Here is a 226074-nt window from a genome sequence, read left to right on the forward strand (position 1 = left end):
CGAGCCGATCAAGCTGGCCGAGTTTCTTGAGCAGGAGCAGCCGGGCTGGCGTCAGCAGGAGCTTGCACCGTCCTACCGCCCTGAATGGCTGAGCCAGACCACCAACCGCCTGGGAGAAAAGGTTGCCCGGCATCTGAATGAAGCGGCGGCCATCAACCCGGTAAACCTGGTGGCACTGGCCTTGCTGTCCACTACCCGCCTGGCCCTGGATGAGCAAGCCATGGCCCGGGTACTGGACCTCTATCTGGCCCTGCTGCGCCGTGTGCCTTACTCGCCGTACACCACCTTGCCCGAAGGCGATGGCCCGGCGCTGATCAAGCATGTCAAAGACATGAATCTGCTGGCCGAGCAAAGCGATGCGCTGGGCAAGATCCTCTATCTGGATGAGCAGAACGCGGTACTGATGACTTATTACCGCAACAACGTGATGCATATCTTTGCCTTGCCATCATTGCTCGCCAGCTTCTTCCAGAGCACTTCGCGCATGAGCCGCGAACAGATCCTGCGCTACACCCATGCGCTGTATCCGTACCTGCAATCGGAACTGTTTATCCGCTGGTCCGAGCAAGAACTCGACGGAGTGGTCGATCAATGGCTTGAAGCCTTTGTCGAGCAAGGGTTGCTACGGTTCGAAAAAGACGTGTACCTGCGCCCTGCGCCAAGCTCGCGACACTTTGTATTGCTGACGCTGCTGTCCAAAAGCATTGCGCAAACCCTGCAGCGCTTTTACATGGCCATATCCCTGCTGCTCAACAGCGGCCAGAACACCCTGAGCGCCGAAGAACTGGAAGACCTGTGCACCATGATGGCCCAGCGCCTGTCGATTCTGCATGGGCTCAACGCCCCGGAATTCTTCGACAAGAGCCTGTTCCGGCACTTTATCCAGACCTTGCTTGAAGAGGACGTGTTGCGCCGCGATAGCAATGGCAAGCTGAGCTACCACGAACTGCTCGGTGAACTGGCTGAAGGGGCCGCCAAGCGCGTGTTGCCTGCGGAAATCCGCCTGTCTATTCGCCAGGTGGCATTGCACCGCAGTGAAGATGCCGCGGATATTTCCGAGAGCGTGGGATAATCCTGCAAAGTTGAGTTGAAACGTCTCAACCGGTTTCAGCCTTCCAATCCGCGACTAGCCTTGGATGTGTGCCGAAGATTTCGGCACACATCCAAAGCAAACCAACGATAAGGAAGTCTGGAAATGACCCAAGACAACAAAACCCCCTCCGAACACCCCTCTCCTGAAACCAGGGGTAATGCTGGCACGCCCTGGCATGTTCAGAATCCCGATGGCAGCGTCCACGGTGGCAACGGCATCCAACCCGCCAGCCACAACAACACCCCTGACGAATCCCAGGATGAACCTCTGACTGAATAACCCACTGAAACAGCAGCGGTTGTCAGGCACAGGTTTGCCGCTTCAAAGGCAAGTTCATTGCTAGAATCCCTTCCATTCTCCAGTGTGAAATGTCTTACACAGGAAAAGAAACGGAGTCTGCCCTATGAAAAAGTTACTTTTACTGAGCCTGACCGCCCTGCTGGGAGCCTGTAGTTCCATGACCTCGACCCCGCAAGCGTCCCTCGACGGTGAAGTGTTCTACCTGCAACGTATCGCCCTGCCACCTACCGCTACACTGGAAGTGAGCCTGCAGGATGTGTCTCTGGCCGACGCGCCAGCAGTAACACTGGCCAAACAGAGCGGCCCGGTAAAAGGCCAGGTGCCACTGCCTTTCCACCTGACCTATGACCCGGCGCAAATCAAACCCGGCCACACCTACGCAATCAGCGCGCGGATTGAAGAGAACGGCCAGTTGCTGTTTATCAACACCGAGCGCAACAGTGTCGACCTGACGGCCAAGACCCAGCAGCCGATCCGTGTGCGCGTGGATCAGATTCGCTAATCCGCAGGCTCGCCCTCACCCCAACCCTCTCCCGGAGGGAGAGGGAGCCGATTAGGGGATTTTCAAGAATCTCGGCAGTCTGAAAGCATTGAGTTGAATCCCGCATCAACGCGGTCGGTCCCCTCTCCCTCCGGGAGAGGGTTAGGGTGAGGGGCTTTGGCTCCTAGACCTTCTTCACCTTGAACCAAGCCGCATACAACGCAGGCAAGAACAGCAACGTCAGCACAGTCGCCACGATCAACCCGCCCATAATGGCCACCGCCATCGGCCCGAAGAACACGCTGCGTGACAGTGGAATCATCGCCAGTACCGCCGCCAGCGCGGTCAGCACAATCGGCCGGAACCGCCGCACCGTCGCTTCAATCACCGCCCGCCACGGGTCCAGCCCCGCCGCCTTGTCCTGCTCGATCTGATCCACCAGGATCACCGAGTTGCGCATGATCATCCCCGACAACGCAATGGTGCCCAGCATCGCCACAAAACCGAACGGTTTGCCAAACAACAACAGGAACAATGTCACCCCGATCAAACCCAAAGGCGCCGTCAGGAATACCATCACCATGCGCGAGAAACTGCGCAACTGCACCATCAGCAACGTCAGCACTACCACGATAAACAGAGGTACACCGGCCTTCACCGAGTCCTGGCCGCGGGTGGAGTCTTCCACCGTGCCACCCACTTCCAGCAGATAGCCATCTGGCAGCTCGGCACGCACACCTTCCAGGGTCGGCAGAATTTGCTGCACCAGGGTCGCCGGTTGCTCCTTGCCGTAAATATCCGCCCGCACCGTCACGGTCGGCAGACGATTGCGGTGCCAGATAATGCCTTCTTCAAAGCCGTACTCCAGGGTCGCAATCTGCGACAGGGCAACGCTCTGGCCATTATCGGTCGGTACCGCCAGGCTCGGCAGCAGCGCCAGTTCGGTACGTTCCTGGGCTGTGCCGCGCAGCAGAATTTCGATCAACTCGTTATCTTCGCGGTACTGGCTGACCGTCGAGCCCAGCAAGGTACTTTGCAAGAAGCGTGACAGGTTGGCCGTACTCACCCCCAGGGCACGCGCCCGGTCCTGATCGATATTGAGGTTGACCACCTTGCTCGGCTCTTCCCAGTCCAGGTGCACGTTAACCACATGGGGGTTGCCCCGCACCTGGGCTGCGACCTTGCGCGCCAGCGCCCGTACCTCTTCGATATGCTCGCCGGTCACCCGAAACTGCACCGGATAGCCCACAGGCGGGCCGTTTTCCAGACGCGTCACCCGCGAGCGTATCGTCGGGAACTGTTCATTGAGCGTGTCGATCAACCAGGTGCGCAGGCTTTCCCGGTCCTCGATGGTCTTGGCCAACACCACAAACTGGGCAAAGCTCGCCGCGGGCAGTTGCTGATCCAGTGGCAGGTAATAGCGGGGCGAACCGGTGCCTGCGTAAGCCACATAGTTCTCGATGCCCGGGTGATCCTTGAGCAGTGCCTCGAGCTGCTTGACCTGGTCGGTGGTGTTGCTCAACGAAGCACCCTCGGCCAGCTTCATATCGACCATCAGCTCCAGTCGGCTGGACGCCGGGAAGAACTGCTGCGGAACAAACTTGAACAGCACCACCGAGCCTATAAACACCAACGCGGTCAGGGCAATCACGGTTTTGCGCCGGGTCACACACCACTCCACCAACCGACGTACGCGCTGGTAAAATGGCGTTGCATAGGGGTCAGGCACGCCAGCCCCTGTGCCGTGTTTGGCCGCATGAATCTTCGCCAGGTCCGGTAACAACAGCGCGCCCAAATACGGCACAAACACCACCGCAGCCACCCACGACGCCAGCAGGGCAATGGTCACCACCTGGAAAATCGAGCGGGTGTATTCGCCGGTGCTCGACTGCGCCATGGCAATCGGCAAAAAGCCCGCAGCCGTTATCAGCGTACCGGTGAGCATCGGGAACGCGGTGCTGGTCCAGGCAAAGCTGGCGGCCTTGAGCCGGTCGTAGCCCTGCTCCATTTTGATCGCCATCATTTCCACGGCGATGATCGCGTCGTCGACCAGCAGGCCCAGCGCCAGCACCAACGCGCCCAGCGAGATCTTGTGCAGGCCGATGCCAAAGTAATGCATGGCGGCAAAAGTCATGGCCAGCACCAGCGGAATGGTCAGCGCCACCACCATGCCGGTACGCACACCCAGGGAGAAAAAACTCACCAGCAAAACGATGACCAGTGCTTCGACCAGCACCTGCACAAACTCACCAACGCTGGTTTTCACCGCCGCAGGCTGGTCTGACACTTTGCCCAGTTGCATCCCCGCCGGAAGGTTTTTCTGGATCCGCTCAAACTCGGTGTCCAGTGCCTTGCCCAGCACCAGAATATCGCCACCGTCCTTCATCGCCACGGCCAGGCCAATCGCGTCCTGGCCCATAAAGCGCATGCGCGGTGCCGGAGGATCATTAAAACCGCGACGCACATCCGCCACGTCGCTGATGCGCAAGGTGCGCTCGCCTACGCGAATGGGGAAGCGCTCGATCTCTTCGACCGTCTTGAAGTTACCGCTCACACGCAATTGCACGCGCTCGGTCGGGGTTTCGAAGAAGCCCGCCGTCGATACTGCGTTTTGCTCTTCAAGGGCTTTTTGCACGGCAGCCAGCGGCAAACCCAGGGTCGCGAGCTTGAGGTTGGACAGTTCGATCCAGATTTTTTCGTCCTGCAGGCCCAGCAACTCGACCTTGCCCACATCCTTGACCCGCTGTAGCTGGATCTGGATACGGTCAGCGTAGTCCTTGAGTACCGCGTAGTCGTAACCTTCGCCGCTCAGGCTGTAGATATTGCCAAAGGTCGTGCCAAATTCATCGTTGAAGAACGGCCCCTGAACATCCGGTGGCAAGGTGTAGCGGATATCACTGATCTTTTTGCGTACCTGATACCACAGCTCGGGGATCTGGTCGGAATGCATCGAATCGCGGGCCATAAAGGTCACTTGCGATTCACCCGGGCGCGAGAACGAGACAATGCGCTCGTACTCGCCGGTTTCCATCAGTTTCTTCTCGATTCGCTCGGTGACCTGACGCGAGACTTCTTCAGCCGTGGCGCCCGGCCAAAGGGTGCGGATCACCATCGCCTTGAAGGTAAACGGCGGGTCTTCGCTTTGCCCTAATTTGGTGTAAGAAAGACCGCCAACGATTGCCAGCAACAGCATCAGAAACAGGACGATCTGGCGATTACGCAATGCCCATGCGGACAGGTTGAAACCCATGGGGATCACTCCTTGGCCGCAATATTGATTGCCCGGTTGGAGCGATCAATCGGCCGCACCTCCTGGCCGGGATGCAACACATGCACACCGGCGGCAACAATCCAGTCATCGGCCGTAAGGCCTTCGAGCACCGGCACGCTGCTTTCGCCAAACGGCCCCACACGCACGGGCACCTGCTCCAGCTTGTTGCCCTGGCCCACCCGCCACACATAGGACGCACCATTTTCCGCAGTCAGGGCCGACAACGGCACCGACAGCGAGCTGACACCTTCACTCTGAATAAACACCCGGGCACTTTGTCCCAGTTCGGCAGGCACTTTGCCAGCGGTGAAAGCGATACGGGCAGCAAAGGTGCGCGATTTAGGATCAGCTGAAGGCGACAGTTCGCGGATGCGACCGCTGAAGCGCTGGCCTGGCTGCGACCACAACTCGACCGCTACCGGCATGCCTATCTTGAAACGGCCAAAATCCTGTTCCGGCAAGCTGATCAATACCTCACGCTCGCCGTCGGCAGCCAGGGTAAACACCGTTTGCCCGGCATTGACCACCTGCCCCACTTCGACCTGACGCTGGGCAATCACACCGTCTTGCGGCGCACGCAACACCGCATAACTCGCCTGATTGCTGGCCACGTCCTGCTCGGCCTTGAGCTGTTGCAGCCTGGCTTCGCCTGAGCGGTAGAGGTTTTCGGCGTTGTCGAACTGCGAACGGCTGACCATCTGCCGGTCCAGCAGGGTCTTGTAGCGGTCGCGCTCGGCACGCACCAGGTTCAGGTTGGCCTGCCCGGCGGCGACCTGGGCGCGAGTGGCGTCCAGTTGCAGGCGCACGTCCTGCGGGTCCAGCTCGGCCAGCGGCTGATTAGCCTTGACCCGCTCCCCCTCGTCCACCAGACGCTTGGTAACTTTGCCGCCAATGCGAAACGCCAACTGCGGGTCAAAGCGTGCCCGCACTTCGCCGGGGTAACTCTGGCTGGCCAGTGCCGAAGGCTGCGGTTGCACCACCATCGCCGGGCTGATGCTGATTTTTGCGGGCTCCTGCTGCCCACACCCAGACAATAAAAACAGCAGACACACAGGCACAGCGCGGGGCAAGGCATGGCGCAACATGGTGATGACCTTTCGCTAATGGGGCTTGGAATATTTATACTGGCAGCATGTTATTAATACTAAACTCACCAGTCCAGTAATAAACGGATATGTCTGACAATCCTTTACCCCCCAATGCCCTCGGGCGCCCCAAGGACCTGGCAAAACGCCAGTCGATCCTCGACGCCGCCAAAACCCTGTTTTTGACCAAGGGCTATGCCAACACCAGCATGGATGCGGTTGCGGGTCTGGCAGGCGTGTCAAAACTGACGGTCTACAGTCACTTCACCGACAAGGAGACCCTGTTTTCCTCGGCCATCATGTCCAAATGCACCGAACAGTTGCCGGTACTGTTCTTTGAATTGCCTGCAGGCAAGCCGATCAAGGATGTATTGCTGAACATTGCCCGTGGTTTTCAGGTGCTGATCAACAGTGAAGAGTCGCTGAACCTGCATCGCCTGATGGTTGCCCTGGGCAGCCAGGACCCTAAGCTCTCGCAGATCTTTCTGGAGGCCGGGCCGGAGCGCGTGGTGCACGAGATGGAGGGGCTACTGCGCAAGATGGATCAAAGCGGCGCGCTGCAGATCGACAACCCCCATTATGCGGCGGAGCACTTCTTCTGCATGCTCAAGGGCGCGCCGAACTTTCGCCTGCTGTTTGCTGGCGGTGAACCGCCGGGGCCTGAGGAAAGCGAGGCCCATGTGCAGGAAGTGGTGGGGATATTTATGCGGGCGTATCAGCCATTGTCGTGAGACCGCGGCGCCTTTTACCCTCACCCCAACCCTCTCCCGGAGGGAGAGGGGGCTGATCTGTGGTGTTACGCAGATTTGCTTTTACCTTTTAGGCCCCTCTCCCTCCGGGAGAGGGGCTTTTAAGGTTTCAACGCTTTTTTCGGATAAATATCGTAACGGCTCGACTTACCATCCAGCGCATGGCTCGGCTTGGGCCCGGCAATGCACGGTGCCTTGCGCGGGCGCTTGACCACCACCCGGTGGCTGGCCAACGCCAGCGCAGCTTCCAGCAACGCCGGGGCATCGTTGTCATCACCCACCAATGGCCGGAACAAGCGCATTTCCTTTTTCACCAGGGCGGTTTTTTCGCGATGGGGGAACATCGGGTCCAGGTAAATCACCTGCGGCGGTTCGCCTTGCCAATTGCGCATCACTTCGATCGAATTGCCCTTGAGCAAGTGCATACGCGACACGATCGGCGCCACCTCAAAGTCATCCAGACCACGGGCCAGCCCGTCTTCGAGCAAGGCACCGATCAGCGGCTGGCGCTCGATCAGGCTCATTTCACAGCCCAGGCTCGCCAGCACAAATGCATCCTTGCCCAGGCCCGCCGTGGCATCCAGCACCCGCGGGCGCACACCCTGCTGAATCCCCACGGCCTTGGCGATCATCTGCCCCGTGCCGCCGCCAAACAAACGTCGATGGGCCGCGCCACCTTCGACAAAGTCGACCCGCACCGGGCCCGGCGCATCTGCGCCCAACTGCTGCAGCTGCAAACCCTGGGCGCTCAATTGCAAGGCGAACTCGGCGTCCGGTTCGTCCAACGACAAACCCAGACGCTCGGCCCATTGCTCGGCCAGGGCCTGATAAGCCTCGTCCAGTGCCTCGACTTTGATACGACAGCCCGCTGTTTGCTCAATCATCTAAAAACACGCTCAAAAATTTAATGATCGGCAAAGACTGCCGATAAATGAAATATCCGGCATTTTGCCAGAGCTGAGCGCCAACCGAGAGTTATGTCAGACATTCAATCCGCATCTATCGGCTTTATTGCGCCCATTGGTGACTTTGGCCGACACAATTCCCAGATCACAGGAAGCGTCAACCACCTGTGGAAGGACTTCTACGCCCAGGCATTGGCCGAGCAGTCCGGTACTGAAGACTATGCGACGGTTGATACAGCGCCGACAGCCAAAAATGAAAATGCCGAGCCCCGTGGCGGCAGTGAGGTTTTGGGCACTATCGTGACCCAGCGCCACTGCGACGTTCAGGACACTGAACTGCGCCCGCCTGAAGCCCTGTTTTTGCCCATTGCCGAATTTGAACTGGACCTGCTGCCACCGCCCGCCGTGCCCTACCCGCCTGAGGTCATTGTCGAGCAACAACACCAGCAGGATTTCAACACTACGTGGGTGCGCCCAGTAGTCATGGCTCAGGGCCATCCGCTGCCTGAACCGGGCCCTGCGCCTGAACCTCGCGCGTTGCATCTGCCCATTGCCGAGTTTGAGTCTGACTTGCTGCCGCCGCCTGCCGAGCCCTTCGATGCCATGACCCTGATCGAGCAACAACGGGCCATGGATTTCGATCTGGGCTGGGCACGCCCGCTGGTGGTCAACAACTTGCGCCTGGCGGCTTAAAGCAGGCCTAGTTGTTCGCGACTCTGGGGGGGATGCAGCTCGGGCAATGCCGGCAACCCAGGTAACCTTTCACTCAGTTGAAGATGAAAACGCCGTGCCAGTTCCGGAGCACGGTGATTGTCCGGCGTGTGCAAAAAAACATAGGGCGTGCGCCCTTCCTCGATCCAGCCCGCGACTTTTTCAACCCAGGGCACCAGGTAAGGATCGTTGGCCTCAAGCTCCGGACCGCCAATAAAACGCACCTGCGGACATTGCGTGAAAGCCGCCGGACGTGGGGGCACCCTGGGCTTTTTCGATTGTGCGTGAAGCACGGCAGGGTCGCCCGAATCACAACTGAACAGTGCCCGCGAATCAAGGCAGATACGCTCAACCCCTCGATCCATCAGCAGACGATTGAGCAGGCGCTCGGCATCGCCCTTGGCGAAGAACTCCGGATGCCGCACCTCAACGGCCAACGGCCTCTGCAAGGCGTCCACAAAGCTCACCAGCTCCGCCAGGCGCTGTGGCCCGAAGCTTGCCGGGAGTTGTAGCCAAAATGGCGCTACACGCGCTCCCAAGGGCTGCAACAGCTGCAGGAAGTCTTCGGCTGCATGCAATTGCTCGCGCAAATCACCGCCGTGACTGATATCCCGAGGGAACTTGGCCGTCAGCCGAAAGTGTTCAGGCAGGCTTTGTGCCCATCGGACCACCGTGGTCGGTGCAGGCCTGGCGTAAAACGTGGTGTTGCCCTCGACCGCATTGAACACCTGCGCATACAGGCTCAGAAAATCCGCCGGGCGGGCGTTTTGCGGATACAGCCCTTCGCGCCAGGCGTTTTCACTCCAGGACGGACAACCGAGGTAGTAAGGAAGGTCAGTCATGTACTCAGATGTAAAGATCCAGGCCCAGCACTTCCTGTTCCCAGTCGACGAAGCCTGCGGTGGTCAGGTAGCTGGCAAGGGCACTGGCCGCGCTTTTGCTCATGGCGCGCTGGAAGATCATGTCTTGCGAGCGCACCGGCAACTGGCTGATGCGCTCGGCGCCGGAGGATGTGCGGGGGGTGTTTTCGGGCGCAGCCTCAGTGTCTTCAACCGACTCATCAACCACCGCCTGACCATTACGCGGCTTGCGCTTAATGGGGTATGACCGGGGAGAAAAGCTGTCAATGCGCATGGCTGCATGCTCTGTAACGATAGATACAATTTAGCGGCGCAGGGCAGACTAAGCAAATGGGCCGGCCATTTTGTAGCAGCAGCCTCGCTCCGCTCTGCAGCTGCTACAAAAGCGGATCAAACGCCACGTTCGGCTTTTGTAGCCGCTACCTTGTCGCGCAGGTACACAGGCTGGGCGTCATCGGCACGGATGGCTTCGCCGCGGGCCCAGGCAAAGCGGGCCAGGGTCAGCAGGTCTTCGGCGTGGGGCAACATGCCTGCGTCCATTGCATACGGCTTGACGTTCAAGCGCTCGGCATAGCCCCAGCCAGTGCCCGCGCCATACCAGTCGCCTGTAGCACCATCGGGCAAGGCCGCAGCCTCAGGCGCCAATACCGCTTCAGCGCCTTGCAGGCGCATCTCACCCGCTTCTTCGCGGTAGCAGCCCCAATACACCTCATCCATGCGCGCATCGATCGCCGACACCACCTGGGTTGCGCCGTGCTCACGGTGAGCACGCTGGGCCAGGACCGCCAGGTTGGAGATCGGCAACACCGGGCGCTCCAGTGCAAAGGCCAGGCCCTGAACCACGCCAATGGCAATACGCACACCGGTAAAGGCACCAGGCCCGCGACCGAAGGCAATGGCCTCAACCGCCGACAGCTCGACACCGGCCGCGGCCAGCAGCGCCTTGATCATCGGTAACAGCTTTTGCGCATGCAGGCGCGGGATCACCTCGTAGTGGCTAGTAACCTTGCCATCGTGCAACAAGGCAACTGAGCAAGCTTCAGTCGCGGTATCCAGGGCCAGCAAGGTGGTCATCGGTGTTCCCGTCAGAATCAGAATTGAAAAAAGTGCAGCAGTATAAACAACAACAGCCCGCAAGCGGGCTGTTGTCATGACGCAAAATCGACTTATCAGCTCAGTGCTTCAAGCACCTTGGCCGTGATCGATTCTACCGAGCCAACGCCTTCAACGTGGCTGTACTTGGGCTTGCCCTGAGCAGCGGCCAGCTTCTGGTAGAAGTCCACCAGCGGCTTGGTTTGCGAATGGTAAACAGACAGGCGGTGACGAACGGTTTCTTCGGTGTCGTCCTTGCGCTGTACCAGATCTTCGCCGGTCACATCGTCCTTGCCTTCAACCTTTGGCGGGTTGTAGACGGTGTGGTACACACGGCCCGAGGCTTCGTGTACACGACGGCCAGCAATACGCTGGACGATCTCTTCGTCTTCAACGGCGATTTCCAGCACGTGGTCCAGCTCGACACCGGCTTTAACCAGCGCTTCAGCTTGCGGAATGGTGCGCGGGAAACCGTCGAACAGGAAACCGTTTACGCAATCCGGCTGAGCAATGCGCTCTTTGACCAGATTGATGATCAGGTCGTCGGAAACCAGGCCGCCGCTGTCCATCACGCCTTTGGCGATCAGGCCCAGCTCGGTGCCGGCTTTTACGGCTGCACGCAACATGTCGCCGGTGGAGATTTGCGGGATGCCAAATTTTTCAGTGATGAACTTTGCCTGAGTACCTTTACCGGCCCCGGGAGCTCCCAGCAGAATTACGCGCATCGATGTGCTCCTCAAATTTTTTATTTAAATGACAACAAACTCGCCTCTTTGGGCCAGTCTCAAAATCGGGTTATGGCCATCAAAACGGCCAAGGGCTGATCAAGATACACAGCAGGCCCGGCCCACACAAGCCGCCCAAAGTAGGAAAAATTACAGCCAAACGGGCCTGTGCGGCCGGGTGTCACAGGTCGCAACCCCACAATAAAGTGTCGCGCCCGCGCAGCGATCGGCATCCAGTCTGCCGTGTCCCCGCCCGCTCTGGCGCGACATTTGCCGCTGTTTTGCCTTAGCCGGTGTTGCGCAAGCCGGCCGCGATCCCGGCCACAGTCACCAGCAACGCTTGTTCCAGAGGGCTGTCCTGCGCCGCTTGCTGGCGACGCGAGCGTGCCAGCAGCTCGGCCTGCAATAGATGAAGAGGATCAAGGTAAGTGTTGCGCAAACGGATGAACTCGAGCGTCTCCGGGCTATGTGCCATCAACTGCGCCTGCCCGGTCAAGCCCAGCACCACTGCGCACGCCTGCGACAATAAGTCGCGTAAGTGCGCACCCAATGGCAGCAGTTCCGGGCTCACCAGGCGCTCGTCGTAAAGCCGGGCGATATCGGCATCGGCCTTGGCCAGGACCATTTCCAGCATGTCGATACGGGTGCGAAAGAAGGGCCACTGCTCACGCATTTGTGCCAGTTGATCACCTTCACCGCGCTCCAGTGCACGACGCAATGCAGTTTCCCAACCCAGCCAGGCGGGCAACATCAGGCGGGTCTGGGTCCAGCCAAAAATCCAGGGGATGGCCCGCAGGCTTTCAATGCCCCCTGCCCGGCGCTTGGCCGGCCGACTGCCCAGAGGCAAGCGGCCCAGCTCCTGCTCCGGAGTGGACTGGCGAAAGTACTCGACGAACTGCGGATTATCCCGCACTACGCCACGGTAGGCAGCGACCCCGTCTGCCGCCAGCTCATCCATCAGTACCCGCCAGCCCGGCTCCGGCAGGGGCGGTGGCAGCAAAGTGGCCTCCAGCACGGCGGCCAGGTACAGGTTGAGATTTTGCTCGGCAATGTCCGGCAGGCCGAATTTGAAGCGAATCATTTCGCCCTGTTCAGTGGTGCGGAAACGCCCCGCCACCGAGCCCGGCGGCTGCGACAGGATGGCCGCGTGAGCCGGGCCACCGCCGCGCCCCACGGTACCGCCGCGACCATGAAACAACAGCAGCTCGACGCCTTGCTCACGGCAGATATTGACCAGGGCTTCCTGCGCCCGGTACTGCGCCCAGGCGGCCGCGGTGGTGCCCGCATCCTTGGCCGAATCGGAATAGCCGATCATCACTTCCTGCGGGCCCTGCAGGTGCGCGCGATAACCCGGCAACAGCAGCAGGCGCTCGATCACCGGCCCCGCATTGTCGAGGTCGGCGAGGGTTTCGAACAGCGGTACAACCCGCATCGGCCGCTCCAGCCCAGCCTCCTTGAGCAACAGTTGCACCGCCAGTACATCCGAGGCAGCACCGGCCATCGAGATCACGTAGGAGCCCAGCGAGGCGCCCGGTGCGGCAGCGACTTCGCGGCAGGTCGCCAGCACTTCGGCGGTGTCGGCCCCCGGCTTGAAATAACCGGGCAACAGCGGCCGACGGTTGTTCAATTCGCGCATCAGAAAGCTAAGACGCGCATCTTCGTCCCAGTCCTCATAGCGGCCCAGGCCCAGGTAATCGGTGATTTCAGTCATGGCCGAGGCATGGCGTGCAGCATCCTGGCGCACATCGAGGCGCACCAGGAACAGGCCGAAGGTTACAGCCCGACGCAGGAAATCGAGCAGCGGGCCATCGGCAATTACGCCCATGCCACAGGCATGCAGGGACTGATAACACAGCTGCAACGGCGCCAGCAGTTCGCGATTGTCCTGCAGCACTTCAGGCGGCGCGGCCTGGGTGCTGTGCAAGGCTGTATGCGCCCAATTGCGGGTGGCCCGCAGGCGTTCACGCAATTGTTTGAGTACGGCGCGATACGGCTCGGCGCTGTCGCCTGCGGCGGCCAGCAGTTGCGCCGAGGCCTGTTGCATCGACAGATCGGCCGCCAGTTTGTCGATATCGCGCAGGTACAGGTCCGCCGCCATCCAGCGCGCCAGCAGCAGTACTTCACGGGTAACGCTGGCCGTGACATTGGGATTGCCATCACGGTCGCCGCCCATCCAGGAAGCAAAGCGGACCGGTGCGGCCTCAAGCGGCAAATGCAGGCCGGTCGCGGCATGCAGGGCCTTGTCAGCCTTACGCAGCATATGCGGCACGGCGTGCCATAACGAATGCTCGATCACCGCAAAACCCCACTTGGCCTCATCCACAGGGGTAGGTCGGGTGCGACGGATTTCTTCGGTGTGCCAGGCCTCGGCGATCAACCGCTGCAAGCGCTGATGAATCTCGGATTTTTCCGCGAGGGTCAGGTCACGATGGTCCTGGGCCGCCAGTTGCTCGGCTATGGCATCGTACTTCTGGATCAGGGTGCGGCGAGTCACTTCAGTGGGGTGTGCGGTGAGTACCAGTTCAATTTCAAGACGGCTGACCTGGCGCGCCAGCGACTCGGGGTCATGGCCTTCGGCGAGCAGGCGCGCAAGCAGTTGCGGCAACACCAGCGCCTCAAACGGCTGGGGCTGGCCTTCTTCACGGCGGTGGATCAGTTCGTACTGCTCGGCAATATTGGCCAGGTTCAAAAACTGGTTGAAGGCTCGCGCAACGGGCAGCACTTCGTCATCGCCCAGGGCGTCCAGAATGGCGCTTAACTCCTCGCCGGTGGTGCCGCGCCGGTCGGCTTTGGCCCCCTGGCGAATGCGCTCGATCTTGGCGAGAAAAGCTTCGCCGTATTGGTCACGAATCGTATTACCCAACAGCTCACCCAGCAGGTGAACATCATCGCGCAAGCGTGCATCAATATCGGTCATCAGCAGTTTCTCCAGCAGGATCCGGGGACAGCTCGTGCCCCAAGAGTGCGTTGCAAAGGCAGTTGGAGGCAAGCCATGGGAAGCACAGATTTAAAAAAATGCGCTGACCAATCGGTCAGAAAATCTTTTAGGCCAAATGCCATCTTTTTTTGAACTATTCAAAAAACGCTTCGGTCACAGCCATTAACCATCACCGCTGGAACTCGTGTTCCAACACTCCGGGTGACGTCGCCAGTCGTGATGGAATTTGCTTTTTTAAGGAGCTTCCCAATGGAGTTGAAGACCATGATGACCCGCACTGTCAAAACCACCTCACCTCGCCTGCGCGGGCTAAAACTGGCTGCGCTGGCAATCGGCACCAGCTTCGTTCTGGCCGGTTGTGCTGGCAATCCACCTTCAGAGCAGTACGCCGTGACGCAATCGGCGGTGAACAACGCCGTGAGCGCAGGTGCCACTGAATATGCACCGGTGGAAATGAAGTCAGCCCAGGACAAGCTCAAGCAGGCCGAGCTGGCCATGCATGACAAAAAATATGACGAGGCCCGCCGCCTGTCCGAACAGGCTGAGTGGGATGCTCGCGTAGCAGAGCGCAAGGCCCAGGCAGCTAAAGCAGAGAAGGCTGTTCAGGATGCTCAGAATGCCGTTCAGCAATTGCGTCAGGAAGGCATGCGCAGCGTTCAGTAAACGCTGCCCTTTTTTGACTGCATCTGACGACACAGCATTCCTAATCGATAGAAAGGACGACATATCATGCGCAATACAGTAATGATCCCTGCCCTGTTGGCCCTGAGCGTTGGCCTGGCGGCGTGCTCGCACCAGCCCAACGTCAACCTGGAAAACGCCAAGACCAACTTCTCGGCCCTGCAAACCAACCCTGAAGCGACCAAGGTTGCAGCGCTCGAAACCAAGGACGCCAGCGAATGGCTGGACAAGGCTGAAAAGGCTTACCTGAACAAGGAAGACGAGTCCAAGGTTGACCAGCTGGCTTACCTGACCAACCAGCGTGTGGAAGTGGCCAAGCAGACCATCGCGTTGCGAACCGCTGAAAACAATCTGAAAAACGCCGGTGCGGCGCGCAACCAGGCCTTGCTCGATGCCCGTGATGCGCAGATCCAGCAACTCAAAGGCATGAACGCCAAGCAAACCGAACGCGGCACACTGGTGACCTTTGGTGATGTGCTGTTCCAGTTCGGCAAATCCGAGCTGCAACCCAACGGCATGCGCAATATCAACACCCTGGCCGAATACCTGCTGCAGAACCCGGACCGCAAGGTGATTGTCGAGGGTTACACCGACAGTGTCGGTTCGGCGGCTTTCAACCAGACCCTGTCCGAGCGCCGTGCCCAGTCGGTGCGTAATGCACTGGTGCGCAAAGGCGTAGACCCTACCCGCATCGTGGCGCAGGGCTATGGCAAAGAATACCCGGTGGCCAGCAACAGCACCGATTCTGGCCGCGCCCAGAACCGCCGCGTTGAAGTGACCATCTCCAACGACAACCAGCCGGTTGCTCCGCGTTCAACCATGAAGTAAGACATGAAAAAGCCCCGCCTGAGTAATCAGGCGGGGCTTTTTTTTGCGCAAATATATCTACAACTGTGGGAGCGGGCTTGCTCGCGATGCAGACAGCGCGGTTCGTCAGGCATACCGAGGCGATTCAATCGCGAGCAAGCCCGCTCCCACAACAGAACGTTACTGCTCCAGCTTCGGCGTTTCCTGGCCCAGGCAACGTACGGCCTGTTTCTTGTTGTTGACCAGCACACCGGTCAGGCCTTTTTGCTCGGTATCGAACAAGACGATGATGCCGTCGATGCACTGCGCCACCTGGTTGGCCGGCGTGAGCGAAACCTTATAGTCCTCCCCCGGGATAGTCTTGAGCATGGTGAAGTCGCTGAGCAGCAAGGCGTCCTCGGGCTTGGCAAAATGCAGGTAACCGTAGTACCACAGGGCGCCCACGGTGCCGATGATGCTGCAGATACCGGTGATGATCAGGGGGATGGCGTTGCGTTCTTCACTCATTGTTGGCTCTCGGATTCAAGTTCGGTGTTCGGTGACGCGGGGTAATTGGCAATTTCGCCCAGGCGCCGCACGCCATTGAAATGTTGCGGGTCATCCAGGTAACGCAGCATTACCTGACGCCAGGTCGGGTCGGCAAACGTCTGTACATGGCCGCCACGGGTCAGTTGCAGCACCTTGGGCGGTGGCGCAGCCTGGTACAGGCGCAGGCCATTGGAAAGCGGCACGATGGGATCATCGAGGCTGTGGAAGATCAGCATCGGCGTGTCGCCCATGTTCGGTATCGCGTAAAGAGCACTGTCGGCATCCGGTACCAGCCAGGACAGCGGCACCTGCAGCGGCCAGGTCAGCCAGGACGTACTCAGGGCAAACTGCCCCACTTCGCGGTAACTGGCCGGCACGCCATCGAGCACCACCGCCTTGACTCGCGCGCGCTGCTGCGGGTGCTCGCTCAGGTAGTGGATGCCCATGGCGCCGCCCAGGCTTTGCCCCAGCACAATCAGCGGCAGGCCCCGGGCTTGCGGCTCATGCTGCAACCAGTCAAAAGCGGCATCGATGTCCTGATACACCGCCGGCAGCCCGGGCTCTCCTTGGGACAGGCCGTAACCGCGATAGTCGAGCATCAGCACTTGATAACCCTGCTCCGGCAACCAGGCAGTGGCGCCGAGATGGTAAGCCAGGTTGCCGCCATTGCCGTGCAGATGCAGCACCGTGCCCTTGAGCGGCACGCCTTTCTTGGCCGGTAGCCACCAACCGTGCAGGCGCGTGCCATCGGCGGCAGTCAGGGTGACATCGCTATAATCCAGGCCAGCGGCCTTCGGGGTAACCGGCTGGCCGGGCTCAGGGTAGAACAACAGGGAACTGCATCCGCTGAGGGTCAACAGCAGGCAGAGTGCAGCCAGGGTTTTCATCAGAACGATTCGCCTGAACGAGTGAGTGTGGGAGCGGGCTTGCTCGCGATGGCATCGACGCGGTTCAACTGAAACACCGCAGCGCCTGTATCGCGAGCAAGCCCGCTCCCACAGGGTTCACAAAATGTTGGAGTAATCCGCTTCGATACGGTCAAGGCTCAAATGGTTGAGGAAGTTGCTGAAGCACATCCAGGCCGAGAGCGCGTTCATGTCGCGGAACTGGTCCGGCAGATACTTGGGCGCTACCACCAGGCCTTCATCTACCAACTGACGCAGGGTTCGCATGTCCTCCAGGGTGGTCTTGCCACAGAACAGCAGCGGCACTTGTTCCAGCTTGCCTTTGCGTACGGCCAGCTGAATGTAGTTGTAAACCATGATGAAGCCCTTGAGGTAGGACAAGTCTTTGGTGAATGGCAGTCCATTTGGCACCGACCCACGGAAAACCCGACTCGCGTTGCCATAACTTTCTGGCATCTCGAAGCCTTGCTCGCGGAAAAACTCGTACACCTGCATGAAATCTGCGCCCTCCTCCACCATATGGATGGCGCGGGTTCGGTTGGTCAGTTTGCGCAGGCGACTGGGGTAGGAGGCAAAGGTGATGATCTCCATCAGGATTGCCAGACCTTCCTGGGTCACGGTGGAAGAAGGCGGCCCCTTGGACAGGAAGGTGCAGATCGGCTGGTTCAGGCCATTGAGCGTGGTGCCCACATGCACCAGCCCTTCGTGGACTTCGAGGGCGCGCACGTCGCGTTCGTTGAACATCGCATCGGTACGGATCTTGATGTAGTCGGCACCCGCCGCCGCATCTGCCACGATACCGTCGGACTCGAACACGCGGATGGTTTCTTCAGCCTCGCCAAACACCTTGTTCAGGCGGCTTTGCAGCAGATTCACGGCATCCTTGGCGGTCAGGATCTTGGCTTCGTCCTTGAGCGCCCCGCGCCCGTCGATGTTGTCCAGGTAATCGGACATCATCAGGCCCAGGTCAGCCAGGGTCGGATCGCCAGCATGAAACGCATCGGAAGCTGCGCCATACAGCTCCTGGGAAATAAGCCCGAAATCCTCGGTGCCACGGGCTTCGAGCATGCGCACCACCATGCGGTATTCCTTGCACATGCGCCGCATGATCTGCCCGACCGGGTTGAATTGCCCCAACTGGCGGGTGATATCCCGCTCGATGTTCTGGAACTCGGACTTCACCGCCGCCGAATCAAAAGCCAGTGGCCGGCCCAGGTAATAGTCGCGATCAACTGCAGGCATGGCCTTGCCTTTGGCCTTTAAAAAGCCCTGGCGGATGCTGTCATCCCACTTCACCGCATCCAGCACGCGGATCGGTGTCTGTGCCAGCACGATGCGGTCAGACAAGGTGCGTATCGTGCGCTGGTAGTCGTCCACCGGCAGCTTCCTTCAGTTAACAGCGTTATTTGGCCACACGTTTATAGCGGGCCGCTTCGACAAATACGTCGGAATTGGCCGGGTCATCCAGATAGGCAAAGACTTCAGCCGACGGGCTTTTGATCAGGGTACCCGTCCCTTCAGCGGTTTCCACAGGCTCACCGTTCAATGCGGACTGGCCAATGGCCTGCTTGATCTGATCCAGGTCAAGATCGTAGATCACCAGTTCGCCGTTATCGGTCAGCTCAAATCCGCTGAGGGTATGGTTGCCGCCCAGTTTGGCCGGTATCGCGGCCGAGGCATACCAGCGGCTGCCGTGGCGGGCGACGATAAAGACATAGCGCTCACGGGCCTTGGGTTCGCCCTTGGGGTAAACGACGGCCTGGTAGCGTGTTTTGTCGATGGCACTGATATCGAGATTGCGTGCCTGGCCCCAGGCATCCTTGCTGATCCATTTGCCCAGCAGCTGTTTGGGTGCCGGCTGCGCCTCGATCGGGGCCTGGCTGAAGGTCACCAGACAGCCGTTCAACATCAAAAACGACAATGCCATAAGCATCACGCGCCAAACTTTCATGCCTGCATCCTTCTATAGAGCGGCCAACACCAAGTGCATGTAACGCGTAAGAATAGCCAGACGGTCGTCATCCGCCTCGGGCTGCGCGCCATCAAGTAGGGCCTGATATTCCATCCGACCGATAATCGCCGTCAAGACTTTGGCATCCTGCTGAGGTTGTGTGGAGCCTAGCACTTCGAAGATCTGCCCGGCACCCTGCAGGAAAATCTGCTGATGGGCACGTACCAGCACCGCCAGCCGCGGGTTGATCAATGCGGCCTGATGAAAAGCTTGCTCGGCCATCAACTGGTCGCGGCGGGTGAGCAGTTGGCGCTGAAGGTAATCGGCGGTCATCCGTGCAATATCATCGGCCAGCAGCCCCCGCGCCCGGTGGCTGCCATCGCCCTGGGCCATCATTTCCCGCAACTTGCCTTCGGTGCCCTGCCACAGCTTGGCCATAAAGGCCGCACTGCGCTCCACATACTGGGCGAAGGTGTCGTTGATCAGGTCATCGATATCCTTGAAGTAATACGTGGTTGCCGACAACGGCACCCCCGCTTCGGCGGCCACCGCCCGATGGCGCACGCCCCGCACGCCGTCGCGTATGACGATGCGCATGGCAGCATCGAGAATCAACTGGCGGCGCTGCTCGCTGCCATGCCGGCTGGCCTTGCGACCCTGGTATTCGACACTTTGGGCAAGCGCCACCGCAACATTTGCTGCGCCTTGAGGAGGCATCACAGATTCCTTCTGAATTGAGCGGCGTTACCGAAACTGTGGGAGCGAGCCTGCTCGCGAAAGCCACCTTCGCGAGCAGGCTCGCTCCCACAAACTCTCCTGATTATTCTGCTGGCTGCATGCCAGGCAATAAAAAGCCGCCTTTAACGGCGGCTTCTTATTCTGCATCGTTACGCTTGCGGGCGCATATGCGGGAACAGGATCACGTCGCGAATCGACGGTGAGTTGGTCAACAACATCACCAGACGGTCGATACCGATACCTTCACCGGCAGTCGGCGGCATGCCGTATTCCAGGGCGCGGACGAAGTCGGCATCGTAGTGCATGGCTTCGTCGTCACCGGCGTCCTTGTCGGCTACCTGTGCCATGAAGCGCTCTGCCTGGTCTTCTGCGTCATTAAGCTCGGAGTAGGCGTTGGCGATTTCACGGCCACCGATGAACAGCTCAAAACGGTCAGTAACGTTCGGGTTCTCGTCGTTGCGACGGGCCAGCGGCGACACTTCGAACGGGTACTGGGTAATGAAGTGCGGTTGCTCCAGCTTGTGCTCGACCAACTCTTCAAAAATCATCACTTGCAGCTTGCCCAGACCTTCGAAGCCCAGCACCTTGGCGCCGGCTTTCTTGGCGATGGCGCGAGCCTTGTCGATGTCGTTGAGGTCGTCAGCGGTCAGCTCGGGGTTGTACTTGAGGATCGAGTCGAATACCGACAGTCGCACAAACGGTTCGCCAAAGTGGAACACCTTGTCACCGTACGGTACGTCTGTAGTGCCCAGAACCAGCTGCGCCAGTTCACGGAACAGCTCTTCGGTCAGGTCCATGTTGTCTTCGTAGTCGGCGTAAGCCTGGTAGAACTCCAACATGGTGAATTCAGGGTTGTGACGGGTCGACACGCCTTCGTTACGGAAGTTGCGGTTGATCTCGAACACTTTCTCGAAACCACCCACCACCAGACGCTTGAGGAACAGTTCCGGCGCGATGCGCAGGTACATGTCCATGTCCAGGGCATTGTGGTGGGTTTCAAACGGCTTGGCCGCAGCGCCACCCGGGATGGTTTGCAGCATCGGCGTTTCGACTTCCAGGAAGTCGCGTGCCATCAGGAAGCTGCGAATGTGGGCAATCACTTGCGAACGTACACGGAAGGTGTGACGCACGTCTTCGTTAACGATCAAGTCAACGTAACGCTGGCGATAGCGCTGCTCGGTGTCGGTCAGGCCGTGGTGCTTGTCCGGCAGCGGACGCAGGGATTTGGTCAGCAGGCGCACGCTGGTCATTTCAACGTACAGGTCACCTTTGCCGGAGCGGGCCAGGGTGCCTTCAGCGGCAATGATGTCGCCCAGGTCCCAGGTTTTTACTTCGGCCAGGGTTTCTTCCGGCAGGGTCTTGCGGTTGACGTAGACCTGGATGCGACCGGTCATGTCCTGGATCACCATGAACGAGCCACGGTTAAGCATGATGCGACCGGCAACCTTCACCGGAATGGCGGCTTCGGCCAGCTCTTCCTTGGACGCTTGCGCATACTTCTTCTGCAGGTCAGCGCAGAGGCTGTCACGGCGGAAGTCATTCGGGAAGGCATTGCCCTTGGCACGCACGGCAGCAAGCTTTTCCTTGCGCAGGGCGATCAGGGCATTTTCTTCCTGTTGCAGGTCTTGCGGGTCGAGTTGTTGGTCGCTCATGTCTTTAAAAATTCCATCACAGTTCTGTTGCCCCCGCCTTGCGGCAGGGGGAAGCGGGCTTTGGCGCGCCCTCTGGGCATCGCACTGGCTTCGCACACGTTTTGTTGCCGACTTACAGCCCTTGTTTCAGGCTGGCTATCAGGTATTCGTCGATATCGCCGTCGAGCACCTTGTCGCAGTCGCTGCGCTCGATATTGGTACGCAAATCCTTGATCCGCGAGGCGTCGAGAACGTACGAGCGGATCTGATGACCCCAGCCGATGTCCGACTTGGTGTCTTCCAGGGCCTGGGAAGCGGCATTGCGCTTCTGGATTTCCTGCTCGTAAAGACGCGCCCGCAGCATTTTCATCGCGGTGTCTTTGTTCGCATGCTGGGAACGTTCGTTCTGGCAGCTCACCACGGTATTGGTCGGCACGTGAGTGATACGTACGGCCGAGTCAGTGGTGTTTACGTGCTGACCACCCGCTCCGGAGGAGCGATAGGTATCGATCCGCAGGTCAGAGGGGTTGATGTCGATTTCGATGTTGTCATCGATTTCCGGCGAAACGAATACAGCCGAAAACGAGGTATGACGACGGTTGCCCGAATCGTACGGGCTTTTGCGTACCAGACGATGGACGCCAATCTCGGTGCGCAACCAACCAAATGCGTATTCGCCTTTGATATGAACGGTTGCACCCTTGATACCGGCAACTTCACCGGCGGACAGTTCCATGATGGTGGCATCGAAGCCGCGCTTGTCGGCCCAACGCAAATACATCCGCAGCAGGATATTGGCCCAGTCTTGCGCTTCGGTGCCACCGGAGCCAGCCTGGATGTCCAGGTACGCGTTGTTGGCATCCATCTCACCACTGAACATGCGGCGGAATTCGAGTTTTTCAAGGGCTTCGCGCAGGCGTTCAACTTCAGCGGCCACGTCATCGACGGCGCCCTGGTCTTCTTCCTCGGCGGCCATCAACAGCAGGTCTTTGGCATCGGCCAGGCCTGTGTGCATCTCATCGAGGGTTTCAACGATCTGCGCCAGCAGGGAGCGCTCGCGCCCCAGTTCCTGGGCGTATGCAGGGTTGTTCCAGACACTCGGATCTTCAAGCTCGCGATTGACTTCGGTCAGACGCTCATGCTTTTGATCGTAGTCAAAGATACCCCCGAATGGTTTCGGAGCGCTCTGACAGGTCCTTGATGCTGTTAAGGATCGGGTTGATTTCCATGGCTGGCGGCACTCTCAGGCGATTTTTACAAAGCCGGGGAGTATACCGTAAACCGAGCGTATCAGCAGCCCGCCTGGCGGGGTTATGTGGCCAGTGACAACAGGTCGCAAGCCTTCTTCGATGAGCGATACGTCGCATACGATTATGGGCACAGAATTACATCTGAAAGACGAGGCCATCTCAGCCGTACGACAAGTTTGAATACTACATAGGAATAATTACCCAATTTGAGAGAAAAGTACTACACGCCAAATAATTGCACTTAAAAACCTGCACCGCTATACCTACAACACACTTACAACACCTGATTACCTGATACCCACACGCCATATCCGAACAACCAATAATTAAATGGCAGCCCCATGTCGAACTTAGCGAACGGTCACTCATTCGGTATAGCGACCCCCCACTTCAAGTCCTCGATGATGGCCATGCAGGCCTATCTAACATCAGGGGCGACCCCGCATGCCGTATTAAGTGCAGCCGTGTCACTGACGTATAACCTCCCGCACTTATGCGGTCTGGGAGGCGACGCAATTATCATGCAATCAACCCCCCATAACCTGGCCATCTTCAACGGAACGGGCAGAACAGGGTTTCACCAGCATCACGACAACTACTTGCATAAAGGCCTTGTATCAATTCCTCGCAGAGGGATTTACAGCACCATGATCTATGGCTGCCCTTCAGCTTATGATCGTTATACACGCCTACATGACATCGACTTGAACGGCGTATTTAAACACCTGCACGACAATGACTTGAAACATGGCGTGGTGGCATCCAGCAGTTTGATTCAGGCGTTTGATAACAGCACTAAAGACTCACTCAGGCAGACACGATTTTCACAATGGAACAAATACTTTATTCAACAGCAAGATCCAGCGCCCTTCTACCGTCAAACCCTGGCCACTTTGGCGCGTGAAGGTTTTGCATCCATGTACAGGGGGCAGTTGGCGGCGCAGGTATTTGACGCGCTGTCGACCTGCGACCCGCATTTGTATACACCTGAAGATTTTTCCGACTTTACCCCTAACCCCTCAGAAGTAAAAAAAACCACCTTCATGCACGCCAATGTCACGGCGCATGGCAGTAACAGCCCATGGAAAGAGCTGTTCCTGCTCTTGAAAGTCTACCAGTGGAGTGCCGAAGACACGGCCTTGCTCACACCGGCACAGCTCTGTACGGCAGCCGGGCTGATCGACAGCTGGGTGGCATCGCCGCTGTCTTCAGAGACGCACAGCGATGACAGCCTGAGCCAACAGGCCGCCCTGATCTATCAACAGCTCAAATTCGACAACCCCGAACCTGTGCCTCAATTGTCCAAACCCTCCCACACCATCTTTATGGCATGTGCCGAGGCCGACGGGACCCTGACCGGCATAACCAACTCGATCTTTACCCCCCTGGGGTCACTGTTCGAGATCGATGACACAGGCATTATCCTGAGCAACCGGGCATTCTCATTCAATGGCCCCCATCTGGGTTCGACCTTCAAAGGCAACACAGCCGCCAAACACACCACCAACTGCGTGCGCGTCACCACCGATCACCTGGAATTTATCATTGGTACATCCGGGGGGCCTGTGCAGTCCCAGACACTGGCGTACGTCATCTACAAAATTATCGCTGAGCAATGCCCGGTTCAAACCGCCCTGTCGAGCCCGCGCTTTGCCAATCTGGGCCGGCACCCGAAGACAAACGGCATTACCTATTTAAGCGAATCCGCACAAACGAACCCGATATTTACCTGTACTCACGGGCTATCCGATAAATTCGGGGTGGTACAGCTGGCTGGCATCAACACCCTGACCGGTCAGGTTTTCGCCGCTGCAGACCCTCGTGGCAGCGGTGTGGCGCTGGCGGTATGAAGGCTCACGTTTGCGGTTCAGGCCATGCAGCCATACTGACTGTCGCCAGTGCTTTCTTTCTGGAAGTACTGGATGCAACCATCATGCTGATGGCCATCATCCCCATGGCCAACGACCTGGGCGCCAGCATCAGCGGCGTGACACTGTCACTGGCCACCTATCTACTGGCCCTGGTCTTGTTCCTGCCCCTGAGCGGGCATTTGTTCAACCGTTTCGCGCTTGCCCAACAATTCCTGTGCGGCCTGGCGATTTTTTGCCTCGCCTCCCTGGCCTGCGCCATCAGCCAGAATATTTACCTGCTGTGCATCGCCCGCCTTGTCCAGGGCTTTGGCAGTGCGTTGGTGGTACCTGCCGGACGAGCCTTGATCCTGGCCAACACCCCGAAGATTGCCATTCCCAAAACCATGGCCTGGCTGATTGCGCCTGCGCTCGTCGCCCCGATGGTTGCCCCCTATATGGCCAACCTGCTGTTAAACATCGGCAACTGGCGACTGATTTTTGCCTCTATCGGACTCTTTGCCGCAGGATTGATTATTGCCTGCCGCATCACCCTGTACTCACTGCCTGCCCCTGAAACCCCGCGTTTACAGCTTGATAAACATGCCTACGCACTATGGGCACTGTCCTCATCGGCCTTGTTCATGATGTTTATGGCGGCTTCGAATAACTGGCTCTTCTGCAGCGTTCTGGCCGCAGGTGCAATGCTCTATGGCAGCAAACGGCTGTGCACTAGGCTGCACCAGCACGCGAAGGCGCAATTGTTTGATTTGTCCTTGCTCAATGATCCAGCGTTCAAGTTCAACATTTTCTCCGGCAGTTTGTTCCGTATCAGCATTTATGCATTTCCAACGCTGCTGATTATTCACCTCATGAAAAACTCGAATTATTCGCCCGTTTCGATTGGCCACTGCCTGTTGTTTATTTTTGCCGGCAACCTTGTTTCAAAATCCGTGGCAGCCCGGCTATTAACGGGCTGCCGCTGCCTGAAACGCTATTTCATCTATTCGGCACTGACGACATCCGTCACGTTGGGCCTGTTTCTTTTCCCGCCACTGCTCAACCAACTACCGGCACTGTGGTTGATGTGTTTTCTACACGGTTGCGCACGCTCATTTCAATTTCTCGGCTACTCATCCACCGCACTGCGCAATGTGCAACAGCACCGCATGCATCACGCCAATATCCTGATCAGTTCGGTGATGCAACACAACGCCCTGATCGGCCAGGCAGTACCTGCACTTCTGAGTGCTTTCTTTATTCCCGAACACCTGCCGTTCTTCACGATCGGCATGTCCACCGTGACGCTTGCGTCACTTCTTACCGTGCTGGGCGCACTGCGCCTGCCCAACTCAAACAGGAGCCATATCGACCCCATGCACTTCAAGTCCGATTAACGGAAAACCTGGGTATGTCCCGTACTCATGTGGTGTTACGCAAGGAGCTGAAGATGAAAGCATTGACGTTGAAAACCACCGTTGAAATTCCGATAGAGGGCGTTCCTCAACTCACCCGATTTGTGTCCTTTGAAGGTGTCGATAAAGAACACTTCGCGCTATTGATTGGTGACTGTCAAACCACTCCCGTACTCACCCGGGTTCATTCCGAGTGCCTGACAGGCGATGTATTCGGCTCAAAGCGTTGCGATTGCGGCGCCCAGCTCAAAGAAGCCCTGTCGCAAATAGCCGCGCGAGGGGGTGGCGTATTGATCTATCTGCGCCAGGAGGGGCGCGGTATTGGCCTGTACTCCAAGTTCGATGCTTACCTGCTGCAAAACCAGGGCATAGATACCTTCACTGCCAACGAGATGCTCGGGTACGCCGATGACTTGAGAGAGTTTGAAAGTGCGGGGGCCATGCTCAAGGCCCTGCATATTCATCATATCGACCTGATTACCAACAACCCGGCAAAAATCCTGGCCCTGGAAAATTGCGATATCACCATCAATACCACCCTGCCCTCCGGGGTTTTCCTGACCGTCGAAAACGAGGACTACCTGCGCAGCAAAATCAATAAAAAACACCATACGATCAACTTGAAAAACAAAAAATGGTGATCGCAATGAGCACTTACATTCTGAATTTTTCACCTACAGGCATGCTACCGACAAAGCAGATGAACCCCCACACACCCATCAGCACCTCAGAAATTATCGACGATGTATTGATGGCCGCCGAACTGGGTGCGTCCATTGCGCACCTGCACGCCAGGGATCAAAAAACCGGCGAACCGACCTGCGACCTCAACACATTTGCCACTCTCTTCGAAGGCATCAGAAAATATAATAAACAACTGATTTTATGCGCCTCACTCAGTGGTCGAAACATTTCCGATCCAACTCTCAGAGCGCTGCCCCTGTCATTGGACGGTGACGCAAAACCCGATATGGGTTCATTGACCTTGTCGTCCATGAACTTTTCCACGCAGCCCAGCATTAATGCCCCGGCGACAATCAACTACCTCGCCGAACAAATGGCGCTAAAAGGCATCTCGCCCGAGGTTGAGATATTTGATAGCGGCATGTCGAACTACCTGCATTGCCTGATCAAAAAATCGTTAATGCCGCCCACTGTCTACGCCAATATTTTGCTGGGCAATATTTTTGGCGCACAGCCCAGTTTTGCGCACATGGCAGCCATTACCAGCTCACTGCCGGGCAATGTCGTCAGTTCTTTCGCCGGGCTGGGCAGCTATCAACTGCGCAGCAATACCCTGGCTCTCGCCTCTGGTCATGGCATCCGCATCGGCCTTGAAGACAATATCTGGCTCGACCATAAACGCACCACCCTGGCGAGTAATCGCAGCCTGCTCGAGCGCATCACCGCCATTGCCAACCTGCAGGAGTTGACACCCGCCACCCCCAGGCAGGTCAGGGAACAACTAGGACTGCAACCTGGACAAGGTCGCTATGGCTTGCCCCCTATCGTTGACTGATACGAGGAAACAGAAAATGGAGAATGTCTGGTTTACTCCCGAAAATTATCAACGCACCTCCAAAAACCTGCAGAGACGCTGTTTGAAACTATTGCTGTCGTTCGCTCCCCCCCAAGGCACATTGCTGGATGTCGGGTGCGGAACCGGTAATACCCTGCTCTTCACGGACAAAGAAAAGATTGAGCAGTACGTGGGCATTGATATTTCCGCTGACATGATTGCGTACGCCAACCGCGCTCATGCAGCACCCAATATCAGATTTATGGTCAGCGACTTCCTGGACTGTTCCCTCGAACACTGGCCAGCGTTTGACGCAGCCGTCTGTGCCGCCTGCCTGCATTGGTTTATTCCCAACGAACAAACCGTTATCGATAAATTATTCAGGGCTTTGAAACCGGGCGGTTACTTATATTTATCCTGTGCGTTCGACTTCGATTATGTACAAGGTGAGCGATCGATCCAGGAGCGGGTGCTGACCGCTATCCGCCAGCAATACCCCTGTATTGCCGAGCCCGTGGTATTCGATGATTTCAGGTTCAACAGGCACTCCCTTGTCACGGCACTTCACGGTTTCGAGATCATTCGCTCGCACCGTATCGAGGAACCCGTGCACTTCAAGACGTTTGAAGATTTCAGGGATTGGCACCTGGGTAGCGGCTCCGTGGTCTATGGCCAGTTCGAAGAAAGCGTCCGCGACCTGGCAATCGCCGCTTACTATCAAAAACTCTATGAGCACTATTGCGCCGCAGAATACAAAACCGCGTATTCCACTGGCTTGATGCTGCTTAAAAGGAGGGCTGCCTGATGTATACCGGAATTGTTCAAGGCACTGCCCGGGTGCTGTCGGTGCACACGCAGGCTGGGCACAAACGTATCGTCCTGGCCCAGAAAGCCTCTCTATTCGAAAACGTTGATATCGGTGCCAGCGTGTCGGTCAACGGCACCTGCCTGACCGTCGTTGCCTACTCTGCAGGCACCGCGACGTTTGATATTTCTCACAGAACGGCCGAAATCACGACACTCAAACACTTGAGTATCGATGAGCAGGTCAATATTGAACGCTCACATCGAACTGGCGATGAGAATGGCGGGCACGCACTGTACGGCCATGTTGAAAGTACCGCGCAGGTCGTGTCGTGGCAGCCACTGGGCGAAACGGTGACTGCGCAACTCCAGCTGGATGCGTCGACCTTTGCCTACCTGTTCAAAAAGGGTTTTGTCGGTATGCATGGCTGCAGCCTCACCATCGATAGCCTGGATGAAGAGCGGCACTGGGTGACGGTCAACCTGATTGCGCAAACACTCGCCCTGACCAATTTGAGCAGCTTGCGGGTGGGCGACCGGGTCAATATCGAAATCGACCAGACCACCCGCACCCTGGTGGATACCCTTAGGACTACCCTGGCCCGCCTGCTCCCGGGAAACCTGTAGCGTGCGGCAAAGCAGTCATCGTTGATGCCATCGCGCGCAGGCTCGCTCCCACGACAGTGCTGTAAGCACTCCGGCTGTGTGAACGACACAAAACCTGTGGAAGCTGGCTTGCCTGCGATGCAAGCGACAAGGTCTTGAGAGCAATCACTCAATACCCACCTGATTACGCCCATTCTTCTTGGCCAGGTAAAGCCCCTTGTCCGCCGCCGAAATCAGCTCACGGCAGTTGCTACCCTGCTGCGGGGTCATGGTCGACAGGCCAATACTGATGGTCAGGCTGGAGCCTGCTGTCGGCGAAATATGCGGGATTTTCATCGCTTCAACCGCCATGCGCAGTTTTTCTGCCACCAGCCGCGCGCCGCCCTGGGAAGTGTTGGGCAGTACAATGGCAAATTCCTCACCGCCATAACGGGCCGGCAAGTCAGATGGCCGGCTGCTGGCATCACGGATGCCCGCCGCCACCTTGCGCAACGCTTCATCGCCGTCCAGATGGCCAAATGAGTCGTTGTATGATTTGAAGTAATCAACATCGATCATCAACAACGACAATTGGTTCTGCTCACGCATGGCGCGACGCCATTCCAGCTCAAGGTATTCATCAAAGTGGCGGCGGTTGGACAGCCCGGTCAGGCCATCGGAGTTCATCAGCCGTTGCAGCACCAGATTGGTGTCCAGCAATTGCTGTTGGCTGACCCGTAGCGCACGGTAGGCAGCATCACGCTGCAACAGCGTCATGTAGGAGCGCGAGTGATAGCGGATACGCGCCACCAGTTCGATGTTGTCCGGCAGCTTCACCAGGTAATCATTGGCCCCGGCCGAGAACGCCGCGCTTTTGATCAACGGGTCCTCTTTGGTGGACAACACGATAATCGGGATATTTTGCGTCGCCGGGTGGTTGCGGTATTCGCGCACCAGGCTCAAGCCGTCCAGGCCCGGCATCACCAGATCCTGCAAAATCACCGTCGGCTTGATGCGGATAGCCTGGGCAATGGCCTGGTGCGGGTCGGCACAGAAGTGAAAATCAATGTTCTGTTCAAGGGCCAACCCTCGGCGCACGGCTTCGCCGATCATTGCCTGATCGTCTACCAGCAACACCATGGCCGCGTTTTCATCAGTTTTAACGTCGTCCAACTGCAAGTCGCTCATGCGCGTTCACCTGAATTACTGCCTTCAAGCCACTCTTGCCGGGTTCTACCAGTCATTTGGCAAATTTCTCCAGCAAGCGTGGCGCAATCTTGTCCAATGGGCGAATCTCGACTGCGGCATCGATGGCCGCTGCCGCTTTGGGCATTCCGTACACCGAGCTGCTCTGCTGATCCTGGGCAATGGTGAGAAACCCCTGCTGGCGCATGAGTTTAAGACCTTGAGCCCCGTCACGCCCCATGCCGGTCAACAGCACTCCCACCGCTTCACCATTCCAGTAGCGGGCAACACTTTCAAAAAAAACATCGATCGATGGCCGATAAATCTCATTGACCGGCTCGGCGGTGTAAGCCAGCGTGCCATTTTTCAATAGCCTGATATGGTGATTGGTGCCCGCCAGCAGCACAGTGCCCACCTGCGGCGTCTCCCCGTCGCGGGCCAGGCGCACATCAAGTCCGCACGAAGTGCTCAGCCACTCGGCCATACCTGCAGCAAACACCTGATCAACGTGCTGAACCAGTACGATAGCTGCCTCAAAGTTTCTCGGCAGACCTTTAAGCAGGGTTTCAAGTGCAGCCGGACCACCTGCCGACGAACCGATGGCCACCAGCCCTGCCCGCACACCCGGTACACGAGCATGGGTCACTACCGGCTTGACCCGTTTCTCACTCTGCCCCATCAACCAGCCAACATTGAGTATCTTGCGCAGCAAAGGCGCCGCCGCCTCTCTGGGGTTGCTGCCGCCCAGCACGGGGGTATCCACCACATCCAGCGCACCAAAGCCCATGGCCTCAAAAACACGGTGCACATTCTGCTCGCGGTCGATGGTGACAATCACAATCGCACAAGGGCTTTCAGCCATGATCCGGCGCGTGGCCTCGACGCCGTCCATGACCGGCATGATCAAGTCCATCAGAATCAGGTCCGGGGTGTTCTCGGCGCACAGGCGCACCGCCTCCTGACCATCACCGGCAACCCAGATCACATGGTGCGCGGGTTCGAACGCCAGCGCCCGGCGCAAGGCCTCAACCGCCAGGGGCATATCGTTGACGATGGCGATTCTCATGTCTGGGCTCCACCAATGAGTTCAACCACTGCGTCGAGCAGGGCATCGTCATGGAAACTCGCTTTGGCTAGATAATAGTCGGCGCCTGCATCCAGGCCGCGCCGACGGTCTTCTTCACGATCTTTGTACGACACCACCATCACCGGCATTGATTGCAATCGGTTATCGCGACGCAACAGGGTAACCAGTTCGATGCCATCCATGCGCGGCATATCGATGTCGGTAATCAACAAATCGAAATGTTCGGCACGCAGCGCGTTCCAGCCGTCCATGCCGTCAACCGCCACAGCCACTTCATAACCACGGTTGATCAGCAACTTGCGTTGCAGTTCGCGCACCGTCAATGAGTCATCCACCACCAGAATACGTTTGCGGGTCAATTCGGCGGTGTGCCGGTTACGCCGGTCGATACGCTCAAGACGCCCGGTATTAAGCAGTTTGTCTACCGAACGCAGCATGTCTTCGACATCTACGATCAGCACCGGTGAACCATCATCCAGCAAGGCCCCGGCGGAAATGTCCTGGACCTTGCCCAGACGCGGATCAAGGGGCAGGACCACCAGGGTGCGCTCACCGATAAAGCGCTCAACGGCCACGCCATAGACCGCGTCGCGTTCGCGAATCACCACCACCTTGAGGGTTTCGTCATCGCTCTGGCTGGCAGGGCGCTGCAACAATTGGCTGGCGGCAACCAGCCCCACATGGCGGCCTTCATGCCAGAAGTGCTGACGGCCTTCGAGCTGCACGATGTCGTCGGGCTCAAGGTCGCGCATGCGCTCGATATGGGCCAGCGGGAAGGCATAGGCTTCGTCGGCCACTTCAACCACCAGGCTGCGCACCACCGACAGAGTCAACGGCACTTCAAGATGGAAGCGGCTGCCATGCTGGGGGGTGTGCTCCAGCACAATGGCACCGCGCAACAGGCGCACCATATGCTGTACGGCATCCAGCCCCACACCGCGCCCCGATACTTCGGTGACGGTGTCGCGCAGACTGAAACCGGGTAAAAACAGAAAGGTCAGCAGCTCTTCTTCGCTCAGTTGCGCCACCGTCTCCTCGGTGGACAACTGACGCTCGACGATGGTGCGACGCAAACGGTCCAGATCGACACCGGCACCGTCATCGCTCAACTCCAGCACCAGCAGACCGGCCTGATGGGAGATGCGCAGGCGGATCAGGCCTTCGGCCGGTTTACCCGCCAGCAAGCGCTGTTCCGGGGTTTCAATACCGTGGTCGACGGCATTGCGCAATAAATGGATCAAGGGTGCTTCGAGCTTTTCCAGCACGTCGCGGTCAACCTGGGTTTTCTCGCCTTCGATTTCCAGGCGGATCTGCTTGCCCAGGGCGCGACCCAAATCACGCACCATGCGCTCCTGCCCGACCAGCACATCGGCGAAGGGCCGCATGCGACACGCCAGTGCAGTGTCGTAGAGCAATTGCGCACGCTGGCCAGCCTGCCAGCAAAATTCGTCAAGTTCGGCGGTCTGCTCGCTGAGCAGGTGCTGGGACTCGGCCAGCATCTGCCGGGCATCGACCAGTGCCTGCTCGGCTTCATGGCTGATGCCCGAGACCTTGAGGTGTTCATTGAGCGTGTCCATGGCCCGCAAGTTGGTGCTTTGCATGCGTTTAAGCCGTTGCAATGTCACCAGAAAGGGCTTGAGGCGCTGGGTTTCCACCAGGGATTTGCTCGACAGATCGAGCAGGCTGTTAAGGCGCTGGGCCGTGACCCGCAGTACCCGCTCGCCGCTTTCGGTCAGACGCTGGGGGCGACGTGCTGGCTCCGCTGCCGGCTCGGCTGGCACCTCGACCTGACGCTCAACCACAGGTTCTGGCGCAAATTCGGGTACTGCTGGCGAGGGCATCAACAACAGCTGCGACACGTCAAATTCGGGCGGCGCCACCCGCGCACCGGGGGCAGACGGATCCAGCAGCTCATTCATGTGCGCCACATAGGCGTCGATGTCGTGAGGCGTGACAGTGTTGCCGGGGGTGGCAATGCGCATCAGCAGGTCGGTACCTTGCAACAAGGCATCAATGTGTTCGCGTTGCAGGTACAAACGGCCTTCCTGGGCACTGACCAGGCAGTCTTCCATGACATGGGACACGCTGACCCCGGCATCCACCCCGACAATCCGGGCTGCGCCCTTGAGCGAGTGGGCCGCGCGCATGCAGGCTTCCAGCTGGTCAGCCTGGGTCGGGTTGCGTTCCAGCGCCAGCAGGCCTTCGTTGAGCACCTGGGTTTGCGCCTCGGCCTCCAGGCTGAACAGCTCAAGCAGCGAGGCGTCGCGCATTTGCTCGGGGGTCATGTCAGGCTCCGGGTGATTGCGCTCAACAGTTGCTCTTCATCCAGTAAACGCAGGCTGCGGGTTTTCCACTGCAGCACACCCCGGGTGTATTTGGCGCTGACATGCTCGCCGGAGAGCGATGCAGCATTGATGTCGCCCTCGGCAATATTATGAATGCCATCCACCTCATCCACCGGCAGTACCACGGCTCCACCGTGGGCGGCCACAATCAGCATGCGCGGCATCACCCGCTGCGATGAGGCTCCCGGCGTGGCAGGGTCAAGCCCCAGCAGTTCAACCAGCGACAGGCACGGCACCAGAGTGCCGCGCACATTGGCCACACCGCGCAAGGCCCGGGAACGCTGGTGCGGCAGGGAGTGAATGGTTTGCATCGGTGCCACTTCATCCAGGCAACGCGTGGGCAGCCCCAGCCACTCCTCACTCAGGCGGAAAATCACCAGTGAGCAGGTTGCAACCTTTTGCTCATGGGCCTGCGGGGCATAAAGCTCCTGGCTTTGCTGCTCAAATGAATAGCGGTCGAGCAAACGGGTCGCGGCAGCAGCATACGTGTCGCAGTTGCGGCAATGGATATGCTGGGGCAGCAACGGGCAGCTTTTGTCACCGTAGATGCCAATGCGGTTCCAGCAGTCATCAATGGCCTGCGCTTCGGAGTGAATCAAGCTCTGTGCTGCTAAAGCGCTCATTGTTTACGCTCACTTTGAGTGGAACGCCCGTTACGGGCTGCGCGCTCGTGCAAGCGCCGGGCGCCTGCTTCATCGCCTTGTGAAGCCAACAGCGCTGCCAGATGGGCCAGCGCTTCCGAATGCTGGGGTTCCAGGTACAGCGCCTTGCGATAGAAGCCCTGGGCCTCTGAGGTCTGGCCCTGCACATCGCTGAGCAGGCCCAACCAGTAAAACACCTCGGCCTGCGGGTCATGCCGCTGCAAGAACTGTTCGCAGACCGCACGCGCCTCAAGGCTTTTGCCTTCATTGGCCAGGCTGGCAATCTGTTCAAGCAACAGACCCGGCCCATCCACTGGCGAAGCCGATTTTTGCCCGATCGGGGCTTGCGCGCGCGGGGCAAAAGGCCGGCTGGCCGGTGTCGGCACAGGCGCTGGCGCTTTTGGTCGTGCCAGTGGCTTGAGTTCGGCAAGCACAGGGCGCGCTGCCGGCAATGGCTCATGATTGTGGCAAAAGGCAAACGACTGCGGAGCACCGATCGAACGCATGCCCAGCCGGTTGAGCAAGCTGCCTTCGGCCGGACCTATAAATAAAACACCATCATCACGGGTCAGGCGCTTGAGCACATCCAGGGCCTGCTGCTGGGTTTTAAGATCAAAGTAGATCAACAGGTTGCGGCAGAACACAAAGTCATAAGGCTCGTGGCTGGCGAGCAGTATCGGATCCAGCAGATTGCCTGCGGTGAAGCTGACCTGCCCGCAGACCCGCTCCGACAACTGATAACCATCGCTCTCGACACAGAAGTAGCGCTCACGAAAATCTGTTGGCTGGCCTCGAAAGGAGTTTTTGCCATACAGCGCGTTTTGCGCACGCTGCACCGAAAGCGGACTGACATCCAGGGCGTCGACCTTGAATTGGTGTGCAGCAAAGCCGGCATCGAACAGTGCCATGGCAATCGAATACGGCTCTTCGCCGGTCGAACACGGCAGACTCAGGATACGCAACGGGCGTCGGCTGCCGATTTCCGCCAGGCGCTGCCTGGCCAGGCGGCCCAGGGTGGCAAAGGATTCGGGGTAACGGAAGAACCAGGTCTCGGGCACGATCACCGATTCGATCAGGGCTTGCTGTTCATCCTGGGAACTGAGCAGGCGCTGCCAGTAGCGATCGTTATCAGCCATGCCCAATGCAATGCAGCGCTGGCGTACGGCACGTTCGATAATCGCCGGGCCGACCGATGCCACATCCAGGCCGATGCGCTGCTTCAAATAGTCAAAAAAACGCTGATCAAGACTCATGGCGCCACCTGGACGCAGGTGTCATCTTCGCCCTGGGCAAAAAGCAGAGCAGATACCGCAGGGCTGAGCAGATCGTCGACACTTAACCACTGCAACAGCCCGGCCTCATCTTTGCGCACCGGTCCCAGGTAAGGCGCATCGCGGTTATCGACACCGTAGGGCTGAAACTCCGCCGGATCGCAGCGCAAAGTGTCACTGGCCTGTTCAAGCAGCAGGCCGAGCAATTGCCCGCGATAATTGACCAGCACCAGCCGGGTGCTGGTGCGGGCTACGGCGGCGGTGCCAAAGGTCATGGCACTGATATCGATCACCGGAACCATTCGATCACGATGAGCAAAAACCCCCGCTACCCACTCGGGGGCATGGGCTATGGGCTTGAGAGGCAAGCGCGGCAACACTTCGACCACATCGCCAGCGGCCAGTGCATAGCGCTCGTTACCAATATAAAACACCAGAAACAGGCGTTTTTGCGACACCTTGGCGCCCGGTTTTTTGGCTGAAAGCTCGCTCATCAGACTTTGAAACGCGAAACGCCGCTGCGCAACCCAACGGCAACCTGACTCAATTCGTCGATCGCGAAGCTGGCCTGACGCAGGGACTCAACGGTCTGGCTGCTGGCATCACCCAATTGCACTAGCGCAAGGTTGATCTGCTCGGCACCGGTAGCCTGAGCCTGCATGCCTTCATTGACCATCAGTACACGCGGCGCCAGGGCCTGAACCTGATGGATGATCTGCGACAGCTGCTCGCCCACTTGCTGCACTTCGGACATGCCGCGGCGTACTTCTTCAGAGAACTTGTCCATGCCCATCACGCCCGCCGACACTGCCGACTGAATCTCGCGCACCATCTGCTCGATATCGTAGGTAGCCACGGCAGTCTGGTCGGCCAAACGGCGCACTTCGGTAGCAACCACAGCAAAACCGCGGCCGTATTCACCGGCTTTTTCAGCTTCAATGGCCGCGTTAAGCGACAGCAAATTGGTCTGGTCGGCGACCTTGACGATGGTCACCACCACCTGGTTGATGTTACCGGCCTTCTCGTTGAGGATGGCCAGTTTGGCGTTGACCAGATCGGCAGCCCCCATCACCGAGTGCATGGTTTCTTCCATGCGGGCCAGGCCCTGCTGCCCGGAACCGGCCAGGATCGAAGCCTGGTCGGCTGCCGAGGTCACTTCGGTCATGGTGCGCACCAGATCACGGGACGTGGCGGCAATTTCCCGGGAAGTTGCACCTATTTCCGTAGTGGTGGCTGCGGTTTCAGTGGCTGTGGCCTGTTGTTGCTTGGAGGTAGCGGCAATTTCCGTAACCGACGTAGTGACCTGCACCGAAGAGCGCTGGGCCTGGGACACCAACGTAGTCAGCTCGGCCATCATGTCGTTGAAGCCGGTTTCCACCGCGCCAAACTCGTCCTTGCGCTCCAGATTCAAGCGCGAGCTCAGGTCACCGGAACGCATCACTTCCAGAATCGTGACGATACGCTGCATCGGCGACATGATTGCGCGCAGCAACAGGAAGCCACACAGCGCTGCTGCAAGTACGGCAATAACCAGGGAAATGATCATGCTGATCTTGGCAGTCAATACGGCGTGCCCAATATTGTCAGTGGCGAGCTTGGCCGACTCGCTGTTGCCTTCAATGATGCTGTTGAGCAACTTGCGGCCTTCCATCCAGGCTGGAGCCAGTTGCTCACTAAGCACCTTGTGGGCCTGGGCGTAATCCTTGTTCTGATAGAGATCAAGAATTTTCGCCAACACCACGCCGTACTCTCCATGCAGACGCTCGAAGTCGTCGAAGTGGGCCCTGTCTTCACCTTCAAAAATAGTGCCGCGATAGTTATCCAGTTCTTTGTTCAAGCGGTCTTCGTAGCTGGCGTACAACTTGCGGTCTTCGTTGGTCAGGTCACGCTGATTAAGCGAGCCCACCAGCTCCAGGGTCAGGACATAGCTGTCGACCCAGGCGCTACGAATCATCGAACTGTAATAGACCCCGGGAATCGAGTCGGTTTGCACCTTTTCTTCACTGGTTTCGATCGACAGCAGGCGCGAGTAAGACGCAACAACCATCAGCAGCATAATGGCGATGATTACAGCAAAGCTCGCCAAGATGCGTTGGCGTAACGTCCAGTTCTTCACAGTCGATCCTCGGGTGCCATTCAAATGAAGGTGAGTATAGCCGAGGGTAAGCAATGATTCGTACAGGCGTTGAGACAGATCTCACAGCAATAGACAAAAATTCCTACATGCAAAACTTCAAACCTGTGGGGGGCTGTTGTCAAAACATCAATGCATTGGTCAGGTCGCCCATGGGCGCTTGCCCCCGCGCCTTCATGGCATCGTCACGCTGCTTGAGGCCATCCAGCACTTCCAGCTGATGCACCCGGCTAATCAGGCGCAGAATCGAAGCGGTGTCATACACCGTGTGATCCACCGTCCCCTTGCGTGCGAAAGGTGATACCACCAGAGCCGGAATCCTTGTACCCGGCCCCCAGCGATCACCTTTGGGCGGTGCAACGTGATCCCACCAGCCACCGTTTTCGTCCACGGTAAGCACGATCACCATGTTTTGCCATTGCGGGCTGTTGCGCAGCACTTTGAGCACACGGTCAAGGTGCCGGTCACCGGCAGCCACATCGGCATAGCCAGCGTGCAGGTTGAGGTTGCCCTGAGGCTTGTAGAAACTCACGGCAGGCAGGCTGCCAGCCTCGGCGTCAGCCAGAAAGCGGTTGCTGCCGGACTCATCGCCCAGGCCTGCGTCGCGCAGGCGCTTGCTGCGCTCCTGCGGGTTCTGCGGACCTTGTTGAACAAAGTAGTTGAATGGCTGGTGGTGGTACTGGAAGTTGGGGATCTTGGGGATCCCTTCCGAGCCCTTGAACTGCTCCAGCGTGGCCTGCCAGGCCCCCGCGTACCAGGCCCAGTCAATGTTCTTTTTGCTCAGTTTGTCGCCGATATGCTCATGGCTTTGTGGCACCAGTACGCTTGGCAGGTCGGGCTTGGCATAGTCGGGACGCTCGGGGTCGCGGATCCAGGTCGGCCAGTAAGGCGGCGCCATGGTGTTGACTGCAAAACCGTCCGGAGTAAGAGCGCTGGGGCCGAACTGCGCGGCGCCGGTCATGGCGCTGGCCGGGGATTTGTCCAGAGCCTTCAAGCGTGTACCGGCAGGGTCATCGCCCTGCAAAACAGCAATCTGCGCCTCGGCAACAGAGGTATTCGCGTTCGGATAGAACGGCACCGCTGCGCTGATCAGGTATTGGTGGTTAAGGAACGAACCGCCAAAAGCCCCCTGGAAGAAGTTGTCGCACAGTACGAATTCACGGGCTACGTCCCACAGACGCAGCGAATACTGCGACTGGGCGTAGTAACCCATGGGCAAGCCGCCGGAATCCCCCCAGGCCACGAACTGGTCGTTCTTGCCATCGTTGATCTGCATCTGGTTCTGATAGAACACGTGCCACAGGTCGCGGGTCACCAGATTCAACGGCAGATCTTGCTGATTCGGCCCTTTCAGCGCGAAGGGGGCGTTGGGCAGGCTCTCCTGAAACTGCTCACCCGGCGCATAGGTCACGCCATCTACCGTCTGCGGTCCCACTTGCAGCAGCCCGCCCCATATCGGTGGCAGGGTCTGTAGCAGGCTGCCATCACGGTCGCGTTGCTGGTAGTCGGCGGGTTTGAGGGCCGACAACGGCTTCTCGACACCGGGGAAGTTTGCAAACAGGTTGTTGAAGCTGCGGTTCTCGGCATAGATCACCACGATGGTCTTGACCTGTTCGTGGAGCTTTTTGTCCAGCTCGGCCGGGGTCAGCGGTTGCGGCCTGACGGGGGGTTCATGCTGACTGCTGCCGCAAGCGCTCAAGGTGGCCGCGCCAACGCCCAGTGCGGCAGCACCGGCGAGGAAGCGACGGCGGCTGCTGTCGGCCGGGCGTTGGGTGTCCTGGTCTTTCTTGTCGCTCATTGCGGCTTCCTGATTACACGTAACAAATTATTTCTGGCGGGCAGGCTAACAGGGGATTATGACGGGGAAGTTGCAGTGGATCGAAGCCACGAAGCATAAAAAAACGCCCCGGGCCGTTGCGGCTCGGAGCGTCTAAAACAAGCATGTTGCGGCGCCTGCATCGTGATGCAGGCTCGCGCCCACAGAGTGCGTTAGCCCTGCGCCTGCTTGACCTGGGCTTCCAGCTCGATCTTGAGCCCCGGGTCGAGCTTGAGCTGTTTGGCCAGCTCTTCCAGATAGGCGCGCTCCATGAAATGTTCTTCATCCACCAGAATCAGGCTGGCGATATACATTTCGGCCGCGATTTCCGGGGTGCTGCCAGCTCTGGCAACCTCTGCCGGGTCCAGCGGCTTGTTCAGTTCAGCTTGCAGCCATTGGCGCAATGCAGGGTCGCCATTGAGTTTGTTCAACTCGCCATCGATCAGTTGGCGCTCACGCTCATCCACATGACCATCAGCCTTGGCAGCAGCCACCAGGGCCTTGAGGATCGCCTGGCTGTGTTGCTCCACTTGCGGCGCCGGAACACGGTCAATGGTTTGCGGCTCGGTCTGCGGTGCCGTGCCCTGATTGGCCTGCCAGTTGCCGTAGGCCTTGTAGGCCAGAACGCCCAGGGCGGCAAGGCCGCCATAGGTCAGTGCCTGACCACCGTATTTGCGCGCACTCTTGTTGCCCAGCAGCAGCCCCAGGGCACTGGCTGCCAGAGCGCCGCCACCAGCGCCGGAAAGCAGGCCGCCCAGGCCACCAGACCCGAGCAGGTCACCCAGGCCGCCTTTATCGTCACGGGAGGCGCTGCCTTGGGCGCCGGTTTTTTTCGCCAGCATCTGTTGGCCGGATTTAAGCAGTTGGTCGAGCAAACTCATAAGCATCCTCTCTTAACAGGGTCAGGGGGCGCCAGAAAACCCGCCCGCAGGCAGGTTTATCGTAAAGAGCACTGGCTATCAGTCGCGCAGGTCGGACTCATGAATCGGTTGGTCGCGATGGGTCGCGCGCTGGTACTGGGCTGGCCAGATGGCCTTTTTACCGCCCAGGTCATCGTCTGCATGCAACGGCCAATACGGGTCACGCAACAGTTCACGCGCCAGCAGGATCAGGTTGGCCTGCCCGGTACGCAAAATATGCTCGGCCTGGGCCGGTTCGGTGATCATGCCCACCGTACCGGTGGCAATGCAGGCTTCCTTGCGCACGCGCTCGGCAAAACGGGTCTGGTAGCCAGGCCCCACCGGAATCTCGGCATTGGCTGCGGTACCGCCCGAAGACACGTCGATCAGGTCCACGCCCAATGCCTTGAGGCGTCGTGCCAGTTCGACGGTTTCGTCAGGGTTCCAGCCGTCTTCCACCCAGTCGGTGGCCGAGACCCGCACAAACAGCGGTAGCTCCTGCGGCCATACACCGCGCACGGCCTCGGTGACTTCCAACACCAGACGGATGCGATTCTCGAACGAACCGCCGTATTGGTCACGTCGCTGGTTGCTCAACGGTGAAAGAAATTGATGCAACAAGTAACCATGAGCAGCATGTACTTCAACCACCGAGAAGCCAGCCTCCAGCGCTCGCTTGGCGGCAGCCACGAACGCCTGGATAACCTCATTGATCTGGGTCTCGTCCAGTTGCACTGGGGCAGTGTGCTGTGGGTCGAAGGCAATGGGTGACGGCCCGACAGGCACCCAGCCGCCCTCCTCCACCTTGACGCTGCCATGCTTGCCCAACCAGGGGCGGTGGGTGCTGGCCTTACGCCCGGCATGGGCCAGCTGGATGCCGGCTACAGCGCCCTGGGCGCGAATAAAGCGGGTGATGCGTTGCAGGGGTTCAATCTGCTCGTCGTTCCACAGGCCCAGATCCTGGGCAGTGATACGGCCTTCGGGGGTGACGGCAGTGGCTTCGGTAAAAATCAGCCCGGCGCCGCCAACGGCACGGCTGCCCAGATGGACCAGGTGCCAGTCATTTGCCAGCCCATCGACGCTGGAGTACTGGCACATTGGCGAGACCGCAATGCGGTTAAGAAGGGTCAGTTGGCGCAGGGTATAGGGTTCGAGCAGCAGACTCATGGGTCACCTCTAATTCCAGTGGGCAGGCTCCAAGTACTTCTGAAGAGCCTAGTCGACAACACTGGATGAGGGGGAGTTCATATCGCAACGGGACGTGGTGGTTTTGGTGGGAGCGGGCTTGCTCGCGATACGGGCACCGCGGCCTGTCAGGCCAACCGCGGTGATAGCATCGCGAGCAAGCCCGCTCCCACAGGGGATTGGCGGATTAGCGCGGCTCGATATGGGCAATCATCAACTGTACGGTTTCGTTGCCGCGAAATTCGTTGAGGTCAAGCTTGTAGGCCAGTTCCACCCAGCGAATGGTCGGGTTCGGCCACACTTCGCGATCGATCCCGAAAGCAATGCCGTCGAGCTTTACGCTGCCGCATTCGGTCTTGAGCACGACTTTCAAATGCCGCTCCCCCACGATGCGTTGCTCCACCAACTGGAATACCCCGTGGAACAGCGGTTCGGGAAAGTGCTGCCCCCATGGCCCGGCATTGCGCAGGGCACGCGCCAGCTCCAGGTGAAACTCTTCCACTGCCAGGCTGCCGTCAGACAGCATGCGCCCGGTCAGGTCTTCTTCACGCAATTGACGCCGCACTTCAGCATCAAAGGCCTCACAGAACAGCGGGAAGTTAGCCTCAGGCAAAGTCAGCCCGGCCGCCATGGCATGGCCACCGTATTTGCTGATCAAGTCCGGATGCTGTGCAGCCACCACACTCAGTGCATCACGAATATGAAAGCCCGGCACCGATCGGCCGGAGCCCTTGAGCATGCCATCCCCGGCATCGGCAAAGGCAAAAGTCGGGCGGAAGTAACGCTCCTTGAGCCGCGAAGCCAGAATTCCGATCACCCCCTGATGCCACTCGGGGTCGAACAGGCACAGGCCAAACGGCATGCTGTCGATGGTCAGATCCTTGAGCTGGGCCAGCGCTTCACGTTGCATGCCCTGCTCGATGGATTTGCGGTCCTGGTTCATTTCGTCCAGTTGCGCAGCCATTTCCCGCGCCGCATTGGCGTCATCGGTGAGCAGGCATTCGATACCCAGGCTCATGTCGTCCAGGCGCCCGGCGGCATTCAGGCGCGGCCCGAGGATAAAACCCAGGTCGGTGGAGGTGATTTTCGCATGGTCACGCTTGGCCACTTCCAGAATAGCCTTGAGCCCGGGCCGGGCACGCCCGGCACGGATGCGCTCAAGCCCCTGGTGTACCAGGATGCGGTTGTTCGCATCCAGCGGCACCACGTCCGCGACGCTGCCCAGCGCCACCAGATCCAGCAATTCGGCAATATTCGGCGCCTTGCTGTTCTGGTACCAGCCCAGGCTGTTCAAGCGCGCCCGCAAGGCGATCAGCACATAGAAGATCACCCCTACCCCCGCCAGCGCCTTGCTCGGGAACTCGCAGCCGGGCTGGTTGGGGTTGACGATGGCATCCGCGGCCGGCAATTCACTGCCCGGCAAGTGGTGGTCGGTAACCAGCACGCTCAAACCAGCTTTTTTGGCTGCGGCCACACCTTCGATACTGGAAATTCCGTTATCGACCGTGATCAACAGCTGCGGCGTACGGGTCAGCGCAACTTCGACGATTTCCGGGGTCAAGCCGTAGCCATATTCGAAGCGGTTAGGCACCAGGTAATCGACATGGGCCGCCCCCAGCAGGCGCAGACCCAGCATGCCCACGGTGCTGGCTGTGGCGCCGTCGGCGTCAAAGTCGCCGACGATCAGGATGCGCTGGCGCTGCTCAAGCGCGACCACCAGCAAGTCCACCGCTGAATCAATGCCCTTAAGCTGCTGATACGGGATCAACCGCGCCAGGCTTTTGTCCAGCTCAGCTTGCGACTGCACACCCCGTGCGGCGTAAAGGCGGGTCAGCAGGGTTGGCATTTCGCCCAGAAAAGGCAGGGGCTCAGGCAATGGACGAGGTTCGATGCGCATAAGCAGGTGAAGAGTCTCTAAGCGTAAAAAAGGGTTGGAACTTAGCCGCGTTCGCCTTGCAGCCACTGCAGTTGCACTTCGTGCTGGCCGCGATCATCTGTCACGAAAATCGTACCCTCGCTGATCATCACGTCCCACTTGATAACCCGTGGCATATCTTTGGCCAGCACCTCAAGAATCTCTTGCGGAACGGCTGCGATATTGACGTTCTTCAGGTTCTTGATTGCAGGAATCACCTTCCCTTCCCACACACGCAAGCTGCCATACGCCAGCAGGCTGGTGCGCTCGGTACGGCGCGAGCACCAGGTCAGACGGTCGGCATCGGGCTGTCCGACTTCGATCCAGTGCAGAACACGGTCATCCAGGCTTTTTTCCCACAGGGCCGGTTCGTCTACATCTGACAGGCCTCGACCAAAAGACAGCTGCTCGTTGTACCAAAAAGCGTAGGCCAGAAGGCGCACAGTCATGCGTTCTTCGGTCTCCGAAGGGTGGCGGGCGATGGTCTGCTTGACGCTTTCATAGACCCCGCGATCGAGATCGGTAAGGTTGAGTTCAAACTTGTAGGTCGTGGACGGCTGTGCCATGAACGGGCTTCTTGATACGGAGAAAGGCGACAAGTCTAACCGATACACCGTGTTTGAACGAATCGGCCAGCTTCTTGCCAGCCGCCAGCTATGTTAAAAGGCTGTACTCGCTCGCCCTTGGACAAGGATTCCACATGCCGCTCGCCACCAAACCCCTTTCAGGCCTTAAAGTTGTTGAATTGGGTACCCTGATCGCCGGGCCATTTGCATCGCGCATTTGCGCCGAGTTTGGCGCCCAGGTGATCAAGGTCGAATCTCCTGACGGCGGCGACCCGCTGCGAAAATGGCGCAAGCTGTATGAAGGCACATCGCTATGGTGGTTCGTCCAGGCGCGCAACAAAAAATCCCTGACCCTGAATCTAAAACACCCCGACGGTCTGAGCATTCTCAAGGAGCTGCTGACAGACGCCGATATTCTGATCGAAAACTTTCGCCCCGGGGTTCTGGAGAAACTCGGACTGGGTTGGGATGTGCTGCATGCACTGAACCCCAAGCTGGTGATGGTGCGCCTGTCCGGCTTTGGCCAGACCGGCCCGATGAAAGATCAGCCGGGGTTTGGTGCGGTCGGCGAATCCATGGGCGGGCTGCGTTATATCACCGGTTTCGAAGATCGTCCGCCAGTGCGCACAGGCATCTCGATTGGCGACTCGATTGCCGCGCTGTGGGGTGTGATCGGTGCCCTTATGGCTTTGCGTCATCGCGAGGTCAACGGCGGCCAGGGCCAGGTGGTAGACGTGGCGCTCTACGAAGCGATTTTTGCCATGATGGAAAGCATGGTGCCCGAGTTCGATGTGTTCGGTTTCATCCGTGAACGTACCGGCAATATCATGCCGGGAATTACGCCCTCTTCCATCCATACCAGCCTGGACGGCAAGCACGTACAGATCGGCGCCAATGGCGACGCCATTTTCAAGCGCTTTATGCAGATTATCGGGCGCGACGATCTGGCCAACGACCCGGAGCTTGCACACAACGATGGTCGTGACGCACGCCGTGACGAACTGTATGGCGTGATTGACCGCTGGGTCGGCTCGCTGCCGCTGGCCACGGTACTTGAACAACTGGGCGCAGCGCAGGTGCCTGCCAGCCGTATTTTCTCGGCAGAAGACATGTTCAGCGATCCACAGTTTCTGGCCCGTGAAATGTTCCTGCAGGCCAAACTGCCTGACGGTAAAGACTTCAAGATGCCCGGTATCGTGCCAAGGCTCTCCGATACTCCGGGCACGGCAGATTGGGTAGGCCCCGAACTGGGTGCACATAACATCGAGGTGTTGAACAGCCTGGGTTACGACGCTGCAGCAATCGCCAACCTCAAGCAAGCGGGCGCCATCTAGGCGTGTTGCCCATTTTTAGTGGCCACCCAAGGAGATCAGCAGCATGACCCAGCGTTCGACCTTGCGAAGACTTTGGGCAGGCCTGATCACCGCATTGTTTCTGGCCTGGGCCCCTGGCAGTCAGGCAGCACCCACACTCATCTGGTTGTTGCGCGACCTGCCACCGTTAACGGTGTTTCATGGCCCGCAAAAAGGTAAGGGGATAGTCGACCAGGTGATGCCAGCCCTGATCGCAGGCATGCCGCAATACCAGCACGTGATAATGCGGGTTAACCGGGCTCGGGCCCTGCAGATGCTTGAAGAACCCTCGCTGACCTGCGATCCGGCGCTGATCTGGAATCCCGCCCGCGCCCTCTCGATCGTTTACTCCGAGCCCGTTGCGATCATGCACAGCAATGGCATGGCCATACTGCGTGAGAATCAGCATTTGATCGAACCCTTTGTCCATGACGACAAGGTAGACCTGCCGGGGCTGCTCAAGGCGCAAACCCTCAAGCTTGGAGTCATTGCCAAACGCAGCTACGGAGTATTGATTGATAGCCAGCTGAAGCTGAGCCCGCCAGGCCAGATTGTCATGCATTACGGTAACGATCCGTTGGGCAGCCTGCTGCAAATGCAACATGCAGGCCGTATGCCGACGCTATTGGGCTACTGGCCAGAAATCCAGGCCAAGGCCAGTCAGCAAGGTTTGTCATCCGACGAACTGCTGTTTTATCCGATCCAGGGCGCCCCGGAATATCAGTCGATTTACGTTGGCTGCTCGGACACTGCGCAAGGACGTGAGGTCATTCGCAGGGTCAATTCGATACTCACCACATTGGGCTCGCCATCCCTGTCTTACCTGGATGAGCAATGACACGTACGCATAAAAAAACCCCGAGCAGTGGGGAGGCTGCTCGGGGTTTAACAGGGTCATGATAACCCGCTCAACAGGCTACAAGTATCGGAGCAATAAACTTGCTCCTGCTGATGAAAAATCTGACAAACCAAACCTGCTGGAAGTTCCCCCAGTACTGGCAATTAATCTGCATTCGCGCCATCAGCACTTATCTGCTGTAGCTCGAAGGCACCCAACAATTGCCCCAGCGCCCCTATGGTCACGGGTTTTGACAAACACCCCAGCACCCTGAGACCTTGACTGCGGGCCACTCTGGCCGCCCTCTCGACCACCGGAGGTGCAGCAGCACTCAAAATGATCAACGCTGCAGCTTTGCGTTCAAGGGCCAACTCGCTGATCAGCTCCTGCCCTGATGCCCCTTCCATATACAAATCACAAATGGCCACGTCTATGGCACCGCGCCTGAGCAAGGACTCGCGGGCGCAATCAACGCTTTCGGCCGTCAACACGTCAAAAATGCGGAAGGCGTTCAACATCTGATGCAACACCATTAATTGAAACGGGTTGTCTTCAAGAATCAATACTTTTAAAGATCGCATCATGGGCCTTCAGGCATAAACCTAGCGCTACAGAGGAGGTAAACCTTAGTGGGCTCAACACTCAATACACATAGGACATATCTGTAAATACCATAGGAATCCACAACGCCTTTCATTTACTGGATCAAACCAGCTTACTGATCCCACTTTTTAGCTTCAGATTTGTCGAACCATCCTCCTACCAGCCCCTCCAGACGCCCAGTCTCTGAATAAAACGGAACAACCCACTGATAGATTTCCATGCCTCCGGACTTAAACTCCACCCAACGTTTTTGGTAACAGGGTTTGCGGCTTTGAATCATGCCCATTATTTCCCGCTGGAGCTTCTCGGCCAGCTCCTTCGAAAACAAATCAACATCAGTCACCTTCAACCCGCGAATCCGTCCCAACTGGACAGATAAACGCTGCTCATAGCTTTGATTGCAGGTAATCAGCTCTCCCTCCAGGCCAACCACGAAAATCGGGCTGGGAATGCCATCCAGAAAGCGGTGACTGAGCCCCAACTGCTCATTCAGGGTTTTCTCGGATTGACGCGCAATAATCAGTTGCCTGCGCAGAAACCAGTTGTACACAAACAACATAAGCCCGGCCGCAATCAAGACCGCTATCGCCCAATAAAGACGGGCTGAGTGATACAGGCCACTCTCGATGATCAGCGGTTTGCCCACCCCCCCCAGCCACTTGGTTCTCAGCGCCCGAATCTCGGCCATGGGCATGGCTTCCAACGCCTTGTTCATGATGCTGAAAAGCTCCGGGTATAGAACAGGGACCGAAAAGCTGGCGGCAGCCCATTGCCCGTCAACACTGCGTCCGACCTTGAGGCGCCCCGGTGGGTAAAGATGAGCCTGTGTCTCTGTTTGTATCGTCGCATCTGCCTCGCCATTGGCGACCGCGTGACGTGCCTGGGCGTAGGTATCAACCAGATGCAAGGTGATTGCGGGGTATTCACGTCGAATCAAGTCTTCGAGGGCGTGCCTGGCTGGAAGCGCCAGAACCTTGCCGGCCAGTTCGTCCAATGAACCCAGCCGGGAATCATTGACTCGTACAACAAACACCCAGGGTGCCCCACCGTAGGAATAGGTGAAGTTCAAAAAAGCTTTGCGCTCACGACTTCTGGAGAGGCTTGAGTTCATCAGTGCCTCGCCACTTTTGAGCATGTCGAGGATTTGTACCGTTGAAAACGCTTCTTTATGTACAAACTGCAACCCGGTCATGCGAGAAATTCGCGCCAGAATATCCACACTCAGCCCTACCCAACGACCGTCCCCGGTCTTGAATGCGTACAAGGGGAACTGCTGGGTCGCCAGGGCTACAACCGGATTGCGCTGGATCCACTCAAGCTCGCCAGGCAGCAGGTTGATATGCGATTGAACAGCGTGCCCTTCAAGCCCGATGATCCAGCGTGAAAGCACCATGCGCGATGTATTGTCATCAAGGCTGCCCAGCGCGCGGTTGATCAGCAACCCAAGTTCGGGGTCAGAGAGGCGTGTAGCAAATGCAAAACCGGAGGATGGCAAGGCGCTATCACCGATAATGCGCACCCCCGAATGAGGCCGGACACTTTTGAATGACTGCACGATAAGTTCATTGCCGATAAACCCGTCGATATCCCCCTCAACCAGCGCGTCCATTGCATTATGCAGGTCACTGATGGTGGTGATTTCACTGTCAGGGTAAAACGCCTGGGCGGTATGAATATCGACGTAGCCCTCCATAAAACCGATTTTTTTCCCGACCCAGTTTTTGACCGGCTCTTCCTCACATGAGCGACAAACGATAACCAGTCGATCAGTCATGTACTCCCGGGAAAAAGCTACACCCTCAATCCCTCGCTCAAACCCGCTGGCGCTGGCCAGGATATCGATATTGCCGGCCAGCAGCTCTGCAACGGCCTGATCACGACGCCTGTAGCCCAGGACTTCAACAGGCACGCCCAACGTGTCTCGAACGATGCTCAGGTAATCTGCGCTGATGCCCTGATAGTTATTGCGGTCGTCGGTGATGTCGACCGGTTCGTAATCACCGATGGCGATACCAACCCGTAGCGTTCCATGATTGGCCAGCCATTGCCGCTCCGGGGCATCCAGTTGCAGAGGCTGGATATCGACAAAGCGTGTTGCGAGCCTGAAAGGCGTTCCGGAAGCGCCCATCACCGGCAGGGCCAGGCTCAACAAGGCCATGCCCAGCACTATGCGCATCCATGATTCAAATGTCTGGTGAATACGTGACATGACAGCATCCTTGACCGGGTATTCGCCAGCACAGAAGGGGCGAAGACCTGGCAAGTTTGCCATGCACCAATAAAAAAGCCCGTCAGATGACGGGCTTCAAATTACGTAAGACGAATGCCGTTAAAGCGGCTTGCCACGGTTGCCATGCTGGCTGACAAAGCCCTGGACAGCCTTGAGGTCATTAGCCAGTACGGTGTAACGCTCCTCTCGCTCAAACAAGTCAGAAAGGTGAGACGGCAGTTCGAGCGCTTTTCCTATGCCGGCTTTTTCAACCGCTTCAGGGAACTTGACCGGATGTGCCGTGCCCAGAATGACCATCGGGATATCCAGACTGCGACGGCATTCACGGGCCGCACGCACACCGATAGCGGTGTGCGGATCGAGCACTTCGCCGCTTTCGACAAATACCTGAGCGATGGTTTCGCAGGTTTGCTCATCATCAACCGCCAGCGAATCAAACAGACGACGCGCTTCGGTCCAGCGATCTTCATCAACGCTGAAATTACCGGTTTGCTTGAAGGTATCCATCAGACCGGCAACGGCTGCGCCATCGCGACCATGAAGGTCGAACAGCAAGCGCTCGAAGTTCGACGACACCATGATGTCCATCGACGGCGACAGAGTCGCGTGCAAGGTGTCCTTGGCGTACTGATTGCCGCTCATGAAGCGGTGCAGGATGTCGTTGCGGTTGGTGGCAACGATCAGCTGGTTGATCGGCAGGCCCATGTTGCGTGCCAGGTAGCCCGCAAAGATGTCGCCGAAGTTGCCGGTAGGCACCGAGAACGACACGGAACGGTGTGGCCCGCCCAGTTGCAGGGAGGCATGGAAGTAGTAAACGATCTGGGCCATGATCCGCGCCCAGTTGATCGAGTTTACGGCGACCAGGCGTGTACCCTTGAGGAAACCCTGGTCGGCGAAGCTGGCCTTGACCATTTCCTGGCAGTCATCGAAGTTGCCTTCGATGGCGATGTTATGAATGTTGTCACCGAACAGCGTGGTCATCTGCCGACGCTGGACTTCCGATACTCGGTTGTTGGGGTGCAGGATAAAGATGTCGACGTTTTCGCAATGCTTGCAGCCTTCGATCGCCGCCGAACCGGTATCCCCGGAAGTCGCGCCGACAATCACCACACGCTCGCCACGCTTGGCCAGCACGTAGTCGAGCAAGCGGCCGAGCAGTTGCAGGGCAAAGTCCTTGAACGCCAGGGTCGGACCGTGGAACAGCTCAAGTACCCATTCATTGCCATTTAGCTGACGCAGTGGCGCTACAGCTGCGTGGGAAAACGCGCCGTAGGTTTCTTCGAGAATCTTTTTGAAGTCTGCATCCGGAATGCTGCCGGTCACGAACGGGCGCATAACCCGAAAGGCCAGTTCGTGGTAAGGCAAACCGGCCCAGGAAGCGATTTCTTCCTGGGTAAAGCGCGGCAGGTTTTCCGGTACATACAAACCGCCATCACTGGCCAGACCGGCCAGCAACACATCTTCAAAATTCAGGGCCGGTGCCTGGCCACGGGTACTGATATAGCGCATGGGTTCAAACCTTCGGTTTGAGCGCCAAGCGGTTTAGCGCCAGGCAACAAGTAAAAGCCGATGTGCTCTTGCTTGCCGCTTGCCGCTGCCGCTTGCCGCTCTTAATTAATTAAGATGCTCAACGCGGATGCGAACGACCGGACCCACAACGCCCTGCAATGCTTCAAGCGCGGCAATGGCATCGTTGATGTGCTGTTCAATTACCCGATGGGTCAACAGGATCATTGGCACCAGGCCGTCATGCTCTTCGACTTCTTTCTGCATGATCGATTCGATATTGATGCCGCGCTCGGACAAGATGCTCGCCACCTGGGCCAATACGCCCGGGTGATCTTTGGCCTGGATGCGCAGGTAGTAGGCGCTTTCGCACGCTTCGATCGGCAGGATCGGATGGTCGGAGAGCAGATCCGGCTGGAAGGCCAGGTGCGGTACGCGGTTTTCCGGGTCGCTGGTCATGGCACGCACCACGTCTACCAGGTCGGCAACCACGGACGAAGCCGTTGGTTCCATACCGGCGCCAGCACCATAGAACAGGGTCGAACCGGCAGCGTCACCGTTGACCATGACTGCGTTCATTACACCGTTGACGTTGGCGATCAGGCGGTCAGCCGGAATCAGCGTCGGGTGAACCCGCAACTCGATGCCGTTGGCCGTGCTGCGTGCAACACCCAGATGCTTGATGCGATAACCCAGCGCCTCTGCGTAATTCACATCAGCGGTTGTCAGCTTGGTGATGCCTTCGGTGTAGGCCTTGTCGAACTGCAACGGGATACCGAAAGCAATCGACGCCAGAATGGTCAGTTTGTGCGCCGCATCGATACCTTCAACGTCAAACGTCGGGTCTGCCTCGGCATAACCCAGCGCTTGTGCTTCAGCCAGCACGTCTTCGAACGTACGGCCTTTTTCGCGCATTTCGGTGAGGATGAAGTTACCGGTACCGTTGATGATGCCCGCCACCCAGTTGATACGATTGGCCGAGAGACCTTCACGGATCGCCTTGATCACCGGGATACCGCCTGCAACGGCCGCTTCGAACGCCACGATCACGCCCTTTTCCTGGGCTTTGGCGAAGATTTCATTACCGTGAACGGCAATCAGCGCCTTGTTCGCGGTCACGACATGCTTGCCGTTTTCGATGGCCTTGAGCACCAGTTCACGGGCGATGGTGTAACCACCAATCAGCTCGATAACAATGTCGATTTCAGGGTTGGTCGCAACAGCGAATACATCGTTGGTAATGGGGGTACCGGTAATGTCGCACTGAGGGTTTGGCGTACGCATTGCAATTTGCGCAACCTGGATACCACGCCCGGCACGGCGGGCAATCTCCTCGGCGTTACGCTTTAGTACGTTGAAGGTGCCGCCACCGACGGTCCCGAGCCCACAGATACCTACTTTGACCGGATTCACGCTGAACTCCCCATAAAACGGCCGACTCAAGGTCGGCCGTGAAAAACAACCGTGGATTGCCACGGTTCTCTATTAATGGCCGGGCAACTGAACTGCCCCGCCATGATCGTCACAGGCTTATCGTGACGACACTGGATTATTTAACACTGAGTGCCAGCTTGCCAACCTGCGCAGCTGGCTGATACCCCGGAATCACCTGACCGTCAGCCAAAACGATGGCTGGCGTGCCATTGACGCCGATGGACTGGCCCATGGCGAACTGCTTGGCAACCGGATTGGCGCATTTTGGCGCCTCGACGGTTTTACCATCAGTCATCTTGTCCATCGCCGTTTTTTTGTCCTTGGAACACCACACCGCCTGCAGCTGCTGGTCACCCGGTGAGCCGAGGCCCTGACGCGGGAACGCAACATAGCGCACTTCAATCCCCATCTTGTTCAGTTGCGGGACTTCGGCATGCAATTTGTGGCAATACGGGCAAGTGGTGTCGGTAAATACCGTGATATGCGACTTGGTTTCGCCGATGGCAGGGTAAACGACGGTCTCTGCCACCGGAATGCCATTAATCAACTTGGCCACGCCAACACGTTCGGCCTGCTCGGTCAGGTTCACCGGCTTGCCGTCCTTGAGCTGGAACATGTAGCCCTGAACGATGAACTGGCCATCGGCACTGGCATACAGCACGCGGCTGCCCTTGAGCTTGACTTCATACAGGCCGGCCATGGGGCTGGCACTGATGCTCTCGACCGGCACATCCAGTTGCAGGGTTTCGAGGCTCTTGCGGATTGCTTGTTCGGCGCCGGTATCGGCGAACGAGAAGGTGCTGACCAACGCAATGGCTGCGGCGGCGAAAATCTGGATCACACGCATGGGAACTCCTGAAGACGGGCAAAGCTGCCAACCCCGATACCCGTCCTGAAACAACGGGTTTGGGCGGCGCGCTTTCTAAACCGGCAAAGCCTACCACAGATGGCCTGCATGACCGACTCCGACTAGCCACGCGGGTGATGGAGGGCATGCAGGTCCTGCAGTCGGGCACGGGCAACATGGGTGTAAATCTGCGTCGTCGAGAGGTCGCTGTGCCCCAGCAGCATTTGCACCACACGCAAATCGGCGCCGTGATTGAGCAAATGGGTGGCGAAGGCATGGCGCAAGGTATGTGGCGACAGCGACTTGTTGATCCCGGCCACCCTGGCCTGATGCTTGATGCGATGCCAGAAGGTCTGGCGGGTCATCTGTTCACCGCGCTGACTGGGAAACAGCACATCACTGGGGCGACCGCCCAGCAGCTCATGCCGGGCATCGCGCATGTAGCGCTCGACCCGGACGATGGCCTCCTCCCCCATCGGCACCAGGCGTTCCTTGCTGCCCTTGCCCATCACGCGCAAAACACCCTGGCGCAGGTTGACCTGCTCCAGAGTCAGGCTGATCAATTCGGTTACGCGCAGGCCACAGGCATACAGTACTTCAAGCATGGCCCGATCACGCTGGCCGATAGCCTCACTCAGATCAGGGGCGGCGAGCAGCGCTTCTACGTCTGCCTCTGACAGGGACTTGGGTAATGGCCTGCCCAACTGCGGCATATCGACCTGCAAGGTAGGGTCGACGGCAATCAGGTTTTCTCGCAGCAGATAACGATAGAAGCCACGCAAACCTGAGAGCAAGCGCGCAGTCGAGCGAGGCTTGTAGCCCTGCTCCAGGCGCCAGGCGAGATGATCGAGGATCAACTCGCGCCCGGCGTTGGCCACAGCGATACCGCGCTCCTGCAACCAGCCATTGAATAAGGCCAGGTCACTGCGATAAGCACCGCGGGTGTTGTCCGACAAGCCTTTTTCCAGCCACAGGGCATCCAGAAAACGGTCGATAAGTGGGTCGTCTATAGCGGGCATTGGCTCTCGAAACGCACAGGCCGGAGGCTGCGCACAAATATAAAGTGAACTGCAAAAGTGAGCGCTAGTCTTTCATGGCTGGCGGATGCCATAAACCCCAAGTTTTCACAGGATGACCTTATGACCGAACAACAGATTTTGCTGTCTTTCGGCGGCATCGGCATCGCTGCCCTGGGCTCACAGTGGCTGGCCTGGCGACTGAAGCTGCCGGCCATCCTGTTTCTGCTGTTGAGCGGGATCCTGGTCGGCCCGGTATTGGGCTGGCTGGACCCGCAAGAATTGTTCGGCCCGCTGCTGATGCCGCTGGTCTCACTGGCGGTGGCGCTGATTCTGTTTGAAGGCAGCCTGACCCTGCATTTGTCCGAGTGGCGCGAAATCGGCACTGTGGTCCATCGGCTGGTCACTATCGGTGCGCTCTCGACCTGGGCCGTGATCACCCTGGCGACCCATTGGCTACTGGGCTTTGACTGGCTTCTGGCCTTGCTGTTCGGCACGCTGACACTGGTCACCGGGCCTACGGTGATTGTGCCGATGCTGCGCGTAGTACGGCCCAAGGCATCGATTGCCAATATCCTGCGCTGGGAAGGCATTGTCATCGACCCGATTGGCGCGCTGCTGGCGGTGGTGGTCTACAGCTTTATCATCGCCAGCGCCACGGGCGAAGGCCTGAGCCACAGCCTGCTGACCTTTGCCGGGGTGATTGTATGCGGCAGCTTGTTCGGCATTGTAGGTGGCTGGATCATGGGGCAGATCGTACGCCGCCAATGGCTGCCGGAGTACCTGCACAGCCTGGCCACGCTGGCAGCAGTGCTGGGCGTATTTATTGGCGCCAATACGGTGATGCATGAGTCCGGACTGCTGGCGGTCACCTTGATGGGCATGTGGATGGCCAATATGAAGGGGGTGGATGTACGCAACATCCTGCACTTCAAGGAAAACCTGAGCATCTTCCTGATCTCGGGGCTGTTTATCCTGCTGGCGGCGCGCCTGGACTTGAACGCCATGATCGGCCTGGGGCCTGTGGTGCTGGTGTTGCTGCTGATTATTCAATTTATCGCCCGGCCGCTGAACGTGGTGATTTCGACCTTTGGCTCAAAACTGAACTGGCGCGAACGCGCCTTGCTCGCCTGGATCGCCCCACGCGGGATCGTCGCGGCAGCCGTTTCAGCAATTTTTGCGATCCGCCTGGACGAAGCAGGCCATGACGGCGCGCTGCTACTGGTGCCCCTGACCTTTGCAGTGATCATCGGTACGGTGGTGCTGCAAAGCGCGACGGCACGGCCCCTGGCCCGCCTGCTCAAAGTGGCGGAGCCGGCCCCCAGCGGTTTTTTGATCGTTGGCGCCAATGGCCCGGCCCGGGTTATTGGCAAGGCATTGCAGCAACTGGGCAGCCGCGTACTGCTAACCGATTCCAACTGGGAACACATTCGCGCCGCGCGCATGGACAACTTGCCCACTTACTTTGGCAATCCGGCTTCAGAGCATGCCGAGAGTCACCTGGATCTGGTGGGGCTGGGGCATTTGCTCGCACTGTCACCCTCTGGCGAGTTGAATACCCTGGCAGCGGCACGCTTTCATCACGAGTTCGGGCTGCAGCGCTTGTTTACACTGACCAATGGCCAGGAAATTCGCCGCACTGACAAGCATCGCGCCAGCCACGAGTACCGCGGTCAAGCCCTGGGCAACCCGGCGCTGACCTACGGTCAGCTCGCCAGTGAGTTGAGCCAGGGAGCCGAGCTGTACAGCACCACACTGACCGACAACTTCACCTGGGCGGACTACCTGGCCCTGCATGGCAAGCGCGTCACCCTGCTCTTCGCCCGCGACAACACTGGCTGGGTGCATGTAGTGACACCTGACAGTGAATTGAAACCAGGCTCCGGCTGGACGCTGCTGGCGTTGATCAGGCACCCGTAGCAGCTGTTACGAGGCAAACCCTGGCAACACCGGTACCGGGCGCTTGTCATCATCGATGGCGACAAAGCTGAACAAGCCCTGGATCGCCAGTTCGCGACCATCGCAGCTCATGCTTTCGACATACACCTCGACCTCAACCTTGAGGCTGGTGTTGCCAACTTTAACCACACGCCCCACCAGCTCAACGATGGAGCCAGCCGCGATCGGATGGTTGAAATCAATACGGTCCGTGGACACAGTCACCAACGGCAGACGACAAAAACGCGTTGCGGCAATAAACGAAACTTCGTCCATCCACGCCAGCGCGGTGCCTCCAAACAGGGTGTTGTGGTGATTGGTGGTAGAGGGGAATACCGCTTTGGTAATACGGGTAACGGAGAGGTCGGTACGGCGTTGAATCTCTTGCTCACGCGAAGTCATGCTTTCTTACTACCTACAACTGGACAAAGGTCTGACAAATCTCAGGCAACAAAAAAGCAGCCCGAAGGCTGCTTTTTTCTGCATCGGGAAGCTGGACTTAAGCCAGTTTTTCCTTGATGCGAGCTGCTTTACCCGACAGGTCGCGCAGGTAGTACAGCTTGGCTTTACGCACGTCACCGCGACGCTTAACAGCCATGCTGTCGATTTGCGGGCTGTAGGTCTGGAAAGTACGCTCTACGCCAACACCGTTGGAGATTTTACGAACAGTGAAAGCACTGTTCACGCCACGGTTACGCTTGGCAATCACTACACCTTCGAAAGCTTGCAGACGCGAACGATCGCCTTCCTTCACTTTCACCTGAACGACAATGGTGTCGCCCGGGGCAAAAGGAGGGATCTCTTTAGTCATCTGCTCTGCTTCGAGTGCAAGGATGATTTTGTTAGTCATGCTGTGCTCCTAAGGTAGATCAACTGATCTACCATCGATACGTTGTTAACTATCGTCCCGCTCGCGGATGTATTCCTCGAGCAGCTTCTTCTCTTCTCCAGAAAGCGAGCGGCTTTCCAGAAGATCGGCGCGTCGTTCAAAGGTCCGCCCAAGGGACTGCTGTAAACGCCAACGCCGGATGTGTGCATGATTGCCACTAAGCAATACGTCGGGAACACGCTGATCCGCATACACCTCCGGTCGGGTGTAGTGCGGGCAATCCAGCAGACCATCCGTGAAGGAATCTTCCTCCGCGGAGTCCGCATGCCCTAAAGCTCCAGGCAGCAGTCGTGTAACCGCATCAATCAGAACCATCGCCGGCAGCTCGCCACCAGAGAGTACATAGTCACCAATTGACCACTCTTCATCGACATAAGCGTCTATAAAACGCTCGTCAATGCCTTCATAACGACCTGCAATAAGGATTAATGCTTCCTCATTCGCCAGCTCGCGTACCGCCGACTGATTCAGTTGACGGCCTTGGGGCGACAGGTAAATCACCTTCGCCGCCTCTCCGGCTGCTTCTCTGGCCTGAACCAGTGCATCTTCCAGAGGCTTGATCTTCATCACCATGCCCGGACCACCGCCAAATGGGCGATCATCCACAGTGTGATGCCGATCCGTTGTGTAGTCTCGCGGGTTCCAACAAGTCAGCTGCAAGAGCCCTTGTTTCACCGCACGACTAGTGATGCCGTAGTCGCTGATGGCGGAAAACATTTCGGGAAACAAACTGATCACTTCTACGCGCAATTTAGCCACGCTTAGAAGTCCGCATCCCAATCCACCTTCATCTCGCCAGCTGCAAGGTCGACGCTCAACACGCATTGCTCTGTATAGGGCAACAAGCGATCACGATCATCCAGGCTACCTGGGCAAGGTTTGACTTCCATGACATCGTTCGAGCCAGTTTCCATCAGGTCAACAATCTTGCCGAGCAATTGCCCTTCAAGGTTGGTCACTTTCAGTCCCTGCAGCTGGTACCAGTAGTACTCGCCGTCGGTCAGTTCAGGAAACAGGTTACGCGGCACGCAGATTTCGAATTCACGAAGAAGACCAGCTTCATCACGGTCATCGAGACCCTTGAGCTTTACAACCAGAAACTTGCCGTTATGAGAACGGCCACTGACCAGCTCTGCCTGTCGCACATCATTACCGCGCCGAAGCGTCAGTTTTTTGTAGTCCAACAGGTTATCAATTGGATCCGTAAAGGAATAAACCTTCACTTCGCCGCGCACGCCGTGAATCGAGTAGATTTTGCCGATAACGATCAAATCATCAGCAGTTTCAGGCGTCACGCTCATATTGCTCAGGCCGCAGCCTTAGCGTTTTCTTTAACCAGCTGAGCAACACGCTCAGACAGTTGAGCACCAACGCTCAGCCAGTAGGCGAGGCGGTCTTCTTTAACGGAGAAACGGATTTCCTGACCACGGGCAACCGGGTTGAAGAAACCAATTTGTTCCTTGTGGGAACCGTCACGTGGGTTACGGCTGTCGGTAACGGTCAAGTGGTAAAACGGGCGCTTTTTGGAGCCGCCAAGGGCAAGACGGATTGTTAGCATGTGAACATCGTTCCTGTAGTCGGTGCTGCAAATCTAAAGGCACAGCGGGCATAGGTGCCCGAAAGGCCGCATATTCTAAGGAATATCCGGACTTTTGCAAATGTCTTTTTCTGGCGCCTATCGGCATGCCGTACAGACTTGCAACTAGGTCACCACGAATGGTGACAGGTCAGCTCCCGCACAGTGCGGGTTTGCCGGGTGTCTCGCATTGCTGCGAGTTGCCCGGACGCAAGCGTCCGGGCGGGTAAATTACATTTTTGGCATGCCGCCGCCGGGCATCATCGAGCCCATGCCGCGCATCATTTTCGCCATCCCACCTTTGGTGGAGAATTTTTTCATCATCTTTTGCATCTGCTTGTGCTGCTTGATCAAGCGGCCGATGTCCTGCACCTGAGTGCCGGAGCCCATGGCAATCCGGCGTTTGCGCGAACCGCTGATCAGCTCAGGGTCGCGGCGCTCGGCCGGGGTCATGGAGTTGATGATGGCTTCCATCTGCTTGAACTGTTTCTCAGCTGCGCCCTGGGCATTGCCCATTTGCGCCAGATTGACACCACCCATGTTCGGCAGTTTGTCCATGAGGCCGCCAAGGCCACCCATGTTCTTCATCTGTTGCAGCTGGTCACGGAAGTCTTCGAGATCGAAGCCTTTGCCTTTTTTAAGCTTTTTAGCCAGTTTGTCGGCTTTGTCTTTATCGAGGGTCTGTTCGGCCTGCTCGATCAGGCTGAGCACGTCGCCCATGCCGAGGATGCGCGAAGCGATACGATCCGGGTGGAACGGCTCGAGCGCATCGCTCTTCTCACCCATACCGATGAACTTGATCGGCTTGCCGGTAATGGCTCGCACGGACAACGCCGCACCACCCCGGGCATCACCGTCGACCTTGGTCAGGATCACCCCGGTCAGCGGCAATGCATCACCGAACGCCTTGGCGGTGTTGGCCGCATCCTGGCCAGTCATGGCGTCGACGACAAACAGGGTTTCTGCCGGCTTGACGGCCGCGTGCAGCTCCTGGATCTCGGTCATCATCTCGGCATCGATATGCAGGCGACCTGCGGTATCGAGGATGACCACGTCGATGAACTTCAGCTTGGCTTCCGCAATGGCGGCGCGAGCGATGTCTACCGGCTTCTGGCTCAGGTCGGACGGGAAGAAGGTTACGCCGACTTCATTGGCCAGGGTTTCGAGCTGTTTGATCGCAGCCGGACGATAAACGTCGGCCGAGACCACCATCACGGTTTTCTTTTTGCGCTCTTTAAGGAAGCGCGCCAGCTTGCCGGCAGTCGTGGTTTTACCAGCGCCCTGCAAACCGGCCATCAATACAACGGCTGGCGGCGTGACATTAAGGACCAGGTCCTCGTTGGCAGCGCCCATCAGGCTTTCAAGTTCAGCCTGAACAATTTTTACAAACGCCTGGCCCGGCGTCAGGCTGCGCGACACTTCAGTGCCGACAGCGCGCTCTTTGACCGCAGCGACGAAGTCTTTGACCACTGGCAAAGCCACGTCGGCTTCCAGCAACGCCATGCGTACTTCACGCAGGGTGTCTTTGATATTGTCTTCGGTCAGCTTGGCCTTGCCGGTGACATGGCGCAGCGTCTGCGAAAGACGGTCGGTTAAATTTTCAAACATGCGCGATCCTTTCAGGCCCAAAGTAGACCGGGGTTATTGCGGCCCAGCCCGTGTAAAACTGATGCTCGGCGAGCCTGCGGCGTGGGCAGGTCGCGGATTATAGCGAAGACTGGCCGTGTCCGACACCATGCCGTCGGCTTATGTGGTCTTTCGTGCACAGGCGGTTGTATGCCAAACTCAGTCCTTTCGGGCTTGCCTAACAGGATTTATGCTCCCCTTGTCACCCAGTTTGCTACCCAGCCTCGCCGCCGCCTGCTTGTATGCCGCTGCGACCTTCTATCAGGGCTCTTGTCTGCGCCAGGGCGCAAAGGCAAACAAACGCCTGTTGGTGACGCTCGGCATTCTTGCCGTACTTGCCCACGCCGCCAGCCTGTTCACCCACCTGATGACGCCTGCAGGCCTTGAACTGGACTTCTTCAGTGCAGCCAGCCTGATTGCCGTGGCCGTGATTACCGTGACCCTGGCGGCCTGCGCCCGCATACCGGTAGAGAACCTGCTGCTGCTTTTATACCCGCTGGGCATGCTGACAGTACTGCTGTCCGAATTCGCCCCGCCCGGCACGGTTCAGGTCATTAATGAAGAGCCAGGCATACTCGCGCATATCCTGCTGTCGATTCTGGCCTATGGCATGTTCACCATTGCGGTGTTCCAGGCGCTGTTGCTGTCGCTGCAGAACTATCAGCTCAAGCACAAGCATCCCAAGGGCCTGATCAAGAACTTCCCGCCACTGCAAACCATGGAAAGCCTGCTGTTCGGCTTTCTCTGGGCGGGCTGGTCGCTGCTTTCGCTGTCTCTGGTTTCCGGTTGGCTGTTTCTGGGCAACCTGTTCGCCCAGCACCTGGTGCACAAGACCCTGCTGGCCTGCCTGGCCTGGATCGTATTCAGCGTGTTGCTGTGGGGCCGTCACCACCTCGGCTGGCGCGGTCACAAGGCCATCCGCTGGACCTTTGCCGGTTTTTGCCTGCTGATGCTGGCCTACTTTGGCAGCAAGCTGGTTCGTGAATACATTCTGCATATCTGACGGGCGATAATTATGGATAGCTTGCCCCCTGGGCCGATTCTGACAATTTCGGCACTATTGATCGCAGGAGCCGCTGTATTTATCGGCTTTATACTGGGCAAAAGCAGTGCCCGCGCCAGGCGCACCAACGCCCAGCAGCTGCGAGAGGAGGCTCCCCAGCAACAGGACGAGCAGCCCAACAGCCGCCCGGCCCTGCTATCAGGCATCCATGCGCTGGACAACATCACGGTCAACGATATCCTGATCCCGCGCAACGAAGTCGAAGGCCTGAACCTCGACGACCCGATCGAAGACCTGATTGAGCAGTTGCGCCAGACCTCGCGCACACGCCTGCCGGTGTTTCACAACGACATCAACCAGGTCGAAGCCATCCTCAATACCCGCCACATCCAGCACATGCTGCCCGACGCCAGCCTGACCAAAGAGGCACTGCTGGCCGTTTGCCACGAACCTTACTTCATCCCCGAAAGCACCCCGCTGCAACTGCAACTGCTTAACTTCCACAAGCAGCAGCGCCGCCTGGGCGTGGTGGTCGATGAATACGGCGAAGTGCTTGGCATCGTGACGCTTGAGGACATCCTCGAAGAGATCGTCGGCGAGTTCGAAGACGAGCAGAATATCGATAACCCCCATATCGACCCCCTGCCCGACGGCCGTTATGTTGTCGATGGTGCAGCCTCCATTCGCGAGCTGAACAAGGCCCTGGGCTGGCACCTGCCCTGCGACGGCCCGAAAACCCTCAATGGCCTGGTCACCGAAGCGCTGGAAACCATCCCCGAGACCACCGTGTGCCTGAAAATCGGCGGCTATCGCCTGGAGATCCTCCAGACCGAAGAAAACCGCGTCAGCCGCGTACTGATCTGGCACAACAGCGTCAAGCCCGCGGTTTAATCGCCGCGCAAGGTCTTGTTACATTTGAGCGGGCCTCCCTATAATCATCATCGCTTACCCAAGCCTCGCCAACACGCGTGTTACCCGCACCCAGCGCTGTCGGCGCGTTGTATGACGCAGTACCTGCGTACGTTCCCATCCTGAACTGCGCTTGCACCCTGTTATCCCTCAGGGCCAACGACCATAAAAATTGCTCGCCATGTCGCACCGCCAAAGCGGACATCGGCACAGGGCTCATAACTGTCAGGGATATACGCATGACCTCCAGCACAACCTATAGCGAAGCTACGCCCGACAAGCCGGCCAACTCCGCCACCCGCGTTGCCACGGCCAGCTTTATTGGCACGGCCATCGAGTTCTACGACTTTTATGTGTATGCCACCGCCGCTGCACTGGTGATAGGCCCGGTATTTTTTCCGCAGACATCCGGTACCGCACAAATGCTGTCGGCGTTTCTGACCTTCGGCATCGCCTTTCTCGCCCGCCCGCTGGGCTCATTCCTGTTTGGCCACTTCGGTGACCGCATCGGACGCAAATCCACCCTGGTGGCCTCACTGCTACTGATGGGCGTGTGCACCACATTGATCGGGGTGCTGCCGGGCTACGCCACAATCGGCGCCTGGGCCCCGATCCTGCTGTGCGTGCTGCGCTTCGGCCAGGGCCTGGGGCTGGGTGGCGAATGGGGCGGCGCGGCATTGCTGGCCACCGAGAACGCCCCCAAGGGCAAGCGCGCCTGGTATGGCATGTTTCCGCAACTGGGGCCTTCGATCGGTTTTCTGGCGGCCAATGGCCTGTTTCTGATTCTGGCCATGAGCCTGAGCGATGAGCAGTTCCGCTCCTGGGGCTGGCGCATCCCCTTCCTGCTTAGCGCAGCGCTGGTGATGGTGGGTCTGTATGTACGCCTGAAGCTGGAAGAGACACCGGTGTTTGCCAAGGCCGTAGCACAGCACGAGCGGGTGAAAATGCCCATCGTCGAACTCTTCAGCCAATACTGGGCACCGATGCTGCTGGGCGCCGCTTCGATGGTGGTGTGTTACGCACTGTTCTATATCTCGACAGTGTTTTCCCTGAGCTATGGCGTCGCCACCCTGGGCTATACCCGCGAAACCTTCCTCGGCCTGCTGTGTTTTGCCGTGCTGTTCATGGCGGCGGCCACACCTCTGTCGGCCTGGGCCAGTGACCGTTATGGACGCAAGCCGGTGCTGATAGTCGGTGGCGTGCTGGCGATCTTGTCAGGTTTTCTGATGGAGCCTCTGCTCACCCACGGCACCACCTGGGGTGTGGCGCTGTTCCTGTGCATCGAGCTGTTTTTGATGGGCGTGACCTTTGCCCCGATGGGTGCCCTGCTCCCTGAACTGTTCCCGACCCGCGTGCGCTATACCGGCGCGTCGGCGGCTTACAATCTGGGTGGCATTGTCGGAGCTTCCGCTGCACCTTTTTTTGCGCAAAAGCTGGTGAGCATGGGGGGGTTGAGCTGGGTAGGCGGGTACGTGTCGGGCGCAGCGATTCTCAGCCTGATTGCCGTGCTGTGCCTGAAGGAAACGAAAGAGGCTGACCTGAACAAGGTGGCTTGAAGAAACACTTAACCTGTCGGAGCGGGCTTGCTCGCGATTGCAACGCCTAGGTACATCAGATGTACCGGGGCAATTGAATCGCGAGCTAGCCCGCTCCCACAATGGTTTTTACAGCTCTACAACTACTGCCTTGGCCGCGCGGGTCGCTTTGGCGCGAGCGGCTTCAATCGACTCATCGCGAGCCAGGGCCACGCCCATGCGACGCTGGCCGTTGACCTCTGGCTTGCCGAACAGGCGCAATGCGGTGTCCGGTTCGCTCAGGGCAGCACCCAGGTTGGCGAATGCCGTCCGGGTCGACTGGCCTTCCACCAGAATCACCGCCGAAGCCGATGGCCCGAACTGACGAATCAATGGAATCGGCAGGCCGAGAATGGCGCGAGCATGCAATGCGAACTGCGACAGATCCTGAGAAATCAATGTCACCAGGCCGGTATCGTGCGGGCGCGGCGACACTTCGCTGAACCACACCTGATCGCCCTTGATAAACAACTCAACGCCAAACAGACCACGACCACCCAGCGCTTCAGTAACAGCCTTGGCGACACGCTCGGACTCGGCCAGAGCAATCGGGCTCATTGCCTGCGGCTGCCAGGATTCCTGGTAATCGCCCTTCTCCTGTCGGTGACCAACCGGTGCGCAGAACGTGGTACCGCCAATATGGCGCACGGTCAGCAGGGTGATTTCATAGTCAAAGTCGATAAAGCCTTCAACGATGACCCGACCCTTCCCTGCACGACCACCCTCTTGCGCGTAGTCCCAGGCAGCCTTTACATCATCGGCGCTGCGCAGAAGGCTCTGGCCCTTGCCTGACGAACTCATCACCGGCTTGACCACGCACGGGAAACCCAGATCCAGCACGGCGGCGCTGTAGTCTTCAAAGGTGTCGGCAAAATGGTACGGCGAGGTTGGCAGGTCCAGCTCTTCGGCTGCCAGGCGACGAATGCCTTCGCGGTTCATGGTCAACGACGTGGCACGCGCCGTTGGAATAACGGTGAAACCTTCAGCTTCCAGCTCCACCAGGGTGGCGGTGGCGATGGCTTCGATTTCCGGAACGATGAAATGCGGCTTTTCGGCTTCGATGACGGCACGCAGGGCGGCGCCGTCAAGCATGTTGATCACATGGCTGCGATGGGCAACCTGCATGGCAGGTGCATTGGCGTAGCGATCGACGGCGATCACTTCGACCCCCAGGCGCTGCAATTCGATGACAACTTCTTTGCCCAGCTCACCGCAGCCACACAACATGACGCGGGTCGCAGTGGGCGACAGTGGAGTTCCGATACGGGTCATTTCAGGTCCTCAAGGAAACAAAATCATCGAAGGCACTGACCAAGCCAGCGCCTGCAGGGGGATACAAAGGCCGGCATTTTACATGACTAGACCGAGGCTTTGCGCAAACGCCAGGCCATTGCCAGCCATACGCAGGTGACGCCGGCGAATTTCGAGGCCATGGCGGTAATGATCACGCCAGGGGTGAAGGCATCGATCATGCCGAAGAAGATAAAGGTGTCGATCGGGATGCTCAGCGCAGAGCTGATCCACAAGCGGTCATGCAAAGGCCGCTTGGTGATGCTGAAGACCAGCCAGTCGATGCACTCGGACACGGCGAAGGCAGTGGCGCTGGCCAGTGCAATGGAAGGATCGGAGGTGACGTACGACAACACCAGGGCCGCCAGCATGGCCAGCAGGGCACCGTGACCGAATCGGGTTTGCACCATGTCGCGCAATACAAACACCAGGCCACCCCAGGCTGACCAGATGATGTCCAGGTGCGGCGCAGTGGAAAACGCGTAGTTGATCAGCACGACGCTGGCGATATAAGCGACAAGAAACAGCATGGCAGCGGGCGACACCTCTAAATAAGGCGCACAGGGTACTTGAGTCGCAGTCGATTTTGTACCCGCGACATCCCCCTGCGGGAGCGGGCTTGCTCACGATGACATCAGCGCAGTTTGCCTGACAGGTCGCGGCGCCTGCATCGCGAGCAAGCCCGCTCACACAATAAAGAAGCGTTGTCAGCTACCGGAACCCAACATCCACACCACACCACTGGCTTTGGCCCGCTCATGGCACAGCACTAGCACCTCGCGGCGCTCCGGGTTGGTCATGCGGCTCCAGCGGGTGATTTCCGCCACGGTACGCTGGCAGCCACTGCACACATCGTCGTCGTCCAGCGCGCAGATATTCACACAGGGCGAGGCGACCGGGCGCTCTGCTTCCGTCATTGTTCTTGCACCTGAAGGTCACGGGCATATCGCTGGCCGTTCTTGACGTAGTGGGCCGCGCTGGCTTCCAGCAATTTTTTCTGCTCATCCGTCAGGTCACGTACCACCTTGCCCGGCGACCCCATGACCAGCGAGCCGTCCGGAATTTCCTTACCTTCGCCAATCAACGAGTTGGCGCCAATGATGCAATGCTTGCCGATTTTCGCGCCATTGAGGATCACTGCATTGATACCGATCAGGCTGTAATCGCCCACCGTACAACCATGCAACATGGCGTTATGACCGATGGTCACGCCCGTGCCAAGTGTGAGCGGATAGCCCATGTCGGTATGCATCACCGCACCATCTTGCACATTGCTGTGCTTGCCGATCAGGATCAGTTCGTTATCGCCACGCAACACGGCGTTAAACCAGACACTGGCGCCCTCTTCCAGGCGCACCTTGCCGATCAGGGTGGCATTGGGTGCGGTCCAGCTTTCGGGATGGGTTTCGACGAACGAGTCGCCCAAGCGGTATTTCATGGGATGTCCTCAAGGCAGGCGTGGCCGTCTGCTGACGGCTCTAAATTGGAATGGAACGTTCAGGCGGGGTATGCAGGTTGATATTGACGTCGTCATAGAGCAGGTTCATCAGCTCCACGATCATGATTGCCGTCAGTCCCCAGATTTTATACACGCCAAAACGGTAGCTCGGCACGTACCAGCTACGGCCCTGGTAGTCGATGCGATGAGTGTGCTCACGCGGGTCCTGGCGGAAGAACTCCAGCGGCACGCTGAATACCGCGGCGATTTCGGCGTCATTGGCCAGATACTCAACGTAATCCGGGACCAGACCGACATAAGGCATTACGCGAATACCGTGTAACGAGATCAAGGGGCTCAGCGGCCCGATCACCTCGACCAGCCCCGGCGGCAAGCCGATTTCTTCTTCGGCCTCACGCAGGGCGGTGAACACCAGGTCGGGGTCTTCCGGATCGCGGCGACCGCCCGGAAAAGCCACTTCACCACCGTGGGTCGACAACCCGCTGGCACGCAGGGTGAGAATCAACTCAGGCTCAGAACTGCGTGTGACCGGCAACAACACCGCAGCTTCCGGGTAATTCCGTTCTGTTTCCAGCGTCCGTGGGGTATAGCGGCTCACACGGCCAAGCAGCTCGTCCAGCATAGGTCATCTCGATCCGGCACTTATCGGGCATCATGCACCAAATCGCACCGGGCACCCAAGTCCTACAGTGTCGCAGCCCGCCAGACCACACTTGCCGCGAGCCCGCCTCAGCCCCCAAGATAGGCAACGAGCCAGAGACCACAGCATGAAATTTTGTAGCCAGTGCGGCCACTCCGTCAGCCAGCATATCCCGCAAGGCGATTCGCGCCTGCGCTATGTCTGCGACCACTGCCAGACCATTCATTATCAAAACCCCAATATTGTCGCCGGTTGCGTGCCCGTGTGGGGCACACAAGTGCTGCTGTGCCGTCGCGCCATCGAACCGCGCAAAGGCTACTGGACACTGCCCGCAGGCTTTATGGAGAACGGCGAGACGGTTGAAAACGCGGCCCGACGCGAAACCCTGGAGGAAGCCTGTGCCGTGGTTGAGAACCTGGCCATCTACACCCTGATCGATGTGCCGCATATCAATCAGGTGCATATTTTCTACCGCGCCGACCTGCTGGGCCCGAACTTCGCAGCCGGTGAAGAGAGCCTGGAAGTGCGCCTGTTTGAAGAAGTCGACATCCCTTGGTCAGAGCTGGCTTTCCGCACGGTCAGCCGTACCTTAGAATGCTTTTTCGCTGACCGCCCGGGCGCTCACTACCCCGTACGCAGCGAGGCTGTAGCACCGCTGGCCAGCCTGAAGACCGCCCAAAAATAATGCTGCTTGCCTTGTAACTCAGGAATGTTCCTCTAATGCGTTGGTTGCTCGCTGCTCTATGCCTGTCATTTGCCGTTACCTGCCAGGCCTCTGTTGTCATAACCGTAAACGGCAAACCCGTTGATAAAAACCAGGTCCTGAAACCCGCCCCTTCGTCGCTTCCGGTACGTCCCGGGCAGAATATCGACAAGGTGCTGGTCATCAAGTCTGCCCGCAAGCTGGAGCTGATCAGCAACGGCAAACCGGTCAAGACCTACCGCATCTCCCTGGGCAAACAACCCAAGGGCCCAAAAGTACGCGAAGGGGACAAACGCACTCCCGAGGGCATCTACTGGGTCGACTGGCGCAAAAAAAGCGACAAGTTCAACCTGGCGATGCACATCAACTACCCCAACATCAGCGACGCTGCCACGGCCCGGCGTGAAGGCCTGAACCCGGGCTCGATGATCATGATCCACGGCACCCCGGACAGCGAAGACAACCCCGAGGAACTGTTCCATACCCTGGACTGGACCGATGGGTGCATCGCGATGAAAAACCACGAAATGCGTGAAGTCTGGAACCTCGTTCCAGACGGCACCATGGTTGAAATCCGCCCATAGCCAGCTGTCATACGAGCAACAAAAAACCCGCTGACCGGTAACGGTTCAGCGGGTTTTTTATATGACTTGTGGCTAGAAATCAGCCAGTTGCCACACTTCGTACGCAGGGGTTTCATACGGGTGGCTGTGCTTGAGCGCAGCCACCACGGCCTGAATCAGATCATCGGCGACGACCAGCTCAACCTTCCACTCCCCCACATACTCGACCTGACCAGTTTGCCCGATGAACGGCTGGCTGCCGTCCAGCGCGCGAAACTGGCCCTGGCCCATGGTCTGCCAGGCGCAGTGGTCATAGCTGCCGATCCGTCCGCCACCGGCAGCGAATACGGCATCCTTGACCACGTCCACATGGCTCGGAGGAACGAAAAAGCTGAGCTTGTACATGCTCTTAATCTACCCACACACGAGCGTTACGGAACATGCGCAACCACGGCGCATCTTCGTTCCACTCTTCCGGGCGCCACGAGTTCTGCACGGCGCGGAATACCCGTTCCGGGTGCGGCATCATGATGGTCACACGGCCGTCACGGCTGGTCAGGCCGGTAATCCCGCGCGGCGAGCCGTTAGGGTTGGCCGGGTAGTTTTCCGTGACCTTGCCGTGGTTGTCGACGAAGCGCAGCGCCACCGAACCGGACAGGTCCGCTTGCAGCATGGCTTCTTCGCTGGCGAACTCGGCATGACCTTCACCATGAGCAATGGCGATCGGCATGCGCGAACCGGCCATGCCCTGCAGGAAGATCGAGTTCGACTCCTGAACCTGAACCATCGCCACACGGGCTTCGAACTGCTCGGAACGGTTGCGCACAAAGTGTGGCCACAGCTCGCTGCCAGGGATCAGTTCGCTCAGGTTGGACATCATCTGGCAACCGTTGCACACACCTAGGGAGAAGCTGTCAGTGCGCTCGAAGAAGCTCTGGAACGCATCGCGGGCACGGGCATTGAACAGCGCCGACTTGGCCCAGCCTTCACCGGCACCCAGTACGTCGCCGTAGGAGAAACCACCGCAGGCAACCAGACCTTTGAACTCGTTCAGGTCGACACGGCCGGCCAGAATATCGCTCATGTGTACGTCGATTGCATTGAAACCGGCACGGTCAAACGCCGCGGCCATTTCAACCTGACCGTTGACGCCCTGCTCACGCAGGACAGCCACTTGCGGACGAATGCCTTTCTTGATGTACGGCGCGCTGATATTGGCGTTGACGTCAAAGCTCAACTGGGCAGTCAGGCCCGGGTTGTCTTCTTCGAGCAGCACGTCGAACTCTTGCTGTGCGCAGTCCGCGTTGTCACGCATACGCTGGATCTGGAAGCTGGTTTCAGCCCACTGGCGCTGCAACTCGCCACGCTGACCGACAAACACTTTTTCATCGTTGAAGGTGATGGTGACTTCGCTGTTGTTCAGCGGCTGGCCGATCACGTCGACACACTCGCCCAGGCCTGCAGCGCTGAACTGTGCAAGCACATCAGCAGTCGCGTCCTGACGCACCTGAATCACGGCGCCCAGTTCTTCGTTGAACAGGATGGCCGGGAGCTGGCTGGCGCTGTCTGCGAGGCAATCCAGGGTCAGGTTCAGACCGCAGTGGCCGGCAAAGGCCATTTCCATCACGCTGGTCAGCAAACCACCGTCGGAACGGTCATGGTAAGCCAGCAGGTGACCATCGGCATTCAGGCCCTGGATCACCGCGAAGAAAGCCTTGAGGTCTTCTGCGTCATCAACGTCAGGGGCCTGCTTGCCCAGCTTGCCGTAGGTCTGGGCCAGGATCGAGGCGCCCATGCGGTTCTGGCCACGGCCCAGGTCGATCAGGATCAGATCGGTCAGGCCTTTGTCCATGCGCAGTACCGGGGTCAGGGTCTGGCGAACGTCGAGCACCGGGGCAAAACCGGTCACAACCAGCGACAGCGGCGAGGTCACGGTTTTGTCCGTGCCCTCTTCGCTCCAGCGGGTTTGCATCGACATCGAGTCCTTGCCCACCGGAATGGTGATGCCCAGCTCAGGGCACAGCTCCATGCCGACAGCCTTGACGGTGTCGTACAAGCGGGCGTCTTCACCCGGGTGGCCTGCAGCGGACATCCAGTTGGCTGACAGCTTGATGTCGCTGATCTTGCCAATGCGCGAAGCCGCGATATTGGTCAGGGTCTCACCAATTGCCATGCGGCCCGATGCCGGAGCATCCAGCAGTGCCAGCGGCGTACGCTCGCCCATGGCCATGGCTTCACCGGTGTAGACGTCGAAGCTGGTTGCGGTGACAGCAACGTCAGCCACAGGAACCTGCCACGGCCCGACCATCTGGTCGCGGGCAACCAGACCGGTGATGGTGCGGTCGCCGATGGTGATCAGGAAGCTTTTGCTGGCAACGGCCGGGTGATGCAGAACGCGCTCGACGCACTCGCCGATGCTCAGTTGTGCCGGGTCGAAATCATCGCCCAACTCTTCTTCGCGAACAGCCGAACGGTGCATGCGCGGCGCCTTGCCCAGCAACACTTCCAGTGGCATGTCCACCGGGTTGTTGCCGAAGTGGCTGTCGGTCACGGTCAGTTGCGGCTCGGCAGTGGCTTCACCGACGACGGCAAACGGGCAACGCTCGCGTTCGCAGATCGCCTGGAAGCGCTCGAAATCTTCGACGCCCACCGCCAGAACATAACGTTCCTGGGATTCGTTGCTCCAGATTTCGTGCGGGGCCATGCCCGGCTCGTCGTTTGGAATGTTGCGCAGTTCGAAACGGCCACCACGGTCGCCGTCGTTCACCAGCTCAGGGAATGCGTTGGACAAACCGCCAGCACCCACATCGTGGATAAAGCTGATCGGGTTCTTGTCACCCAGCTGCCAGCAGCGGTCGATCACTTCCTGGCAACGACGCTCCATTTCCGGGTTTTCGCGCTGTACCGAAGCGAAGTCCAGGTCAGCCGAGCTTGCGCCGGTGGCCATAGAGGATGCTGCACCGCCACCCAGGCCGATCAGCATGGCCGGACCGCCCAGCACGATGAGCTTGGAGCCCACGGTGATTTCGGCTTTCTGCACGTGTTCGGCGCGGATGTTGCCCATGCCGCCGGCCAACATGATCGGCTTGTGGTAACCACGCACTTCTTCGCCACGGGGGGTGGTGATGGACTGCTCGAACGTACGGAAGTAACCGGTCAGGGCAGGACGACCGAATTCATTGTTGAATGCAGCACCGCCCAGCGGGCCTTCGATCATGATGTCCAGCGCGGTAACAATGCGCTCAGGCTTGCCGTACGGCACTTCCCACGGTTGTACAAAGCCCGGGATCTGCAGGTTGGACACGGTGAAACCGGTCAGGCCGGCCTTTGGCTTGGCACCACGACCGGTTGCACCTTCGTCACGGATCTCACCACCGGAGCCTGTCGCTGCACCCGGGAACGGGGCAATGGCGGTCGGGTGGTTGTGGGTCTCTACCTTCATCAGGATGTGCACTGGTTCCTGCACCGCACCGTACTGGCGGGTTTCGGGATCAGGGAAGAAACGCCCGGCAACACTGCCGACGATAACCGACGCGTTGTCTTTATAAGCAGACAGAACGCCTTCGCTGTGCATCACGTAGGTGTTCTTGATCATGCCAAACAGGCTCTTGTCCTGGCTTTGGCCGTCGATGTCCCAGCTGGCGTTGAAGATCTTGTGGCGGCAATGTTCGGAGTTGGCCTGGGCAAACATCATCAATTCGATGTCGTGCGGGTTGCGACCCAGACCGTTGAAGGCATTGACCAGATAATCGATTTCGTCTTCGGCCAGGGCAAGGCCCAGCTCGACGTTGGCTTTTTCCAGCGCGGCACGACCGCCACCCAGTACGTCAATCGCGGTCAGCGGCTTTGGCTCGGCGTGGCTGAACAAGCCTGCAGCCTGCTCCAGAGCGCCCAGCACGATTTGCGTCATGCGGTCATGCAATACAGCGCCGATCAGTTCGGCATCCGCATCGCTGAACTGGCCAGCTACATAGAATGCAATGCCGCGTTCCAGGCGCTGGATTTTAGCCAGGCCACAGTTACGGGCAATGTCGCTGGCCTTGCTCGACCAGGGAGAGATGGTGCCAAACCGCGGCAACACCAGGAACAGTCGGCCGCTCGGCTCTTGGACCGGCACGCTTGGGCCGTACTTCAGGAGACGAGCCAGTACCTGCTGTTCATCGCTGGTCAGCTCACCGGTGGTATCGGCAAAGTGGGCGAATTCAGCATACAAACCAGTGACAGACGGAACCTTGAGGCTCAGTTGTGCAAGGAGTTTGCTGTGGCGAAAGGCAGAAAGGGCAGGAGCGCCGCGCAGGATCAACATCTTCGGGACAGCCTCGGGAGGGGTATGCTTTGAGGCCGGGCATTCTAGCCTAAACCGTTCGCCACGGCACCCGAAACGGCACACCTGAAGCGCACCAGACGTCGCGAATCGACCAAAGCCTTATTCTTTATAGCTATCAGCCGCTTAACGGATGCTCGATTATGATCTTTAAACAGAGCTCTACCCCCCATTTTACAAGGGTTTGAGCGATTTTCGCGGTCAATATCAGAATGACTGGAAATTGTCGAGATATGGCACCCGTGCTGCTTTGCGTATACTGCGCGGATGTTTTCTCTAACTGATATCCGCCCGCGCTGCGCCAAATGGCTGCTCGCAACCGGACTCTTCCTGATGCTCAGTGCCTGCGTTGAAAAACCCAGCACCCTGGAGCGCGTAAAGGAGGATGGGGTACTGCGGGTGATTACCCGCAACAGCCCTGCGACCTACTTTGAGGATCGCAATGGTGAAACCGGCTTTGAATACGAGCTGGTGAAGCGTTTTGCCGACGATCTTGGGGTTGAGCTCAAAATCGAGACCGCGGACAACCTGGACGAACTGTTCAATCAACTGGGCCAGCCTGACGGCCCGGTTCTGGCTGCTGCCGGACTGGTCAGCAGCGAGAAACGCCTGCAACAAGCCAGATTTTCCCACCCGTACCTCGAAGTCACGCCGCAGATCATCTACCGCAACGGCCAGTCCCGCCCCACCTCTGCTGCGGATCTGGCCGGTAAGCGCATCACGGTCCTTAAAGGCAGCTCCCACGCCGAGCAACTGGCCGAACTGAAAAAACAGTACCCCGGAATCGAGTACGACGAATCCGACGCGGTCGAAGTCGTCGATTTGCTGCGCATGGTCGATGAAGGCCAGATCGACCTCACGCTGGTCGACTCCAACGAAGTGGCGATGAACCAGGTGTACTTCCCCAACGTGCGCGTCGCCTTTGACCTAGGCGATGCACGCAGCCAGCGCTGGGCAGTGGCGGCCGGTGAAGACAACAGCCTGCTCAACGAGATCAACGCCTATCTGGACAAGGTCGAAAAGAACGGCACCCTGCAACGCCTTAAAGACCGCTACTACGGGCATGTCGATGTCCTTGGCTACGTTGGCGCGTACACCTTCGCCCAGCACCTGCAACAGCGCTTGCCCAAGTACGAAAAGTTCTTCAAGGAAGCGGCCAAAAAAGAACAGATCGACTGGCGCCTGCTGGCAGCCATGGGTTATCAGGAATCTTTATGGCAACCCGCCGTCACCTCAAAAACAGGTGTGCGCGGCCTGATGATGCTGACCCAGAACACGGCTCAAGCGATGGGCGTGTCCAACCGCCTGGATGCCAAGCAAAGCATCATGGGCGGCGCCAAATACCTCGCATTGATCAAGAGCGAGCTGGACGATGATATTCAGGAACCGGATCGCACCTGGTTCGCACTGGCTGCCTACAACGTGGGTGGCGGTCATCTGGAAGACGCACGCAAGCTGGCCAAGAAAGAAGGCCTGAACCCGAACAAGTGGCTTGATGTAAAGAAAATGCTGCCTCGCCTTGCGCAGAAGCAGTGGTACAGCAAAACCCGCTATGGCTACGCCCGTGGCGGCGAGCCAGTACATTTTGTGGCCAACATCCGTCGTTACTACGACATCTTGACCTGGGCCACGCAGCCACAGCTCGAAGGTGATCAGGCGGCCGACAGCAAGCTGCATATCCCCGGCATCGACAAGACCAAGCCCAAAGAAGAGCCGCAGTTGTAGAACACAATTCCGTGGGAGCGAGCCTGCTCGCGAATGAGCTTCGCGAGCAGGCTCGCTCCCACAATTGAATGATCCCCGTAGCCGTTTTTAAACCTTGGCCGCAGCCACAATCAGCGCTTTCATTTCAGCCACTGCCGACTTGAAGCCCACGAACAATGCATGCGCCACCAGCGCATGGCCAATGTTCAATTCATTGATGCCCTTGATCGCGGCTACCGCTTCCACGTTGTGGTAATGCAGACCGTGGCCAGCATTGACGATCAGCCCTTGAGCCAGGCCAAACGCAACGCCATCGGCGACACGCTGCAACTCTTCGGCGACTTCGGTCGGGGTCTGGGCATCGGCATAGCGTCCGGTGTGCAGTTCGATTGCCGGTGCGCCTACGCGCCTGGACGCTTCGATCTGACGCTCATCGGCGTCAATAAACAGCGACACTTCACAGCCAATCTTGCTCAGCCGCTCGACAGCTGCCTTGATCCGCGCTTCCTGCCCGGCAACATCCAGACCGCCTTCGGTGGTCAGTTCCTGACGGGTTTCAGGCACCAGGCAGATATGCGCCGGGCGAATGCGCTCGGCAAACAGCATCATCTCTTCGGTAACGCCCATTTCGAAGTTCATGCGCGTTTGCAGGACATCCTTGAGCAGCAACACATCGCGTTCCTGGATATGTCGACGATCTTCGCGCAAGTGCACGGTAATGCCGTCGGCGCCCGCCTCTTCTGCATCCAGCGCTGCCTTGACCGGATCAGGGTAACGGGTGCCGCGAGCCTGACGCAGCGTGGCTACGTGGTCGATGTTCACGCCGAGAAGAATGCGATTGCTTTGGGTCACGGGGGGCTCTCCTGAAGAGTTGACGATTCGGCGCACAGCATACCGGTCTATTCAGGGCTTGCGAAACAACTCACGACTGGCCAGCGGTTTACCAGCCAAATGCACGGCCAATGCCTGACGCATCAGGCGCTTGGCGGCGGACAAGGCTCCGGGCACGGTCCAGTCAGCCTCGGCCATTGCGTGCAGTTCGGTGCCATGAAACAGACCGGGCTGCACCAGATAAATCCGTTCAAGCCCGGCATCTACCTGCAAACGGTACATGCCATCGCTGGCCACCGGTTCGCCTTGAATGTCCCGGGTCAACGAAAAGCCATAGCCCAGATCGTCCAGCAGGCGCCATTCGAACGCTCGCAGCAGAGGTTCGAGCGCGCGTCCTTGCGCAAGCGCCACCAGCGTCGCGGCATAGTGGTCGAAGACCGCGGGATGCGGGTCTTCGGCTGGCAACAGCCTGATCAGCAGCTCATTGAGATAGAGGCCGCTGAACAGCGCTTCGCCATTGAGCCAGGTGGCAATCCCGACACTCTCCATGCGTCCGACGTTTTTCAGCTCGCCACGGCCGCGAAATTCGATTTCCAGCGGCACAAAAGGCCGGGCCAGCGTCCCCGCCTTGCCCCGCGCACTGCGCAGCACGGCCCGCAGGCGCCCTTGAGGCGTGATGAAATCCACCAGGGCACTGGTTTCACGATAGGGGCGACTGTGCAGGACGTAGGCGAGTTGGGGGGCCGGGGGTTTACTGGACATGGAAGTCAGCTATCTCAAAAGGCAAACACTGCCAGGAAGAACAGCATAAAACTAATGTGGGAGCGGGCTTGCTCGCGATAGCAGCAACTCGGCCTGTCTGAAGTTCCGAGTTGATGCTATCGCGAGCAAGCCCGCTCCCACAGGGGGGGTGTAATGCTGTGCTTACAGGTCGCCGTAGCCCAGCGAACGCAGGGCGCGCTCGTCGTCGGACCAGCCACCTTTCACTTTAACCCAAAGGTTAAGCATGATCTTGGAGTCGAACAGCAGCTCCATATCCTTGCGCGCTTCGGTACCGATACGCTTGATACGCTCGCCCTTGTCGCCAATGATGATTTTTTTCTGACCATCACGCTCAACCAGAATCAAGGCATGGATATGCAGGGTTTTGCCCTGCTGCTTGAACTCTTCGATCTCGACGGTGATCTGGTACGGCAGCTCGGCACCCATCTGGCGCATGATCTTTTCACGTACCAGTTCGGCGGCCAGGAAGCGGCTGCTGCGATCGGTGATCTGGTCTTCCGGGAAGAAGTGCTCGTTTTCCGGCAGGTGATCGGCAATCACGCGCTCAAGGGCTTCAAGGTTGTGCCCGTGCTGAGCCGAGATCGGGATGATCTGGGCGTTCGGCAGTTGCTCCTGAAGCCAGCTCAGGTGCGGCATCAGCTCGGCTTTGTCTTCGATACGATCGGTCTTGTTCAACGCCACGATCAGCGGGCCGGTTACGTACTGCACGCGCTCCAGCACCATCTGGTCTTCGTCGGTCCACTTGGTGCGGTCAACAACGAAGATCACCACATCGACGTCTTTCAACGCAGCCGAAGCGGTTTTGTTCATGTAGCGGTTCAGGGCCTTTTCGCCGCCCTTGTGCATGCCCGGGGTATCCACGTAGACCGCTTGCACGTTGCCTTCGGTCTTGATGCCCAGCATGTTGTGGCGGGTGGTCTGAGGCTTACGCGAGGTGATCGCCAGCTTTTGACCCAGGATATGGTTCAGCAGTGTGGATTTACCCACGTTTGGACGACCAACAATGGCAACGTAGCCACAGCGAGTTGCGGTTGAATCAGTCATGACCATTCTCCACGCCAAGGGCAATCAGTGCTGCGGCGGCCGCTACCTGTTCGGCAATACGACGGCTCACGCCCTGTCCCCGGCTTTTTTCATTCAATAAGGCAATCTCGCACTCGACAAAGAAGGTGCGGCAATGCGGTTCGCCCTGGATATCCACCACTTCGTAACGTGGCAGGTCGCAGGCACGCGACTGCAAGAACTCTTGCAGGCGGGTCTTTGGATCTTTGTTGGTGTCGACCAGGGTCAGCGTCTCGAACTCGCTGGCCAGCCAGGCCAGTACGCGGTCGCGAGCGACATCCATGCCGGCGTCCAGGTAAATGGCACCGATCAGCGCCTCAAGGGCATCGGCCAGGATCGATTCACGGCGAAATCCGCCGCTTTTCAGTTCACCGGAACCCAGGCGCAGGTACTCGCCCAGCTCAAAGCCGCGAGCCAGTACTGCCAGGGTCTCACCCTTTACCAGCCGCGCACGCAAGCGTGACAACTGGCCTTCACGCGCCAGCGGGAAACGGTCAAACAAGGCTTCGCCGGCAACAAAATTGAGAATGGCATCCCCCAGGAACTCAAGGCGCTCGTTATTGCGCCCCGCGAAACTGCGGTGTGTCAGGGCCAGAACCATCAGTTCCTGGTCTTTGAAGGTGTAGCCGAGCTGACGCTCTAAACGTTCTAAAGAAAAACTCACGATTTACCCACGCTGAGTTCGTGGCCGAATGTCACCACCGGACCGATATTAGGGATCAGTGATGCTCGTTTATCGCATAGCAAATGGACAGGGAACAGGCTGTTCGCCGCCGTCACACTTAACGCTTTGTTCAAATCCACATCCTGAATACTCAGGCGCGCGACTTGTTTCGCACACCTGAAAAGCAATCGGCGCTGTTATAAACAGCGCCGTTCTGGCTACTTGATCAGACCAACCCGCGAGAAGTTCGGCAGGTTGCTCGCCTTGGGTTCCGGCCAGCTCATCCAAACAGCGAAGGCCTTGCCGACAATATTCTTGTCGGGAACCATGCCCAGCTCGTCTTTGGGAATGTTCGGATCATCCCAGTAACGGCTGTCGTTCGAATTGTCACGGTTGTCACCCATCATGAAGTAATGCCCGGCCGGAACCGTCCACTCCTTGTCAGGCGGCGCACGATAGCGGCTCATTTCCTTGCGGATCATGTGCTCGACTTCGCCCAGCTTCTCTTTGTACAACTCGGCACTGCCCAGGGTTCCAGGCTCGGCCTTGACCAGTTGCTCGGCAACCAGTTGGTCGTTGACATAAAGATGCTTGTCGCTGGTATAGCGGATCTTGTCGCCCGGCAGGCCAACTACACGCTTGATGTAGTTGACTGTAGGATCGCTTGGGTAGCGAAACACCATCACATCGCCCCGCTTCGGATCACCCACTTCGATGATTTTCGTGTCGAGTACCGGCAAGCGGATCCCGTACGAAAACTTGTTCACCAAAATGAAATCGCCCACATCCAGGGTCGGTTTCATCGAGCCGGACGGAATCTGGAACGGCTCAACCAGAAACGAACGCAACACCAGCACGATAAACAACACGGGAAAGAACGACTTGCCGTATTCAACCAGCAGCGGCTCCTTGTTGAGCTTTTCGACTACCTGCATATCAACCGGCGTAACGCTGGCTTGATAGTTGGCAATGGCCTTGCGCCGGCGCGGAGCCAGGAAGACCAAATCGAGCAGCGCCAGCAAACCGCACACGGCAACAGCAATGACCAGCAACAGCGGGAAATTTAGTGACATAGGACCTAGCTATCCAAACGGAGCACTGCAAGGAAGGCTTCTTGTGGAATTTCCACGTTGCCCACTTGCTTCATGCGTTTTTTACCGGCCTTTTGCTTTTCCAACAGCTTGCGCTTACGGCTAACGTCACCACCGTAGCATTTGGCCAGTACGTTCTTTCTGAGTGCCTTGACGGAGGTCCGTGCAATGATCTGCCCGCCAATGGCGGCCTGGATCGCGACGTCGAACATCTGACGCGGAATCAGTTCTTTCATCTTCTCGGTCAACTGGCGACCTTTGTAGTGCGCGTTTTCCTTGTGCACGATCAGGGCCAGCGCATCTACCTTGTCACCGTTGATCAGCACATCGAGCTTGACCAGATTAGCTGACTGGTAACGATCGAAGTGGTAATCAAGCGAAGCATAGCCGCGACTGGTGGATTTGAGACGGTCGAAGAAGTCCAGAACCACTTCGTTCATCGGCAAATCGTAGGTCACTTGTACCTGGGTACCCAGGAACAACATGTCGTGCTGCACGCCACGTTTTTCAATGCACAGGGTAATGACGTTACCCAGGTGCTCCTGAGGCACAAGAATGTTGGCACGCACGATTGGCTCGCGCATGTCTTCAATCATTGAAAGATCTGGCAGCTTGGACGGGTTATCGACGTAAATCGTTTCACCGGTCTTGAGCAGCAGTTCGAAAATTACGGTTGGCGCAGTGGTGATCAGGTCCAGGTTGTACTCGCGCTCCAGGCGCTCCTGAATGATCTCCATGTGCAGCATGCCCAGGAAGCCGCAACGGAAGCCGAAGCCCAGTGCGTCAGAGCTTTCTGGCGTGTATTGCAGCGAAGAGTCGTTCAGCGTCAGTTTTTGCAACGCATCACGGAAGTCTTCGAAGTCATCGGAGCTAACCGGGAACAGGCCCGCGTATACCTGAGGCTGAATACGCTTGAAACCGGGCAATACATCAACATCCGGAGTCGTGCTCAAGGTCAGGGTATCGCCCACTGGCGCACCGTGAATGTCCTTGATACCGGCGATGATGAAACCTACTTCACCGGCTTTCAGGTCTGCAGTGGCGGTGTGTTTCGGGTTGAATACACCAACGCTGTCCACCAGGTGGATCTTGCCGGTGGATTTAACCAGAATCTTGTCGCCCTTTTTCACGCGGCCGTGGCGCACGCGAACCAAGGACACAACGCCCAGGTAGTTGTCGAACCAGGAGTCGATGATCAACGCTTGCAGCGGATCTTCGATATTGCCGGTCGGCGCAGGAATGGTGTGTACCAGGCGCTCAAGCACCTCGTCCACGCCCAGGCCGGTCTTGGCGCTGCAGGTCACGGCATCAGTGGCGTCGATGCCAATGATTTTTTCGATTTCTTCCTTAACGCGATCAGGATCGGCCTGTGGCAGGTCGATCTTGTTCAGCACCGGCATGACTTCCAGGCCCTGTTCAATCGCGGTGTAGCAGTTGGCTACGGACTGGGCTTCTACACCCTGCCCCGCATCGACCACCAGCAACGCACCTTCACAGGCCGCCAGGGAACGGCTAACTTCGTAGGTGAAGTCAACGTGGCCCGGGGTATCAATGAAGTTCAACTGGTAGGTATTACCGTCTTTGGCCGTGTAATACAAGGTGACGCTGTGGGCCTTGATGGTGATCCCGCGCTCACGCTCGAGGTCCATGGAGTCCAGTACCTGGGCCTCCATTTCGCGGGCAGTCAGGCCACCGCACATCTGGATGAAACGATCGGCCAGCGTCGACTTGCCATGGTCAATGTGGGCGATGATGGAGAAATTGCGGATATGACTCAGATCACTCACGGGTCAACACTCAAAAAAGTCGCAGGCAGACTGCCCGCCGAAAAATAGCCGGGAATTGTACCTGAACATCGCGCCAAGCGTCACGTTCACAGGCCAATGGGCACCTACAAAAAAGCCCCTATCGCGAGATAGAGGCTCTTGATTGGCTCAATGAGCGCTACTCAACCCGCCCGACGTAACAGCCAGATACCGGCCACGGCACAAATGGAAGCCGGCAGCAGCACCGCAAACAGCGGCGAGAAGCCGAACACCAGGCTCAAAGGCCCCAGCAGGTCCTGGGCGATCTTGAAGGTAAACCCCACCAGCACCCCGGTAAAAACCCGCTGCCCCAGCGTAACAGAGCGCAACGGGCCGAAGATGAAAGATATGGCCATCAATACCAGCGCGGCAGTCACCAGCGGCTGCAACACCTTGACCCAAAAAGCCAGCCAGTAACGGCCGTTGTTCAGGCCCTGATCCTTGAGGTAGTGGATATAGTTCCACAACCCGGAAATCGACAGCGATTCGGGCGCCATGACCACGGTATTGAGCAGTTGCGGGCTCAACGACACGTCCCATTTTTCTTCAGGCACCTTGACTACCTCAGTGCTGTCGCCATGAAAAAGAGTGGTGCTCACATCACTCAACTGCCAGTCGCCCTGGTGGTACTGGGCCTTTTTGGCAAAGCTTGCCGACTGCATCTGATGGTCTTTGTCGAAGCGATAACGGGTCACACCGTAAAGCAGGCCATCGGGCTGAACGGCGTTGATATGGATAAACTCATCACCCTGGCGGTGCCACAAGCCATGCTTGGAGCTTTGCGAGTCGCCACCGCCCTGGGCCAGCGCGCGGTTGGCCTGGGCAATGTTTTCCGTGGCAGGCACTACATATTCGCCAATCAGCACCCCTGCAACCATCAGCACCAGCATCGGCTTCATCACGGCCCAGACGATGCGCCCAAGGGACACACCTGCGGCACGCATGATGGTCAGCTCACTGTTGCTGGCCAGGCCGCCCAAACCGATCAGGCAGCCAATCAACGCTGCCATCGGCAACATTTCATACAGGCGTCGGGGCGCAGTCAGCATGACAAAACTGAACACATCCAGAACGGTGTAGGTGCTGCTGAGACTGCGCATCTCGTCGATCACGGCAAACAGCAGGGCCAGCCCGAGGATGATCCCCAACACGGCCAGAATCGCCAACAACACACTGCTACCAATGTAGCGGTCGAGCTTAACCACGGGCCATCTCCTCGGCACTACGGCGACTTGCCAGTTTCAAGCGCAGCGGCTCCCAGTACATCAACCCCAGGCCAATGATCAGGAACAGCCCATGCACCCACCACAGGCCCAGCGCCATCGGGGTCTTGCCATCCTGAAGAAGCCCCTTGCCCCAGGTCAGCATGCTCAGGTAGCTCATATAAAGAAGAATCGCCGGCAACAACTTGAGGAAGCGCCCCTGACGCGGATTGACCCGCGACAACGGCACTGCGATCAAGGTCACGATAAAGACCAGCACGGGGAAGGCAATCCGCCAATGCAGCTCGGCAACCACACGAGGATCCGTGCTGCCGAGAAGGCTAGCGGTAGGGATCGCATCGCGGTCTGTCACTTCATTGCTGACTTCCGGCTTGGGCAGCAGCACACCATAGGTGTCGTACTTGATTGCCCGATAATCGGCCTGCCCAGGATTGCCGTCATAGCGATAGCCATTGTTCAGCACCAGCCAGCGACTGCCGTCAGGACGCACTTCCTGATGACCCTTCTCGGCCAGCAGCACGGAAATACTGCGATCCTTGGCCTCTTCTCCGAGTTTCTTCTGCGAAATGAATACGCCGGACAAGAGGCTGCGGTCATTGCTCAATTCTTCGGTGTAGGTCACCCGCGTACCGTCACTCAGCGACTGGAAGCGCCCGGCCTCCAGGGTGTCGAATTCGGTCAGGGCATCCTGCTTGTTGAGCAGCAGCTGGAATTCATTGTTGCCCTGCGGGGCCAGGCTCAGACTGAGCCAGGCCACGATCAGCGCGACCAGCGCAGCCGGTGCCATGGTCATGGCCAGCAACCGCTGACGACTCATACCGGTAGCCGACAGCACGGTCATTTCGCTCTCAAGGTACAAGCGACCATAAGAGAGAAGAATGCCCAGGAACAGCCCCAGAGGCAGGATCAGCTGCATGAAGCCCGGCAGGCGAAAGCCCATGATCAGGAACAACGAACCCGGGTCCAGGGCGCCCGAGGCGGCCTGGGCCAGATATTTGATGAAGCGACCGCTCATGATGATGACCAGCAGCACAGCACTGACAGCGCTCAATGTAAGCAGGACTTCGCGGGACAGATAACGGAAGACGATCAAACCAGACACTCCAGGGTCGTCAGGCTAAGGCGGCCAAACAAACAGCATAACGAGTCGGCACATACCTCATCATAGATGAGATGGGCCGTCTAAAAAGATGGCGCATTATCCTGTGAATGCCCTCCCCTGTCACTGCACAGTCTTGAAAGTGGCAACTTGGCCCTAAACCGGGGTTGTCAGGCTCCTCCGACGGGGTTCAAACTGCCCGCCTTGACGCCAGCCTTGATCACAGGTGAAGCGCTTCTTCTATATAAGCAAACAAACAGAACTGTTTGTGTGCATGTTGACCATTTGACTCAGGGACCCGGACATGGAACTGGTTGTAAAAAGCGTTAGCCCAGAAACGTTGAAAACGGCCACTCTGGTGGTCGCCATCGGCGAAGGCCGCAAGCTCGGCCCAACCGCCAAAGCCCTCGACGAACTCACCGGTGGCGCCATCAGCGCAGTCCTCAAGCGCGGCGACCTGGCCGGCAAAACCGGTCAAAGCCTGCTGTTGCACAGCTTGCCCAACCTCAAAGCCGAGCGCGTGCTGCTGCTGGGTACCGGCAAGGATGAAGAACTGGGCGATCGCCCGTTCCGCAAAATCATCAGCGGCGCACTGGGTGTACTCAAAGGCCTGGGCGGTAGCGATGCGGTGTTCGCACTGGACGAATTGGTGGTCAAGGGCCGCGACAGCTACAGCAAGACCCGCTTGCTGGCCGAAACCCTCGTAGACGGCGAATACACCTTCGACCGTTTCAAAAGCCAGAAGGCCGAACCCCGCGCCCTGAAAAAAATCACCCTGCTGACCATCAAGGCCGCGCAGGCTGAAGTGCAGCGCGCCGTGACCCACGCCCAGGCAATTGCCGCCGGCATGGCGTTCACCCGCGACCTGGGCAACCTGCCGCCGAACATCTGTCACCCGAGCTTCCTTGCCGAGCAGGCCAAGGATCTGGGCAAAGAGTTCAAAGGCCTGAAAGTCGAAATCCTTGACGAGAAAAAGATCAAGGATCTGGGCATGGGCGCGTTCTACGCTGTAGGCCAGGGCAGCGACCAGCCGCCTCGTCTGATCGTGATGAACTACGCCGGTGGCAAAAAATCCGAAAAACCGTACGTACTGGTAGGTAAAGGCATCACCTTCGACACCGGCGGCATCAGCCTCAAGCCGGGCGCCGGCATGGATGAAATGAAGTACGACATGGGTGGTGCTGCCAGCGTGTTCGGCACCCTGCGCGCCGTACTCGAGCTGAAACTGCCGATCAACCTGGTGTGCATTCTGGCCTGTGCTGAAAACATGCCTAGCGGCGGCGCGGCACGCCCGGGCGACATCGTGACGACCATGAGCGGCCAGACGGTCGAAATCCTCAACACCGACGCCGAAGGCCGTCTGGTGCTGTGTGACGCCCTGACCTACGCCGAGCGCTTCAAGCCACAGGCCGTGATCGACATCGCCACCCTGACCGGCGCCTGCATGGTTGCATTGGGCGCTCACACCTCGGGCCTGATGGGCAACAACGACGACCTGATCAACCAGTTGCTGGAAGCCGGCAAGCAAGCCGACGACCGTGCATGGCAACTGCCGCTGTTCGACGAGTACCAGGAACAACTGGACAGCCCGTTCGCCGATATGGCCAACATTGGCGGGCCTAAAGGCGGCGCCATCACTGCTGGCTGCTTCCTGTCGCGTTTTGCCAAGGCCTATAACTGGGCGCACCTGGACATCGCCGGCACGGCATGGGTCAGCGGCGGCAAGGACAAGGGCGCAAGTGGCCGCCCAGTGCCCCTGCTGACCCAGTACCTGCTGGATCGCGCCAACGCTTGAAGCTGACAATCGAAGACTGCGCCGCTTGAGGGCGGCGCAGTCCCGATTCAGGAATCGCAATGACCCCCGAAGCAAACCAAGAACTCACCAAGATCGACTTTTATATCCTGCCCAGCGCCGAACCCTCTGCGCGGCTGGATTTTGCCTGCAAACTCACCGAGAAGGCCTGGCGCCTGGGCCATCGCGTGTATCTGCATTGCTCTGACAGTGCCCAGCGCCAGGACCTGGATGAACGCCTGTGGCGCTTCAAGGGCGAAAGCTTCGTGCCCCACAGCAACACTGAAGACCAACCCGATGGCGTCGTGGTCATGGGCTGTACGGATGCACCCGCAAGCCACCAAGACTTACTGATCAACCTGGACCTCAAAGTCCCCGACTTTTTCAAGCGCTTCGCCCGCGTGGCCGAAGTGGTGGTCGAAGACCCCGCCGTGCGACAGGCTGCACGGGAGAGTTTCCGTTTCTACCGAGAACAGGGCTATCCTCTGCAGGACCACAAGTTACAACGACTCTGAGCACACGATGGACACCTCCAATTCGCCGCAAAAAGCTGCACACCTGCTTGATGATCTTGAGTCCATTCGCAAGCTGCTCGGCGATGAGGGGCTGCAACCGCCGCTGCTGACAGAGATGGTAGGTCGGCCCGACGAACAGATCCCGTTGCTCGACGAAGTTATCAGCGATGAACCAGAGCCGGAGCCGGTGCCCACGCAAATACCGCTGGTCGGCATCACCCCGGCGCCCGCGACGGAGAAAGCCCCTGACGCACTGCTTGCGCACCTGGACCGAGAGCTGCGCACTGCTGCCCAGGCCATCATGCAGGACGTGATCAACGACTTCGCCCCGCACATCGAAACCGAGATCAAGCGCCGCCTTGATGCCCACATGGAGCGTCTGCTCGCCCAACATCAAAGCTGACCCTGTGGGAGCGGGCTTGCTCGCGATTGCAGCACCTTAATGAAGCCGATGCACCGGGTTGCCCGTATCGCGAGCAAGCCCGCTCCCACAACAGCAATAGGTTCCCCGCGCAGTCCCACCCCGCTATACTTGCCGGCTTTCCTGAATTAATGCCAATAGGGTCCCGCCGCGCATGGATAAGACCTACCAGCCGCACGCCATTGAAACTTCCTGGTACAAAACCTGGGAAGAAGAGAATTATTTTGCCCCGCAAGGCGCGGGCGACCCGTACACCATCATGATTCCGCCGCCGAACGTCACCGGCAGCCTGCACATGGGGCACGGCTTCAACAACGCGATCATGGATGCCCTGATCCGTTTCCGTCGCATGCAGGGCCGCAACACCCTGTGGCAGCCGGGTACCGACCACGCGGGCATCGCCACCCAGATGCTGGTCGAGCGTCAGATCGAAGCACAAGGCCTGAACCGCCACGATTTGGGTCGTGAAAAATTCCTCGACAAGATCTGGGAATGGAAAGATCAGTCCGGCGGCAACATCAGCCGTCAGATCCGTCGCCTGGGTTCGTCCGTAGACTGGAGCCGCGAGCGCTTCACCATGGATGACGGCCTGTCTGAAGCCGTGAAGGAAGCCTTCGTGCGCCTCCACGAAGACGGCCTGATCTATCGTGGCAAGCGCCTGGTCAACTGGGACACCAAGCTGCACACGGCCATCTCCGACCTTGAAGTGGAAAACCACGACGAGAAAGGTTTCCTGTGGAACCTGCGCTACCCGCTGGCTGACGGCGCCAAGACCGCCGAAGGCCTGGACTACCTGGTGGTTGCTACCACCCGTCCGGAAACCATGCTGGGCGACGCAGCTGTTGCGGTAAACCCGGAAGACGAGCGCTACAAGGCCCTGATCGGCAAGTTTGTCGAGCTGCCGCTGGTTGGCCGCCGCATTCCGATCATCGCGGACGATTATTGCGATCCTGAATTCGGTACCGGTTGTGTGAAAATCACCCCGGCCCACGATTTCAACGACTACGAAGTCGGCAAGCGTCACAACCTGCCGCTGCTCAACATCTTCGATAAAAACGCCGCCGTGCTGCCTGCTGCCCAGGTGTTCAACCTCGATGGCACGCTGAACGAGTCCATCGACGGTACCCTGCCGGCCAAGTATGCAGGCCTGGACCGCTTCGAAGCGCGCAAGCAAATTGTCGCTGATTTCGACGAAGCCGGCCTGTTGGTCAGCGTCGATGATCACGCCCTGAAAGTGCCGAAAGGCGACCGTTCGGGCACCGTGATCGAACCGTGGCTGACTGACCAGTGGTACGTGTCGACCAAGCCTCTGGCAGAGCCTGCCATTGCTGCCGTGGAAGACGGGCGCATCGCGTTCGTGCCTAAACAGTACGAAAACATGTACTTCTCGTGGATGCGCGACATCCAGGACTGGTGCATCAGCCGTCAGCTGTGGTGGGGCCACCGCATTCCGGCCTGGTACGACGAGTCGGGCAAAGTCTATGTAGGCCGCGACGAGGCCGAAGTACGCGCCAAGAACAACCTGGGCCCGGACGTTGCCTTGCAACAGGACAACGACGTGCTCGACACCTGGTTCAGTTCGGGTCTGTGGACGTTCTCCACCCTCGGCTGGCCGGAAAAAACCGAAGCACTGAAAACCTTCCACTCCACTGACGTGCTGGTTACCGGTTTCGACATCATTTTCTTCTGGGTTGCCCGGATGATCATGCTCACCATGCATTTGGTGAAAAACGAAGACGGCACCCCGCAAGTTCCGTTCAAGACCGTGTATGTCCACGGCCTGGTCCGTGACGGTCAAGGCCAGAAGATGTCTAAGTCCAAGGGCAACGTCCTGGACCCGCTGGACATCATCGACGGCATCGAGCTCGAAGACCTGGTGGCCAAACGCACCACCGGCCTGATGCAGCCAAAACTGCTGAAGAAAATCGAGAAGCAGACCCGCGACGAATTCGCCGACGGCATCGCCAGCTACGGTACCGACGCCCTGCGCTTCACGTTCTGCTCGCTGGCGTCCACCGGCCGTGACATCAAGTTCGACATGGGCCGCGTCGAAGGCTATCGCAACTTCTGCAACAAGATCTGGAACGCCGCACGCTACGTGCTGGACAAGGGCGAAGACTGCGGCCAGAACGGCGAAGCCTACGAACTGTCGCTGGCTGACCGCTGGATCATCTCGCAGCTGCAGCGCACCGAAGCAGAAGTGACCCGTCACCTCGACCAGTTCCGTTTCGACCTCGCGGCGCAAGCGCTGTACGAGTTCATCTGGAACCAGTACTGCGACTGGTACCTGGAACTGTCCAAGCCTGTGCTGTGGGACGAAAACGCCCCGGTAGAACGTCAGCGCGGCACTCGCCGTACGCTGGTTCGGGTGCTGGAAGTGGCGTTGCGCCTGGCGCATCCGTTCATGCCATTCATCACCGAAGAAATCTGGCAGCGCATCGCGCCGCTGGCCGGTGCTGAAGGCAAGACCATCATGCTGCAACCGTGGCCGGTACCGAACGAAGCGCGCATCGACCAGGCCGCCGAAGACGATATCGAATGGCTCAAGGGCCTGATGCTGGGTATTCGCAACATCCGTGGCGAAATGAACATCGGCCCGGGCAAGCCTTTGCAGATATACCTGAAAAACGTCAGCAGCGAAGATCAACGCCGTCTGGCCGAGAACGATGCCTTGCTCAAAAAGCTGGCTAAACTCGAAGCGATCACCGTGCTGCAAGAGGGCGCCGAAGCACCGCTGTCGGCTACCGCACTGGTAGGCGAGATGGAAGTGCTGGTGCCCATGGCCGGCCTGATCGACAAAGATGCAGAGTTGGCGCGTCTGGACAAGGAAATCCAGCGTCTGAACGGCGAAGTGGCCCGCGTAGGTGGAAAACTCTCTAACGCCGCGTTCGTTGACAAAGCTCCGGCCGAAGTCATCGAAAAAGAACGAACCAAGTTAGCCGAAGCCGAACAAGCCTTGAGCAAATTGGCCGAACAGCACGCGCGGATTTCCAGCCTGTAATAAAGCTGCGCACCTGATCGCGGGCAAGCCCTTAGCTCTGAAAGGAACTAAGGGCTTGCCCGCGATTGCTTTTGTGGAATGAATTGAACATGACAACCCCACGCACTTCCAAAGCCACACGCCACAAGCCCAAGGCTGTCAGCGACGCCAAGCCGGCTGAGCCACGGGTCAAGCCAAGCCTGCACCCACGTAACCGCCATCAGGGCCGCTACGACTTCCCGCAGCTGATTTCGGTCTGCCCTGAGCTGGCAGAGTTCGTGATCATCAACCCGTACGGCAAAGAAAGCATCGACTTCGCCAACCCGGATGCCGTGCGCGTATTCAACCGTGCGCTGCTCAAGGCGTTCTACGGTATCGCCCACTGGGACATTCCGGCTGACTACCTGTGCCCGCCTGTGCCCGGTCGCGCTGACTACGTGCACTTTCTGGCCGACCTGCTGGCCACCATGAACGATGGCGTCATCCCGCGTGGCCCGAGCGTGCGCGTGCTGGACATCGGTATGGGCGCAAACTGCGTTTACCCGCTGATTGGTCACAGCGAATACCGCTGGCAGTTCCTGGGCACCGAAGTTGACCCTACAGCCGTTAAAGCGGCCAAGGCGATCGTGCAGTCCAACGGCCTGAACAAAGCCATCAGCCTGCGCCTGCAACCCGATCAGAAGAAGATCTTGCTGGACGTCCTGGACAGCGCCGAGCGTTTTGACCTGAGCATGTGCAACCCGCCGTTTCATGCGTCCATCGATGAAGCAACGCGCGGCAGCGAGCGTAAATGGCGGGCACTGGGCAAAGCTGATCCCAAGCGCAAACTGCCTGTTCTGAACTTTGGCGGTCAAGCGGCCGAATTGTGGTGTGAAGGGGGCGAGCAGCGCTTTGTGACCCAACTGATTCGCGAAAGCGTGCAAGTGGGCCGTCAGGTGCTGTGGTTCAGCGTACTGGTGTCCAAGGCGTCCAACTTGCCGGCGATTCAGACGGCACTGAAAAAAGCTGGCGTGCGCGAAAGCCAGGTGGTCGACATGTCTCAGGGCAACAAGCAAAGCCGCTTTGTCGCCTGGACATTCCATGACAAAGAACAGCAACAGCTGTGGCGCGAGAAGAACTGGAAGTAATCTTGTAAATATGCAAAACCTCGTAGCAGCTGCCGAGCTGCGCGAGGCTGCGTTCGGCAGATGCTACAAGATTTGCAGGCATAAAAAAGCCGCGCTTCGGAGTAATCCGAAGCGCGGCTTTTTTACAGCAGTCTTACTTGTTAACAGCGTCAGTCAGGCCTTTGGCCACAACGAGCTTGATAACTTTTTTGGCTGCGATTTCGATGGCTGCGCCAGTCGAAGGGTTACGGCCAGTACGGGCAGGACGCTCGGTCACTTTCAGTTTGCCAATACCTGGCAGAGTGATTTCGCCGCCATTTTCCAATTGATCAGCAACGATCTGGGCCAGTTGGTCCAGAGCGTTACGCGCGGTAGTTTTCGGCGCGTCGATAGCTTCAGCGATATCAGCGATCAGTTGGTCTTTAGTAATAGCCATTGAGATGTTCCTTCCCTATCAAATTCATTTGGTTTGCAGAGTGCAATGTCAGCCATCGAGCCAGATCTCAAGGGTCTGGCACACCCGCCAGCTTTCACGACGAATCGCGGATATAGATAGCTAAAACGGGGTTTGGTTCGACCTGACACATGCTGAATGCACGCTTTACGCCGTTTCCGAGCGCAAGACCGGGCAAAACTAGCACAGAGACAGTTAAATATCCGCCTCTACCTGGGCTTTTGGTCAGCTTTATGGCCTTAAAACGGTAAAAAAACCGTCCAGGGCGCCCTCAAGCCCCCCAAACCCCGACCCGAGGCTCAGGTGCGGTACACTTGGCGCCTTTGCGGGGTGTGCACCCTGCCCTCTCATTACACACCGAGAAGCCCATGCCGATCCGTCATTGCATCGTCCACTTGATTGACAAAAAACCCGACGGTACGCCCGCAGTTCTCCACGCCCGTGACTCTGAACTGGCCGGGTCTCAAGCCATCGAGAACATGCTCGCTGACCTCAACGAAAGCTATAACGCCAAGCAAGGTAAAGCCTGGGGGTTTTTCCATGCCGAGTCCGGCGCGCATCCGTTCAGCGGCTGGCTCAAGGAATACCTCGATGGCGGTAAAGACTTCACGGCGTTCAGCCGCGTCGCCGTCGAGCATCTGCAAAAACTGATGGAAGAGTCCAACCTTTCCGTTGGCGGCCACGTGCTGTTCGCCCATTACCAGCAAGGCATGACCGACTACCTGGCCATCGCCCTGCTGCACCACAGCGACGGCGTTGCCGTGACCTCGGAGCTGGACGTGACGCCTTCGCGCCATCTGGACCTTGGCCAGCTGCACCTGGCCGCACGGATCAACATTTCCGAGTGGCAGAACAACAAGCAGTCCAAGCAATACATTTCGTTTATCAAAGGTAAAAACGGCAAGAAGGTTTCGGAGTACTTCCGCGACTTTATCGGCTGCCAGGAAGGTGTCGATGGCCCGGGCGAAACCCGTACCCTGCTCAAGGCCTTCAGTGACTTCGTAGAAAGCGAAGACTTGCCGGAAGAGTCCGCCCGGGAAAAAACCAAGACCCTGGTCGATTACGCCAGCAGTCAGGCAAAAATCGGCGAACCAATGGGCCTGGAAGAGTTGTCCGAGTTGATCGACGAAGAACGCCCCAAGGCTTTCTACGATCATATCCGTAACAAGGATTACGGCCTGTCCCCCGAAATTCCTGCTGACAAGCGCACCCTGAACCAGTTCCGTCGCTTCACCGGGCGCGCTGAGGGGCTCTCTATCAGCTTTGAGGCACACCTGTTGGGTTCCAAGGTCGAGTTCGACGAAGAAGCCGGTACGCTGGTGATCAAGGGCTTGCCGACCCAACTGCTCGATCAGCTCAAGCGCAGCAAGTAATGCTCAACGGTATCTTGAAGAAAGTCCTGTTTGTTCTGGTGGTAGTGGTCATCTTTCAGAACTGGGGCAAGATCGAGCGCGTGCTCAACCCTTCGGGTGTCGTCAGTGAGCAAACCCGGGCCAGCGCCCGGGTGGTGTTGTACTCCACCGAGTGGTGCGGCTACTGCAAGGCCACTCGGCGGTTCCTGGATGAGAAAGGCATACCGTTCAAGGAATTCGATATCGACAAGGATGCCAGTGCCCGCCAGGCTTACGAGGCGCTGGGCGGGCGCGGCATTCCGATACTGGATGTAAACGGCACGCTGATTCGCGACTTCAAGCCCGATGCGATATTGGCGGCACTGAAATAAGCCGGGAACAACTGTTCAATTTCTGTGGGAGCGGGCTTGCTCGCGATGCAGGCGCTGCGGTCAGCCAGACAAACCGCAGAGATACCATCGCGGGCAAGCCCGCTCCCACAGGAAAATCACTCCAGCTTCTGACTTTGCACCAGACACTCTTTGGCACTCTTCCTGAGCTTCTTGATCAATCGCTCCTGGCGCAACGCCTCACCCTTGTCCGGCCAGGATTCGACATACACCAGCGCCACTGCCGGGCTTGAAGCAAAAAAACGCGCGCCCTTGCCCGTTTGATGCTTGGCAAAACGGCGCACCGGGTCATCGCTGATACCGCAATACAAAGAGCCATTAGCGGCCCGCACAAGGTACACAAACCAGGGTTTCTCGACCACTTTCAGCGGCTGCCCTGAAAGGCCTTGAGCCCTTTTTTGGCCTGCGCCCGAATGGCGTTCTGTACCAGCGGTGTCCACCCCAGCAACAGGCCCTTGGTGCCCAGTGCCTGACGCGACCAGCGCCACAGATCGAAGTGATCGTGATGCTCGCAGATCTTGCCGTCACGAAACACAAAGCGCGCCTGGATATCATTGACCACCGTGGCGCCGGTCTGGCCAAACACATAGGTCGCCACCCAGTGCGCGCTGCCATGCTGGCCGTCAGCCTGAACCTGATCGAAGGTGAGGCTGAAATCCTTGGCCCGCGAGGTCAGCATGCGCCACATGTCAGCGGCATTGTGGCCACGCAGCTCGCCAAACACAGGGTCGCTGAACACCACGTCAGTGGTGTAACAGTCAGCCATTGCCTCGGCATCAAGCCGCTGGAAGGCCTGGTAGAAACGAGTGATCAATGCTTGGTGGTCTTGGCTCATGGCAGGGTCCGTACAGGTCTGGAATCAGAGCACGATAATCTGCCATGAACAGAAACACTATGGGCCTCAGACTTTCTCGCTTTGTACATTCACATACAGTGAACGGCCGGCGCCAAGACCGGCGACGATGGCCCCCAGACCGATGACTGCAAATATCCAGCCCACGGCACTCCAGCCACCCGTCACTTCATGCACCACGCCCACCGCCAGCGGCCCCATCGATGCCACGGTGTAACCAATGCCCTGGGCCATGCCCGACAGATTGGCGGCGACATGGGCATCGCGCGAGCGCAGCACGATCATGGTCAAGGCCAGGCTGAATGTACCGCCCTGCCCCAGGCCCAGCACAATCGCCCAGCCCCACAAGCCATCGATAGGCGCATAAAGGCAACCAAACAGCCCGGCCAGGGTCATGCCCATAACCAGCACGATTGCCAGCCGCTGGTCTTTACCCCGCGTGGCCAGCCACGGTGCCGTCAGCGCCGTGATCAATTGCACGATAACCGAGCCGGACATCACCAGCCCCGCCTGGGTAGGCGTCAGGCCGCGACCAATCAGGATTGACGGCAACCAGCCAAAAACAATGTAGGACAACGAGGATTGCAGCCCCATATAGAGCGTCACTTGCCAGGCCAACGGGTCACGCAACAAGCCACGCACGCGGTAAGCAACGTTGTGCGTGCCCTGACGCTTGCCCACCTGTGGCAGCCAGAAAACAACCGCAAGCAATGCGGGCAAGGCCCAGAAGCCAAGCCCCATTGCCCAGCTCTGCCCCAGTGACTCGCTAAGGGGCACCGTGGCCCCCGCCGCCAGTGCCGCACCCAGGCACAGGGCCATGGTGTAAACACCGGTCATGGTTCCGGCATGCCCGGCGAAATCACGCTTGATGATGCCCGGCAACAACACACCGATGACGCCGATACTGGCCCCCGCCAGAATGCTCCCGGCAAACAGCCCCACTTCGCCCAGGCAACTGCGCAGAACGATCCCGCCGCCCAGCGTCAGCAAAATCCCCAGCACTACCCGCTCGGTACCAAATCGCCGCGCCAGGATTGGCGCCAGGGGCGCGAACAGCCCCAGGCACAGCACGGGCAACGTGGTCAACAGGCCAGCCTGCGCCGCAGACAAGCCCAGTCTGTCAGACACCTCACCCAGTAACGGCGCCATGCTCGACAGCGCGGGGCGCAGGTTCAAGGCCACCAGCACCAGCCCCAGGAGCAATAACCACGGACGCAAGACAACAGGCGCAGTGTGCTGAACCTGCTCGTCGTCAATTTCAGCGTCGATCAGCAATTCTTCCAGCTCATCGAGATGACGAACGGGCTCGACGCTGGCATTGGAAATTGACGAAGGGTGGCTCATGGCGTGCTCCGGCTCAAGGTTCATTGATCAACGTCCGGCACAGCGCCATGGCCCGTTGCGGGTTTTGTTGTTCTACGGCTTCCAGTAAATCAACGTGCAGGTCGAACACCACTTGACGACGCGGATGGACGTCCATGGTCTTGCGCAAATGATTGGTCAAGACGCTTGAGGTAAAGCGGTAGAGCTCGCTCAGGGCCGGGTTGTGGGCGGCATCAATCAGTCGTTGGTGAAACACCAGGTCACAGCAAATATAGGTATCGAGTTCACCGTGATAGTGCTGGCCACTGGCGTCCAGCGCCTGATGCAGCAGGCGCAAGTCCTCGTCCGTGCGGCGCAGGGCGGCCAGGCCAGCGGCTTCAACCTCAATGATGTGACGCATCTCCCGGCCCTGCTCCAGAGAGCAGGATGACAGCGCGCGCAGCGTGTCCATCGGGTCGACACGGCTGCGCAAGTAGCTGCCATCGCCCTGGCGAATCTCTATCAGCCCGGCAAATGCCAGCACGCGCATGGCTTCACGCACAGTGTTACGACTGATGTTCAATTGCGTAGCCAGCTCGGGCTCGGTTGGCAAACGCTGACCCACCTCCCAGGTACCGTTGTTTATTCGCGCACGCAGTTGCTCCAGAGCCTGGTCGACCAGCGAGCGTTTGATGATGGGAGAAGCGTCTGTCATTTAATTCGCCTTTTCATCCAATCATAGGATGAATTTTCCGACATGTTACTCAGACACCTCCATACGAGCAATCAACTACAGATTAAAAGCCCCCTAAAAAACCTTGTTCACCCTTGAACAAAAAACCCTTTAAGGGTACTTTTGATTGCATCGAGGCTGCCTCTTATGGAAAAGAAAACACCTCACTACAACCTCCAGTGCATTCAAGCCGATGTACAACGGCTTGGCGCTGTCGCCTTTACCAAAAGCGCATTGGATGGTGGACGAAGCATGGGCCTGGTCCTCGCACAAATGCAGAGGGTCATTACCTCGTTGGAGCGCAGTGCGCTGTACAAATCGATGTCGACCCACGCCGACCACAAGGTCTGGCAGGACGTATATCACGCACAGGCCTACGGTTTGGCCATCTCTATCAAGGTGACGTATCGCCCCTGCGGAGGGCCGCCGGTCATCGCTTTCAAGGAGAAAACATCATGAGCAAAAATGACTGCTGCGCCTGCGGCGCCGCCAATGCCATGCAAGCGTTCAAGGGCCGCAGCTTCAATGTGAACTTCAAGCAATTGAACCGGGTGGTGCACGGCCTGGACGGGCACGAATGCACCGAGTGCGCCGAGATCGAATTTGATGCACCCAGCGCAGAGCTATATGCCCAGGCTGGCGACGAACTGGTAGAAGATGCCAAACGGGTTATGGCGGAAGAAATGAAGCGTATCCGCCGCAAGCTTCACTTCACCCAAAAAAATGCCGTGCAGTTGCTGTCGGGGGGCGGCCACAATGCGTTCAGTCGTTATGAACGGGCCGAGGTGGAGCCACCTAAACCCTTGTTTGTGTTGATGCGACTGCTCGATCGCCACCCCGAACTGGTCCGCGAATTACAAGCCATCAACGAGTGTGCAGACATCAATGCGCTGCTGGTGCAAAAACAGCAGCAGCGCGAAAACTGACACCTTTGGTTTTGTAGCCGCTGACGAGCGCAGCGAGGCTGCGATCATCAGCGGCTACAAGTCCCGATCAATGCAAAATCTGATTCAGGAACAGTTTGGTCCGGTCATTTTGCGGGTTGTCGAAGAAGTCATTCGGGGCGGCCTCCTCCACGATTTCGCCCTTGTCCATAAAGATCACCCGGTTGGCCACGGTGCGCGCAAAGCCCATTTCGTGGGTTACGCAGAGCATCGTCATGCCGTCTTCCGCCAGGCCGATCATGGTGTCCAGCACCTCTTTAACCATCTCCGGGTCAAGTGCTGAAGTCGGTTCGTCAAACAGCATGATCTTGGGCTTCATGCACAGCGCCCGGGCAATTGCCACACGTTGCTGCTGACCACCCGACAACTGCCCCGGGAACTTGTGCGCCTGCTCCGGAATACGCACCCTTTCCAGATAATGCATGGCAATTTCTTCGGCCTGACGCCGGGGCATCTTGCGCACCCACATCGGCGCCAGCGTGCAGTTCTGCAGAATGGTCAGGTGCGGGAACAGGTTGAAGTGCTGGAACACCATGCCCACTTCACGCCGCACCGTCTCGATTTGCTTGATGTCGTTGGTCAGCTCTACACCGTCGACCACGATGCGTCCCTGCTGGTGCTCTTCGAGGCGATTGAGGCAACGGATGGTGGTTGACTTGCCGGAGCCCGAAGGCCCGCACAAGACGATACGCTCGCCCGGCTGGACGTTGAGGTTGATGTCCTTTAGCACATGGAACTGGCCGTACCACTTGTTGACGCCCAGCATCTGAATAATGCCTTCAGAGCTTGCTGGCTTTTTGATTGTTTCACTCATCTTGCAATACTCCTAACGCTTGTGGCCAGTGTCCAGCTTGTGCTCCAGATGCATGGAGTAGCGGGACATACCAAAACAGAAAATCCAGAACACCAGGGCGGCAAACACATAGCCTTCAGTGGCCATACCCAGCCATTTCGGGTCGGCGGCGGCTTGTTTGACGCTATTGAGCAGGTCGAACAGACCGATGATGATCACCAGGCTGGTGTCCTTGAACAGGGCAATAAAGGTGTTGACGATGCCGGGGATCACCAGCTTCAGGGCTTGCGGCAAAATCACCAGGCCCATGCTGCGCCAGTAGCCCAGGCCCATGGCCGCAGCCGCCTCGTACTGACCCTTGGGGATGGCTTGCAGACCGCCACGCACCACTTCCGCCACATAAGCCGACTGAAACAGGATTACGCCGATCAAGGCCCGCAGTAATTTGTCGAAGTTCATGCCCTCGGGCAGAAACAGCGGCAGCATCACCGAAGACATAAACAGCACGGTAATCAGCGGAACGCCGCGCCAAAACTCGATAAAAGTCACGCACACCACGCGAATGGCCGGCATGTCCGAGCGGCGGCCCAGGGCCAGCAAAATCCCCAGTGGCAAGGCGCCGGCAATACCTACCGTGGCAATCACCAGCGTGAGCATCAGGCCGCCCCACTGGCTGGTAGCCACGTTAGTCAGGCCCAGATAGCCGCCGTGGAGCAAGGTAAACGCCAGGATGGGGTACACCACCAAAAAGCCCAGCCCGTAGATAGCCTTGTGCTTGAAGCGCGAGATAAACAACGGCGCCGCACCCACCACGGCCAGCCATACCGTCAGGTCAACCCGCCAACGCAGCCCGGTCGGGTAATAGCCATACATAAACTGGCCAAAACGCTGCTGGATAAACACCCAGCAAGCGCCCTCTTTGGTGCAATCAGCTTGCGTGCTGCCGACCCAATTGGCATCGAAAACCGTCCAGCTCAGCAGCGGCGGCACGATCAGCCAGACCAGATAAAAGGCAAACAGGGTCAGCAAGGTGTTGAGCCAGCTGGAAAACAGATTGGCCCGCGCCCAGGCGACAATACCGATGCGGTTGCCCGGCGGCGGCATGTCGGGTTTGAAAACATGAGTCGTCATAGTCCAGTCCTCATCGCTCGATCAGCGCAATGCGCGTGTTGTACCAATTCATCAGCAGCGAAATGCTGATGCTGATGGCCAGGTACACGCTCATGGTGATGGCAATGACTTCAATCGCTTGCCCGGTCTGGTTGAGGACCGTGCCGGCAAACAGTGAAACCATTTCCGGATAACCGATGCCCGCCGCCAGCGACGAGTTTTTCACCAGGTTCAGGTATTGGCTGGTCAAAGGCGGAATGATCACCCGCAGCGCTTGCGGGATGATTACCTTGCGCAGCGTCGGCCCCGGGCGCAGCCCCAGCGAGCGGGCGGCTTCGGTCTGACCGTGACTGACGGACTTGATCCCCGACCGTACGATTTCGGCAATAAAAGCCGCGGTGTACACCGTCAACGCAATGGTCAGCGCCAACAGTTCCGGGATCAGCACCCAGCCACCGACAAAGTTGAAGCCCTTGAGCTGTGGCATCTCCCAGTGCACCGGGGTACCGAACAGCAACACGCAAAGGCCAGGAATCGCCAGCAGCAAGAACAGCCCGACCCAGAACTTGTGAAATGGCTCGCCGGTGTCTTCAAAGCGCTTGTTGGCCCGACGGACCATCAGCACCACGGCCACGATAGCCAGCACCACACTGGCCACAAACGGCCAGAAGGCATCCGTACCCACCGCGGCCGGCATGTTCAGGCCACGGCTGCTCATATAGAAGGTGTTGGCAAAGTTATGGCTGTTGCGTGGCCCTGGCATGGTCAGGAAGACCGCGAAGTACCAGAACAGGATTTGCAGCAATGGCGGGATATTGCGAAAGATCTCCACATACACCGTTGCCAGCTTGCTGATCATCCAGTTCGACGACAGGCGTGCCACGCCGATGATAAACCCCAGGATCGTCGCCAGGACGATACCGATCACGGACACCAGCAAGGTGTTGAGCAACCCGATCAGAAAGACCCGCGCATAACTGTCGGACTCGGTGTAATCAATCAAATGCTGCGCAATGCCAAACCCGGCACTGCGCTCCAGAAAGTCAAAACCCGAAGTAATGCCGCGATGTTGCAGGTTGGTCTGGGTATTGTTGAACAGATACCAGCCCATAAAGACCACCAGCGCGACGGTGACGATCTGAAATAACCACGCACGCACACGTGGATCGCCGAGGCTGAGCCTGGGCTTGGGTGCGCCGACTTTAATTTGCATGAAGTGCCCCTAACAATGGATCAGACAACATCACCCGGCAGTTGGCCTGCCGGATGAAAGGGCTATCAGCGCACAGGGGGTGCGTATTGAATGCCGCCGTTATTCCACAGAGCGTTCAGCCCGCGGTCGATGGCCAGAGGCGTGTTTTTACCGAGGTTTTTCTCGAAGACTTCACCGTAGTTACCCACCTGGCTGACAATCTGCACCACCCAGTCTTTTGGCAGTTTCAGGTCTTTGCCGTATTCGCCGTCAGCACCCAGCAAGCGGGCGACATCCGGGTTTTTGGTGGATTTGGCTTCAGCCACAACGTTTTTCGAGGTGATGCCGGCTTCTTCAGCATTGAGCATGGCGAACAGGGTCCACTTCACAATGCTGAACCAGTCTTCGTCGCCCTTGCGCACGACAGGCCCCAGAGGCTCCTTGGAGATGGTTTCAGGCAATACGACATAGTCGCTCGGGTTGGCCAGCTTGCTACGCTGTGCGTACAACTGGGACTTGTCGGAGGTCAACACGTCGCAACGGCCGCTTTCCAGAGACTTGGCGCTTTCATCAGAGGTGTCGAAGGTGATCGGGGTGTACTTGAGGTTATTGGCGCGGAAGTAATCCGACACATTCAGCTCGGTAGTCGTGCCGGCCTGGATACAGATGGTTGCACCGTCCAGTTCCTTGGCACTTTTTACCCCCAGCTTGTTGTTGACCAAAAAGCCGACGCCGTCGTAATAGGTCACGCCCGCGAACACCATGCCCATGCCCGCATCACGGGAACTGGTCCAGGTGGTATTGCGCGACAACACATCGACTTCGCCCGATTGCAGCGCGGTGAAACGCTCCTTGGCGTTCAACTGGCTGAACTTGACCTTGGTAGCATCGCCAAACACTGCGGCGGCCACTGCACGACAGACATCCGCATCGATCCCCATGATCTTGCCGTCTTTATCCGGTACCGAAAAGCCCGGTAAACCGTCACTCACGCCACATTGCACAAAACCTTTCTTCTTGACACTGTCCAGGGTCGCGCCTGCGTGGGCAAAACCGCTGGCACTGAGTAACACGATGGCTGCTGTGGCCAAAGCCAGGGTGGATTTCAATTGCTTCATTCAAACCTCCAGTGCTGCTTTTTTGTGTTTGAACAAGGCCCGCCGCCCCCTTGTGAGGCACTGTTGACCCATGTTGGCTTTTTATTGGGTCAAGCGGCATAAGCCTTGAGCGATGGGTGCATCGCACGAACCGTCAAACTGAAGCGCTCACTTGAGCTGTTGAATTCCTTGTCTAACTCCAACCTCGGGATTTTTGCAGCCCCCCCTGTTAGTGTTACCGTCCAAAGGGGGCGCATTCACGCCACTGTCCACATAGCAAGGCGCGTACCACTCTTGGCCCCTAAGTAAGTTCAGTAGGTAATGCAGGAAAAAACGTTCAAGCACGCGACATATTCTGTAATCCTTAGTCGATCAAGCACACTTGTAGCGCACCCGATTTGCGCACATGCACAACGATGGAGCAGCCATGACCCAACCCCTGATCATCCAGCCTCAAAAAACCGCAGACGCCTGTGTTATCTGGCTCCACGGTCTGGGTGCCGACCGTTATGACTTCATGCCGGTGGCTGAGATCCTGCAACAGTCGTTGCTGACCACGCGCTTTGTATTGCCGCAGGCTCCAACCCGCGCCGTGACCATCAATGGCGGCTATGCCATGCCTAGCTGGTACGACATCAAGGCCATGAGTCCTGCCCGCTCGATCAGTGAAGAAGAGCTCGAAGAGTCGGCCGACATGGTCATTGCCTTGATCGAAGCCCAGCGCCAGAGCGGTATCGACGCCAGCCGGATTTTTCTGGCCGGGTTTTCACAAGGTGGCGCCGTGGTTTTCCATACCGCTTATTTGAAATGGCAGGGCCCACTGGGTGGCGTTATTGCCCTTTCAACCTATGCGCCAACCTTCAACGAAGGCCTGCCATTGTCGGCCAGCCAGCAGCGAATCCCGGCTTTGTGCCTGCACGGGCAGTACGATGATGTAGTCCAAAACGCTATGGGCCGTACGGCTTATGAGCATTTGAAAGCCGCAGGTGTGTCCGTTACATGGCAGGAGTACCCAATGGGCCATGAAGTGTTACCAGAGGAAATAAGCGATATCGGTACCTGGCTGACGAAACATCTGAGCTAAAACCGAAACATCCCGTCGTTCACTACACGCCGAGCGCCCGACTTGCATTACACTGCCCGGCGTATACTCCTTAACCAACTGATGAGATGACCGTGCTCAAAGCACTTAAAAAAATATTCGGTAAAAGCGAGGCTGAGCCGCTCGCGCCAGCTTCCGTTACACCTCCAGGCAACGCCAGAGCGCGAACCGACGCGCAACAACCTGGCCGTTCTGCTCCTGTTCCAGCCCCTGAGCCGGTGAACACTCCCGACGCACAATCCGCTGCTGAACAACCGCGTATCGAAAAACCCAAAATTGCCAAGCCACGGCGTGAGGCGGCCCCCAAGCCACCGGTCATTCCCTGGAAACTCGAAGACTTCGCCGTCGAGCCACAAGAAGGCAAAGTCCGCTTTCACGATTTCAAGCTCGCCCCCGAGCTGATGCACGCCATCCAGGACCTTGGTTTTCCGTACTGCACGCCGATCCAGGCAGGCGTACTGGGCTATACCCTGAGCGGGCGTGACGTCATTGGCCGTGCCCAGACCGGTACGGGCAAGACGGCTGCGTTCCTGATCTCGATCATTAGCCAGTTGACCCAGACGCCGCCGCCAAAAGAGCGTTACATGGGCGAACCACGCGCTCTGATCATCGCGCCGACCCGTGAGCTGGTGGTGCAGATCGCCAAGGACGCGGCCGACCTGACCAAGTACACCGACCTCAATGTCATGACATTCGTGGGCGGCATGGACTTCGACAAGCAACTCAAGCAGCTTGAAGCCCGCCATTGCGACATTCTGGTGGCCACACCGGGCCGTCTGCTGGACTTCAACCAGCGCGGCGAAGTGCATCTGGACATGGTCGAAGTGATGGTGCTCGACGAAGCCGACCGCATGCTGGACATGGGCTTCATCCCGCAAGTACGCCAGATCATTCGTCAAACGCCACCAAAAGCCGAACGTCAGACGCTGCTGTTCTCCGCGACCTTTACCGAGGACGTGATGAACCTGGCCAAGCAATGGACCACAGACCCTGCCATCGTCGAGATCGAAGCGGTCAACGTCGCCAGTGACATGGTTGAGCAGCACGTCTATGCCGTCGCCGGTGCCGACAAGTACAAGCTGTTGTTCAACCTGGTCAACGACAATGGCTGGGAACGGGTGATCGTATTTGCCAACCGCAAGGACGAAGTGCGCCGCATCGAAGAGCGCCTGGTACGTGACGGTATCAACGCGGCGCAACTGTCGGGGGATGTACCGCAGCACAAACGTATCAAGACCCTGGAAGGCTTCCGCGAAGGCAAGATCCGCGTGCTGGTAGCTACCGACGTTGCAGGTCGTGGCATCCACATTGATGGCATCAGCCACGTGATCAACTTCACCCTGCCTGAAGTGCCGGACGACTATGTACACCGTATTGGCCGTACCGGCCGTGCTGGCGCCAGCGGTGTATCGATCAGTTTTGCCGGTGAAGACGACTCGTACCAGTTGCCGTCGATCGAAGCCCTGCTAGGTCGTAAAATCAGCTGCGAAACGCCGCCAGCCGAGCTGCTGCGCCCTGTCGTACGCGCTGTGCGCAAGCCGCAGGACCCGACTGCAACGGCCTGATACGCAAATCTGTAGCCGCTGCCGAGGCACCAGGCTGCGATGGGCTGCGAAGCGGCCCCGCTTTTTGAAGGGCCTGCGGCCCTTATCGCAGCCTGCGGCAGCGGCTACAGGACTTGATTACTTCCAGCGCTGCGCCGCCACCTCATCGCTCACCCGCCCCTCCACCCATCGCGGGCCTGAGGGGGTCTGTTCTTTTTTCCAGAACGGGGCGCGGGTTTTCAGATAATCCATCACAAAACTGCAGGCATCGAAAGCGGCCTGACGGTGAGCACTGGCTACGCCAACAAACACAATCGGCTCTCCCGGCTCCAGCAGGCCAATACGGTGCAGCACTTCAAGCTTGAGCAGCGGCCAGCGCTGCGCAGCTTCATCAATAATTTTGCCCAGGGCTTTCTCGGTCATGCCCGGATAATGCTCCAGGAACATCCCCGCCACGTCACGGCCGTCATTGAAGTCGCGCACATAACCGACAAAACTCACCACTGCGCCCACGCCCAGATTCGCGGCATGCAGTGCATTGACTTCAGCGCCAGGATCAAAGGCCGCCGCTTGCACCCGAATCGCCATGTTCAGCCTCCGGTCACGGGCGGAAAAAATGCCACTTCGTCGCCGTCCGCCAGGGGTTCGGCGAGCTTGCACAGCTCTTCATTGCGCGCACACATCAGGTTGGGCTCGGCCAGCACCTGCCAGGCACCACCGCGTTGCGTCAGGTGCGCGCGCAACTGCTCAATGGAGACGAACCCGCCCTCCACTGCCTCACTATCCAGCCCCAGAACCTCGCGATAGCGGGCAAAGAAAACCACTTTGAGCTTCATGACGCATCCGCCTGAAAGTGCCCGCTCTTGCCGCCGAGCTTTTCCAGTACGCGCACACCTTCGATGGTCATGCCGCGATCGACCGCCTTGCACATGTCGTAAATAGTCAGGGCTGCAACGCTGGCGGCGGTCAGGGCTTCCATTTCGACGCCGGTCTGCCCGGACAGCTTGCAGCGCGCCACGATCAATACCGCGTCGCTGCCTTGGGCACTGAGCTCAACCTTGACGCTGGTGAGCATCAACGGATGGCACAAAGGGATCAGGTCCGAGGTTTTCTTCGCTGCCTGGATCCCGGCAATCCGCGCCACGGCAAACACATCACCCTTGGGGTGACCGCCACTGATGATCATGTCCAGGGTTTCAGGGCGCATGCGCACCACCGCTTGTGCCACAGCCTCACGGGAGGTCACCGCTTTGTCGGTGACATCGACCATGTTGGCGCGGCCTTGGGAATCTAAGTGAGTCAGCACAGGGGGTACTCCAGAGAGGAGTATCGATTGTAAACCCGAGGGTCAGCTTAAGGCCATCGACCCCGCGAATACCGCGCATCAGAACATGGAATTGGCCGCCCGCAGGCAATCGCCGTACAAAGGTCGAAACTTTGGAGTCATACCTATGCCACTTTTTATTGCCATTGCCCTGAGCCTGCTGGCGGGTGCTGCGGTGCCCCTGCAAGCGGGCAGTAACGCTCGATTGGGCGTGGTGCTGGGCCATCCCTTTTGGGCCACCGTGATCTCATTACTGATCAGCGGCCTGGCGATTGCGCTGGTAATGCTGATTGTCAAAGTGCCCCGCCCCAATCTCGCGGCCCTGCTCACCGGCCCCTGGTGGATCTGGCTCGGCGGGCTGGCCGGGGTGTTTTACATCACCGTGGCGCTGATCAGCGTGCCGCGCCTGGGGGCGCTGAACTTCATCATGGCGGTGGTGGTGGGCCAGTTGATCAGTTCACTGCTGATCGATTACTTCGGCTTGCTGGGTTTGCCAAGAAACACCCCCAGCCTGCAAAAACTGCTCGGGGTCAGCGTGGTGCTGGCAGGTTTTGTCATCGCTTCACGCGGCTGAAGGCGCACTCACTTGCCTGACCAGATCCCGCAGCCAGCGATGAGCCGGGTCTTCGTTGAAACGCTGATGCCAGACCTGCACATAGTTGAACGGCGCTATCGTCATGGGAGGCGGCAGTGCCACCAGGTTGTCGCCGAATGACAGATTGTCCAGGGTACGGGTGGCCACAGTAAGAATCAGGTCGGTGTCGGTAATCATCCCCGGTGCCGTGCCCCAGTGCGGCACATTGACCGCAACCCGGCGCTGCAACCCCCGGGCGTGCAACACGTTATCGACCTCACCCTGGGTATTGCCATCCGTCGACACCAGCAGGTGCGGGCGCGCCAGATAGCTGTCCAGATCGAGCACGCCATTGTCCGGGAGCGAACGACGATTGAGCAGGCAGGTAAAGGTTTCTTCAAACAATACATCGCTGCAGATATCTGCTGGCATCGTGGGGAAAACCCCAACGGCCAGATCGATCTTGCCCTGCTCGATCTGCTCCAGCATGCCCAGGCGGCTGTCCTGGATGATCACCAGCGAAGTGTCCGGTGCTTGCTCGCGCAGCAGCACCAGCAGTTTTGGCAACACGATGGTCGCGCCGTAATCGGACATGGCCAGGCGAAAGGTACGCTGTGATTCTGCCGGCACAAAGTCGATGGACTGGCCGAGCAGCGTTTCGACCTGTCCCAGGATGGCCTTGAGCGGCGCCTGGAGATTTTGCGCCATCACGCTCAGCACCACCTCGTTGCCCTGACGGATCAGCAACGGGTCATCAAGCAGCACCCTGAGTTTGTTCAGTGAGTGGCTGATGGCGGGCTGGCTCAAATGCAAACGAACACCGGTGCGGGTTACGTGTTTTTCCGTGAGCAGCGCATCGAGCACCACCAGCAGATTCAAATCGATATTACGCAGTAACACCTGACGCTCCTGTCTTGGCCAACTCCAGGGCAACGCTGCATGATCCATGCGCGCAACCGCCGTCAGCTTACATGAAGCCAAAACGCCAGTGGGAGCGGGCTTGCTCGCGATGAAAGTGGCGCGGTGTATCTGGGATACCGCGTCATCTTCATCGCGAGCAAGCCCGCTCCCACCTTCAGGCAGTTACAAATGTGACTCGGCGTATTCCGCCAGAATCGAGCGAGGCACCCCTTGCAGGGCTATATGCACACCGTTGGGGAAGTCTTTGAAACGCTCCGTCAGGTAGGTCAGCCCCGAACTGGTGGCCGACAGGTAGGGGGTATCGATCTGTGCCAGGTTACCCAGGCATACCACTTTGGAACCGGCACCGGCACGGGTAATGATGGTTTTCATCTGGTGCGGTGTCAGGTTCTGGCACTCATCGATCAGGATCAGGCTCTGCTGGAAACTGCGACCGCGGATGTAGTTCAGGGATTTGAACTGCAACGGCACCTTGCTCAGAATGTAGTCGACGCTGCCGTGGGTATTTTCATCATCCATGTGCAGAGCTTCGAGGTTGTCAGTAATGGCACCCAGCCAAGGCTCCATTTTTTCGGCTTCGGTGCCCGGCAAGAAGCCGATTTCCTGGTCCAGGCCCTGCACGCTGCGGGTACAGATAATCCGCCGGTAGCGTTTGCTGACCATGGTTTGTTCAATCGCTGCCGCCAGCGCAAGGATGGTCTTGCCCGATCCCGCCGCACCCGACAGGTTGACCAGGTGAATGTCCGGGTCGAGCAAAGCAAACAGCGCCAGCCCCTGGTAAATATCCCGCGGTTTGAGGCCCCAGGCTTCCTGGTGCAGCAGAGGTTCCTGATGCATGTCGAGGATCAGCAACTGATCCTTGCGCACCTCCTTGATCCAGCCGACAAAGCCCTGCTCATCAATGATGAATTCATTGATATGCACCGCCGGCAGGTTTTCGTTCATTTGCACCTGATGCCAGGTACGGCCATGCCCCTGGCGGGTTTCGACCTTGTTGACGCGGTCCCAGAACGAACCGGTCATGGTGTGATAGCCGCGCGAGAGCATCGACACGTCGTCAACCAGCTGGTCGGTACTGTAATCCTCGGACTCGATCCCGCAAGCCCGGGCCTTCAGGCGCATGTTGATGTCTTTGGTGACCAGCACCACGCGCAATTGCGGCTCACGGGCGTGCAAGTCGATCAACTGGTTGATGATGATGTTGTCGTTGAGGTTTTCGGGCAGCAACGCGTTGGGCTCGCGGCGCTTGCTCATCATGATCGACAGGAAGCCCTTAGGTGCGCCTTTGCCGCGCTGGATCGGCACACCTTTTTCGACGTCATCGGGGGTGGCAACCCCCAGCAACTGGTCAATGAGGCGAATGGCCTGACGGCACTCGGCTGCCACCAGTAATTTGCCGGTTTTGAGCTTGTCGAGCTCTTCGAGCACCGTCATCGGGATCGCGACGTGGTGTTCCTCGAAGTTAAGCATTGCGTTTGGATCGTGAATCAGAACATTGGTATCGAGTACATAAAGGATTGGCTGGTTGGAAGAAGGAGTGCGTCCGTGATCATCCATACTCGGTCACCTTTGTGGGAGCCATTCGACGCAATACCGCAACAGTGCTGCGCCTCGAAGTGACTGCCGTATGCCCTGCCCGATGGCGTCCTGGAAGACGCCACCTGTTTCGCAGGTTTCGGCCGTCTGTCTTCGTAATACTCCTAAATGTGTGACAAAAAAAATGTTTTTTCACATTCCAGCACTTTATTTTTTGAATGACGAACAACCCTTGGCGCATTCCGGGACCGCAACTAAGCTAATAGATCTACCGATATTAAAAAACGCTGCAATCAACCTATTCTTCCTCTGTCGCGGCAGTGAGCAGCGCTCAAACCTGAATTCGACACCCCTTCATTAAAGCCAGTTAATTCCTACATAGATCCAGGACAAACCCTGCGCCAGCATCTTTTCGCCCGCATTAAGCTGCAGCTGGTACTGAGTCCGCTAACCGTCACTTCCGTGGTGATTTTCTGATTCAACTCCGCGCAACACCTTCATTAATGCACGAGGTCACGGTACTGACGCACCCCTCTTCAGGTGACGAATAAATACCGCGACCGCGTTACTGCGAAAGGATGACTGTATGACTCCCATCTCCAAAACACTGGAACAATTGCTGCTCGATATTTACAAGGACGGCAGCGTTTCGTTTACCGAGTACGAACAGCTGCGCGACAATGCTGATGAAAGAATGGAAAGGATCATTGAGCACTTTGGCCATCACAACAATACGACCGCTTTTCAAAAGGCCATGGATGTCGCCATGCAATTGCTGCAACTGGCAGTAATCGATGCCAAGAACGCCAAGCTGACCGATACCGGTGAAGCCATCGTCAAGGATGCAATCACCGCCCAGGTTGAATACCTGCGCGCAGGCAGCCATCTGGCACTGCGCCTGCTGTAACGCCGTGTTTCCTGGCCCGTCGAAGCCGGCGGGCCAGGAGGAATGGTCTAGCGCTCACCGAGCGCTTCACAACTGTCCCAGCCCAATCCACTTTGTGAGGTAGCGTTCATCAGCCAGGGTAATGCCGTACGCACCTTGTCCTGGGTGTCATGAAACGCAATCACCCCATGCCGCCAAAGCAGCATCAGGGTCAATACTCGATGGGCTGACTGCTCGCCGTTCAAGCTCGTCGCCAAGTCCTGGGCATCGATGCCCCACAAGGCCACCCGCATGCCCTGAGCCTCAAAAAAACCGCCGCTGTCGGCCCGGCGCTGCCCGTAGGGCGGGCGAAACAGAGGCACGTAGCGCTGCGGCACAACCTGATTGACCAGGGCGGCGCTACGCGCAATAGAGTCCTGCCAGTCTTTCCAGTGACTGTGGGAACGGTACTCCCAGCCCTGCACACCCACACACTGTCCCTTGTAGAGTGCCTGCAAGGCCAGCGCGCCCTCCTTGTCGAGACGCACCTGCAAGCTGTTACCCAGCACGAAAAAAATCCCGCTGATGGATTGCTTGCGCAGGTACCCGGTCAGCCAGTCAGTAGTGCCCGGCAATTGCGTGGGGCCGCTGTCGAAGGTCAACAAAAACAGCCGGTCGTGCATCGTCTCGCCGTTGACTTCCTGGTCGCCCAACAGAGCGATTTCACTGCTGATTTGCGGGAGCAGCGCCGCCATGCGTAATTGCTCATCCAGGTAGCGCTGGTGAAACTCACGGCCGGGCTCGGCCCAGGCCACATAAAACGAGTCATCGGCGATCGCGAACTTGCCCGCCTGCTCACGCAGACTGTCCATGTCATCGACGTAATAGCAGAACGAAGCATCCTGATCGCAACTTTGCTGCGCCAGGTTGTAGTTGGTCAGTAACCGCTGCCACATCCGCTGGCGCAGAGCATCTATTGCCTCAACATTGATTATTTTCAGACCCAACCGCTGTTTCAGGGCGCTTTCATCCAGCGCTTCGCTGACCATCAAGGCATGGGCAAAAGCGAGTATTTCGGCACGCGAGGCAACATCGAACAAGGCCGGGCTGGTCAATTGTTCGGGCCATGTGCTGCGATCCAGCGTCGCGGGCTCGACAGGTGCCGCCACCGCCCCGGCACACACCAGCCAGACCCACAAGAAAAGAGCAATGCGCACTGATCAACCCCCTGTAAAAACTGACTGCACTATAACCCGACCAGTGCCCGACCCCGCAGGCGTTGGGGGATCTATCGCGTTCATAGGTGGAGTCAAACTGCGCCAACGCCTAGAATCCCCCGACGCTAAAAGGAGACAACCCCATGCTGATGGTGATTTCACCCGCTAAAACCCTCGATTATGAAACGCCGCCCGCCACAGCACGTTTCACCCAGCCCCAGTACCTGGACCATTCCCAGGAATTGATCGAACAATTGCGCGAACTGAGCCCGCAACAGATTGGCGAGCTGATGCATTTATCCGACAAGCTGTCGGGCCTCAACGCGGCGCGCTTTGGCAGCTGGACGCCCGCCTTTACCCCCGCCAATGCCAAGCAGGCACTGCTGGCATTCAAGGGCGATGTCTACACCGGCCTCAATGCCGTGGACTTCAGCGAGGCCGACTTCGACTATGCGCAAAGCCACCTGCGCATGCTCTCGGGGCTCTACGGCCTGCTGCGTCCGCTGGACCTGATGATGCCGTATCGCCTGGAAATGGGCACCAAACTGGCCAACGCACGGGGCAAGGACCTGTACGCGTTCTGGGGCACGCACATCAGCGAATGGCTCAACCAGGCCCTGGCCGAACAAGGCGATGACGTACTGCTCAATCTGGCATCCAACGAATACTTCTCGGCGGTAAAAAAGTCGGCATTGAACGCCCGCATCATCAATACCGAGTTCAAGGACCTGAAAAACGGCCAGCATAAAATCATCAGTTTCTATGCGAAAAAAGCCCGAGGCATGATGAGCCGGTTTGTGATCAAGGAGCGCATCGACAACCCTGAGCACCTCAAGCAGTTTGATGAGCAGGGTTATCGCTTCAGCGCCGAGCAGTCCAAGCCGGATTTGCTGGTGTTTTTGCGCGACCACGCCCCGCAGTGACCCGCTGCATGCCTCATGCTGGTAAGTTATAGGTATTCCCTGCAAGAGGCCCAGCCATGTTTATCGGCGTTTTACTGATCATCACCTGGCTTGTCCTGTTGTTGCGCTACCCGGCCAAGGCCTTGCCGGTCTCACTGGCTGCCGTACTGGGGCTGGCGATAGTTGCAGCCTCGGTGGCGTGGCTGGACAGCCGTGAGGCGGCACAACTGGCACGTCTGGAACTGCGCATCGTCTATGACCCTGCCCAATGCCCGGCAGACCGACCGCTGCAACTGACCCTGAAAAACAGCAATGACGTACCACTGGTCGAACTTGGCTGGCGCATTGCCGCCTATGCACCGGGCGACACCGTCAATCTTGCCGACAACCTTTACACCGCCCCGCGCTACCGCGGCCCCGGCGAATTGCAAGCAGGGGCAAGCTGGCAGGACTGCTTGCCGATGCCGCCGCTGCGCACGGGTTATCGCCCGCAAACCCTCGAGTTTCGGGCAGAACGCCTGCAAGGCAGTTTTTCCAATTAAGGATGTTCCCATGCTGCGTGTTTTGATCACCGGTTGTTCCAGCGGTATTGGCCGCGCCCTGGCCGATGCTTTCAAGGTGGCGGGGCATGATGTCTGGGCCTGCGCCCGCAAGCCTGGGGATGTAGCACTATTGGCTGCGGCGGGGTTTGCCGCTGTGCAACTGGACGTCAATGATCCGCAGGGGTTGGAGCAATTGGCCGAGCGCCTGGAGCAGGCAGGCGGCGGGCTGGACGTGCTGATAAACAATGCAGGTTTCGGCGCTATGGGCCCCCTGCTCGATGGCGGCGTCGAGGGCTTGCAGCAGCAATTTGAAACCAATGTATTTTCCATTGTGGGCGTTACCCGCGCGCTGTTCCCGGCGCTGCGCCGCAACAAGGGCCTGGTGGTCAATATCGGCAGTGTTTCCGGGGTACTGGTCACCCCGTTTGCCGGCGCCTACTGTGCCTCTAAAGCTGCAGTACATGCCTTGAGTGATGCCCTGCGCATGGAGCTGGCGCCTTTTGCCATTGGCGTGCTGGAAGTGCAGCCCGGGGCCATTGATACCAGCTTCGCGAAAAATGCCAGCGCCCAGGCCGAGCAGTTGATTGCCGAGAGCTCCGCCTGGTGGCCCATGCGCGACGGTATTCGCGCCAGGGCCAGGGCCTCACAAGACAATCCCACCCCGGCCACAGCTTTTGCCGACGCAGTATTCAAGGCCGTCATGAAACCCAAGCCACCGATGTTGCTGCGTTACGGTAATGGCAGCCGCGCCTTGCCGCTGCTGGCCGCGCTGGTGCCCGCTGCCCTACTGGAAAAAATCCTGATGAAGCGGTTCGGCCTCAATACCCGTGCCTGACACTCATTATGTAGCAGCTGCTACGGGTGATAGCACTGGCCTATGCATACGCCTTCATAAAATCGATAAACACCCGCACCTTCAGCGGCAAATGCCGTGTATCGGGGTAGAGCGCGTACACCCCCTGGCGGCTCAGTTGCCATTCGGGCAGCAGATGTACCAGCCGCCCCGTGCGCAAATCCTCCTCGATCAGCCAGTCGGGCAGGATCGCCACGCCTTGCCCGGTCAGGGCAAACGCCTGCAACACCGATGAATTGTCCGCCCTGATGCGCGCCTTGCAGGGGTTGGGCTGGTAAGGACGGACCACACCGCTGCTCACCTCGGTAATAGTCAACTCCCCAACCCGGCCATGCTCCAGCCACGGCGTTTGCTCAAGCGCGTGCACGCTGTCTATCGGCACCACGCTGGTAACGAACGCCGGCGAGGCCACCGGCAGAATGCCGAAGGTGCACAACTGCACGGCACGATGGCTGGAGTCGAGCACGCGACCCAGTCGCAAGGCCACGTCAAAACGCTCGGAGATCAGATCCGCATGGGTCGATGAGGTCGACAGCTGGACGTTGAGGTCAGGGTGCAAGGCACTGAAGAGCTCCAGCGCCGGCACCACCTTGGCCAGGGCATATTCAACGGTGGTGGTGATGCGCAGCGTGCCCTTGAGTTCGGTGTGTTCGCTGCGCGCTTCGTCAATCGCCAGCCGGGCCTCTTCCAGCATGCTCAGGCAGCGCTGGTAAAAGCGCTCACCCGCCTCAGTCAGGGCCAACCGTCGGGTGTTGCGCGTTAGCAGGGTCACGCCCAGCTCAGCCTCTAGACGCTTGATATTGAAGCTGACCACCGCACGGGTTTGCCCCAGTAAATCAGCCGCGGCGGTAAGGGAGCCAGCTTCGACCACGGCCTTGAAGGTGTCGAACCGGTCGAGGCTGACCATAGAGAAACCTGCCAATTGTCAAAATAATTTTGACAATCTAGCAGCAGACGGACGGTTCCTCCATAAGCCAAAGCTGCTTACTGTGCGCTCTACTGAACAGGAGCCACCCATGGCTTACCGCAATAAAGTCGCGCTGGTGTATCTGCTGGGATTTGCCCTGGATCTGGTGAATATGTTCGCAGCCTCGATCGCCTACCCGGATATCAGCCAGCAGCTGCATGCCTCGGTCACACAACTGGCGTGGATTGGCAATGCCTACATGCTTGGCCTGATCCTGGTCATTGTGCCCAGCGTATGGCTAACCCAACTGTTTGGTGAGAAACGCCTGATCGTGCTTTCACTGACATTATTCAGCGTGGCGTCGTTGTGTGTCGCCCAAGCGACCTCAATTGAAGCTCTGATCGGCTACCGCCTGCTGCAGGGGCTGGGGGGCGGGCTGTTGATTCCGGTCGGTCAGGCTATGGCCTATCGGCACTTCCCGATCCGCGACCGGGCCCGACTGACCTCAGTGATTTTGCTGGTGGCGCTGCTAGTGCCCGCACTGTCGCCAGCACTGGGCGGCTGGATGGTCGAAGCGCTCACTTGGCGCTGGGTGTTTTATGCCAATCTACCACTGACCTTGCTTACCCTGCTGCTGGCAGTCTGCTGGCTGCAACCCGACCCGCCTGCGCAGCCCGTATTGCCCATGACTTACAGGCGCATTCGAGCTGGCGCAGCCAATATGGGCCGCCTGTTCAAAAGCCCGTTGCTGCAAGTGGCAATGCTGACCTACCTGTTTATCCCCGGCATTTTCATCGGCACGCAACTGGTGAGTATCTTGTACCTGCACCAGCTGGGTTTTAGCGCCACGCAAACCGGCATGCTGATGCTGCCCTGGGCTCTGGCTTCAGCGCTGGGCATCACCCTGAGCCGCTACCAGTTCAACCGCCTTGGCCCCAAACCCTTGCTACTGCTGGGCATGAGCGCACAAGCCGCGGGTATTGCGTTACTGCCCCAAATCGATAGTTCCAGCATCGGCTTGCCCATGGCGCTGTACGCCGTGATGGGCTTTGGTGGCAGCCTGTGCAGCAGCAGCGCACAAAACACAGCCTTTATCGATATCGCACCCGAACACATGGGCCACGCCAGTGCACTGTGGAACCTCAACCGCCAATTGAGCTTCCTGCTCGGCCCGGCCTTGATGATGGCCCTGTTCGGTACATTGACCGCAATCACCTCGACGTCCCACGCCTTTGCCCTATGCTTTGCCATCGGGGGTGCATTGACGCTGGTGCCGCTGGTTCCCGTTCTACGCCTTGATACATCCCGCGTGCTGGCCTTGCTCGCACCCTGACCTGGAGATTTTGATGAGTGACTATAAGCGCTACTTCGACCTGGTAAGCGAAACCCACGTCGAAATTGAAGGCTGGTTTTCCGGTCTGGAACCCGGCGTGCTGCCGGTATTGCTGGCGCGGTTTTCGCCGCAGTTTTCGATGATTGCCCCCAGCGGCAACGTGCTGGACGCCAACGGCGTAGAAACACTGTTTGAACAACTGCGCGGTGCGCGCCCGGGCCTGAACATCACCCTCAGCGAGTTCAAGGGCATTGCCCTGCATCCAGGTGGTGCAGTAGTCAGCTACCGCGAGCTGCAGGAGGAACACAACGGCAACCGCACCGACCGCCGCGCCACCGTGGTATTCGAGAAAGACGCCGACGGCAAGATACTGTGGCGGCATTTGCACGAGACGTTTTGCGCGGCTTGAACCCCGGCCTCGCGCTTGTGGGAGCGGGCTTGCTCGCGATGCCGTCACTGCGGTGTTTCAGTTAAACCGCGTCGAGGCCATCGCGAGCAAGCCCGCTCCCGCATTAACTTTACTCGGCCTTGCCCTGATCCACGATCACCGTACAGGTCGTACCCGCGGCCAGCAGGAAGCCATCGGGGATCTCGTCAATATGGATCCGCACCGGTACCCGCTGGGCCAGACGCACCCAGTTGAACGTCGGGTTAACGTCAGCCACCAGCTCACGGCTTTCGGGGTTATCGCGGTCGTATATACCCCGCGAGATGCTTTCAACGTGGCCCTTCAACACTTCACCGCTCATCATTTGCAGATCGGCTTTGTCGCCCACGCGGATATGCGGCAGTTTGGTTTCTTCAAAGAAGCCATAGACCCAGAACGAATCCTGGTCGATCACGGCCATTTTCGGATCACCCACCCGCGCATAGTCGCCGCGATGCACATTGAGGTTGGTCACGTAACCATCGACCGTGGCCAGGACCTTGGTGCGCTTGAGGTTGAGCTGCGCCGCGTCCAGCTGCGCCAGGGCGTGCTGATAGTCGGCCAGGGCCGAGTCGGCGATGTTGCTGGCGTCGTCACGGTTCTCGCGGGAAATCACCAGGCTGTCCATGTCAGCCCGACGATGGGCGTTGACCTTGCGCATTTCCCAGGTTGCCTTGCGGGAGGCCACCAGCGACTGGGCTTGCTTGACCATGATTTCGTAGTGCTCAGGGTCGATTTCCAGCAGCACGTCGCCCTTTTTCACCAACTGGTTGTCCTTGACCGGCACGCCGACCACATAGCCGTTGACGTCGGCCGCGACGTTGATGATATCGGCCCGCACCCGTCCATCACGGGTCCACGGGGTGTTCATGTAATGTTCCCACAGGGTTCGGCCGATCCATATCGCAAGGGCCAAAACCAGCAAGGTGGCAAGCAGGCTGAAGAACTTTTTCATCGGATCGGTCTCAACGGTAAACAGTGAGCGCCATGGCGCCAAAAAGACAAGCAAACAGGCTCAGGCGCAGCAGCGCCGGGTGCCAGAAGAAGCGGTACAGGTCGTAGCCGGAAAACAGTCGGTCAAAGCCCCATGCCAACCCCGCCGCGATAAAAAACATCAGGGTCATGGTGGGCATGTAGACGCCGTGGAAGGCGATTTCACGAGGCATGTTCAAGTCCTTGCGGCTGGGCATAAGCGGCCAGCGGCGATTGCGGGTCAAGCAGTGATGTACGAATAAAATGCAGGTAGCTTTGCACCCGCACCAACGCCGAGGTATCGAAGTTGCGGGCAAAGGGTTCGTCGGTAGACTGCACGCGGCTGATGGCGTGGTCGACGGCAATCAGCGCGCGCTCCAGGTTGCTTTCGCTGGGGGCGATAAACAGCCGCACCAGCGCCCGGCCCATGACCCGGATGGCCTGGCGCCACGGCTGGGCCTCGGCATACGCCGGGTGAACCGGCAGGATCGCCTGCTCCTTGCGCAGCTCGATAATTGCGTGGCCGACTTCCAGCACCACAAACATCCAGCGCAGCAATTGGCGTTGCACCTGCGGCTTGCCGGCGGCCAGGCCGTAAGCCTGATGCATCAGGTCACGGGTACGGCTTTCCAGGCTGGAACTCAGGCCACGTAACTTGCCACTGATGGCATACACCACCTGTTCACGCAGATCCTGCTCCAGACGGCTCCACAACCAGCGGCTGTTGGGCGGCAGGATAATCGCGCCGGCAGCCGCACAGACCAGCATGCCCATGACCATCGCGATGTAGTCGTTGATGAACTGGTACGGGTTGTAGATCGTCAGGTTGTCGGGGACCGAGCCGGTGCTGAAAAAAATCAGCAAGCCCAGGCCGACACCCGCGTAATTGGCCCGCGACGTGAGGAACGAACCGAGCACGATCACCGGCGTCAGCACCAGACACAACAGCGGGAAACCGTCGATATGAGGCAGCACGAAAAACATTTCGACAAAGCCGATCAACGCCCCCAGGAAGGTCCCGCAGGCCATCTGAAAAGCCATGCGTTTGGGGTTGGGCGTGGCTGCCGACAAGCCCACTGTAGCGGCGGCGATCAGGGTCATCATGGCGCCGCTGGGCCAGGCGGTCATCACCCAGTAGGTGCCGAGCACGGCCAGAATAAACGCTGCCCGAATCCCGGAAGCGGCCGCCGACCACCAGTTGGTCTGCGAAATAAACGGTTGGTCCCAACGCTCCCGTTCGTGGGTGTGATCGGCCAGCGAGGCGTGGGTCAGCGCGTAGTTGTGCAGGTCGTCGACAAAGCGGAACAGCAGCTCGTAGGCGGTGTTGAAGTCGAGGAAGTCAGACGGGCTGGGTTCGCTTTGCAGAAACCTGACCCGCAACGCACGGACATGCCCTGGCAGGCTCGCCTTGAAGGCATCCAGTTGCTCGGCGAGCAAAGCCGCGTCTTTATCCGTCAACGAGCGACCGGCATAGGTGTCGAGCAACTGCGCCAGGATCTCCAGCTCCGGCTCGATGGCCGACACTACGTCCACCACACCACGGCTGCGCAAACGTGCAAGCAACTGGTGCAAGGCATTGAAGCGCGTAGTAATGGCCATGAACTCGCTGTTCAAACGACTCAGGCGGCCACTGCGACGACGCATATGCGGGTCTTCAAATACGGTCACGCTGCGCATGCCTTCGAGGCCCACGCTTTCACCGATAAAACGCACGTTGCTGGCCTCGTAGGCCTCCTGGGAGGACTGGCCACGCAGGCCTTCGGCAACAAAACCGGCAAATACGCCAAAGCGTTTGTACAGCGCGTCATGCATTGCTGCGCCAGCCGTTTTGGGCAGGATCGCAGCGCTGACCACGGTGGAGCAGAGAATGCCCAGCGAGATCTCCAGCACCCGCCACACCGCGGCCATAAAGGCGCCATCGGGGTGGGCCAGAGCAGGCAGGCCGACCATTGCAGCGGTGTAACCGGCCAGCACAAAACCATAAGCACGGAAGTTGCGGCAGCGAGCAGCACCGGCGGAGCAGATGCCCACCCAGATCGCCATCGCACCGAGAAACAGCACGGTGTTCTGCGCGAACAGGGCGATCAGCGCCACCATTACCGCCGAGCCGGTCAGGGTGCCCAAAAACCGGTAAAAGCTTTTGGCGAACACCTGGCCGCTTTGCGGCTGCATCACGATAAAGACAGTGATCATGGCGGTGCGCGGTTGCGGCAGCTCAAGGCGCATGGCCAGCCACAGGGTCAGAAAGGCGGCGACCAGCACTTTGAAAATATGCACCCAGGTCACGCCATCGCTGCGTGCCCAGTCAAAAAATCCACGGCGCCATTCCAGGGAATACAGCCAGCGTACCGGGGCGGGCAAGTGGTTCATCTACAGGCTCTCAAAATTAGCCATCGAGGGGGATTGGTGGTCAGGTTCAGTGGTTGAACAGCGCCATGACGGCCGGCGGTTTGTCGGGCACATAGCGATCGTCCCTGGGCACATCGTTGCCAGCACCAAGGCCGCCACCCAGCGCCGTCACCAGCTCGGCGTGGGCGCTCAGGCGGGCGGCCTGGACCTGCTGCTGGATCTGCTGCTGCTTGAACAGCAGGGTTTGTGCATTGAGCACGTTGAGGTAGTCGGTCAGACCACGCTGGAACGCGACCACGGCGATGTCGTAGGTTTTTTGCGCGGCCTGCACCGACTCGGCGGCAAAGACCTGCTGTTTTTCCATCGACTCGCGCTTGATCAACTGATCGGAAATGCCCTTGAGCGCAGTCACCAGGGTCTGGTTGTACTTGGCCACGGCCATGTCATAGCCACCAGAGGCCACGCCCAGTTCCGAGCGCAAGCGACCGCCATCGAAGATCGGCAGGGAAATGGCCGGCCCAACGTTGTAGTTGAGCTTCTTGCCGGTCAGAAAACCCAGCGCGCTACCACCGGTGGCCATAAAGCCGATGCTGCCCACCAGGTCTACGTTGGGGTAGAAACCGGCGTGCGCCACATCGATGCCGCGGGCCTGGGCTGCCACTTCCCAGCGGCTGGCAACCACATCAGGACGCTGTCCCAGCAGTTCAGCAGGAAGGCTCGACGGCAGTTTCAGTGCAGTGGCCAGGGCGAGGGTTGGTCGCTTGAGGCGTGCACCCTCCCCCGGGCCCTTGCCGGCCAGCGCCGACAACTGGTTGCGGGTCAAGGCGATTTCTTCTTCCTGGGCGTCAATCTGGCGATGAATCTCGGGCAGCGGCGCCTGCGCCTGGCTGACTTCAAAATGGGTGCCGATACCGCCGTCCAGACGCTTTTTTGCCAGATCGAGAATCTGTTCTTGCTGGTGCAGAGTCGATTCGACGATATCGAGTTGGGCGTAGTGCAGCGACAGCTGGATATAGGCACGAATCACGTTGTTCTGCAGTTCGAGCTGGGCCTGACGACCTTCGGCCACACTCATGTGCGCCATGTCCACGGCCTGCTCTGTGGCATTGCTTTCGCGGCCCCACAAGTCCAGGGCAAAGCTGAAGCCCAGCGCGGCGTTGTTGTCCCAGGTTGTGGAGTTGTCCAATGCACCCGGGCCATAGAATTGGTCCGAGGGCCAGTTGTGCCGTTTGAGCGTCGAATCTGCGTTGATTTGCAGCGACTCGGCCGACTCGGCAACCCCGGCCATGGCCCGGGCCTGACGCACACGGGCTGCAGCCATTGCCATCGTTGGGCTACCCTGTACGGCAAGGCTGATCCACTCATCCAGTTGCGGGTCGCCATAAGCGTGCCACCATTGGGCTTTGGGCCAGTTCGCGTCTTTCGCGGCGCTTTGAATCGCCTCGTCGGTGGCCAGCGTATTGGCGGGAAGCATGCTGCCCTTGGGCGCGATGCCACCAAAACCAATGCAGCCGTTTAATGCTAACGATAAAGCCAGAACACTGAGGGCTTTAAGCTCTCTGCTGATGCGACGCTGCACTGCTGCAAATTCCTGAAAAGGAGGGAGGATGAGGCTTGAGATAGAGAAGTCTATGACTTGGCAGGCACAACGATAAGCGGGCATAAATGTGAATCTTTATTACCGTTCTTGGGATAATCCGTTGGTCGAATGAAAAGCGGCCTGTAAAGCCTGAAACTTCATGTCACAATTTGTTGCTGTGTAATTGGTTGCTGTCCCCTATATCGCCCCTTGAGAGCACTTCATGGACACTTTGCAAAACATGCGCGCCTTCAGTTGTGTGGCCGAAGCCGGAAGTTTCACGGCCGCTGCCGCCATGCTGGACACCACCACTGCCAACGTCTCGCGCGCGGTCTCCAACCTTGAGGCCCACCTGCAAACACGCCTGCTTAACCGCACCACCCGCCGCATCGCCCTGACCGAAGCCGGCAAACGCTATTTACTGCGCTGCGAGCAAATCCTGGCCTACGTTGAGGAAGCCGAAGCCGAGGCCAGCGACGCCCACTCGCGCCCTGCCGGGCAATTGAAAGTGCACACCATGACCGGCATCGGCCAGCACTTCGTGATCGACGCCATTGCCCGCTACCGCAAGACCCACCCCGACGTGACCTTCGACCTGACCCTGGCCAACCGCGTGCCGGACCTGCTCAACGAGGGCTACGACGTGTCCATCGTGCTGGCCAGCGAGCTGCCGGACTCGGGTTTTGTGTCCCAGCGCCTGGGCATCACCTACAGCATCGTCTGTGCATCGCCCGGCTATGTGAAAGCCAATGGCACGGCAACCAAGCCCAGCGACCTGCTCAACCATTCCTGCCTGCGCCTGGTCAGCCCGGTGATTGCATTGGACAAATGGGTGTTTGAAGGCCCGGAAGGCCAGGAAATGGTGCTGATCAACTCTTCGCCGTTTCTGGTCAACTCGGCCGACGCGATGAAAACCGCGATCACCAGCGGCATGGGTGTCGGCGTGCTGCCGGTGTACGCCGCCATCGAAGGCCTGCGCAACGGCACGCTGGTGCGCATGCTGCCCAAGTACCGCTCCCAGGAACTGAACCTGTACGCCATCTACCCGTCGCGCCAGTACCTGGATGCCAAGATCAAGACCTGGGTCGAATACTTGAAAAGCTCGCTGCCGGAAATTCTGGCGGCGCATCAGACTGAACTGGCCACCTATAGCTGATTGCGATTTTGTGGGAGAGGGCTTGCTCGCGATTGCTACAACGCGGTGTATCTGCCACACCCCGACGATCCAATCGCGAGCAAGCCCGCTCCCACAGGTCAAGGATTGGCAGCGGGCGGGCGAGAATGTTAGCGTGCTTACATTCCCGACAGCCGATGAGTCTTGTTCAGATGAGCCTTTCCAGCACCAAGAAAACCGTACTTGCCTTCAGCCGCGTCACCCCCGCGATGATCGAGCGCCTGCAACAGGATTTCAACGTCATCGCGCCCAACCCCAAGCTGGGCGATATCAACGCCCAATTCGAAGAGGCACTGCCCCACGCCCACGGTCTGATCGGCGTCGGCCGCAAACTGGGGCGCAAGCAACTGGAACATGCCCGGCAGCTGGAGGTCGTCTCCAGTGTCTCGGTGGGATACGACAACTACGATGTCGACTACTTCAACGAACGCGGCATCATGCTCACCAATACCCCGGACGTGCTGACCGAAAGCACCGCCGACCTGGGTTTTACCCTGATCATGAGCAGCGCCCGTCGGGTCGCCGAGCTTGACGCCTGGACCAAGGCCGGCCAATGGCAAGCCAGCGTGCCACCCGCCCTGTTCGGCAGCGATGTCTACGGCAAGACCCTGGGTATCGTCGGCATGGGCAATATCGGCGCAGCCGTTGCCCGTCGTGGCCGGCTGGGTTTCAACATGCCAATCCTGTACAGCGGCAACAGCCGCAAGACCGCTCTTGAGCAAGAGCTGGGCGCGCAATTTCGCAGCCTCGACCAGTTGCTGACCGAAGCGGACTTCGTCTGCCTGGTGGTGCCATTGAGCGAAAAAACCCGGCATCTGATCAGCCAGCGCGAACTCAAGCTGATGAAGCCGAGCGCTATTCTGGTGAATATCTCCCGTGGCCCGGTGGTCGACGAACCGGCACTGATCGAAGCCCTGCAAAACGGCACCATTCGCGGCGCTGGCCTGGATGTTTACGAGAAAGAACCGCTGAGCGAATCACCTTTGTTCGCGTTGAAAAACGCCGTGACCCTGCCCCATATCGGCTCGGCCACCCACGAAACCCGTGAGGCGATGGCCAACCGCGCCCTGGCCAACCTGCGCAGCGCCCTGCTGGGCGAACGCCCGCAAGACCTGGTCAACCCGCAGGTGTTCAAGGGCTGAGGCAAGGTCTGTTGTGGGAGCGAGCTTGCTCGCGATTGGATCGCCGAGGTGTGACTGATACACCGCGTCGCTGCCATCGCGAGCAAGCCCGCTCCCACAGGAGGTTACAGACTCACGCCAGCTTGGCGTTCAATGCCACCGGCTTGGGTTTGCGAAACACCAGCACGTTACCCAGCATCACCAGCACCAACCCGGCCAACGCCGGGGGGGTCCACTGGTAGCCTTCGGCAAAGGCCGACACATTCAGCGCCACCAGCGGGAACAACACCGTGCAATAGGCCGCGCGCTCCGGCCCCATGCGCCCGACCAGGGTCAGGTACGCGGTAAAGCCGATCACCGAGCCCGGTATCACCAGGTACAACAGCGAACCGATATAGCGCGTGTTCCATTCCATTTCGAACGGGATACCCCTTAGCGCGCAGTACACCGCCAGCATGCTGGCACCATACAGCATGCCCCAGGCATTGGTGGTCAGCGGCTTGAGCCCGGCTTTCTGTTGCAGGCTGGACAGCATGTTGCCCGCCGAAAAACACAGGGTTCCGATCAACGCCAGCCCCAGTCCGAGGGCAATATGCGGTGTGGCGGCATGCCCGCTCAATTCCGGCCAGAACAACAGGCCCAGCCCGAGCATGCCCAGGGCACCGCCAGCGATCACGTTGCGGGCGATTTTCTGCTTGAAGAAAATCCGCGCATTCAGCGCATTCCACAATGTGGCGGTAGAAAACACCACCGCGATCAGGCCTGTGGTCACCCACTGGCTGGCGGTCAAGAAACACATGAAGTTGACACAGAACAGGCACAACCCCTGGGCCAGGCAAATCAGATGCCCGCGCCTGTTCATCACCTGCAACTTGCGGCTGAGCAACAGCACGGCAAACAGCACCAACGCCGCCAGACCAAAGCGGTAAACGATGGACACCGGTATCGCCACCACCCCCAATTGCAATTTCAGGGCGATCCAGGTGGTGCCCCAGATCAAGACAGTCATTACATATAAAAACAGGTTCATGGCGCACTCCAGACAATGGCCTTCAGTCTGGGCCCGCTGCCTGGGCCGCACTTGCAGATTCTTGCGCTTTTGTTAGCCCGGGGCTGGCAGCCGCAGTGCGACGGAGTAGGATGCGAGCATGCCCGCATTCGATACCCTGCAAGTCTTCCAGTCCATGAACAGCTCGCCCAATGCCCGTCTGGTGCACAGTGCCGAGCTGGGTGAAGGCATGGCCGCTGCTGTGTGGACCAACCACCACGATGCCCGTGAGTATGAAGCACCGACGCACCACACCTTGTCGTGCTATATCTCCGGCGGCACCGGTACTTTCAGACGCGAGCAACCGGGCGCCAAGGGCTCACCGGGCAAGCTCTGCGTGCTGCCCGCCGATCATCAATCGGCGTGGGTGATCAATGGCGAAATACGCCTGGCCCATGTGTATGTCAGCCAGGAGCAATTTGCCCTGGGCTGCATCGCCCTGCTCGACCGCGAACCCCGGGAGATGCAATTGCGGGAACTGACCTTTCAGGATGACGAACAGCAAACCCGCCGCTTTCATCAACTGATCCAGACCAACTGGGACGAGCCCGCCGAACGCCTGCTCACCAGCAGCCTGGCCAGCGCCCTGCTCGACCATGCCGTACTGACCCAGGTGGGGCTGCGTGACGGGCTGCAACTCAAGGGCGGGCTGGCGGCCTATCAGCGCCGCCAACTGGTGGAATACATCGAGCACCGGCTGGCCGAACCGCTGAACATCGGCCAGTTGGCAGCGCAGTGCGCGCTATCGCCTTACCACTTTGCCCGCATGTTCCGCGAAAGCTTTGGCGTACCACCCCATCAATACCTGCTGGCCCGCCGCCTGGCCCGCGCCCGCGACCTGCTGCGCAACAGCACACTGGCGTTGGGCCATGTTGCACTGGCCTGTGGCTTCGCCAGCGCCAGCCACTTCGCCAACCGCTTCAAGCAAAGCCTGGGCGGCACGCCGGGGGAGTTTCGGGCGGTGTTCAGGTAACCCTGGCGGCCTTAGAACTCCAGAGTGCTGGAAAATGTGAGTTGCCGCGCATCGCCGATGGAGACAAAGGTGCGGCTGGCCGCCGAGGTGTAGTAAGTGCGGTCGAAAAGGTTTTTGACGTTGACCTGGAATTTGACCTTTTGCCCCTCAACCTTGGTGTCGTAGGTGGCAAAGGCATCGGCCACGGTGTAACCCGGCAGATCGAAGTCGTTCAGGGCATCCCCCGCCCTTTCGCCCACATAGCGCGCGCCCGCGCCTATGCGCAGTTTGTCACCGCCCACGATGCTGCCAAAGTCATACACCGCCGACAGCGAACCGCTGTTCTTGGCCACGTTTTGCAGGCGCATGCCCTGGTAGGTGGTGTCTTTGGTCACCTCGGCATCGGTGTAGGCATAGCTGCCGATCAGGCTCCACTGGTCCGTCAGCTGGCCGCTGACGTCCAGTTCCAGGCCCCGGGAACGAACTTCACCCGCGGCCGAATAGGCGGTGACATCGTCCACCGTGGAGGACACCAGCACATTGCGCTTTTTGATGTCGTACAAGGCCAGGGTGCCAGTGATACGGCCCGGGATATCCAGCTTGGCCCCCAGTTCCCAGGATTTTGACTGCTCCGGGGCGATGGAGGAGTCCAGTACTACGCCGCCCGTCAGCGGAGCGATCGAGGAGTTGGGCTTGAACGATTCGGTGTAGCTGCCATAGAACGACAGCTCATCGGTGTAGCGGTATACCAGCCCGGCCCGCGGGATCCATTTCACCCCGTTGGTATCGGTGCTGGCCTTGAACGGAATGCTTTTGCCCGCCAGTTGGTCGTACTTCTGAAAGCGTGCGCCCGCCACCAGAATCCATTGGTCGGTGAGGTGGATCGAGTCCTGGGCAAACAACGAGTCGCTGCGCAGCAAGTCGGTCTGGTTGCTGTCACTGGCGCTCACGGTGGTACCGGCGACTTCATTGCCGTACACCGGGTTTTCGTAATTGAACGTGGACTGGCTGTCCTGGCGGATCAGCTCGGCGCGATAGATTTTGCGGTATTCGTCGTCCACGCCAAACACCAGGTCATGCTGCATGCCAGCGGCCTGAACCTTGCCCTGCAAGCTGAAGGTGCTGAAACGGTCGGTGGTGATGGCACCTTTGGTGCCGTCCATTTTGCGCGTCAGGGTGCCGTCGGAGTTGACCTTGGTAACCCGAACCTGGCTGGCGTCGTAGGTTTCGCGGTTCCAGCTGTAGCCGAAATGGGCTTTCCAGTCGTCGTTGAGGTCGTGATCGACTTCAAGGCGGTACAGGTCCGAGCGCCCTTCCATATTGTTGAACGGCTCGTCCAGGCGGCGCGTGGCCGGAATGTCCAGCGGATGGTTGGTCGCCGGATTGATGGCCGTCCCACGGTCGAAGGGGGTCAGGAACTCGCGGTGTTCGTACGCCAGCAGTACTTGGGTGTTGTCGCCGTACCAGGCCAGCGACGGCGCGATCAGGGTTTCGCGATGCACCCCAAAATTGCGCCAGTAATCTTCATCTTCATGGTCGATGATCATCCGGTAGGCCAGCCCCGAATCACCCAGCGGGCCGGTGCTGTCGAGGCTGCCACCGCCGCCGTTTTTACCCGAGCCATAGGTTGACCCACGCACCGTCACCGCGTTGTACTGCTCCAGCTGCGGCTTTTTGCTGACCACGTTGACGACACCACCCGGATCTTGAATCCCGTAGAGCAACGAGGCCGGCCCCTTGAGCACTTCGACCCGTTCGGTGGCAGCGTTCATCGCCCGGCCCTGCACCAGCGGCATACCGTCGCGCATGATCGAACCGTCACGGTTGTCACCAAAGCCGCGCTTCATCACCGAGTCCTGGGTACTGCCCAGCGTGTTGCCCTGGGTGATGCCGCTGACATTGTTCAGGGCATCATCCAGATTGCGCGGCGCCTGATCGCGAATCACCTGAGCGGCAACCACATTGATGGTTTGCGGCACTTCCATGGATGAGCCCGTGCCGCGCATCACCGAAGTGGTGGCTGGCGGCTGGTAGCTGGTGTCGGTTGTGGCCAGCGAGGTAATGCTGGTGGCCCCCAGGTTCAGGGCGCCTGCGGTGGGCTGGGGTTCGAGGGCAAAGGTGTTGGCGTCGGTACGCCGCCCATTGAAGCCAGACTGCGCGAGCAACTGCTGCAAAGCCTGCCCGGCGCTCATGCGCCCCTTGATCGCCGGAGCCTGAAGGCCAAAGGGGGCTTCATCGGTGTAGACCACGCTCAGGCCGGTCAGCCGGGAAAAGTCGTTGAGCGCCTGGGGCAGTGGTTTGGCCGGCTGGTTGAAATCAAACAATGCACCCGCCTGCTGTTGCGGCGCCTCGGCAGCCATGGCCGCATAAAGCGGGTTTAGCGCCAACCCGGCCATCACGAATGCAGAAGCTCCCAACCACTGTTTCACCGAACTTGCCCTGGACTTCATGCTCATGACCTGTGTGTTGACCTGATACGGAATACGAATTTTTCGCATTTTCAAGCACTACACGGATGGGGCCGGGGTTTACCTCACCACGCAATGAAAAAAAATCCGCGATGGCGCCACAGACCGCCTGTGGGAAAACGGTGGGAGCAAACCCGCTCCCACAGGGATATGTGGAGGGCGCGTCAACGCAACACAATCAGTCCTAACACACTGTGCTGCTCAAATCCGAGCACGCCCTGCAACGAATTGAGTACGGCTTGCGGGTCCTGGCTGGGGAAACTGCCGCTGATTTTCCTGGCACCCAACTGGCTGTTGAGCAACACAATCTGCCCCGGGTAATAACGCCTGAGATCGGCCACGACATCAGCCAGCGGGGTTTTGTAATAGCTCAACCAGCCCGAGCGCCAGCCCAGGCGGCTCTGGCTGTCAACGTGATGCACTGCATCGGTAACCCCAGCGTCGTAGGCAATTTGCTGATCGGCAGTAAGAATCTGCTGAGCCGAATCCTTGCCAGCCTTGACCCCTACCCGCCCGGACAACACCGTGACTTGCGCCCCGCCCGGTTGCAGGCGCACCTCAAATTCGGTGCCCAGGACCCGCGCTTCACCGCCGTCGGCATCTACCACAAAGGGCGCGCCGGTATGGGTGACGTGAAAGAAGGCCACGCCACGGCGCAATTGCACATGGCGTTCACCACCACTGAAGTTCACCGCAATGGCGCTGTCGGCATCCAGCGTGACCTGCGTTTGATCGGCCAGCACCACAGTGCGCACTTGCCCAGGCGCGCTCACATAGTCCGCGCCCAGATCGTCCACCCAGCGCGCCGGTTGCCAACCGGCAAATACACCGACCATCAGCAGCAGGCATGCAGCAATGGCCAACCCACCGGCCCAATGCCGCAGGCGACCGCGCCGGGATGTATCCATAGCCGACAGGTATCGCTGAAGGGCCAGCGACTCTTCGTCAGCCAGGGTACTGGCCGCCACTTCACTCAGCTCCCACACCACCTGCGCCTGGGCATAGGCCTCGGCATGGGCAGGGTCAGCCTGCAGCCAGCGACTGAAGGTGGCCTGATCGCCACTGTCGGGCCGGTCGTGCAGCACACTGAGCCAGTCCAACGCGGCACGCTCTTGCTCGGCTGTCACGGCAACTCTCGAATGGCGGTTCACAATGCTGTCCCTGATGGCGGCTCACGCAGACTGGCCTTGCAGGCCTCCAGGGCACGCATCATGTGTTTTTCGACAGCACTTTGCGACACGCCCATGACCTTGGCGATCTCGGCATAGGTGCGACCGTGAATACGGTTGAGCAAAAAGATATGCCGCGTGCGCTCGGGCAGGCTGCGCAATGCCGCCTCGACCTGGCGCAAGTCATTTCCGGCTTCAAGAGCGGCCTGGGGCTCGCAGCTTCTGGCGTCCGGTTCAGGCTGCCAGTGATGGCTGACCCGCTCGCGCGTACCTTCGCTGCGCAAATGGTCGATGGCGATATTGCCCGCACAGCGCAACAGATAGGTGCTCAGCTCTTCAACCTGCACCAACGGCCGCCGCCAAAACCGCAAAAACAAATCCTGCACCAGATCCGCGGCCGTAGCCCGGCAGCCCACGCGGCGGCTCACCAGCGCTTCCATCTGCGGACGTTGGCTAAGAAACACCTGCAGGAAATGCGCTCGTCCCTGGCGCGGTTCGCTGGTAGGGCCATCCTTGAGTTCGGGTGGGGTCATGGAGACCGATGCGCAGGCAAAAGGAAAGCGATACTAATGATAAATATTCTCATATGCAAAAGCAGATGACGGGCTGCGCGACCGCCCTTGATAAGTGGTGATTGCTCAATGCATAAAGCCACCCCTACAATGCGAACAATTCTTGTTCTCTAAAGCGTTATTCAGCGCAGCCGGAGTGGTCGTTGTCGCAGTCAAACATCGTCGAGGTTCTGTATCAGGACCACCACAGCTGGCTCACGGGATGGTTACGGCGCAAGCTCGGCTGCCCGCAGAATGCCGCCGACCTGGCCCAGGACACTTTCATGCGGCTGCTGACCGCCCGCGAAACCCCGGCCCCTGGCGAACCCCGGGCGTTTTTGACCGTGGTCGCCAAGCGCGTGCTGTTTAATCACTATCGCCGCCAGGATCTGGAGCGCGCCTACCTGCAGGCCCTGGCTGACCTGCCCGAACAGGTTGCCCCCAGTGAAGAAGAACGCGCAATCATTCTGCAAACCCTGATGGAGCTCGATCAATTGCTCGACGGCCTGCCTTCCCCGGTCAAACGGGCCTTTTTACTGGCTCAGGTCGATGGCCTGGGCTACGCAGAAATCGGCGCTCAACTGGGTATCTCGATTGCCACGGTCAAACGTCATTTGAGCAAGGCAGCCCTGCGTTGCTACTTCGCCCTGTGAACGGTGCCTTCAATGCACCGCCCGACATCGGCACGGCGGTGGCCGAGCAAGCAGTCAGCTGGCTGGTCGAAATGCAGGGCGGTGCGCTCAGTCCCAGGCGCCAGCAGGCCTGGGAGCAATGGTTACACGCCCATCCTGAACACCAGCGGGCGTGGGAGCATATCCAGCGCATCAACCAGCGCTTGCGCGGTTTGTCGTCGCCACTGGCCCATGCGGCCCTGAACGCGCCCAAAAGCAGCAGCCGCCGTCAGGCATTGAAGCTGTTGCTGCTTTTAGGCGCAGGCTCGGCATTGACCTGGGGCCTGCGCGAGCAGTTGCCCGTCAACCCGCTGCTGGCAGATTTCAGCACACCGGTAGGCCAGCGGCGCAACCTGCAGTTGCATGATGGCAGCCAGCTCCAGCTCAACACCGCCAGCGCGGTGGATGTGAAATTCGATGCCCAGCAACGAGTCATCCGCCTGCTCGAAGGCGAAATGCTGCTGACTGCCGCCCGGGATTCTCGCCCACTGCTGGTTCGTACTGCCCAAGGCACCGTGCAACCCCAGGCGGCGCGCCTGAATGTGCGCCAATTTGGCGACCGCACTGAAATCGCCGTGTTCGAGGGCCGGGTTGCGTTGATGCCAACGGCGCATACGGGTAGTGCATTGTGGGTTGAGCCGCACCAGCAACTGAGCTTCACCCGCCTGGCCTGGAACACCCCGCGCCCTCTGGATGCGGGGAGCGGTGCGTGGACCGACGGCATGCTGGTTGCTGCGCATATGCGCCTGGCGGATTTTCTCGTCGAACTGGGCCGCTATCGCCGGGGCCAGCTCAACTGCGACCCAAAAGTCGCCGACCTGCTGATCTCCGGCACCTACCCGGTGGACGACAGCGAACGCGTGCTGGACCTGCTTGCCGTCAGCTTGCCAGTGCGAATCAAGCGCTTTACCCGCTATTGGGTAACGGTTGAAGCGCGGGTGTAACGGCTCTGTGCAAACGGACGTGTTGTAGCAGCGAGCTTGTTGTGGGAGCGGGCTTGCTCGCGATGGCAACAACGCGGTCTGCCAGTCACACCACGGCGATCCAATCGCGAGCAAGCCCGCTCCCACAAAGGGTGTGCATTTTATTTTCAAAAAATGTGAGCCGATTTCGGATCTGGCGTGACAGAGAAGGTAAGCCACTTAGATTCTCATCCCCACAGGATCCCTCATGCCCGCTCAGCCCTTCCGTCTTACGTCCCTGGCCCGCTTGCTATTAGGTGCCAGTTTGAGTTTCAGCGTCCTGCCGATGGCATTTGCCGACGCCAAGGCTTACCACATCGCACCGTCATCGCTGGAAAACGCTCTCAACCAATTCGGACGCGAAGCCGGGGTGCTGATTTCGTTCAGCTCCGCCGCCGCCAGCGGTATTCAGAGCAAGGGCCTGGAAGGCACCTACGATCCAGAACAAGGCTTGCAGGCCCTGCTTGAAGGCACTGGCCTGCAAGCCCGCGCTGAAGGCCTGGGGGCATTCAGCCTGCAACCTGCAACCACCTCGACAGCTCCGGCAAGCATTGAGCTGGGCGCTTCCAGCGTGGTGGGTGACTGGCTCGGCGACGCGGCGCAAACCGATGTGTTCGAACACCCCGGCGCCCGCGACGTGATCCGCCGCGAAGAGTTTGAACGCCAGGGCGCTACCAGCGCCCGCGAAGTGCTCAATCGCATCCCGGGCGTCAACGCCCCGGAAAACAACGGTACCGGCAGCCACGACATGGCGCTCAACTTTGGTATCCGTGGGTTAAACCCACGCCTGGCAACCCGTTCCACCGTGTTGATGGACGGCATTCCCGTGCCCTTCGCCCCCTACGGTCAGCCGCAGCTGTCGTTTGCCCCCATCAGCATGGGCAATATGGATGCGGTAGACGTAGTGCGTGGCGGCGGTGCCGTGCGGTATGGCCCGCAGAACGTCGGCGGTATCGTCAACTTCGTGACCCGCGCCATTCCTGACGAACCGACTGTAAAAGTTGGCCTGCAAACCGAAACCAGCCCATCGTCCACCCAGGATGGCTTCAAGAAAACCGCCAACCTGCTGGCCGGCGGCACCGCCGACAACGGCCTCGGCGGCGCCCTGCTGTATTCCGGCGTGCGCGGCGGCGACTGGCGCCAGCATAGCGACACGCGCATCGACGACCTGATCCTCAAGGGCAACTACCAGATCGACGAAGCCAACAGCCTGCACGCCATGGCCCAGTACTACGATGGTGAAGCCGACATGCCCGGCGGCCTGAGCACCGCGGCCTACAAGGCTGACCCGTATCAGTCGACCCGCCCCAACGACAAGTTCTGGGGCCGTCGCACCCTGGTCAACTTTGGCTATCGCTACCAGGAAGATCGCCGTGAATTCACCGTCAACAGCTTCTTCACCAAGACCCTGCGCAGCGGCTATCTGGACCAGGGCAGCTTCCTCTCGCTGTCACCGCGGGAATACTGGGTGCGCGGGATCGAAACCCGCATAGCCCAGGGCTTTGATCTGGGCAACAGCAGCCACGAAGTGGGCGCAGGTTATCGTTATATCAACGAAGCCGGCCATGAGTTGCGCTACCGCACGCCGATTGCCGCCAATGAACTGCCCACCACCAACAGCCGCAATGACCGCGACACCCGTGGTGCCACCGAAGCCCATGCATTCTTTATCGACGACAAGATCGACATCGGCAAATGGACCTTCACTCCGGGCATTCGCTACGAAATGATTGAACAACAGCAAACCAACTTGCTGACCAACGTCAAATACAAGGGCGACTACAACACTCCGCTTCCCGCCCTGAACGTGATGTACCACGTGACCGACAGCTGGAATCTGTATGCCAACACCGAAGGCTCCTTCGGCAGCGTGCAGTACAGCCAGATGCCCAATCGCGTTACCGGCGGCGAGGTAAAACCGGAAAAAGCGCGCACCTGGGAAATTGGCACTCGCTACGACAATGGCAACCTGCGCGCGGAGATCGGCGCATTTCTGATCAACTTCAACAACCAGTACGACAGCAACCAAACCACCGACACGGTGATCGCACGGGGCAAGACCCGTCATCAGGGCATCGAGGCCAGCGTCAACTACGCGCTGGATGGCCTGAGCCCGGTACTGGCGGGTTTCGACGTATACGCCACCTATGCCTATGTTGACGCGACCATCCGCGAAGATGGGCCGAACAAAGGCAATCGTGTGCCGTTCTCCTCGAAAAACAAAGGCAGCATCGGCGTCGGCTATACCGAGGGGCCGTGGAAAGCCAACCTGGACAGCACCTTCCAGAGCAACCAGTTCGCCGACAACGCCAATACCCGCGCCGAAAGCGCTGACGGCAGCACCGGTTTGATCCCAGGCTATATGGTCTTCAACAGCCGTGTGGGCTATGACTTTGGCCACCAGCTGTCCGACCTTAACGTGGCTGTGGGGGTCAAAAACATCCTCAACCACGAGTACTACACCCGCTCGTTTGACGACAACAACAAGGGCAAATACGTGGGCGAGCCACGCACGCTCTATCTACAAACCTCTGTCGCATTTTGATTTAAATTGGCTAAAGCCCGCACACGCGGGCTTTTCCTACAGGCAAAGACTGACACCGGTCACGACTTGAAAGACTTCCTGAAAATAGTGCTTGAAATATTTGCTCATCGGCCCAAACACTGTAACTGAGCGATGACGATGAACCTTTGTACACCCAAGGCCGTCAGACCTCACACGAGCACGCTTATATAAGGGAAGAACTATGCTTACTCACGTCTTTTCCGATAAACACATCGACAGTGACAAACGCACCCAGGACTGGGTCACCGCTACTGTTGAAGTCACGCTCGAACGCCATTTGGAAGATCTGACCCGGGTCGAGGTCCATCTCAGTGATGAAAATGGCGGCAAGTCCGGTCCCAAGGACAAACGCTGCAAAATGGAGGCTCGACCTAAAGGACACCAGCCAATTCTCGTATCCCACGACGCTGATTCACTGACCCAGGCTGTGGAGGGTGCTGCTCAAAAACTGGAGCACGCTCTGGAGCACCTGTTCGGCAAGCTGCGTGGCAAACGTACAGTGACCCTCGCCCCGGAAGGGTTTGAGGCAAAAGAGCCAAAGCAGACCGCTGATGACTTGCTTGAAGAAGAGTTCCTGGAGAAAGAAAAGGAACTCGACAAGATCAGCTGATTGAACGTCAGTGAGGCACAAAAAAGGGCGGGCTTACCTTGGTAAGCCCGCCCTTTTTCATATGTAAAATCGACTTACAATTCCCCCTTCTCCACTTCCGGATGCTCGCCGGAACCGGCACCGGTCTTGCGATGAGGGTTCTCGATCTTCACCGACGGGAACTGCGAAGACGCATAGCGCACCACCAGAATGGCGAAGGCCAGCAACAGGATCGCCCCGGTCAGGTACACCACCCCCATGTCTGGCGGGTTGTGATGGGACACATTGGAAATCAGCAAGCGGGTCAGCGCCGTGATCGCCACATAAATCAGGAAGCGCACGGGCATGTGGTTGGTCTTGAAATATATCCCGACCATTGCCCCCAGCTCGAGGTAGATAAACAGCAGCAGGATGTCATCAATCGTGATGTTGCCCTTCTCCACCATTCCCAGGAATTCCATCACCGCCGCCCAGGCAGTGACCGCGCCAATGGCAAACAATGCCAGGTAATGGAAGGTTTCGACGAACAGGTTGCCCATCGACTCGGCCAGTTCATGAACCTGGCGACGTAGCTTCTCAGCTTTGTTAACTCTCACGATGCAGCTCCTTGAATCGACTCGAACGGATCATCCGCGATGCACATGACGCTTTTAACATGCAGAAAAAAGGCCATGTGGCAGCCTGATGCTGCTCACTTAAGATGATGGCGGGCGGCAATTAGACACGTCGGGCGCCCGCTGCGCCTATCAATTACAGCTAGAGTGAAAAAGCCGCTATTCAAATCCCGATGATTGGCTTATCCTTTTAGCTGTATATAAATACAGTAATCGCTAGATAATTTACGTGAAGGCATATGAGGTGGTAAATGGCCGTCGAAGTGGTATACCGCAGCAGCCGAGATCTGGAGCGTTTGTTCATGGATAAAGCCGAAGCTGACCGTCATGACAAAATGCTGGAACTGGCAGAGTTGCTGGCCGAAGTGTTGCAAAAAGCTGTGCCGTCCCTGAACGAGCAGCAAGTCGAAGAAGCCGGTATCTACATGGCGAAAAATCGCGATGTGTTTGCCAAGGCATTCAAGAGCCAGCCGGACGCCCTGTCCGAGTTGCTGGTCGACAGCGAGTAATCGCCCCCGGTTCTCGCTTGACTCTCCCCTACGGGGCAGCCTCTACCCTCAAATGCCCCCTTTGAGGTTGGCGTCATGATGAGCAAGCGAGTACTGGTGATTCTCGGTCACCCCGGCACGAACAGTTTCTGTAGCGCACTGGCAGACAGCTACATAGCTGCCGCCAAGGATGCCAGCCATGAAGTACGCATCATGCGCCTGGGCGCCCTGCGCTTCGACCCGGTGCTGCGCGAAGGCTATCAGGAGGTCCAGGCACTGGAGCCTGACCTGCTCCACGCCCAGGCCAACATCCTCTGGGCCGAACACCTGGTGCTGGTCTACCCGATCTGGTGGGGCGGAATCCCCGCATTGCTCAAAGGCTTTTTCGATCGCATCCTGCTGCCCGGTTTTGCCTTTCAATACCGCAAGGGCAAGGCTTTCCCCGACAAGCTACTGAAAGGCCGCAGCGCGCACCTGCTGGTGACGATGGACACCCCGCCGTGGTACTACAGATGGGTGTACCGCATGCCGGGGTTGCATCAGATACGCAAAACCACACTGGCGTTCTGTGGCATAAAACCCACCGCCACCCTGACGTTTGGCCCCATCCTGAACGCCACGCCTCATCAAAGAGACGCCTGGCTTCTAGAGGCACGCAAGCTCGCCACTCGATAATTCGGCGGGCGGCGATTAAAAGGACTTTTCATGTACATCGGCAAAGCCGCCCAATTGTCGGGCACCACCGTCAAAAGCATTCGCCACTACGAAGAAATCGGCCTGTTACCTGCACCGCAACGCCGTGGCGCTTATCGCATCTACAGCGAGCAAAGCGTTGAACTGCTGACATTTATCAAATGCGCGCAACAGCTGGGCTTCAAGCTCAAGGAAATGCAGGCCATCCTTGATCAACACCGCGGCCAGACGCTGCCATGGGAGGTCGTGAGCAACGCCATCGCCCGCAAAAAACACGCCGTAATGAATCAGATCGAAGCGTTGCAACAGGTGCATGCGGGGTTGGAAGAGTTTGAAACACGCTTTGCCATGGAAGGCCCGGAACTGGACCTGGCCTGTGTTCAGTCCTTGGGGTACAACAATTGATGAGCCAGCTCGTCCGAAACCCGTGCCGGTGAACGCTTTTCGGCCTGGGCGTGAGCATAGATGCCGGTCAGGCGCTGACTGATCTGCAGCAACTGCTGGTTGATGGCCTCGGGGGCGGCACCTTCATGGGTCAGGGCCATATAGATCAGCCCGCCGGAATTGATGACGTAATCCGGGGCATACAAAATCCCCCGCCGCTCGAGCTGATCGGCCACTTGTAGATTGGTCAGCTGGTTATTGGCACACCCGGCCACAGCCGAGCAGCGCAGTTGCGCGACGCTGTGCCAGTTCAATACGCCGCCCAGACCACACGGCGCAAGGATATCGCAGGGTGTGCTGAGCAAGGCTTCGCAGGCAATCGGGTGCGCCCCCAGTTGTTCCATGGCCAGGCGCACTTTGCCGGGGTCGGTATCGCAGACCAGCAATTCGGCGCCCGCAGCATGCAGCTGTTCGGCCAGCGCGTAACCCACTTTGCCCAGGCCCTGCACCGCCACCCGCAAACCTTCGAGGTTGTCGCTACCCAATCGCGACGATGCGGTGCTGCGAATGCCGGCAAAAACCCCCATGGCCGTATGCGGCGAAGGATCCCCCGCAGCAGTGGTGCTGGTGACATGCCGGGTGTGCTGGGCAATGCAGTCCATATCGGCAGTGGAGGTGCCGCTGTCAATTGCCGTGATATAGCGCCCGTCCAGTTGGTCCACACAGCGACCAAAAGCCTCAAACAGCGCCGCGCGACTATCAACGTGGGCCGCACGCACCACCACAGCCTGCCCCCCTCCAACAGCCAGCCCTGCCAGCGCGGCTTTGTAGCTCATGTCTTGGGCCAGGCGGATGGCATCACCGACTGCACTTTCGTCATTGGGGTAAGCAAGATAACGACAGCCCCCCAGCGCTGGCCCCAGGCGAGTGTTGTGGATGGCTATCACGGCTTTAAGGCCTGTAACGGGGTCTACACTAAGGTGCAGCGACTCGAGCTGAGCGCTTTGCATAAGAGCAAACATCATCAGGCCCTCGAACGATTATGGGTAAACGCCAGTATAGGTGGCGCCAGAAAATTCGTTGAAGAGCTCAGGAATAAGCCTGCGCGGTTTTCAGGGTTTCGGACATATCCCGGCGGGATAGGGTTCTGTGGGAGCGGGCTTGCTCGCGATGCAGGTAATGCGGTTATTACGCAAGACCGCGTTGATTCGATCGCGAGCAAGCCCGCTCCCACACACAGAGTGAGGTCAGGCCGGAGTGTCAGGCTGATTGGCCGGATGCGCCAGGATAAAGGCCGGGTGTTGCTCAGCCAGCGCTGCCACTCGGGCAATGCGCGGGTACGCCGCCATTGGCACGCCAAAACGCTGCGCCGCGTACAGCTGAGGGATCAAATACACATCCGCCAACCCGGGCTGCGCGCCAAAGCAGTAACCTTCGTCACCGATCAACTGCTCGATGGCTGCCAGCCCTTGGCCGATCCAGTGACCGATCCACTCCACCACCTGCTCCTCATCCTGCCCCAACTGGCGCAGGCGATTGAGCACGCTGACGTTGTGCAACGGGTGGATATCACAAGCAACCAGAGCCGCTACCCCCCGTTCATGAGCGCGGGTGGCGAGGTCAGCGGACAGCAGCGCCACCTGGGGATAGCGCTCTTCAAGGTACTCGATGATTGCTGGCGACTGGGTCAAGACGCAGCCTTCATCGGTACGCAAGGCCGGCACGCGGCCCTGCGGGTTGATGGCCAGATACGCCGGCTGACGGTGTTCACCGCCAGCCGGTACGAGCAGATTGACCGGCACCGCCTGATAATCCAGCCCTTTCAGGGCCAGCGCGATACGCACCCGGTAAGACGAGGTTGAGCGGTAATAGGTGAAGAGTTCCATGACCCGCTCCTTTTAGCGCGCGGCAACAACCTTGCCCCGGCACTCGCCAAAACCGATGGAAGCATGGCCTTCACGGGCGCAGCGGGCACGCAGGATGATTTCGTCACCATCCTCCAGAAATTTACGCACTTCGCCTGAAGCCAGTTCTATCGGGTGTTTACCGCCCTCGGTGATTTCCAGCAGGCTGCCCAGTTGCGAACGGGCCGGGCCCGACAAGGTGCCCGAACCGAACAGGTCACCGGACTGCAACTGGCAGCCGTTGACGCTGTGGTGAGCCACCAGTTGGGCCGCGGTCCAGTACATGTTCAGGCTGTTGCTCAAGCCCAGACGATGGGCTGGCAGGTTCTGCTCACGCATCGCCTCGGTCAGCAGCAGCACTTCAAGTTCGATATCCAGCGCGCCATTGGCCTGATCCCTGGTATCGAGCAGGTAAGCCAGTGGCTGTGGATCACCCTCAGGACGGGCCGGTTGCGCGCGACGGAATGGTTCCAGCGCCTCGGCACTCACCACCCACGGCGAGATACTGGTGATAAAGCTTTTGGACAGAAACGGGCCCAGCGGCTGGTATTCCCAGGCCTGGATGTCCCGTGCCGACCAGTCATTGAGCAGGCAGAAGCCGGCAATGTGCTCTGCAGCTTCGCTGACCGGGATGGCATCGCCCATGTCATTGCCTTTGCCAACCCAGATGCCCAGTTCCAGTTCGTAGTCCAGGCGGGCGCACGGGCCAAAGGTTGGCTCGGTCTGCCCGGCAGGCAAGGTCTGGCCTTTAGGGCGCCGAACTTCGGCACCGGACGGGCGAATGGTCGAGGCGCGCCCGTGATAGCCAATCGGCACATACTTGTAGTTGGGCAGCAGCGGGTTGTCCGGGCGGAACAGCTTGCCGACGTTTTTGGCGTGCTCAATGCCCACATAAAAGTCGGTGTAGTCGCCGATTTTGGCCGGCAGGTGCATCTGGCAATCAGCTGCCAGTGGCAGCAGGCGGGAACCCTGGGCTTCGATTTTGCCGCGCAGGGAACTGCCCTCCCCCAGCAGTTCCTGCAAACGCTCGCGCAGGGCAACCCGGGCGCCCCGATCCAGGGCAAAGTAGCTATTCAACGCCCCGCCCAACGAAGCCTCTACGGCTATCTTGGCCTGACCTTCAAACAGCCCCGCTGCCAGCCCGGCTTCCAGGTCGAAAATGGCATTGCCAATAGCCACCCCGCTACGTGGCGCCGAGCCATCAATGCTGAAAATGCCCAAGGGCAGGTTTTGCAGGGGGAAGTCGCTGTGGCCGTTGGCGGAGGCGATCCAGCTGCGGGTCAAAGTGGACTGGGTCATGGGTTATCTCCGGTTCGGGGTGAAGGTCACGGGCAGCGTGGCCCAGCAAGCGTCGTAGTTCGATTGCAGCTGCGGGCACTCCAGGGCGAACCGGCTGGGGCGCAACACCTGGCTGGTTTCGAACATAAAGGCCATGGTGTTTTCGATCTTGCTGGGTTGCAGCTCGGCCGCAATGGCTTTGGTACAGGTTTCGCCGTCCGGCCCGTGGGCGCTCATGCAGCTGTGCAGCGATGCACCGCCGGGCAGGAAGCCTTCGGCCTTGGCATCGTAACTGCCCTGGATCAGGCCCATGAATTCGTTCATCAGGTTGCGGTGGAACCAGGGTGGCCGGAAAGTGTTTTCAGCCACCATCCAGCGCGGCGGGAAAATCACGAAATCGAGGTTGGCCAGTCCCGGTACGCTGGTAGGCGAAGTCAAAACAGTAAAAATCGATGGATCGGGATGATCGAAGCTGACAGTGCCGATGGTGTTGAAGCGGCGCAGATCGTATTTGTACGGCACGTTGTTGCCATGCCAGGCCACTACGTTGAGCGGCGAATGATCCAGCTCGCAGCCCCACAACTCACCAAGAAATTTTTGCACCAGTTGCGTAGGGAGCGCACCGTCTTCGTAGTGGGCGAGCGGAGTCAGAAAGTCGCGAGGGTTGGCCAGGCCATTACTGCCAATCGGCCCCAGATCAGGCAGGCGCAGCGGTGCACCATGGTTCTCGGCAACATAGCCGCGGGCCTGCGGGTCAAGCAACTCGACACGAAACTTGAGACCGCGAGGGATGACCGCGATCTCCAGAGGCTGCAGATCCAGACGCCCCAGTTCGGTACAAATGCGCAAACGCCCCGACTCGGGAACCAGCAACATTTCGCCGTCGGCATTGAAAAACACCCGCTGCATCGAAGTATTGGCGCAGTAATGGTAAATGCTGATGCCCGAGGGTTTATCCGACCCGCCATTGGCCACCATGCCCACCAGGCCGTCGATAAAGTCCGTAGCCTCGGCAGGAATCGGCAGCGGGTTCCAGCGCAAGCGATTCGGCGTCACCGGGCCCAACGGGCCACCAGCCAGTTGCCGCTCCAGTTTGACGAACGCCGGATGGTTGGCTGACGGCTGGATGCGGTACATCCACGTACGCCGCGCCTCGCTGCGCACCATGGTGAACGCAGTTCCGGAAAACAATTCGGCGTACAGACCGTAGGGGGCTTTTTGCGGGGAGTTCTGACCCACCGGCAGGGCGCCGGGCAATGCTTCGCTGCTGAATTCGTTGCCAAACCCGGACAGATAGCCAAGACCTGACAAAGGCGAATCGACGTTCATGGAGCCTCCAGCATGGAGAAGGCAGATGACTGCGCCCTGCGCTGAAGGCATTTGCGCGTCGCTGCGTTATTTTTATCGTAATTCAATTACGCATAACGTAATTTGATTGGTACCAAGCGTCAAGCTATAAAGACGCCCATTCGTCCCGAGATATAAACACTTCCATGGAAAAGCCCCGCAGCAGCAACGACAGCACCGGCAAGCAAAAAGTGCGTTCGGCCGAGGTCGGCACTGACATCCTCAAGGCGCTGGCCGAGCTCTCACCCTCCACATCGCTGTCGCGCCTGGCCGAACACGTGCAAATGCCCGCGAGCAAGGTGCATCGCTATTTACAGGCACTGATTGCCAGCGGGTTTGCCGAGCAAAATGTCGCCACCAATCATTACGGTTTGGGGCGCGAGGCGTTGCGTGTGGGACTGGCTGCGCTCAACAGCATGGATGTGCTCAAGGTCGCCAGCCTGCCCCTGGCCGAACTGCGCGACGACTTGAACGAAACCTGCTTTTTGGCGGTGTGGGGTAACCAGGGCGCGACCGTGGTGCATATCGAGCCGGCGGTGCGGGCGGTCACGGTGGTGACCCAGCTGGGCTCGGTATTGCCATTGCTGAGCTCATCCACGGGGCTGGTGTTCAACGCTTTTTTACCGGATCGCGAAACCGCCGACTTGCGCGAACTGGAGTTCAAGACTGATCAGGTGCATCCGCTGCAAACACCTGCAGCCTACGTCGCACTTTGCAGTCAAATCCGCCAGCGCGGCCTGCACTTCGTCCATGGCTTGCTGATGCCTGGCGTCGATGCCTTGTCGGCCCCGGTGTTCAATGCGACCGGTCAGGTGGCGGCCGTACTGACAGTGGTTGGTCCCACCTCCCTGTTCCACGCCGATGAAAACGGGCCCGCAGCCAAACGCTTGTTGGCCGCGAGCCAGGCCATCAGTTGGCGGATGGGTTATCAGCCAGCCTGACAGCTCATTGTTTTAGACCATCCACTCGTATTTGGCCTCATCGAGCAGGTCTTTCATCATCTGCTCGATGTCGGCCATGGACGGTTGATCTACTCGCAGGCTGTCATCGAATGTCCAGGACCGGGAAAACACCCCCGATTCCCAGTCATCATGGGCCTGCACAGCGCCCCACTCCAGCGTATCCACACCCAGGCCGAGCAGGCTCTGACTGTACGTCAGGGTCTGGTCAACGATGTTATTCACCGTATTGAGATAGAGGCTTCTGCAATCCAGGCCCTGGGGCTGGAGTCGCTCGTCAAGAAACGAGCGCACACGCTCGATCACTTCTGCGCTGGGTTTGAGGCTGAAGCTGTTGATCGGCGATGCGGGTTTTTCATTACGGGTCATGGTGAACCTCCTGTCAGTGCTCCAGGCCCATCCGGCGTCGTGCACGGTTCAAGTCGACCTGGAGAGTCCGTGTGAAGGCTCATTCAACACCGGGACGACAGCAGGTGTGCGGCACATAGTTACCGCACAAGGACTGTTGCCGTAGCTGTAATACAGATTGTCCCAAACCGGGCTTACTCCGCTGCGGGCCAGCCCTTAAGCTTGCCGGACTTCGCAACACGGACACGCATCGAGTCGCATCGACTCTGCTCTCCCCGATTTACCCTGACGTTGATTTGTAGCTCCTTGATGAACGTCTTCCTTGGCCGCTGTTTTACAGCGGCCTTTTTTATGGTGCCCGAAAAAATCTGTGGGAGCGGGCTTGCTCGCGATGGCATCGACACGGTTTTCCAGTCAGACCGAGTTGAGTCAATCGCGAGCAAGCCCGCTCCCACGGGGTATGTGGCGGGTTTAAGAACTAGAACACCATCGCCAGCAACGGCGCGGCAAACAGGTTAAGGATGCCGGTCAGCACCATCACCAGCCCTGCTACCGAGCCTTCCTCACTGCCCACTTCGCGGGCACGGCTGACCCCTGCGCCATGAGCGCCGATACCAAACAGGGCGCCCCGGGCCAGACTGCTGCGCAGCGGCAGCCACTTGAGCAAAATACCGCCCAGCAACGCGCCAAACACACCGGTGAACATTACAAACACCGCCGTGAGCTCAGGTACGCCACCCAGATCCTGTGCCAGCGGCATGGCAAACGGTGTGGTGATGGAGCGCGGCACCAGCGACATGGTCAATGAGGTGTCCAGCGCCAGCGCCCGGGCCAGCCAGAACGAACTGCCAATGGACGCCGCGCTGCCCGCCAGCATCCCCAGCAGCAACGCCACCCAGTGACGGGCCAGCAACTTGCGTTGCTGCCAGATCGGTACGGCAAAGGCCACCGTTACCGGCCCCAGAACCAGCATCAGCCAGTGGGTATTGCTTGAGTATTCAGCATAGGCAGTGTGCAACGGCACGGCCACGGCTAGCAGCAAGGCCGGTACCAGGATCAGCGGAGACAACAGGTATCGCCCGGTACGCCGGTACAGCCAGCGGCTGAAGGCGTAGGTCAACAGCGTGAACAGCAGCCAGAACATGGGCATCAGTTCAAACTTCATGACGCATCCTCCAGCGGCACACCGCTTCCACCGTAAACGCCGTCACCACCATCACCAGCAAGGTACTCACGCCAATGACCAACAGGATGCGCCAACCTTCATCACGCACGATTACACCGTAATCAAGCAGGCTCATGAGTGCAGGGATGAAAAACAACAGCATTTCGGCCATCAACACACCGGCCCCCAATTGCAGGGTCGCCGGTCTGACCCAGCCCAGGGCAAACGCCAGCAACAGCAGCGCCATGCCCACCACCCCGCCCGGGATCGGCAAGTGCCCCCAGGTTGCCAGCTGGCAGCCCAGAAAATACAGCGCCAACAAAACGGCCAGTTCACTGACCAACCGACCCAGGCGTTTTACATCGAAGCGTTTCATGTTGTTTCCATTTCAGACAGGTTTCCAGTTTAAAGAGCCTGCTAACATCCCGGAAACGAATTGTCAGACTTGTAGCCATTCCAAAATGGAATCATGCCAATGGAATTCAAACACCTGCGCACCTTTGTCGAAGTCGCCCGCCAGGGCGGTTTTACCCCCGCCTCCCACAGCTTGCATATCAGCCAGTCAGCGGTGAGCAAACAAGTGGCGCAGCTCGAGCACAGCCTCGGTACACCGCTGTTCGACCGCCTGGGTTCTCAGGTGCGGCTGACGGCAGCGGGCAATGTGGTGTTGCAGCGGGCCGAAGGCATGCTGCGCTTGCATCGGGAGTTGTTGAGCGAGCTGGACGACTTGAGCCAGATGACCCGGGGGGAACTGCGGGTGGGCCTGCCGCTGCTGGGCAGCAACACCCTGTTTGCCGGGCTGTTTGCCGAATACCGTCGACGCTACCCGAATATCCGGGTGCAGTTGCTCGAAGAAGGCAGCTTGAATATCGAACAGGCCGTTTTGAGCGGCGAACTGGAGCTGGGCGGCAGCCTGACCCCGAATAATCCCGCGTTTGCTTATCAGCCGTTTTGTGACGAGCCGCTGGATGTTCTGCTCCCGGCCGATCATCCACTGGCCGAGGGGCCCGGCGTAAGACTTGAGCAATTGGCTGATACGCCCTTTTTGCTCTACCAGCGCAGCTTTGTGCTCAACGACCGGGTGCTCAAAGCCTGCCAGCAGTCAGGCTTTACCCCCAACGAAGGCGGGCGCAGTGGCCAGGCGGATTTTCTGGTGGCATTGGTGGCTGCAGGCCAGGGCGTAGTGTTGCTGCCCAGTGTGGTCGCCCGTGGGCTGGTGCGCCCCGGGGTGGTGCGGCTCAAACTGCTCGCACCGGATGACTTGCGCTGGGATATCGCGTTTATCTGGCGTGATGGCGCGTATCTGTCACGGGCAGCCCAGGCCTGGCTTGAGCTGCTGCGTGAACGCCCGGTTACGGCTTCAGTGTTTTGATCAGTTCTGCAATCCACGGCTCGGAGTCTTCCTCCGGAGTCACCGTGACGCTGGAGTCCAAACGCAGCATCGGCAGCACTTCACGCACGCCAAGCTCGGCAAACAGTTCGCGCATTTGCTCACCACCGCCACAAAACGTGTCACCGTAACTTTCATCACCCAGGGCAATCACTGCCCCAGGCAGCCCGCGCCAGGCGCCTGGCAACTGGTCACGGATGGCGCTGTACAGCGGCACGAGATTGTCCGGCAGCTCGCCCATGCCCGTGGTCGAGGTCACCGCCAGCAGCGCTTCGGGAGCAAACGCCTGGAGATCGGCCAAAGTGGCGCGGGTATTGAGCAAAACCTCAAAACCGGCATCGGTCAGCAGTTGTTTCGCATTGCGGGCGACTTCTTCAGCGGTGCCGTACACCGAGCCGGAAAGGATGGCGACTTTCATCAATCTGATCCTGTAGCTGACTAAAAGCCTGGGATATTAACAGGTCTGGCAGCGATGCCTTACCATGCGCCCATCTGTATGCCTCTCTGGAGAACCACTCAATGATCAACGCCCGTTTATTACAACGCATGGTGGACGCGTCCCAGGACGGCATTGTCGTTGCCGAACAAGAAGGTGAAGACAACATCCTGATTTATGCAAACAACGCCTTTGAAACCCTCACCGGCTACAGCCGCGACGACATCCTCTATCAGGACTGCCGCTTCTTGCAGGCTGGCGACCGTGACCAGCAGGGCCTGCAATTGATCCGCGAGGCGATTGCCAGCGGTCAGCCCACCCGCCAGATCCTGCGCAACTATCGCAAGGACGGCACGCACTTCTGGAATGAACTGTCGATCACGCCGGTGTTTAACGAAAACGACAAGCTGACATACTTTATTGGCGTGCAAAAAGACGTCACCTTGCAGGTAAAGGCCCAGCAGCGGGTCGCCCAGCTCGAAGCCCGACTGGCCTCGGTTCAGGCTGAACTGCAGGCGCTCAAAGCGACGAGCGGATTAAACAAAACGTAGAAATTACGGTCTGATAGTCGCTGTGACGATTTTTCAGACACCTTTTCGAGCTTTATCCATGTCGCACGATGCCCTTTTGACTCAGGACGAACTGGATTTCATCCAAACGATGCACCAAAACCCGCTGTTGAATAAACGGGATGCTTCGTCGAGCCTGATGGTCAACGGGATGTCGCAAATCCGCGATTTGCTGACACGCCTTGCCGCCCATGAACAGGTCACCATCCAGGCACAAATTGCCAATCAGCAAATGAGTTTTCCGCTGCGCCTGGTTGAAGACGAATTCCATGCCCAGCATCTGCAACTCGGCGCCCCGAGCATCTTCGAAGACGGGCCAAAGGCGCGCCCCTGGCGCCTGTCACTGGCCGAGCCGGTGCCGCTGGAAAATATCCGCGGCAAGGCAGGTCATCTGTGGGTAACCGAACTGTCATTCAAAGGCGTGCTGATTGAAATGCGTCACGACAGCCAGCCGCCACGCCAGTTTGCACAGTGGTTCAGCCCCGATGGATATGAGCGGATCAACCTGCGCGGCACCCTGGAGCGCAAAACGGAAACGGGCCTTTATGCCTACCGCCTAAGCCAGAGCGACAAGGGCGAAACCGAGCATCTGCGCCAGTACATCCTGCAACAACACCGCCTGGCGCACCCGGGCCTGCACGTCTGATCAACCCCCCGGCGTTGCCTTGAGTTCAGCATCCAGACGTTGATTGATCAGGCGTGACACACTCCCCAGGCAAGCGATGGATGAGTTCGCCAAAGCCTCCTGAACCACATCCGAGGCCTCACCTGCCAACGACACCGAGCAATTCAGGGTCTGTGCCAGGCGTGTCAGCCTGCGCTGGTGGACCGTGTTCAATGCATGGTTGGCAAACAGCACAACGGCCCGGGGCTCCAGCTTCTGGCAAACCAGTGACAACTCTTCCAATGGCTGACCTATGGCCACAACCCTGACCACGCGGTCATTACGGGTCAGCAGCAAGCCCGCCACCAGCAACTCCAGCTCGCGGCACAACTCAGGCATCGCCACCACCAGCACGCACGGGCGGGCAACAGCGGCCTGCAATTGAAGGCGATGCTGTACCCGACCGCGCAAGAAGCCGTCCAGCAGCAGCCATTCACTGGTACGGCCAAAAGTATCCCGGGTCCCAAGCAGTTGCTGCCACAGCGGCAGGAAAATCCCCTGAAACACAACGTCAATCGGGTAGCTGGAGAAAATCTGCCCGTAAAGACGCTCCAATTCGGGTTCGTTAAAGTCCGTGAGGGCGCTGCCAATACGGGTTTGCCAGTCGCGGTACTCACTGCTGGCGGGTGCCGGGACATCGACGGAACTGTTGCTTGCTAGCAATTGCGCGACTTTGCTGACAGAAACCCCACGCTCAAGCCAGCCCATGACCTGACGAATCGTTCCAATATCGCTCACGGAATACAGACGATGCCCACTTTCGGTGCGTTTTGGTTCGATCAACCCATAGCGGCGCTCCCAGGCACGCAGGGTTACCGGGTTGATTCCCGTCAGCCTGGCCACTTCCCGGATCGGATACAGACCCTGGCAATCATCAGCCTGGGCAATGGGCTCGAGTTCAGTAATCACAGGCATCGGCAGGGCAACAATCAGAAAGGGTGACTGGATTCTACCCGTCAATCCAGACCCTGTGGGAGCGGGCTTGCTCGCGGTGCAGGCCACGCGGTCTGTCAGGTGAGCGCGGTGATGCCCGCTCCCACAAACGGCGCTGTGTGTATTCAGGAACAATCCTTGCTTGTTTTTACGGACATGGCCCACCACCCCGGCGCCGTGTTTTGTGATTGCCCTACCCGGGCAGCATCAGCCTCATGGAGATACACAATGTCTACCTCCCCTGTCACATTGATGGTTGCGCGCCGTGTCGCCAAAGGCCGCTACCAGGAACTGATCGCCTGGCTGCACGAAGGCGAACAGCTGGCCACGGACTTTGCCGGCTACCTGGGCTCGGGCGTTCTGGCGCCGCCACCGGGCGACGACGAATTTCAAATCATCTTCCGCTTTGCCGACGAATCCACCTTGCATGCCTGGGAGCACTCCGTCTCGCGTAAGGCCTGGTTGCTGCGTGGCAGCGACCTGTTCGCCAACCCTTCCGAGCACCGGGTCAGCGGCATCGACGGCTGGTTCGGCAATACCGGGCAAAGACCGCCCCGCTGGAAGCAGGCAGTCGCCATCTGGCTGGCGTTCTTCCCGGTCTCACTCCTGTTCAACTTTGTATGCGCCCCCTTGCTCGGCGAGTTAGCCCTGTTGCCACGGGTACTGGTCAGTACCCTGGCCCTGACGCCGCTGATGGTTTACCTGTTTATTCCACTCTCTACCCACTTGCTGGCAGGTTGGCTGCACAGCACCCCAGGCAAACCCCTGCGCAGCGCTATCGCGACACCGCGCCACTAATCTCGGGCTTGGCCGTCAGGTCGCGGACACTGGTATAGTTTTGCCAATGCGCCGCGACTGTTTCCGGCTTTTGTGCACCGAGTACGTCATGCCCACTTCTACCGCACCGATTCTGATCACTGGCGCAGGCCAGCGCGTTGGCCTGCATTGTGCGCAGCAGCTGCTGGCCGACGGCTATCCGGTGATTTTCACCTATCGCAGTGAAAAACCCGGCGTGCAAATTCTCCGCGACCTGGGTGCCATTGCGCTGTTTGCCGACTTTTCGACCGAAGCCGGCATTCTCGATTTTATCGAACGGCTGAAAATACACACCGACAGCTTGCGGGCGATTGTCCACAACGCCTCGGCCTGGCTGGAAGAAACCCCACAGACAGAAACCAGCGCCTTTTTGCACATGTTCAGCGTGCATATGCTCGCGCCATATCTGATCAACCTGCATTGCAGCGAGCTGCTCAAACGCTCGAACCCTGCAGATATTGTGCATATCAGCGATGATGTAACACGCAAGGGCAGCAGCAAGCATATGGCCTATTGCGCAACCAAAGCCGGGCTCGACAGCCTGACCCTGTCATTCGCGGCTAAACTGGCGCCACAGATCAAAGTCAACGGTATCGCCCCGGCCTTGCTGATGTTCAACCCCGACGACGATGCGGCGTACCGCACCCAAGCGCTGGCCAAATCCGTGCTGGGCATCGAGCCCGGCGCCGAGGTGATTTACCGCAGCCTGCGCTATCTGCTGGACAACCCGTATGTGACCGGCACCACCCTGACCGTCAACGGCGGCCGGCATTTAAAATAATGCCGCCCCGCGAGGAAGTACTTAGATGAGCGCATCACTGCCTGAGCATTACCGCGAGATTCTTATTGGTTTAGGCGAAGACCCTGAGCGCGAAGGCCTGCTCGACACCCCCAAACGCGCCGCCAAAGCCATGCAATACCTGTGTCATGGCTACGAGCAGAGCGTGGAGAAAATCGTCAACGGCGCCCTCTTCGCCTCTGACAGTGACGAAATGGTGATCGTGGCCAATATCGAGCTGTACTCATTGTGCGAGCATCACCTGCTGCCCTTTATCGGCAAGGCCCATGTGGCCTATATACCGACGGGCAAGGTACTGGGGCTGTCGAAAATCGCCCGCATTGTCGACATGTTTGCCCGGCGCCTGCAGATCCAGGAAAACCTCACCCGGGAAATCGCGGACGCCATCGAAAGCGTCACCCAGGCTGCCGGTGTGGCCGTGGTGATCGAAGCCCAGCATATGTGCATGATGATGCGCGGCGTAGAAAAACAGAATTCGACCATGAACACCTCGGTCATGCTCGGCGCCTTCCGCGAACCGAGCACCCGCATGGAGTTCTTGCAACTGATTGGACGGAGCAAGTCGTAATGCCACAACTTCAGCCAGGAATGGCCCGTATTCGCGTCAAGGACTTGTGCCTGCGTACCTATATCGGCATCAATGAGGAAGAAATCCTCAACAAGCAGGATGTGTTGATCAACCTCACCATCCTCTACGCGGCGCAGGAGGCGGTGCGCGATAACGATATCGACCACGCGCTCAATTACCGCACCATCACCAAGGCCGTGATCCAGCATGTCGAAGAGAACCGCTTCGCCCTGCTTGAGCGCCTGACCCAGGAGTTGCTGGATCTGGTGATGGCCAACGACGCGGTACTGTATGCCGAAGTCGAAGTCGACAAACCGCACGCGCTGCGCTTTGCCGAATCGGTGTCGATTACACTGGCGGCGAGCCGTCAGACTGCAACCTCATAACCCCGGTGAACCCCATGACACCTCAAGAACAGCTTGAACTGGAGGCAGCCGCCTTTCGCCGCCTTGTCGCGCACCTGGACAGCCGCAAGGACGTGCAAAACATAGACCTGATGAACCTCTCGGGTTTTTGCCGCAATTGCCTGTCCAAGTGGTACAAGGCCGCAGCAGACGAGCGCCAGATCGCCATCAGCCTCGATGATGCACGCCAAGTGGTCTACGGCATGCCGTATGCCGAGTGGAAAGCCCAGTACCAGAAAGAAGCCAGCGCCGAACAGACGGCGGCGTTCACCCAAGGAAAAAAGCATGACTGATTTGAACACCCTGCGCGCCAGCCTCAACAGCGGCGAGCACGTTTTTGCCGATACCCTGGCGTTTATTGGCGCGCACTACGATTACCAGCCTCAGAGCTTCATCAACGGCGGTGTGGAAAACGCTGCAGGGCAAAATGAAGGTTCGTGCAAGACCCTGGGCCTGGCCCTGCTGGAAGGTTTGAGCGACCAGGAAACCCTGCTGGCTTTCGGCGAACACTACCGCTCGGTACTGGCCACGCCTGAAGGCACAGACCACAGCAACATTCGCGCACTGATTGCCCACGGCCTGGCCGGGGTCAAGTTCGAAGCCCAGCCGCTTACGCGCAAGGTGTAATACTGCAACTCATCGTGGGAGCGGGCTTGCTCGCGATGCAGGCGCCGATTTTTTTCAGTTACACCGCTGCGATCCCATCGCGAGCAAGCCCGCTCCCACAGGGCAGACACAAAAAAACCGGCCAAGGCCGGTTTTTTTGTTGAGGCAGGCTATCAGAACTGGGCGTTCTGCAGGCCGTCCAGGTAGCGCTCGGTGTCCAGCGCTGCCATGCAACCGGCGCCAGCCGAGGTGATGGCCTGACGATAAACGTGGTCCGCCACGTCGCCCGCAGCAAACACGCCTTCAACGCTGGTCGCAGTAGCGTTGCCTTCACGGCCGCCCTGCACAACCATGTAGCCGTCTTTAAGCTCAAGCTGGCCTTCGAACAACGAAGTGTTCGGTGTGTGGCCGATGGCGATAAATACGCCATCGACTTTCAGCTCGTCAAAGCTGCCGTCGTTGTTCTTCAGGCGGGCACCGGTCACACCCATGTTGTCGCCCAGCACTTCGTCCAGGGTCGCATTCAGCTTGAGTTCGATCTTGCCTTCAGCAACACGGGCGTGCAGCTTGTCGATCAGGATCTTCTCGGCGCGGAAGGTTTCGCGACGGTGAACCAGGGTTACTTTGCTGGCGATATTGGCCAGGTACAGGGCCTCTTCAACCGCGGTGTTACCACCACCCACTACAGCAACAGGCTTGTTGCGGTAGAAGAAACCGTCACAGGTCGCACAGGCAGAAACGCCTTTGCCCATGAATGCCTCTTCCGACGGCAAGCCCAGATAACGGGCGCTGGCGCCGGTAGCGATGATCAGTGCGTCGCAGGTGAACGTACCGCTGTCACCCTTGAGGGTGAACGGACGGTTTTTCAGGTCCACTTCATTGATGTGGTCGAAAATGATTTCCGTCTCGAAACGCTCGGCATGCTCACGCATGCGTTCCATCAAGGCCGGGCCGGTCAGGCCGTGAACATCACCGGGCCAGTTGTCGACTTCGGTGGTGGTGGTCAGTTGACCGCCAGCCTGCATGCCCGTGATCAGCAGTGGTTTGAGGTTGGCGCGGGCCGCATAGACAGCGGCGCTGTAACCGGCAGGGCCGGAACCCAGAATAATCACACGCGAATGACGTACTTCAGACATGACTCACTCCTATGACCGCCCGCATTGAAACCGGGTCGGAACGCCGCTTTACCGGCTGGAATAAAAAGAAACCGTAAACCTGCCCAGGCTATGCCTGCAACGCGCAGATCCTGAAAAATATGGGTGAAGCATATAGAGGCCGCAGAGAGTAAGGAAATACGCATTAACAATCCAGCTCATAGCAGGTCTCTATGTAGTCGAAGTCGATTTTAGACGGCTTTGTTACAGTTATTGTCGATACTGCGACAAGGCTTTCGTCCTGCGGACAAAGCCGCTAAGGTCGCCCGGTTTTCCACTGTTCGGAGCACGCTATGCCCGCCCCTGTTCTCTCTGGCCCGCAGTACCTGCGTGAGGGCCTTAAGTTGATCCTCAGCCCAGGCTTGCGCCTGTTCGTGCTGCTGCCGTTACTGATCAATCTGGTGCTGTTCGTCGGATTGATTTATTTCGCCGGGCATCAGTTCAGCCTCTGGGTCGATACCTTGATGCCGACCCTGCCCAACTGGCTCGGTTTCCTCAACTACGTGTTGTGGCCACTGTTCGTGGTGCTGGTGGCGTTGATGGTGTTTTTCACCTTCACCATGCTGGCCAACATCATCGCCGCGCCATTTAACGGTTTTCTCTCGGAGAAGGTCGAAGCCGTGGTGCGCGGGGTCGATAATTCGCCACCTTTCAGCTGGGGCGAACTGGCCGCCATGGTGCCGCGCACCCTGGCCCGTGAAATGCGCAAGCTGGGCTACTTTCTGCCGCGGGCCATTGCCCTGCTGATCCTCTCGTTTATTCCGGTGCTCAACCTGATCGCGGCACCGCTGTGGCTGCTGTTCGGGATCTGGATGATGGCCATCCAGTACATCGACTACCCGGCCGACAACCACAAGCTGGGCTGGAACGAGATGCTCGCCTGGCTGCGCGAAAAACGCTGGCAGAGCATGAGTTTTGGCGGCATCGTCTATCTGGTGCTGCTGATCCCGGTGGTCAATATCCTGATGATGCCCGCAGCCGTTGCCGGTGCAACCCTGTTCTGGGTGCGCGAGCGTGGCGATGAAGCGCTGGCAGCCGCCAACCGCAGCCGCTGACTTCATCATTCCATCATCACCGTGACACATTGACGTCATGACCCCAACGCACACTGGGGTCATGACCACAGCCCTTCATATCGCACTTGTTACCGAAACCTTCGCCCCTGAAATCAATGGCGTGGCCAATACCCTTGGCCACCTGTGCGATGGCTTGCGCGCCCGCAACCACCGCGTGCAACTGATACGCCCACGCCAGAGCGCCGATGGCAACCAGCGCAGCAGCGACGACCTGATGCTCTGCCGCGGTTGGCCGCTGCCCGGTTATCCCGGCCTGCAATGGGGCCTGACCTCCACCCATCGCCTGACCAGGCGCTGGTGCCAGCACCCCCCTGACGTGGTTTATATCGCCACAGAGGGGCCCCTGGGGCTGTGCGCACTCAGGGTTGCCCGACGCCTCGGCATTACCGCGGTCACCGGCTTTCATACCAATTTTCAGCAGTACTTGCGCCAGCATGGCCTGACCCTGTTTACCCGGGCGCTGACTCACTACCTGCGCGGGTTTCACAACCGCTCGGCAATGACCCTGGTGCCCAGTGCCAGCCAACGCGTCGAGCTTGAGCGCAGGCATTTTGAACGCCTGGAGCTGCTGCCCCGTGGCGTCGATAGCCAGCTGTTCAGCCCGGCAAAACGTCAGAATGCCTTGCGCCAGAGTTGGGGGCTCAGAGAAAACGATATTGCCCTGTTGTATGTAGGACGCTTGGCACCGGAAAAAAATCTGGACGCACTCAAGCGCTGTTTCGATGAACTACAAGCCCGTTATCCCGCACGCCGCTTCAAATTGATCGTGGTGGGCAACGGCTCAAAACGTGCCTCACTGGAAGCCTCGTTGCCTGAGGCCATTTTTTGCGGGCAGCAGTCTGGCGAAGCGCTAGCGTGCCATTACGCATCCGGTGATGTGTTTTTGTTTCCCAGCCTGAGCGAAACTTTCGGCAACGTGGTGCTCGAAGCCCAGGCTTCAGGCCTGGGAGTGGTGGCCTATGACGAGGCTGCTGCCGGCTTGCATATTCGTCATGGCTACAACGGCGTACTGGCCATGCCGGGGGATGAATACGCCTGGATCGAAGCCGCCTGCTGGCTGCTTGATGACCCGGAAACCTTGCGCACCCTGCGCCTCAATGCCCGCTGCCATGCCAGTCGGCAAAGCTGGACGGGGATTGTCGAGCAGTTCGAAAACCAGTTGCAGCAGGCTCGCCAGGGCCGCGAATACGCAGCCCCGGTGCCGGTTCCGATGACCGTAAAAAAGCCTTAGGCCAGGGACTTCTCAATGGCCTGAATGACCGTGGCATCGTCTGGGGCGGTACGCGGTGAGAAACGCGCCAATACCCGGCCATCCTTGCCAACCAGAAACTTCTCGAAGTTCCAGGTAATTTCCCCTTCAAATTCGGCGCCCTCGCCTGCCAGCAACCGATAAAGCTGATGGCGGTCAGGCCCGTTGACCTCAAGCTTGCTGCTCAGAGGGAAAGTGACGCCGTAGTTGAGGCTGCAAAATGCCTGGATATCCTGCTCGCTCCCCGGTTCCTGCCCGGCGAACTGATTGCATGGCACGCCTAGAACGCTGAAGCCCTTGCCCTTGAATTGCTGGTAGAGGTTTTCCAGGGCTGCGTACTGAGGGGTCAAACCGCACTTGGAGGCGACATTCACTACCAGCACCACTTTGCCTTTAAAAGTCTCCAGCGGCAGCGGCTTGCCATCCAGCGCGTCCAGGGTAAGTTCGTGAAATGCACTCATGACGGACTCCAAAAATTCCCGTATCCACATTCAAACAATCGTTCAGCCTGCCGATTGCCCTCATAATCCAGGATGCAAAAAGGCGCCCGTAGGCGCCTTTCCTGGCTAGCTCTCATGTGAGCGTAGCAGCACTTGTCAGTGCTGATGACCGCCTTCACCGTGTACGTGGCCGTGAGCGATTTCTTCTTCGCTCGCGTCTCGGATAGCCACAACCTTGACCTTGAAGTTCAGACGCTGACCAGCCAGTGGGTGGTTACCGTCTACAGTCACGTCGTCGCCGTCCAGGTCACGGATGGTCACGATCTGCATTTGGCCGTCCGGCGCCGAAGCGTGGAACTGCATGCCAACTTCCAGTTGGTCAACGCCTTCGAACATGCTGCTGCTCAAGGTGCTGACCAGTTCGGCGGAGTACTCGCCGTACGCGTCTTCCGGCTCAACGGTAACGTCCAGCTCGTCACCGACGGCCTTGCCAACCAGAGCCTTTTCCAGACCCGGGATGATGTTGCCAGCGCCTTGCAGGTAAACCAGCGGCGCGCCGCCGGCGGAGCTGTCGATGACCTCACCAGCGTCGTTGGTCAGGGTATAGTCGATGGAGACAGCCTTGTTAGCGGCGATCGTCATGGGGCGAGACCTTTTGCAAAAAATAATGAGTTCGCAAGTTTAACCAAGCAATCGCCCGAAAGCGAACACAACCAAGACCAACGGATAATTTTGAAAACTTCAACGATCATTGGCTGGCGTCAGGATGAGGAGCAGCACTGGGTTACCGTGCTCTCCTGTGGCCACACACAGCACCAGCGCCATCAACCGCCCTGGCAATCCCGGCCGTGGGTGCTTGATCCCGGGCAACGCCAGGCCAAAATAGGCCAGCCCTTTGCCTGTGGCTGGTGTGCTCAAGAGGCGGATAGCGCTAATCTTGGCAATTGATTCAGGCACAAGCCCCGTTTAAAGGGTGTTGCCCTTGCACTGCCACGTCAGGAAGCTCGCATGCAAACTTTCTTTATCGCGCCCACCGATTTTGGTGTGGGTCTGACATCCATTAGCCTGGGCCTGGTTCGCACTCTTGAGCGCGCCGGGCTTAAAGTCGGGTTTTTCAAGCCCATTGCCCAGCCGCACCCGGGGGATTTGGGGCCGGAGCGCTCCACTGAACTGGTGGCCCGCACCCACGGCCTCAAGCCGCCTACCCCACTGGGCCTGGCCCATGTCGAGCGCATGCTGGGTGACGGCCAGCTCGATGAGTTGCTCGAAGAAATCATCAACCTCTATCAACAAGCGGCCATCGGCAAGGACGTGCTGATTGTCGAAGGCATGGTGCCCACCCGCACGGCCAGCTACGCGGCACGGGTCAACCTGCACCTGGCCAAGAGCCTGGATGCTGAAGTGATCCTGGTCTCGGCCCCGGAAAACGAAGTGCTGACCGAGCTGTCGGGTCGGGTGGAGTTGCAGGCCCAGCTGTTTGGCGGGCCAAAAGACCCGAAAGTGCTGGGCGTGATCCTCAACAAGGTGCGCACCGACGAAAGCATGGACGCTTTTGCGGCACGCCTCAAAGAGCATTCGCCGCTGCTGCGCAGTGGTGATTTCAAGTTACTGGGCTGCATTCCCTTTCAGCCCGAGCTGAATGCTCCACGCACCCGCGATGTGGCCGAATTGCTGGGAGCCCAGGTGCTCAATGCCGGGGACTATGAAACCCGTCGCATGTCGAAAATCATCCTCTGCGCACGCACGGTGCTCAACACCCTGCAACTGCTCAAACCGGGCGTGCTGGTGGTTACCCCGGGAGATCGCGACGACATTATCCTGGCCGTGAGCCTCGCTGCCATGAACGGCGTCCCGCTGGCCGGCCTGCTGCTGACCAGCGACACCCAGCCCGACCCACGCCTGATGGAACTCTGCCGTGGCGCCCTGCAGGCCGGGCTGCCGGTGCTGTCGGTGAGTACCGGCTCGTACGACACCGCCAACCGTCTCAACGGCCTGAACAAGGAAATTCCCATCGATGACCGCGAGCGCGCGGAAATCATCACTGATTTCGTCGCCAGCCACCTCGATGCCCACTGGCTGCACCAGCGCTGCGGTACACCCCGCGAAATGCGCCTCACCCCTGCAGTTTTTCGCTATCAGTTGATCCAGCGCGCCCAGCAGGCCAACAAACGCATTGTCCTGCCCGAAGGCAGCGAACCCCTGACCGTACAGGCTGCGGCCATTTGCCAGGCACGCGGTATCGCCCGTTGTGTGTTGCTGGCCAAGCCCGAAGAAGTCCAGGCAGTGGCCAAGGCCCACGGTTTTGAACTGCCCGAGGGACTGGAGATTCTTGACCCGGACCTGATCCGCGGCCGGTACGTCGAACCGATGGTGGCCCTGCGCAAAACCAAAAGCATCAACGCGCCGATGGCCGAGCAGCAACTGGAAGACCCGGTAGTGATTGGCACCATGATGCTGGCTCTGGATGAGGTCGACGGTCTGGTTTCAGGGGTGATCCACTCCACCGCCAACACCATCCGCCCTGCCCTGCAACTGATCAAAACCGCGCCGGGCTGTACGCTGGTGTCATCCGTGTTCTTCATGTTGTTCCCCGAGCAGGTGCTGGTGTATGGCGACTGCGTCATGAACCCGCACCCGAGCGCCACTGAACTGGCTGAGATCGCCCTGCAAAGTGCCGACTCTGCCGCTGCCTTCGGCATCACGCCACGGGTGGCCATGATCAGCTACTCCAGCGGCGAATCGGCCAGCGGTGAAGAAGTCGAAAAAGTCCGCGAAGCCACCCTTCTGGCGCACGAAGCGCAACATGCGCTGCTGATCGACGGCCCGTTGCAATACGACGCAGCAGCCAACGAAGTGGTGGCCAGGCAACTGGCGCCCAACAGCCAGGTGGCGGGCCGGGCCACGGTATTTGTGTTCCCCGACCTCAATACCGGCAACACCACGCACAAAGCCGTACAGCGCAGCGCTGACTGCGTCAGCCTGGGGCCTATGCTGCAAGGCCTGCGCAAACCGGTAAACGATCTGCCTCGCGGCGCACAAGTGGACGATATCGTCTACACCATCGCCCTTACGGCGATTCAAGCCGCCAACCGACCTATGGATGTGTAAATGCTGGACTTTCTGCCTGCGCCGATACGCGGCGTCATCGCTTCACTGCTGCTGGCGATCAACACCATCCTGTGTTGCACGCCGTTGTTTATCGTCGCGATTTTCAAGCTGTGCCTGCCGTTCCCGGCGGCGCAACGGCTGACCGACGAATTGATGCGCCGAATCCACGAAGCCTGGGTCGGCAACAACAACCGCTGGATGGACCTGATACGCAAGACCCGCTGGCATATCAAGGGCCTTGAAGGGCTGGACTATGAGCACTCGTATCTGGTGACCAGCAACCACCAGAGCTGGGTTGACATCATGGTGCTTCAATATGTGCTTAACAAACGCATCCGTCCGCTGAAGTTCTTCCTTAAACAGGAACTGATCTGGGTTCCGGTGATTGGCCTGGCGTGGTGGGCACTGGGCTTTCCGTTTATGAAACGCTATTCGAAGGCGTACCTGGCCAGGCACCCGGAAAAGAAAGGCGCTGACCTGGCAACTACGCGCAAGACCTGCGCCAAATTCAAGAACCAGTCGGTGGGCATCTTCAACTTCGTCGAAGGCACGCGCTTCACCGAAGCCAAGCATGCGCAACAGAACTCGCCGTTTCGCTACCTGCTCAAGCCCAAGGCCGGCGGTATCGCCTTCGTCCTGGACGCGATGGGCGAACAGCTGAAATCAATCGTCAACGTGACCATCCACTACCCGGGCGGGCGTCCGGGGTACTGGGACTTGTTGTGCGGCAATGTGAAGGACGTAGTCGTGGTGTTTGAAGAGCTGCAAATACCCGATGAATTCCTGGGCAAGAACTACGACCAGGACCCGGAGTACCGCCTGGCGTTCCAGGGCTGGATCAACCAGCTCTGGGAAGAGAAGGACCGCTTGCTGGAGCAGTTGCATCGGGACTATCCGGCACAGTGAAGAAGATCAAAAGCCCCTCACCCTAACCCTCTCCCAAAGGGAGAGGGGACTAAAGGCAAAAGCAGACCTGTACAACACCACAAATCAGCTCCCTCTCCCTCGGGAGAGGGCTGGGGGAAAATACAGCGCCCAACAAAAAGCCCGCCACCGATCACTCGGTGGCGGGCTTTTTAGTGCGGCTTAAATTGCGCCGCGTTGACGCAACAGGTCCAGCACCTGCTTGACGCTTTCTTCCAGTGACAGCGTTTGCGTGTCGACCACCAGGTCGGCATTCAACGGCACGTCATACGGGAAGGACTCACCCGGAATATTGTCGCCACCCGCCGCATACAAACCTTGCGGGTCTCGCTCGGCGCATACGGCCGGGGATGCCTGCACATACACGGTAAGCAGACGGTCGCTGCCGATCAGCGCCTTCGCCTGTTCACGGCCTTCGGCATCCGGTGCCACGAACGCGGCCAATGTCAGCAAGCCCGCTTCGTTAAACTGACGCGCCACGTGAGCGGCACGACGCCAGTTTTCCGTACGACCGGCACGATCCTGTGGCAGCCCCTTGTTCAGGTCATGGCGCAGGTTCTGACCATCGAGTACAAACACCGCACGGCCCATGTCGAACAGCTTGCGCTCAACAGCATAGGCCAGAGTGCTCTTGCCGGCGCCGGACAGGCCGCTGAACAGCACTGTGGCGGGTTGCTGGCCAAAGCGCTGGGCACGCTCTTCAACCGCCACATGCGCCAATTTACCATGATGGGTCGCGCTGCCATGACTCAACGGCTGTGCAACGATCATCCCGGCACCGACAGTGCCATTGGTCAAACGGTCGATGATGATAAACGAACCGGTGGTGCGGTTGCTGGCGTAGCCGTCCAGGGCGATCGGTGCATCGAGGCTGATCTTGACCTTGCCGATCTCGTTCAGTTGCAAGGCGCTGGCCGGGCCCTCTTCCAGGGTGTTCACATCGACCTTGTTGACGATGCTGGCAATCGAACCCGGTACATAGCTGGTGGCGCGCTTGATGTCGTACTTCTTGCCCGGCAGCATCGGCTCTTCAGCCATCCACACCAGCATGGCTTCGAAGTTGTCAGTCACCAGCGGCACATTGTCGGCATGCACCAACAGGTCGCCACGGGAGATGTCGATCTCGTCTTCCATGGTCAGCGTAACTGCCTGGCCCGGGCCTGCGTGTTCCAGCTCACCTTCAAAGGTGACGATGGATTTGACCCGGCTGCTCTTGCCCGACGGCAATACGACGATTTCATCGCCCTTGTGCACGATGCCGCTGGCCAGGGTACCGGCAAAACCACGGAAGTTCAGGTTCGGACGGTTCACGTACTGCACCGGGAAGCGCAGGTCGGTGAGGTTGCGGTCGGCCGCCACTTCCACGGTTTCGAGGATTTCCATCAGCGACTGGCCGGTGTACCACGGCGAGCGCTCGGACTTGTTCACCACGTTGTCGCCTTTAAGGGCGGACATCGGCACAAAGTGCAGGCTGGTAGGCTTCATCTTCAAGCCTTCGGCGAACTTCAGGTAGTCGGCCTTGATCGACTCGAACACACCCTCGTCGAAACCCTTGAGGTCCATCTTGTTGATGGCCACGACGATATGCTTGATGCCCAGCAACGAAGCAATAAAGCTGTGGCGACGGGTCTGGGTCTGCACGCCGTAACGGGCATCCACCAGAATGATCGCCAGGTCACAGGTCGATGCACCGGTGGCCATGTTGCGGGTGTACTGCTCATGGCCAGGGGTGTCGGCAATGATGAATTTGCGCTTGGCGGTGGAGAAATAACGATAAGCCACGTCGATGGTAATACCCTGCTCGCGCTCAGCTTGCAGGCCGTCTACCAGCAGCGCCAGGTCGATATCGTCGCCTGTGGTACCGCTTTTTTTCGAGTCGCGGGTAATGGCTTCCAGATGGTCTTCGTAGATCATCTTGGAGTCGTGCAGCAAGCGCCCGATCAGGGTGCTCTTGCCGTCGTCGACGTTGCCACAGGTCAGGAAACGCAGCATTTCCTTGCGTTCGTGCTGGCCCAGGTAGGCGAGGATGTCCTCGCTGATCAAATCAGATACGTGCGACATGACAACCCCTTAGAAATAACCTTGACGTTTTTTATCTTCCATCGAGCCTGCGCCATCGTGGTCGATGACTCGGCCCTGGCGCTCGGAAGTTCGCGTCAGGAGCATTTCCTGGATGATGTCGGTCAGGGTTTCAGCCTCGGACTCCACCGCGCCGGTCAGCGGGTAGCAGCCAAGCGTCCGGAAACGGACCTTTTTCTTGACGATACGCGCCTTGTCTTCATCAGACAGGTGCTCAAGGATGCGCTCGTCGTCGATCATGATCAGCGTGCCGTTCTTCTCGATCACTTCGCGTTCTGCGGCGAAGTACAGCGGCACAATCGGGATGCCTTCGAGGTAGATGTACTGCCAGATATCCAGCTCGGTCCAGTTCGACAACGGGAACACGCGAATCGATTCGCCCTTGTTGACGTTGCCGTTGTAGACGTTCCACAACTCGGGCCGCTGATTTTTCGGGTCCCAGCGGTGCTTGCTGTCACGGAAGGAATACACGCGCTCTTTGGCACGGGATTTTTCTTCATCGCGACGCGCACCACCAAAGGCTGCATCAAAACCGTATTTGTCCAGAGCCTGCTTCAGGCCCTCGGTCTTCATGATATCGGTATGCTTGGCGCTGCCGTGGGTGAAAGGGTTAATCCCTTGTGCCACGCCGTCCGGGTTGACGTGAGTGATCAGGTCCAGGCCCAGCTCGGCGACCATCTTGTCGCGAAAGCTGTACATCTCCTGGAATTTCCACTGGGTGTCGACATGCATCACCGGAAACGGCAGCTTGCCAGGGAAAAACGCCTTGCGAGCAAGGTGCAGCATCACGGCGGAATCTTTACCGATCGAGTACAGCATCACCGGGTTATCGAACTCGGCGGCCACCTCGCGGATGATGTGGATGCTTTCCGCCTCCAGCTGTTTCAGGTGCGTCAGTTTGTCGACCATGGCTACTCACGAAAGCTATCTTATGAACGGCCTGCGGGCCGTGTTCGAGGGGCGAATGCTAGCACAGCACCCTCTTCTATAGATGGCGCCAACTAGATCGAAACGGTCTAAGAATAGACCTCGGAGTTTGGGCGATTACTCCATGTGGGAGCGGGCTTGCTCGCGATGCAGGCAATGCGGTTATACAGCAAGAACGCGTTGATTCGATCGCGAGCAAGCCCGCTCCCACAGGGTTCAACTCCAATGCTCAGATCGGATTCGGGCAATCGATAAACAGGTGTTCCAGGGCGAAGCGCCGCGCCAGGTAATCCCCCAGGGCTTGCACGCCATAACGTTCGGTGGCGTGATGGCCTGCGGCAATAAAGCTGATGTCGTTTTCCCTGGCACTATGGAAAGTCTGCTCTGACGCTTCGCCACTCAGGTACAGATCAACCCCCGCCTGTACCGCCTGATCGATAAAGCCCTGCCCGCCACCGGTACACCAGCCCACGCGACGGATCATTTCGCTGCCTTCAATCAGCAACGGCTCACGGCCCAGCGCTTCTTGCACACGGCGGGCAAAATCGCGGGCCGTTACAGGCTCGGCCAAGGAACCCACCAGCCCCACCACTTTCGAATTGCCCGGTTCCAGCGGACCTTCGACGGTGATATCCAGCTGCCGGGCCAATTGCACGTTGTTGCCCACTTCTGGATGCAGATCCAGCGGCAAGTGGTAGGCCAGCAGGCTGATATCGTGCTTGAGCAGGGTTTTCAGGCGGCGCTGCTTCATACCGGTAACGCACGGGTCTTCGCCTTTCCAGAAGTAGCCGTGATGCACCAGCACCAGATCAGCCTGGGCCTCGACTGCGGCATCCAGCAATGCCTGGCTGGCGGTCACGCCACTGACTATACGCATCACCTGCGGGCGGCCTTCGACTTGCAAGCCATTGGGGCAGTAATCGCCGATGGCGGCACAGTTGAGGTAACGATTTGCCTCTTCTACCAGCGTGCTCAGGGAGACAGCCATAAAAGACTCCTAAATATAGCGTTCAGAGCCGGGCGGCCCTCGTATAATGGCGTCATTATGGGCCGTCAGAATGGCTCTGCAACCTTCAGGACTGAGTTCAATGTTTAAGGCTTTGCGTTTCTTTGGCTGGCCGTTGCTGGCTGGCGTGCTTATCGCTTTGCTGATTATTCAGCGTTACCCGCAATGGGTTGGGCTGCCGAGCCTGGACGTTAATCTGCAACAAGCCCCGCAAACCAGTTACATGCAGCAGGGTCCCGTGACCTACGCCGATGCAGTGGTGCGCGCCGCGCCTGCCGTGGCCAACTTGTACACCACCAAGGTGGTGAACAAAAACGCCCGCCCATTGTTTGAAGACCCGCAGTTCCGTCACTTTTTCGGCAACAACGAACCCAAGCAGCGACGCATGGAGTCCAGCCTCGGTTCGGCAGTGCTGATGAGCCCCGAGGGCTATTTACTGACCAATAACCATGTAGTCGCAGGTGCCGACCAGATTGTGGTGGCACTCAAGGACGGCCGCGAAACACATGCACGGGTTATTGGTAGCGACCCGGAAACGGACCTGGCAGTACTGAAGATCGACCTGAAAAACCTGCCTGCAATTACCATCGGCCGCTCGGACACCCTGCGCATCGGCGATATCGCCCTGGCGATCGGCAACCCGTTTGGCGTTGGCCAGACCACCACCATGGGCATTATCAGTGCCACCGGGCGCAACCAGTTGGGCCTGAACAACTACGAAGACTTTATCCAGACGGATGCCGCGATCAACCCGGGTAACTCGGGCGGCGCGCTGGTGGATGCCAACGGTAACCTGACCGGCATCAACACCGCGATTTTCTCCAAGTCCGGCGGCTCACAGGGCATCGGTTTTGCGATCCCGATCAATCTGGCCATGGAAGTCATGAAGTCGATCATCGAGCACGGCCAGGTGATTCGCGGCTGGCTGGGCATTGAAGTGCAGCCGTTGACCCAGGAGCTGGCCGAGTCGTTTGGCCTCAGTGGTCGTCCGGGAATTGTGGTGGCGGGGATTTTCCGTGATGGCCCGGCGCAAAAAGCCGGTTTGCAACTGGGAGACGTGATTCTGAGCATTGATGGCGAACCCGCCAGCGATGGCCGTCGTTCGATGAATCAGGTGGCGCGGATCAAACCTTCGGACAAAATCACCATACAGGTCATGCGCAACGGCAAAGAGCTCAAGCTCACCGCCGCAGTGGGCCTGCGACCGCCGCAAGAGCAGCCGCCGCAGAACGACTGAAAACCCTCACCCCAGCCCTCTCCTAAAGGGAGAGGGGGCCGATTTGTGGTGCTGCGCGAATACTGCTCTTGCTTTAGTCCCCTCTCCCTCCGGGAGAGGGCAGCGGTTACAAGTCTGACAACCCTTCAATCAACGCCGCATTCTGCTCCGGCGTGCCGATGCTGATGCGCAGGAACTGGGCAATGCGCAGTTGCTTGAAGTGACGCACGATCACCCCCTGATCACGCAACTTGGCCGCCAACGCCGCCGCATCGTGTTCCGGGTGACGGGCGAAGATAAAGTTCGCGGCCGATGGCAGCACTTCAAAGCCCAGCGCCTGCAACTGCGCGACCACTTGCTCGCGACTGTCGATCACCCACTGGCAGGTCTGTTCGAAATATTCGCGGTCGGCAAACGCTGCCGCTGCGCCAACAATGGCGATACGATCAAGCGGATAGGAGTTGAAGCTGTTCTTGATTCGCTCCAGCGCTTCGATCAGATCCGGATGGCCCACCGCCAGGCCGACACGCAAACCGGCCAGGGAGCGCGACTTGGACAGGGTCTGGGTGACCAGCAGGTTCGGATAACGGTCCACCAGGCTGATGGCCGTTTCGCCGCCAAAGTCGATATACGCTTCATCCACCACGACCACCGAATCAGGGTTGGCCTTGAGGATCTGTTCGATGGCCTCCAGCGCCAGCAGGCAACCGGTCGGTGCATTGGGGTTGGGGAAGATGATCCCGCCATTGGCCCGGGTGTAGTCCGCAGGCTGGATCTGGAACTGCTCATCCAGTGCTATGGCGTCAAATTCGATGCCATACAGCCCGCAGTAAACCGGATAAAAACTGTAACTTATATCCGGAAACAGCAGCGGTTTGTCGTGCTGGAACAGGCCATTGAAAACATGGGCCAGCACTTCGTCCGAGCCGTTGCCCAAAAACACCTGATTGGTCTGCACACCGTAATACTCGGCCACCGCCTGCTTAAGCAGGTCGCTGTTCGGGTCGGGGTATAAACGCAGGTTGTCATTGATTTCGGCCTGCATCGCTGCCAGCGCTTTAGGCGAAGGCCCATAGGGGTTTTCGTTGGTGTTGAGCTTGACCAGTTTGGTCAGCTTCGGTTGCTCACCCGGCACATAAGGCACCAGGGCTTTAACGAATGGGCTCCAGAACTTGCTCATACTTGTTACCCCTGTTTGTCGGCGAGGATGCGGTATTCGGCACTGCGGGCGTGACCGGTCAGCGATTCGCCGCGAGCGAGAATCGAAGCGGTTTTGCCCAAGTCGGAAGCACCCTGCTCGGAGCAGAAGATAATCGAGGAGCGCTTCTGGAAATCATAAACGCCAAGCGGTGACGAAAAACGCGCCGTACCGGAAGTCGGCAGTACGTGATTAGGCCCTGCGCAGTAGTCGCCCAGCGCCTCTGAGGTGTGACGACCCATAAAGATCGCACCGGCGTGGCGGATCTGCGGCAACCAGGCTTGCGGGTCTGCCACCGATAGCTCCAGGTGTTCCGGAGCAATGCGGTTGGCCACGTCGATAGCCTGCTGCATGTCGTTCACCAGAATCAGCGCACCACGACCATTGATCGAGGTTTCGATGATTTCGGCCCGCTCCATGGTCGGCAGCAGTTTGGCGATGCTGGCCGCCACCTTGTCGAGGAACTCGGCATCGGGGCTAACCAGAATCGCTTGCGCGTCTTCATCGTGCTCGGCCTGGGAGAACAAATCCATGGCAATCCAGTCCGGGTCGGTCTGGCCGTCGCACACGACGAGGATCTCCGAAGGGCCGGCAATCATGTCGATGCCTACCTGGCCAAATACATGGCGCTTGGCGGTCGCGACGTAGATATTGCCCGGGCCTACCACCTTGTCGACTTTGGGTACGCTTTCGGTGCCATAAGCCAATGCCGCAACCGCTTGTGCGCCACCAATGGTGAACACCCGGTCAACGCCCGCAATGCAGGCGGCAGCCAGCACCAGCTCATTGATTTCGCCACGCGGGGTCGGCACGACCATCACCACTTCGGTCACGCCGGCAACCTTGGCCGGAATCGCGTTCATCAGCACCGACGAAGGGTACGACGCCTTGCCACCCGGTACGTACAGACCGGCGCGATCCAGCGGCGTGACTTTCTGGCCCAGCACCGTACCATCGGCTTCGGTGTAGCTCCAGGAGTCCTGTTTCTGTTTCTCGTGGTAGCTGCGCACGCGCTGTGCGGCCGTTTCCAGTGCTTCACGTTGTGGCGCAGTGATGCGGGTCAGGGCCAGTTCCAGGCGCTCGCGCGGCAGGATCAGGTCAGCCATCGAGGCCACTTCAAGCCCGTCAAAGCGCTGGGTGAACTCAACCAGGGCAGCGTCGCCCCGCTCACGCACAGCCTTGATGATGTCGAGCACACGCTGGTTGACCGAGTCGTCAGACACACTTTCCCAGCTCAGCAGATGATCCAGATGCTGCGCGAAGTCCGGGTCAGCAGCGTTGAGTCGGCGAATTGCAGTGGGAGCGGTCATAGCGAGGGCCTCGGTAATGGGCGAATGCTTGGAATAAGGGTTTTGCGCAGCTCAGGCACCACAAGACTACCAAGCCATCCGCGTGGGTACCTGAGATTTCTGGCTATTACGCGGATAGATGGGCGCGACCTGAAGCCGCGCAGGTGAGTCAGCCGCGGTGTCGAGATTCCACAGCTTTGCGCAGGGTATCGATCAGGGCTTGAATACGGGCGTGCTGCATTTTCATCGAAGCCTTGTTAACCACCAGGCGGGAGCTGATGGCGGCAATGAATTCCTGGGGTTCCAGGCCATTGGCACGCAAGGTGTTACCGGTATCGACCACGTCAATGATCTTGTCGGCCAGGCCAATCAGGGGGGCCAGCTCCATCGAGCCATACAGCTTGATGATGTCGACCTGACGGCCCTGTTCGGCGTAGTAACGCTTGGCGACGTTGACGAACTTGGTCGCAACGCGCAGGCGGCCCTTGGGTTCAGCGACACCAATGGCACCGGCGGTCATCAGCTTGCACTGGGCAATCTGCAGGTCCAGCGGCTCGTACAGGCCCTGGCCACCGTACTCCATCAGCACGTCTTTACCGGCCACACCGAGGTCGGCGGCACCATGCTCAACGTAAGTCGGCACGTCGGTGGCACGGACGATCAGCAGGCGGACGTCAGGCTGTGAGGTCGGGATGATCAGCTTGCGGCTTTTGTCCGGATTCTCGGTCGGCACAATGCCTGCTTCGGCCAGAAGCGGCAGGGTGTCGTCAAGGATACGGCCCTTGGACAGTGCAATGGTCAACATGGGAAACGTAAGTCCTTATCAGGGTACTTTTGCCCGTGCGCAATCGGCGCCGGACAAGCATCGAGCCTGATATCAGGCTCGACTTGAACGATTCGAGGCCAGGTAAGGTAACGCTTGCAGGCCGTTACGTCACCTGGCAGCTGGACACTATCCCTGTGCCCATGATGCCAAACAGCAAAAACTAGCCCGGAACGCGGCGGATTTTGGCGCCCAGCATTTGCAGTTTTTCTTCGATGCACTCGTAACCACGGTCTATGTGGTAGATGCGATCGATCAGGGTATCGCCTTCCGCCACCAGCGCCGAAATCACCAGGCTGGCAGAAGCACGCAGGTCGGTGGCCATTACTGGCGCGCCCTTGAGGGTTTCAGTGCCGGTCACGATGGCAGTGTTGCCTTCAACCTGGATCTTGGCGCCCATGCGGTGCAGTTCATACACGTGCATGAAGCGGTTTTCGAAGATCGTCTCGATCACTGCACCCGTGCCTTCGGCAATGGCGTTGAGCGAGATGAACTGCGCCTGCATGTCGGTCGGAAACGCCGGGTACGGAGCAGTACGCACGTTTACCGCTTTAGGGCGTTTGCCGTGCATGTTCAGCTCGATCCAGTCTTCACCGGTGGTGACCTCGGCGCCTGCTTCCTTGAGCTTCTCAAGGACGGCTTCAAGGATGGTCGGATCAGTGTCCTTGACCTTCACGCGGCCACCGGTGACGGCAGCGGCTACCAGGTAAGTACCGGTTTCAATACGGTCCGGCATGACGCGGTAAGTCGCCGAATGCAGCTCTTTGACGCCATCAATGGTGATGGTGTCAGTACCAGCACCGCTTACCTTGGCGCCCATGGCGTTCAGGAAGTTGGCCAGGTCGACGACTTCAGGCTCGCGTGCAGAGTTCTGCAATACGCTGCGGCCGTTGGCCAGTGCTGCGGCCATCATGATGTTCTCGGTACCGGTCACGCTGACGGTATCAAAGAAGAAGCTGGCACCGCGCAAGCCGCCTTCAGGTGCCTTGGCCTTGATGTAGCCACCTTCAACGTCGATCACTGCGCCCATGGCTTCAAGGCCGCGGATGTGCAGGTCAACCGGACGCGAGCCAATGGCGCAGCCGCCCGGCAAGGCAACTTCAGCGTAACCGAAACGTGCAACCATCGGCCCCAGTACCAGGATCGATGCGCGCATGGTTTTCACCAGCTCATACGGCGCGACCAGGGTTTTGATGGTGTTCGGGTTGATTTCGACACTGAGCTTTTCATCGATCACCGGCTCAATGCCCATGCGACCGAACAGCTCGATCATGGTGGTGATGTCATGCAAATGCGGCAGGTTGGCTACAGTGACCGGGCCATTGCACAGCAGGGTCGCTGCCAGGATCGGCAGGGCAGAGTTCTTCGCCCCGGAAATGCGGATCTCGCCATCAAGGCGGGCACCGCCGGTAATAATCAATTTATCCATAACAATCTCGACGCCAATGGGCTCAGGGGGCTCAGGTGCGCTCGGCCCAGGCCGCGCTGCTGAAGAATTTCATAGTGACCGCATGGATGCTGCCATCAGCGATCCACGGGTTCAAATGGGCATAGATGCTTTGTTGACGTTTGACCGGGCTCAGGGCCACCAGTTCGTCACTGATCACGTTCAACTGAAAGTTGCAGCCTTCGCCCTCAACTTCTACCTGGGTTCCTGGCAGCTTTCCTTCAAGAAAGCTCTTCACTTCTACGGCCTGCATGCTCAACCTCAATCGGCGCCTAACGCGCACGGGTCGGCCATCATACAAAAAAGCCCCGTGCCTGCGAACCCCGCATAACAGGACTCTGACAGGGGGGCTTATTTATATGTGGCGATTAATGATGTGCCAGCAGCTCGGTCACACCCGAAACCTGGGCGATTTCGCGCATGTCTTCGGGCATGGCACGAATGCTCAATGGCTTGTTCAGGGCCTGGGCATCACGGATATAACACAGCAGCAGCGACAAACCGACGCTGCTCGATTTGGTAACGCCCGAGCAGTCAACCACCAGCTCTTTGGCCAGGGCTTTTTTGATCAGGGCCTGACCTTCTGTGCGCAAACGGGGGCCAGTCTGATAATCGAGCACGCCACTAAGGCGAAGCTCGCTCTCGCCGGCCAGGGTTATGGCCGCTTCACTCATTGCCCGGCTGCCTTGGGCGATGCCGCATCAGTGGTCTGCTTGGCCTTGGCCACTTCACCCGCCCAGTTGTCGATGGTTTTATCCAGGTTGTTGCCGTTGCGCTGCATGGCATCGGCGAACTGATCGCGGAACAGCTTGCCGATATTGATGCCATTGATGATCACGTTACGCACTTTCCACTCGCCGTTGACCTTGTTAAGGGTATAGGACAATGGATAAATGGCGCCGTTGTCACCCTTGACGGTCATGTCGACACTGGTGCGATCGCCGCTTTCGTCCTTGGCCGGGCCAACGGTGATGCCCTGATTCTTGAACTCAAGCAAGGCATTGCCGTAGAACTGCATCAGGCTGCGCTTGAAGTTCTCTTGAAAGCGCTGCATCTGGGCAGGCGTTGCATTGCGCGAGTACTTGACCGTCATGATGCTTTTGGAGATGCCATCAACATCTACTGCAGGGCCGACGATTTCGTTCAGGGCATCATAGAACTTGCTTGGGCTTTGTTTGTATTGCTCCTTGTTGGCAGCCAGGTCGGCCAGCAACCTTGTCGTGGTATCTGAAACGATGTCATGGGCCGACTGCCCCGGCGCGGCGTTCGCCACCAGAGGAAGGGCTGCGGCCAGTATTACCAGCAGGCCACGGCGCAAGAGAGAAATCATCTGGAAGCTCCTTATTTGGCGTCTTTGCTAACGGTATTGAGCAGGAATTTACCGATCAGGTCTTCAAGAACCAGCGACGACTGCGTGTCGTGAATGGTGCCGCCGTCCTTGAGGGTCGCGTCTTCGCCACCCACGCTGATGCCGATGTATTTCTCGCCCAGCAGGCCTGCTGTGAGGATAGACGCTGTCGAATCCACAGGCAGGTTATCCACCGCTTTTTCGAGCTGCAATGTGACGCGGGCCATGTAGTTGTCACGGTCCAGGTCGATTGCTGTCACCTTGCCGATGGTCACGCCAGCCATGGTGACTTTGGCGCGCACGGTCAGCCCGGCAATATTGTCGAAATTGGCATAGAGCTTGTAGGTGTCAGTGCTCGCCGTCGGGGACAGCCCGCTGACCCGCAAGGCAAGCAACAGCAAAGCCAGGATGCCAGCCAGCAGGAACAGGCCGACACCGATTTCCATGGTGCGGTTTTGCATCAGAAATCTCCAAACATCAAGGCGGTCAATATAAAGTCCAGCCCGAGGACTGCCAGTGAGGCATACACCACGGTCTTGGTAGTGGCACGGCTGATCCCCTCTGAGGTGGGCTCACAGTCATAACCTTGAAACACGGCAATCCAGGTCACCACAAAGGCAAACACGATGCTTTTGATGATCCCGTTAATTACGTCACCACTGAAGGTTACGCTGTTTTGCATGTTGGCCCAGTAGGAGCCGTCGTAGACACCGAGCCAGTCCACGGCAACCCACGAACCACCCCAGATCCCGACCACGCTGAAAATCATCGCCAGCACAGGCAGGGAAATAAACCCGGCCCACAACCGCGGCGCAATGATGTACTTGAGCGGATCAACACCGATCATTTCCAGGCTGGACAGCTGCTCGGTCGATTTCATGTTGCCGATTTCAGCCGTCAGCGCCGACCCTGCGCGCCCGGCGAACAGCAAGGCGGTAACCACGGGACCCAGTTCGCGCAACAGGGTCAGGGCCACCATCTGCCCCACTGCCTGCTCCGAACCATAGCTGGACAGGATACTGAAGCCTTGCAGTGCCAGTACCATGCCGATAAATATGCCGGACACCACGATAATGACCAGCGACATGACGCCAACCGAATGCAGCTGCCTGACCAGCAAACCAAACCCGCCCCCGATACCGCCACGCCCCAGCAGTGCATGAAACAGGAACACTGCCGAACGCCCCAGTACCGCAACGGTGTCGATCCCGGCCCGGCCGAACAGACCGATACGGCTCATTAATGACATCTTGCGCATCAGCGCTTCCCCAGTAGATCGGTTCGGTAGTCCGACGCCGGAAAGTGGAACGGAACCGGGCCATCCGGGTCGCCGGTCATGAACTGGCGAATGCGCGGGTTATCGGCGTTCATCAATTCTTCGGGCGTGCCCTGCCCCAGCACCTGGCCATCGCCGACTACATACAGATAGTCGGCAATGCTCGCAGTTTCAGCCAGATCGTGAGAAACCACGATACTGGTAATGCCCAGCGCATCATTGAGCAAACGAATCAGGCGTACCAGCACGCCCATTGCAATGGGATCCTGCCCCACGAAGGGTTCGTCATACATCAGGATCTGCGGATCCAGGGCAATCGCCCGCGCCAGCGCCACCCGGCGTTTCATGCCGCCGGACAACTCGTCGGGCATCAGGTCGATAGCTCCGCGCAAGCCCACCGCCTGCAATTTAAGCAGCACGATGTCACGGATCATTTCTTCCGGCAGCTCGGTATGCACCCGCAACGGGAAAGCAACGTTCTCGAACACGTCCAGATCGGTAAACAGCGCACCGCTCTGAAACAACACGCCCATATGCTTGCGGGCATCAAACAAATCACTGCGCGACAGGGCCGGCAGGTTTTGATTGTTGACCCACACTTCGCCGCTGTTGGGACGCAGTTGCATGCCCATCAGGCGCAACAGTGTGGTCTTGCCGCAGCCAGACGGCCCCATGATCCCCGTGACCTTGCCACGCGGGATGCGAATATCGACATTATTGAAGATGCTGCGCGTACCGCGCTTGAAGGACACTCCCTTCAGCTCGACCGCGTAGGCGTTATCGGCGCTCATCTAAACTCCTTGCGATGCAGCCTCTGCCTCTCACCCGGACACCAAACTTCTTGTGAAGAAGCACGCGTTCCCTGGCGGGCCGAACTGGCGGCGAACTATACCACTGCTCATAGTGACCGCCCAAGACCGAAGGAGTGCCGGTTAAGTCTCAGTACAGTGAAATAAAGATGTTTTTTCTGCAAACACACGCGCACTTTGTAAGCACATGCAATAAAGCACAGCGATCAAGCGTGAGGGAACGCCACATAACCGCTATAATCGTTGCCTTTTCTCAGGCTACCCGACTTCAACCATGAGCCAATCCAGCGACCTGATCCAATCCGCCCAACGCACCATCCGCCTCGAACTGGAAGCCGTAGAGGGCTTGCTGACACATATCGACGCAGATTTCGTACGCGCTTGCGAGATGATTTTGGCCAGTAAAGGCCGGGTGGTCGTGGTCGGCATGGGCAAGTCAGGACACATCGGCAATAAAATTGCCGCAACCCTGGCCAGCACCGGCACCACGGCTTTTTTTGTCCACCCGGCAGAAGCCAGCCACGGCGACATGGGCATGATTACCCGCGATGACATTATCCTCGCACTGTCCAACTCCGGCTCGACCGCCGAAATCGTCACCCTGCTGCCACTGATCAAGCGCCTGGGCATCAAGCTGATCAGCATGACCGGCAACCCCGAATCGCCGCTGGCCAAGGCCGCCGATGTCAGCCTGGATGCCCGCGTGGCCCAGGAAGCCTGCCCGTTGAATCTGGCACCGACCTCGTCCACCACGGCAACCTTGGTGCTGGGCGATGCACTGGCTATTGCCCTGCTTGAAGCTCGCGGTTTTACTGCAGAAGATTTCGCCTTTTCCCACCCCGGCGGAGCACTGGGCCGACGCCTATTGCTGAAAGTGGAGAACGTCATGCACTCTGGCGATGAACTGCCGCAAGTCGTGCGCGGTACATTGCTCAAGGAAGCGTTGATGGAAATGACCCACAAGGGCCTGGGCATGACCGTCGTCATAGAAGAGGACGGTCGACTGGCCGGAATCTTTACTGACGGCGACTTGCGCCGCACCCTGGACCGCGAAATCGACATCCGCAACGCCACCATCGACGCGGTCATGACCCCGCACGGCAAAACCGCCCGCGCCGACATGCTGGCAGCCGAAGCCCTTAAAATCATGGAAGACCACAAAATCAGCGCGCTGGTGGTGGTCGACAAGCAAGATCGTCCGGTTGGCGCCTTGAACATGCACGATCTGCTACGCGCAGGAGTAATGTAATGACCCAGGAACTTCTCAAGCGCGGCAAGGGCATCAAGCTGGCCATTTTTGACGTTGACGGCGTATTGACCGACGGCCGCCTGTATTTCCTCGAAGATGGCAGCGAATTCAAGACCTTCAATACCCTCGACGGCCAGGGCATCAAGATGCTTATGGCCGCCGGTGTGCAAACGGCAATTATCAGCGGCCGCAAAACCCCGGTGGTCGAGCGTCGCGCACAAAACCTGGGCATCCCGTATCTGTACCAGGGCCGCGAAGACAAATTGGTCGTACTGGACGAGCTTCTTGGCCAACTCAACCTAAGCTATGAACAGGTTGCCTACCTGGGAGATGACTTGCCCGACCTGCCGGTTATCCGCCGGGTAGGTCTGGGCATGGCCGTGGCCAACGCTGCGGACTTTGTCCGCGAGCACGCCCACGGGGTAACCCGGGCGCGGGGTGGCGAAGGTGCCGCCCGTGAATTCTGCGAGCTGATTCTGCGTGCCCAGGGCAGCCTGGACGCAGCCCACGCCGCCTACCTATAGAGCTTTCTATGCTGAGCAAAAAGATTCGCCAAATAGTGCTGTTTACAGTGATTGCCTCGCTGTTTGCAGCTGCTGGCTACTGGAATATCAGGCCGGAACGTTTTCTCAATGCCCCTACCCTGGCGGTGGATGAAAACGCTATCGACTACTACGCCACCAATGCACACAGCCGTCAGTTTTTACCTGACGGCAAGCTGCAGTACGACATGACGTCCGAGAAGCTTGAACATTTGAAGGCTTCCGAGGTCACTCAGATGACCCAACCGAAAATGCAGCTCTACCGCGGCACGGCCTACCCGTGGAACGTGCAGAGCGAGCGCGGTGAAGTCAATCCGGATGGCACCGAGGTCGAGCTTATCGATTCGGTGCGCATCGCGCGCACTGACGAAAAAAACCGCACCACCATTATTACCAGTACCCGTATGACTGTATTCCCCCAGAAGGAATATGCGCAGACCGAGCGAGACGTTAGAATCGACGGCGCTGGCGGCGTAACCACTGGCAAGGGCATGAAAGCATATTTGAAAGACGGCAGGATGGACCTGCTGTCCAACGTAAGAGGACAGTATGAGTCTCGTTAAAACCCTCCCTTTATTGCTCAGCCTGAGCGCAGCACTGGGAAGCGTGAGCGCCTGGGCTCTGCCGAACGACACCGAACAACCTATTCGCATCCAGGCCAACGAGGCACAACTGGATGACAAGCAAGGTATTGCCACCTACAAGGGCGATGTCATCATCACCCAGGGCTCGATGAAAATCACCGGCAACACCGTCACCATCACCCGTAATGCTGCGGGCGAAATCGACGTGGTGACATCCGTCGGCAACCTGGCCTACTTCGAGCAACTGCAAAAAGCCACTGACCCCAAACCGGTACAGGCTTATGCCGTCACCATTCAATACCATGCACCACAAAACCGCATCGTACTGATTGACAAGGCCAAAGTGATTAACGACGGCAATACCACCGAGGGCGAGAAAATCGTCTACGACACGGTAAAACAAATTGCCAGTGCCGGTCGCGCCAATGGCGCCAATGTCACCGCACCTCGCCCGCGCATCGACATGGTGATCCAGCCCAAGAAGAAAACCGACCAGCAGAAGGCCCAGTAATGGCAACTCTGAAAGCCCAGCATCTGGCCAAAAGCTACAAGAGCCGTCAGGTAGTACGTGATGTCAGCCTGTCGATCGACAGCGGGCAAATCGTGGGCCTGCTCGGCCCCAACGGCGCGGGCAAAACCACCTGTTTCTACATGATTGTCGGCCTGGTGCACGCCGATCAGGGTCGCGTACTGATCGATGACCTGGACGTCAGCCACGAGCCCATGCATGGTCGCGCACGCGCCGGTATCGGTTACTTGCCACAGGAAGCCTCGATCTTTCGCAAGCTGTCGGTGGCCGACAACATCATGGCAATCCTCGAAACCCGCAAGGAGCTCGACAAGACCGGTCGTCGCAAGGAGCTGGAAAGCCTGCTGCAGGAATTCCATATCAACCATATTCGCGACAACCTGGGCATGAGCCTGTCGGGCGGTGAGCGCCGTCGGGTAGAAATTGCCCGCGCACTGGCCACGGCACCCAAGTTCATCCTGCTCGACGAACCCTTTGCCGGTGTCGATCCGATCTCGGTGGGCGACATCAAACAAATCATCTACCACCTCAAAGCCAAGGGCATTGGCGTGCTGATCACCGACCACAATGTCCGTGAAACCCTCGATATCTGCGAAACGGCCTATATCGTCAATGACGGGCAATTGATCGCTGAAGGCGATGCTGAAACGATTCTGGCCAACAAGTTGGTGCGGGAAGTTTACCTGGGTCACGAGTTCCGCCTGTAAGCCCGGACACATCTTGGGCAGCCAGGGCATCCGGGCAGTAAAAATGCGCCAGCATTTTATTGCCCGAATATTCAACGGGGTGCTCTCGATCAGTTCACCACCCGCAAACTAATTTAGACCGCCCCCTAGGCAAACGCACCGGTTTCAGGCATATAATTTGCTTATGTTTGGCGCTCACGCGCCCTGTAGTGGATGGCGCCATGTGCGCCGGCGAATAAGGTGTTAAGCCCCTGCCATGAAACCATCGCTAGTCCTGAGAATGGGCCAGCAGCTGACAATGACACCTCAGCTGCAACAGGCCATCCGCCTGCTCCAATTGTCGACCCTCGATCTGCAACAGGAAATCCAGGAAGCCCTGGAGTCCAACCCCATGCTCGAGCGCCAGGAAGAAGGCGACGACTTCGACAATGCAGACCCCCTTGCCGACAACATTGAGCAAAAGCCCAATCCCGACATTCAAGAGCCCACCTACCAGGAAACTGCCCAGACCGTAGATAATCTGGAAGACGGCGACTGGGGTGAGCGCATTCCCAACGAACTGCCCGTGGACACTGCCTGGGAAGACATCTACCAGACCAGCGCCAGCAGCCTGCCAAGTAACGACGATGACGAGTGGGACTTCACCACCCGCACCTCGACCGGTGAAAGCCTGCAAAGCCACCTGCTGTGGCAATTGAACCTGGCTCCGATGTCCGACACCGACCGTCTGATCGGCGTAACACTGATCGACTGCATCAACAACCAGGGCTACCTGGACGAAACCCTCGAAGAAATCCTCGAAGCCTTTGATCCGGAACTGGACATTGAACTCGATGAAATCGAAGCCGTCCTGCATCGCATCCAGCAATTCGAACCGGCTGGCATTGGCGCGCGCAACCTGGGCGAATGCCTGCTCCTGCAATTGCGCCAACTGCCTGCCAAGACCCCCTGGCTGAGCGAGGCCAAGCGCCTGGTCACCGACTACATCGACCTGCTGGGCGCACGCGACTACAGCCAGCTGATGCGCCGCATGAAGCTCAAAGAGGACGAACTGCGCCAGGTCATTGAACTGGTACAAAGCCTCAACCCACGCCCGGGTTCGCAAATCGAATCCAGCGAAGCCGAATACGTCGTACCTGACGTGATCGTGCGCAAGGACAACGAGCGCTGGCTGGTCGAGCTTAACCAGGAGTCCGTACCGCGCCTGCGGGTGAACGCGCAATACGCCGGTTTCGTACGCAGAGCCGATACCAGCGCCGACAACACCTTTATGCGCAACCAGCTGCAGGAAGCACGCTGGTTTATCAAAAGCCTGCAAAGCCGCAACGAAACCCTGATGAAAGTGGCGACCCAGATCGTCGAGCACCAACGCGGATTTCTCGAGCATGGCGATGAAGCCATGAAACCCCTAGTACTGCACGATATCGCCGAAGCGGTGGGCATGCACGAATCCACCATTTCCCGGGTTACCACACAAAAATTCATGCATACCCCACGGGGCATTTATGAACTTAAATACTTTTTCTCCAGCCACGTCAGCACCTCTGAAGGCGGCGAATGCTCCTCCACCGCGATCCGTGCCATCATCAAAAAACTGGTTGCAGCGGAAAATCAGAAAAAGCCGTTGAGTGACAGCAAGATCGCTGGTTTACTGGAGGCACAAGGTATTCAGGTAGCCCGTCGCACCGTCGCCAAGTACCGCGAATCCCTCGGGATAGCGCCTTCGAGCGAACGCAAGCGTTTGATGTAAGCCACGGACCCCGGCGTTTCAGTGGCAGGCTGCTCGGCCTGCCGCTTTATGCAATGGCATCAAAGGAGAAACTGTATGCAAGTCAACATCAGTGGACACCAACTGGAAGTCACCGAACCGCTACGCGCATACATCGGCGAAAAACTCGACCGACTGGAGCGTCACTTCGACAAGATTACCAACGTACAGGTAACGATGGCGGTCGAAAAACTGAAACAGAAAATCGAGGCCACCTTGCACATCCATGGAGGAGAAGTCGTTGCCAACGCCGAGCATGACGATATGTATGCCGCCATCGATCTGCTCACTGACAAGCTTGATCGCCAACTGAAAAAGCATAAGGAAAAGACCCAAAGCCTGCTCCAGGGCGCGACCGGTCGTTAATACTCCCTACCCATGATCCGACTTGAAAGTATCCTGACCCCCGGCCGTTCCCTGGTGAACGCGCCGGGCGGCAGTAAAAAGCGTGCACTCGAACATATTGCCAACCTGATCAGCCGCGAAGTGCCTGGTCTCGAAATGCAGGATGTTTTCGAGAGCCTTATTGCCCGTGAAAAACTGGGTTCCACCGGTTTTGGCAACGGCATCGCCATACCCCATTGCCGCCTCAAGGGCTGCGAGTCGCCTGTAAGCGCCTTGCTGCACCTCGACGCCCCCATAGATTTCGACGCCATCGATGGCGCGCCGGTCGACCTGCTTTTCGTTTTGCTGGTGCCAGAAGCGGCAACCGATGCACACCTGGAACTGCTCCGGCAGATTGCCAGCATGCTCGATCGCAAAGACGTGCGCGAAAGACTGCGCAACGCACCTAGCAACGAAGCGTTGTATCAGGTTGTTCTGGACGTACAGAACGGTCATTAATCATGCGCTTAGTCATAGTCAGCGGACGCTCCGGCTCCGGTAAAAGCACTGCCCTCGCCGTCCTTGAAGACAACGGTTTCTATTGCATCGACAACCTGCCAGCCGGCTTGCTGCCGGAACTGGCCGAACGCGCGTTGATTCACACTGAACTGGCCCAGCCACTGGTGGCCGTTTCGATCGATGCGCGCAACCTGCCGAGTCATTTGTCACGTTTTCCGCAGTTGCTTGAAGAGGTGCGTAACCGGCATATCCAGTGCGACGTGCTGTACCTGGATGCCGACGAAGAAACCTTGCTCAAGCGCTTCTCGGAAACCCGCAGGCGCCACCCGCTCAGCAGCGCGAGCCGCTCCCTTGCCGAAGCCATTCGCGATGAAACCCAGCTTTTGGGCCCCATTGCCGACCTCGCTGACCTGACCATCAACACCACCAATCTGAATCTGTATCAGTTACGTGACACCATCAAGCTGCGTCTGCTGAACAAGCCAGAGCCAGGCACCGCCTTTTTGGTGGAGTCGTTCGGTTTCAAGCGCGGTATGCCGGTGGATGCCGACCTGGTGTTTGACGTGCGTTGCCTGCCCAACCCGTACTGGAAACCCGAGCTGCGCGAGCAGTCAGGGCTGGACCAGCCGGTAGCCGATTATCTGGCGGCGCAACCTGATGTCGAAGAGATGTTCCAGGACATCTCCAGCTACCTGCTTAAATGGCTACCGCGCTTTGCAGCCAGCAACCGCGCCTATGTGACAATCGGAATCGGCTGCACGGGCGGGCATCACCGCTCCGTGTACCTGACCGAACGCCTGGGCAAATGCCTGCAAGAAACTCTGAAGAACGTCCAGGTTCGCCACCGCGACCTTACTTGAAGGATCTACCCCGCGATGCCTGCAGTGGAAATTGAAATCATCAACAAACTGGGCTTGCACGCCCGTGCATCGGCAAAGTTTGTCGGCATCGCAGGGCAGTTTCCATGTCAGATCCAGGCGGGTCGCACCCCTGAGTCGATGGTCGACGGCAAAAGCATCATGGCCATGATGATGCTGGCCGCCGGCAAGGGCACAACCATCCACATAAAGACCGAAGGTGAGAAGGATCAGGAAGCGCTGGACGCACTGGTTGCGCTGATCAACAACTACTTCGATGAAGGCGAATAAGCCTGAAGCCTTTTCGACGCAGCGGCAGGGAAACTGCCACCGTGGGAGCGAGCCTGCTCGCGAAGGTTGTTCGCGAGCAGGCTCGCTCCCACGGCAGGAATTGATCGACTAAAGAGTATCTGCAGAGATCGATTCAACCAAGCGCCGTATCCATCACCATCATCAAACAAAAGCCGACACACAGCCCCAGGCTCGCCAGCTTTTCGTGGCCATTGCGCCGCGACTCGGGGATGACTTCCTGGGTGACCACCAGCAGCATCGCCCCGGCCGCCAATGCCAGACCCAACGGCAACAGCACCTCGGCCAAGTTGACCAGCCAGGCACAGAGCACCGCAAAGACCGGCTCAACCAGACCTGATGCCGCACCAATCAGGAACGCCTTGACCCGCGACATGCCCGCCCCTGCCAATACAAGGGCAATCACCAGGCCTTCCGGCACATCCTGCAACGCAATGCCCATCGCCAGGCTATCGGCATCCGGCATGCCGCCACCCGCCGACACCCCGACCGCCATGCCTTCAGGAATGTTGTGCGCCACAATGGCAATCACAAACAACCAGATGCGCGGCGCGATGACCGGCTCACCGGGGCGACTGACAAATACCTCCGGCCCGGCGCCCGAGACCTTGCGATCCACCAGAAACAGGCAGAATGCGCCCAGCAGGATCCCTGCACTTATAAGCCCGCTGGCGGGCCAGGGTGACAACCCCAGGCTTTGCGCTGCCGCAATGCCCGGCACAATCAGCGAAAAGGCCGTGGCCGCCAGCATCACACCGGCCCCAAAGCCCAGCAGAGTGTCACTGACCGCCACCGGCATTTTTCGAATAACCAGGACAGGCACGGCGCCTAACGCCGTGCCCAGTGCACACAACGCACCGCCCTGCAGCGCCCGCAGCAGCCGGGGCTCCAGATCCAGCCAGACCAGCCCCTTGGCAACCAACAGGGCCGTACCCGCCAACAGCAAAAGCGTACCGAAGGCATAGCGAAACATTCGAACGCCACCGACCGCTAAAATTTGCGTGCCCATAATCCGCCTGAATCCTTTCGTTGCGCTTAGCCAATCGCCGCTTGATAGCGTCGCGCCACTTCCGGCCAGTTGATCACGTTGTAAAACGCGTTGATATATTCCGGGCGGCGGTTTTGATAGCGCAGGTAATACGCGTGCTCCCACACATCAAGCCCCAGGATCGGCGTATTGCCGTTCATCAGCGGGCTGTCCTGGTTGCCGCTGCTTTCGATTACCAGCGTTTTTTGCGGGGTCACGCTCAACCATGCCCAGCCACTGCCAAAACGCGTCAGCGCGGCTTTGGTAAAGTTTTCCTTGAACGCCTCCAGACCACCCAACTGCTCGTCAATCGCCTTGGCCAGCGCACCTTCGGGCTTACCCCCGCCTTTAGGGCTCATGACTTCCCAGAACAACGAGTGGTTGGCATGCCCGCCACCCTGGTTGATCACTGCAGCGCGCAGCTTTTCGGGCAACTGATGAACACTGGCCACCAGTTTTTCCACCGGCCACTTGGCCCATTCGGTGCCCTCTACGGCCGCATTGAGGTTGTTGATGTAGGTCTGGTGATGCTTGGTGTAGTGAATTTCCATGGTTTGCGCATCAATATGCGGTTCAAGCGCGTCATAGGCATAAGGCAATGCAGGCAAGGTGTAAGTCATTTCAATGTGCTCCTAAGTGATGGCCGCTAACTGTCGAGAACTCATGGCTGCTCTGAGCCACATTGCTTTTGAGCAACAGGTTGGAACGCGGGTACTCGCCGTACTCACTGATAAAATTCAAAAGCTCTACGTAGGTCTTGCTGCTCTGACGCAGCGCCGCTTCACGCAATGCTGTCGGCAGGCGCGCGTTCTGCATGGTTTGCAACAATCGCTGATGAATCGCACAGAGGTACTCCACGCTCTCCTCCGGTTGATTGAGGCGCAAATGCAGATCCGCCAGGTTGTGGTGTGAAATGACGCAGGCGGCCACTGCTTCGTCGGCATCACTCCAGCGCTCGAACAGCACCTGGGCCAGGGCCAGCGCCTGCAGATAATGCTCGCGGGCATCGACCAGTTCGCCTTCGACGAAACAGCGGTTGGCTCTTTCGATCGTGCGTTTCCAGTGATCCATGTGAACCTCCAAAGCAGTGTCGATGGATTAAACGCCGCCGGCGGTGAGTTTCTCGGGGTCGAGAAGGACCTCAAGCTGGCTGCGTGACAAATCCGTGTATTCAAGTGCCACATCGATTACCGGGCGCCCTTGCTGGTAAGCGGTCTTGGCAATTTCGGCGGCTTTTTGATAACCGATGATCGGGTTCAGTGCCGTTACCAGGATCGGATTGCGCGACAGCGCCTCCTTGAGCTTGGCTTCATTGACCTTGAAGCTGGCGATGGCCTTGTCAGCCAACAGGCGGCTTGAGTTGGCCATGAGTTCGATGCTGCTCAACAGGTTGTGCGCAATCACCGGCAGCATGACGTTCAGTTCGAAATTGCCGGACTGACCTGCCACGGTGATCGCCGCGTCGTTGCCGATGACCTGGGCCGCGACCATCGCCGTGGCTTCCGGAATCACCGGATTGACCTTGCCCGGCATGATCGACGAGCCCGGCTGTAACGCCTCAAGTTCGATTTCGCCCAGACCGGCCAGGGGGCCGGAGTTCATCCAGCGCAGGTCGTTGGCGATTTTCATCAGTGACACTGCCGTGGCCTTCAACTGACCAGAAACAGCCACTGCGGTGTCTTGCGAACCAATCAAGGCAAACAGGTCCTTGCCCGGCGTGAAGGCCACCCCGGTCAGCTCGCTGAGTTGCTGACTGAATAACGCAGCAAACTGCGGGTGGGCGTTAATCCCGGTGCCCACCGCGGTACCGCCCTGGGCCAGGGCTTGCAGAGCTGGCTGCAGGTTATGCAAATGCTCGATATTGGCCTTGAGCTGCTGCGCCCAGCCATTGAGCACCTGGCTCATGCGTACCGGCATCGCGTCCATCAAGTGGGTGCGCCCGGTTTTGACGTAGGCGTGAACCTCGATCGCCTTGCGCTCGATAACCTGCACCAGATGGCTCAGCGCCGGCAGCAACTGCTCGTGCAGGCCCAGTGCAGCGCTGACATGGATGGTGGTCGGGATAATGTCGTTGCTGCTTTGCCCGCAGTTGACGTGATCGTTGGGGTTCACCGGCTCGCCCAGCAGCCGCGTGGCCAGGGTTGCAATCACTTCGTTGGCATTCATGTTGGAGCTGGTGCCCGAACCGGTCTGGAAAATATCCACCGGGAAGTGCTCCATGAAATCACCGGTCAACAGGATCTGGGTGGCCTCGACAATCGCCTCGCCCTGGGCCGCGCTGATCTGCTTGAGTTCAACGTTGGCCAGGGCCGCTGCGCCCTTGGCCAGGATCAGGGCGCGAATGAATTGCGCAGGCATGCGTTGATGGCTGATGGGGAAATTGTCGACTGCACGCTGGGTTTGCGCACCGTACAACGCGGATTCAGGCACACGCAACTCACCCATGCTGTCACGTTCGATACGAGTGTTACTCATCGGGAAATCCTTGCACCAGTTCTGTTAAAGAAATTGAAGGTTCGAGCTCGCAGGTTGCCAACTGCCAGGCAAAGCTTTGCCAGCGCTTGAGTCGGCAATTGCACAGGGCTTGGGTTTCGAGGTCGCGCAGCGGACGCCACGCGTTGTCCAGGCACAGATTGCGCCAGTGCCACGGCAGCGCGGTGTCAGTGGCTGTGTCTAGCATCAGGCGGAAGGTGGTGACCGCAATCAACCACGGGGAAGTGGCTGTACAGCCAGCAAGATAGCGGCCTTCAGCCAGGTAATGCTCGATCAGGCGCGGCTCGTCCGGCGCCAGCCCGCAGCGGATCTGGCGGCTCATCCAGCGCCAGCTTTCTAGATACGGCCCTTCACGCAACGCAGAACTCATGACCCAGGCTCACTCGATAATGAGATTCATTATTAAGCGATATTGATTATCAAAACAAGTCTGCTAAAGGACAGGATGCACAAACACAAAAAAGGCGTATCACCGTTGCAGTGATACGCCTTGGCATGGAACAGGCCAGTCTTAGCTGCCCGCCACCATCATGCGTTCAATCAGCACCGAACCGGTGCGGATGTTGCTGCGCAGTTCCAGATCGTTGCCCACGGCCACGATCTGTTTAAACATGTCGCGCATATTGCCGGCGATGGTCACTTCCTGCACCGGGAACTGGATTTCGCCATTCTCGACCCAGAAACCCGCCGCGCCACGGGAATAGTCACCGGTGACCATGTTCAGGCCGCTGCCCATTAACTCGGTGACAAACAGACCACGCCCCATTTTGCGAATCAAGGCTGCCTGGTCTTCATCACCGTGTGTCACAAAGAGGTTATGCACGCCGCCGGCGTTGGCAGTGCTCGGCATGCCCAGCTTGCGCCCCGAGTAAGTGCTCAGGATGTACGAAACCAACTCGCCGTCCTTGATAAACGGTTTGGCGTAAGTGGCCAGGCCATCATTGTCGAACGACGAGCTGCCCATGGCGCGCATCAGGTGCGGGCGCTCATCCAGGGTCAACCATTCAGGGAAAATCTGCTGCCCCATTGCATCGAGCAGGAACGACGATTTACGGTACAGGTTGCCACCCGAGATTGCCCCCAGGAAGCTGCCGAACAGGCCGCCAGCCAGTTCGGCCGAGAACAGCACCGGCACCTCGCACGTCGGTACCGGGCGCGAGCCCAGTCGCCGGGCAGCGCGCTCGGCGGCGCGCTGGCCAATGCTCACGGCGTCCATCAACAACTCGCCCTGGCAATTGACGTCATACCAGTAGTCACGCTGCATCTGGCCATCGCCTTCGGCAATCATTACGCAGCTGAGGCTGTGACGGGTCGAAGCCGAGCCGCCGATAAAACCATGGCTATTGCCGTACACGCGGCAGCCCTGATGGGTGCTGAGGGTGGTGCCATCGGCATTTTTGATCCGGCTGTCGGCCTCAAATGCAGCGGCTTCGCAGGCCAGGGCCTTTTCAATGGCCTGCTCGGGGGTGATGTCCCAGGTGTGGAACACATCAAAGTCTTTCAGTTCACACGCCATCAGGCTGGCATCGGCCAAACCCGAGCTTTCGTCTTCCGAGGTATGTTTGGCAATCGCCAGGGCGGCGGCGACGGTTTCGCGGATGGCATCCGGGCCGGTGGCCGAGGTGCTGGCCGAGCCTTTGCGCTGGCCTACATAGAGGGTGATGCCAAAACCCTGGTCACGGTTGAACTCTACGGTTTCAACTTCGCGCTGACGTACCGAGGTCGATAACCCCTGCTCCAGCGACACGGCTACTTCACAGGCGCTGGCACCCTGGCGCCTGGCTTCGGCGATGATTTGCTCGACCTGTTCCTGCAGTGCCGGCAAGGCCTGCGGGCCGACGCTTTGAACTGCACTCATGGTTTTCTCCACTCAAATTCTGTTTTCGGCAGGGCCGCCGAGCGACCGGGCCGGACAAGCGGCCCCCGACTGGTTATCATGGCGGCGTTTCTTTGCGGACTGCCACCATGGTTGATTCTTACGACGACGCCTTCGACGGCGAAAAAAGCAAATCGCAGGTCAAACGCGAGCTTCATGCTCTGGTTGATCTGGGCGAGCGTCTCACGACACTCAAGCCTGACTTGCTGAACAAAATGCCCCTGACTGACGCTATGCGTAAGGCTTTGGCAGATGCTCCAAAACACACGGCTCATATTGCGCGCAAGCGCCATATGATGTTCATCGGCAAACTGATGCGCGATCAACCGCTTGACGAAATTCTTGCCTTGATCGATCAAGTCGATGCCTCTTCTCGCCAGTACAACGAACGTTTTCACAACCTCGAGCGCTGGCGTGATCGCCTGATCGAGGGTGATGACGCTGTACTGGAAAAGTTTGTTGCCGAGTTCCCTGAAGCCGACCGCCAGCAAATGCGTTCGGTGATACGTCAGGCCAAACACGAGCTGGCTCATAACAAGGCACCGGCTTCAAGCCGCAAATTGTTCAAGTACATCCGTGGGTTGGACGAGACTCAACGCGGTCTGCGTTAAGCCTCGTACCCGTGAAGGTTGCCTGGCAACCTTCACGGGACCTCCCCTCAACCGCCCGTACCGCCTACAGTGATCGCGTCAATCTTCAGGGTTGGCTGGCCGACACCTACCGGCACCGACTGCCCATCCTTGCCACACGTGCCTACGCCGCTGTCCAGCGACAGATCGTTACCGACCATCGACACCTTGCTCATTGCTTCCGGCCCGTTGCCAATCAGGGTCGCGCCTTTGACTGGGCGAGTGATTTTGCCGTCTTCAATCAGATAGGCTTCGCTGGTGGAGAACACAAACTTGCCGCTGGTGATATCGACCTGACCACCACCCAGATTGGCGCAGTAGATGCCCTTTTTCACCGAAGCGATGATTTCGGCAGGATCGCTTTCGCCGCCCAGCATGTAGGTGTTGGTCATGCGCGGCATCGGCAAGTGCGCATAGGATTCGCGACGGCCGTTGCCGGTGCGCGCCACGCCCATCAGACGGGCATTGAGCTTGTCCTGCATATAGCCCTTGAGCACGCCGTTTTCAATCAGGGTGGTGCACTCGGTCGGGGTGCCTTCGTCATCCACGCTCAGCGAGCCACGGCGGCCCGCCAGGGTACCGTCATCGACGATGGTGCACAGTTTGGAAGCAACCATTTCGCCCATGCGTCCGCTGTAGGCAGAACTGCCCTTGCGGTTGAAGTCCCCTTCCAGACCGTGACCCACCGCTTCATGCAACAGTACGCCGGACCAACCCGAGCCCAGAACCACCGGCATGGTGCCTGCCGGAGCCGGTACCGCTTCGAGGTTGACCAGGGCCTGGCGCAACGCTTCACGGGCGTAACCCATGGCACGATCGTCAGTGAGGAAATAGCGGTAGTCGGTACGCCCGCCACCACCATGACCGCCGCGCTCGCGACGGCCATTCTGCTCAACGATGACGCTGACGTTGAAACGCACCAGCGGCCGGATATCTGCCGCCAGCCCGCCATCGGTGGAGGCCACCAGAATGCGCTCCCAGACCCCGGCCATGCTCACGGTGACTTGCTGGATACGCGGATCGAGGGCGCGGGTGGCGGCATCGACACGCTTGAGCAGCTCGACCTTTTCTGCGCGGCTGATGACTTCCAGCGGGTTGTCCGGGCCATACAGCTGAGCCACGTCCTGAGTGGTGAACGCCTGCACCGTGCCGTTTTGCCCGGCACGGGAGATCGAACGGGCGGCGCGGGCGGCCTGACCCAATGCGTCCAGGGTAATGGCATTGCTGTAGGCAAAGCCGGTCTTCTCGCCAGACTGGGCGCGAACACCTACACCCTGGTCGAGGTTAAAGCTGCCTTCTTTGACGATGCCGTCTTCCAGCGCCCAGGATTCGGAAATCTGGCCCTGGAAATACAGGTCTGCCGCGTCGATACCCGGCCCGGCCAGGTCGCCCAATACGCTTTGCAGGCTTTCGATGGTGACACCTCCGGGTGCCAACAGGTGTTCGCTGACTGAGGTCAACAACTCGCTCATATTCACTCCGTCTTGGCCCCTGCTTCAGCATCTTTGAGTGCTGAACCCTCGGGCCTGAAAAATCTGTTCTGTGGGAGCGGGCTTGCTCGCGATGGCATCGATGCGGGGCAACGGTTACACCCTGTCGCCTGCATCGCGAGCAAGCCCGCTCCCACTTAAATTAGATGGGCGTTGAACCGCCGATGGCTCACCACCGGCATGCGCGCCCTGATATCCGCCTGCTCAAGCGCATCGCGGCGGGCCAGCAACACCCCCTCGCCCTGCGCCTGCTCGGCCAGCACCCGCCCCCAGGGATCGATAATGGCTGCATGCCCCCAGGTTTCTCGCGGGCCCGGATGCACGCCGCCCTGGGCCGCTGCAAGGATATAGCACTGGGTTTCAATGGCGCGGGCGCGTATCAGTATCTCCCAATGGGCCGCACCCGTGACAGCGGTAAAGGCCGAGGGCGCGGTAATCAGTTCAGCGCCCGCAGTGCGCAGCTCACTGTACAGCTCCGGGAAGCGCAGGTCATAACATACGCTCAGGCCCAGCTTGCCCACCGGGGTATCAACCACCACCACACGCTTGCCCCGGGCATAGTCATCAGACTCGCGATAGCGGCCACGGTTGTCAGACACATCCACATCAAACAAGTGCAATTTGTCGTAACGGGCCGCTTGCTCGCCCTCGGCGTTGATCAGCAATGAACAAGCATTGACCTTGGCTTCAGGCTGCCCCTCGGGCGGCAGAGGCAAAGTACCAGCCACTACCCATAACTTGAGGTCGCGGGCGGTCTGTTTCAACCAGGGCAGGATCGGGCCCTCGCCCAAGGCCTCGGCGCGGCCGATGGCGGCAGTATCGCGACGGCCCATCGCGGCAAAGTTCTCGGGCAACACGGCCAGTTGCGCACCGCCTTGGGCAGCCTCTTCCAGCAGGCGACGGGCCTGGGCCAGATTGGCCAGGACATCGCTCTGGCTGACCATTTGAATCACTGCCAGGGTCATGCTGCGCTCCTAGTGTTTCTCGAAAGGCTTGTCGAAGGTGATTTTCGGATCGTTCCACGGGCCCTGGATGCTGTATTGCACGCTGGCGAAGCGCGACACCTGGTCACCGATCAGCTTGTTGAGCAGGAACATCGCCCCGCCCGCTGCCGGCCCGCCCACCAACAGCGCTGCAAGGGGCAGGTTATTGGTCACGGGCAAGGTCACCAGCAGCTTGGCGTCGACCCGGTCGGTGACCATGTTCAATGTACCGTTAAGTTCCAGATTGGTGGACGGCCCGGTCATCAGGATCGGCTTGCCTGTGCTGTACACGCCGCTGCGGGCATTGAGCACGCCCTTGACCCGGTCATAGCTCAGGCCCTTGCCGAACAGGTCGGAGAAGTCCAGGCGCAGACGACGGCCAATGGCGTTGAAGTTGAGCAAGCCAAAAATGCGCAGCACCTGGGCGCTGCCGTCGACTTCCACAAACTGCCCCTTGTTGAGCGAGGCGACCAGTGTGCCGGAGAAACGCTTGAGGCCAATCCACGCTGGCGAACCGGGCCAGTTGCCATCGATGTCCACATGAAAGTTGTCGCTGGTGACGCTGGGGGCAAAGCCCCAGTTCTTCAGCACCGTGGCCAGGTTGCCGCCACCCAGGCGCCCCTGGTACCAGCTTTTGCTGTTACCCGCCACGCCTTCCCAGCCGCCCGAACCTTCAAGCAGCATGCCCTTGAGCCCCAGATTGAGACTGGTAAGGCTGATGCCCCGGCTGTTGGGTCGAATGTTGAGTGACCAGGCACCAAGCAGGTCCGCCCCCTGGTAGAGCTGGCGAATAATGATGTCCAGGGCCGGTATTTTGCGCGGGTCGACCGCAGCCAGCGGGTCGGGGGCATTCTCGTCTGCCACCGTCTTGGGATCAGGCGCAGGCAGGCGAATGGTCTGCATGTTGACCACAATCGGCGCGTTGTTCGCATCCGGCAGGGTCACGGCGCCGATGGCCTGCTTGCTGTCGATTTGCAGCGCCCAGGAGGCGGCGACGCGCTTCATGACCAGGCGCACCTGATCCAATTGGGTGCCGAAGGCAATCAACTTGCCGACTTTAAAGTCCGCACTGCTGAGCAGTTGCTTGGCGCTGCCGCCGGGGTCATTGCCGGCATATCGTTCGACCAGCGCCTGCCAGGGGGCGACGTCCAGCTCCGACAGCACGCCGCGAATGCGCAGGCCCTTGGTCGTGGGCAAAACGGGTTTGCCATCGCCCAGGAACAACTCGCCACGCCCGTCTTCAAACTTGCCATTGGGGGCAGCAAAGGTCAGGTTGACCAGGTCGCCGTAGTCAAACCAGTACCGCCGCTCGGCGCCTTGCAGAGTCATGCGAAACACGCTGTTGCGGCTTTCATTGGCCGCCAGCCCGAAGGGTGCCGGCAAATCCACCACCGCGCCCTTGAGGCTGGAGCTGACGCGTAACTGGCTGTCGGCACCGTCCAGGGTCAGTTGCAACTGATAGGGCAAGTCACCGCTTACCGGGATCGGTTGATTGAACTTGAGCCAGTCCGTGAGTTTTTTCACCCCCACCTGACCGCTGGCCACCACCCGGGTGCTGATGCGGCCAGGCTTGCCGTCGGCAAAGATCTGCGCGGTGATCGGGCGATCGAACGCCCGGGCGCTGATGCCCTTGCCGCTCAGGCCCTTGGCACTGTCAAAGCGCAGGTCACCCTTGAGCTGGGTCAGTTCAAGCTCGGGTTCGCTGATTTTCAGGCGCGCCTTGTCGACGTTGAAGTCCACCAGGATTTTTGGCTCCACACCCTTTTCCAGCGGGATGTCCAGATCAACACGGCCCTTCAGCGAACCTTCACCCTGCCAGCCAGCGAACGTTTCTGCGGTACCTATCGGTGCTTCCTGAAGAATTTTCAGACCGTCCCCCAGCCCGCCCTCAAAGTCGCCATCCAGAAACAGATGGCTGACCTTGCCGGCAGGCACATGCGGGATGCTGACAGCCACGTTACGCACACGGGTGTCGAGTAGCTGACCTTTGCTGGCCATGATCCGCACACCGCTATCTTCAATAAACACATCGCCCGACACGTTACGCACATGGGGCCAGCCAGGCTGGAACGCCAGTTCTGCGCCATGCACCTTGAAAAACAGGCTGATATTGCGCGCCGCCGCAACGGCGTCATGGCTCAGCGAACCTTGATACTGGAAGAAGCCCTCTTCGACTGCGCCTTTGATAATCGCCGTGCTCAGCCACTCCGAAAGCGCCGGACTCAGTACTTCAGGCAGGTACTTGGGGGTAAAACGGCCGTCGCCATCTGTCAGGCCCACCCGCAGGTCCATGTAATCTTCCTGGGAATGGTCAAGGTGAATGCGGATCAAAAAGTCGGCCGCGATATTGCCCTCTTCCCCCAGCACTTTGATGTAGGGCGCAATCAGGGTGAAGCTGTCCTTGTTCAGGGTCCAGGTCAGCAGGGCATTGGCTTGCAGGTATTGCCAGGGCTTGGCGAAGATCGGGTCGAGGTGCAGCATGAAGTCTTTGCTGTCCAGGCGCAGTTCGCCCTTGCCCAGGTCGCCGCTGATCAGGCCACTGACATTGCGCGCCGCCGGAGCGCCGTGGGTGGCATTGAAGCCGACCTGCTCCAGATTGGCCGCAAAGCTGATTTTTTGATCGTCCGTGGCTGCTGGTCGATAATCAGCCAGCACATTGCGCAAGGTGCCGGTAACGCTCAATTGATCGATGACTTTGGCGACGGCTTCCGGCACGGGGGCCAGTGAGTCCATCAGCGGCGTGATCGGGGTCAGGTCCAGGCGGTCGGCCTGCAGGTGCCAACGCTCCTGCTCCTTGTCGGTGGCCGCGAACTGCTGCAGTTGCAGACGGGTTTCCCAACGGGTCTTGCCCAGGTTCATGGCCAGTGAGTCGAGCACCACCCTGAAACCCTGTTTGCCGCGCTCAGCCCAGGCATGCAGCGCCAGGTTCTCGATGGTCTCGGGTTTGCGATCGGCATAGGCACCACTGAACCGGGTCGCATTCAGGCGCGCCACCGCGCTCTGTACCGAGCCCTGGCTCCAGTTGAACCAGAACTCGCCTCCAGCCTTGAGCTCGGAGACTTTCCACGGTGCGATCAGCGTGGCCGGCAGCCACTTGGCCCAATCACTTTGCGGCAGGCTCACATAGGCCTGGGCCGCACCGTCACGCCAGTGGCTGGCCTGAACCTGTGTGCTGAGGCTCAGCGCCACGGGCTGGCCATCGGGCAAGGTCAGCCGCGCATCAAGACGCTGGTCCGACGCGCCGACGTCCAGCGTTAGCCCGACATAAGTCAGGGTCAGCGGGGATTGTTTGTAGGGTTCCAGGGTCACCTGGCTGTCGAGCACCGACAACCGCGCCACACGTTGCAGCTGGTTGAGCAACTGCTCAGGGTCAAGCGGCTGGTCATCCTGCACCGGCAGCCCTTCGAGTGCCCAGTGGCCGTGTTCATCCTGGCGCAAGCTCAGTTGCAGACCATTGAGTTGCACGTGACCAATACGGATATCACGGTTCAACAGGCTGGCCCACACATCGGGCACCACCTGCACTTCATCCAGACGCAGGGCGCTGTTGCCCTCACCGACCATGACGTCGTGGGCCTTCAATACCGGCGCCATGCCGCTCCAGCTTCCTTCCAGGCTGCCAATGGTCAATGGCATGCCCAGCGCTTCACGGGCTTTGCTCTGCACTTCAACGCGGTATTCGGCGATCAGGGGGGTCAATTCACGGCCGATACTGACGTACAACGCCGTCAGGACCAAAACCAGAGCGCACGCGCCCAGCCCCCAACGGGTCAGCGCGGCAAAAAAGCGTGTCAGACGCTCCATGTCAGGTGGCCCCTTAAATAATGATCGTAGGGGCCGGTTTCAGCCCCTTTTCGACGCTATGTGACGCTAGATACTTCAGAGCAGCACCACGTCGTATTGTTCCTGGGAGTACATGGTTTCGACCTGAAAACGAATCGTGCGACCGATAAACCCTTCCAGCTCCGCGACATTGCCTGACTCTTCGTCCAGTAAACGATCCACCACTTTCTGGTTGGCCAGCACACGATAGCCGGTCGCTTGATAAGCCCGGGCCTCTCGCAGGATCTCACGGAAGATTTCATAGCAGATGGTTTCGGGGGTTTTCAACTTTCCCCGGCCCTGGCAGCACACGCACGGCTCGCACAACACTTGCTCCAGGCTCTCGCGCGTACGTTTGCGGGTCATCTGCACCAGACCCAACTCGGTAATGCCGATGATGTTGGTCTTGGCGTGATCACGCTCCAGCTGTTTTTCCAGGGTGCGTATCACCTGGCGCTGGTGCTCTTCATCTTCCATGTCGATAAAGTCGATGATGATGATCCCGCCCAGGTTGCGCAGGCGCAGTTGCCGGGCAATCGCGGTAGCCGCTTCGAGGTTGGTCTTGAAGATGGTTTCCTCAAGGTTGCGATGCCCCACAAACGCGCCGGTGTTGACGTCGATGGTGGTCATGGCCTCAGCCGGGTCGACCACCAGATAACCGCCGGACTTGAGCGGTACCTTGCGGTCCAGGGCCTTCTGGATTTCGTCTTCAACGCCGTACAAATCGAAAATCGGCCGTTCGCCCGGGTAGTGCTCAAGGCGGTCGGCGATTTCCGGCATCAGTTCGGCAACAAATTGCGTGGTCCTCTGAAAGGTTTCCCGCGAATCGATGCGAATTTTCTCGATCTTGGGGCTGACCAGATCACGCAATGTGCGCAGCGCCAGGCCCAGGTCTTCATAGATCACCGTCGGCGCGCCAACCGTCTTGATCTGGGCACCGATCTGGTCCCACAAACGACGCAGGTAGCGAATATCCATCAGGATCTCATCCGCCCCGGCACCTTCGGCCGCCGTACGCAGGATAAACCCGCCGGCTTCCTTGATGCCTTCCTGGGCTACGCAATCACTGACCACCTGTTTAAGGCGTTCGCGCTCGGCTTCGTCTTCGATCTTCAGCGAAATGCCGACATGGGCGGTGCGCGGCATATACACCAGGTAGCGCGAGGGTATCGACAGTTGAGTCGTCAGGCGCGCACCTTTTGAACCTATCGGGTCTTTGGTGACTTGCACCACCAGGCTCTGGCCTTCATGCACCAGCGTACCGATGCTTTCAACGGCCTGGCCTTCACGCAGGGAAATTTCGGAGGCATGAATAAAAGCAGCACGATCCAGACCGATATCCACAAAGGCAGCCTGCATGCCGGGCAAAACCCTGACAATCTTGCCTTTGTAGATATTGCCGACAATGCCCCGGCGCTGGGTACGCTCGACATGCACCTCTTGCAGAACACCGTTCTCTACCACTGCCACGCGCGATTCCATCGGCGTGATGTTGATCAGGATCTCTTCACTCATGGCTGGGTCTCGTTCAGGCGTCATCACAGTAGTGCCACGTCTCGTAGGTGCCGTATTCAGCGCACGGTAAGGTTTTGCCAACAGGGTATGCCGAAATGCCCGAGCAGTTCTGCGGTTTCGCACACAGGCAGGCCCACGACGGCGGAATAACTGCCATTCAGGCCCGCCACAAACACCGCAGCCAAGCCCTGAATGGCGTAGCCACCGGCTTTGTCCAGGGGTTCACCGCTGGCCCAATACAGGCTGGCTTCTTGTTTGCTGATGTTTCTAAAGCGTACCTGACTGCGTACCACTCGGGTTTCACAGCGCCCGGCGTCAATAATCGCGATCGCGGTCAACACCTCATGCTCCCGGCCAGACAGCGCCATGAGCATAGCCAAGGCGTCGGCCTCGTCGACCGGTTTACCGAGAATGTGTTCATCGAGCACCACGGCCGTGTCAGCCCCCAGTACGCAAAACGCAGCGTCCGGCATGGTCGTCAGCAGTTGTTGGCGCCCGGCCTGGGCCTTTTCGCGCGCCAGGCGCTCGACATAGGCCACAGGGGATTCATTCGGGAGGGGAGTTTCGTCAATGGCTGCGCTGACCGTTTCAAACGGCACGCCGATCTGAGTCAACAACTCGCGTCGGCGCGGTGAGCCAGAGGCCAGATAAAGCGAGGTCATCAAGACATCTCCCTGTCGAGGTGCACAAACCAGGAAATGGCTCGTATCCGGTTAATTGATTTTGAAGCGTCTGCACAGCCCGCGCAGCCCGTAACTGACCCAGGGCCACAGCAGGGCACTGACCACACCCGGCAACACCAGCGCCAGCGTTGGCTGGCGATTGCCGGTCAACGCACTGAGCCACAGTTGGGCAAGCTGCGCCAGGCCGAACACAACCAGAAGCACCAGGCATTGCTGCCACATCGGGAACACCCGCAAGCGCTGCTGAAGGGACAGCACCAGAAAGGTAATCAGGGTCAGGGTCAGGGCGTTCTGCCCCAGCAACGTGCCATACAGCACATCCTCCGCCAACCCCAGGCAAAACGCGGTGACCATGCCCACTTTGTGCGGCATGTACAAGGCCCAGAAAGCCAGTAGCAATGCCAGCCAGAGCGGGCGCAGGATTTCCATGAACTGGGGCATGGGTGAAATACTGAGCAACAGGCCAATGGCAAATGTCAGCCAGATGATCCAGCCGTTACGCGAACGGGTACTCGCCATTTATTGCCTCTCCCGGGTAGTGGCCGGCACGGCGGCTGGCGGCTTGGCGGCAGGGGTTGCAGCGGGCGCAGGTTTTTTCACGGTCTTGGGCTCGGCAACAGCCGCCGGAGCTGGAGCCACAGCCGCCGGGATAACGGCCGCTGCAGGCGCAACCGGCTTGGGCACCGTCGCCGGAATGATCGGCGGCGGTTCACCGTTTTGTTCAGCCTGCTGAGCCTTGGCCGCATCGTTGGCCCGCTCTTCAGGGGTACGGCTGTCACTGAACACCAGCAGCAGGTAACGGCTGCGATTCAGGGCTGCCGTCGGCACGGCCCGCACAATGGCAAAGGGCTGACCCGAATCGTGAATCACCTCCTTTACCGTTGCCACCGGATAACCGGCCGGGAAGCGCTGCCCCAGGCCCGAGCTGACCAACAGGTCACCCACCTTGATATCCGCCGTATCGGCAACATGACGCAGTTCAAGGCTCTCGGGGTTGCCCGTACCGCTGGCAATCGCCCGCAACCCGTTACGGTTGACCTGCACTGGAATGCTATGGGTGGTATCGGTCAGCAACAGGACACGCGAGGTGTAGGGCATCAACTCAACCACCTGCCCCATCAGACCGCGGGCATCGAGTACCGGCTGGCCCAGCACAACGCCGTCACGTTCACCCTTGTTGATGATGATGCGATGAGTGAAGGGGTTGGGATCCATGCCGATCAGTTCGGCCACTTCGACCTTTTCGTTGACCAGCGCCGAAGAGTTGAGCAACTCGCGCAGGCGAACGTTCTGCTCGGTCAAGGCCGCCAGCTTTTGCATGCGCCCCTGAAGCAGAAGGTTTTCGGTTTTGAGTTTCTCGTTTTCAGCCACCAGCTCAGTGCGGCTGCCGAACTGACTGGCCACGCCCTGCCACAAACGCTGCGGCAGATCGGTGATCCAGTAGGACTGCATCAGTACCAGAGACATCTGGCTGCGCACAGGCTTGAGTAACGTAAAGCGAGCGTCCACTACCATTAGCGCGACCGATAGCACGACCAGCACCAGAAAGCGCACGCCCAATGAGGGGCCTTTGGAAAAGAGCGGTTTAATAAGCCGCTCCTCCCGGGCAGGTGTTCAATTTATTCATACGGCTTCAAGCGGCCTGGATGAAGATTGACAGAAGATAAACGCCAAAAGGCAGCACTGCAAAGTGCTACCTTCTGATGATAACGAAAGGGCTGCACCACGCGATCTTATTCGCTGGAGAGCAGATCCATCGTGTGTTTATCCATCATTTCCAGCGCACGGCCACCGCCACGCGCAACACAGGTCAACGGGTCTTCGGCAACAATCACCGGCAGACCGGTTTCCTGAGCCAGCAACTTGTCGAGGTCACGCAGCAAGGCGCCACCACCGGTCAGTACCAGGCCACGCTCGGCGATGTCCGAAGCCAGCTCTGGCGGAGACTGTTCCAGCGCGCTTTTCACGGCCTGAACGATGGTTGCCAGCGACTCTTGCAGAGCCTCGAGCACTTCATTGGAGTTCAGGGTGAAGGCACGTGGTACGCCCTCTGCCAGGTTACGGCCGCGTACGTCGACTTCACGTACTTCACCACCCGGGTAGGCAGTGCCGATTTCCTGCTTGATGCGCTCGGCAGTCGATTCACCGATCAGGCTGCCGTAGTTACGGCGCACATAGGTGATGATTGCTTCGTCGAAACGGTCGCCACCTACCCGTACGGATTCGGCGTAAACCACACCGTTCAGGGAGATCAGCGCGATTTCAGTGGTACCGCCACCGATATCGACAACCATCGAGCCACGAGCTTCTTCAACCGGCAGGCCTGCACCGATGGCCGCAGCCATTGGTTCTTCGATCAGGAACACTTCACGGGCACCGGCACCGAGTGCCGATTCACGAATGGCGCGACGCTCTACCTGAGTCGACTTGCAAGGCACGCAAATCAAGACTCGCGGGCTAGGTTGCAGGAAACTGTTTTCATGCACCTTGTTGATGAAGTACTGCAGCATTTTTTCGCAAACGCTGAAATCGGCGATAACGCCGTCCTTCATCGGACGAATGGCAGCAATGTTGCCCGGTGTACGGCCAAGCATGCGCTTGGCCTCGGTGCCGACAGCAACGACACTTTTCTGGTTACCGTGTGTCCGAATAGCCACAACTGATGGCTCATTCAGGACAATACCGCGCTCGCGCACGTAAATAAGGGTGTTGGCAGTGCCCAGGTCGATGGAAAGATCGCTGGAAAACATGCCACGCAGTTTCTTGAACATGGGAAAGGGACCCTAGGCAACGCGTGGGTAAAAAAGTGCGGCAAACTCTAACAACGACAGGGATTTTGGGCAAGGCGCCAATATGTTAAATTGGGCGCTTTTCTGAGCACCAACACCCACAATCGCGGCCATATGACCGTAGAAATGCGGTAGTGTTCCGACAATCTAACACACGGATAGCATCCGTCCTGTTTTCCACTGGAGAATCCCATGGCGCTAGACCGCTCCGACGTGGAAAAAATCGCACATTTGGCCCGTCTTGGCCTCAATGATGCCGATATTCCACGCACCACCGAAGCCCTTAACAGCATTTTGGGGCTGATTGATCAGATGCAGGCCGTCGACACGACCGGTATCGAGCCTCTGGCCCACCCACTGGAAGCCAGCCAGCGCCTGCGTGCAGACGTCGTGACTGAGAGCAATCATCGCGAGGCGTATCAGTCCATCGCACCGGCGGTCGAAAACGGCCTCTATCTGGTTCCGAAAGTCATCGAGTAAAGGGAAAGCGCCTGCATGCATCAATTGACTCTGGCCGAGATCGCCCGCGGACTCGCCGATAAAAAGTTTTCTTCCGAAGAGCTGACCAAGACCCTGCTGGCGCGTATCGCCCAGCTCGATCCTCAGCTCAACAGTTTTATCACCCTCACCGAAGACCTTGCCCTGGAGCAGGCCAAGGCCGCTGACGCACGCCGCGCCAACGGTGAAAGCGGTGCCCTGCTGGGCGCCCCGATCGCTCACAAGGACCTGTTCTGCACCCTGGGCGTACGCACCAGCTGCGCCTCGAAGATGCTCGACAACTTCAAGGCACCGTACGACGCCACAGTGGTAGCCAAGCTGGCCGCTGCCGGCGCCGTAAGCCTGGGCAAGACCAACATGGACGAGTTCGCCATGGGTTCGGCCAACGAATCGAGCTACTACGGCGCGGTCAAAAACCCGTGGAACCTTGACCACGTACCCGGCGGTTCGTCGGGTGGTTCGGCCGCCGCCGTTGCCGCCCGCCTGTTGCCTGCCGCGACGGGGACCGACACTGGCGGATCAATCCGACAGCCGGCAGCCCTGACCAGCCTCACAGGCCTGAAACCGACGTACGGTCGCGTTTCGCGCTGGGGCATGATCGCCTACGCCTCCAGCCTCGACCAGGCCGGCCCGCTGGCTCGCACGGCCGAAGACTGCGCCATCCTGCTGCAAGGCATGGCCGGTTTCGACCCGCAAGACTCCACCAGCATTGACGAACCCGTACCGGACTTCAGCGCCAACCTCAATGGTTCGCTGAAAGGCCTGCGTATCGGCGTGCCTAAAGAGTTCTTCAGCGAAGGCCTCGACACGCGTATCGCCGAGCTGATCCACAACAGCATCAAGGAACTGGAAAAACTCGGCGCCGTGATCAAGCCGATCAGCCTGCCGAACATGCAGCACGCGATTCCTGCGTACTACGTCATCGCACCTGCCGAGGCCTCGTCCAACCTGTCGCGTTTTGACGGTGTGCGCTTCGGCCATCGCTGCGAAAACCCCAAGGACCTCACTGACCTGTACAAGCGCTCGCGCGCCGAGGGCTTTGGCCCGGAAGTACAGCGCCGGATCCTGGTGGGGGCCTACGCCCTGTCGGCGGGCTACTACGACGCTTACTACCTGCAGGCGCAAAAAATCCGTCGCCTGATCAAAAACGACTTCATGGCGGCATTCAACGAAGTCGACATCATCCTCGGCCCGACCACGCCTAACCCGGCCTGGAAAATCGGCGCTAAAAACAGCGACCCGGTTTCCGCCTACCTGGAAGACGTCTACACCATCACCGCCAACCTCGCGGGCCTGCCGGGCCTGTCGATGCCAGCCGGTTTTGTCGATGGCTTGCCAGTGGGCGTGCAGTTGCTTGCACCTTATTTCCAGGAAGGTCGCCTGCTCAACGTCGCCCACCAGTATCAGTTGAACACTGACTGGCACACGCGCTCACCTGCCGGCTTCTGAGGAGAAACATATGCAATGGGAAGTTGTGATCGGGCTGGAAATTCACTCCCAGCTCGCCACCCAATCGAAGATTTTCTCCGGTAGTGCCACCACCTTTGGTGCAGAACCGAACACCCAGGCCAGCCTGGTAGACCTGGGCATGCCCGGCGTATTGCCGGTACTGAACCAGGAGGCCGTGCGCATGGCCGTCATGTTCGGCGTGGCAGTAGATGCCGAGATCGGTCAGCACAACGTGTTTGCCCGCAAGAACTATTTCTACCCCGACCTGCCCAAGGGCTACCAGATCAGCCAGATGGAGTTGCCGATCGTCGGCAAGGGTCACCTGGACATCACTCTGGAAGACGGCACCGTCAAGCGGGTCGGCATTACCCGCGCGCACCTTGAAGAAGACGCCGGCAAAAGCCTGCACGAAGACTTCAGCGGCTCCACCGGCATCGACCTGAACCGCGCGGGCACACCGCTGCTGGAAATCGTTTCCGAACCGGACATGCGCAGCGCCAAAGAGGCCGTGGCCTACGTCAAAGCCATGCACGCCCTGGTACGTTACCTGGGTATCTGCGACGGCAACATGGCCGAAGGCTCGCTGCGTTGCGACTGCAACGTATCGGTACGCCCGGTGGGTCAGGCCGAGTTCGGCACCCGCTGCGAGATCAAGAACGTCAACTCGTTCCGTTTTATCGAGAAGGCGATCAACAGCGAAATCCAGCGCCAGATCGAGCTGATCGAAGACGGCGGCAAGGTTATCCAGCAAACCCGCCTGTATGACCCGAACAAGGACGAAACCCGCGCCATGCGCAGCAAGGAGGAAGCCAACGACTACCGTTACTTCCCCGATCCCGACCTGCTGCCGGTGGTGATCGAAGATGCGTTTATCGAACAGGTTCGCGCCACCCTGCCAGAACTGCCACCGCAAAAGCGCGAGCGCTTCCAGTCGCAGTTCGGTCTGTCGGCCTACGACGCCAGCGTTTTGGCTTCGAGCCGCGAACAAGCTGACTACTTCGAAAAAGTCGTGAGCATCAGCGGCGACGCCAAGCTGGCGGCCAACTGGGTCATGGTTGAGCTGGGCAGCCTGCTTAACAAGCAAGGCCTGGACATCGACCAGTCACCGGTAAGCGCCGAACAGCTGGGCGGCATGCTGCAGCGCATCAAGGACAACACCATCTCCGGCAAGATTGCCAAAGTGGTGCTTGAAGCAATGGCCACTGACGAGGGCAGCGCTGACGAGGTCATCGAAAAGCGCGGTCTCAAGCAAGTCACCGACAGCGGCGCCATTGAAAAGGTGCTGGACGAAATGCTGGCGGCCAACGCAGAGCAGGTCGAGCAATACCGTGCGGCAGACGAAGCCAAGCGCGGCAAGATGTTCGGTTTCTTTGTCGGCCAGGCGATGAAAGCGTCCAAAGGCAAAGCAAACCCGCAACAGGTCAACGAGCTGCTGAAAAGCAAACTCGAAGGCTAAGCCACTCAACTGTGGGAGCGGGCTTGCCCGCTCCCACAGATTTTTGTGGTTATTTCCCGCAACAGAAGGATTCCCCCATGAAGCAGCTACTCGGCGCCTGCGCCCTGCTCAGCTTGCTCGCCGGCTGTGCCAGCCATGACATAGACCCCCGCGGCTATGACAAAACCGGCATTGCCTCCTATTACGGCGCTCGCCACCACGGCAAGCGAACCGCCAGCGGTGAACCTTTCGACCAAAATGCCCTTACCGCTGCCCATCCCGCCCTGCCTTTCGGGACGCGGGTACTGGTCACCAACTTGAGCAACGACAAATCCGTCGTAGTACGCATCAATGACCGCGGCCCGCATACGCGCAGCCGCTTGATCGATCTTTCACGCCAGGCCGCCAGGCAGTTGGATATGCTGCGCAGTGGCACGGCTAAAGTCCGGGTCCAGGGCTTGAGCAACTAAGCGAGGGGGTCACTATTTTCGGCTTGAGCGCATTATCTGCGTGGAGCGTGCTGCAACTGTTCGGCGGCCTGGTGCTGTTGATTGCAGGTGCGCAGCTGTTGGTGCGCTGCGCAGAGCACATTGCGAGCAAATTGAAGGTACGGCCACTTCTGGTCGGCTTGACCGTGGTAGCAATGGGCAGCAGCGCACCCCAGATGACGGTCAGCCTGCAGGCCGCGCTCAATGACACCGCGGACATTGCCGTGGGCAGTGTCATTGGCAGCAATATTTTTAACATCCTCGTCACCCTCGGGCTTTCGGCGCTGATTATTCCACTGCGGGTGTCGCGACAGCTGGTGCGCCTGGACATCCCGTTGATGATTCTCGCCAGCATCATGGTGTTTGCACTGGCCCTGAACCATCAACTCGACCGCCTGGACGGCGCACTGTTGCTGGTCGGCTTGCTGGTGTACCTGTTCTTGCTGCTGCACCAATCCCGCCACAGCGGTCACCACCACCCCGGCCGCGACACCCCTCACGCTTCATGGCTACGCACACTCACGCAGATGGGCTGCGCCTTGCTCCTCCTCGGCTTTGCCGGCCACCTGCTGCTGGGCGCTGCCGTCGAGGTGGCGTCAGAGCTGGGCCTGTCCGAACGCATCATCGGCCTGACCATCATCGCCGTGAGTACCTCACTGCCCGAGCTGGCCACTTCCCTGATTGCTGCATTTCGCGGCCAGCGTGAAATTGCGGTGGGCAACGTCATTGGCAGCAACGTGTTTAACCTGCTGGGCGTATTGGGGCTCACCGCCCTGTTGGCGCCCGCGCCACTGTCGGTGTCGCCCAATGCACTGGCCTTCGACCTGCCGGTAATGCTGGGCGTCGCAGCGCTGTGCCTGCCGGTGTTCTATAGCGGCTATCGGGTGACACGGGTGGAAGGCTTGCTGTTTCTCGGTTTGTATCTGGCGTACGGCCTGCACGTAGTGTCATTCACCACCGGTATGCCGCTGGCAGGCAAGCTCGAGCATCTGATGCTGTTTTACATTCTGCCGGCTTTGTCGCTGTTTCTGCTGTTCAGCACTTTGCGTGCATGGCGCCGACAACATTGAGGCGTGGTGACTACCACTTAATGCAGGAACAAAACCTACAACAAAGACAGGTACATCCTGCTGAAGTATTTAGATAACTCCCGTAAACATGGAGGATGCCGCGCGATACATGCGCCTCTGGTATTTACGGGCCTGCCATGAACTCACTTCGCTCCCTCGTTTTACTCGCCCTCACCCTGCTGACAAGCGGTTGCAGTTACGCATCGGATGCCGCGATGGCCTGCTTCATCAACAACGGTCAAGATTTCAGTAAAGTATTGGGCTGCTACAAACAGGCTCAAGCTGATCAGGCGCTGACGCATAAGTTCATCGGCTCAACATTGTTTCCCGGGGTGGAAAGACGTCGCTTCGAGCTTCAGTCCCAGCGCTGGACAGGGCATGACTTCGCTCGCCCGACCGACTGGGTTCACACTGTCGATATCTATATTCCGCAAGCTGCATTGAATAGCCAGGCACTATTGATCGCCAATAACGGAATCAATATCCCTGCAACCGACAAACCCCTGCAACCTTCAACAGACTTTACCGAAGAAATGGCACTCGGCATTGCCCGGCAAACGCAAACCATTGTGGTCTCTGTCAGCAATATCCCGAATCAGTACCTGACCTATGCCGATGATGACCTGGCGCGTCGCGAAGATGACAGCGTGGCCCATAGCTGGTCTCTGTTTCTAAAAAGCCCTGAGACCCGGCCATTTCTTTCGCTGCACATTCCCATGATGCTCACACTGGTCAAAGCCATGGACCTTGCCCAACAGAAGCTCAAGCCATGGCAAATAGATCGTTTTATTGCCAGCGGCGCGTCCAAACGGGGGTGGGCGGTATGGATGACGGCTCTGACAGACTCGCGGGTGAGCGCAATAGCCCCCTTTGTTATCGATATTCTCAACACCAAAGCGGTTCTGAAACACACCTATGGTGCTTATGGTAAAAGCTGGCCGATTGCTTTCAATGCCTATCACCACGAAGGCATTACGCAACAGTTAGAAACGGCTGATTTCGACAAACTGATGCAGATAGAAGACCCTCTGCTCTATGTCAAATCATCAACCGACAGGATGACAATCCCCAAGTACATCGTGAATGCCAGCAGCGATGACTTTTTTCTCCCGGACAACGCACGGTTTTATTTTGACGCGTTGCCTGGAACAAAAATGCTCCGTGTCGCACCCAACGCAAACCATTACGGGATAAAGGCATTTATCGAGAGTTCGTTGATTGCTTTTACCAACCGACTGCAACAGAAACGTCCATTACCGACCCTGACAACCATCGAAAAAACCGAATCGGCAAGTTCAAAAATGCAACTTGGGTTTTCTGAACGCCCCACCAAACTGGTTCAATGGCGCGCGTTCAATCTCAATGATCGTGATTTCCGACTGGCCTGCGGTATCAGGTACGAAGCCACCCCGATTGTCATGACCGAAAACAACACGCTTACCGTTGAGTTGAACTCACCCGAAGAGGGCTGGAGCGCCAACTACATAGAGGCCACGATGGCCGACGGCCTGGTCATCAGTACGCCTGTACTGGTTTTGCCGCACACCTATCCGACCTGGACACCCAAACAAATCGGGCCTGCATGCAGAAACCTGAACGATCCAGCCTGAGATTAAATCCAGCCGCCCCACTGCAACACAAAAATCCCGATATTGGTGGTGATAGCCGCCATCAAGGTGGTGATCACGATAATCGCTGCTGCCAGCTCGTGATTACCATTGGCTGCCCGCGCCATGACATAACTGGCAGCCGCCGTAGGGCTGGCGAAGTACAGGAACAAAATCCCCAGTTCCGGCCCGCGAAAACCGCAGATCCAGGCGCCGAGGGTTGCCAGCAGCGGCATGCTGACCATTTTCACCAGGCTGGCGCTCAGCGCCATGTCGCCACTTTTGCGCAGGCTCGCCAATGACAGCGTGCCACCGATGCAAATCAGCGCCAGCGGCAAGGTCATCGCCGCCAGATACTCACCCGATGCCTGCAACCAGCCAGGCAAGCTGATCTTGAACAGCGCAAAGGGCACTGCAGCCAGAACACTGATGATCAGCGGGTTCTTGACCACACTTTTGCAGATACTCCACGGATCGGACTTGATGACCGGGCTGTAAACCGCCAATACGATGGTCGACAGGGTGTTGTAGAGCAGGATCACCAGGCCGGCGAGCACTGCCCCCAGTGAAATCCCGTAGTCGCCGTACATGCTGGCCGCCAGAGCCAGGCCGATAACCCCGTTATTACCGCGAAAAGCGCCCTGGGTGTAGATGCCGCGATCTTCCCGCGGGCAGCGCCAGATTGACCAGCCCCACGCCAGGGCAAAGCTGAACAGGGTCGCCGCGACAAAATACGCCAGCACCTTGGGCTGCAAGGCAGCCCTGAGGTCGGCGTGCAAAATACCCAAAAACAACAACGCCGGCATGGTGACGTTAAACACCAATGCCGACGCCGTATGGATAAAGTTGTCATTGATCCAGCCCACGCGCTTGAGCACCACGCCTAAAAACAGCATGGCAAACACGGGAGCCGTAATGGAGAGCGTCTGAAGGAATATAGCCAGCATGTCGGCGCTCTCGTGAAGACAGGACAGGTTGAAGCCTTCCAGGGGTCAGCTTCAACGACCTTTATTACATACCTTTGACGGCATAAATGCCGGCAGCATTACGCCAGTAGCCTTTGTAGTCCATACCATAGCCAAACACGTAACGGTCAATGCAAGGCAAGCCCGTGTAGTCGGCCTTCAGGTCAGGACGCGCCTTGCGGTCATGTTCCTTGTCGATCAATACCGCGGTATGCACCTGACGGGCACCGGCGTGTTTGCAGAAATCAACGATCGCGCTCAGGGTGTGACCTTCATCGAGGATGTCATCGATGATCAGTACATGACGGTCTATAAACGAGACTTCAGGCTTGGCTTTCCAGAACAGGTCACCACCCGTGGTTTCATTGCGATAGCGTGTCGCATGCAAATACGACGCTTCAAGCGGAAATTGCAGATGGGTAAGCAGCTTGCCGGAAAAAATCAGGCCGCCGTTCATCACACAAAATACCACTGGATTGGTCTCGGCCATTTCAGCCGTGATTTGCGCGCCAACGCGGGCAATGGCTGCCTCGACTTCAGCTTCGGTGTACAGGCAGTCAGCCTCTCGCATGATTTGACGGATATGCTCGAGATCAGCAGACATGACGCTCTCCAGGGGGTGTTGTGCAAGAAAAGCGGGCAAAGGTACGCATCCGCTTGGCTCAGATCAAGCATTTATGGACTAACGTGCAGTAATGTCTGTAGGACATCACCCCGGATTAGATTAATCTAGGCCGGTTTTTTTGCCTGCCCCCGGAGTTTTTCCCTATGCCTATCCGTGAGATACGCCATCCGCTAATCCGTCACAAACTCGGCCTGATGCGTCGTGCTGACATTAGCACGAAGAATTTCCGCGAGCTCGCTCAGGAAGTCGGCGCGTTGCTGACCTATGAAGCCACCAGTGACCTGACCCTCGAAACCTACGATATCGACGGCTGGTGTGGCACTGTTCAAGTTGAAAAAATCGCCGGTAAGAAAATTACCGTCGTCCCGATCCTGCGTGCAGGTATCGGCATGCTTGAAGGCGTCCTTAGCCTGATCCCGGGCGCCAAGGTCAGTGCTGTCGGCATTGCCCGCAATGAAGAAACCCTCCAGGCCCACACTTACCTGGAAAAACTGGTACCGGAAATCAACGAGCGTCTGGCGATGATTATCGACCCGATGCTGGCCACCGGTTCCTCGATGGTTGCCACCATTGATCTGCTGAAAAAAGCAGGCTGCAAGGAAATCCGCGCCATGGTGCTGGTTGCTGCGCCTGAAGGGATTGCAGCTGTTGAAGCCGCTCACCCGGACGTGACCATCTACACCGCCTCCATTGATGAGCGTTTGAACGAGCACGGCTACATCATTCCGGGCTTGGGTGATGCCGGCGACAAGATCTTCGGCACCAAGCAAAAGGACATTTAACATGCAGGACGAGTTCAACGACCCGCTCTGGCGCCAGATCATATCTGGCGCGCAGATGCTCTTCGTGGCCTTTGGCGCGTTGGTGTTGATGCCTTTGATTACAGGCCTGGACCCTAACGTTGCGCTGTTCACGGCGGGTCTCGGGACTCTGCTGTTCCAGATCGTGACCCGGCGCCAGGTGCCGGTCTTTCTGGCTTCGAGTTTCGCTTTCATTACTCCGATCATTCTCGCCAAGGGTCAGTTCGGCCTGGCCGCGACCATGGGCGGCGTGATGGCAGCCGGTTTCGTGTACACCTTTCTCGGTTTCGCGGTAAAGCTCAAGGGCACCGGTTTTATTGACCGCCTGCTGCCACCCGTGGTGATTGGCCCGGTGATTATCTCGATCGGCCTCGCGATGGCACCCATTGCTGCACACATGGCCATGGGTCGCGCTGAAGATGGCACCGAGCTGATTCACTATCAGACGGCCATGCTGATCTCGATGCCAGCACTGCTGACCACCTTGATCGTGGCCGTATTCGGCAAAGGGATTTTCCGTCTGGTGCCGATCATTGCCGGCGTGCTGGTAGGTTTTGGCATGGCGTTCTACTTCGGTGTTGTCGACACCGCCAAGATCGCTGCCGCCCCCTGGTTTGCGCTACCGCACTTCACCGCGCCCGAATTCAACTGGCAGGCGATTCTGTTTATCGTCCCCGTGGCACTTGCCCCGGCCATTGAACATATCGGCGGTGTCATTGCCGTAGGCAGCGTAACCGGTCGCGACTACCTGAAAAAACCGGGCCTGCACCGCACACTGTTCGGTGACGGCATTGCCACCACTGCAGCCGGCTTGCTGGGTGGCCCACCCAACACCACGTACGCCGAAGTGACAGGCGCGGTGATGCTGACCAAGAACTACAACCCGAAAATCATGACCTGGGCGGCGATCTTCGCCATCAGCCTGGCATTTATCGGCAAGTTCGGCGCACTGCTGCAAAGCATTCCAGTGCCGGTTATGGGCGGGATTCTGTGCCTGCTGTTCGGTTCGATTGCGGCGGTGGGCATGAACACCCTGATCCGCCATCAAGTCGACCTGAGCGAAGCACGCAACCTGGTAATCGTCTCGGTGACCCTGGTATTCGGGATTGGCGGCGTACTGATCGGTACGGGGATGGGGCCTGAGGACTTCGGTCTCAAAGGCATCGCGCTGTGCGCCATTGTGGCGATTGCGCTGAACCTGATCCTGCCGGGCAATGACAGCTGGAAGCACAAGAAAAAAGGTGACGGCCCCGTCATCTGACCTGTAATCCTTGTGGGAGCGGGCTTGCTCGCGATGGCATCACCTCTATCCAACAGATAGACCGCGTTGACTGCATCGCGAGCAAGCCCGCTCCCACAGGGGTTTTCTACAGGGCCAGCGGCGCCCTCTCACACAACGTGTTCAACGCCTGCGCCCACTGCGGGTGGTCATTGAGACACGGCACCAGCACCAACTCCTCGCCCCCTGCCTCGATAAACTGCTCGCGTCCGCGATCGCCAATCTCTTCCAGGGTTTCAATGCAATCGGCCACAAACGCCGGGCACATCACCAGAATTTTCTTTACCCCTTGCTTGGCCAACGCATCCAGACGCGCCTCAGTGTAGGGTTCAATCCACTTGGCCCGGCCCAGACGGGACTGGAACGCCACCGACCACTTCCCTTCAGGCAAGCCCATGCGCTCGGCAAAGGCCTGTGCGGTGCGCAGACACTGCGCCCGATAACAGGTGGCAAGTACCGCAGGCGATGCATTCTTGCAGCAGTCATCATTTTTGAAGCAGTGGTTGCCGGTCGGATCCAGCTTGTGTAAATGCCGCTCGGGCAAGCCGTGAAAGCTCAGCAGCAAGTGATCGTAATCCTGCTCCAGATGCGGTTGGGCACTTGCCACGAGAGCATCGAGGTATTCGGGCTGATCATAGAACGGTTGCAGGATGGAGAACTGGACAGGCAGCTTTTTGGCCTTTACCACCCGCTTGGCCTCTTCAATCACCGTGGTCACGGTGCTGTCGGCGAACTGCGGGTAAAGCGGCGCCAGAGTGACCTTTTTGATGCCCTGCGCAGCGATACGGGTCAACACGGTTTCAATCGATGGCTCGCCGTAACGCATTGCCAGCTCGACCGGGCCCTGGCTCCACTCTTTGGTCATGGCCTGTTGCAAACGGCGGCTCAGTTCCACCAGCGGCGAACCTTCCTTCCACCAGATCGAGGCATAGGCATGGGCCGATTGCTCGGGCCGCTTGATCAGAATCAGCGACACCAGCAAGCGTCGCACCGGCCACGGCAGATCAATGACGTACGGATCCATTAAAAACTGATTCAAGTAGCTGCGTACATCCGCTACCGAAGTAGACGCCGGCGAACCCAGGTTAACCAGCAACAGCGCGTGATCGGTCATGCAACTTCCTATTTCAGGGGCGGGCGGCGACATCTTCGAGCGCCGCACGCAAATCGGTGAACTGAAAAGTAAAACCCGCTGCCAGCAGTTTTGCCGGTTGAGCCCGCTGACCACCCAGCAACAAACCGGCCATCTCGCCGAGCAGCACACGTAACACAAAGGCAGGCATGGGCATAAAGGCCGGGCGGTGCAACACGCGACCCAGCACCTGAGCAAATTCGCCATTGCGTACAGGATGCGGCGCGCAGGCATTATAAGGACCGCTTGCGGCATTCTCATGCACAAGAAAATCAATCAGGGCGATTTGGTCATTGATATGAATCCACGGCATCCATTGCCGACCATTGCCTATCGGCCCGCCCAGCGCCAGCTTGAACGGCAACAACAGGCGCGACAAAAAGCCGCCTTCGGCCGCCAGCACCAGCCCCGTGCGCACCAGGACCACGCGCACCCCCAAAACCTGTGCCCGCTGAGCGGTCTCTTCCCAGGCAATACACAAGTGGCTGGCGAAATCCTCACTCACCGTCGGCGACTCTTCTGTCAGCTCGCGCTCACCACCGTCGCCATACCAGCCCACCGCCGAACCCGATACCAGCACTGAAGGCTTTTGCGCACGACTTTGCAACCAACCCACAAGGGTCTCGGTCAAGGTGATGCGGCTGCTCCACAACAAAGCCTTGCGCTTGCGGGTCCAGGGCCGATCGGCAATCGGCGCGCCGGCCAGGTTGATCACCGCATCAATCGGCTCCTCACCAAGCTCTTCAAGCAGGGCAATCCCTTTGACCTGGGCACCGCATAATTGAGCCACCTGTTCGGGGCGACGGCTCCACACACTGAGGCGATGGCCTTGCGCCAGCCAGTGACGACAGAGCTGACGCCCTATCAAGCCTGTACCGCCGGTCAGCAAAATGTGCATGAGTTGATCCTCACAAGGAGTTTTATCGGGAGCACTGGTCTATTTTTATATAAAGACCTTTTATCGGTCGTTGAGCTGATTTAAGAATAGGCCACATGGATCTGGAACAAACACTAAAACCTATACTAAAAAACATAATTGTACAGGTATTGCCGACGGCGTAGTCTGTGCAAACAGAGATCGGGGGCCACAATGACTGTACCCATCGCAATTATCGGTGCCGGCATAGCCGGGCTGTCAGCCGCAAATGCCCTGCACAAGGCGGGGCACGCAATTCAACTGTTCGATAAAAGCCGGGGCAGCGGTGGACGCATGTCGAGCAAGCGCAGTGATGTCGGGGTACTGGACCTGGGGGCTCAGTATTTCACCGCACGCGACCGCCGTTTTGTCGATGAAGTCCAGCAATGGCAAGCCGAAGGCTGGGCCGCCGAGTGGGAACCGCACCTGTACCACTATAAAAATGGCCTGTTAAGCCCCTCACCCGACGAGCAAACCCGCTGGGTGGGCACGCCGCGAATGAGCGCCATTACCCGAGGCCTGCTGGGCCATTTGCCCGTGAGTTTCTCCTGCCAGATCACCGACCTTATACGCGGCGAAAAACGCTGGCACTTGCTGGATGCCGAAGGTGAGGAACACGGCCCGTTCAGCCACGTCATCATCGCCACTCCCGCACCACAAGCCACGTCCCTGTTGGCCAGCGCACCCAAGCTCGCAAGCGCTGCTGCCGGTGTGAAAATGGAACCGGCCTGGGCCGTGGCACTGGCGTTCGAATCCCCCCTCGACACGCCCATGGAAGGCTGCTTCGTGCAAGGCAGCCCGCTGGACTGGCTGGCCCGTAACCGCAGCAAACCCGGGCGCGACAGCCAGCCTGACACCTGGGTCCTGCACGCCACCAGTGCCTGGAGCAAACAGAACCTCGACCTGCCCAAAGAGTCAGTGATCGAACATCTGCACGGCGCATTTGCCGAGTTGATGCACTTCCCTACTCCCGCACCGATTTTCAGCCTGGCCCACCGCTGGCTCTACGCCCGCCCTGCTGCGGCGCATGAATGGGGCGCGCTGGCCGACTCCGATCTGGGCCTGTATGCCTGTGGTGACTGGTGCTTGTCAGGTCGCGTGGAAGGCGCCTGGCTCAGCGGCCAGGAAGCAGCGCGACGGCTGATCGAGCATCTGGATTGAAGCCACAACACGTGCCGCAGCAGCTGCCGCAGGAACGAGCAGCTGCTACGCGGGATTAACAACCCTCCAAAATACCTGTACAAGAAATTTGACTTGTACAACATCTGGCATATGATGAACTCAAGTTGTACATCACCAAAAAGATGTACAAGTAATTCTTGGAGGTTCGTCACATGCCCAGCCCCACATCTGCCCGGCACAAACCCAAAATAGCCATCAGCGCCTGCTTGTTGGGGGCTGAAGTGCGGTTCAACGGCGGGCATAAAGAGTCACGCCTGTGCAGCCAGGCCCTGACCCAACACTTCGAATTTGTCCCGCTTTGCCCCGAGGTCGCCATCGGTCTGGGTATTCCGCGCCAGCCGGTGCGATTGGTGGGCAACCCCTTACAACCCCAGGCTGTCGGCACGGTCGACAGCACGCTGGACGTGACCCGGCCCCTGCACGACTACGGCGTGGAAATGGCCGCGGCGCACACCGATATCTGCGGCTACATCTTCATGCAGAAGTCACCGTCCTGTGGCCTGGAGCGGGTCAAGGTGTATCAGGACGGCGGACGCCCTGCCGAACTGAGCGGGCGCGGCATCTACGCCCGGGCATTCTGTGACGCTCAACCCGATTTACCCGTGGAAGAAGACGGCCGTTTGAACGACCCGGTGCTGCGGGAAAACTTCATGACCCGGGTGTACGCCTACAGCGCCTGGCAGGCACTGCTCAAACAGGGCGTTACCCGCCGCTCACTGACCGAGTTTCATGCCCGCTACAAATATCTGCTGATGGCCCATCATCCGGTGCAGTACAAAACCCTCGGCAACCTGCTCGGCAGCCTTGGCAAGCAAGACCCTATGGGCATTGCACCGCAGTACTTCAGCGAACTGATGAAAGCCCTGAAAAAATGCGCCACCCGCCGCACCCACACCAATGTGCTGCAACATATCAGCGGCTACCTCAAGCAAGCCATCAGCGCCGAAGACAAGCAGGAAGTCCAGCAACTGATTGGCCAGTACCTGCACGGCATCGTGCCACTGGTGGTCCCGCTGACCCTGCTCAAGCATCACTTTCGCCTGCACCCCCACCCGTACATCTCGCGCCAGGTTTACCTGCAGCCGCACCCGGAAGACCTCAGCCTGCGTAATGCCATCTGACCATGAATGATGACCTGATCATGTCCAACACCCCTGGTACGGACTACAGCCAGGCACTGGCCGAAGGCTGGTTGCCCATCCGCGAAGTGTCGCGCATCACCGGTGTGAATGCCGTGACCCTGCGTGCCTGGGAACGCCGCTACGGCTTGATCGTGCCGCACCGCACGGCCAAGGGCCATCGCCTGTTCTCGAGCGAGCATATCCAGCGCATCCAGCAGATTTTGTTGTGGCTCAACCGTGGCGTGTCGGTCAGCCAGATCAAGCCGCTACTCAACGCGCCGCCGACTCTCGCCCCGGCACCTGACAGCGACTGGCAGGCGTGGCGGCAAACCATGATTGAAGCCATCAGTGAGCTGGCCGAACGCCGCCTCGACGACTGCTTTAACCAGGCAATGTCGCTCTACCCCGCCCGCCCGCTCTGTGAACAACTGCTGCTGCCTCTTTTGAGCGAGCTGGAACAACGCTGGCAAGGGCAGTTCGGTGCGCAATTGGAGCGGGTGTTTTTCCACTCCTGGCTGCGCAGCAAGCTGGGGGCACGGATTTATCACAACAACCGTTCGCTCAAGGGCGCGCCGGTACTGCTGATCAATCATTCCGACCTGCCCTTCGAGCCGCAACTGTGGCTGACCGCCTTGCTGGTCAGCAGCAGCCACTGCCCGATCGAAGTCTTCGACGCACCTGTGCCCGGCGGCGAACTGGGCCTGGCTGTCGAGCATTTGAAGCCCCGCGCCGTGGTGCTGTACTCCAGCAAAACCCTCAATACCCATCAACTGCCCCGACTGCTGCAGGGTATCGACTGCCCGATCCTGATCGCCGGACCGACGGTATGCATCCACTTCGACCAGTTGTCCGTAAGTACAACCGAGATCGCAGGATTGTATCTGGCCCACAACCCGGTAGAGGCCCATCAACGCCTCAGCCAACTCGGCCTTTATCGCTAGGAAATGATATGCAACTGATCTGGCTGCGCACCGACTTGCGCCACGACGACAACACCGCCCTGAGCGCCGCTGCCAAACGCGGCCCCACCCTGGCCGTATACCTGATCAGCCCCGAGCAATGGCTGGCCCATGACGATGCGCCAAGCAAGGTAGACTTCTGGCTGCGCAATCTGCGCACGCTGAGCAACAGCCTGCAACAGCTCAATATTCCTTTGCTTATTCGTACTGCGCCCAGCTGGGACCAGGCGCCTGCGGTGCTCCTTGAGCTGTGCCAGCAGCACGGAGTTGAGGCGGTACACACCAACCAGGAATATGGCATCCATGAAACCCGCCGCGACCAGGCAGTTGCCCGGGCCCTTGAAGCTCAGGGCATCGAGTTTCACGGTTACCTCGACCAACTGTTGTTCCAGCCGGGCAGCATCCTCACGCAGTCGGGCTCGTACTTTCAGGTCTTCAGCCAGTTTCGCCGCATCTGCTACAACCGCCTGCACATGGCCTTGCCCAAGCTGGTTGCCAGGCCTGAAAAACAATCACCGCTGAATATCCAGAGCGACGTCATACCCAAGTCTGTCAGCGGTTTCGCCGTACCCAGCGATTCGCTGCGCGCATTGTGGCCAGCAGGCGAGGATCAGGCTCGCCAACGCCTGGCACAGTTTGCCGATGAGCAGATCCACTACTATCAGGACGAACGCGACCTGCCCGCCAAACCCGGTACCAGCCAGCTGTCGGCCTACCTCGCGGCAGGCGTGATCTCACCCCGCCAATGCCTGCACGCCGCATTGCAAAGCAACAACGGCGAGTTTGAAAGCGGCAGCCCGGGGGTATTTACCTGGATCACCGAGCTGCTGTGGCGCGAGTTCTACAAACATATTCTGGTGGGCTACCCAAGGGTCTCACGTCACCGCGCCTTTCGTCCGGAAACCGAATACCTGCCCTGGCGCCACGCGCCGGATGAACTGGCCGCCTGGAAACAGGGCCGCACTGGCTTCCCGATTATCGACGCGGCCATCAGGCAACTGCTGGAAACCGGTTGGATGCACAACCGCCTGCGCATGGTAGTGGCTATGTTCCTGACCAAAAATCTGCTGATCGACTGGCGCGAGGGCGAGCGCTTTTTTATGCAGCATCTGATCGACGGTGATCTGGCCGCCAACAATGGCGGCTGGCAGTGGAGTTCATCCACGGGAACCGACTCGGTGCCGTATTTCCGTATTTTCAACCCGATCACCCAGTCCGAACGCTTCGACCCCGAGGGTAAATTTATCAAGCACTGGCTGCCCGAACTGGCCGAGCTGAACAAAAAACAGGTGCACAACCCCGCATCGGTGGGCGGGTTGTTTGGCGTGGCCAATTACCCGGCGCCCATCGTCAACTTGAGCCAAAGCCGCGACCGCGCCTTGAGCGCGTTCAAAAATCTGCCCTCCCGGCAAATGCTGGAGGCCAGCCATGGCTGATCGGCGGCGGATCTGGCTCACGGGCGCGAGCAGCGGCATTGGTGCGCAAATGGCCGAAGAGTTGCTCAGTAGCGGCGCCCGGCTGGCATTGACAGCCCGCACGCTGGCGCCTTTGAAAGCCTTGTCCGACCGTTACCCCGGACAGGTCTTGCTGGTGCCCGGCGACCTGACCGACAGCCTGCAGGTACGCGAAATTGGCAAGCGCATCATCCAGGCCTGGGGCGCGCTGGACACCGTAATCCTCAATGCAGGCACCTGTGAGTATGTTGATGCCCGCCACTTCGACGCCGCACTGGTCGAGCGCGTGGTGCGCACCAACCTGCTGGCCAACAGCTATTGCCTGGAAAGCGCACTGCCACTGCTGCGCGCAGGCTCGCGCCCGCATCTGGTGGGAGTGGTCAGCTCGGTCACCTTATGGCCATTGCCACGGGCCGGGGCCTACGGTGCGTCAAAAGCCGGCCTGCGCTACTTGCTCGAATCGTTGCGCATCGATCTGGCCCAGGAACAGATCGATGTCACTTTGGTCAGCCCCGGCTTTGTCGATACCCCGCTCACTGAACACAATGACTTCCCGATGCCCATGCGCTGGCCTGCACACAAGGCGGCACGGCATATTTGCCAGCGCCTGGAAAAACGCCCGCTGGAGATCGCCTTCCCGACGCTGTTCATTGCCTCCTTGCGGCTGCTGGCAAACCTGCCAAAGCGCCTGCAAGTGGCGTTAGGCAAGCGTCTGGCACGTACATCCGACGGTAAGCCATCATGAAAATAGCGATCATTGGCAGCGGGATTTCAGGGCTGACCTGCGGCTACCTGCTGCATAAAGAACATGATGTCAGCGTGTTCGAGGCCAGCGACTGGATCGGCGGGCACACCCATACCGTCAATGTGAGCGTCAAAGGCCAAACCTATGCCGTGGACACCGGCTTTATTGTGTTCAACGATTGGACTTACCCTAATTTCATCAAATTGATGGAGCAATTGGGTGTTGGCTCCAAAGCCACTGAAATGAGTTTTTCAGTCCACGACACCGACAGCAACCTCGAATACAACGGCAATACCCTCAACAGCCTGTTCGCCCAGCGCAGCAACCTGTTGTCGCCCAGGTTCTGGGGCATGTTGCGCGATATTTTGCGTTTCAATCGCGAGGCCATTCGCGACCTGGACGAACAACGTATTGCCAGCAACACCCGGTTGGGCGACTACTTGCGACTGCGGGGTTATGGCTCGCGCTTTATCGAACACTATATCGTGCCGATGGGGGCTGCGATCTGGTCGATGTCCCTGGTCGAGATGCAAGCCTTTCCATTGCAGTTCTTTGTGCGCTTTTTCAAGAATCACGGCCTGCTCAGCGTCAGCAATCGCCCGCAATGGCGTGTGATTGAAGGCGGTTCCAGTAGCTACCTAAAACCCTTGAGCGCAGGATTTGCCGACAGGATTCGCCGCAACTGCCCGGTTATCCAGGTTGAACGCAATGCCGAAAGCGTTCTGGTGCACAGCGTTGGTGGTACTGAATCTTTCGACAAGGTGATCTTTGCCTGTCACAGCGACCAGGCCCTGAAGCTGCTGGCCAAGCCCTCGGTTGCCGAACAACAGATTCTGGGAGCCATGCCATACGCCGACAACGAGGTCGTGCTGCACACCGATACCCGATTACTACCCGACCGAAAGCTGGCTTGGGCTAGCTGGAATTATCGCCTGGGCGGTGCAGGACAAAAACGTGCAGCCGTAACCTACGATATGAACATCCTGCAAGGGATTCAGAGCGAGACCACTTTTTGCGTCAGTCTCAACCAAACCGCAGCAATTGACCCGCTCAAAGTGCTGGCCAGCTACACCTATGCCCACCCGCAATACAGCCTGGACGCCGTCGCCGCGCAAGCGCGCTGGCAAGAACTGCTGGGCGCACAGCACAGCTACTTTTGTGGCGCTTATTGGGCCAACGGCTTCCATGAAGACGGCGTGGTCAGCGCCTTGCGCGTGGCCCAGGCCTTTGGTCAGAAATTATGAACAGCGCCCTGTACAGCGGCTGGATCGGCCATCGGCGCTTTGCTCCAAAGCCCCATGCCTTTCGCTATCAGATCGGCCTGTTGTATCTGGATCTGGATGAGCAAGACGCTGTACTGGGGCTTTCACCACTGGCAGGCAAAAGTCGTTTTGCGCCCTTCTCGTTTCGTGAAACCGATTACCTGAAAACCTTCACCGCAACCGGCATGCGCCTGATTGATGCGGTACGCCAGCAAGTTTCCAGCGCTTTGGGGTATACGCCGCAAGGCCCGATATGCGTGCTCACACAAGCCCGCAGTTGGGGGCTGTCCTTCAACCCGGTGAGCTTCTTCTATTGTTACGAAGCTGACGGAAAACTGGCCGCCCTCCTGTGTGAAGTCACCAATACGCCTTGGCGCGAACGTTATCACTATGTGCTTCCCGCCAATGGAGACGGTTTTTCCCACGTTGCCGTGGCCAAAGCCTTCCACGTATCACCTTTTCTGCCACGGGATCTGGAATACCACATGAGCTTCAGCCCGCCCCAGGCCCGGCTCGGGGTGCATATGGCCGACTGGCAAGGTGATCTGAAACTGTTTGATGCCACCCTCAACCTGCAACGCACTCCCCTGGACCGCCCGGGCCTGCACCGCTATCTGCGGCAGTTCCCGTGGATGACCGCCAAAACCTGCCTGGCCATTTACTGGCAAGCGTTGCGCCTGTTTCTTAAACGCACACCGATTTTTTCCCACCAGGCCGCCGACGGCGCCTTTCGCATTGCCGCCCTGCAACCCAAGGATCAACGCCATGAAGAGCCCTAGCCTGGTGAGCAAAACCTCACTGTCGACTACCCATAACCTGACCAGCGCACTACTGCGTCGCGGGGTGCTGCGCCAGCTCAGTCAATTGAAAAGCGGGCATCTGGTGGTCACCGAAAACGGTGAACGCCTGATCTTCGGTGACAGCGGCGCGGGCCTGGTCGGCGAGGTGCAGATTCACGATACAAGTGTCTGGGGCATGATCGCCAGCAACGGCTCGATTGGCGCCGGCGAAGCCTTTATTCATGGCTACTGGAGTTCACCTGACCTGACCAAAGTGATCCGCGTACTGGTCAGCAACATGGACGTGCTTGATGCCATGGAAGGTGGCCTGGCCCGCCTGGGTCGCCCGCTGATACGCGGCTTGCACTGGATCAATCGCAACACCCGCAAGGGCTCGCAAAAAAACATTGCTGCGCATTACGACCTGGGTAATGACATGTTCGAGCAATTCCTCGACCCGACCATGATGTATTCCGCCGCGCAGTTCTTAACGGCTGACGACACCCTGGAGCAAGCCCAGCTTAACAAGCTGCAGCGCATCTGCCAGAAGCTCGACCTCAAGCCCGCAGACCATTTGCTGGAAATCGGTACCGGCTGGGGCAGCATGGCGCTGTATGCAGCGCAACATTACGGCTGCAAGGTGACGACGACTACATTGTCCAAAGAGCAATTCGACTACACCCAAACCCGCATCGAGGCGCTGGGCTTACAAGAGCAAGTAACGTTACTGCTGGAGGATTACCGCGACCTGACCGGGCAATACGACAAGCTGGTGTCGATCGAGATGATCGAAGCAGTCGGCCATCACTTCTTGCCCAGTTACTTCAAGCAATGCGCCCGCTTGCTCAAGCCCCACGGCCTGATGCTGCTGCAAGCCATCACCATTCGCGAGCAGCGTTACGAGCAGGCAAAAAGTAGCGTGGACTTTATCCAGCGCTACATCTTTCCCGGTGGTGCACTGCCCAGCGTGCAAAAAATGCTCGAAATTGTCGGCAAGGACACCGATATGAATCTGATGCATATGGAGGATTTTGGCCTGCACTACGCCAAAACCCTGCGCCTGTGGCATGAGAACTTTCGCCGCGCCCACGGTCGCCTTACGGAGCTGGGTTACGACGAATACTTTCTGCGCCTGTGGGAGTTTTACCTGTGCTACTGCGAGGGCGGCTTTCTCGAGCGCAGCATCGGCACCGCACAATTGTTGCTGGCCAAGCCGGCGGCCATGCCCGAACCATTGCTTGGTCGCTTCAATGCTTAAAAACCTGGTAAATGCCGGGCTGTTCCAGCTCGGCTGGTTTGCCTGTGTATTGGGAGGCAACAGCCTGTGGTTGCTGCTGGCCGCGGGCGCCCTGCTGGTGCATCTGCTGTTTATCAGCCGCTCATTGGCAGAAGTGCGCCTGGTAGTGGTCGTGTGCGTGCTCGGCAGTACGGTGGACAGCCTGTTGCTCAATGCCGATGTTTTCGCCTTCAAGCAGCCCGGCATAGTGATTCCGTTCTGGCTGATGTTGCTTTGGGCCCTGCTGGCCATCACCTTGAACCACTGCCTGGCGTGGACTGCCAAGCCCTGGTGGCGTGCTGTTTTGCTGGGAGCCATCGGTGGACCGCTGTCGTATTACGCCGGGCAACGTCTGGGTGCGGTGCAATTCCCGCTGGGCCTGTGGCCGACGCTGGCCGGGTTGAGCCTGTTGTGGGCTGGGTTGTTTGCGGTCCTTGTAGCGATTGCCGACAGGCTACGTCCGGTTGCGCAGCAAGTGTAAATCCTGAGAGCGAGTTTCATCTGGCAAACCGCAATGGCTGACTTTACGACGGCTGCGGCAGCTGCAAGGTCTGAAGGAAATTTTAACTGTGGGAGCGAGCCTGCTCGCGAAAGTCGTTCGCGAGCAGGCTCGCTCCCACAGGGAGAGTTAACCGGCAACAGAGTATCTACGGGGGGTTATACATCTGCGTTCATCAGCACATTTACACCTGATGCCAGCACTGCCTTACACTGCACGCCTATGACCAACATCCCCCTGACCGAAATTACCGAACCCGCCGTTACCTGTTCAACGTGCGCGGCATGCTGCTGCCAGCTGGAAGTGATGCTGATCACCGACACCGGTGTGCCCGAGCGTTTTATTGCAGAGGATGACTGGGGCGGCGAAGTAATGCTGCGCCTGGATGATGGTTGGTGTGCGGCTTTGGACCGCAACACCATGATGTGCACCATCTATGAGCTTCGACCACTGATTTGCCGCGAGTTCGAAATGGGCGAAGTCGAATGCCTCAATGAACGCCAGGGCATTGCCACGGCGTATCGCTAAATACCTGCCCCTACAGCGGCATGGTGTAGTGCAGCGCATAGCTTTCTACGCCGTCATTGGTGCTGGAGATCCCGGCATTGGAATAGTGGGTCGCACGAATCCCGACCTCATGACCACCGGCAAAGCGCAGGCCAAACCCCAAACGGTCTTCAAACTGGAAAGCTGTTCCCAGACGGTTGCCCTCCACTTCAGTGTGCGAGAACAACGCCACCCCGATCCCGGCTTCGAGATAGGGCTTTACGCTTCCACCGGCAAATTCGTACACCAGCACGGGCGAGAACGACAGGCTATTACTCGCGGATGACTTGTCACCTTCCCAGTAGGTATAAGCCCCATCCCAATAGCCGGTCAGACGCCCCACATCACTTTGTAGCCAGCTTTTGTCCCAATCAGATTTCAAGCCCAGACGGTAGGTCATGGTCGATTCGCTGGTGTGCCCCACCGCAAATTCAAGCCCGGCAGCCTGTGCAGTAAAACTTTGCCCCAGTGCAGCGGCTGCAAGCGCAGCCAAACAAAAAAGTCGCTTCATAAGAAAATCCTATTTTCATATGCCCATGTCAGTGGTTATGCGCTTCATCAGGCAGGTGTCATGAAGCATAAGTTCTGTTTTTTTACAGACCGAAGCTTCGCACAACGCCAGATTTATTCCACAACACAGGCAGGATATTTCCTAAGTGTTCAGGAGAAGCGCTGGTCCAGAACTGCGTCTCAGCAGGCGGGCCAGCTGCCAGCAAGCCGCGCTCAGCCAACAATCGCTTGAGCTGGCGCGCCACGGCGGCACCGGTGTCGATCAGGGTAATCGAACCAGGAAGCATCTGGCTTAGCAGAGGCTTGAGGAAGGGGTAATGCGTACAGCCAAGAATAATGGTGTCACAGCCCGCGGCCAGCAACGGTTCGACATAACCGCGCAACAAAGTACGCAAGGTATCGCTGTGCAGGTCGCCGGTTTCGATCAGCTCCACCAGGCCCGGGCATGGCTGAGTGATAACCCGCACATCGCTGGCAAAACGATCGAGCAAGGCGGCAAATTTGGCGCTCTGCAATGTGCCAGTCGTGGCGAGTACGCCTACCACACCACTGCGGGTGGCCGCTGCCGCCGGTTTGACCGCTGGCTCCATACCGACCATGGGCCAGGTCGGGTAACGCTGACGCAAATCCGCCACCGCAGCCACCGTTGCAGTATTACAGGCCAGCACCAGCGCCTTGGCGCCTTGCTGCTGGAAAAATTCAGCCATTACCGCGCAGCGCTGACGAATGAATTCGGGGCTTTTTTCGCCATAGGGGATATGCCCGCAGTCCGCCACATAAAGCAGCGACTCGTTGGGCAATAGCGCGTGGATCTCCTTGAGTACCGACAAGCCACCGACGCCGGAGTCGAAAACGCCAATCGGCGCCTCACTCATGGCCAGTACCGCATACGCTGCAGGCCGGGTCGCGCTTGACCCGCAATTCGCGAAAACGCGTGCTCGAGGCATCGACCAGCAACAGCCGGCCCACCAGTGGCTCACCAAATCCGGCCAACACCTTGAGCGCTTCAAGGGCCTGCAAGCTGCCGATCACCCCCACCAGGGGGCCAATGACGCCGGCTTCGCTGCAGGTCAGCTCCTCTTCGCTGCCATGCCCGTACAGGCAGTGATAGCAAGGGCTGGCACTCTGGCGCGAGTCAAACACCGACAGCTGCCCCTCAAGGCGAATCGCCGCGCCACTGACCAACGGCTTGCGCGCCGCAACACAGGCCTTGTTCACCGCTTCACGGGTGGCAAAGTTGTCGCAGCAGTCGAGCACCAGATCCACCGCGGCAACGGCGTCGGCCAGCGAATCGGCATCCAGCGCCGAGCGGTGGGCAACCAGCTTGAGATGCGGATTGATCAGGCGCAGTCGGCGCAACGCCGAGTCCACCTTGCTCTCGCCAACATTGGTAGTGTCATGAATGATCTGACGCTGCAGATTGGTCAGGTCAACGCTGTCAAAGTCAGCCAGATGCAGCTCGCCGACACCGGCGGCGGCCAGGTACAGCGCGACGGGCGAGCCCAGCCCACCCAGCCCGACAATCAGCACACGGCTGTTTTTCAGCTTCAGCTGGCCATCGATATCAACCTGTTGCAACAGGATCTGTCGGCTATAGCGCAACAGCTCCTCGTCGGTCAGCACGGCAGGCGGCCCAATGTAATGCGTTCGTGGCCACCCAGGTCCGTGCGGCTTTCAACCTCGGCAAAACCTGCGTCCTGCAACAGTTGGCGCACAGCTGCAGCCTGATCGTAACCGTGCTCCAGCATCAACCAGCCACCTGCATTCAAGTGCTGCGCAGAAGCGGTAATGATCTGGCGGATATCGTCCAGGCCATCGGCACCGGCAACCAGAGCGCTTTCAGGTTCGAAACGCACATCGCCTTGCGCCAGGTGAACATCACCGGCAGCAATATAGGGCGGGTTGCTGATAATCAGGTCAAAACGCTGGTCGTCCAGCGCGCTGAACCAATGGCTGGTAAACACATTGACGTTGTCGAGCTGCAAACGCTGGCGATTGCGCTCGGCCAGAGCCACGGCCTCAAGCACGCGGTCAACTGCCGTGACGTGCCAGGCGGCACGTTCACTGGCCAAAGCCAGGGCGATTGCACCGCTGCCAGTGCCCAGGTCCAGCACTTTGGCCGGGGTTGCGGGCAGCAGGGCCAGCGCGGTTTCCACCAGCAACTCGGTGTCCGGGCGCGGGATCAACGTATGCGGCGCCACTTCCAGATCAAGGTTCCAGAAACCCTGCTGCCCCAGAATATAGGCCACCGGCTCACCGGCACGGCGGCGCAGCAAGTACTCGGCGAAGGTCAAGGCGGCTTCGCTGCTGACGATTTTTTCGGGCCATGTGTGCAGATAGCTGCGCGACTTGCCCAGGGCAGCGGCCAGCAGCAGCTCCGCATCAAGACGGGCCGTAGGTGAATCAGGCAGTTCAGCAGCACGCAACAAGCTGGCAATAATAGTCATTTATTCACCCAGGGCTGTCAGTTGATCAGCCTGAAACTCCGCCAATAAAGGCTCGATAACGGCATCAACGCCGCCAGCCAGTACGTCATCCAGGGAATACAGGGTCAGGTTGACACGATGGTCAGTCACTCGCCCCTGCGCGAAATTGTAAGTGCGGATGCGCTCGGAACGATCCCCCGAGCCCACCAGCGACTTGCGCTCGCTGGCAATGGCATTGGCCGCGGCGCTGGTTTGCTGGTCATTCAATTTGGCCGAGAGCCAGGACATCGCCCGCGCCCGGTTTTTATGCTGGGAACGCTCTTCCTGACACTCCACCACAATGCCCGAGGGCAAGTGAGTAATGCGGATAGCCGAGTCGGTCTTGTTGACGTGCTGGCCACCGGCTCCGGAGGAACGGTAGGTATCTACACGCAAATCGGCCGGGTTGATCTCGATGGCTTCCTGCTCATCGGGCTCTGGCAGCACCGCCACGGTACAGGCCGAGGTATGGATACGACCCTGGGATTCGGTTGCAGGTACACGCTGCACGCGGTGTACACCGGACTCGAACTTCAGCTTGGCGTAAACATTCTCACCTTCGACACGGGCAATGACTTCTTTATAGCCACCATGCTCGCCGATGCTTTCGGACAGGATTTCAACCCGCCAGCCACGGCGCTCGGCGTAGCGCGAGTACATGCGAAACAGGTCACCGGCAAAAATCGCCGCTTCATCGCCACCGGTGCCGGCGCGAATTTCCAGAAACACGTTGCGCCCGTCATTCGGATCCTTGGGCAGCAGCATGCGTTGCAGGTCTTTTTCCAGTTCGATCAATCGCTCTTTGGCTTCACGAACTTCCTCGACCGCCATTTCGCGCATGTCCGGGTCGTTGTCCTTGAGCAACGCCTGGGCGCCTTCAAGGTCGGCCTGCACTTTGAGCCACTGCGCGTAAGCGGCAACAATGGGTTCAACTTCCGAGTATTCCTTGGAATAGGCGCGGAATTTGGTTTGATCGGAAATGACTTCGCCATCGCCAAGCAATGCGGTCAGTTCTTCAAAACGGTCCTGGAGGATGTCCAGTTTATTAAGCAGTGACGCTTTCATTACTATTTTTTATCCGCAGAGCTATGCGATGAGCCCTCACCGAGGGCAAAAAGTTCTTGGGCCATGGCCAGCGCATCGAGGCGGCCTTCGGCGGAAAGTTTTTTCAGTTGTACGCTGGGGGCATGAAGCAATTTGTTGGTCAGCCCGCGCGCCAGTTGTACCAGCACATCTTCCGGATTGCTGCCGTTGGCGAGCATGCGCTGGGCCTTTTGCAGCTCTTCGTCACGCAGGCGTTCGCTTTGCTGGCGGTAGGCCTTGAGCACATCCACAGCCGCCAGTTCACGCAGGCGCACCATAAAATCGTCAGCGCCTATGCTCACCAGCTCTTCTGCCGCCTGGGCCGCGCCCTGACGGCTCTTGAGGTTTTCGGCAACCACTTCATGCAAGTCATCGACGGTATAGAGGTACACGTCGTCCAGCTCACCGACTTCAGGCTCGATATCCCGGGGAACGGCAATATCGACCATAAAGATCGGTTTGTGCTTGCGCAGCTTCAGGGCGCTTTCGACCGCGCCCTTGCCCAAAATCGGCAATTGGCTGGCCGTGGAGCTGATCACGATGTCGCTGTGTACCAGCTCCTGGGGAATATCCGACAGCAGTACCGCGTGGGCGCCAAACTGCTCAGCCAGGGTACTGGCGCGTTCCAGGGTACGGTTGGCCACCACGATACGCTTTACTCCCAGGTCATGCAGGTGGCGGGCGACCAGGGTAATCGTCTCGCCCGCACCGATCAGCAAGGCCTGGCTGCGCTGCAGATCGCTGAAGATCTGCTTGGCCAGGCTCACCGCGGCAAAGGCCACCGAAACCGGGTTTTCACCGATGGCGGTGTCGGTGCGCACCTGTTTGGCCGAGTTGAACGTGGCCTGGAACAAGCGCCCCAACAACGGCCCGACCGTGCCCGCCTCACGCGCCACGGCATAGGCAGACTTCATCTGGCCGAGAATCTGCGGTTCGCCCAACACCAGCGAATCCAGGCCTGAAGCCACGCGCATCATGTGACGAACGGCTGCGTCGTCTTCATGGATATAGGCGCAGGCACGCAGTTCATCGAGGCTCAGGTCATGATAGTCCGCCAGCCATTGCAGCACACGGTCTGCCGAAAGGTGGTCCTGCTCTATATAGAGCTCGCTGCGATTGCAGGTGGAGAGGATCGCAGCTTCGCGACTGTCGGTTAGGCGGCAGAGCTGCTGCAAGGCCTCAACCAACTGCTCCGGAGTAAAAGCCACGCGCTCGCGGACGTCTACTGAAGCAGTCTTGTGGTTAATACCGAGTGCGAGGAAGGCCATTCAAGATCGCTGATGATGACAAGAAGCCGACAATTGTCCTACTTCGCCAGATTCAGAACAACCATTGCTGACTATTGTCTCTATAGTTAACGTCTGTTGAACACATCATCAGCCCCGGATATCGATAGTCGCACCTGTTATGGTTTGCACCATTGCATGTGTCATGATGCCCAGACCGCAGGTAAGTCGCCCATCTCTTATATGAATAGATCCTCCGCGTTGCTCCTCGCTCTCGTCCTTCTCAGTGGCTGCCAGGCTCTGGCCCCCACGTCCCCGGATGACTCATCCGCGGCAGAAGACGTTTCCTCCACCCCGGAAAAACCCACGGTCTACAGTTCGTTCAGCGAAGACACGCTGTACAGCCTGTTGAGCGCCGAGCTGGCCGGCCAGCGCAATCGTCTGGATATCGCCCTCGATAACTACGTGACGCAAGCGATCAACACGCAGGATCCGGGAGTTTCCGAACGCGCTTTCCGTATCGCCGAGTATCTGGGCGCCGACCAGGCCGCACTGGATACCTCGCTGATCTGGGTGAAAAACGCCCCGGACGATATCGAGGCGCAACGTGCTGCGGCCATTCAGCTGGCGCGCAACGGCCGTTATGACGAATCCCTGGTCTACATGGAAAAAGTCCTGCAGGCCAAGGGTGATACTCACTTCGATTTCCTGGCCCTGGCGGCCATAGAAACCGATGCGGATACCCGGGCAGGTCTGCAAAAAAGTTTTGACAGCCTGCTGGCCAAGCACCCGGACAACGGTCAGCTGATTTTCGGCAAGGCCTTGTTGATGCAACAGGACGGTGATGCCGAAGGCGCGCTGAAGCTACTGGAAAAGAACCCGCCGCAAAACGGCGAAGTCGCCCCGATTCTGTTGCGCGCCCGTTTGTTGCAAAGCCTCAACCGCGGCGATGAAGCGTTGCCCCTGCTGAAAAAAAGCGTCAGCCAGTACCCCGATGACAAGCGCCTGGGCCTGACCTATGCGCGCACCCTGGTCGAGCAGAACCGCATGACCGAGGCAAAAGTGCAGTTTGCCAGCCTGGTGGAGCAATACCCCGAAGACGATGAGCTGCGATTCTCGCTGGCACTGGTTTGCCTGGAAGGCAAATCCTGGGACGAAGCCGAAGGCTATCTGCAAGAGCTGATCGAGCGCGACAGCCATGTCGACTCGGCGCATCTGAACCTGGGCCGCATCGCCGAAGAACGCAATGATCCCGAGGGCGCACTGGTTGAGTACGCATTGGTAGGTCCCGGCAGCGAATACCTGCCCGCACAACTGCGCCAGGCGGACATCCTGATCAGCCATGGTCGCGGCGCCGAAGCCTCGAAAAAACTGGCCTCGGCCCGTGGTGCACAGCCCGACTACGCCATCCAGCTGTACTTGATAGAAGCCGAAACCCTGGCGGCGAACAACCAGACCGATCGCGCCTGGAACACGCTGCAACAAGCACTCAAGCAATACCCGGACGATCTCAACCTGCTGTATTCACGCGCCATGCTGGCCGAGAAACGTAACGATCTAGATCAGATGGAGCGGGATTTACGCGCCATCATCAAGCGTGAACCTGACAACGCCATGGCATTGAACGCCCTGGGCTATACGCTTTCGGATCGAACCACTCGCTACACGGAAGCCAAGGCGCTGATCCAGCAAGCCTACGATCTGAACCCGGACGACCCTGCTGTGCTCGACAGCCTGGGCTGGGTGAATTATCGCCTTGGCAATCTGGATGAGGCCGAACGCTTGCTGCGCCAGGCGCTGGAGCGTTTTCCTGATCAGGAAGTAGCCGCTCATCTGGGCGAAGTGCTGTGGGCCAATGGCAAGCAGCGTGAAGCGAAAAAAATCTGGGGCACTTTTCTTAAAGAAAATCCTGACAGCCCTATTCTGCGCAAAACCATTTTGCGCCTGACCGGATCAGAGACTCTTTAACTCATGTTTTATCGTCACTTGCGCCATCTCGTGGTTTTCAGCCTGATTGCCGTGCTCGCCGGTTGCGCGGGCTTCGGCGCCCGCGAATCCGTAGAAGGCCACGGCAGCCCTGCCCTGTGGTCAGCCCACAAACAGCAATTGACCCGGCTCGACGGCTGGCAAATCAGCGGCAAAGTCGGCATTCGCGCCCCTAAAGAATCGGGCAGCGCCACGCTGTTCTGGCTGCAGCGCCAGGACTATTACGACATACGCCTTTCCGGTCCGCTGGGCCGCGGAGCCGCTCGCCTGACCGGGCGCCCGGGCAGCGTGCTTCTGGAAGTGGCCAATCAGGGCCGCTATGAAGCACCGACCCCTGAAGCGCTTTTGGGCGAACAATTGGGCTGGAGCCTGCCAGTGTCACATCTGGTCTGGTGGGTACGCGGCTTGCCTGCGCCCGGCAGCAAAAGCCGGGTAACATTGAATGGTGACAGCCGCCTGGCCAACCTGGAACAGGACGGCTGGAAAATCGAATATTTGAGCTATGTCGAGCAAAACGGCTTCTGGCTGCCTGAGCGGGTCAAGCTGCACGGCCCGGATCTGGATGTCACGCTCGTGGTTAAAGATTGGCAACCTCGCTTGTTGGGTCAATAAGATGCAAGACCGTCTGAATCGAAACACTCTGGTTTTGCCCTCCCCGGCAAAGCTTAATCTGATGCTGCACATTCTCGGTCGTCGCGAAGATGGCTATCACGAACTGCAAACGCTGTTTCAATTTCTCGACTACGGCGATGAAATGACCTTTGCCGTGCGTGACGACGGAATCATTTGCCTGCACACCGAATTCCCCGGTGTTGCTCATGACGACAATTTGATCGTCAAGGCCGCAAAAAAGCTTCAGGCACAATCCGCTTGCCCGCTGGGGATCGATATCTGGATCAAAAAAGTGTTGCCCATGGGCGGCGGCATCGGTGGCGGCAGTTCCAATGCCGCCACCACACTGCTCGCGCTCAACCATCTTTGGCAACTGGCCTGGGATGAAGACCGGCTGGCAGCGCTGGGCCTGACTCTTGGGGCCGACGTCCCGGTTTTCGTTCGTGGCCACGCCGCATTTGCTGAAGGTGTCGGCGAAATTCTTACGCCTGCCGAGCCAGAAGAACCCTGGTATCTGGTGCTTGTCCCGCAAGTATCTGTAAGTACTGCAGAAATATTTTCAGATCCGTTGTTGACACGTGACTCTTTGCCCATTAAAGTGCGCCCCGTTCCCAAGGGAAACAGCCGAAACGACTGCGAAGCAGTAGTGAAGGAGCGTTATCCAGAAGTACGTAACGCTTTGAATTTGTTAGGTAAATATACCGAAGCAAAATTAACTGGAACTGGAAGTTGTATATTTGGGGCCTTCCCAAACGAAGCAGATGCTGATAAAGTGCTGCACCTTCTTACAGAGACCCTTACAGGGTTTGTAGCAAAAGGAAGCAACGTTTCGATGTTGCATCGCAAGCTGCAAAATTTGTAAAAGGAAACGGGTACACGGTACTCGTAGCAACAGATACAGGGGCGTCGCCAAGCGGTAAGGCAGCAGGTTTTGATCCTGCCATGCGTTGGTTCGAATCCAGCCGCCCCTGCCATTTCTTATACTCATCCAGGTTACCCTCAGCCTTCAGGTACTGCGCGTGTCCAAGATGATGGTCTTTACGGGGAACGCTAACCCCGATCTGGCTCGGCGTGTCGTACGTCAGCTGCATATCCCACTCGGTGACATCTCTGTCGGCAAGTTTTCCGACGGCGAAATTACCGCTGAGATTAATGAAAATGTCCGCGGTAAAGACGTTTTCATCATTCAGCCGACTTGTGCTCCGACCAACGATAACCTGATGGAACTCGTCGTGATGGCTGATGCCTTCCGCCGCTCCTCAGCGACTCGTATTACTGCTGTTATTCCTTACTTTGGTTATGCCCGTCAGGATCGCCGTCCGCGTTCCGCACGTGTGGCTATCAGCGCAAAAGTTGTTGCTGACATGCTTACCGTAGTCGGCATCGATCGTGTTCTCACGGTTGATTTGCATGCTGACCAAATCCAGGGTTTCTTCGATATTCCTGTAGATAACATCTATGGCTCCCCAGTTTTGGTGGATGACATCGAAGATCAGCGCTTTGAGAACCTTATGATTGTGTCCCCGGATATCGGCGGCGTCGTGCGTGCACGTGCTGTTGCCAAATCCCTGGGCGTCGATCTGGGTATCATCGACAAACGCCGTGAGAAAGCCAATCACTCTGAAGTGATGCATATCATCGGTGATGTCGAAGGGCGTACCTGTATTCTGGTTGATGACATGGTCGATACCGCCGGCACGTTGTGCCACGCGGCTAAAGCCTTGAAAGAGCATGGTGCTTCCAAAGTGTTCGCCTACTGCACACACCCTGTGCTGTCGGGTCGGGCAATCGAGAATATCGAAAATTCCATGCTGGATGAGCTGGTGGTGACCAACACCATCCCGCTGTCCGCTGCCGCACAAGCCTGTTCGCGTATCCGCCAACTGGATATCGCACCGGTTGTGGCTGAAGCGGTTCGCCGCATCAGCAACGAAGAATCGATCAGCGCG

The 226074-nt window shown here is 58.7% G+C and carries 225 protein-coding genes, 1 tRNA gene and 2 pseudogenes (2 of these 228 running past the window's edge); 100 read left to right on the forward strand and 128 right to left on the reverse strand.

Annotation, left to right across the window (positions count from 1 at the left end; translation table 11 throughout):
- From plsB to FHL07_RS12745, 3 genes are all read left to right on the forward strand, one after another.
- A protein-coding gene (gene plsB / locus FHL07_RS12740) for a glycerol-3-phosphate 1-O-acyltransferase PlsB (protein WP_095018176.1) crosses the window boundary here: on the forward strand, window positions 1–1072 show its 3' end. 1427 nt of this gene lie to the left of the window's left edge; the window shows 1072 of its 2499 coding nt (coding positions 1428–2499); its start codon lies off the left edge, out of view; the stop codon is at window positions 1070–1072.
- A gap of 123 nt (window positions 1073–1195) precedes the next feature.
- Window positions 1196–1372, forward strand: a complete 177-nt coding sequence (locus FHL07_RS23670; protein ID WP_178084390.1) for a hypothetical protein — start codon at window positions 1196–1198, stop codon at window positions 1370–1372.
- Window positions 1373–1496: 124 nt separating this feature from the next.
- A complete protein-coding gene (locus tag FHL07_RS12745; RefSeq protein WP_095001293.1) occupies window positions 1497–1895 on the forward strand; it encodes a YbaY family lipoprotein in 399 nt (132 codons plus the stop codon).
- Window positions 1896–2058: 163 nt separating this feature from the next.
- Here FHL07_RS12745 and FHL07_RS12750 read toward each other — a convergent pair whose 3' ends face one another.
- Together FHL07_RS12750 and FHL07_RS12755 are read right to left on the reverse strand one after the other, a co-directional pair.
- On the reverse strand, window positions 2059–5124 hold the full coding sequence (locus tag FHL07_RS12750) for an efflux RND transporter permease subunit (RefSeq protein ID WP_095001292.1): 3066 nt from the start codon (window positions 5122–5124) through the stop codon (window positions 2059–2061).
- A gap of 5 nt (window positions 5125–5129) precedes the next feature.
- Window positions 5130–6230, reverse strand: a complete 1101-nt coding sequence (locus tag FHL07_RS12755) for an efflux RND transporter periplasmic adaptor subunit (RefSeq protein WP_095001291.1) — start codon at window positions 6228–6230, stop codon at window positions 5130–5132.
- 89 nt (window positions 6231–6319) lie between these two features.
- Here FHL07_RS12755 and FHL07_RS12760 point away from each other — a divergent pair, with 89 nt between their 5' ends.
- Window positions 6320–6961: a TetR/AcrR family transcriptional regulator gene (locus FHL07_RS12760; RefSeq protein WP_095001290.1), complete on the forward strand. Its 642-nt coding sequence runs from the start codon at window positions 6320–6322 to the stop codon at window positions 6959–6961.
- Between the two features lie 119 nt (window positions 6962–7080).
- Here the strand turns inward: FHL07_RS12760 and FHL07_RS12765 are convergent, their stop codons facing one another.
- Window positions 7081–7863, reverse strand: a complete 783-nt coding sequence (locus tag FHL07_RS12765; protein ID WP_095001289.1) for a class I SAM-dependent methyltransferase — start codon at window positions 7861–7863, stop codon at window positions 7081–7083.
- A gap of 93 nt (window positions 7864–7956) precedes the next feature.
- On the opposite strand from FHL07_RS12765, the gene FHL07_RS12770 reads away from it, so the two are divergent.
- The gene (locus tag FHL07_RS12770) at window positions 7957–8577 is read left to right on the forward strand and encodes an energy transducer TonB (RefSeq protein WP_095020562.1); all 621 of its coding nucleotides are present in this window, start codon (window positions 7957–7959) and stop codon (window positions 8575–8577) included.
- Here FHL07_RS12770 and FHL07_RS12775 read toward each other — a convergent pair.
- From FHL07_RS12775 to ppc, 5 genes are all read right to left on the reverse strand, one after another.
- Window positions 8574–9437: a DUF72 domain-containing protein gene (locus tag FHL07_RS12775; RefSeq protein WP_138738568.1), complete on the reverse strand. Its 864-nt coding sequence runs from the start codon at window positions 9435–9437 to the stop codon at window positions 8574–8576. The two genes, FHL07_RS12770 and FHL07_RS12775, sit on opposite strands and share 4 nt — an antisense overlap.
- A 4-nt stretch (window positions 9438–9441) precedes the next feature.
- The gene (locus FHL07_RS12780) at window positions 9442–9729 is read right to left on the reverse strand and encodes a hypothetical protein (RefSeq protein WP_095018181.1); all 288 of its coding nucleotides are present in this window, start codon (window positions 9727–9729) and stop codon (window positions 9442–9444) included.
- A gap of 116 nt (window positions 9730–9845) precedes the next feature.
- Window positions 9846–10529 carry a tRNA (adenosine(37)-N6)-threonylcarbamoyltransferase complex dimerization subunit type 1 TsaB gene (tsaB, locus tag FHL07_RS12785; protein ID WP_095018182.1) on the reverse strand — a complete coding sequence of 228 codons (684 nt, stop codon included), beginning with the start codon at window positions 10527–10529 and terminating at the stop codon, window positions 9846–9848.
- Window positions 10530–10624: 95 nt separating this feature from the next.
- Complete coding sequence (adk, locus tag FHL07_RS12790) at window positions 10625–11272, reverse strand: adenylate kinase (protein WP_095001284.1); 648 nt, start codon at window positions 11270–11272, stop codon at window positions 10625–10627.
- Between the two features lie 286 nt (window positions 11273–11558).
- Window positions 11559–14189, reverse strand: coding sequence for a phosphoenolpyruvate carboxylase (ppc, locus tag FHL07_RS12795; protein ID WP_095001283.1), 2631 nt, complete (start codon window positions 14187–14189; stop codon window positions 11559–11561).
- Window positions 14190–14459: 270 nt separating this feature from the next.
- Here ppc and FHL07_RS12800 point away from each other — a divergent pair, with 270 nt between their 5' ends.
- Together FHL07_RS12800 and FHL07_RS12805 are read left to right on the forward strand one after the other, a co-directional pair.
- On the forward strand, window positions 14460–14873 hold the full coding sequence (locus tag FHL07_RS12800; protein WP_019822131.1) for a DUF4398 domain-containing protein: 414 nt from the start codon (window positions 14460–14462) through the stop codon (window positions 14871–14873).
- A 66-nt stretch (window positions 14874–14939) separates the two neighbouring features.
- On the forward strand, window positions 14940–15719 hold the full coding sequence (locus tag FHL07_RS12805; protein WP_138738569.1) for an OmpA family protein: 780 nt from the start codon (window positions 14940–14942) through the stop codon (window positions 15717–15719).
- A gap of 159 nt (window positions 15720–15878) precedes the next feature.
- On the opposite strand, the gene FHL07_RS12810 is transcribed toward FHL07_RS12805, so the two are convergent.
- The 7 genes from FHL07_RS12810 to prfB all read right to left on the reverse strand — a co-directional run bounded on the left by FHL07_RS12810 (window position 15879) and on the right by prfB (window position 22680).
- The gene (locus FHL07_RS12810) at window positions 15879–16205 is read right to left on the reverse strand and encodes a hypothetical protein (RefSeq protein ID WP_029611547.1); all 327 of its coding nucleotides are present in this window, start codon (window positions 16203–16205) and stop codon (window positions 15879–15881) included.
- Window positions 16202–17113: an alpha/beta hydrolase gene (locus FHL07_RS12815; protein WP_138738570.1), complete on the reverse strand. Its 912-nt coding sequence runs from the start codon at window positions 17111–17113 to the stop codon at window positions 16202–16204. Before FHL07_RS12815 ends, FHL07_RS12810 begins: the two co-directional genes overlap by 4 nt.
- Window positions 17114–17230: 117 nt before the next feature.
- Window positions 17231–18508, reverse strand: coding sequence for a flavohemoglobin expression-modulating QEGLA motif protein (locus FHL07_RS12820; protein WP_095001280.1), 1278 nt, complete (start codon window positions 18506–18508; stop codon window positions 17231–17233).
- Between the two features lie 25 nt (window positions 18509–18533).
- Complete coding sequence (locus FHL07_RS12825; protein WP_095001279.1) at window positions 18534–19082, reverse strand: hypothetical protein; 549 nt, start codon at window positions 19080–19082, stop codon at window positions 18534–18536.
- A gap of 12 nt (window positions 19083–19094) precedes the next feature.
- Entirely contained in the window at window positions 19095–19799 is a 705-nt protein-coding gene (locus FHL07_RS12830; RefSeq protein WP_095001278.1) for a TetR/AcrR family transcriptional regulator, read from the reverse strand.
- Window positions 19800–19969: 170 nt separating this feature from the next.
- Window positions 19970–21472 carry a lysine--tRNA ligase gene (lysS, locus tag FHL07_RS12835; protein WP_095001277.1) on the reverse strand — a complete coding sequence of 501 codons (1503 nt, stop codon included), beginning with the start codon at window positions 21470–21472 and terminating at the stop codon, window positions 19970–19972.
- 112 nt (window positions 21473–21584) lie between these two features.
- Window positions 21585–22680 (reverse strand): peptide chain release factor 2 gene (gene prfB, locus FHL07_RS12840; RefSeq protein ID WP_130872011.1). Its coding sequence is split into 2 segments (ribosomal slippage): window positions 21585–22607 and window positions 22609–22680, totalling 1095 coding nucleotides; the frame shifts between segments, so codons are not numbered across the junction.
- 431 nt (window positions 22681–23111) lie between these two features.
- Between prfB and FHL07_RS12845 the strand changes: the two genes are divergently transcribed.
- From FHL07_RS12845 to FHL07_RS12870, 6 genes are read left to right on the forward strand one after another with little or no spacing between them, the layout of a single operon-like run.
- Complete coding sequence (locus FHL07_RS12845; protein ID WP_238705547.1) at window positions 23112–24551, forward strand: gamma-glutamyltransferase; 1440 nt, start codon at window positions 23112–23114, stop codon at window positions 24549–24551.
- Window positions 24548–25945, forward strand: coding sequence for an MFS transporter (locus FHL07_RS12850; RefSeq protein ID WP_138738571.1), 1398 nt, complete (start codon window positions 24548–24550; stop codon window positions 25943–25945). The genes FHL07_RS12845 and FHL07_RS12850 overlap by 4 nt, the downstream gene beginning before the upstream one ends.
- Window positions 25946–25959: 14 nt before the next feature.
- Window positions 25960–26604, forward strand: a complete 645-nt coding sequence (gene ribA / locus FHL07_RS12855) for a GTP cyclohydrolase II RibA (RefSeq protein WP_232527636.1) — start codon at window positions 25960–25962, stop codon at window positions 26602–26604.
- Window positions 26605–26609: 5 nt separating this feature from the next.
- Window positions 26610–27482 carry a 3-keto-5-aminohexanoate cleavage protein gene (locus tag FHL07_RS12860; RefSeq protein WP_095001395.1) on the forward strand — a complete coding sequence of 291 codons (873 nt, stop codon included), beginning with the start codon at window positions 26610–26612 and terminating at the stop codon, window positions 27480–27482.
- Between the two features lie 16 nt (window positions 27483–27498).
- Window positions 27499–28287, forward strand: coding sequence for a class I SAM-dependent methyltransferase (locus tag FHL07_RS12865; RefSeq protein ID WP_165446516.1), 789 nt, complete (start codon window positions 27499–27501; stop codon window positions 28285–28287).
- Entirely contained in the window at window positions 28287–28913 is a 627-nt protein-coding gene (locus FHL07_RS12870; RefSeq protein ID WP_095018188.1) for a riboflavin synthase subunit alpha, read from the forward strand. The genes FHL07_RS12865 and FHL07_RS12870 overlap by 1 nt, the downstream gene beginning before the upstream one ends.
- A 144-nt stretch (window positions 28914–29057) precedes the next feature.
- Here the strand turns inward: FHL07_RS12870 and FHL07_RS12875 are convergent, their stop codons facing one another.
- The 12 genes from FHL07_RS12875 to FHL07_RS12935 form a co-directional block, all read right to left on the reverse strand.
- Window positions 29058–30059 carry a diguanylate cyclase gene (locus FHL07_RS12875; RefSeq protein ID WP_095001271.1) on the reverse strand — a complete coding sequence of 334 codons (1002 nt, stop codon included), beginning with the start codon at window positions 30057–30059 and terminating at the stop codon, window positions 29058–29060.
- Window positions 30060–30111: 52 nt separating this feature from the next.
- Entirely contained in the window at window positions 30112–31122 is a 1011-nt protein-coding gene (gene cheB / locus FHL07_RS12880) for a chemotaxis response regulator protein-glutamate methylesterase (protein ID WP_095001270.1), read from the reverse strand.
- Window positions 31119–33428 (reverse strand): hybrid sensor histidine kinase/response regulator, encoded by a 2310-nt coding sequence (locus FHL07_RS12885; protein ID WP_095018190.1) that lies wholly within the window; start codon window positions 33426–33428, stop codon window positions 31119–31121. The genes cheB and FHL07_RS12885 overlap by 4 nt, the downstream gene beginning before the upstream one ends.
- Window positions 33425–34111: a chemotaxis protein CheW gene (locus FHL07_RS12890; protein WP_095001268.1), complete on the reverse strand. Its 687-nt coding sequence runs from the start codon at window positions 34109–34111 to the stop codon at window positions 33425–33427. Before FHL07_RS12890 ends, FHL07_RS12885 begins: the two co-directional genes overlap by 4 nt.
- The gene (locus FHL07_RS12895; RefSeq protein ID WP_095018191.1) at window positions 34108–35382 is read right to left on the reverse strand and encodes a CheR family methyltransferase; all 1275 of its coding nucleotides are present in this window, start codon (window positions 35380–35382) and stop codon (window positions 34108–34110) included. Before FHL07_RS12895 ends, FHL07_RS12890 begins: the two co-directional genes overlap by 4 nt.
- On the reverse strand, window positions 35379–35894 hold the full coding sequence (locus FHL07_RS12900; protein WP_095020557.1) for a chemotaxis protein CheW: 516 nt from the start codon (window positions 35892–35894) through the stop codon (window positions 35379–35381). Before FHL07_RS12900 ends, FHL07_RS12895 begins: the two co-directional genes overlap by 4 nt.
- Window positions 35894–37516, reverse strand: a complete 1623-nt coding sequence (locus FHL07_RS12905) for a methyl-accepting chemotaxis protein (protein ID WP_095001265.1) — start codon at window positions 37514–37516, stop codon at window positions 35894–35896. Before FHL07_RS12905 ends, FHL07_RS12900 begins: the two co-directional genes overlap by 1 nt.
- 139 nt (window positions 37517–37655) lie before the next feature.
- Complete coding sequence (locus FHL07_RS12910) at window positions 37656–39332, reverse strand: acid phosphatase (protein WP_138738572.1); 1677 nt, start codon at window positions 39330–39332, stop codon at window positions 37656–37658.
- 191 nt (window positions 39333–39523) lie between these two features.
- Window positions 39524–40231 carry a tellurite resistance TerB family protein gene (locus FHL07_RS12915; protein WP_138738573.1) on the reverse strand — a complete coding sequence of 236 codons (708 nt, stop codon included), beginning with the start codon at window positions 40229–40231 and terminating at the stop codon, window positions 39524–39526.
- Between the two features lie 78 nt (window positions 40232–40309).
- Entirely contained in the window at window positions 40310–41416 is a 1107-nt protein-coding gene (locus FHL07_RS12920) for an NADH:flavin oxidoreductase/NADH oxidase (RefSeq protein WP_095020555.1), read from the reverse strand.
- 205 nt (window positions 41417–41621) lie between these two features.
- Window positions 41622–43331: a single-stranded-DNA-specific exonuclease RecJ gene (gene recJ / locus FHL07_RS12930; RefSeq protein WP_095001261.1), complete on the reverse strand. Its 1710-nt coding sequence runs from the start codon at window positions 43329–43331 to the stop codon at window positions 41622–41624.
- 41 nt (window positions 43332–43372) lie between these two features.
- Window positions 43373–43915 (reverse strand): YaeQ family protein, encoded by a 543-nt coding sequence (locus tag FHL07_RS12935; protein WP_016781928.1) that lies wholly within the window; start codon window positions 43913–43915, stop codon window positions 43373–43375.
- A 134-nt stretch (window positions 43916–44049) separates the two neighbouring features.
- On the opposite strand from FHL07_RS12935, the gene FHL07_RS12940 reads away from it, so the two are divergent.
- Together FHL07_RS12940 and FHL07_RS12945 are read left to right on the forward strand one after the other, a co-directional pair.
- On the forward strand, window positions 44050–45249 hold the full coding sequence (locus tag FHL07_RS12940; RefSeq protein ID WP_095018197.1) for a CaiB/BaiF CoA transferase family protein: 1200 nt from the start codon (window positions 44050–44052) through the stop codon (window positions 45247–45249).
- Between the two features lie 43 nt (window positions 45250–45292).
- Window positions 45293–46105, forward strand: coding sequence for a TIGR02285 family protein (locus FHL07_RS12945; protein ID WP_095001259.1), 813 nt, complete (start codon window positions 45293–45295; stop codon window positions 46103–46105).
- A gap of 164 nt (window positions 46106–46269) precedes the next feature.
- Here FHL07_RS12945 and FHL07_RS12950 read toward each other — a convergent pair whose 3' ends face one another.
- The 6 genes from FHL07_RS12950 to xerD form a co-directional block, all read right to left on the reverse strand.
- Window positions 46270–46689: a response regulator gene (locus FHL07_RS12950; RefSeq protein ID WP_095001258.1), complete on the reverse strand. Its 420-nt coding sequence runs from the start codon at window positions 46687–46689 to the stop codon at window positions 46270–46272.
- A gap of 131 nt (window positions 46690–46820) precedes the next feature.
- On the reverse strand, window positions 46821–48917 hold the full coding sequence (locus FHL07_RS12955; protein WP_138738574.1) for a transporter substrate-binding domain-containing protein: 2097 nt from the start codon (window positions 48915–48917) through the stop codon (window positions 46821–46823).
- A gap of 120 nt (window positions 48918–49037) precedes the next feature.
- Entirely contained in the window at window positions 49038–50447 is a 1410-nt protein-coding gene (gene thrC / locus FHL07_RS12960; RefSeq protein WP_138738575.1) for a threonine synthase, read from the reverse strand.
- A gap of 105 nt (window positions 50448–50552) precedes the next feature.
- Complete coding sequence (locus FHL07_RS12965; protein ID WP_016781922.1) at window positions 50553–51857, reverse strand: homoserine dehydrogenase; 1305 nt, start codon at window positions 51855–51857, stop codon at window positions 50553–50555.
- A 136-nt stretch (window positions 51858–51993) separates the two neighbouring features.
- Complete coding sequence (locus tag FHL07_RS12970) at window positions 51994–52725, reverse strand: DsbC family protein (protein ID WP_095001255.1); 732 nt, start codon at window positions 52723–52725, stop codon at window positions 51994–51996.
- Between the two features lie 122 nt (window positions 52726–52847).
- Window positions 52848–53744, reverse strand: coding sequence for a site-specific tyrosine recombinase XerD (xerD, locus tag FHL07_RS12975; RefSeq protein ID WP_095026616.1), 897 nt, complete (start codon window positions 53742–53744; stop codon window positions 52848–52850).
- A gap of 120 nt (window positions 53745–53864) precedes the next feature.
- Here xerD and FHL07_RS12980 point away from each other — a divergent pair, with 120 nt between their 5' ends.
- Window positions 53865–55661, forward strand: coding sequence for a cation:proton antiporter (locus FHL07_RS12980; protein ID WP_095001253.1), 1797 nt, complete (start codon window positions 53865–53867; stop codon window positions 55659–55661).
- Window positions 55662–55667: 6 nt separating this feature from the next.
- On the opposite strand, the gene FHL07_RS12985 is transcribed toward FHL07_RS12980, so the two are convergent.
- From FHL07_RS12985 to ffh, 6 genes are all read right to left on the reverse strand, one after another.
- On the reverse strand, window positions 55668–56081 hold the full coding sequence (locus FHL07_RS12985) for an acyl-CoA thioesterase (protein WP_095001252.1): 414 nt from the start codon (window positions 56079–56081) through the stop codon (window positions 55668–55670).
- A 97-nt stretch (window positions 56082–56178) separates the two neighbouring features.
- Complete coding sequence (gene rplS / locus FHL07_RS12990; RefSeq protein WP_003440273.1) at window positions 56179–56529, reverse strand: 50S ribosomal protein L19; 351 nt, start codon at window positions 56527–56529, stop codon at window positions 56179–56181.
- 45 nt (window positions 56530–56574) lie between these two features.
- Window positions 56575–57327: a tRNA (guanosine(37)-N1)-methyltransferase TrmD gene (gene trmD, locus FHL07_RS12995; RefSeq protein WP_003440270.1), complete on the reverse strand. Its 753-nt coding sequence runs from the start codon at window positions 57325–57327 to the stop codon at window positions 56575–56577.
- 2 nt (window positions 57328–57329) lie between these two features.
- On the reverse strand, window positions 57330–57869 hold the full coding sequence (rimM, locus tag FHL07_RS13000; RefSeq protein ID WP_048363294.1) for a ribosome maturation factor RimM: 540 nt from the start codon (window positions 57867–57869) through the stop codon (window positions 57330–57332).
- 5 nt (window positions 57870–57874) lie between these two features.
- Complete coding sequence (gene rpsP, locus FHL07_RS13005; protein ID WP_095001251.1) at window positions 57875–58126, reverse strand: 30S ribosomal protein S16; 252 nt, start codon at window positions 58124–58126, stop codon at window positions 57875–57877.
- Between the two features lie 249 nt (window positions 58127–58375).
- Complete coding sequence (ffh, locus tag FHL07_RS13010) at window positions 58376–59752, reverse strand: signal recognition particle protein (protein WP_095001250.1); 1377 nt, start codon at window positions 59750–59752, stop codon at window positions 58376–58378.
- A 208-nt stretch (window positions 59753–59960) separates the two neighbouring features.
- On the opposite strand from ffh, the gene FHL07_RS13015 reads away from it, so the two are divergent.
- From FHL07_RS13015 to FHL07_RS13025, 3 genes and pseudogenes are all read left to right on the forward strand, one after another.
- Window positions 59961–60773, forward strand: a complete 813-nt coding sequence (locus tag FHL07_RS13015; RefSeq protein ID WP_095001249.1) for a cytochrome C assembly family protein — start codon at window positions 59961–59963, stop codon at window positions 60771–60773.
- A gap of 186 nt (window positions 60774–60959) precedes the next feature.
- Window positions 60960–61664, forward strand: a pseudogene (locus tag FHL07_RS13020) (transporter associated domain-containing protein); the annotation flags it as partial.
- A 257-nt stretch (window positions 61665–61921) separates the two neighbouring features.
- Window positions 61922–63238: an MFS transporter gene (locus FHL07_RS13025; RefSeq protein WP_095001248.1), complete on the forward strand. Its 1317-nt coding sequence runs from the start codon at window positions 61922–61924 to the stop codon at window positions 63236–63238.
- Between the two features lie 108 nt (window positions 63239–63346).
- Here FHL07_RS13025 and purT read toward each other — a convergent pair whose 3' ends face one another.
- The 5 genes from purT to FHL07_RS13050 form a co-directional block, all read right to left on the reverse strand.
- Window positions 63347–64528 (reverse strand): formate-dependent phosphoribosylglycinamide formyltransferase, encoded by a 1182-nt coding sequence (gene purT / locus FHL07_RS13030; protein WP_138738576.1) that lies wholly within the window; start codon window positions 64526–64528, stop codon window positions 63347–63349.
- Window positions 64529–64614: 86 nt separating this feature from the next.
- Window positions 64615–65076 (reverse strand): VUT family protein, encoded by a 462-nt coding sequence (locus FHL07_RS13035; RefSeq protein ID WP_095018202.1) that lies wholly within the window; start codon window positions 65074–65076, stop codon window positions 64615–64617.
- A 177-nt stretch (window positions 65077–65253) separates the two neighbouring features.
- Entirely contained in the window at window positions 65254–65463 is a 210-nt protein-coding gene (locus FHL07_RS13040; RefSeq protein ID WP_016781908.1) for a DUF1289 domain-containing protein, read from the reverse strand.
- A complete protein-coding gene (locus tag FHL07_RS13045) occupies window positions 65460–65984 on the reverse strand; it encodes a gamma carbonic anhydrase family protein (protein WP_095001245.1) in 525 nt (174 codons plus the stop codon). Before FHL07_RS13045 ends, FHL07_RS13040 begins: the two co-directional genes overlap by 4 nt.
- A 40-nt stretch (window positions 65985–66024) precedes the next feature.
- A complete protein-coding gene (locus FHL07_RS13050) occupies window positions 66025–66627 on the reverse strand; it encodes a CoA pyrophosphatase (RefSeq protein ID WP_138738577.1) in 603 nt (200 codons plus the stop codon).
- 145 nt (window positions 66628–66772) lie between these two features.
- Between FHL07_RS13050 and FHL07_RS13055 the strand changes: the two genes are divergently transcribed.
- Window positions 66773–67330, forward strand: coding sequence for an NUDIX hydrolase (locus FHL07_RS13055; RefSeq protein WP_095001243.1), 558 nt, complete (start codon window positions 66773–66775; stop codon window positions 67328–67330).
- A gap of 35 nt (window positions 67331–67365) precedes the next feature.
- Window positions 67366–67932, forward strand: coding sequence for a L,D-transpeptidase family protein (locus FHL07_RS13060; RefSeq protein ID WP_095001242.1), 567 nt, complete (start codon window positions 67366–67368; stop codon window positions 67930–67932).
- A gap of 72 nt (window positions 67933–68004) precedes the next feature.
- On the opposite strand, the gene FHL07_RS13065 is transcribed toward FHL07_RS13060, so the two are convergent.
- Together FHL07_RS13065 and purL are read right to left on the reverse strand one after the other, a co-directional pair.
- Window positions 68005–68316, reverse strand: coding sequence for a Nif3-like dinuclear metal center hexameric protein (locus FHL07_RS13065; protein WP_095001241.1), 312 nt, complete (start codon window positions 68314–68316; stop codon window positions 68005–68007).
- Window positions 68317–68320: 4 nt separating this feature from the next.
- Complete coding sequence (gene purL / locus FHL07_RS13070) at window positions 68321–72217, reverse strand: phosphoribosylformylglycinamidine synthase (protein ID WP_095018204.1); 3897 nt, start codon at window positions 72215–72217, stop codon at window positions 68321–68323.
- A 285-nt stretch (window positions 72218–72502) separates the two neighbouring features.
- Here purL and mltF point away from each other — a divergent pair, with 285 nt between their 5' ends.
- The gene (gene mltF / locus FHL07_RS13075; protein ID WP_095001239.1) at window positions 72503–73960 is read left to right on the forward strand and encodes a membrane-bound lytic murein transglycosylase MltF; all 1458 of its coding nucleotides are present in this window, start codon (window positions 72503–72505) and stop codon (window positions 73958–73960) included.
- 87 nt (window positions 73961–74047) lie between these two features.
- Here the strand turns inward: mltF and pdxJ are convergent, their stop codons facing one another.
- The 8 genes from pdxJ to lptF form a co-directional block, all read right to left on the reverse strand.
- Window positions 74048–74791 carry a pyridoxine 5'-phosphate synthase gene (gene pdxJ / locus FHL07_RS13080; RefSeq protein ID WP_095001238.1) on the reverse strand — a complete coding sequence of 248 codons (744 nt, stop codon included), beginning with the start codon at window positions 74789–74791 and terminating at the stop codon, window positions 74048–74050.
- A 51-nt stretch (window positions 74792–74842) separates the two neighbouring features.
- Window positions 74843–75532 carry a DNA repair protein RecO gene (gene recO / locus FHL07_RS13085; RefSeq protein ID WP_138738578.1) on the reverse strand — a complete coding sequence of 230 codons (690 nt, stop codon included), beginning with the start codon at window positions 75530–75532 and terminating at the stop codon, window positions 74843–74845.
- 162 nt (window positions 75533–75694) lie between these two features.
- Window positions 75695–76597: a GTPase Era gene (gene era / locus FHL07_RS13090; protein ID WP_095001236.1), complete on the reverse strand. Its 903-nt coding sequence runs from the start codon at window positions 76595–76597 to the stop codon at window positions 75695–75697.
- Window positions 76590–77279 (reverse strand): ribonuclease III, encoded by a 690-nt coding sequence (gene rnc / locus FHL07_RS13095; protein ID WP_095001235.1) that lies wholly within the window; start codon window positions 77277–77279, stop codon window positions 76590–76592. Before rnc ends, era begins: the two co-directional genes overlap by 8 nt.
- 218 nt (window positions 77280–77497) lie before the next feature.
- Window positions 77498–78352 (reverse strand): signal peptidase I, encoded by an 855-nt coding sequence (gene lepB / locus FHL07_RS13100; RefSeq protein ID WP_095001234.1) that lies wholly within the window; start codon window positions 78350–78352, stop codon window positions 77498–77500.
- Window positions 78353–78357: 5 nt separating this feature from the next.
- On the reverse strand, window positions 78358–80157 hold the full coding sequence (lepA, locus tag FHL07_RS13105) for a translation elongation factor 4 (protein WP_095001233.1): 1800 nt from the start codon (window positions 80155–80157) through the stop codon (window positions 78358–78360).
- 161 nt (window positions 80158–80318) lie between these two features.
- Window positions 80319–81380: an LPS export ABC transporter permease LptG gene (gene lptG / locus FHL07_RS13110; protein ID WP_138738579.1), complete on the reverse strand. Its 1062-nt coding sequence runs from the start codon at window positions 81378–81380 to the stop codon at window positions 80319–80321.
- Window positions 81373–82491, reverse strand: coding sequence for an LPS export ABC transporter permease LptF (gene lptF, locus FHL07_RS13115; protein WP_095001231.1), 1119 nt, complete (start codon window positions 82489–82491; stop codon window positions 81373–81375). The genes lptG and lptF overlap by 8 nt, the downstream gene beginning before the upstream one ends.
- Before the next feature lie 310 nt (window positions 82492–82801).
- On the opposite strand from lptF, the gene FHL07_RS13120 reads away from it, so the two are divergent.
- The 5 genes from FHL07_RS13120 to rlmF all read left to right on the forward strand — a co-directional run bounded on the left by FHL07_RS13120 (window position 82802) and on the right by rlmF (window position 89332).
- The gene (locus FHL07_RS13120; protein ID WP_095001230.1) at window positions 82802–84292 is read left to right on the forward strand and encodes a leucyl aminopeptidase; all 1491 of its coding nucleotides are present in this window, start codon (window positions 82802–82804) and stop codon (window positions 84290–84292) included.
- Between the two features lie 59 nt (window positions 84293–84351).
- Window positions 84352–84804 (forward strand): DNA polymerase III subunit chi, encoded by a 453-nt coding sequence (locus FHL07_RS13125; RefSeq protein ID WP_095001229.1) that lies wholly within the window; start codon window positions 84352–84354, stop codon window positions 84802–84804.
- A gap of 7 nt (window positions 84805–84811) precedes the next feature.
- Window positions 84812–85207 carry a DNA polymerase III subunit chi gene (locus FHL07_RS13130; RefSeq protein ID WP_095001228.1) on the forward strand — a complete coding sequence of 132 codons (396 nt, stop codon included), beginning with the start codon at window positions 84812–84814 and terminating at the stop codon, window positions 85205–85207.
- 172 nt (window positions 85208–85379) lie between these two features.
- Entirely contained in the window at window positions 85380–88226 is a 2847-nt protein-coding gene (locus tag FHL07_RS13135) for a valine--tRNA ligase (protein WP_095001227.1), read from the forward strand.
- An 89-nt stretch (window positions 88227–88315) separates the two neighbouring features.
- Window positions 88316–89332 (forward strand): 23S rRNA (adenine(1618)-N(6))-methyltransferase RlmF, encoded by a 1017-nt coding sequence (gene rlmF / locus FHL07_RS13140; protein ID WP_095001226.1) that lies wholly within the window; start codon window positions 88316–88318, stop codon window positions 89330–89332.
- Window positions 89333–89465: 133 nt separating this feature from the next.
- On the opposite strand, the gene FHL07_RS13145 is transcribed toward rlmF, so the two are convergent.
- Complete coding sequence (locus FHL07_RS13145) at window positions 89466–89747, reverse strand: HU family DNA-binding protein (RefSeq protein ID WP_003440137.1); 282 nt, start codon at window positions 89745–89747, stop codon at window positions 89466–89468.
- 386 nt (window positions 89748–90133) lie between these two features.
- Here FHL07_RS13145 and yejK point away from each other — a divergent pair, with 386 nt between their 5' ends.
- The gene (gene yejK, locus FHL07_RS13150) at window positions 90134–91138 is read left to right on the forward strand and encodes a nucleoid-associated protein YejK (RefSeq protein ID WP_095001225.1); all 1005 of its coding nucleotides are present in this window, start codon (window positions 90134–90136) and stop codon (window positions 91136–91138) included.
- Entirely contained in the window at window positions 91138–91488 is a 351-nt protein-coding gene (locus tag FHL07_RS13155) for a glutaredoxin family protein (RefSeq protein ID WP_016781886.1), read from the forward strand. The genes yejK and FHL07_RS13155 overlap by 1 nt, the downstream gene beginning before the upstream one ends.
- Before the next feature lie 116 nt (window positions 91489–91604).
- Here the strand turns inward: FHL07_RS13155 and FHL07_RS13160 are convergent, their stop codons facing one another.
- From FHL07_RS13160 to FHL07_RS13175, 4 genes are all read right to left on the reverse strand, one after another.
- Window positions 91605–91874, reverse strand: coding sequence for a GIY-YIG nuclease family protein (locus FHL07_RS13160; RefSeq protein ID WP_095001393.1), 270 nt, complete (start codon window positions 91872–91874; stop codon window positions 91605–91607).
- Window positions 91871–92341, reverse strand: coding sequence for a nuclear transport factor 2 family protein (locus FHL07_RS13165; RefSeq protein ID WP_138738580.1), 471 nt, complete (start codon window positions 92339–92341; stop codon window positions 91871–91873). Before FHL07_RS13165 ends, FHL07_RS13160 begins: the two co-directional genes overlap by 4 nt.
- 66 nt (window positions 92342–92407) lie before the next feature.
- Window positions 92408–93727 carry an MFS transporter gene (locus FHL07_RS13170; protein WP_095001223.1) on the reverse strand — a complete coding sequence of 440 codons (1320 nt, stop codon included), beginning with the start codon at window positions 93725–93727 and terminating at the stop codon, window positions 92408–92410.
- Window positions 93717–94376: a FadR/GntR family transcriptional regulator gene (locus tag FHL07_RS13175; protein WP_095001222.1), complete on the reverse strand. Its 660-nt coding sequence runs from the start codon at window positions 94374–94376 to the stop codon at window positions 93717–93719. Before FHL07_RS13175 ends, FHL07_RS13170 begins: the two co-directional genes overlap by 11 nt.
- A 165-nt stretch (window positions 94377–94541) precedes the next feature.
- Here FHL07_RS13175 and FHL07_RS13180 point away from each other — a divergent pair, with 165 nt between their 5' ends.
- Together FHL07_RS13180 and FHL07_RS13185 are read left to right on the forward strand one after the other, a co-directional pair.
- A complete protein-coding gene (locus FHL07_RS13180) occupies window positions 94542–94853 on the forward strand; it encodes a type II toxin-antitoxin system MqsR family toxin (protein ID WP_095001221.1) in 312 nt (103 codons plus the stop codon).
- Complete coding sequence (locus FHL07_RS13185) at window positions 94850–95320, forward strand: type II toxin-antitoxin system MqsA family antitoxin (RefSeq protein ID WP_138738581.1); 471 nt, start codon at window positions 94850–94852, stop codon at window positions 95318–95320. Before FHL07_RS13180 ends, FHL07_RS13185 begins: the two co-directional genes overlap by 4 nt.
- 67 nt (window positions 95321–95387) lie before the next feature.
- Here FHL07_RS13185 and FHL07_RS13190 read toward each other — a convergent pair whose 3' ends face one another.
- The 4 genes from FHL07_RS13190 to FHL07_RS13205 all read right to left on the reverse strand — a co-directional run bounded on the left by FHL07_RS13190 (window position 95388) and on the right by FHL07_RS13205 (window position 99551).
- On the reverse strand, window positions 95388–96152 hold the full coding sequence (locus FHL07_RS13190) for an amino acid ABC transporter ATP-binding protein (RefSeq protein ID WP_095001219.1): 765 nt from the start codon (window positions 96150–96152) through the stop codon (window positions 95388–95390).
- Between the two features lie 12 nt (window positions 96153–96164).
- Window positions 96165–97262, reverse strand: coding sequence for an amino acid ABC transporter permease (locus FHL07_RS13195; protein WP_095001218.1), 1098 nt, complete (start codon window positions 97260–97262; stop codon window positions 96165–96167).
- A gap of 10 nt (window positions 97263–97272) precedes the next feature.
- Entirely contained in the window at window positions 97273–98454 is a 1182-nt protein-coding gene (locus tag FHL07_RS13200) for an amino acid ABC transporter permease (protein ID WP_095001217.1), read from the reverse strand.
- Window positions 98455–98519: 65 nt separating this feature from the next.
- A complete protein-coding gene (locus tag FHL07_RS13205; protein ID WP_095001216.1) occupies window positions 98520–99551 on the reverse strand; it encodes an amino acid ABC transporter substrate-binding protein in 1032 nt (343 codons plus the stop codon).
- A gap of 406 nt (window positions 99552–99957) precedes the next feature.
- Here FHL07_RS13205 and FHL07_RS13215 point away from each other — a divergent pair, with 406 nt between their 5' ends.
- The gene (locus tag FHL07_RS13215) at window positions 99958–100614 is read left to right on the forward strand and encodes an alpha/beta hydrolase (protein ID WP_095001215.1); all 657 of its coding nucleotides are present in this window, start codon (window positions 99958–99960) and stop codon (window positions 100612–100614) included.
- An 86-nt stretch (window positions 100615–100700) separates the two neighbouring features.
- Window positions 100701–102197, forward strand: coding sequence for an ATP-dependent RNA helicase RhlB (gene rhlB, locus FHL07_RS13220; RefSeq protein ID WP_138738582.1), 1497 nt, complete (start codon window positions 100701–100703; stop codon window positions 102195–102197).
- Between the two features lie 117 nt (window positions 102198–102314).
- Here the strand turns inward: rhlB and moaE are convergent, their stop codons facing one another.
- Genes moaE through moaC form a run of 3 tightly spaced genes read right to left on the reverse strand, consistent with a single transcriptional unit; the run spans window position 102315 to window position 103482 of the window.
- Complete coding sequence (gene moaE / locus FHL07_RS13225) at window positions 102315–102764, reverse strand: molybdopterin synthase catalytic subunit MoaE (protein ID WP_095001213.1); 450 nt, start codon at window positions 102762–102764, stop codon at window positions 102315–102317.
- Window positions 102765–102766: 2 nt separating this feature from the next.
- Entirely contained in the window at window positions 102767–103012 is a 246-nt protein-coding gene (locus tag FHL07_RS13230) for a MoaD/ThiS family protein (protein ID WP_095001212.1), read from the reverse strand.
- Entirely contained in the window at window positions 103009–103482 is a 474-nt protein-coding gene (gene moaC / locus FHL07_RS13235) for a cyclic pyranopterin monophosphate synthase MoaC (RefSeq protein WP_095001211.1), read from the reverse strand. Before moaC ends, FHL07_RS13230 begins: the two co-directional genes overlap by 4 nt.
- Before the next feature lie 145 nt (window positions 103483–103627).
- On the opposite strand from moaC, the gene FHL07_RS13240 reads away from it, so the two are divergent.
- The gene (locus FHL07_RS13240) at window positions 103628–104074 is read left to right on the forward strand and encodes a DMT family transporter (protein WP_095001210.1); all 447 of its coding nucleotides are present in this window, start codon (window positions 103628–103630) and stop codon (window positions 104072–104074) included.
- Here FHL07_RS13240 and FHL07_RS13245 read toward each other — a convergent pair.
- Complete coding sequence (locus FHL07_RS13245; protein WP_095001209.1) at window positions 104063–104974, reverse strand: LysR substrate-binding domain-containing protein; 912 nt, start codon at window positions 104972–104974, stop codon at window positions 104063–104065. The genes FHL07_RS13240 and FHL07_RS13245 overlap by 12 nt on opposite strands.
- Window positions 104975–105157: 183 nt before the next feature.
- Window positions 105158–106552, reverse strand: coding sequence for a PhoH family protein (locus tag FHL07_RS13250; protein WP_095001208.1), 1395 nt, complete (start codon window positions 106550–106552; stop codon window positions 105158–105160).
- Between the two features lie 565 nt (window positions 106553–107117).
- Between FHL07_RS13250 and FHL07_RS13255 the strand changes: the two genes are divergently transcribed.
- The gene (locus FHL07_RS13255; protein ID WP_095018213.1) at window positions 107118–107438 is read left to right on the forward strand and encodes a hypothetical protein; all 321 of its coding nucleotides are present in this window, start codon (window positions 107118–107120) and stop codon (window positions 107436–107438) included.
- 47 nt (window positions 107439–107485) lie between these two features.
- Here the strand turns inward: FHL07_RS13255 and FHL07_RS13260 are convergent, their stop codons facing one another.
- Window positions 107486–108613 (reverse strand): polysaccharide deacetylase family protein, encoded by a 1128-nt coding sequence (locus FHL07_RS13260; protein WP_095024909.1) that lies wholly within the window; start codon window positions 108611–108613, stop codon window positions 107486–107488.
- 143 nt (window positions 108614–108756) lie between these two features.
- Here FHL07_RS13260 and yaaA point away from each other — a divergent pair, with 143 nt between their 5' ends.
- The 3 genes from yaaA to FHL07_RS13275 are packed head-to-tail and all read left to right on the forward strand — an operon-like array spanning window position 108757 to window position 110892.
- Window positions 108757–109536, forward strand: a complete 780-nt coding sequence (gene yaaA, locus FHL07_RS13265) for a peroxide stress protein YaaA (protein ID WP_095001205.1) — start codon at window positions 108757–108759, stop codon at window positions 109534–109536.
- A gap of 56 nt (window positions 109537–109592) precedes the next feature.
- Window positions 109593–110057, forward strand: coding sequence for a multidrug transporter (locus FHL07_RS13270; protein WP_095001204.1), 465 nt, complete (start codon window positions 109593–109595; stop codon window positions 110055–110057).
- Window positions 110058–110067: 10 nt separating this feature from the next.
- Entirely contained in the window at window positions 110068–110892 is an 825-nt protein-coding gene (locus FHL07_RS13275; RefSeq protein WP_095001203.1) for an SDR family oxidoreductase, read from the forward strand.
- 40 nt (window positions 110893–110932) lie between these two features.
- Here the strand turns inward: FHL07_RS13275 and FHL07_RS13280 are convergent, their stop codons facing one another.
- Window positions 110933–111817, reverse strand: a complete 885-nt coding sequence (locus FHL07_RS13280; protein WP_095031474.1) for a LysR family transcriptional regulator — start codon at window positions 111815–111817, stop codon at window positions 110933–110935.
- Window positions 111818–111926: 109 nt separating this feature from the next.
- On the opposite strand from FHL07_RS13280, the gene FHL07_RS13285 reads away from it, so the two are divergent.
- A complete protein-coding gene (locus tag FHL07_RS13285; protein ID WP_138738583.1) occupies window positions 111927–113150 on the forward strand; it encodes an MFS transporter in 1224 nt (407 codons plus the stop codon).
- Window positions 113151–113163: 13 nt separating this feature from the next.
- Window positions 113164–113559: a DUF4440 domain-containing protein gene (locus FHL07_RS13290; protein ID WP_095018217.1), complete on the forward strand. Its 396-nt coding sequence runs from the start codon at window positions 113164–113166 to the stop codon at window positions 113557–113559.
- Between the two features lie 109 nt (window positions 113560–113668).
- On the opposite strand, the gene FHL07_RS13295 is transcribed toward FHL07_RS13290, so the two are convergent.
- Genes FHL07_RS13295 through FHL07_RS13310 form a run of 4 tightly spaced genes read right to left on the reverse strand, consistent with a single transcriptional unit; the run spans window position 113669 to window position 118477 of the window.
- Window positions 113669–114532, reverse strand: a complete 864-nt coding sequence (locus FHL07_RS13295; RefSeq protein ID WP_016781860.1) for an efflux RND transporter periplasmic adaptor subunit — start codon at window positions 114530–114532, stop codon at window positions 113669–113671.
- A 10-nt stretch (window positions 114533–114542) separates the two neighbouring features.
- Window positions 114543–114743 (reverse strand): DUF1656 domain-containing protein, encoded by a 201-nt coding sequence (locus tag FHL07_RS13300; protein ID WP_016781859.1) that lies wholly within the window; start codon window positions 114741–114743, stop codon window positions 114543–114545.
- Complete coding sequence (locus tag FHL07_RS13305) at window positions 114733–116919, reverse strand: FUSC family protein (protein ID WP_095001199.1); 2187 nt, start codon at window positions 116917–116919, stop codon at window positions 114733–114735. Before FHL07_RS13305 ends, FHL07_RS13300 begins: the two co-directional genes overlap by 11 nt.
- Before the next feature lie 46 nt (window positions 116920–116965).
- On the reverse strand, window positions 116966–118477 hold the full coding sequence (locus FHL07_RS13310; RefSeq protein WP_138738584.1) for an efflux transporter outer membrane subunit: 1512 nt from the start codon (window positions 118475–118477) through the stop codon (window positions 116966–116968).
- A gap of 223 nt (window positions 118478–118700) precedes the next feature.
- On the opposite strand from FHL07_RS13310, the gene FHL07_RS13315 reads away from it, so the two are divergent.
- Window positions 118701–119633, forward strand: a complete 933-nt coding sequence (locus FHL07_RS13315; RefSeq protein ID WP_095001197.1) for a LysR family transcriptional regulator — start codon at window positions 118701–118703, stop codon at window positions 119631–119633.
- A gap of 170 nt (window positions 119634–119803) precedes the next feature.
- On the forward strand, window positions 119804–120793 hold the full coding sequence (locus tag FHL07_RS13320; protein ID WP_138738585.1) for a 2-hydroxyacid dehydrogenase: 990 nt from the start codon (window positions 119804–119806) through the stop codon (window positions 120791–120793).
- Between the two features lie 112 nt (window positions 120794–120905).
- On the opposite strand, the gene FHL07_RS13325 is transcribed toward FHL07_RS13320, so the two are convergent.
- The gene (locus FHL07_RS13325) at window positions 120906–121802 is read right to left on the reverse strand and encodes a DMT family transporter (RefSeq protein WP_095018257.1); all 897 of its coding nucleotides are present in this window, start codon (window positions 121800–121802) and stop codon (window positions 120906–120908) included.
- Window positions 121803–121920: 118 nt separating this feature from the next.
- Here FHL07_RS13325 and FHL07_RS13330 point away from each other — a divergent pair, with 118 nt between their 5' ends.
- A complete protein-coding gene (locus tag FHL07_RS13330) occupies window positions 121921–122793 on the forward strand; it encodes a helix-turn-helix domain-containing protein (protein ID WP_095020539.1) in 873 nt (290 codons plus the stop codon).
- Window positions 122794–122804: 11 nt separating this feature from the next.
- On the opposite strand, the gene FHL07_RS13335 is transcribed toward FHL07_RS13330, so the two are convergent.
- From FHL07_RS13335 to FHL07_RS13345, 3 genes are all read right to left on the reverse strand, one after another.
- Window positions 122805–125222 (reverse strand): TonB-dependent siderophore receptor, encoded by a 2418-nt coding sequence (locus FHL07_RS13335; protein WP_138738609.1) that lies wholly within the window; start codon window positions 125220–125222, stop codon window positions 122805–122807.
- Between the two features lie 182 nt (window positions 125223–125404).
- Window positions 125405–126391, reverse strand: coding sequence for a FecR family protein (locus tag FHL07_RS13340; protein ID WP_371926136.1), 987 nt, complete (start codon window positions 126389–126391; stop codon window positions 125405–125407).
- Window positions 126388–126942, reverse strand: coding sequence for an RNA polymerase sigma factor (locus FHL07_RS13345; protein WP_095018221.1), 555 nt, complete (start codon window positions 126940–126942; stop codon window positions 126388–126390). Before FHL07_RS13345 ends, FHL07_RS13340 begins: the two co-directional genes overlap by 4 nt.
- 182 nt (window positions 126943–127124) lie before the next feature.
- Between FHL07_RS13345 and FHL07_RS13350 the strand changes: the two genes are divergently transcribed.
- From FHL07_RS13350 to FHL07_RS13365, 4 genes are all read left to right on the forward strand, one after another.
- Window positions 127125–127613 (forward strand): sigma-70 family RNA polymerase sigma factor, encoded by a 489-nt coding sequence (locus tag FHL07_RS13350; protein ID WP_095020536.1) that lies wholly within the window; start codon window positions 127125–127127, stop codon window positions 127611–127613.
- Window positions 127610–128575 (forward strand): FecR domain-containing protein, encoded by a 966-nt coding sequence (locus FHL07_RS13355; RefSeq protein ID WP_095020535.1) that lies wholly within the window; start codon window positions 127610–127612, stop codon window positions 128573–128575. The genes FHL07_RS13350 and FHL07_RS13355 overlap by 4 nt, the downstream gene beginning before the upstream one ends.
- Before the next feature lie 226 nt (window positions 128576–128801).
- Complete coding sequence (gene fecA / locus FHL07_RS13360) at window positions 128802–131138, forward strand: TonB-dependent Fe(3+) dicitrate receptor FecA (RefSeq protein WP_138738586.1); 2337 nt, start codon at window positions 128802–128804, stop codon at window positions 131136–131138.
- Between the two features lie 202 nt (window positions 131139–131340).
- The gene (locus FHL07_RS13365) at window positions 131341–131769 is read left to right on the forward strand and encodes an HPF/RaiA family ribosome-associated protein (protein ID WP_095001183.1); all 429 of its coding nucleotides are present in this window, start codon (window positions 131341–131343) and stop codon (window positions 131767–131769) included.
- 74 nt (window positions 131770–131843) lie between these two features.
- Here the strand turns inward: FHL07_RS13365 and FHL07_RS13370 are convergent, their stop codons facing one another.
- Complete coding sequence (locus FHL07_RS13370) at window positions 131844–132344, reverse strand: phosphate-starvation-inducible protein PsiE (protein ID WP_016781843.1); 501 nt, start codon at window positions 132342–132344, stop codon at window positions 131844–131846.
- Window positions 132345–132613: 269 nt separating this feature from the next.
- Between FHL07_RS13370 and FHL07_RS13375 the strand changes: the two genes are divergently transcribed.
- The 3 genes from FHL07_RS13375 to FHL07_RS13385 all read left to right on the forward strand — a co-directional run bounded on the left by FHL07_RS13375 (window position 132614) and on the right by FHL07_RS13385 (window position 133948).
- Entirely contained in the window at window positions 132614–132871 is a 258-nt protein-coding gene (locus tag FHL07_RS13375) for a YebG family protein (protein WP_016781842.1), read from the forward strand.
- Window positions 132872–132949: 78 nt separating this feature from the next.
- A complete protein-coding gene (locus FHL07_RS13380) occupies window positions 132950–133525 on the forward strand; it encodes an NAD(P)H-dependent oxidoreductase (RefSeq protein ID WP_095001390.1) in 576 nt (191 codons plus the stop codon).
- A 30-nt stretch (window positions 133526–133555) separates the two neighbouring features.
- Window positions 133556–133948, forward strand: a complete 393-nt coding sequence (locus FHL07_RS13385; protein ID WP_095018224.1) for a MerR family transcriptional regulator — start codon at window positions 133556–133558, stop codon at window positions 133946–133948.
- Here the strand turns inward: FHL07_RS13385 and FHL07_RS13390 are convergent.
- The 4 genes from FHL07_RS13390 to hmgA all read right to left on the reverse strand — a co-directional run bounded on the left by FHL07_RS13390 (window position 133924) and on the right by hmgA (window position 138438).
- The gene (locus FHL07_RS13390) at window positions 133924–134949 is read right to left on the reverse strand and encodes a Leu/Phe/Val dehydrogenase (RefSeq protein ID WP_095018259.1); all 1026 of its coding nucleotides are present in this window, start codon (window positions 134947–134949) and stop codon (window positions 133924–133926) included. The two genes, FHL07_RS13385 and FHL07_RS13390, sit on opposite strands and share 25 nt — an antisense overlap.
- Window positions 134950–135174: 225 nt before the next feature.
- Window positions 135175–135813: a maleylacetoacetate isomerase gene (gene maiA / locus FHL07_RS13395; protein WP_095001181.1), complete on the reverse strand. Its 639-nt coding sequence runs from the start codon at window positions 135811–135813 to the stop codon at window positions 135175–135177.
- 12 nt (window positions 135814–135825) lie between these two features.
- Window positions 135826–137130, reverse strand: a complete 1305-nt coding sequence (gene fahA, locus FHL07_RS13400) for a fumarylacetoacetase (protein WP_138738587.1) — start codon at window positions 137128–137130, stop codon at window positions 135826–135828.
- Between the two features lie 3 nt (window positions 137131–137133).
- Entirely contained in the window at window positions 137134–138438 is a 1305-nt protein-coding gene (gene hmgA / locus FHL07_RS13405) for a homogentisate 1,2-dioxygenase (RefSeq protein WP_095018226.1), read from the reverse strand.
- A gap of 164 nt (window positions 138439–138602) precedes the next feature.
- Here hmgA and FHL07_RS13410 point away from each other — a divergent pair, with 164 nt between their 5' ends.
- A complete protein-coding gene (locus tag FHL07_RS13410; protein WP_095001178.1) occupies window positions 138603–139397 on the forward strand; it encodes an IclR family transcriptional regulator in 795 nt (264 codons plus the stop codon).
- A gap of 12 nt (window positions 139398–139409) precedes the next feature.
- Here the strand turns inward: FHL07_RS13410 and FHL07_RS13415 are convergent, their stop codons facing one another.
- The 3 genes from FHL07_RS13415 to FHL07_RS13425 all read right to left on the reverse strand — a co-directional run bounded on the left by FHL07_RS13415 (window position 139410) and on the right by FHL07_RS13425 (window position 141304).
- Entirely contained in the window at window positions 139410–139784 is a 375-nt protein-coding gene (locus FHL07_RS13415; RefSeq protein WP_138738588.1) for a hypothetical protein, read from the reverse strand.
- Window positions 139785–140241: 457 nt separating this feature from the next.
- Entirely contained in the window at window positions 140242–140928 is a 687-nt protein-coding gene (locus FHL07_RS13420; protein WP_095001175.1) for an LrgB family protein, read from the reverse strand.
- Entirely contained in the window at window positions 140918–141304 is a 387-nt protein-coding gene (locus FHL07_RS13425) for a CidA/LrgA family protein (protein WP_095001174.1), read from the reverse strand. Before FHL07_RS13425 ends, FHL07_RS13420 begins: the two co-directional genes overlap by 11 nt.
- 99 nt (window positions 141305–141403) lie before the next feature.
- On the opposite strand from FHL07_RS13425, the gene FHL07_RS13430 reads away from it, so the two are divergent.
- The gene (locus FHL07_RS13430) at window positions 141404–142300 is read left to right on the forward strand and encodes a LysR family transcriptional regulator (RefSeq protein ID WP_095001173.1); all 897 of its coding nucleotides are present in this window, start codon (window positions 141404–141406) and stop codon (window positions 142298–142300) included.
- Here FHL07_RS13430 and FHL07_RS13435 read toward each other — a convergent pair.
- Entirely contained in the window at window positions 142281–142736 is a 456-nt protein-coding gene (locus tag FHL07_RS13435) for a flavodoxin (RefSeq protein WP_095001172.1), read from the reverse strand. The genes FHL07_RS13430 and FHL07_RS13435 overlap by 20 nt on opposite strands.
- A gap of 101 nt (window positions 142737–142837) precedes the next feature.
- On the opposite strand from FHL07_RS13435, the gene FHL07_RS13440 reads away from it, so the two are divergent.
- Together FHL07_RS13440 and FHL07_RS13445 are read left to right on the forward strand one after the other, a co-directional pair.
- Window positions 142838–143305, forward strand: coding sequence for a PAS domain-containing protein (locus tag FHL07_RS13440; RefSeq protein ID WP_095001171.1), 468 nt, complete (start codon window positions 142838–142840; stop codon window positions 143303–143305).
- Between the two features lie 58 nt (window positions 143306–143363).
- A complete protein-coding gene (locus FHL07_RS13445; protein ID WP_095018230.1) occupies window positions 143364–143969 on the forward strand; it encodes a hypothetical protein in 606 nt (201 codons plus the stop codon).
- On the opposite strand, the gene FHL07_RS13450 is transcribed toward FHL07_RS13445, so the two are convergent.
- Window positions 143970–144902: a MerR family transcriptional regulator gene (locus FHL07_RS13450; protein WP_095018231.1), complete on the reverse strand. Its 933-nt coding sequence runs from the start codon at window positions 144900–144902 to the stop codon at window positions 143970–143972. It lies immediately after the preceding gene.
- 246 nt (window positions 144903–145148) lie between these two features.
- On the opposite strand from FHL07_RS13450, the gene FHL07_RS13455 reads away from it, so the two are divergent.
- From FHL07_RS13455 to FHL07_RS13480, 6 genes are all read left to right on the forward strand, one after another.
- A complete protein-coding gene (locus FHL07_RS13455) occupies window positions 145149–145718 on the forward strand; it encodes an antibiotic biosynthesis monooxygenase (protein WP_095001168.1) in 570 nt (189 codons plus the stop codon).
- 88 nt (window positions 145719–145806) lie between these two features.
- Window positions 145807–146517, forward strand: a complete 711-nt coding sequence (folM, locus tag FHL07_RS13460) for a dihydromonapterin reductase (RefSeq protein WP_095001167.1) — start codon at window positions 145807–145809, stop codon at window positions 146515–146517.
- Window positions 146518–146542: 25 nt separating this feature from the next.
- On the forward strand, window positions 146543–147103 hold the full coding sequence (gene folE / locus FHL07_RS13465; RefSeq protein WP_095001166.1) for a GTP cyclohydrolase I FolE: 561 nt from the start codon (window positions 146543–146545) through the stop codon (window positions 147101–147103).
- Window positions 147103–147489 carry a dihydroneopterin triphosphate 2'-epimerase gene (gene folX, locus FHL07_RS13470; RefSeq protein ID WP_095001165.1) on the forward strand — a complete coding sequence of 129 codons (387 nt, stop codon included), beginning with the start codon at window positions 147103–147105 and terminating at the stop codon, window positions 147487–147489. The genes folE and folX overlap by 1 nt, the downstream gene beginning before the upstream one ends.
- A 14-nt stretch (window positions 147490–147503) precedes the next feature.
- The gene (locus tag FHL07_RS13475) at window positions 147504–147800 is read left to right on the forward strand and encodes a DUF1244 domain-containing protein (protein WP_095023069.1); all 297 of its coding nucleotides are present in this window, start codon (window positions 147504–147506) and stop codon (window positions 147798–147800) included.
- Window positions 147793–148134 (forward strand): HopJ type III effector protein, encoded by a 342-nt coding sequence (locus tag FHL07_RS13480; RefSeq protein WP_095023070.1) that lies wholly within the window; start codon window positions 147793–147795, stop codon window positions 148132–148134. Before FHL07_RS13475 ends, FHL07_RS13480 begins: the two co-directional genes overlap by 8 nt.
- A gap of 152 nt (window positions 148135–148286) precedes the next feature.
- Here the strand turns inward: FHL07_RS13480 and trxB are convergent, their stop codons facing one another.
- The gene (trxB, locus tag FHL07_RS13490; protein ID WP_016781820.1) at window positions 148287–149249 is read right to left on the reverse strand and encodes a thioredoxin-disulfide reductase; all 963 of its coding nucleotides are present in this window, start codon (window positions 149247–149249) and stop codon (window positions 148287–148289) included.
- Window positions 149250–149560: 311 nt separating this feature from the next.
- On the opposite strand from trxB, the gene cysZ reads away from it, so the two are divergent.
- A complete protein-coding gene (cysZ, locus tag FHL07_RS13500) occupies window positions 149561–150322 on the forward strand; it encodes a sulfate transporter CysZ (RefSeq protein ID WP_095001162.1) in 762 nt (253 codons plus the stop codon).
- A gap of 61 nt (window positions 150323–150383) precedes the next feature.
- Window positions 150384–151574, forward strand: a complete 1191-nt coding sequence (locus FHL07_RS13505; protein WP_232527634.1) for a glycosyltransferase family 4 protein — start codon at window positions 150384–150386, stop codon at window positions 151572–151574.
- On the opposite strand, the gene FHL07_RS13510 is transcribed toward FHL07_RS13505, so the two are convergent.
- Window positions 151571–152053: a glutathione peroxidase gene (locus FHL07_RS13510; protein WP_095001160.1), complete on the reverse strand. Its 483-nt coding sequence runs from the start codon at window positions 152051–152053 to the stop codon at window positions 151571–151573. The genes FHL07_RS13505 and FHL07_RS13510 overlap by 4 nt on opposite strands.
- A gap of 135 nt (window positions 152054–152188) precedes the next feature.
- The gene (locus FHL07_RS13515; RefSeq protein ID WP_095001159.1) at window positions 152189–152674 is read right to left on the reverse strand and encodes an FKBP-type peptidyl-prolyl cis-trans isomerase; all 486 of its coding nucleotides are present in this window, start codon (window positions 152672–152674) and stop codon (window positions 152189–152191) included.
- Here FHL07_RS13515 and FHL07_RS13520 point away from each other — a divergent pair.
- The 3 genes and pseudogenes from FHL07_RS13520 to FHL07_RS13530 all read left to right on the forward strand — a co-directional run bounded on the left by FHL07_RS13520 (window position 152673) and on the right by FHL07_RS13530 (window position 156046).
- Window positions 152673–152980: pseudogene (locus FHL07_RS13520) on the forward strand (DUF3565 domain-containing protein). The gene FHL07_RS13515 and the pseudogene FHL07_RS13520 sit on opposite strands and share 2 nt — an antisense overlap.
- A 60-nt stretch (window positions 152981–153040) precedes the next feature.
- On the forward strand, window positions 153041–155140 hold the full coding sequence (gene pta / locus FHL07_RS13525) for a phosphate acetyltransferase (protein ID WP_095001158.1): 2100 nt from the start codon (window positions 153041–153043) through the stop codon (window positions 155138–155140).
- Window positions 155141–156046: an acyltransferase gene (locus tag FHL07_RS13530; RefSeq protein WP_095018235.1), complete on the forward strand. Its 906-nt coding sequence runs from the start codon at window positions 155141–155143 to the stop codon at window positions 156044–156046.
- A 180-nt stretch (window positions 156047–156226) separates the two neighbouring features.
- Here the strand turns inward: FHL07_RS13530 and cysN are convergent, their stop codons facing one another.
- From cysN to FHL07_RS13550, 3 genes are all read right to left on the reverse strand, one after another.
- The gene (gene cysN, locus FHL07_RS13535; protein ID WP_095018236.1) at window positions 156227–158125 is read right to left on the reverse strand and encodes a sulfate adenylyltransferase subunit CysN; all 1899 of its coding nucleotides are present in this window, start codon (window positions 158123–158125) and stop codon (window positions 156227–156229) included.
- Between the two features lie 9 nt (window positions 158126–158134).
- Window positions 158135–159052 carry a sulfate adenylyltransferase subunit CysD gene (gene cysD, locus FHL07_RS13540; RefSeq protein WP_095001155.1) on the reverse strand — a complete coding sequence of 306 codons (918 nt, stop codon included), beginning with the start codon at window positions 159050–159052 and terminating at the stop codon, window positions 158135–158137.
- Between the two features lie 247 nt (window positions 159053–159299).
- Window positions 159300–160058, reverse strand: a complete 759-nt coding sequence (locus FHL07_RS13550; RefSeq protein WP_095001154.1) for a Nif3-like dinuclear metal center hexameric protein — start codon at window positions 160056–160058, stop codon at window positions 159300–159302.
- Window positions 160059–160158: 100 nt separating this feature from the next.
- Between FHL07_RS13550 and algW the strand changes: the two genes are divergently transcribed.
- On the forward strand, window positions 160159–161313 hold the full coding sequence (gene algW / locus FHL07_RS13555) for a Do family serine endopeptidase AlgW (protein WP_095001153.1): 1155 nt from the start codon (window positions 160159–160161) through the stop codon (window positions 161311–161313).
- Between the two features lie 106 nt (window positions 161314–161419).
- Here algW and hisC read toward each other — a convergent pair whose 3' ends face one another.
- From hisC to FHL07_RS13605, 10 genes are all read right to left on the reverse strand, one after another.
- A complete protein-coding gene (hisC, locus tag FHL07_RS13560) occupies window positions 161420–162472 on the reverse strand; it encodes a histidinol-phosphate transaminase (protein ID WP_095024927.1) in 1053 nt (350 codons plus the stop codon).
- A 5-nt stretch (window positions 162473–162477) separates the two neighbouring features.
- Window positions 162478–163800: a histidinol dehydrogenase gene (gene hisD, locus FHL07_RS13565; RefSeq protein WP_095001151.1), complete on the reverse strand. Its 1323-nt coding sequence runs from the start codon at window positions 163798–163800 to the stop codon at window positions 162478–162480.
- 148 nt (window positions 163801–163948) lie between these two features.
- Window positions 163949–164584, reverse strand: coding sequence for an ATP phosphoribosyltransferase (hisG, locus tag FHL07_RS13570; protein WP_016781809.1), 636 nt, complete (start codon window positions 164582–164584; stop codon window positions 163949–163951).
- A 181-nt stretch (window positions 164585–164765) separates the two neighbouring features.
- Window positions 164766–166031 (reverse strand): UDP-N-acetylglucosamine 1-carboxyvinyltransferase, encoded by a 1266-nt coding sequence (gene murA / locus FHL07_RS13575; protein WP_095001150.1) that lies wholly within the window; start codon window positions 166029–166031, stop codon window positions 164766–164768.
- Window positions 166032–166062: 31 nt separating this feature from the next.
- Window positions 166063–166302 carry a BolA family protein gene (locus tag FHL07_RS13580; protein WP_003439919.1) on the reverse strand — a complete coding sequence of 80 codons (240 nt, stop codon included), beginning with the start codon at window positions 166300–166302 and terminating at the stop codon, window positions 166063–166065.
- A gap of 115 nt (window positions 166303–166417) precedes the next feature.
- On the reverse strand, window positions 166418–166723 hold the full coding sequence (locus FHL07_RS13585) for an STAS domain-containing protein (protein WP_095001149.1): 306 nt from the start codon (window positions 166721–166723) through the stop codon (window positions 166418–166420).
- Entirely contained in the window at window positions 166720–167379 is a 660-nt protein-coding gene (locus tag FHL07_RS13590; RefSeq protein ID WP_095001148.1) for an MlaC/ttg2D family ABC transporter substrate-binding protein, read from the reverse strand. The genes FHL07_RS13585 and FHL07_RS13590 overlap by 4 nt, the downstream gene beginning before the upstream one ends.
- Before the next feature lie 11 nt (window positions 167380–167390).
- Window positions 167391–167858 carry an outer membrane lipid asymmetry maintenance protein MlaD gene (mlaD, locus tag FHL07_RS13595; protein WP_095018238.1) on the reverse strand — a complete coding sequence of 156 codons (468 nt, stop codon included), beginning with the start codon at window positions 167856–167858 and terminating at the stop codon, window positions 167391–167393.
- The gene (mlaE, locus tag FHL07_RS13600) at window positions 167858–168655 is read right to left on the reverse strand and encodes a lipid asymmetry maintenance ABC transporter permease subunit MlaE (RefSeq protein WP_095001146.1); all 798 of its coding nucleotides are present in this window, start codon (window positions 168653–168655) and stop codon (window positions 167858–167860) included. Before mlaE ends, mlaD begins: the two co-directional genes overlap by 1 nt.
- Window positions 168655–169464: an ATP-binding cassette domain-containing protein gene (locus FHL07_RS13605; protein WP_095001145.1), complete on the reverse strand. Its 810-nt coding sequence runs from the start codon at window positions 169462–169464 to the stop codon at window positions 168655–168657. The genes mlaE and FHL07_RS13605 overlap by 1 nt, the downstream gene beginning before the upstream one ends.
- Before the next feature lie 292 nt (window positions 169465–169756).
- On the opposite strand from FHL07_RS13605, the gene FHL07_RS13610 reads away from it, so the two are divergent.
- The 10 genes from FHL07_RS13610 (at window position 169757) to FHL07_RS13655 (ending at window position 176831) form a co-directional block, all read left to right on the forward strand.
- Window positions 169757–170731 carry a KpsF/GutQ family sugar-phosphate isomerase gene (locus FHL07_RS13610; RefSeq protein WP_095001144.1) on the forward strand — a complete coding sequence of 325 codons (975 nt, stop codon included), beginning with the start codon at window positions 169757–169759 and terminating at the stop codon, window positions 170729–170731.
- A complete protein-coding gene (locus tag FHL07_RS13615; protein ID WP_095001143.1) occupies window positions 170731–171255 on the forward strand; it encodes a KdsC family phosphatase in 525 nt (174 codons plus the stop codon). The genes FHL07_RS13610 and FHL07_RS13615 overlap by 1 nt, the downstream gene beginning before the upstream one ends.
- Window positions 171256–171263: 8 nt before the next feature.
- On the forward strand, window positions 171264–171836 hold the full coding sequence (gene lptC, locus FHL07_RS13620; RefSeq protein WP_095001142.1) for an LPS export ABC transporter periplasmic protein LptC: 573 nt from the start codon (window positions 171264–171266) through the stop codon (window positions 171834–171836).
- Window positions 171823–172368 carry a lipopolysaccharide transport periplasmic protein LptA gene (lptA, locus tag FHL07_RS13625; protein ID WP_095001141.1) on the forward strand — a complete coding sequence of 182 codons (546 nt, stop codon included), beginning with the start codon at window positions 171823–171825 and terminating at the stop codon, window positions 172366–172368. The genes lptC and lptA overlap by 14 nt, the downstream gene beginning before the upstream one ends.
- The gene (gene lptB / locus FHL07_RS13630) at window positions 172368–173093 is read left to right on the forward strand and encodes an LPS export ABC transporter ATP-binding protein (RefSeq protein WP_095001140.1); all 726 of its coding nucleotides are present in this window, start codon (window positions 172368–172370) and stop codon (window positions 173091–173093) included. The genes lptA and lptB overlap by 1 nt, the downstream gene beginning before the upstream one ends.
- Before the next feature lie 235 nt (window positions 173094–173328).
- Window positions 173329–174822, forward strand: a complete 1494-nt coding sequence (locus tag FHL07_RS13635) for an RNA polymerase factor sigma-54 (RefSeq protein ID WP_095026599.1) — start codon at window positions 173329–173331, stop codon at window positions 174820–174822.
- Between the two features lie 75 nt (window positions 174823–174897).
- The gene (hpf, locus tag FHL07_RS13640) at window positions 174898–175206 is read left to right on the forward strand and encodes a ribosome hibernation-promoting factor, HPF/YfiA family (RefSeq protein ID WP_016781796.1); all 309 of its coding nucleotides are present in this window, start codon (window positions 174898–174900) and stop codon (window positions 175204–175206) included.
- Between the two features lie 12 nt (window positions 175207–175218).
- Window positions 175219–175683, forward strand: a complete 465-nt coding sequence (ptsN, locus tag FHL07_RS13645; protein WP_095001138.1) for a PTS IIA-like nitrogen regulatory protein PtsN — start codon at window positions 175219–175221, stop codon at window positions 175681–175683.
- Window positions 175684–175685: 2 nt separating this feature from the next.
- Window positions 175686–176543 carry an RNase adapter RapZ gene (gene rapZ, locus FHL07_RS13650; RefSeq protein WP_019825031.1) on the forward strand — a complete coding sequence of 286 codons (858 nt, stop codon included), beginning with the start codon at window positions 175686–175688 and terminating at the stop codon, window positions 176541–176543.
- 15 nt (window positions 176544–176558) lie between these two features.
- A complete protein-coding gene (locus FHL07_RS13655) occupies window positions 176559–176831 on the forward strand; it encodes an HPr family phosphocarrier protein (RefSeq protein WP_095001137.1) in 273 nt (90 codons plus the stop codon).
- Between the two features lie 133 nt (window positions 176832–176964).
- On the opposite strand, the gene FHL07_RS13660 is transcribed toward FHL07_RS13655, so the two are convergent.
- From FHL07_RS13660 to pmbA, 6 genes are all read right to left on the reverse strand, one after another.
- Window positions 176965–177858 carry a ZIP family metal transporter gene (locus FHL07_RS13660; protein ID WP_095001136.1) on the reverse strand — a complete coding sequence of 298 codons (894 nt, stop codon included), beginning with the start codon at window positions 177856–177858 and terminating at the stop codon, window positions 176965–176967.
- A gap of 26 nt (window positions 177859–177884) precedes the next feature.
- The gene (locus FHL07_RS13665; protein ID WP_095001135.1) at window positions 177885–178496 is read right to left on the reverse strand and encodes a superoxide dismutase; all 612 of its coding nucleotides are present in this window, start codon (window positions 178494–178496) and stop codon (window positions 177885–177887) included.
- Between the two features lies 1 nt (window position 178497).
- Window positions 178498–178947, reverse strand: a complete 450-nt coding sequence (locus tag FHL07_RS13670; protein WP_138738590.1) for a hypothetical protein — start codon at window positions 178945–178947, stop codon at window positions 178498–178500.
- Window positions 178948–178974: 27 nt separating this feature from the next.
- Window positions 178975–180351 (reverse strand): class II fumarate hydratase, encoded by a 1377-nt coding sequence (locus FHL07_RS13675; RefSeq protein ID WP_095018241.1) that lies wholly within the window; start codon window positions 180349–180351, stop codon window positions 178975–178977.
- Entirely contained in the window at window positions 180344–180739 is a 396-nt protein-coding gene (locus FHL07_RS13680) for a FagA protein (protein ID WP_095001132.1), read from the reverse strand. Before FHL07_RS13680 ends, FHL07_RS13675 begins: the two co-directional genes overlap by 8 nt.
- A gap of 141 nt (window positions 180740–180880) precedes the next feature.
- Window positions 180881–182227, reverse strand: a complete 1347-nt coding sequence (pmbA, locus tag FHL07_RS13685; RefSeq protein WP_138738591.1) for a metalloprotease PmbA — start codon at window positions 182225–182227, stop codon at window positions 180881–180883.
- A gap of 107 nt (window positions 182228–182334) precedes the next feature.
- Here pmbA and yjgA point away from each other — a divergent pair, with 107 nt between their 5' ends.
- On the forward strand, window positions 182335–182856 hold the full coding sequence (gene yjgA / locus FHL07_RS13690; RefSeq protein WP_016781786.1) for a ribosome biogenesis factor YjgA: 522 nt from the start codon (window positions 182335–182337) through the stop codon (window positions 182854–182856).
- A 47-nt stretch (window positions 182857–182903) separates the two neighbouring features.
- On the opposite strand, the gene tldD is transcribed toward yjgA, so the two are convergent.
- From tldD to mreB, 8 genes are all read right to left on the reverse strand, one after another.
- A complete protein-coding gene (gene tldD, locus FHL07_RS13695) occupies window positions 182904–184346 on the reverse strand; it encodes a metalloprotease TldD (protein WP_016781785.1) in 1443 nt (480 codons plus the stop codon).
- Window positions 184347–184501: 155 nt separating this feature from the next.
- Window positions 184502–185329: a carbon-nitrogen hydrolase family protein gene (locus tag FHL07_RS13700; protein ID WP_095001129.1), complete on the reverse strand. Its 828-nt coding sequence runs from the start codon at window positions 185327–185329 to the stop codon at window positions 184502–184504.
- A 9-nt stretch (window positions 185330–185338) separates the two neighbouring features.
- Window positions 185339–189151 carry a YhdP family protein gene (locus FHL07_RS13705; RefSeq protein ID WP_138738592.1) on the reverse strand — a complete coding sequence of 1271 codons (3813 nt, stop codon included), beginning with the start codon at window positions 189149–189151 and terminating at the stop codon, window positions 185339–185341.
- A 75-nt stretch (window positions 189152–189226) separates the two neighbouring features.
- Window positions 189227–190684: a ribonuclease G gene (gene rng, locus FHL07_RS13710; protein ID WP_095001127.1), complete on the reverse strand. Its 1458-nt coding sequence runs from the start codon at window positions 190682–190684 to the stop codon at window positions 189227–189229.
- A 56-nt stretch (window positions 190685–190740) separates the two neighbouring features.
- A complete protein-coding gene (locus FHL07_RS13715) occupies window positions 190741–191346 on the reverse strand; it encodes a Maf family protein (protein ID WP_095018244.1) in 606 nt (201 codons plus the stop codon).
- A 51-nt stretch (window positions 191347–191397) separates the two neighbouring features.
- Entirely contained in the window at window positions 191398–191886 is a 489-nt protein-coding gene (gene mreD / locus FHL07_RS13720) for a rod shape-determining protein MreD (RefSeq protein WP_095001125.1), read from the reverse strand.
- A complete protein-coding gene (mreC, locus tag FHL07_RS13725; RefSeq protein WP_095001124.1) occupies window positions 191887–192957 on the reverse strand; it encodes a rod shape-determining protein MreC in 1071 nt (356 codons plus the stop codon).
- Between the two features lie 143 nt (window positions 192958–193100).
- Window positions 193101–194138 carry a rod shape-determining protein MreB gene (gene mreB, locus FHL07_RS13730; RefSeq protein WP_002555108.1) on the reverse strand — a complete coding sequence of 346 codons (1038 nt, stop codon included), beginning with the start codon at window positions 194136–194138 and terminating at the stop codon, window positions 193101–193103.
- Between the two features lie 210 nt (window positions 194139–194348).
- On the opposite strand from mreB, the gene gatC reads away from it, so the two are divergent.
- The 6 genes from gatC (at window position 194349) to FHL07_RS13760 (ending at window position 200706) form a co-directional block, all read left to right on the forward strand.
- Complete coding sequence (gene gatC / locus FHL07_RS13735; protein ID WP_016781778.1) at window positions 194349–194636, forward strand: Asp-tRNA(Asn)/Glu-tRNA(Gln) amidotransferase subunit GatC; 288 nt, start codon at window positions 194349–194351, stop codon at window positions 194634–194636.
- 15 nt (window positions 194637–194651) lie between these two features.
- Complete coding sequence (gene gatA / locus FHL07_RS13740; protein ID WP_138738593.1) at window positions 194652–196103, forward strand: Asp-tRNA(Asn)/Glu-tRNA(Gln) amidotransferase subunit GatA; 1452 nt, start codon at window positions 194652–194654, stop codon at window positions 196101–196103.
- A 10-nt stretch (window positions 196104–196113) separates the two neighbouring features.
- Window positions 196114–197559, forward strand: a complete 1446-nt coding sequence (gene gatB / locus FHL07_RS13745; protein ID WP_138738594.1) for an Asp-tRNA(Asn)/Glu-tRNA(Gln) amidotransferase subunit GatB — start codon at window positions 196114–196116, stop codon at window positions 197557–197559.
- Between the two features lie 77 nt (window positions 197560–197636).
- Complete coding sequence (locus FHL07_RS13750) at window positions 197637–198008, forward strand: septal ring lytic transglycosylase RlpA family protein (RefSeq protein ID WP_095001121.1); 372 nt, start codon at window positions 197637–197639, stop codon at window positions 198006–198008.
- 47 nt (window positions 198009–198055) lie between these two features.
- Window positions 198056–199096: a calcium/sodium antiporter gene (locus FHL07_RS13755; RefSeq protein ID WP_095038774.1), complete on the forward strand. Its 1041-nt coding sequence runs from the start codon at window positions 198056–198058 to the stop codon at window positions 199094–199096.
- A gap of 137 nt (window positions 199097–199233) precedes the next feature.
- Window positions 199234–200706 (forward strand): PhoPQ-activated pathogenicity-related family protein, encoded by a 1473-nt coding sequence (locus FHL07_RS13760; RefSeq protein ID WP_138738595.1) that lies wholly within the window; start codon window positions 199234–199236, stop codon window positions 200704–200706.
- 2 nt (window positions 200707–200708) lie between these two features.
- Here FHL07_RS13760 and FHL07_RS13765 read toward each other — a convergent pair whose 3' ends face one another.
- On the reverse strand, window positions 200709–201650 hold the full coding sequence (locus FHL07_RS13765; RefSeq protein ID WP_095001119.1) for an AEC family transporter: 942 nt from the start codon (window positions 201648–201650) through the stop codon (window positions 200709–200711).
- Between the two features lie 64 nt (window positions 201651–201714).
- On the reverse strand, window positions 201715–202272 hold the full coding sequence (locus FHL07_RS13770) for a hypoxanthine-guanine phosphoribosyltransferase (protein ID WP_095018249.1): 558 nt from the start codon (window positions 202270–202272) through the stop codon (window positions 201715–201717).
- Window positions 202273–202436: 164 nt separating this feature from the next.
- Between FHL07_RS13770 and upp the strand changes: the two genes are divergently transcribed.
- Both upp and FHL07_RS13780 read left to right on the forward strand, forming a co-directional pair.
- Window positions 202437–203075, forward strand: coding sequence for a uracil phosphoribosyltransferase (gene upp / locus FHL07_RS13775; protein ID WP_095001117.1), 639 nt, complete (start codon window positions 202437–202439; stop codon window positions 203073–203075).
- A gap of 1 nt (window position 203076) precedes the next feature.
- Window positions 203077–204354, forward strand: coding sequence for a uracil-xanthine permease family protein (locus FHL07_RS13780; RefSeq protein WP_095001116.1), 1278 nt, complete (start codon window positions 203077–203079; stop codon window positions 204352–204354).
- Window positions 204355–204460: 106 nt separating this feature from the next.
- On the opposite strand, the gene hemH is transcribed toward FHL07_RS13780, so the two are convergent.
- Both hemH and FHL07_RS13790 read right to left on the reverse strand, forming a co-directional pair.
- Window positions 204461–205486, reverse strand: coding sequence for a ferrochelatase (gene hemH, locus FHL07_RS13785; RefSeq protein ID WP_095001115.1), 1026 nt, complete (start codon window positions 205484–205486; stop codon window positions 204461–204463).
- Window positions 205487–205499: 13 nt separating this feature from the next.
- Window positions 205500–206402, reverse strand: a complete 903-nt coding sequence (locus FHL07_RS13790) for a TIGR01777 family oxidoreductase (protein WP_095001114.1) — start codon at window positions 206400–206402, stop codon at window positions 205500–205502.
- Between the two features lie 192 nt (window positions 206403–206594).
- On the opposite strand from FHL07_RS13790, the gene FHL07_RS13795 reads away from it, so the two are divergent.
- The 10 genes from FHL07_RS13795 to FHL07_RS13840 all read left to right on the forward strand — a co-directional run bounded on the left by FHL07_RS13795 (window position 206595) and on the right by FHL07_RS13840 (window position 216225).
- A complete protein-coding gene (locus FHL07_RS13795) occupies window positions 206595–207581 on the forward strand; it encodes an NAD(P)/FAD-dependent oxidoreductase (RefSeq protein ID WP_095001113.1) in 987 nt (328 codons plus the stop codon).
- A gap of 173 nt (window positions 207582–207754) precedes the next feature.
- Window positions 207755–208723 carry a YbgA family protein gene (locus FHL07_RS13800; RefSeq protein WP_130871983.1) on the forward strand — a complete coding sequence of 323 codons (969 nt, stop codon included), beginning with the start codon at window positions 207755–207757 and terminating at the stop codon, window positions 208721–208723.
- Between the two features lie 2 nt (window positions 208724–208725).
- On the forward strand, window positions 208726–209664 hold the full coding sequence (locus FHL07_RS13805) for a MerR family transcriptional regulator (RefSeq protein WP_138738596.1): 939 nt from the start codon (window positions 208726–208728) through the stop codon (window positions 209662–209664).
- 8 nt (window positions 209665–209672) lie between these two features.
- Window positions 209673–211118: a deoxyribodipyrimidine photo-lyase gene (phrB, locus tag FHL07_RS13810; RefSeq protein WP_095018250.1), complete on the forward strand. Its 1446-nt coding sequence runs from the start codon at window positions 209673–209675 to the stop codon at window positions 211116–211118.
- On the forward strand, window positions 211111–211881 hold the full coding sequence (locus tag FHL07_RS13815; protein ID WP_095018251.1) for an SDR family NAD(P)-dependent oxidoreductase: 771 nt from the start codon (window positions 211111–211113) through the stop codon (window positions 211879–211881). The genes phrB and FHL07_RS13815 overlap by 8 nt, the downstream gene beginning before the upstream one ends.
- Window positions 211878–213125 (forward strand): NAD(P)/FAD-dependent oxidoreductase, encoded by a 1248-nt coding sequence (locus FHL07_RS13820; RefSeq protein WP_138738597.1) that lies wholly within the window; start codon window positions 211878–211880, stop codon window positions 213123–213125. The genes FHL07_RS13815 and FHL07_RS13820 overlap by 4 nt, the downstream gene beginning before the upstream one ends.
- Window positions 213122–213922: a DUF1365 domain-containing protein gene (locus tag FHL07_RS13825; RefSeq protein WP_095020519.1), complete on the forward strand. Its 801-nt coding sequence runs from the start codon at window positions 213122–213124 to the stop codon at window positions 213920–213922. Before FHL07_RS13820 ends, FHL07_RS13825 begins: the two co-directional genes overlap by 4 nt.
- Entirely contained in the window at window positions 213909–215180 is a 1272-nt protein-coding gene (locus FHL07_RS13830) for an SAM-dependent methyltransferase (protein ID WP_095020518.1), read from the forward strand. Before FHL07_RS13825 ends, FHL07_RS13830 begins: the two co-directional genes overlap by 14 nt.
- A complete protein-coding gene (locus FHL07_RS13835) occupies window positions 215173–215679 on the forward strand; it encodes a DUF2878 domain-containing protein (RefSeq protein ID WP_095023085.1) in 507 nt (168 codons plus the stop codon). The genes FHL07_RS13830 and FHL07_RS13835 overlap by 8 nt, the downstream gene beginning before the upstream one ends.
- 240 nt (window positions 215680–215919) lie before the next feature.
- Window positions 215920–216225: a YkgJ family cysteine cluster protein gene (locus FHL07_RS13840; RefSeq protein WP_095001104.1), complete on the forward strand. Its 306-nt coding sequence runs from the start codon at window positions 215920–215922 to the stop codon at window positions 216223–216225.
- 10 nt (window positions 216226–216235) lie between these two features.
- Here FHL07_RS13840 and FHL07_RS13845 read toward each other — a convergent pair whose 3' ends face one another.
- The 6 genes from FHL07_RS13845 to hemA all read right to left on the reverse strand — a co-directional run bounded on the left by FHL07_RS13845 (window position 216236) and on the right by hemA (window position 221569).
- Entirely contained in the window at window positions 216236–216754 is a 519-nt protein-coding gene (locus FHL07_RS13845; RefSeq protein ID WP_095001103.1) for an acyloxyacyl hydrolase, read from the reverse strand.
- An 82-nt stretch (window positions 216755–216836) separates the two neighbouring features.
- Window positions 216837–217628 (reverse strand): glutamate racemase, encoded by a 792-nt coding sequence (gene murI / locus FHL07_RS13850; RefSeq protein WP_095018255.1) that lies wholly within the window; start codon window positions 217626–217628, stop codon window positions 216837–216839.
- Entirely contained in the window at window positions 217621–218376 is a 756-nt protein-coding gene (locus FHL07_RS13855) for a molybdopterin-synthase adenylyltransferase MoeB (protein ID WP_138738598.1), read from the reverse strand. The genes murI and FHL07_RS13855 overlap by 8 nt, the downstream gene beginning before the upstream one ends.
- Window positions 218370–219200, reverse strand: a complete 831-nt coding sequence (gene prmC / locus FHL07_RS13860; RefSeq protein WP_095003172.1) for a peptide chain release factor N(5)-glutamine methyltransferase — start codon at window positions 219198–219200, stop codon at window positions 218370–218372. The genes FHL07_RS13855 and prmC overlap by 7 nt, the downstream gene beginning before the upstream one ends.
- On the reverse strand, window positions 219201–220283 hold the full coding sequence (gene prfA, locus FHL07_RS13865; RefSeq protein ID WP_095003173.1) for a peptide chain release factor 1: 1083 nt from the start codon (window positions 220281–220283) through the stop codon (window positions 219201–219203). It lies immediately after the preceding gene.
- Between the two features lie 2 nt (window positions 220284–220285).
- Window positions 220286–221569: a glutamyl-tRNA reductase gene (gene hemA, locus FHL07_RS13870; RefSeq protein WP_095003174.1), complete on the reverse strand. Its 1284-nt coding sequence runs from the start codon at window positions 221567–221569 to the stop codon at window positions 220286–220288.
- Window positions 221570–221770: 201 nt separating this feature from the next.
- On the opposite strand from hemA, the gene FHL07_RS13875 reads away from it, so the two are divergent.
- The 5 genes from FHL07_RS13875 to FHL07_RS13895 all read left to right on the forward strand — a co-directional run.
- A complete protein-coding gene (locus tag FHL07_RS13875) occupies window positions 221771–223495 on the forward strand; it encodes a tetratricopeptide repeat protein (RefSeq protein ID WP_130871981.1) in 1725 nt (574 codons plus the stop codon).
- 3 nt (window positions 223496–223498) lie between these two features.
- Window positions 223499–224125, forward strand: a complete 627-nt coding sequence (gene lolB / locus FHL07_RS13880; RefSeq protein WP_095021221.1) for a lipoprotein insertase outer membrane protein LolB — start codon at window positions 223499–223501, stop codon at window positions 224123–224125.
- A 1-nt stretch (window position 224126) separates the two neighbouring features.
- Window positions 224127–224987 (forward strand): 4-(cytidine 5'-diphospho)-2-C-methyl-D-erythritol kinase, encoded by an 861-nt coding sequence (gene ispE / locus FHL07_RS13885; protein WP_370688637.1) that lies wholly within the window; start codon window positions 224127–224129, stop codon window positions 224985–224987.
- Window positions 224988–225024: 37 nt separating this feature from the next.
- Window positions 225025–225099 (forward strand) — tRNA-Gln (locus FHL07_RS13890).
- 45 nt (window positions 225100–225144) lie between these two features.
- Window positions 225145–226074: the 5' portion of a ribose-phosphate pyrophosphokinase gene (locus FHL07_RS13895; protein WP_019825119.1), read on the forward strand. It continues 12 nt past the right edge of the window; only the first 930 of its 942 coding nucleotides appear in the window; it begins with the start codon at window positions 225145–225147; its stop codon lies off the right edge, out of view.

It is taken from the genome of Pseudomonas sp. FSL W7-0098 (assembly GCF_005930585.1).
Classification (GTDB): domain Bacteria; phylum Pseudomonadota; class Gammaproteobacteria; order Pseudomonadales; family Pseudomonadaceae; genus Aquipseudomonas; species Aquipseudomonas bubulae.

Coding starts and splice junctions, on each gene's coding strand:
- tsaB (WP_095018182.1), bottom strand. CDS start 10,529: ATGACCACCTTGCTGGCCCTGGATACCGCGACTGAAGCTTGCTCAGTT.
- FHL07_RS12830 (WP_095001278.1), bottom strand. CDS start 19,799: ATGCCTCCTCAAGGCGCAGCAAATGTTGCGGTGGCGCTTGCCCAAAGT.
- FHL07_RS12935 (WP_016781928.1), bottom strand. CDS start 43,915: ATGGCACAGCCGTCCACGACCTACAAGTTTGAACTCAACCTTACCGAT.
- FHL07_RS13315 (WP_095001197.1), top strand. CDS start 118,701: ATGGACACTTTGCAAAACATGCGCGCCTTCAGTTGTGTGGCCGAAGCC.
- FHL07_RS13670 (WP_138738590.1), bottom strand. CDS start 178,947: ATGGATCACTGGAAACGCACGATCGAAAGAGCCAACCGCTGTTTCGTC.
- algW (WP_095001153.1), top strand. CDS start 160,159: ATGTTTAAGGCTTTGCGTTTCTTTGGCTGGCCGTTGCTGGCTGGCGTG.
- rpsP (WP_095001251.1), bottom strand. CDS start 58,126: ATGCTAACAATCCGTCTTGCCCTTGGCGGCTCCAAAAAGCGCCCGTTT.
- hmgA (WP_095018226.1), bottom strand. CDS start 138,438: ATGAACGTCGATTCGCCTTTGTCAGGTCTTGGCTATCTGTCCGGGTTT.
- hemA (WP_095003174.1), bottom strand. CDS start 221,569: ATGGCCTTCCTCGCACTCGGTATTAACCACAAGACTGCTTCAGTAGAC.
- FHL07_RS13290 (WP_095018217.1), top strand. CDS start 113,164: ATGAGTGACTATAAGCGCTACTTCGACCTGGTAAGCGAAACCCACGTC.
- folM (WP_095001167.1), top strand. CDS start 145,807: ATGCCCACTTCTACCGCACCGATTCTGATCACTGGCGCAGGCCAGCGC.
- phrB (WP_095018250.1), top strand. CDS start 209,673: ATGCAACTGATCTGGCTGCGCACCGACTTGCGCCACGACGACAACACC.
- FHL07_RS13335 (WP_138738609.1), bottom strand. CDS start 125,222: ATGAAGTCCAGGGCAAGTTCGGTGAAACAGTGGTTGGGAGCTTCTGCA.
- FHL07_RS13510 (WP_095001160.1), bottom strand. CDS start 152,053: ATGAGTGCATTTCACGAACTTACCCTGGACGCGCTGGATGGCAAGCCG.
- recO (WP_138738578.1), bottom strand. CDS start 75,532: ATGTCCAGTAAACCCCCGGCCCCCCAACTCGCCTACGTCCTGCACAGT.
- fecA (WP_138738586.1), top strand. CDS start 128,802: ATGCCCGCTCAGCCCTTCCGTCTTACGTCCCTGGCCCGCTTGCTATTA.
- FHL07_RS12900 (WP_095020557.1), bottom strand. CDS start 35,894: ATGAGCGAGCTTTCAGCCAAAAAACCGGGCGCCAAGGTGTCGCAAAAA.
- FHL07_RS13610 (WP_095001144.1), top strand. CDS start 169,757: ATGAGCCAATCCAGCGACCTGATCCAATCCGCCCAACGCACCATCCGC.
- FHL07_RS13280 (WP_095031474.1), bottom strand. CDS start 111,817: ATGGTCAGCCTCGACCGGTTCGACACCTTCAAGGCCGTGGTCGAAGCT.
- FHL07_RS13175 (WP_095001222.1), bottom strand. CDS start 94,376: ATGACAGACGCTTCTCCCATCATCAAACGCTCGCTGGTCGACCAGGCT.
- FHL07_RS13040 (WP_016781908.1), bottom strand. CDS start 65,463: ATGACGGAAGCAGAGCGCCCGGTCGCCTCGCCCTGTGTGAATATCTGC.
- fahA (WP_138738587.1), bottom strand. CDS start 137,130: ATGACCCAGTCCACTTTGACCCGCAGCTGGATCGCCTCCGCCAACGGC.
- FHL07_RS13515 (WP_095001159.1), bottom strand. CDS start 152,674: ATGACGATCGCCGCTAACAAGGCTGTCTCCATCGACTATACCCTGACC.
- FHL07_RS13385 (WP_095018224.1), top strand. CDS start 133,556: ATGTACATCGGCAAAGCCGCCCAATTGTCGGGCACCACCGTCAAAAGC.
- FHL07_RS12750 (WP_095001292.1), bottom strand. CDS start 5,124: ATGGGTTTCAACCTGTCCGCATGGGCATTGCGTAATCGCCAGATCGTC.
- FHL07_RS12860 (WP_095001395.1), top strand. CDS start 26,610: ATGAGCACTTACATTCTGAATTTTTCACCTACAGGCATGCTACCGACA.
- FHL07_RS12875 (WP_095001271.1), bottom strand. CDS start 30,059: ATGAGCGACTTGCAGTTGGACGACGTTAAAACTGATGAAAACGCGGCC.
- tldD (WP_016781785.1), bottom strand. CDS start 184,346: ATGAGCGAGTTGTTGACCTCAGTCAGCGAACACCTGTTGGCACCCGGA.
- cysD (WP_095001155.1), bottom strand. CDS start 159,052: ATGGTCGACAAACTGACGCACCTGAAACAGCTGGAGGCGGAAAGCATC.
- FHL07_RS13055 (WP_095001243.1), top strand. CDS start 66,773: ATGAAATTTTGTAGCCAGTGCGGCCACTCCGTCAGCCAGCATATCCCG.
- FHL07_RS13240 (WP_095001210.1), top strand. CDS start 103,628: ATGCCACTTTTTATTGCCATTGCCCTGAGCCTGCTGGCGGGTGCTGCG.
- mreB (WP_002555108.1), bottom strand. CDS start 194,138: ATGTTCAAGAAACTGCGTGGCATGTTTTCCAGCGATCTTTCCATCGAC.
- folE (WP_095001166.1), top strand. CDS start 146,543: ATGAGCGCATCACTGCCTGAGCATTACCGCGAGATTCTTATTGGTTTA.
- FHL07_RS12915 (WP_138738573.1), bottom strand. CDS start 40,231: ATGAGTTTGCTCGACCAACTGCTTAAATCCGGCCAACAGATGCTGGCG.
- FHL07_RS12970 (WP_095001255.1), bottom strand. CDS start 52,725: ATGCGTGTGATCCAGATTTTCGCCGCCGCAGCCATTGCGTTGGTCAGC.
- FHL07_RS13305 (WP_095001199.1), bottom strand. CDS start 116,919: ATGAACCACTTGCCCGCCCCGGTACGCTGGCTGTATTCCCTGGAATGG.
- thrC (WP_138738575.1), bottom strand. CDS start 50,447: ATGCGCTATATCAGTACCCGTGGCCAGGCACCGGCCCTGAATTTTGAA.
- FHL07_RS13255 (WP_095018213.1), top strand. CDS start 107,118: ATGACTCCCATCTCCAAAACACTGGAACAATTGCTGCTCGATATTTAC.
- FHL07_RS13120 (WP_095001230.1), top strand. CDS start 82,802: ATGGAACTGGTTGTAAAAAGCGTTAGCCCAGAAACGTTGAAAACGGCC.
- FHL07_RS12825 (WP_095001279.1), bottom strand. CDS start 19,082: ATGAAAGTTTGGCGCGTGATGCTTATGGCATTGTCGTTTTTGATGTTG.
- FHL07_RS12985 (WP_095001252.1), bottom strand. CDS start 56,081: ATGACTTCGCGTGAGCAAGAGATTCAACGCCGTACCGACCTCTCCGTT.
- FHL07_RS13820 (WP_138738597.1), top strand. CDS start 211,878: ATGAAAATAGCGATCATTGGCAGCGGGATTTCAGGGCTGACCTGCGGC.
- FHL07_RS12945 (WP_095001259.1), top strand. CDS start 45,293: ATGACCCAGCGTTCGACCTTGCGAAGACTTTGGGCAGGCCTGATCACC.
- FHL07_RS12920 (WP_095020555.1), bottom strand. CDS start 41,416: ATGAGTCTGCTGCTCGAACCCTATACCCTGCGCCAACTGACCCTTCTT.
- FHL07_RS13805 (WP_138738596.1), top strand. CDS start 208,726: ATGAATGATGACCTGATCATGTCCAACACCCCTGGTACGGACTACAGC.
- FHL07_RS12745 (WP_095001293.1), top strand. CDS start 1,497: ATGAAAAAGTTACTTTTACTGAGCCTGACCGCCCTGCTGGGAGCCTGT.
- FHL07_RS13015 (WP_095001249.1), top strand. CDS start 59,961: ATGCTCCCCTTGTCACCCAGTTTGCTACCCAGCCTCGCCGCCGCCTGC.
- rplS (WP_003440273.1), bottom strand. CDS start 56,529: ATGACTAACAAAATCATCCTTGCACTCGAAGCAGAGCAGATGACTAAA.
- FHL07_RS13165 (WP_138738580.1), bottom strand. CDS start 92,341: ATGAGCCAAGACCACCAAGCATTGATCACTCGTTTCTACCAGGCCTTC.
- FHL07_RS13700 (WP_095001129.1), bottom strand. CDS start 185,329: ATGACCCTGGCAGTGATTCAAATGGTCAGCCAGAGCGATGTCCTGGCC.
- folX (WP_095001165.1), top strand. CDS start 147,103: ATGCCACAACTTCAGCCAGGAATGGCCCGTATTCGCGTCAAGGACTTG.
- FHL07_RS13050 (WP_138738577.1), bottom strand. CDS start 66,627: ATGCTGGACGAGCTGCTTGGCCGTGTGAGCCGCTATACCCCACGGACG.
- FHL07_RS13390 (WP_095018259.1), bottom strand. CDS start 134,949: ATGTTTGCTCTTATGCAAAGCGCTCAGCTCGAGTCGCTGCACCTTAGT.
- FHL07_RS12910 (WP_138738572.1), bottom strand. CDS start 39,332: ATGAGCGACAAGAAAGACCAGGACACCCAACGCCCGGCCGACAGCAGC.
- moaE (WP_095001213.1), bottom strand. CDS start 102,764: ATGGCGATTCGGGTGCAAGCGGCGGCCTTTGATCCTGGCGCTGAAGTC.
- gatC (WP_016781778.1), top strand. CDS start 194,349: ATGGCGCTAGACCGCTCCGACGTGGAAAAAATCGCACATTTGGCCCGT.
- FHL07_RS13425 (WP_095001174.1), bottom strand. CDS start 141,304: ATGAAACGCTTCGATGTAAAACGCCTGGGTCGGTTGGTCAGTGAACTG.
- FHL07_RS13760 (WP_138738595.1), top strand. CDS start 199,234: ATGAACTCACTTCGCTCCCTCGTTTTACTCGCCCTCACCCTGCTGACA.
- hisD (WP_095001151.1), bottom strand. CDS start 163,800: ATGACCGCTCCCACTGCAATTCGCCGACTCAACGCTGCTGACCCGGAC.
- FHL07_RS13665 (WP_095001135.1), bottom strand. CDS start 178,496: ATGACTTACACCTTGCCTGCATTGCCTTATGCCTATGACGCGCTTGAA.
- FHL07_RS13215 (WP_095001215.1), top strand. CDS start 99,958: ATGACCCAACCCCTGATCATCCAGCCTCAAAAAACCGCAGACGCCTGT.
- FHL07_RS13530 (WP_095018235.1), top strand. CDS start 155,141: ATGCTGGACTTTCTGCCTGCGCCGATACGCGGCGTCATCGCTTCACTG.
- FHL07_RS13765 (WP_095001119.1), bottom strand. CDS start 201,650: ATGCTGGCTATATTCCTTCAGACGCTCTCCATTACGGCTCCCGTGTTT.
- rng (WP_095001127.1), bottom strand. CDS start 190,684: ATGAGTGAAGAGATCCTGATCAACATCACGCCGATGGAATCGCGCGTG.
- FHL07_RS13135 (WP_095001227.1), top strand. CDS start 85,380: ATGGATAAGACCTACCAGCCGCACGCCATTGAAACTTCCTGGTACAAA.
- FHL07_RS13285 (WP_138738583.1), top strand. CDS start 111,927: ATGGCTTACCGCAATAAAGTCGCGCTGGTGTATCTGCTGGGATTTGCC.
- FHL07_RS13475 (WP_095023069.1), top strand. CDS start 147,504: ATGACACCTCAAGAACAGCTTGAACTGGAGGCAGCCGCCTTTCGCCGC.
- ispE (WP_370688637.1), top strand. CDS start 224,127: ATGCAAGACCGTCTGAATCGAAACACTCTGGTTTTGCCCTCCCCGGCA.
- FHL07_RS13250 (WP_095001208.1), bottom strand. CDS start 106,552: ATGGATGATCACGGACGCACTCCTTCTTCCAACCAGCCAATCCTTTAT.
- FHL07_RS13455 (WP_095001168.1), top strand. CDS start 145,149: ATGTCTACCTCCCCTGTCACATTGATGGTTGCGCGCCGTGTCGCCAAA.
- FHL07_RS12765 (WP_095001289.1), bottom strand. CDS start 7,863: ATGATTGAGCAAACAGCGGGCTGTCGTATCAAAGTCGAGGCACTGGAC.
- cysN (WP_095018236.1), bottom strand. CDS start 158,125: ATGTCGCACGTATCTGATTTGATCAGCGAGGACATCCTCGCCTACCTG.
- FHL07_RS12885 (WP_095018190.1), bottom strand. CDS start 33,428: ATGACCCCCGAGCAAATGCGCGACGCCTCGCTGCTTGAGCTGTTCAGC.
- FHL07_RS13130 (WP_095001228.1), top strand. CDS start 84,812: ATGGACACCTCCAATTCGCCGCAAAAAGCTGCACACCTGCTTGATGAT.
- rapZ (WP_019825031.1), top strand. CDS start 175,686: ATGCGCTTAGTCATAGTCAGCGGACGCTCCGGCTCCGGTAAAAGCACT.
- era (WP_095001236.1), bottom strand. CDS start 76,597: ATGACTGATTCAACCGCAACTCGCTGTGGCTACGTTGCCATTGTTGGT.
- mlaD (WP_095018238.1), bottom strand. CDS start 167,858: ATGCAAAACCGCACCATGGAAATCGGTGTCGGCCTGTTCCTGCTGGCT.
- FHL07_RS13180 (WP_095001221.1), top strand. CDS start 94,542: ATGGAAAAGAAAACACCTCACTACAACCTCCAGTGCATTCAAGCCGAT.
- lolB (WP_095021221.1), top strand. CDS start 223,499: ATGTTTTATCGTCACTTGCGCCATCTCGTGGTTTTCAGCCTGATTGCC.
- lysS (WP_095001277.1), bottom strand. CDS start 21,472: ATGAGCGACCAACAACTCGACCCGCAAGACCTGCAACAGGAAGAAAAT.
- FHL07_RS12760 (WP_095001290.1), top strand. CDS start 6,320: ATGTCTGACAATCCTTTACCCCCCAATGCCCTCGGGCGCCCCAAGGAC.
- FHL07_RS13185 (WP_138738581.1), top strand. CDS start 94,850: ATGAGCAAAAATGACTGCTGCGCCTGCGGCGCCGCCAATGCCATGCAA.
- ffh (WP_095001250.1), bottom strand. CDS start 59,752: ATGTTTGAAAATTTAACCGACCGTCTTTCGCAGACGCTGCGCCATGTC.
- murA (WP_095001150.1), bottom strand. CDS start 166,031: ATGGATAAATTGATTATTACCGGCGGTGCCCGCCTTGATGGCGAGATC.
- xerD (WP_095026616.1), bottom strand. CDS start 53,744: ATGCCCGCTATAGACGACCCACTTATCGACCGTTTTCTGGATGCCCTG.
- gatA (WP_138738593.1), top strand. CDS start 194,652: ATGCATCAATTGACTCTGGCCGAGATCGCCCGCGGACTCGCCGATAAA.
- FHL07_RS13045 (WP_095001245.1), bottom strand. CDS start 65,984: ATGAAATACCGCTTGGGCGACTCGTTCGTCGAAACCCATCCCGAAAGC.
- FHL07_RS13420 (WP_095001175.1), bottom strand. CDS start 140,928: ATGAAGTTTGAACTGATGCCCATGTTCTGGCTGCTGTTCACGCTGTTG.
- purL (WP_095018204.1), bottom strand. CDS start 72,217: ATGTTGATCCTGCGCGGCGCTCCTGCCCTTTCTGCCTTTCGCCACAGC.
- FHL07_RS13815 (WP_095018251.1), top strand. CDS start 211,111: ATGGCTGATCGGCGGCGGATCTGGCTCACGGGCGCGAGCAGCGGCATT.
- mltF (WP_095001239.1), top strand. CDS start 72,503: ATGTTTTCTCTAACTGATATCCGCCCGCGCTGCGCCAAATGGCTGCTC.
- FHL07_RS12770 (WP_095020562.1), top strand. CDS start 7,957: ATGTCAGACATTCAATCCGCATCTATCGGCTTTATTGCGCCCATTGGT.
- FHL07_RS13480 (WP_095023070.1), top strand. CDS start 147,793: ATGACTGATTTGAACACCCTGCGCGCCAGCCTCAACAGCGGCGAGCAC.
- lptA (WP_095001141.1), top strand. CDS start 171,823: ATGAGTCTCGTTAAAACCCTCCCTTTATTGCTCAGCCTGAGCGCAGCA.
- FHL07_RS12950 (WP_095001258.1), bottom strand. CDS start 46,689: ATGATGCGATCTTTAAAAGTATTGATTCTTGAAGACAACCCGTTTCAA.
- FHL07_RS13060 (WP_095001242.1), top strand. CDS start 67,366: ATGCGTTGGTTGCTCGCTGCTCTATGCCTGTCATTTGCCGTTACCTGC.
- FHL07_RS13840 (WP_095001104.1), top strand. CDS start 215,920: ATGACCAACATCCCCCTGACCGAAATTACCGAACCCGCCGTTACCTGT.
- FHL07_RS12895 (WP_095018191.1), bottom strand. CDS start 35,382: ATGAGTCTTGATCAGCGTTTTTTTGACTATTTGAAGCAGCGCATCGGC.
- yejK (WP_095001225.1), top strand. CDS start 90,134: ATGCCGATCCGTCATTGCATCGTCCACTTGATTGACAAAAAACCCGAC.
- FHL07_RS13615 (WP_095001143.1), top strand. CDS start 170,731: ATGACCCAGGAACTTCTCAAGCGCGGCAAGGGCATCAAGCTGGCCATT.
- hpf (WP_016781796.1), top strand. CDS start 174,898: ATGCAAGTCAACATCAGTGGACACCAACTGGAAGTCACCGAACCGCTA.
- rimM (WP_048363294.1), bottom strand. CDS start 57,869: ATGAGCGTGACGCCTGAAACTGCTGATGATTTGATCGTTATCGGCAAA.
- lepB (WP_095001234.1), bottom strand. CDS start 78,352: ATGTCACTAAATTTCCCGCTGTTGCTGGTCATTGCTGTTGCCGTGTGC.
- FHL07_RS23670 (WP_178084390.1), top strand. CDS start 1,196: ATGACCCAAGACAACAAAACCCCCTCCGAACACCCCTCTCCTGAAACC.
- rlmF (WP_095001226.1), top strand. CDS start 88,316: ATGACAACCCCACGCACTTCCAAAGCCACACGCCACAAGCCCAAGGCT.
- FHL07_RS12755 (WP_095001291.1), bottom strand. CDS start 6,230: ATGTTGCGCCATGCCTTGCCCCGCGCTGTGCCTGTGTGTCTGCTGTTT.
- FHL07_RS13375 (WP_016781842.1), top strand. CDS start 132,614: ATGGCCGTCGAAGTGGTATACCGCAGCAGCCGAGATCTGGAGCGTTTG.
- FHL07_RS13415 (WP_138738588.1), bottom strand. CDS start 139,784: ATGACCCGTAATGAAAAACCCGCATCGCCGATCAACAGCTTCAGCCTC.
- FHL07_RS12955 (WP_138738574.1), bottom strand. CDS start 48,917: ATGTCACGTATTCACCAGACATTTGAATCATGGATGCGCATAGTGCTG.
- FHL07_RS13065 (WP_095001241.1), bottom strand. CDS start 68,316: ATGTACAAGCTCAGCTTTTTCGTTCCTCCGAGCCATGTGGACGTGGTC.
- FHL07_RS12805 (WP_138738569.1), top strand. CDS start 14,940: ATGCGCAATACAGTAATGATCCCTGCCCTGTTGGCCCTGAGCGTTGGC.
- hisC (WP_095024927.1), bottom strand. CDS start 162,472: ATGAGCAAGTTCTGGAGCCCATTCGTTAAAGCCCTGGTGCCTTATGTG.
- FHL07_RS13205 (WP_095001216.1), bottom strand. CDS start 99,551: ATGAAGCAATTGAAATCCACCCTGGCTTTGGCCACAGCAGCCATCGTG.
- FHL07_RS12940 (WP_095018197.1), top strand. CDS start 44,050: ATGCCGCTCGCCACCAAACCCCTTTCAGGCCTTAAAGTTGTTGAATTG.
- FHL07_RS13230 (WP_095001212.1), bottom strand. CDS start 103,012: ATGAAGCTCAAAGTGGTTTTCTTTGCCCGCTATCGCGAGGTTCTGGGG.
- FHL07_RS13715 (WP_095018244.1), bottom strand. CDS start 191,346: ATGACCTCGCTTTATCTGGCCTCTGGCTCACCGCGCCGACGCGAGTTG.
- FHL07_RS13590 (WP_095001148.1), bottom strand. CDS start 167,379: ATGATTTCTCTCTTGCGCCGTGGCCTGCTGGTAATACTGGCCGCAGCC.
- FHL07_RS12845 (WP_238705547.1), top strand. CDS start 23,112: ATGCAGGCCTATCTAACATCAGGGGCGACCCCGCATGCCGTATTAAGT.
- FHL07_RS12780 (WP_095018181.1), bottom strand. CDS start 9,729: ATGCGCATTGACAGCTTTTCTCCCCGGTCATACCCCATTAAGCGCAAG.
- prmC (WP_095003172.1), bottom strand. CDS start 219,200: ATGACTATTATTGCCAGCTTGTTGCGTGCTGCTGAACTGCCTGATTCA.
- FHL07_RS13705 (WP_138738592.1), bottom strand. CDS start 189,151: ATGGAGCGTCTGACACGCTTTTTTGCCGCGCTGACCCGTTGGGGGCTG.
- FHL07_RS13505 (WP_232527634.1), top strand. CDS start 150,384: ATGACCACAGCCCTTCATATCGCACTTGTTACCGAAACCTTCGCCCCT.
- FHL07_RS12850 (WP_138738571.1), top strand. CDS start 24,548: ATGAAGGCTCACGTTTGCGGTTCAGGCCATGCAGCCATACTGACTGTC.
- recJ (WP_095001261.1), bottom strand. CDS start 43,331: ATGCGCATCGAACCTCGTCCATTGCCTGAGCCCCTGCCTTTTCTGGGC.
- pmbA (WP_138738591.1), bottom strand. CDS start 182,227: ATGAGTGCAGTTCAAAGCGTCGGCCCGCAGGCCTTGCCGGCACTGCAG.
- FHL07_RS13750 (WP_095001121.1), top strand. CDS start 197,637: ATGAAGCAGCTACTCGGCGCCTGCGCCCTGCTCAGCTTGCTCGCCGGC.
- FHL07_RS13770 (WP_095018249.1), bottom strand. CDS start 202,272: ATGTCTGCTGATCTCGAGCATATCCGTCAAATCATGCGAGAGGCTGAC.
- FHL07_RS13295 (WP_016781860.1), bottom strand. CDS start 114,532: ATGAAAAAGTTCTTCAGCCTGCTTGCCACCTTGCTGGTTTTGGCCCTT.
- FHL07_RS13330 (WP_095020539.1), top strand. CDS start 121,921: ATGCCCGCATTCGATACCCTGCAAGTCTTCCAGTCCATGAACAGCTCG.
- prfA (WP_095003173.1), bottom strand. CDS start 220,283: ATGAAAGCGTCACTGCTTAATAAACTGGACATCCTCCAGGACCGTTTT.
- FHL07_RS13410 (WP_095001178.1), top strand. CDS start 138,603: ATGGAAAAGCCCCGCAGCAGCAACGACAGCACCGGCAAGCAAAAAGTG.
- FHL07_RS13800 (WP_130871983.1), top strand. CDS start 207,755: ATGCCCAGCCCCACATCTGCCCGGCACAAACCCAAAATAGCCATCAGC.
- FHL07_RS13190 (WP_095001219.1), bottom strand. CDS start 96,152: ATGAGTGAAACAATCAAAAAGCCAGCAAGCTCTGAAGGCATTATTCAG.
- gatB (WP_138738594.1), top strand. CDS start 196,114: ATGCAATGGGAAGTTGTGATCGGGCTGGAAATTCACTCCCAGCTCGCC.
- FHL07_RS13550 (WP_095001154.1), bottom strand. CDS start 160,058: ATGGCTGTCTCCCTGAGCACGCTGGTAGAAGAGGCAAATCGTTACCTC.
- ptsN (WP_095001138.1), top strand. CDS start 175,219: ATGATCCGACTTGAAAGTATCCTGACCCCCGGCCGTTCCCTGGTGAAC.
- FHL07_RS13325 (WP_095018257.1), bottom strand. CDS start 121,802: ATGAACCTGTTTTTATATGTAATGACTGTCTTGATCTGGGGCACCACC.
- murI (WP_095018255.1), bottom strand. CDS start 217,628: ATGAGTGAGGCGCCGATTGGCGTTTTCGACTCCGGCGTCGGTGGCTTG.
- mlaE (WP_095001146.1), bottom strand. CDS start 168,655: ATGCGCAAGATGTCATTAATGAGCCGTATCGGTCTGTTCGGCCGGGCC.
- FHL07_RS13675 (WP_095018241.1), bottom strand. CDS start 180,351: ATGAGTAACACTCGTATCGAACGTGACAGCATGGGTGAGTTGCGTGTG.
- FHL07_RS13585 (WP_095001149.1), bottom strand. CDS start 166,723: ATGAGTGAAGCGGCCATAACCCTGGCCGGCGAGAGCGAGCTTCGCCTT.
- rhlB (WP_138738582.1), top strand. CDS start 100,701: ATGACCGTGCTCAAAGCACTTAAAAAAATATTCGGTAAAAGCGAGGCT.
- FHL07_RS13825 (WP_095020519.1), top strand. CDS start 213,122: ATGAACAGCGCCCTGTACAGCGGCTGGATCGGCCATCGGCGCTTTGCT.
- mreD (WP_095001125.1), bottom strand. CDS start 191,886: ATGGCGAGTACCCGTTCGCGTAACGGCTGGATCATCTGGCTGACATTT.
- lptC (WP_095001142.1), top strand. CDS start 171,264: ATGCTGAGCAAAAAGATTCGCCAAATAGTGCTGTTTACAGTGATTGCC.
- FHL07_RS13830 (WP_095020518.1), top strand. CDS start 213,909: ATGAAGAGCCCTAGCCTGGTGAGCAAAACCTCACTGTCGACTACCCAT.
- maiA (WP_095001181.1), bottom strand. CDS start 135,813: ATGGAACTCTTCACCTATTACCGCTCAACCTCGTCTTACCGGGTGCGT.
- FHL07_RS13195 (WP_095001218.1), bottom strand. CDS start 97,262: ATGACGACTCATGTTTTCAAACCCGACATGCCGCCGCCGGGCAACCGC.
- lptB (WP_095001140.1), top strand. CDS start 172,368: ATGGCAACTCTGAAAGCCCAGCATCTGGCCAAAAGCTACAAGAGCCGT.
- upp (WP_095001117.1), top strand. CDS start 202,437: ATGCCTATCCGTGAGATACGCCATCCGCTAATCCGTCACAAACTCGGC.
- yaaA (WP_095001205.1), top strand. CDS start 108,757: ATGCTGATGGTGATTTCACCCGCTAAAACCCTCGATTATGAAACGCCG.
- FHL07_RS13795 (WP_095001113.1), top strand. CDS start 206,595: ATGACTGTACCCATCGCAATTATCGGTGCCGGCATAGCCGGGCTGTCA.
- purT (WP_138738576.1), bottom strand. CDS start 64,528: ATGACCCGTATCGGAACTCCACTGTCGCCCACTGCGACCCGCGTCATG.
- FHL07_RS13275 (WP_095001203.1), top strand. CDS start 110,068: ATGCTGCGTGTTTTGATCACCGGTTGTTCCAGCGGTATTGGCCGCGCC.
- FHL07_RS13450 (WP_095018231.1), bottom strand. CDS start 144,902: ATGCCTGTGATTACTGAACTCGAGCCCATTGCCCAGGCTGATGATTGC.
- cheB (WP_095001270.1), bottom strand. CDS start 31,122: ATGAGAATCGCCATCGTCAACGATATGCCCCTGGCGGTTGAGGCCTTG.
- FHL07_RS13125 (WP_095001229.1), top strand. CDS start 84,352: ATGACCCCCGAAGCAAACCAAGAACTCACCAAGATCGACTTTTATATC.
- FHL07_RS13170 (WP_095001223.1), bottom strand. CDS start 93,727: ATGAACCTTGAGCCGGAGCACGCCATGAGCCACCCTTCGTCAATTTCC.
- adk (WP_095001284.1), bottom strand. CDS start 11,272: ATGCGCGTAATTCTGCTGGGAGCTCCCGGGGCCGGTAAAGGTACTCAG.
- yjgA (WP_016781786.1), top strand. CDS start 182,335: ATGGTTGATTCTTACGACGACGCCTTCGACGGCGAAAAAAGCAAATCG.
- FHL07_RS13300 (WP_016781859.1), bottom strand. CDS start 114,743: ATGCCTCGTGAAATCGCCTTCCACGGCGTCTACATGCCCACCATGACC.
- FHL07_RS13680 (WP_095001132.1), bottom strand. CDS start 180,739: ATGAGTTCTGCGTTGCGTGAAGGGCCGTATCTAGAAAGCTGGCGCTGG.
- FHL07_RS13835 (WP_095023085.1), top strand. CDS start 215,173: ATGCTTAAAAACCTGGTAAATGCCGGGCTGTTCCAGCTCGGCTGGTTT.
- FHL07_RS13660 (WP_095001136.1), bottom strand. CDS start 177,858: ATGGGCACGCAAATTTTAGCGGTCGGTGGCGTTCGAATGTTTCGCTAT.
- ppc (WP_095001283.1), bottom strand. CDS start 14,189: ATGACCGATATTGATGCACGCTTGCGCGATGATGTTCACCTGCTGGGT.
- FHL07_RS13320 (WP_138738585.1), top strand. CDS start 119,804: ATGAGCCTTTCCAGCACCAAGAAAACCGTACTTGCCTTCAGCCGCGTC.
- FHL07_RS12980 (WP_095001253.1), top strand. CDS start 53,865: ATGACCGAACAACAGATTTTGCTGTCTTTCGGCGGCATCGGCATCGCT.
- FHL07_RS13345 (WP_095018221.1), bottom strand. CDS start 126,942: ATGACCCCACCCGAACTCAAGGATGGCCCTACCAGCGAACCGCGCCAG.
- FHL07_RS13780 (WP_095001116.1), top strand. CDS start 203,077: ATGCAGGACGAGTTCAACGACCCGCTCTGGCGCCAGATCATATCTGGC.
- FHL07_RS13790 (WP_095001114.1), bottom strand. CDS start 206,402: ATGCACATTTTGCTGACCGGCGGTACAGGCTTGATAGGGCGTCAGCTC.
- pta (WP_095001158.1), top strand. CDS start 153,041: ATGCAAACTTTCTTTATCGCGCCCACCGATTTTGGTGTGGGTCTGACA.
- FHL07_RS12865 (WP_165446516.1), top strand. CDS start 27,499: ATGGAGAATGTCTGGTTTACTCCCGAAAATTATCAACGCACCTCCAAA.
- FHL07_RS13155 (WP_016781886.1), top strand. CDS start 91,138: ATGCTCAACGGTATCTTGAAGAAAGTCCTGTTTGTTCTGGTGGTAGTG.
- FHL07_RS13655 (WP_095001137.1), top strand. CDS start 176,559: ATGCCTGCAGTGGAAATTGAAATCATCAACAAACTGGGCTTGCACGCC.
- FHL07_RS12810 (WP_029611547.1), bottom strand. CDS start 16,205: ATGAGTGAAGAACGCAACGCCATCCCCCTGATCATCACCGGTATCTGC.
- FHL07_RS12775 (WP_138738568.1), bottom strand. CDS start 9,437: ATGACTGACCTTCCTTACTACCTCGGTTGTCCGTCCTGGAGTGAAAAC.
- FHL07_RS13145 (WP_003440137.1), bottom strand. CDS start 89,747: ATGGCTATTACTAAAGACCAACTGATCGCTGATATCGCTGAAGCTATC.
- hemH (WP_095001115.1), bottom strand. CDS start 205,486: ATGACCGATCACGCGCTGTTGCTGGTTAACCTGGGTTCGCCGGCGTCT.
- FHL07_RS13270 (WP_095001204.1), top strand. CDS start 109,593: ATGTTTATCGGCGTTTTACTGATCATCACCTGGCTTGTCCTGTTGTTG.
- FHL07_RS13875 (WP_130871981.1), top strand. CDS start 221,771: ATGAATAGATCCTCCGCGTTGCTCCTCGCTCTCGTCCTTCTCAGTGGC.
- FHL07_RS13845 (WP_095001103.1), bottom strand. CDS start 216,754: ATGAAGCGACTTTTTTGTTTGGCTGCGCTTGCAGCCGCTGCACTGGGG.
- FHL07_RS13445 (WP_095018230.1), top strand. CDS start 143,364: ATGTCGCACGATGCCCTTTTGACTCAGGACGAACTGGATTTCATCCAA.
- FHL07_RS13635 (WP_095026599.1), top strand. CDS start 173,329: ATGAAACCATCGCTAGTCCTGAGAATGGGCCAGCAGCTGACAATGACA.
- FHL07_RS13035 (WP_095018202.1), bottom strand. CDS start 65,076: ATGCTGTTTCTTGTCGCTTATATCGCCAGCGTCGTGCTGATCAACTAC.
- FHL07_RS13605 (WP_095001145.1), bottom strand. CDS start 169,464: ATGAGCGCCGATAACGCCTACGCGGTCGAGCTGAAGGGAGTGTCCTTC.
- FHL07_RS12890 (WP_095001268.1), bottom strand. CDS start 34,111: ATGAGCGCTTTAGCAGCACAGAGCTTGATTCACTCCGAAGCGCAGGCC.
- FHL07_RS13435 (WP_095001172.1), bottom strand. CDS start 142,736: ATGAAAGTCGCCATCCTTTCCGGCTCGGTGTACGGCACCGCTGAAGAA.
- FHL07_RS13430 (WP_095001173.1), top strand. CDS start 141,404: ATGGAATTCAAACACCTGCGCACCTTTGTCGAAGTCGCCCGCCAGGGC.
- trxB (WP_016781820.1), bottom strand. CDS start 149,249: ATGTCTGAAGTACGTCATTCGCGTGTGATTATTCTGGGTTCCGGCCCT.
- FHL07_RS12870 (WP_095018188.1), top strand. CDS start 28,287: ATGTATACCGGAATTGTTCAAGGCACTGCCCGGGTGCTGTCGGTGCAC.
- FHL07_RS13200 (WP_095001217.1), bottom strand. CDS start 98,454: ATGCAAATTAAAGTCGGCGCACCCAAGCCCAGGCTCAGCCTCGGCGAT.
- cysZ (WP_095001162.1), top strand. CDS start 149,561: ATGCCCGCCCCTGTTCTCTCTGGCCCGCAGTACCTGCGTGAGGGCCTT.
- FHL07_RS13580 (WP_003439919.1), bottom strand. CDS start 166,302: ATGCAGGCCGTAGAAGTGAAGAGCTTTCTTGAAGGAAAGCTGCCAGGA.
- ribA (WP_232527636.1), top strand. CDS start 25,960: ATGTCCCGTACTCATGTGGTGTTACGCAAGGAGCTGAAGATGAAAGCA.
- FHL07_RS12800 (WP_019822131.1), top strand. CDS start 14,460: ATGGAGTTGAAGACCATGATGACCCGCACTGTCAAAACCACCTCACCT.
- FHL07_RS13380 (WP_095001390.1), top strand. CDS start 132,950: ATGAGCAAGCGAGTACTGGTGATTCTCGGTCACCCCGGCACGAACAGT.
- hisG (WP_016781809.1), bottom strand. CDS start 164,584: ATGTTGACCATTGCACTGTCCAAGGGCCGTATCCTTGACGACACCCTG.
- FHL07_RS13365 (WP_095001183.1), top strand. CDS start 131,341: ATGCTTACTCACGTCTTTTCCGATAAACACATCGACAGTGACAAACGC.
- FHL07_RS12815 (WP_138738570.1), bottom strand. CDS start 17,113: ATGAAAACCCTGGCTGCACTCTGCCTGCTGTTGACCCTCAGCGGATGC.
- FHL07_RS13025 (WP_095001248.1), top strand. CDS start 61,922: ATGACCTCCAGCACAACCTATAGCGAAGCTACGCCCGACAAGCCGGCC.
- FHL07_RS13440 (WP_095001171.1), top strand. CDS start 142,838: ATGATCAACGCCCGTTTATTACAACGCATGGTGGACGCGTCCCAGGAC.